The 229,154-nt window shown below is 63.1% G+C and carries 202 protein-coding genes, 1 tRNA gene, 10 pseudogenes and 1 other annotated feature (2 of these 214 only partly in view); of the genes and pseudogenes, 91 read left to right on the top strand and 122 right to left on the bottom strand.

Annotated elements, in window-relative coordinates:
• The 14 genes and pseudogenes from BVG12_RS18925 to BVG12_RS18985 all read right to left on the bottom strand — a co-directional run.
• Window positions 1-75, bottom strand: the 5' portion of a protein-coding gene (locus BVG12_RS18925) for a helix-turn-helix domain-containing protein (RefSeq protein WP_075793749.1). 165 nt of this gene lie to the left of the window's left edge; only the first 75 of its 240 coding nucleotides appear in the window; the start codon lies at window positions 73-75; its stop codon lies off the left edge, out of view.
• Window positions 76-267: 192 nt separating this feature from the next.
• A complete protein-coding gene (locus BVG12_RS18930) occupies window positions 268-1,179 on the bottom strand; it encodes a GIY-YIG nuclease family protein (protein WP_075793750.1) in 912 nt (303 codons plus the stop codon).
• A 115-nt stretch (window positions 1,180-1,294) separates the two neighbouring features.
• A complete protein-coding gene (locus tag BVG12_RS34120) occupies window positions 1,295-1,873 on the bottom strand; it encodes a hypothetical protein (protein ID WP_156895672.1) in 579 nt (192 codons plus the stop codon).
• A gap of 86 nt (window positions 1,874-1,959) precedes the next feature.
• On the bottom strand, window positions 1,960-2,559 hold the full coding sequence (locus tag BVG12_RS34125; protein ID WP_156895673.1) for a hypothetical protein: 600 nt from the start codon (window positions 2,557-2,559) through the stop codon (window positions 1,960-1,962).
• A gap of 168 nt (window positions 2,560-2,727) precedes the next feature.
• Window positions 2,728-4,026, bottom strand: coding sequence for a primase-helicase family protein (locus BVG12_RS18940; RefSeq protein WP_075793752.1), 1,299 nt, complete (start codon window positions 4,024-4,026; stop codon window positions 2,728-2,730).
• On the bottom strand, window positions 4,004-4,222 hold the full coding sequence (locus BVG12_RS34130; RefSeq protein ID WP_156895674.1) for a hypothetical protein: 219 nt from the start codon (window positions 4,220-4,222) through the stop codon (window positions 4,004-4,006). The genes BVG12_RS18940 and BVG12_RS34130 overlap by 23 nt, the downstream gene beginning before the upstream one ends.
• Before the next feature lie 769 nt (window positions 4,223-4,991).
• A complete protein-coding gene (locus BVG12_RS18945) occupies window positions 4,992-5,618 on the bottom strand; it encodes a TMEM175 family protein (protein WP_075793753.1) in 627 nt (208 codons plus the stop codon).
• A 4-nt stretch (window positions 5,619-5,622) separates the two neighbouring features.
• Window positions 5,623-6,150: a DUF6680 family protein gene (locus BVG12_RS18950; RefSeq protein WP_075793754.1), complete on the bottom strand. Its 528-nt coding sequence runs from the start codon at window positions 6,148-6,150 to the stop codon at window positions 5,623-5,625.
• A gap of 115 nt (window positions 6,151-6,265) precedes the next feature.
• Window positions 6,266-6,439: pseudogene (locus BVG12_RS18955) on the bottom strand (TMEM175 family protein); the annotation flags it as partial.
• A gap of 263 nt (window positions 6,440-6,702) precedes the next feature.
• Entirely contained in the window at window positions 6,703-8,295 is a 1,593-nt protein-coding gene (locus BVG12_RS18965; RefSeq protein WP_083685218.1) for a GNAT family N-acetyltransferase, read from the bottom strand.
• Window positions 8,296-8,761: 466 nt separating this feature from the next.
• The gene (locus BVG12_RS18970; RefSeq protein WP_075793758.1) at window positions 8,762-8,965 is read right to left on the bottom strand and encodes a SlyX family protein; all 204 of its coding nucleotides are present in this window, start codon (window positions 8,963-8,965) and stop codon (window positions 8,762-8,764) included.
• Window positions 8,966-9,067: 102 nt separating this feature from the next.
• Window positions 9,068-11,254: a DUF4214 domain-containing protein gene (locus tag BVG12_RS18975; RefSeq protein WP_083685220.1), complete on the bottom strand. Its 2,187-nt coding sequence runs from the start codon at window positions 11,252-11,254 to the stop codon at window positions 9,068-9,070.
• A 108-nt stretch (window positions 11,255-11,362) separates the two neighbouring features.
• Complete coding sequence (locus BVG12_RS18980; RefSeq protein ID WP_075793760.1) at window positions 11,363-13,426, bottom strand: UvrD-helicase domain-containing protein; 2,064 nt, start codon at window positions 13,424-13,426, stop codon at window positions 11,363-11,365.
• Between the two features lie 124 nt (window positions 13,427-13,550).
• Window positions 13,551-14,345 (bottom strand): hypothetical protein, encoded by a 795-nt coding sequence (locus BVG12_RS18985; RefSeq protein WP_156895675.1) that lies wholly within the window; start codon window positions 14,343-14,345, stop codon window positions 13,551-13,553.
• A gap of 267 nt (window positions 14,346-14,612) precedes the next feature.
• Here BVG12_RS18985 and BVG12_RS18990 point away from each other — a divergent pair, with 267 nt between their 5' ends.
• Window positions 14,613-15,098 carry an SRPBCC family protein gene (locus BVG12_RS18990; RefSeq protein WP_075793762.1) on the top strand — a complete coding sequence of 162 codons (486 nt, stop codon included), beginning with the start codon at window positions 14,613-14,615 and terminating at the stop codon, window positions 15,096-15,098.
• Window positions 15,099-15,126: 28 nt separating this feature from the next.
• Here BVG12_RS18990 and BVG12_RS18995 read toward each other — a convergent pair whose 3' ends face one another.
• From BVG12_RS18995 to hemE, 4 genes are all read right to left on the bottom strand, one after another.
• Entirely contained in the window at window positions 15,127-16,563 is a 1,437-nt protein-coding gene (locus BVG12_RS18995) for a dihydrolipoyl dehydrogenase (protein WP_075793763.1), read from the bottom strand.
• 90 nt (window positions 16,564-16,653) lie between these two features.
• Window positions 16,654-17,322 (bottom strand): PEP-CTERM sorting domain-containing protein, encoded by a 669-nt coding sequence (locus tag BVG12_RS19000; protein WP_075793764.1) that lies wholly within the window; start codon window positions 17,320-17,322, stop codon window positions 16,654-16,656.
• A 160-nt stretch (window positions 17,323-17,482) separates the two neighbouring features.
• The gene (locus tag BVG12_RS19005) at window positions 17,483-19,492 is read right to left on the bottom strand and encodes a primosomal protein N' (protein ID WP_075793765.1); all 2,010 of its coding nucleotides are present in this window, start codon (window positions 19,490-19,492) and stop codon (window positions 17,483-17,485) included.
• A 540-nt stretch (window positions 19,493-20,032) separates the two neighbouring features.
• Window positions 20,033-21,115, bottom strand: a complete 1,083-nt coding sequence (gene hemE, locus BVG12_RS19010) for a uroporphyrinogen decarboxylase (RefSeq protein WP_075793766.1) — start codon at window positions 21,113-21,115, stop codon at window positions 20,033-20,035.
• 148 nt (window positions 21,116-21,263) lie between these two features.
• On the opposite strand from hemE, the gene BVG12_RS19015 reads away from it, so the two are divergent.
• The 4 genes from BVG12_RS19015 (at window position 21,264) to BVG12_RS19030 (ending at window position 31,501) form a co-directional block, all read left to right on the top strand.
• Window positions 21,264-23,219: a dipeptidyl-peptidase 5 gene (locus tag BVG12_RS19015; protein WP_075793767.1), complete on the top strand. Its 1,956-nt coding sequence runs from the start codon at window positions 21,264-21,266 to the stop codon at window positions 23,217-23,219.
• Entirely contained in the window at window positions 23,216-27,388 is a 4,173-nt protein-coding gene (locus BVG12_RS19020) for a DEAD/DEAH box helicase (RefSeq protein WP_075793768.1), read from the top strand. The genes BVG12_RS19015 and BVG12_RS19020 overlap by 4 nt, the downstream gene beginning before the upstream one ends.
• A gap of 144 nt (window positions 27,389-27,532) precedes the next feature.
• The gene (locus BVG12_RS19025; protein ID WP_075793769.1) at window positions 27,533-29,413 is read left to right on the top strand and encodes a DUF885 domain-containing protein; all 1,881 of its coding nucleotides are present in this window, start codon (window positions 27,533-27,535) and stop codon (window positions 29,411-29,413) included.
• Window positions 29,414-31,501: an NHL repeat-containing protein gene (locus tag BVG12_RS19030; RefSeq protein ID WP_075793770.1), complete on the top strand. Its 2,088-nt coding sequence runs from the start codon at window positions 29,414-29,416 to the stop codon at window positions 31,499-31,501. It abuts the gene before it with no gap.
• Here the strand turns inward: BVG12_RS19030 and BVG12_RS34135 are convergent, their stop codons facing one another.
• On the bottom strand, window positions 31,502-31,651 hold the full coding sequence (locus BVG12_RS34135) for a hypothetical protein (protein WP_156895676.1): 150 nt from the start codon (window positions 31,649-31,651) through the stop codon (window positions 31,502-31,504).
• A gap of 399 nt (window positions 31,652-32,050) precedes the next feature.
• Between BVG12_RS34135 and BVG12_RS19040 the strand changes: the two genes are divergently transcribed.
• Entirely contained in the window at window positions 32,051-33,772 is a 1,722-nt protein-coding gene (locus BVG12_RS19040; protein WP_075793772.1) for an extracellular catalytic domain type 1 short-chain-length polyhydroxyalkanoate depolymerase, read from the top strand.
• Window positions 33,773-33,853: 81 nt separating this feature from the next.
• Here the strand turns inward: BVG12_RS19040 and tatC are convergent, their stop codons facing one another.
• The 24 genes from tatC to BVG12_RS19160 all read right to left on the bottom strand — a co-directional run bounded on the left by tatC (window position 33,854) and on the right by BVG12_RS19160 (window position 51,138).
• On the bottom strand, window positions 33,854-34,609 hold the full coding sequence (tatC, locus tag BVG12_RS19045) for a twin-arginine translocase subunit TatC (RefSeq protein ID WP_075796452.1): 756 nt from the start codon (window positions 34,607-34,609) through the stop codon (window positions 33,854-33,856).
• A 36-nt stretch (window positions 34,610-34,645) separates the two neighbouring features.
• Window positions 34,646-35,152 (bottom strand): Sec-independent protein translocase protein TatB, encoded by a 507-nt coding sequence (gene tatB, locus BVG12_RS19050; protein ID WP_075793773.1) that lies wholly within the window; start codon window positions 35,150-35,152, stop codon window positions 34,646-34,648.
• An 18-nt stretch (window positions 35,153-35,170) separates the two neighbouring features.
• On the bottom strand, window positions 35,171-35,410 hold the full coding sequence (gene tatA / locus BVG12_RS19055; protein ID WP_075793774.1) for a Sec-independent protein translocase subunit TatA: 240 nt from the start codon (window positions 35,408-35,410) through the stop codon (window positions 35,171-35,173).
• A 138-nt stretch (window positions 35,411-35,548) separates the two neighbouring features.
• Window positions 35,549-35,923: a histidine triad nucleotide-binding protein gene (locus tag BVG12_RS19060; protein WP_075793775.1), complete on the bottom strand. Its 375-nt coding sequence runs from the start codon at window positions 35,921-35,923 to the stop codon at window positions 35,549-35,551.
• A gap of 17 nt (window positions 35,924-35,940) precedes the next feature.
• On the bottom strand, window positions 35,941-36,282 hold the full coding sequence (locus BVG12_RS19065; protein WP_075793776.1) for a phosphoribosyl-ATP diphosphatase: 342 nt from the start codon (window positions 36,280-36,282) through the stop codon (window positions 35,941-35,943).
• Window positions 36,279-36,713 carry a phosphoribosyl-AMP cyclohydrolase gene (hisI, locus tag BVG12_RS19070; RefSeq protein WP_075796453.1) on the bottom strand — a complete coding sequence of 145 codons (435 nt, stop codon included), beginning with the start codon at window positions 36,711-36,713 and terminating at the stop codon, window positions 36,279-36,281. Before hisI ends, BVG12_RS19065 begins: the two co-directional genes overlap by 4 nt.
• A gap of 18 nt (window positions 36,714-36,731) precedes the next feature.
• Window positions 36,732-37,493, bottom strand: a complete 762-nt coding sequence (gene hisF / locus BVG12_RS19075; protein WP_075793777.1) for an imidazole glycerol phosphate synthase subunit HisF — start codon at window positions 37,491-37,493, stop codon at window positions 36,732-36,734.
• 144 nt (window positions 37,494-37,637) lie between these two features.
• Window positions 37,638-38,414, bottom strand: a complete 777-nt coding sequence (gene hisA / locus BVG12_RS19080) for a 1-(5-phosphoribosyl)-5-[(5-phosphoribosylamino)methylideneamino]imidazole-4-carboxamide isomerase (protein WP_075793778.1) — start codon at window positions 38,412-38,414, stop codon at window positions 37,638-37,640.
• Between the two features lie 41 nt (window positions 38,415-38,455).
• Complete coding sequence (hisH, locus tag BVG12_RS19085) at window positions 38,456-39,094, bottom strand: imidazole glycerol phosphate synthase subunit HisH (RefSeq protein ID WP_075793779.1); 639 nt, start codon at window positions 39,092-39,094, stop codon at window positions 38,456-38,458.
• Between the two features lie 16 nt (window positions 39,095-39,110).
• Window positions 39,111-39,701 carry an imidazoleglycerol-phosphate dehydratase HisB gene (gene hisB / locus BVG12_RS19090; RefSeq protein WP_075793780.1) on the bottom strand — a complete coding sequence of 197 codons (591 nt, stop codon included), beginning with the start codon at window positions 39,699-39,701 and terminating at the stop codon, window positions 39,111-39,113.
• Between the two features lie 20 nt (window positions 39,702-39,721).
• A complete protein-coding gene (hisC, locus tag BVG12_RS19095) occupies window positions 39,722-40,816 on the bottom strand; it encodes a histidinol-phosphate transaminase (protein WP_075793781.1) in 1,095 nt (364 codons plus the stop codon).
• Window positions 40,813-41,643 carry a DNA-methyltransferase gene (locus tag BVG12_RS19100; RefSeq protein ID WP_075793782.1) on the bottom strand — a complete coding sequence of 277 codons (831 nt, stop codon included), beginning with the start codon at window positions 41,641-41,643 and terminating at the stop codon, window positions 40,813-40,815. Before BVG12_RS19100 ends, hisC begins: the two co-directional genes overlap by 4 nt.
• Window positions 41,640-42,965, bottom strand: a complete 1,326-nt coding sequence (gene hisD, locus BVG12_RS19105; RefSeq protein ID WP_075793783.1) for a histidinol dehydrogenase — start codon at window positions 42,963-42,965, stop codon at window positions 41,640-41,642. The genes BVG12_RS19100 and hisD overlap by 4 nt, the downstream gene beginning before the upstream one ends.
• Before the next feature lie 5 nt (window positions 42,966-42,970).
• Window positions 42,971-43,645 (bottom strand): ATP phosphoribosyltransferase, encoded by a 675-nt coding sequence (hisG, locus tag BVG12_RS19110; RefSeq protein ID WP_075793784.1) that lies wholly within the window; start codon window positions 43,643-43,645, stop codon window positions 42,971-42,973.
• 141 nt (window positions 43,646-43,786) lie between these two features.
• Window positions 43,787-45,037 carry a UDP-N-acetylglucosamine 1-carboxyvinyltransferase gene (murA, locus tag BVG12_RS19115; protein ID WP_075793785.1) on the bottom strand — a complete coding sequence of 417 codons (1,251 nt, stop codon included), beginning with the start codon at window positions 45,035-45,037 and terminating at the stop codon, window positions 43,787-43,789.
• A gap of 3 nt (window positions 45,038-45,040) precedes the next feature.
• Window positions 45,041-45,277, bottom strand: coding sequence for a BolA family protein (locus BVG12_RS19120; protein WP_075793786.1), 237 nt, complete (start codon window positions 45,275-45,277; stop codon window positions 45,041-45,043).
• Between the two features lie 6 nt (window positions 45,278-45,283).
• Window positions 45,284-46,051, bottom strand: coding sequence for an ABC transporter permease (locus BVG12_RS19125; protein WP_075793787.1), 768 nt, complete (start codon window positions 46,049-46,051; stop codon window positions 45,284-45,286).
• On the bottom strand, window positions 46,048-46,980 hold the full coding sequence (locus tag BVG12_RS19130; RefSeq protein WP_075793788.1) for an ABC transporter ATP-binding protein: 933 nt from the start codon (window positions 46,978-46,980) through the stop codon (window positions 46,048-46,050). Before BVG12_RS19130 ends, BVG12_RS19125 begins: the two co-directional genes overlap by 4 nt.
• Before the next feature lie 173 nt (window positions 46,981-47,153).
• Window positions 47,154-47,429 (bottom strand): STAS domain-containing protein, encoded by a 276-nt coding sequence (locus tag BVG12_RS19135; RefSeq protein ID WP_083685221.1) that lies wholly within the window; start codon window positions 47,427-47,429, stop codon window positions 47,154-47,156.
• 2 nt (window positions 47,430-47,431) lie between these two features.
• Complete coding sequence (locus tag BVG12_RS19140; protein WP_075793789.1) at window positions 47,432-48,085, bottom strand: MlaC/ttg2D family ABC transporter substrate-binding protein; 654 nt, start codon at window positions 48,083-48,085, stop codon at window positions 47,432-47,434.
• Between the two features lie 77 nt (window positions 48,086-48,162).
• Window positions 48,163-49,071 (bottom strand): MlaA family lipoprotein, encoded by a 909-nt coding sequence (locus tag BVG12_RS19145; protein WP_075793790.1) that lies wholly within the window; start codon window positions 49,069-49,071, stop codon window positions 48,163-48,165.
• Window positions 49,068-49,541: an outer membrane lipid asymmetry maintenance protein MlaD gene (gene mlaD, locus BVG12_RS19150; RefSeq protein ID WP_075793791.1), complete on the bottom strand. Its 474-nt coding sequence runs from the start codon at window positions 49,539-49,541 to the stop codon at window positions 49,068-49,070. Before mlaD ends, BVG12_RS19145 begins: the two co-directional genes overlap by 4 nt.
• Before the next feature lie 17 nt (window positions 49,542-49,558).
• A complete protein-coding gene (gene mlaE / locus BVG12_RS19155) occupies window positions 49,559-50,338 on the bottom strand; it encodes a lipid asymmetry maintenance ABC transporter permease subunit MlaE (RefSeq protein WP_075793792.1) in 780 nt (259 codons plus the stop codon).
• The gene (locus BVG12_RS19160; protein ID WP_075793793.1) at window positions 50,335-51,138 is read right to left on the bottom strand and encodes an ABC transporter ATP-binding protein; all 804 of its coding nucleotides are present in this window, start codon (window positions 51,136-51,138) and stop codon (window positions 50,335-50,337) included. Before BVG12_RS19160 ends, mlaE begins: the two co-directional genes overlap by 4 nt.
• 389 nt (window positions 51,139-51,527) lie before the next feature.
• Between BVG12_RS19160 and BVG12_RS19165 the strand changes: the two genes are divergently transcribed.
• Both BVG12_RS19165 and BVG12_RS19170 read left to right on the top strand, forming a co-directional pair.
• On the top strand, window positions 51,528-52,172 hold the full coding sequence (locus BVG12_RS19165; RefSeq protein WP_075793794.1) for a dienelactone hydrolase family protein: 645 nt from the start codon (window positions 51,528-51,530) through the stop codon (window positions 52,170-52,172).
• The gene (locus BVG12_RS19170) at window positions 52,165-53,181 is read left to right on the top strand and encodes a CapA family protein (RefSeq protein ID WP_156895677.1); all 1,017 of its coding nucleotides are present in this window, start codon (window positions 52,165-52,167) and stop codon (window positions 53,179-53,181) included. The genes BVG12_RS19165 and BVG12_RS19170 overlap by 8 nt, the downstream gene beginning before the upstream one ends.
• Here the strand turns inward: BVG12_RS19170 and BVG12_RS19175 are convergent, their stop codons facing one another.
• Window positions 53,182-54,063: an NAD(P)-dependent oxidoreductase gene (locus tag BVG12_RS19175; protein ID WP_075793795.1), complete on the bottom strand. Its 882-nt coding sequence runs from the start codon at window positions 54,061-54,063 to the stop codon at window positions 53,182-53,184. It lies immediately after the preceding gene.
• 183 nt (window positions 54,064-54,246) lie between these two features.
• Between BVG12_RS19175 and BVG12_RS19180 the strand changes: the two genes are divergently transcribed.
• Window positions 54,247-54,891 carry a PEP-CTERM sorting domain-containing protein gene (locus BVG12_RS19180; protein WP_075793796.1) on the top strand — a complete coding sequence of 215 codons (645 nt, stop codon included), beginning with the start codon at window positions 54,247-54,249 and terminating at the stop codon, window positions 54,889-54,891.
• A gap of 86 nt (window positions 54,892-54,977) precedes the next feature.
• On the opposite strand, the gene BVG12_RS19185 is transcribed toward BVG12_RS19180, so the two are convergent.
• From BVG12_RS19185 to BVG12_RS19215, 7 genes are all read right to left on the bottom strand, one after another.
• On the bottom strand, window positions 54,978-56,495 hold the full coding sequence (locus BVG12_RS19185) for a DUF4214 domain-containing protein (protein ID WP_075793797.1): 1,518 nt from the start codon (window positions 56,493-56,495) through the stop codon (window positions 54,978-54,980).
• Between the two features lie 134 nt (window positions 56,496-56,629).
• Complete coding sequence (locus tag BVG12_RS19190) at window positions 56,630-58,093, bottom strand: glutamate synthase subunit beta (protein ID WP_075793798.1); 1,464 nt, start codon at window positions 58,091-58,093, stop codon at window positions 56,630-56,632.
• A 157-nt stretch (window positions 58,094-58,250) separates the two neighbouring features.
• Window positions 58,251-62,966 (bottom strand): glutamate synthase-related protein, encoded by a 4,716-nt coding sequence (locus BVG12_RS19195; protein ID WP_075793799.1) that lies wholly within the window; start codon window positions 62,964-62,966, stop codon window positions 58,251-58,253.
• Window positions 62,967-63,293: 327 nt separating this feature from the next.
• Window positions 63,294-63,992, bottom strand: a complete 699-nt coding sequence (locus BVG12_RS19200) for a transposase (protein ID WP_075793800.1) — start codon at window positions 63,990-63,992, stop codon at window positions 63,294-63,296.
• Between the two features lie 106 nt (window positions 63,993-64,098).
• On the bottom strand, window positions 64,099-64,779 hold the full coding sequence (locus BVG12_RS19205) for a response regulator transcription factor (RefSeq protein ID WP_075793801.1): 681 nt from the start codon (window positions 64,777-64,779) through the stop codon (window positions 64,099-64,101).
• A gap of 72 nt (window positions 64,780-64,851) precedes the next feature.
• Window positions 64,852-65,976 (bottom strand): PAS domain-containing sensor histidine kinase, encoded by a 1,125-nt coding sequence (locus BVG12_RS19210; RefSeq protein ID WP_075793802.1) that lies wholly within the window; start codon window positions 65,974-65,976, stop codon window positions 64,852-64,854.
• A gap of 169 nt (window positions 65,977-66,145) precedes the next feature.
• Entirely contained in the window at window positions 66,146-69,256 is a 3,111-nt protein-coding gene (locus BVG12_RS19215) for a DEAD/DEAH box helicase (protein WP_075793803.1), read from the bottom strand.
• 556 nt (window positions 69,257-69,812) lie between these two features.
• Between BVG12_RS19215 and BVG12_RS19220 the strand changes: the two genes are divergently transcribed.
• The 3 genes from BVG12_RS19220 (at window position 69,813) to BVG12_RS19230 (ending at window position 73,275) form a co-directional block, all read left to right on the top strand.
• The gene (locus tag BVG12_RS19220; RefSeq protein WP_075793804.1) at window positions 69,813-72,164 is read left to right on the top strand and encodes a Tex family protein; all 2,352 of its coding nucleotides are present in this window, start codon (window positions 69,813-69,815) and stop codon (window positions 72,162-72,164) included.
• A 189-nt stretch (window positions 72,165-72,353) separates the two neighbouring features.
• Window positions 72,354-72,671 (top strand): Grx4 family monothiol glutaredoxin, encoded by a 318-nt coding sequence (gene grxD / locus BVG12_RS19225; RefSeq protein WP_075793805.1) that lies wholly within the window; start codon window positions 72,354-72,356, stop codon window positions 72,669-72,671.
• Window positions 72,664-73,275 carry a UbiX family flavin prenyltransferase gene (locus tag BVG12_RS19230; protein WP_075793806.1) on the top strand — a complete coding sequence of 204 codons (612 nt, stop codon included), beginning with the start codon at window positions 72,664-72,666 and terminating at the stop codon, window positions 73,273-73,275. Before grxD ends, BVG12_RS19230 begins: the two co-directional genes overlap by 8 nt.
• On the opposite strand, the gene BVG12_RS34580 is transcribed toward BVG12_RS19230, so the two are convergent.
• The 3 genes from BVG12_RS34580 to BVG12_RS19240 form a co-directional block, all read right to left on the bottom strand.
• Complete coding sequence (locus BVG12_RS34580; protein ID WP_169926825.1) at window positions 73,272-73,445, bottom strand: hypothetical protein; 174 nt, start codon at window positions 73,443-73,445, stop codon at window positions 73,272-73,274. The two genes, BVG12_RS19230 and BVG12_RS34580, sit on opposite strands and share 4 nt — an antisense overlap.
• Before the next feature lie 212 nt (window positions 73,446-73,657).
• Window positions 73,658-74,071: a hypothetical protein gene (locus BVG12_RS19235; RefSeq protein ID WP_075793807.1), complete on the bottom strand. Its 414-nt coding sequence runs from the start codon at window positions 74,069-74,071 to the stop codon at window positions 73,658-73,660.
• 335 nt (window positions 74,072-74,406) lie between these two features.
• Complete coding sequence (locus BVG12_RS19240; RefSeq protein WP_075793808.1) at window positions 74,407-75,459, bottom strand: MBL fold metallo-hydrolase; 1,053 nt, start codon at window positions 75,457-75,459, stop codon at window positions 74,407-74,409.
• Between the two features lie 136 nt (window positions 75,460-75,595).
• Between BVG12_RS19240 and BVG12_RS19245 the strand changes: the two genes are divergently transcribed.
• The 7 genes from BVG12_RS19245 (at window position 75,596) to BVG12_RS19275 (ending at window position 83,071) form a co-directional block, all read left to right on the top strand.
• Complete coding sequence (locus BVG12_RS19245) at window positions 75,596-76,021, top strand: MerR family transcriptional regulator (RefSeq protein ID WP_075793809.1); 426 nt, start codon at window positions 75,596-75,598, stop codon at window positions 76,019-76,021.
• Window positions 76,022-76,093: 72 nt separating this feature from the next.
• Entirely contained in the window at window positions 76,094-77,278 is a 1,185-nt protein-coding gene (locus BVG12_RS19250; RefSeq protein ID WP_075793810.1) for an isovaleryl-CoA dehydrogenase, read from the top strand.
• A gap of 299 nt (window positions 77,279-77,577) precedes the next feature.
• Complete coding sequence (gene aceK / locus BVG12_RS19255) at window positions 77,578-79,407, top strand: bifunctional isocitrate dehydrogenase kinase/phosphatase (protein WP_075793811.1); 1,830 nt, start codon at window positions 77,578-77,580, stop codon at window positions 79,405-79,407.
• The gene (locus tag BVG12_RS19260; protein WP_075793812.1) at window positions 79,400-80,599 is read left to right on the top strand and encodes an acetyl-CoA C-acyltransferase; all 1,200 of its coding nucleotides are present in this window, start codon (window positions 79,400-79,402) and stop codon (window positions 80,597-80,599) included. The genes aceK and BVG12_RS19260 overlap by 8 nt, the downstream gene beginning before the upstream one ends.
• Before the next feature lie 81 nt (window positions 80,600-80,680).
• Entirely contained in the window at window positions 80,681-81,349 is a 669-nt protein-coding gene (locus BVG12_RS19265; protein ID WP_075793813.1) for an SDR family oxidoreductase, read from the top strand.
• 31 nt (window positions 81,350-81,380) lie between these two features.
• Entirely contained in the window at window positions 81,381-82,508 is a 1,128-nt protein-coding gene (locus BVG12_RS19270) for an acyl-CoA dehydrogenase family protein (RefSeq protein ID WP_075793814.1), read from the top strand.
• Complete coding sequence (locus tag BVG12_RS19275; protein WP_229503656.1) at window positions 82,505-83,071, top strand: GNAT family N-acetyltransferase; 567 nt, start codon at window positions 82,505-82,507, stop codon at window positions 83,069-83,071. The genes BVG12_RS19270 and BVG12_RS19275 overlap by 4 nt, the downstream gene beginning before the upstream one ends.
• Window positions 83,072-83,095: 24 nt before the next feature.
• On the opposite strand, the gene BVG12_RS35855 is transcribed toward BVG12_RS19275, so the two are convergent.
• The 5 genes from BVG12_RS35855 to BVG12_RS19290 form a co-directional block, all read right to left on the bottom strand.
• Window positions 83,096-83,344, bottom strand: a complete 249-nt coding sequence (locus BVG12_RS35855; protein ID WP_370662809.1) for a P-loop NTPase family protein — start codon at window positions 83,342-83,344, stop codon at window positions 83,096-83,098.
• Window positions 83,227-85,245: a peptidase domain-containing ABC transporter gene (locus BVG12_RS19280; RefSeq protein WP_307189076.1), complete on the bottom strand. Its 2,019-nt coding sequence runs from the start codon at window positions 85,243-85,245 to the stop codon at window positions 83,227-83,229. Before BVG12_RS19280 ends, BVG12_RS35855 begins: the two co-directional genes overlap by 118 nt.
• 53 nt (window positions 85,246-85,298) lie before the next feature.
• Window positions 85,299-86,582 (bottom strand): HlyD family secretion protein, encoded by a 1,284-nt coding sequence (locus tag BVG12_RS19285; RefSeq protein WP_229503657.1) that lies wholly within the window; start codon window positions 86,580-86,582, stop codon window positions 85,299-85,301.
• A 194-nt stretch (window positions 86,583-86,776) separates the two neighbouring features.
• On the bottom strand, window positions 86,777-86,977 hold the full coding sequence (locus BVG12_RS34140; protein WP_156895678.1) for a hypothetical protein: 201 nt from the start codon (window positions 86,975-86,977) through the stop codon (window positions 86,777-86,779).
• 31 nt (window positions 86,978-87,008) lie between these two features.
• The gene (locus BVG12_RS19290; protein WP_083685223.1) at window positions 87,009-87,155 is read right to left on the bottom strand and encodes a class IIb bacteriocin, lactobin A/cerein 7B family; all 147 of its coding nucleotides are present in this window, start codon (window positions 87,153-87,155) and stop codon (window positions 87,009-87,011) included.
• A 491-nt stretch (window positions 87,156-87,646) separates the two neighbouring features.
• Here BVG12_RS19290 and BVG12_RS19295 point away from each other — a divergent pair, with 491 nt between their 5' ends.
• Window positions 87,647-87,826 carry a GNAT family N-acetyltransferase gene (locus BVG12_RS19295; RefSeq protein WP_075793816.1) on the top strand — a complete coding sequence of 60 codons (180 nt, stop codon included), beginning with the start codon at window positions 87,647-87,649 and terminating at the stop codon, window positions 87,824-87,826.
• Between the two features lie 202 nt (window positions 87,827-88,028).
• Window positions 88,029-88,851: pseudogene (locus tag BVG12_RS33550) on the top strand (IS5 family transposase).
• 125 nt (window positions 88,852-88,976) lie between these two features.
• Here the strand turns inward: BVG12_RS33550 and BVG12_RS19310 are convergent.
• Window positions 88,977-89,990, bottom strand: a complete 1,014-nt coding sequence (locus BVG12_RS19310; protein ID WP_075793817.1) for a zinc-binding alcohol dehydrogenase family protein — start codon at window positions 89,988-89,990, stop codon at window positions 88,977-88,979.
• Between the two features lie 96 nt (window positions 89,991-90,086).
• Between BVG12_RS19310 and BVG12_RS19315 the strand changes: the two genes are divergently transcribed.
• The gene (locus BVG12_RS19315) at window positions 90,087-90,986 is read left to right on the top strand and encodes a LysR family transcriptional regulator (protein ID WP_179966232.1); all 900 of its coding nucleotides are present in this window, start codon (window positions 90,087-90,089) and stop codon (window positions 90,984-90,986) included.
• A 38-nt stretch (window positions 90,987-91,024) separates the two neighbouring features.
• On the opposite strand, the gene BVG12_RS19320 is transcribed toward BVG12_RS19315, so the two are convergent.
• A complete protein-coding gene (locus BVG12_RS19320; RefSeq protein ID WP_075793819.1) occupies window positions 91,025-92,212 on the bottom strand; it encodes a thiolase family protein in 1,188 nt (395 codons plus the stop codon).
• A 97-nt stretch (window positions 92,213-92,309) separates the two neighbouring features.
• Window positions 92,310-92,765, bottom strand: a complete 456-nt coding sequence (locus BVG12_RS19325; RefSeq protein WP_075793820.1) for a MarR family winged helix-turn-helix transcriptional regulator — start codon at window positions 92,763-92,765, stop codon at window positions 92,310-92,312.
• A gap of 131 nt (window positions 92,766-92,896) precedes the next feature.
• Between BVG12_RS19325 and BVG12_RS19330 the strand changes: the two genes are divergently transcribed.
• Window positions 92,897-93,439 carry a PaaI family thioesterase gene (locus BVG12_RS19330; RefSeq protein WP_075793821.1) on the top strand — a complete coding sequence of 181 codons (543 nt, stop codon included), beginning with the start codon at window positions 92,897-92,899 and terminating at the stop codon, window positions 93,437-93,439.
• A gap of 50 nt (window positions 93,440-93,489) precedes the next feature.
• On the opposite strand, the pseudogene BVG12_RS19335 reads toward BVG12_RS19330, so the two are convergent.
• Window positions 93,490-94,303, bottom strand: a pseudogene (locus tag BVG12_RS19335) (SDR family NAD(P)-dependent oxidoreductase).
• Window positions 94,304-94,358: 55 nt separating this feature from the next.
• Window positions 94,359-94,781 carry a MarR family winged helix-turn-helix transcriptional regulator gene (locus BVG12_RS19340; protein WP_075793822.1) on the bottom strand — a complete coding sequence of 141 codons (423 nt, stop codon included), beginning with the start codon at window positions 94,779-94,781 and terminating at the stop codon, window positions 94,359-94,361.
• Window positions 94,782-94,930: 149 nt separating this feature from the next.
• Between BVG12_RS19340 and BVG12_RS19345 the strand changes: the two genes are divergently transcribed.
• A complete protein-coding gene (locus BVG12_RS19345; RefSeq protein ID WP_075793823.1) occupies window positions 94,931-95,530 on the top strand; it encodes an FMN-dependent NADH-azoreductase in 600 nt (199 codons plus the stop codon).
• 12 nt (window positions 95,531-95,542) lie between these two features.
• On the opposite strand, the gene BVG12_RS19350 is transcribed toward BVG12_RS19345, so the two are convergent.
• The gene (locus BVG12_RS19350) at window positions 95,543-96,337 is read right to left on the bottom strand and encodes an SDR family NAD(P)-dependent oxidoreductase (RefSeq protein WP_075793824.1); all 795 of its coding nucleotides are present in this window, start codon (window positions 96,335-96,337) and stop codon (window positions 95,543-95,545) included.
• Window positions 96,338-96,349: 12 nt separating this feature from the next.
• Window positions 96,350-96,883 carry an ester cyclase gene (locus tag BVG12_RS19355; RefSeq protein WP_156895866.1) on the bottom strand — a complete coding sequence of 178 codons (534 nt, stop codon included), beginning with the start codon at window positions 96,881-96,883 and terminating at the stop codon, window positions 96,350-96,352.
• A gap of 96 nt (window positions 96,884-96,979) precedes the next feature.
• On the opposite strand from BVG12_RS19355, the gene BVG12_RS19360 reads away from it, so the two are divergent.
• The gene (locus tag BVG12_RS19360) at window positions 96,980-97,882 is read left to right on the top strand and encodes a LysR family transcriptional regulator (RefSeq protein ID WP_075793825.1); all 903 of its coding nucleotides are present in this window, start codon (window positions 96,980-96,982) and stop codon (window positions 97,880-97,882) included.
• A gap of 63 nt (window positions 97,883-97,945) precedes the next feature.
• On the opposite strand, the gene BVG12_RS19365 is transcribed toward BVG12_RS19360, so the two are convergent.
• The 3 genes from BVG12_RS19365 to BVG12_RS19375 form a co-directional block, all read right to left on the bottom strand.
• Window positions 97,946-98,983, bottom strand: coding sequence for a S66 peptidase family protein (locus tag BVG12_RS19365; protein ID WP_083685227.1), 1,038 nt, complete (start codon window positions 98,981-98,983; stop codon window positions 97,946-97,948).
• Window positions 98,984-99,086: 103 nt separating this feature from the next.
• Window positions 99,087-101,849, bottom strand: coding sequence for a TonB-dependent receptor (locus BVG12_RS19370; RefSeq protein ID WP_229503659.1), 2,763 nt, complete (start codon window positions 101,847-101,849; stop codon window positions 99,087-99,089).
• A 164-nt stretch (window positions 101,850-102,013) separates the two neighbouring features.
• On the bottom strand, window positions 102,014-103,822 hold the full coding sequence (locus BVG12_RS19375; RefSeq protein ID WP_075793827.1) for an ABC transporter substrate-binding protein: 1,809 nt from the start codon (window positions 103,820-103,822) through the stop codon (window positions 102,014-102,016).
• 235 nt (window positions 103,823-104,057) lie between these two features.
• Between BVG12_RS19375 and BVG12_RS19380 the strand changes: the two genes are divergently transcribed.
• Window positions 104,058-105,296 (top strand): spore maturation protein, encoded by a 1,239-nt coding sequence (locus BVG12_RS19380; protein WP_075793828.1) that lies wholly within the window; start codon window positions 104,058-104,060, stop codon window positions 105,294-105,296.
• Between the two features lie 26 nt (window positions 105,297-105,322).
• A complete protein-coding gene (gene dacB, locus BVG12_RS19385) occupies window positions 105,323-106,873 on the top strand; it encodes a D-alanyl-D-alanine carboxypeptidase/D-alanyl-D-alanine endopeptidase (protein WP_083685229.1) in 1,551 nt (516 codons plus the stop codon).
• Between the two features lie 2 nt (window positions 106,874-106,875).
• Here the strand turns inward: dacB and BVG12_RS19390 are convergent, their stop codons facing one another.
• From BVG12_RS19390 to murQ, 9 genes are all read right to left on the bottom strand, one after another.
• Window positions 106,876-107,562 carry a hypothetical protein gene (locus BVG12_RS19390; protein WP_075793829.1) on the bottom strand — a complete coding sequence of 229 codons (687 nt, stop codon included), beginning with the start codon at window positions 107,560-107,562 and terminating at the stop codon, window positions 106,876-106,878.
• A 127-nt stretch (window positions 107,563-107,689) separates the two neighbouring features.
• Entirely contained in the window at window positions 107,690-108,298 is a 609-nt protein-coding gene (locus tag BVG12_RS19395; protein ID WP_075793830.1) for a M15 family metallopeptidase, read from the bottom strand.
• The gene (locus tag BVG12_RS19400; protein ID WP_075793831.1) at window positions 108,295-109,200 is read right to left on the bottom strand and encodes a LysR family transcriptional regulator; all 906 of its coding nucleotides are present in this window, start codon (window positions 109,198-109,200) and stop codon (window positions 108,295-108,297) included. The genes BVG12_RS19395 and BVG12_RS19400 overlap by 4 nt, the downstream gene beginning before the upstream one ends.
• Before the next feature lie 20 nt (window positions 109,201-109,220).
• Window positions 109,221-110,114, bottom strand: coding sequence for an N-acetylmuramoyl-L-alanine amidase (locus BVG12_RS19405; RefSeq protein ID WP_075793832.1), 894 nt, complete (start codon window positions 110,112-110,114; stop codon window positions 109,221-109,223).
• Window positions 110,111-111,067: an N-acetylglucosamine kinase gene (locus BVG12_RS19410; RefSeq protein WP_075796460.1), complete on the bottom strand. Its 957-nt coding sequence runs from the start codon at window positions 111,065-111,067 to the stop codon at window positions 110,111-110,113. Before BVG12_RS19410 ends, BVG12_RS19405 begins: the two co-directional genes overlap by 4 nt.
• A gap of 84 nt (window positions 111,068-111,151) precedes the next feature.
• Window positions 111,152-112,753, bottom strand: a complete 1,602-nt coding sequence (locus tag BVG12_RS19415) for a glycoside hydrolase family 10-like protein (protein WP_075793833.1) — start codon at window positions 112,751-112,753, stop codon at window positions 111,152-111,154.
• A 9-nt stretch (window positions 112,754-112,762) separates the two neighbouring features.
• Window positions 112,763-113,899 (bottom strand): acyltransferase family protein, encoded by a 1,137-nt coding sequence (locus BVG12_RS19420; RefSeq protein ID WP_075793834.1) that lies wholly within the window; start codon window positions 113,897-113,899, stop codon window positions 112,763-112,765.
• Window positions 113,896-115,173 (bottom strand): MFS transporter, encoded by a 1,278-nt coding sequence (locus tag BVG12_RS19425; RefSeq protein WP_075793835.1) that lies wholly within the window; start codon window positions 115,171-115,173, stop codon window positions 113,896-113,898. Before BVG12_RS19425 ends, BVG12_RS19420 begins: the two co-directional genes overlap by 4 nt.
• A 49-nt stretch (window positions 115,174-115,222) precedes the next feature.
• Window positions 115,223-116,104 (bottom strand): N-acetylmuramic acid 6-phosphate etherase, encoded by an 882-nt coding sequence (murQ, locus tag BVG12_RS19430; RefSeq protein WP_075793836.1) that lies wholly within the window; start codon window positions 116,102-116,104, stop codon window positions 115,223-115,225.
• 182 nt (window positions 116,105-116,286) lie between these two features.
• On the opposite strand from murQ, the gene BVG12_RS19435 reads away from it, so the two are divergent.
• The gene (locus tag BVG12_RS19435; protein ID WP_083685764.1) at window positions 116,287-117,576 is read left to right on the top strand and encodes a serine hydrolase domain-containing protein; all 1,290 of its coding nucleotides are present in this window, start codon (window positions 116,287-116,289) and stop codon (window positions 117,574-117,576) included.
• 99 nt (window positions 117,577-117,675) lie between these two features.
• The gene (locus BVG12_RS19440) at window positions 117,676-118,917 is read left to right on the top strand and encodes a D-amino acid dehydrogenase (RefSeq protein ID WP_075793837.1); all 1,242 of its coding nucleotides are present in this window, start codon (window positions 117,676-117,678) and stop codon (window positions 118,915-118,917) included.
• A gap of 49 nt (window positions 118,918-118,966) precedes the next feature.
• On the opposite strand, the gene BVG12_RS19445 is transcribed toward BVG12_RS19440, so the two are convergent.
• On the bottom strand, window positions 118,967-119,296 hold the full coding sequence (locus BVG12_RS19445; RefSeq protein WP_075793838.1) for a hypothetical protein: 330 nt from the start codon (window positions 119,294-119,296) through the stop codon (window positions 118,967-118,969).
• A gap of 325 nt (window positions 119,297-119,621) precedes the next feature.
• On the opposite strand from BVG12_RS19445, the gene BVG12_RS19450 reads away from it, so the two are divergent.
• The 10 genes from BVG12_RS19450 (at window position 119,622) to BVG12_RS19495 (ending at window position 131,061) form a co-directional block, all read left to right on the top strand.
• Complete coding sequence (locus BVG12_RS19450; RefSeq protein WP_370662810.1) at window positions 119,622-120,014, top strand: YchJ family protein; 393 nt, start codon at window positions 119,622-119,624, stop codon at window positions 120,012-120,014.
• A 40-nt stretch (window positions 120,015-120,054) separates the two neighbouring features.
• On the top strand, window positions 120,055-121,662 hold the full coding sequence (locus tag BVG12_RS19455) for a carboxyl transferase domain-containing protein (RefSeq protein WP_075793840.1): 1,608 nt from the start codon (window positions 120,055-120,057) through the stop codon (window positions 121,660-121,662).
• 11 nt (window positions 121,663-121,673) lie between these two features.
• Window positions 121,674-122,459 (top strand): enoyl-CoA hydratase/isomerase family protein, encoded by a 786-nt coding sequence (locus BVG12_RS19460; RefSeq protein ID WP_075793841.1) that lies wholly within the window; start codon window positions 121,674-121,676, stop codon window positions 122,457-122,459.
• Between the two features lie 20 nt (window positions 122,460-122,479).
• Window positions 122,480-123,823: an adenosylmethionine--8-amino-7-oxononanoate transaminase gene (gene bioA / locus BVG12_RS19465; protein WP_075793842.1), complete on the top strand. Its 1,344-nt coding sequence runs from the start codon at window positions 122,480-122,482 to the stop codon at window positions 123,821-123,823.
• A 2-nt stretch (window positions 123,824-123,825) separates the two neighbouring features.
• Window positions 123,826-125,013: an 8-amino-7-oxononanoate synthase gene (gene bioF / locus BVG12_RS19470; RefSeq protein ID WP_075793843.1), complete on the top strand. Its 1,188-nt coding sequence runs from the start codon at window positions 123,826-123,828 to the stop codon at window positions 125,011-125,013.
• Window positions 125,010-125,822, top strand: coding sequence for a dethiobiotin synthase (bioD, locus tag BVG12_RS19475; protein ID WP_083685230.1), 813 nt, complete (start codon window positions 125,010-125,012; stop codon window positions 125,820-125,822). Before bioF ends, bioD begins: the two co-directional genes overlap by 4 nt.
• Before the next feature lie 19 nt (window positions 125,823-125,841).
• Window positions 125,842-126,870 (top strand): biotin synthase BioB, encoded by a 1,029-nt coding sequence (bioB, locus tag BVG12_RS19480; protein WP_075793844.1) that lies wholly within the window; start codon window positions 125,842-125,844, stop codon window positions 126,868-126,870.
• A 161-nt stretch (window positions 126,871-127,031) separates the two neighbouring features.
• The gene (locus BVG12_RS19485; RefSeq protein ID WP_075793845.1) at window positions 127,032-129,053 is read left to right on the top strand and encodes an acetyl/propionyl/methylcrotonyl-CoA carboxylase subunit alpha; all 2,022 of its coding nucleotides are present in this window, start codon (window positions 127,032-127,034) and stop codon (window positions 129,051-129,053) included.
• Window positions 129,054-129,195: 142 nt separating this feature from the next.
• Window positions 129,196-130,137: a 2-hydroxyacid dehydrogenase gene (locus BVG12_RS19490; protein WP_075793846.1), complete on the top strand. Its 942-nt coding sequence runs from the start codon at window positions 129,196-129,198 to the stop codon at window positions 130,135-130,137.
• A 9-nt stretch (window positions 130,138-130,146) separates the two neighbouring features.
• Window positions 130,147-131,061 (top strand): hydroxymethylglutaryl-CoA lyase, encoded by a 915-nt coding sequence (locus BVG12_RS19495; RefSeq protein WP_075793847.1) that lies wholly within the window; start codon window positions 130,147-130,149, stop codon window positions 131,059-131,061.
• Window positions 131,062-131,136: 75 nt separating this feature from the next.
• Here BVG12_RS19495 and BVG12_RS19500 read toward each other — a convergent pair.
• Window positions 131,137-131,213: transfer RNA gene (locus BVG12_RS19500), tRNA-Pro, on the bottom strand.
• 84 nt (window positions 131,214-131,297) lie between these two features.
• Here BVG12_RS19500 and BVG12_RS19505 point away from each other — a divergent pair.
• Complete coding sequence (locus BVG12_RS19505; RefSeq protein ID WP_075793848.1) at window positions 131,298-131,927, top strand: hypothetical protein; 630 nt, start codon at window positions 131,298-131,300, stop codon at window positions 131,925-131,927.
• 170 nt (window positions 131,928-132,097) lie between these two features.
• Here the strand turns inward: BVG12_RS19505 and rsmI are convergent, their stop codons facing one another.
• Window positions 132,098-133,006 (bottom strand): 16S rRNA (cytidine(1402)-2'-O)-methyltransferase, encoded by a 909-nt coding sequence (gene rsmI / locus BVG12_RS19510; protein ID WP_075793849.1) that lies wholly within the window; start codon window positions 133,004-133,006, stop codon window positions 132,098-132,100.
• Window positions 133,007-133,141: 135 nt separating this feature from the next.
• On the opposite strand from rsmI, the gene BVG12_RS19515 reads away from it, so the two are divergent.
• From BVG12_RS19515 to BVG12_RS19545, 7 genes are all read left to right on the top strand, one after another.
• Window positions 133,142-134,236, top strand: coding sequence for a penicillin-binding protein activator (locus BVG12_RS19515; RefSeq protein ID WP_169926826.1), 1,095 nt, complete (start codon window positions 133,142-133,144; stop codon window positions 134,234-134,236).
• Window position 134,237: 1 nt separating this feature from the next.
• The gene (locus BVG12_RS19520; protein ID WP_075793851.1) at window positions 134,238-134,603 is read left to right on the top strand and encodes a YraN family protein; all 366 of its coding nucleotides are present in this window, start codon (window positions 134,238-134,240) and stop codon (window positions 134,601-134,603) included.
• 173 nt (window positions 134,604-134,776) lie between these two features.
• Entirely contained in the window at window positions 134,777-135,373 is a 597-nt protein-coding gene (locus tag BVG12_RS19525) for a phosphoheptose isomerase (protein WP_075793852.1), read from the top strand.
• Complete coding sequence (locus BVG12_RS19530; RefSeq protein WP_075793853.1) at window positions 135,363-136,019, top strand: BON domain-containing protein; 657 nt, start codon at window positions 135,363-135,365, stop codon at window positions 136,017-136,019. The genes BVG12_RS19525 and BVG12_RS19530 overlap by 11 nt, the downstream gene beginning before the upstream one ends.
• Window positions 136,020-136,101: 82 nt before the next feature.
• On the top strand, window positions 136,102-136,608 hold the full coding sequence (locus BVG12_RS19535; RefSeq protein WP_075793854.1) for a peroxiredoxin family protein: 507 nt from the start codon (window positions 136,102-136,104) through the stop codon (window positions 136,606-136,608).
• A 211-nt stretch (window positions 136,609-136,819) separates the two neighbouring features.
• A complete protein-coding gene (locus BVG12_RS19540) occupies window positions 136,820-137,452 on the top strand; it encodes a hypothetical protein (protein ID WP_075793855.1) in 633 nt (210 codons plus the stop codon).
• A gap of 36 nt (window positions 137,453-137,488) precedes the next feature.
• On the top strand, window positions 137,489-137,695 hold the full coding sequence (locus tag BVG12_RS19545) for a hypothetical protein (RefSeq protein WP_075793856.1): 207 nt from the start codon (window positions 137,489-137,491) through the stop codon (window positions 137,693-137,695).
• A gap of 7 nt (window positions 137,696-137,702) precedes the next feature.
• Here the strand turns inward: BVG12_RS19545 and BVG12_RS19550 are convergent, their stop codons facing one another.
• The 8 genes from BVG12_RS19550 to BVG12_RS19585 all read right to left on the bottom strand — a co-directional run bounded on the left by BVG12_RS19550 (window position 137,703) and on the right by BVG12_RS19585 (window position 145,603).
• Window positions 137,703-139,688, bottom strand: a complete 1,986-nt coding sequence (locus BVG12_RS19550) for a helicase-related protein (RefSeq protein ID WP_075793857.1) — start codon at window positions 139,686-139,688, stop codon at window positions 137,703-137,705.
• Window positions 139,689-139,870: 182 nt separating this feature from the next.
• On the bottom strand, window positions 139,871-140,875 hold the full coding sequence (gene lipA, locus BVG12_RS19555) for a lipoyl synthase (RefSeq protein WP_075793858.1): 1,005 nt from the start codon (window positions 140,873-140,875) through the stop codon (window positions 139,871-139,873).
• A gap of 24 nt (window positions 140,876-140,899) precedes the next feature.
• Window positions 140,900-141,598: a lipoyl(octanoyl) transferase LipB gene (lipB, locus tag BVG12_RS19560; RefSeq protein ID WP_075793859.1), complete on the bottom strand. Its 699-nt coding sequence runs from the start codon at window positions 141,596-141,598 to the stop codon at window positions 140,900-140,902.
• 81 nt (window positions 141,599-141,679) lie between these two features.
• Window positions 141,680-141,946, bottom strand: a complete 267-nt coding sequence (locus BVG12_RS19565; RefSeq protein ID WP_075793860.1) for a DUF493 family protein — start codon at window positions 141,944-141,946, stop codon at window positions 141,680-141,682.
• Between the two features lie 73 nt (window positions 141,947-142,019).
• Window positions 142,020-144,026: a DUF6600 domain-containing protein gene (locus tag BVG12_RS19570; protein ID WP_075793861.1), complete on the bottom strand. Its 2,007-nt coding sequence runs from the start codon at window positions 144,024-144,026 to the stop codon at window positions 142,020-142,022.
• A gap of 233 nt (window positions 144,027-144,259) precedes the next feature.
• Complete coding sequence (locus BVG12_RS19575) at window positions 144,260-144,910, bottom strand: LysE family transporter (RefSeq protein ID WP_075793862.1); 651 nt, start codon at window positions 144,908-144,910, stop codon at window positions 144,260-144,262.
• Between the two features lie 91 nt (window positions 144,911-145,001).
• Entirely contained in the window at window positions 145,002-145,286 is a 285-nt protein-coding gene (locus BVG12_RS19580) for an HU family DNA-binding protein (RefSeq protein WP_075793863.1), read from the bottom strand.
• Window positions 145,287-145,393: 107 nt separating this feature from the next.
• On the bottom strand, window positions 145,394-145,603 hold the full coding sequence (locus tag BVG12_RS19585; RefSeq protein ID WP_075793864.1) for a BrnA antitoxin family protein: 210 nt from the start codon (window positions 145,601-145,603) through the stop codon (window positions 145,394-145,396).
• A 200-nt stretch (window positions 145,604-145,803) separates the two neighbouring features.
• On the opposite strand from BVG12_RS19585, the gene BVG12_RS19590 reads away from it, so the two are divergent.
• The 3 genes from BVG12_RS19590 to BVG12_RS19600 all read left to right on the top strand — a co-directional run bounded on the left by BVG12_RS19590 (window position 145,804) and on the right by BVG12_RS19600 (window position 150,286).
• Entirely contained in the window at window positions 145,804-146,733 is a 930-nt protein-coding gene (locus BVG12_RS19590) for a DUF808 domain-containing protein (protein ID WP_075793865.1), read from the top strand.
• Between the two features lie 354 nt (window positions 146,734-147,087).
• Window positions 147,088-149,574, top strand: coding sequence for a TonB-dependent receptor plug domain-containing protein (locus BVG12_RS19595; protein ID WP_083685232.1), 2,487 nt, complete (start codon window positions 147,088-147,090; stop codon window positions 149,572-149,574).
• A 70-nt stretch (window positions 149,575-149,644) separates the two neighbouring features.
• Window positions 149,645-150,286: a glutathione S-transferase family protein gene (locus BVG12_RS19600; RefSeq protein WP_075793866.1), complete on the top strand. Its 642-nt coding sequence runs from the start codon at window positions 149,645-149,647 to the stop codon at window positions 150,284-150,286.
• A gap of 39 nt (window positions 150,287-150,325) precedes the next feature.
• Here BVG12_RS19600 and BVG12_RS19605 read toward each other — a convergent pair whose 3' ends face one another.
• Entirely contained in the window at window positions 150,326-150,793 is a 468-nt protein-coding gene (locus tag BVG12_RS19605; RefSeq protein WP_075793867.1) for a hypothetical protein, read from the bottom strand.
• A 42-nt stretch (window positions 150,794-150,835) separates the two neighbouring features.
• On the opposite strand from BVG12_RS19605, the gene BVG12_RS19610 reads away from it, so the two are divergent.
• The 4 genes from BVG12_RS19610 (at window position 150,836) to BVG12_RS19625 (ending at window position 155,681) form a co-directional block, all read left to right on the top strand.
• Window positions 150,836-152,146, top strand: a complete 1,311-nt coding sequence (locus BVG12_RS19610) for an SDR family oxidoreductase (protein WP_075793868.1) — start codon at window positions 150,836-150,838, stop codon at window positions 152,144-152,146.
• A complete protein-coding gene (locus BVG12_RS19615; protein ID WP_075793869.1) occupies window positions 152,146-152,610 on the top strand; it encodes a DUF2269 family protein in 465 nt (154 codons plus the stop codon). Before BVG12_RS19610 ends, BVG12_RS19615 begins: the two co-directional genes overlap by 1 nt.
• Window positions 152,611-152,652: 42 nt before the next feature.
• On the top strand, window positions 152,653-154,404 hold the full coding sequence (locus tag BVG12_RS19620) for a DUF885 domain-containing protein (RefSeq protein WP_075793870.1): 1,752 nt from the start codon (window positions 152,653-152,655) through the stop codon (window positions 154,402-154,404).
• A 260-nt stretch (window positions 154,405-154,664) separates the two neighbouring features.
• On the top strand, window positions 154,665-155,681 hold the full coding sequence (locus BVG12_RS19625; protein ID WP_075793871.1) for a zinc-dependent alcohol dehydrogenase family protein: 1,017 nt from the start codon (window positions 154,665-154,667) through the stop codon (window positions 155,679-155,681).
• A gap of 3 nt (window positions 155,682-155,684) precedes the next feature.
• On the opposite strand, the gene BVG12_RS19630 is transcribed toward BVG12_RS19625, so the two are convergent.
• Complete coding sequence (locus BVG12_RS19630) at window positions 155,685-156,455, bottom strand: glutaminyl-peptide cyclotransferase (protein WP_075793872.1); 771 nt, start codon at window positions 156,453-156,455, stop codon at window positions 155,685-155,687.
• A gap of 71 nt (window positions 156,456-156,526) precedes the next feature.
• On the opposite strand from BVG12_RS19630, the gene BVG12_RS19635 reads away from it, so the two are divergent.
• On the top strand, window positions 156,527-156,955 hold the full coding sequence (locus tag BVG12_RS19635) for a DUF7684 family protein (protein WP_075793873.1): 429 nt from the start codon (window positions 156,527-156,529) through the stop codon (window positions 156,953-156,955).
• Here BVG12_RS19635 and BVG12_RS19640 read toward each other — a convergent pair.
• A complete protein-coding gene (locus tag BVG12_RS19640; RefSeq protein WP_075793874.1) occupies window positions 156,940-158,004 on the bottom strand; it encodes an NAD(P)H-dependent flavin oxidoreductase in 1,065 nt (354 codons plus the stop codon). The two genes, BVG12_RS19635 and BVG12_RS19640, sit on opposite strands and share 16 nt — an antisense overlap.
• Window positions 158,005-158,177: 173 nt before the next feature.
• Between BVG12_RS19640 and BVG12_RS19645 the strand changes: the two genes are divergently transcribed.
• Window positions 158,178-159,167, top strand: coding sequence for an XdhC family protein (locus BVG12_RS19645; protein ID WP_075793875.1), 990 nt, complete (start codon window positions 158,178-158,180; stop codon window positions 159,165-159,167).
• Here BVG12_RS19645 and BVG12_RS19650 read toward each other — a convergent pair.
• Complete coding sequence (locus BVG12_RS19650) at window positions 159,164-159,781, bottom strand: LysE/ArgO family amino acid transporter (RefSeq protein WP_075793876.1); 618 nt, start codon at window positions 159,779-159,781, stop codon at window positions 159,164-159,166. The two genes, BVG12_RS19645 and BVG12_RS19650, sit on opposite strands and share 4 nt — an antisense overlap.
• 98 nt (window positions 159,782-159,879) lie before the next feature.
• Here BVG12_RS19650 and BVG12_RS19655 point away from each other — a divergent pair, with 98 nt between their 5' ends.
• Window positions 159,880-160,773: a LysR family transcriptional regulator ArgP gene (locus BVG12_RS19655; protein WP_075793877.1), complete on the top strand. Its 894-nt coding sequence runs from the start codon at window positions 159,880-159,882 to the stop codon at window positions 160,771-160,773.
• Here BVG12_RS19655 and BVG12_RS19660 read toward each other — a convergent pair.
• The gene (locus tag BVG12_RS19660) at window positions 160,698-161,162 is read right to left on the bottom strand and encodes a hypothetical protein (RefSeq protein ID WP_075793878.1); all 465 of its coding nucleotides are present in this window, start codon (window positions 161,160-161,162) and stop codon (window positions 160,698-160,700) included. The two genes, BVG12_RS19655 and BVG12_RS19660, sit on opposite strands and share 76 nt — an antisense overlap.
• A gap of 82 nt (window positions 161,163-161,244) precedes the next feature.
• Here BVG12_RS19660 and BVG12_RS19665 point away from each other — a divergent pair, with 82 nt between their 5' ends.
• The 3 genes from BVG12_RS19665 to BVG12_RS19670 all read left to right on the top strand — a co-directional run bounded on the left by BVG12_RS19665 (window position 161,245) and on the right by BVG12_RS19670 (window position 162,804).
• On the top strand, window positions 161,245-161,631 hold the full coding sequence (locus BVG12_RS19665; RefSeq protein WP_075793879.1) for a MerR family transcriptional regulator: 387 nt from the start codon (window positions 161,245-161,247) through the stop codon (window positions 161,629-161,631).
• 207 nt (window positions 161,632-161,838) lie between these two features.
• Entirely contained in the window at window positions 161,839-162,051 is a 213-nt protein-coding gene (locus BVG12_RS34145; protein WP_156895680.1) for a hypothetical protein, read from the top strand.
• A 93-nt stretch (window positions 162,052-162,144) separates the two neighbouring features.
• On the top strand, window positions 162,145-162,804 hold the full coding sequence (locus BVG12_RS19670; RefSeq protein WP_075793880.1) for a beta/gamma-crystallin: 660 nt from the start codon (window positions 162,145-162,147) through the stop codon (window positions 162,802-162,804).
• Window positions 162,805-162,862: 58 nt separating this feature from the next.
• On the opposite strand, the gene modC is transcribed toward BVG12_RS19670, so the two are convergent.
• From modC to modA, 3 genes are read right to left on the bottom strand one after another with little or no spacing between them, the layout of a single operon-like run.
• Window positions 162,863-163,942, bottom strand: coding sequence for a molybdenum ABC transporter ATP-binding protein (modC, locus tag BVG12_RS19675; protein ID WP_075793881.1), 1,080 nt, complete (start codon window positions 163,940-163,942; stop codon window positions 162,863-162,865).
• Window positions 163,942-164,625, bottom strand: a complete 684-nt coding sequence (modB, locus tag BVG12_RS19680; RefSeq protein WP_179966233.1) for a molybdate ABC transporter permease subunit — start codon at window positions 164,623-164,625, stop codon at window positions 163,942-163,944. Before modB ends, modC begins: the two co-directional genes overlap by 1 nt.
• Window positions 164,622-165,362 carry a molybdate ABC transporter substrate-binding protein gene (gene modA / locus BVG12_RS19685; RefSeq protein WP_075793882.1) on the bottom strand — a complete coding sequence of 247 codons (741 nt, stop codon included), beginning with the start codon at window positions 165,360-165,362 and terminating at the stop codon, window positions 164,622-164,624. The genes modB and modA overlap by 4 nt, the downstream gene beginning before the upstream one ends.
• A 160-nt stretch (window positions 165,363-165,522) precedes the next feature.
• Between modA and BVG12_RS19690 the strand changes: the two genes are divergently transcribed.
• The 4 genes from BVG12_RS19690 (at window position 165,523) to BVG12_RS19705 (ending at window position 169,960) form a co-directional block, all read left to right on the top strand.
• On the top strand, window positions 165,523-166,290 hold the full coding sequence (locus tag BVG12_RS19690; RefSeq protein WP_075793883.1) for a TOBE domain-containing protein: 768 nt from the start codon (window positions 165,523-165,525) through the stop codon (window positions 166,288-166,290).
• A gap of 139 nt (window positions 166,291-166,429) precedes the next feature.
• On the top strand, window positions 166,430-167,533 hold the full coding sequence (locus BVG12_RS19695; protein WP_075793884.1) for a TIGR03118 family protein: 1,104 nt from the start codon (window positions 166,430-166,432) through the stop codon (window positions 167,531-167,533).
• 100 nt (window positions 167,534-167,633) lie between these two features.
• A complete protein-coding gene (locus tag BVG12_RS19700; protein ID WP_075793885.1) occupies window positions 167,634-169,478 on the top strand; it encodes a patatin-like phospholipase domain-containing protein in 1,845 nt (614 codons plus the stop codon).
• A gap of 122 nt (window positions 169,479-169,600) precedes the next feature.
• Complete coding sequence (locus BVG12_RS19705) at window positions 169,601-169,960, top strand: hypothetical protein (protein WP_156895681.1); 360 nt, start codon at window positions 169,601-169,603, stop codon at window positions 169,958-169,960.
• Window positions 169,961-169,964: 4 nt separating this feature from the next.
• Here the strand turns inward: BVG12_RS19705 and BVG12_RS19710 are convergent, their stop codons facing one another.
• Window positions 169,965-170,450 carry a hypothetical protein gene (locus tag BVG12_RS19710; protein WP_075793887.1) on the bottom strand — a complete coding sequence of 162 codons (486 nt, stop codon included), beginning with the start codon at window positions 170,448-170,450 and terminating at the stop codon, window positions 169,965-169,967.
• Between the two features lie 54 nt (window positions 170,451-170,504).
• Here BVG12_RS19710 and BVG12_RS19715 point away from each other — a divergent pair.
• Window positions 170,505-170,747: pseudogene (locus tag BVG12_RS19715) on the top strand (helix-turn-helix domain-containing protein); the annotation flags it as partial.
• Here the strand turns inward: BVG12_RS19715 and BVG12_RS33555 are convergent.
• Window positions 170,629-171,429 carry an MOSC domain-containing protein gene (locus BVG12_RS33555; protein WP_179966234.1) on the bottom strand — a complete coding sequence of 267 codons (801 nt, stop codon included), beginning with the start codon at window positions 171,427-171,429 and terminating at the stop codon, window positions 170,629-170,631. The pseudogene BVG12_RS19715 and the gene BVG12_RS33555 overlap by 119 nt on opposite strands.
• Before the next feature lie 382 nt (window positions 171,430-171,811).
• Between BVG12_RS33555 and BVG12_RS19725 the strand changes: the two genes are divergently transcribed.
• Together BVG12_RS19725 and BVG12_RS19730 are read left to right on the top strand one after the other, a co-directional pair.
• The gene (locus BVG12_RS19725; RefSeq protein ID WP_083685236.1) at window positions 171,812-172,399 is read left to right on the top strand and encodes a C39 family peptidase; all 588 of its coding nucleotides are present in this window, start codon (window positions 171,812-171,814) and stop codon (window positions 172,397-172,399) included.
• A 1-nt stretch (window position 172,400) separates the two neighbouring features.
• The gene (locus BVG12_RS19730; protein ID WP_075793890.1) at window positions 172,401-173,021 is read left to right on the top strand and encodes a hypothetical protein; all 621 of its coding nucleotides are present in this window, start codon (window positions 172,401-172,403) and stop codon (window positions 173,019-173,021) included.
• Window positions 173,022-173,024: 3 nt separating this feature from the next.
• On the opposite strand, the gene BVG12_RS19735 is transcribed toward BVG12_RS19730, so the two are convergent.
• The 3 genes and pseudogenes from BVG12_RS19735 to BVG12_RS19745 all read right to left on the bottom strand — a co-directional run.
• Window positions 173,025-174,413: a beta-barrel domain-containing protein gene (locus BVG12_RS19735; protein WP_075793891.1), complete on the bottom strand. Its 1,389-nt coding sequence runs from the start codon at window positions 174,411-174,413 to the stop codon at window positions 173,025-173,027.
• Window positions 174,388-175,938 (bottom strand): FHA domain-containing protein, encoded by a 1,551-nt coding sequence (locus BVG12_RS19740; protein WP_229503925.1) that lies wholly within the window; start codon window positions 175,936-175,938, stop codon window positions 174,388-174,390. The genes BVG12_RS19735 and BVG12_RS19740 overlap by 26 nt, the downstream gene beginning before the upstream one ends.
• 41 nt (window positions 175,939-175,979) lie before the next feature.
• Window positions 175,980-176,897: pseudogene (locus BVG12_RS19745) on the bottom strand (TolC family protein); the annotation flags it as partial.
• 624 nt (window positions 176,898-177,521) lie between these two features.
• Here BVG12_RS19745 and BVG12_RS19750 point away from each other — a divergent pair.
• From BVG12_RS19750 to BVG12_RS19760, 3 genes are all read left to right on the top strand, one after another.
• A complete protein-coding gene (locus BVG12_RS19750) occupies window positions 177,522-183,656 on the top strand; it encodes an AAA family ATPase (RefSeq protein ID WP_169926828.1) in 6,135 nt (2,044 codons plus the stop codon).
• A 561-nt stretch (window positions 183,657-184,217) separates the two neighbouring features.
• Window positions 184,218-186,470 (top strand): ATP-binding protein, encoded by a 2,253-nt coding sequence (locus BVG12_RS19755; RefSeq protein ID WP_075796465.1) that lies wholly within the window; start codon window positions 184,218-184,220, stop codon window positions 186,468-186,470.
• 23 nt (window positions 186,471-186,493) lie between these two features.
• A complete protein-coding gene (locus BVG12_RS19760; protein WP_075793894.1) occupies window positions 186,494-186,955 on the top strand; it encodes a response regulator in 462 nt (153 codons plus the stop codon).
• A gap of 36 nt (window positions 186,956-186,991) precedes the next feature.
• Here BVG12_RS19760 and BVG12_RS19765 read toward each other — a convergent pair whose 3' ends face one another.
• Window positions 186,992-188,605 (bottom strand): response regulator, encoded by a 1,614-nt coding sequence (locus BVG12_RS19765; protein WP_075796466.1) that lies wholly within the window; start codon window positions 188,603-188,605, stop codon window positions 186,992-186,994.
• A 308-nt stretch (window positions 188,606-188,913) separates the two neighbouring features.
• On the opposite strand from BVG12_RS19765, the gene BVG12_RS19770 reads away from it, so the two are divergent.
• The 6 genes and pseudogenes from BVG12_RS19770 (at window position 188,914) to BVG12_RS19805 (ending at window position 199,521) form a co-directional block, all read left to right on the top strand.
• Window positions 188,914-191,064, top strand: coding sequence for a PAS domain-containing hybrid sensor histidine kinase/response regulator (locus tag BVG12_RS19770; protein ID WP_075793895.1), 2,151 nt, complete (start codon window positions 188,914-188,916; stop codon window positions 191,062-191,064).
• 343 nt (window positions 191,065-191,407) lie between these two features.
• Window positions 191,408-192,163 (top strand): TnsA endonuclease N-terminal domain-containing protein, encoded by a 756-nt coding sequence (locus BVG12_RS19775; RefSeq protein WP_229503660.1) that lies wholly within the window; start codon window positions 191,408-191,410, stop codon window positions 192,161-192,163.
• Window positions 192,141-194,300, top strand: a complete 2,160-nt coding sequence (locus tag BVG12_RS33560; protein WP_083685244.1) for an integrase catalytic domain-containing protein — start codon at window positions 192,141-192,143, stop codon at window positions 194,298-194,300. The genes BVG12_RS19775 and BVG12_RS33560 overlap by 23 nt, the downstream gene beginning before the upstream one ends.
• A 40-nt stretch (window positions 194,301-194,340) precedes the next feature.
• Complete coding sequence (locus BVG12_RS19790; protein WP_075793898.1) at window positions 194,341-195,834, top strand: ATP-binding protein; 1,494 nt, start codon at window positions 194,341-194,343, stop codon at window positions 195,832-195,834.
• A gap of 49 nt (window positions 195,835-195,883) precedes the next feature.
• Window positions 195,884-197,684, top strand: a pseudogene (locus BVG12_RS19795) (TnsD family Tn7-like transposition protein).
• A 127-nt stretch (window positions 197,685-197,811) separates the two neighbouring features.
• Window positions 197,812-199,521, top strand: coding sequence for a TnsD family Tn7-like transposition protein (locus BVG12_RS19805; protein WP_267877490.1), 1,710 nt, complete (start codon window positions 197,812-197,814; stop codon window positions 199,519-199,521).
• A gap of 342 nt (window positions 199,522-199,863) precedes the next feature.
• Here the strand turns inward: BVG12_RS19805 and BVG12_RS19810 are convergent, their stop codons facing one another.
• The 3 genes from BVG12_RS19810 to BVG12_RS19820 all read right to left on the bottom strand — a co-directional run bounded on the left by BVG12_RS19810 (window position 199,864) and on the right by BVG12_RS19820 (window position 201,975).
• Complete coding sequence (locus BVG12_RS19810; protein ID WP_169926830.1) at window positions 199,864-200,709, bottom strand: HesA/MoeB/ThiF family protein; 846 nt, start codon at window positions 200,707-200,709, stop codon at window positions 199,864-199,866.
• Entirely contained in the window at window positions 200,702-201,157 is a 456-nt protein-coding gene (locus tag BVG12_RS19815; RefSeq protein ID WP_156895684.1) for a hypothetical protein, read from the bottom strand. The genes BVG12_RS19810 and BVG12_RS19815 overlap by 8 nt, the downstream gene beginning before the upstream one ends.
• Before the next feature lie 77 nt (window positions 201,158-201,234).
• Window positions 201,235-201,975: a multiubiquitin domain-containing protein gene (locus BVG12_RS19820; RefSeq protein ID WP_169926831.1), complete on the bottom strand. Its 741-nt coding sequence runs from the start codon at window positions 201,973-201,975 to the stop codon at window positions 201,235-201,237.
• A 158-nt stretch (window positions 201,976-202,133) separates the two neighbouring features.
• On the opposite strand from BVG12_RS19820, the gene BVG12_RS19825 reads away from it, so the two are divergent.
• Genes BVG12_RS19825 through BVG12_RS19835 form a run of 3 tightly spaced genes read left to right on the top strand, consistent with a single transcriptional unit; the run spans window position 202,134 to window position 203,922 of the window.
• Window positions 202,134-202,721, top strand: coding sequence for a hypothetical protein (locus BVG12_RS19825; protein ID WP_075793905.1), 588 nt, complete (start codon window positions 202,134-202,136; stop codon window positions 202,719-202,721).
• Entirely contained in the window at window positions 202,718-203,128 is a 411-nt protein-coding gene (locus BVG12_RS19830; RefSeq protein WP_075793906.1) for a hypothetical protein, read from the top strand. The genes BVG12_RS19825 and BVG12_RS19830 overlap by 4 nt, the downstream gene beginning before the upstream one ends.
• Window positions 203,125-203,922: an ImmA/IrrE family metallo-endopeptidase gene (locus tag BVG12_RS19835; RefSeq protein WP_075793907.1), complete on the top strand. Its 798-nt coding sequence runs from the start codon at window positions 203,125-203,127 to the stop codon at window positions 203,920-203,922. Before BVG12_RS19830 ends, BVG12_RS19835 begins: the two co-directional genes overlap by 4 nt.
• A gap of 106 nt (window positions 203,923-204,028) precedes the next feature.
• Here the strand turns inward: BVG12_RS19835 and BVG12_RS35210 are convergent.
• Window positions 204,029-204,241: pseudogene (locus tag BVG12_RS35210) on the bottom strand (integrase core domain-containing protein); the annotation flags it as partial.
• On the opposite strand from BVG12_RS35210, the pseudogene BVG12_RS19845 reads away from it, so the two are divergent.
• Window positions 204,236-204,376 (top strand): annotated as a pseudogene (locus BVG12_RS19845) (IS3 family transposase); the annotation flags it as partial. The pseudogenes BVG12_RS35210 and BVG12_RS19845 overlap by 6 nt on opposite strands.
• A gap of 417 nt (window positions 204,377-204,793) precedes the next feature.
• Here the strand turns inward: BVG12_RS19845 and BVG12_RS19850 are convergent.
• The 5 genes and pseudogenes from BVG12_RS19850 to BVG12_RS19875 all read right to left on the bottom strand — a co-directional run bounded on the left by BVG12_RS19850 (window position 204,794) and on the right by BVG12_RS19875 (window position 209,535).
• Window positions 204,794-206,007 (bottom strand): IS3 family transposase gene (locus BVG12_RS19850; protein WP_156895685.1). Its coding sequence is split into 2 segments (ribosomal slippage): window positions 204,794-205,701 and window positions 205,701-206,007, totalling 1,215 coding nucleotides; the frame shifts between segments, so codons are not numbered across the junction.
• Window positions 205,595-205,711, bottom strand: a sequence feature (AL1L pseudoknot). It overlaps the preceding gene by 117 nt.
• Window positions 206,008-206,147: 140 nt before the next feature.
• Window positions 206,148-206,657: pseudogene (locus BVG12_RS19860) on the bottom strand (TolC family protein); the annotation flags it as partial.
• On the bottom strand, window positions 206,642-208,633 hold the full coding sequence (locus BVG12_RS19865) for an HD domain-containing phosphohydrolase (protein WP_169926832.1): 1,992 nt from the start codon (window positions 208,631-208,633) through the stop codon (window positions 206,642-206,644). The pseudogene BVG12_RS19860 and the gene BVG12_RS19865, both read right to left, overlap by 16 nt.
• 48 nt (window positions 208,634-208,681) lie before the next feature.
• Entirely contained in the window at window positions 208,682-209,101 is a 420-nt protein-coding gene (locus BVG12_RS19870) for a DUF4399 domain-containing protein (RefSeq protein ID WP_075793910.1), read from the bottom strand.
• 26 nt (window positions 209,102-209,127) lie between these two features.
• Entirely contained in the window at window positions 209,128-209,535 is a 408-nt protein-coding gene (locus BVG12_RS19875; RefSeq protein ID WP_156895867.1) for a DUF4399 domain-containing protein, read from the bottom strand.
• Window positions 209,536-209,700: 165 nt separating this feature from the next.
• Here BVG12_RS19875 and BVG12_RS19880 point away from each other — a divergent pair, with 165 nt between their 5' ends.
• Entirely contained in the window at window positions 209,701-210,798 is a 1,098-nt protein-coding gene (locus BVG12_RS19880) for a formylglycine-generating enzyme family protein (protein WP_083685248.1), read from the top strand.
• 6 nt (window positions 210,799-210,804) lie between these two features.
• Here BVG12_RS19880 and BVG12_RS19885 read toward each other — a convergent pair whose 3' ends face one another.
• Complete coding sequence (locus BVG12_RS19885; protein WP_075793912.1) at window positions 210,805-212,841, bottom strand: serine/threonine protein kinase; 2,037 nt, start codon at window positions 212,839-212,841, stop codon at window positions 210,805-210,807.
• A 258-nt stretch (window positions 212,842-213,099) separates the two neighbouring features.
• On the opposite strand from BVG12_RS19885, the gene BVG12_RS19890 reads away from it, so the two are divergent.
• The 7 genes from BVG12_RS19890 (at window position 213,100) to BVG12_RS19920 (ending at window position 215,935) form a co-directional block, all read left to right on the top strand.
• A complete protein-coding gene (locus BVG12_RS19890; RefSeq protein ID WP_075793913.1) occupies window positions 213,100-213,384 on the top strand; it encodes a hypothetical protein in 285 nt (94 codons plus the stop codon).
• An 80-nt stretch (window positions 213,385-213,464) separates the two neighbouring features.
• On the top strand, window positions 213,465-213,668 hold the full coding sequence (locus tag BVG12_RS19895; protein WP_075793914.1) for a hypothetical protein: 204 nt from the start codon (window positions 213,465-213,467) through the stop codon (window positions 213,666-213,668).
• A 282-nt stretch (window positions 213,669-213,950) separates the two neighbouring features.
• Window positions 213,951-214,220, top strand: a complete 270-nt coding sequence (locus BVG12_RS19900; protein ID WP_075793915.1) for a hypothetical protein — start codon at window positions 213,951-213,953, stop codon at window positions 214,218-214,220.
• A 10-nt stretch (window positions 214,221-214,230) separates the two neighbouring features.
• Window positions 214,231-214,488 carry a hypothetical protein gene (locus BVG12_RS19905; protein ID WP_075793916.1) on the top strand — a complete coding sequence of 86 codons (258 nt, stop codon included), beginning with the start codon at window positions 214,231-214,233 and terminating at the stop codon, window positions 214,486-214,488.
• A 29-nt stretch (window positions 214,489-214,517) separates the two neighbouring features.
• Window positions 214,518-214,799 carry a hypothetical protein gene (locus BVG12_RS19910; protein ID WP_075793917.1) on the top strand — a complete coding sequence of 94 codons (282 nt, stop codon included), beginning with the start codon at window positions 214,518-214,520 and terminating at the stop codon, window positions 214,797-214,799.
• Between the two features lie 84 nt (window positions 214,800-214,883).
• Entirely contained in the window at window positions 214,884-215,168 is a 285-nt protein-coding gene (locus BVG12_RS19915) for a hypothetical protein (RefSeq protein WP_075793918.1), read from the top strand.
• A complete protein-coding gene (locus BVG12_RS19920) occupies window positions 215,168-215,935 on the top strand; it encodes a PP2C family protein-serine/threonine phosphatase (protein ID WP_075793919.1) in 768 nt (255 codons plus the stop codon). Before BVG12_RS19915 ends, BVG12_RS19920 begins: the two co-directional genes overlap by 1 nt.
• A 159-nt stretch (window positions 215,936-216,094) precedes the next feature.
• Here BVG12_RS19920 and BVG12_RS19925 read toward each other — a convergent pair whose 3' ends face one another.
• From BVG12_RS19925 to BVG12_RS19960, 8 genes are all read right to left on the bottom strand, one after another.
• Window positions 216,095-217,369 (bottom strand): sigma-54 interaction domain-containing protein, encoded by a 1,275-nt coding sequence (locus BVG12_RS19925; RefSeq protein WP_075793920.1) that lies wholly within the window; start codon window positions 217,367-217,369, stop codon window positions 216,095-216,097.
• On the bottom strand, window positions 217,366-220,425 hold the full coding sequence (locus BVG12_RS19930) for a peptidase domain-containing ABC transporter (RefSeq protein ID WP_075793921.1): 3,060 nt from the start codon (window positions 220,423-220,425) through the stop codon (window positions 217,366-217,368). Before BVG12_RS19930 ends, BVG12_RS19925 begins: the two co-directional genes overlap by 4 nt.
• Before the next feature lie 14 nt (window positions 220,426-220,439).
• Window positions 220,440-221,204, bottom strand: coding sequence for a peptidylprolyl isomerase (locus BVG12_RS19935; RefSeq protein ID WP_075793922.1), 765 nt, complete (start codon window positions 221,202-221,204; stop codon window positions 220,440-220,442).
• A gap of 75 nt (window positions 221,205-221,279) precedes the next feature.
• The gene (locus BVG12_RS19940; RefSeq protein ID WP_229503662.1) at window positions 221,280-221,747 is read right to left on the bottom strand and encodes a DUF4405 domain-containing protein; all 468 of its coding nucleotides are present in this window, start codon (window positions 221,745-221,747) and stop codon (window positions 221,280-221,282) included.
• 8 nt (window positions 221,748-221,755) lie between these two features.
• A complete protein-coding gene (locus tag BVG12_RS19945; protein ID WP_075793924.1) occupies window positions 221,756-222,571 on the bottom strand; it encodes an FAD:protein FMN transferase in 816 nt (271 codons plus the stop codon).
• Window positions 222,568-223,104, bottom strand: a complete 537-nt coding sequence (locus BVG12_RS19950) for an FMN-binding protein (RefSeq protein ID WP_075793925.1) — start codon at window positions 223,102-223,104, stop codon at window positions 222,568-222,570. The genes BVG12_RS19945 and BVG12_RS19950 overlap by 4 nt, the downstream gene beginning before the upstream one ends.
• A gap of 21 nt (window positions 223,105-223,125) precedes the next feature.
• The gene (locus BVG12_RS19955; RefSeq protein WP_075793926.1) at window positions 223,126-224,430 is read right to left on the bottom strand and encodes a putative porin; all 1,305 of its coding nucleotides are present in this window, start codon (window positions 224,428-224,430) and stop codon (window positions 223,126-223,128) included.
• An 18-nt stretch (window positions 224,431-224,448) separates the two neighbouring features.
• Window positions 224,449-225,666 (bottom strand): cytochrome-c peroxidase, encoded by a 1,218-nt coding sequence (locus BVG12_RS19960; RefSeq protein WP_075793927.1) that lies wholly within the window; start codon window positions 225,664-225,666, stop codon window positions 224,449-224,451.
• Between the two features lie 276 nt (window positions 225,667-225,942).
• Here BVG12_RS19960 and BVG12_RS19965 point away from each other — a divergent pair, with 276 nt between their 5' ends.
• Together BVG12_RS19965 and BVG12_RS19970 are read left to right on the top strand one after the other, a co-directional pair.
• Window positions 225,943-226,155 (top strand): hypothetical protein, encoded by a 213-nt coding sequence (locus tag BVG12_RS19965; RefSeq protein ID WP_075793928.1) that lies wholly within the window; start codon window positions 225,943-225,945, stop codon window positions 226,153-226,155.
• A gap of 237 nt (window positions 226,156-226,392) precedes the next feature.
• On the top strand, window positions 226,393-227,160 hold the full coding sequence (locus tag BVG12_RS19970) for a hypothetical protein (RefSeq protein WP_075793929.1): 768 nt from the start codon (window positions 226,393-226,395) through the stop codon (window positions 227,158-227,160).
• A gap of 18 nt (window positions 227,161-227,178) precedes the next feature.
• On the opposite strand, the gene BVG12_RS19975 is transcribed toward BVG12_RS19970, so the two are convergent.
• Complete coding sequence (locus tag BVG12_RS19975; protein ID WP_075793930.1) at window positions 227,179-227,991, bottom strand: AAA family ATPase; 813 nt, start codon at window positions 227,989-227,991, stop codon at window positions 227,179-227,181.
• 213 nt (window positions 227,992-228,204) lie between these two features.
• Between BVG12_RS19975 and istA the strand changes: the two are divergent.
• Window positions 228,205-229,154: pseudogene (gene istA, locus BVG12_RS19980) on the top strand (IS21 family transposase) (its annotated part continues 169 nt past the right edge of the window); the annotation flags it as partial.

Below are 229,154 nucleotides of genomic sequence, written 5' to 3' on the forward strand. Positions count from 1 at the left end.
CGCCTTACGTAAGGCTAGGCCAAAAAGTATGCGAGCGGGCGTCTGGCTGAGTGTTTTTGGGTAAATCGTAGGCACGCCACAAGCGTGCGATCATGATGACTCTAGGTCTACAGAGTCTAAGTGGCACATGCTAGTATGTTGTTGTTCCGTAGCCGAATTCCGCAATAGGAACAGGTACAAGTACTGAGCGATCTTTCAGCAGAAAATTTGGCGTCACTATCAAGTTTTAGTCTTGAAAATTTTGTAGCCGATGTCTCATACTTTTTTCTAAAGCGATTCAATATACTGCACGGCTTGCTTGTAAGAATTTGCCAGAGATGAAAAATTCGGATTCTTCTCGCAGAGTTCTACCATATCCAAGGCCGAACTCTTGATCGACTCTTTCATTGACGCAAACATATTTTTGATAGGGTTCGGAAGATTCTGTATCGTGCGCGAACTGATATTGCTTCTGATGATTTTCACACCATCTCTGCCAATATTGGGGAAATTTAGTTCATGCAATCTTTCCTTATGAGTTATGAATAAGTCGGCACATTTAGTCATGTTTGCGTTATTCTGGGTATTGAGAAAAAGCAACGCCATACACCAGTAGCAATAGATATCTCCGTTGTTTGCGCCTTGCTTGTAGTGATACAACGCTTCTTCAAGATTTTTTGGTGATCCTTCCCCCTCCTCATACATGCGCCCTACGATGGCGAACGCAATCCGACCACCTAGCTTAATCGCTTGTTTGTATAGCCTTAATGCTTCTGCATGATCTTCTAGAGTGTCACCATGCCCATAGTAATGTTGCTCCGCTTGTGACATAAGGTCGAGCCAAGCCGGCCTTTCCTTCTCATCAGGAACGTTAGTTGCTGGTCTAGGCGATACTTCACCTGTTGCCGCTCCAGGCGTAGCAAGGATCGCGCGTATAACGTCGTTTACTGGGGCGTTGAAGAACTCGCGGTTAGTTGATACTCGAAAGCCGCGTGATTCAAGCAAGGTATGCACAAATTGCTCTGCGGCTGAGCAGTCGTCGAAGAGTTGCTCGTATACCACAATGAACGGAGTGGGAAGACCCGTAACTCCCGAGAGTTCTTCGGCACGCTCTGATGGGGTGCGTGTAGTTTTCCCGACTTTGACAAGGCCGGGCATGGCGCTGTTGGCTAAGACGTATAGATAACCTTGATCAGGCATGTTATTCCTAGTTATAGAGACAGAAATCAGTTATCGCACTGATCTTTTGGGAGGATAAGAAGCCGCCAAACTCGGATTAGTCAGCCAGCGTCACCACAGCGGATTCGAGAAACAATTATTGCACGCTCATCAAAAACCCCTTGATAAAGGCTGGCGGCAAAAACAAAACCCGATCCTCCCCCTGAACTTTTCCGCTAATTTTGAATTTAACCCCTGCGTCCTGATTTACCAACAAATACGCGCGATCCACATTTAAAGCTAGATGTTCGTAGTAATTACAACCATAGGCGTCGCAAGAATCAACATCACGAGAAATTGAAATTAATTCCAGTTTTTTTCCATTCGAGTCATAGGCAGAATTATAAAATCTCCATTCTTTGCCATACGAATCTGCAACATAAATCTGGTAACGCGCGTCCTTATCGGAATCATCTTTCCATGCCCTGAGAAATAGTGACCTGTATGGCGAAGGAGACACGGACGCGTCCATTCCTTTGTAAGTCGTGTTCTTCTTAAAATCATCGTGATTTTTTTCCGTTCCCTGTGCAATTACGTTCGGGTCGGTAGGCAAGACACGTGGTGCTGGAGGAGTATATGCCGGTACGGTAACACAGGCGGTCAAGCAGGCGGCAAGAAGGGTAACAGCGAGAGGAGTGACAACGTGGTGGAACCGGTTTTTTGTAAAATACCTCATTTATTATCTCCTAATTTTGACACAATCGTAATTTCAGAAATTGCCTAAAAGATAATATCACAAAAACCATAATGGTTAGCTACTTTTTAGTTTGCTTTTGCTGAATAGCGAAATCCATGACGCTCATAACCGACCGCTAACCCAAGGCTTGCCATCCTGAGAAACATGGCGAACCCAGAGAGGTTCTGGAGGGACAGCATGAAGACGCCGTTTTTCTTGCAGCGGCGCTCTTCGTTTAGACCAAGGGCCTTTTCATAAATTAGGACCAAGGGCGTTTGCAAAGGCAGTTGATTCGACACAGCAGCTACTTTTTGGATTGAATGATTCCATGCATGCTCAAGTTGCTTATAGCCCCGATGGGATTCTTTGATCCGGCCTGCCGCGATCTGTTGTTCGACATCTTGCATGGCTTTGTCAGCCCTTGCTTTAAACTCTTTACCGTTGGTCCGTTTTGTCTTGAACTCTGCGAATACTCCGGTTGCAAGGTGGATAAAATCAGGACGTGCCCAGAAGGGTTTACCTTCAACATCGAAAAAAACTTGACCAAACATGCTGTCGTAAGGAACAAATCCATACTTATAGAGTTCGAACGATGCTTTAGCCTCTGCGGCTGAATCATGCTTCTTGCCAGTTACTCCGATGAGCGGAGTCTTGAGGTTGTACTTGTCGATAATTTTAGATTTCATGTTATGTCTCTCTTTACATTCTCAGCGCGAAAGGTTCGCACTTCGTAATTAATAATAGATGGCGCAACCAATGCATTAAGTGCACTAGATCATAAGCCTTTGATTTTTAACTAATTTTTCTTGATCGAACATGCATCAGCGGTGCATTAGCTGTGCATTAACGATGCATTAGAAACTTTGGTGATGCGCCTTGAAGATGGACTCGATTTCGTTCTCGGTCAATGGCCCAGACCGTTTGAAGCCAGCGCGGGCGAAGATATAAATTTGTCCTTTGATACCATCAATGTTGCGGCGCTTAGTCTCGTATCCTGCCTTTGCAACGGAGGATTTAATTAAGTCAACGGCGCTTGTTGGGATTCCTTGGTCGCGCAGATGGGCGTATAGTTCTTTAGGATGAAATGCCATCCCGCTTTTGTCTTCAATGAAGCTTGCCACAGCGTCGTCAAGCACGCTTGCGCTCATATCTACCATTGAGGTATGAGTTGCCGTTTTCTTGCAGGAGCCTCGCACAAAGTCTTTGAGATCGACCGACGCCAGCCATTGATATATGGCTTCGCGGTTTTGCTCCTTCCAGATAAGGAACTGCTCAAAAAATTGTGCAGTTTCATCGGCATCTGTACGGTGTTTGCATGGGGCAGGGCAGTAAAAACGCCTGTCACCACGTTCGAGCCGAAGCGGTCGCGGATTGTTTGAGCAGATCATGATTCGTGCGTACACCTCTCGCTCGACCCGGTTTTGCTGTCCTTTAATCTCCACCTCAACCTCAGCACAAGTGATAGCTCGTTTCAGCTTTTCATAGGTGTCTTGGTGGCTTGGGGCATCATCAAAACAGATCACCAAATTATCAGGCAGTACCTCTGAAAATTTCTCGAACACAGGCGTATAGGAGTTGCCCGACCAAACATACCGCTCGTCAAGTGCTGTTCTAATCAAAGACACGAGCGACGACTTTCCGCTACCTTGATCACCAGTCAGCAAGAGTGACCACTGTGGACGAAGTTCAGGATTCTGCACAATGTCAGCGGCAAATTCGACTACGGTTTTTTGCTCCTGAGCGTCTGGAAACAAGCGGTCTAGATAGTCTTGCAAGATTGCGGGCATCACGAACTCGGACGTACAGGCGGGCCGGTACTTGGTGTAAGTGTTAGCGAGCATTGCTCCCCGCTGGCTCCTGTACACCCGCTCATCTGTAGGTCGCATTCCTCGCCCAACCACCCTCGGTAGGCGCTCCATTACGCGAACTTGCAAACTACTCATGAATTCCGCGTACTCGTTGGCCTCAATGTACGCTTTGTTCAACCGGGCCCATGCCGGGAAGCCAAAGTCGATTTCCTTTAAGTGGTTGTAGTAACTGCTGGGTGCGTGCAGAAGAGAGATGCTGTTTGCACCCATGCTGAGAACATAACCTTCGTTCTTCAGGTAATTGGCGTACTGGTCGATGATTTCATTGGTTTGCTGTGGGGGCATTAGTGATTTCCTTGCTGGCGAGAGCGTTGTTGATGAGAGTATCGAGCAGAGTGCTCTTGTTCTGATTGGTTTTTTGCACTAGCTCGTGGAGAGCATCCCAAGTCGAACGCGGCAGATACAGGTAGGCTCGCTCAAGAACCACACCGTCTTTGCCAACTACTGTTTGTCGGCCTGAATTGTTCACACAGGGATTCATGCTGCGCTCCTCAGAAAATTGGCAAGTCGCACCTTGTTCCAGGTGAGTCCGCTGGGAGTTGTCAATCCTGCGGTGTTTAGAGCAATGCAGATGGCGCGGAGAGTCAGAGTCTCTCGAAGAGGAGTAACGAGAGCCAAAATTTGGTCGTAGTAAGCGGGCGCACGAACACGGCCGCCGAACGTCGGTCGAACAGACATAGGGAGTCCTTTACGAAAATATGAAGAGGGGAATTTATGGAGAAAACCACACACGAGAGCATTGCACTCCCGACAATTGAATTATAGCATCAGGTGACGATGTTGTCAAATTAGCCCACAACATCATTTCTGTGTCAAGAGATGATTTTTAAAATTTTGGGGGGAATCGATAATACAGTTGGTTAAGCAGCACGTTTGAAGTCATCCGCAGCCATGCAGCCTAAACAAATCGATTCTGAGCCTCGTACGCCGTGCTAGAAACAGGTTTTGACCCATGTTTACCGGTGACGCGACCTTTGTTAGACGCATGGCACTGCCGAACAGATGGGAAATGTTTCCAAAATGAAATATTTGATGAGTACAGCGCCAGCATGAGCTTTAAGAACCGTGATTCACTCTGTTCGCGCACGCTAGGCCGTTATGAAATGTTGCTGTACCTTGGGGTATCGGAAAGTTTTCCTACACCCCTAACCTATAGAACTCAGCCTTGAAGTTGTACTCTTGAGCAGACTAGTTCGATCTGGGTATCCTCAGCCTTAAGGACACCTTCGGCAAACATGATTGGTATCAACCTATGAGCTACCGTCATTTCGCCCAGAATCAGCCGCTTCCCCCTGCTCTATCTCTTCAATAACTTTCTCTTCGATACGGCGGTCTGGTATGAGCCATATGACGGCCACGGCCGCGTAGACCAGGAAGCCCAGCCAAGCTGCAAACCACGACAGCGCTACACCAGTTAGATAGAGCGCGATAGATATTGCCCCTTTACGGTCGTTGTGTAGTGCTGAGGCAAGGGTGGAATTTTTTGGATGATTGACGATCAGTCCACGCGCCAGCAACAAGTAGGCGATGGAACACATGAACAGCACGAAACCATAGGCGGCGGTGGGCCCGGTCTCGAAATGGTTCTCGCCCATCCAGGCCGTTACAAACGGAATTAGGGACAGCCAGAACAGCAGATGCAGGTTCGCCCACAGGACGCCACCGCTAATTTCCTTTACGGCGTGGATCAAGTGATGATGATTATTCCAATAAATTCCTACGTACACGAAGCTAAGGATATAGCTCATGAAGACCGGCCACAGTGGCAGCAAGGAACGGAAATCGCTGCCGTGCGGCGGCTTCAGTTCCAACACCATGATGGTGATGATGATGGCAATGACTCCGTCGCTGAAGGCTTCGAGGCGGCTTGTACCCATGCGATCACTGTACTACTTCAGCTTCCGCTGGAAAATTAGTTACCTTCATCGGAAACGCCCGTTTGCCCTCTAGAACTTCAAGTACCATCAGCCGAACGCGCTCTTGCTCCTCCTCGACTCTACCGTGCTTTGTTGGAGAGTATGTACCGTTCTTGATTTGCGTTTTACTGAACTCGTAACCGAAGCAAACGCCCATCGCGTACAAAAGGTCAACCAAAAGGTCCGTTCTTCTGACGTCCCAAGGGCCGGGCTCCATGCGCGTAGTATTGCCGAGATGGTCAAGATACTGTTGCCAAATCTCTAATACTGCCTTCTCTCGACGTTTTCGCGGCGAAAACTCAAGATCGATGCGATTTAAGGCTTCTACGTGAGCAAATGCAAGGGACGTGGCACGAGTAGCCATCAGCGTTTTAAAAATCGCCAGTTTGCGGCCTCGCTCTTCCTTTCGCTCATCCAAAAGTCGTGTCACCTGGACGGCGATGACGGGGCTCAGCAGAGTTGCGGATACCATCAGCACATCAGTTAGAGTCATTGACATCTCAGCGGTGTGATTTCGATAAGGGATAGTAGCGCAAGTTTGGATGAGAACAATAATTGGGGTGATACGAACGGACTAAATTTTATGGGTTATTCGTATACTGGAGCTTGTTCCAATAGATGCCTACATAAATGAAACTGAGCACGTAGCTCATGAAGACCGGCCACAGCGGCAGCAGCACGTCGAACGTGGCGCCGTGCGGGACTTTGAGTTCCAGCACGAGGATGGTGATGATGACGGCGATGACGCCATCGCTGAAGGCTTCCAGCCGGTTCTTACCCATCGCTTCCTTTTCCTGCTATCGATTCGCCACACGAACAGTGCGCCATCGCACCGAACAGCCAAAGTCTATGTGAATATGATGAGGACTGGCGTGCCGAAGTGTACTTTGCACAAGCTTTCTGCCACATCGAGGAGGCTTCGATGGAACCGAACCTCATGTTGAAGACTTCAACCGCGCTGTTCGCCATCTCTGCTTTAGGCGGCGCGCTCATGGCGTTTATCCGCTTCACCGGCAAGCCTCATCCTCCTTCATGGCTGGCGATGTTACACGGCTTTCTGGCGGCAGCCGGGCTTACGCTGCTGGTGTACGCAGCATGTACGACAAACTTGCCCAGCCTGGCCGTGCTGGCACTCATTCTGTTTCTGGTCGCGGCAGCAGGTGGTGTGTTGCTGAACTTGCGATTCCATGTAAACGACATTCCGCTCCCCAAATGGCTTGTCCTCGTACACGGGGGCATTGCCGTGGTTGGGTTTATCTGTTTGCTCATGGCGGCGTGGGCCTGAAAACAGGGCGATGCGGGCTTGAACGCCATCGCCCTGCCCTTGCCGGCACACAAAAGAAAATGGCCGCACGCGGCGGCCATTGCGGGATGCGCGGTGGGCGCGCTCAGGAAACGGTCGGCGGCTTCTCGGCCTTGGACGCGGTCTTTTGGCTGCCTGCCCGCGCTGCGCGTGCCATTTGCGGAGCCGCTTGACTTGGCGGATCAGCGCTTCGTTCATGGCGTCGTACTTGCTGTGGGCCTTCAACAGCAGGGCGGTGCCGCTGTACGCGCGGTGCAGCAACACGACGCCACGTGTTTTGAGCACATGGGTCGAACGGAATTCCGAGTTCGGCATGCCGTAGCCGAAGTCGATGTCCTTGAACGAGAAATGGGTCAGCACGTCCTGCACCGCCAGGTGGATCGCACTCGTACCCACCGACAGGTGCAGATATTTCTGCTGGCAGGCGATTTTGTGGATGTGCCAGACGGATGCCGAACGCGAACCGTAGACGACGGCGACGTCCTCATCGCCACAACGGATCACGTAGGACAGCAGCAGGCCTTGACGCGCCAGGCTCTCCAGCCGGGGCTGCTCGACGGCGCGTGGCGCGTCCAGGGAGGCGTCGAAGGCGTCCATCGCGTCGAACATGGCGGCGACCTGCCCGGGCTCCTCGATCCGCAGCAGTTGCAGCGTGCCGGCCGCTTCTGTCAGCAGGCGGACCTGGCGCGACAGGTTGTAGCGTTTCTTGGAACTGAATTTCTGCAGATAGCCGTCGACGCTGTCCGGCAGAGGCTGCGTATGACACGTGCGCCAGCCGTTCAGGACATAGGACGATACGCCCGCGATGCCGTCCAGCGCGGCAGCCGCTTCTTCCGGGACGGCCTGCATGTACAGCACGCTGCACTTCGCAAAGCGCTTAAGCAGTTGCTGCATGACGAATTCGGCGAGGCCCTCTTCCGCTTGATCCAGCAGCGGCACGCTGCCGAGGATCTGGCAAGCGCGCATGGTGCGTTTGAACAGCGGCACCGGACCGGCGCGGAACTCGAGGCCGCACTTGATGGTGCGCACCGGAATAAAGCCGACGATCGCGTAATCGATACTGCGGCGGACGATGAACAATTCGTAGTTCGCGTCCTGTCCTTGCTGCATGTCGATCAGGTGGCTGAAGAATTGCGGCGACTGGTACAGCGCTTCCGGACTGGTGGCGGCAGCCAGCATCCGATGCCACGCATCCAGAATGTCCGGACGGTCGTAGTAGGCAGTTGCGACGTTCAGTTCATACCGGTCCGGACACCGCATCGTCCGGGAACGGACAAGCGCCGGTGCCGGCGCCGTTGGCGCGACTTCGCTCATCTCAAGGTTACGCATGAACATCTCTCAACCCTCGTCAGGAGAAGGAAACCCACGATTTAACGTTTTACGGGCATTAGACACACTGCACAAAAAGAAGTGTGTATTTACGTGATTTTACCTTGAGCTCATCCGTGAGTACAGTGGAATTTGATTACAGATTAGACATGGGAAATGAGGATCACATCTTGCGCGAATCAAGATAGTGCGCTGTACATGAGCCAAAATCACTGATCTTTATCAAAAATCAGCAAATTTATTGTTGAAATGTGGAAAAACTCAAAGAAAAGCGCGAATTTTGATGCTTACAAGAATGTTTGATTTCTCATTTAAATATCTTTCATTTAATCAATTTACTCAAATGCAATCGTTGCATCAATAAAACAAACATGGATTTGTGCAATAATGTTTCGCATTTCCACGGTGACCAAAGTTACTGGTTGTAGTAAAAAATTTCCTAAACGACCGAAATGTTGCTGCACTTGTGACATCAATAATGCGGCGGCCTTTCGTTGATCGGCCCCTGTCCGGCATCGCGCAACGTACGCACGTGTTCGGCCAGTTTGGCTACCAGGGTTTCCAACTGGTCGATGCGGCGCCCCTGTTCGTAGACCGTACGGTTGAGGGTGTCGACGAGGTTTTCCTGGTCGGCCAGTTTGATTTCGATGTCGATGAAACGGTCTTCGTCGCTCACGTCGCTATCCTTGGACAAAAAGTAAAAGGCGCATGATACTGCCTCGCGACAGCAAGGAGCCGCTGGGAAGCGGCTCCCCGAAGGGCCGGCCGAAAAGCAAGGTCAGCCGTGCCAGGGCGTGTAGGTGATGCCGTTCTGGATGCTGCCGATGACTTGCGCCTGGTTTTCCGGGCTTTCACTGAAGAACTTGACGATGCCAACGTGCGTCGTATCGTGGTTCGTCAAGGCCTTCACCCAGAAATCGTAGCCGGCGGCGTCGGGGCTGCGGTGCAGCACGTTGGCGTACAGCAGGTTCACAAACTGGGCGTCGGTCGGATTCGAACCATATTTCTGGATGAATTCCGGCTGCGTGTTGATGATGTCCTGCACCATGTCGTCCAGCGACAGGCCGCGGTCCAGTTGATAGATCCAGAAACCCAGGCCCGCGCTTTCCGCCGGACGGTCGAGCGCGGCCTGGTACAAGCGGAAGGCCTGGCCCGCGGCACCGTTGATGTCCAGCGCCACCGCGGTATCGTCGAATTGCAGGCGCTCGACGTTGATCACGGCATCGTGGCCGCCGTTGCCGACCTTGTCCGTCACGCCATAGCCCCAGACTTCCTTGGCGACCGTGTAGTTGGCGCGCGGGCCGGCGTAGACGACCGTGTCGACGCCGCCCTGGCCGTCGATTGCGTTGTTGCCGGCGGTGGCCGTCAGTGTGTCCTTGCCTGCGGTGCCAGTCAGGTTGGCGCTGCTGGCCACGGAGAAGCTCGGGCTGGTCGAGGAGCTCGTCGCATTGTCCGCCAGATCGACCGAGACGGCGCTGACCGTATAGTTGCCGTTGGGCAGCGGCGACGTCGTGACGCTCCACTTGCCATCGGCGCCGACAGTCGTCGTGGCGATGTCGATGAAGTCGCCGGAACGCACCAGCTCGATCGTCGTGCCGGCCTCGCCCGTGCCGCTGAACGTAGCCTGATTGTCGCCCTGGCTATAGGTCAGCGAAACGGTCGGCACCACCGGCGCGTGCGCGTCGATGTTGAACGTGACCGCACTGCTGGCGGCGGACGTGTTGCCGGCGGCATCGGTGGCCGTGGCGAAGACCGAGTAACCCGTGCCGTCGGCGAACGCTTTCGTCGTCGTCAGGCTCCACACGCCGCTCGCGTCGGCCGTGGTCGTGCCGACCAGGGTATTGTCCGACGTATAGACCTTGACCGTGGAATTCGCCTCGGCGACGCCGGTCACGGCCGGATTGCTGCCGGCGGCATAGCCGTTGGCGTTCTTGGTCACGGCCAGCGTGGGCGCGGCCGGCGGGGTGGTGTCGGCAGTGACGACATTCGCACTGCTGACGGTCTGGTCCGCGAATTGCAGCAGCTCGATCGAATGCAGCGTGTCGACACCGTCGCTGCCGTCCTTGCTTGTCACCTGCAGGTTACCGTTGGCCAACGCGCTGAAGGTATAGTTACTACGTACGCCGCGGAATACGGCGGTATCAAGGCCTGCTCCCCCATCGATCATATCGTTACCTCCATCTCCCTCAAGTTTGTCGTCTGCGCTCGTTCCCGTGATCACGTCGTCACCGTTGGTGCCGACGAGGTAGCGAGCGCCCGCCGTCGAATTAATGCCCAGTTTGCCGCGCAGGCCGTCGTCGCCGTACAGCCACATGAGTGCGGCGATGTCGTCCTGCCGGTAAGTCGAATAGGGACCGCCGGCCTCGTTGTAGGACATCAGCGTGTTCGACGTGTTGTCCTGCGACGCCGGCAGCGTGACGCTGCCTTCGAACGGATGCTTCAGACCGAGCGCATGGCCCAGCTCGTGCAGCAGCGTTTCATAACCCTGGCCGCCCGGGGCCAGGTTAGCGTTCTGGTAATTCCATTCGACGTTGTCGAGATAAACAAACGCATCGGCGTCGTAACTGCTCAGCTGAGTGCCGGAGTAGCCGTAGCTGCTGTGCCAACTGCACAGGCCCGTCACATTGCTGGCGATCAGGTTGACATCGGCCAGGTGGATTTGCGCCGCATTGCCGTCGCTCGTCTCGGCAAACTGGATGCCGGTCAGCTTGCTGATATAGGCAAGGGCGGTACGCGTCGCATCCTGCTGGGAGGCCGAAAAGGCCTGGAGCGACCCCGTGAAATTCGTCTGCGCGGAGGCCGCATCCTCGTTGCCGGAAGCGACCGAAAACGTATAGGTGAGCGTGGTGATCGGCGTTCCGGCCGAAGTCGTCAAATAATTCCAATCCGGACCAGTATCGAGCAAGGCATCGATATAGTTCAGCCCGGACAAGGGAGTAGTCGTGATGTCAGATACGGTAGCCATTAAATAAACGATGCTTGCTGCATGAAAATTGATTCATCAAAGTATTTCTTGCGCAACAGTTGAAGTCAAATAAGAATTTCAATCGTGCGCACCCTGCTGGCCCGCTTGTCAGACGGTCTTGGGCGTGGCGAGCAGGGCTTTCAGGCTGGCGAGGCGCTCCTTGGGGGTGAGCACTTCGTTTTCCTTGGGCGGCGCGTCGCCGACGTCGAGCGCCATTTCCTTGATGAAGCGCGACGGATCGCAATGCACGAGCTCGCCCGCGCGCTTGCGCTTCTTGCACCACGTGACGTGCAGGCTGCGCTGGGCGCGCGTGATGCCGACGTACATCAGGCGGCGCTCTTCCTGGATGCGGGCGGCGATCTTTTCGACTGAGTCGTCCGGATCGCCCTTGTGCGGCAGGATGCCCTCCTCGCAACCGACGAGGTAGACGTGCGGATACTCCAGGCCCTTCGAAGCGTGCAGGGTCGACATGCGCACGGCGTCCGGCTCCTCGTCCTGGCCCTCCAGCATGGACATCAGCGCCACCATCTGCGTCAGTTCGAGCAGGTTTTTCTCTTCGCCGTCGCGGTCGCGCCCGCCGCGGCCCCGCTCCTTCAGCCAGTTAGTGAACTCGAGCACGTTTTGCCACTTGCTTTGCGCGGCCCGGTCGTCGAAGTTCTCGTACAGGTAGTGCTCGTAATTGATCTCTTTCATCATGTCGTCGAGCAGCTCGGCGGCGTTGTCGCCGCTGCCGGACGGGCCCGGCCGCGTCGCGCGCGCTTCCATGGCGTTGATGAAGTGGCAGAATTCGCGCAGCGGGATCAGTTGCCGGTCCTGCAGCTTGGCCTCGATGCCGCCCTTCAGCGCGGCCTCGAACAGCGAGCAGTTCCACTGTTTCGAGAACTCGCCCAGCACCTCCAGCGTCGCCATGCCGACGCCGCGCTTGGGCGTCGTGATCGCACGGATGAACGCCGGGTCGTCGCCCTCGTTCGCGATCAGGCGCAGGTAGGCGATGATGTCCTTGATCTCGGCCTTGTCGAAAAAGCTCTGGCCGCCCGAGATCGTGTACGGGATGCGCTCCTTGCGCAGCGCCTGTTCGATCACGCGGGCCTGGTGGTTGCCGCGGTACAGGATCGCGAAGTCCGACCATTTGTTTTTGCGCTGAAAATGGTCGGCCGAGATCATGATCGCGACCTGGTCGGCCTCCGTCTCGTCGTTCGGCATGCCCAGCACCTTGATGGGCTCGCCCAGGCCGTGCTCGGACCACAGCGATTTCTCGAACAGTTTCGGGTTGTTGCCGATGACGGCATTGGCCGCCTGCAGGATGCGCGTCGTGGAGCGGTAGTTCTGCTCCAGCTTGATCACCTTCAGGTCGGGAAAATCCGTCTGCAAGGTGCGCAGGTTTTCCACCGACGCGCCGCGCCAGGCATAAATCGCCTGGTCGTCGTCGCCCACGGCCGTGAACATGGGCTTCTTGCCGAGGCCCGTGACCAGCAGTTTTACCAACTCGTATTGGCAGGTGTTGGTGTCCTGGTATTCGTCCATCAGCAGATAGCGCAGGCGGCGTTGCCAGCGGTCGCGGATCTGCTCGTTATTGCGGAACAATTCCACCGGCAAGCGGATCAGATCGTCGAAGTCGACGGCCTGATACGCCTGCAAGGTCGCGACATAGCTGCGGTAGATGCGGCCGGCCTGGGCCTCGTCCTCGTCGCGCGCATCGCGGATCGCGTCCTCCGGGTCGACGAGGCCGTTCTTCCACAGCGAGATCGCGGTCTGGATGCGGCGGATTTCCTGCTTGTCCGTGGTGACGGCCAGGTCGGAGACGACCGTGTAGCAGTCGTCGCTGTCCATGATGGAAAAGCGGTCCTTGAGGCCGACGCCCGCCGCTTCCTGGCGCAGGATCTTGACGCCCAGCGAGTGGAACGTCGATACCGTCAGCTGCTTGGCCTGCTTGGGCTGTTTCAGCAGCTTGCCGATGCGCTCCTGCATCTCGAGCGCGGCCTTGTTCGTAAACGTGAGCGCCGCGATCGTGCGCGGATCGTAGCCGCGATGCTCGATCATGTAGGCGATCTTCTGGGTGATGACGCGTGTCTTGCCCGAGCCGGCGCCGGCCAGAACCAGGCAGGGACCGTCGAGATAGAGCACGGCTTCGCTTTGCGGACCGTTCAGGCCGAAGTTCGGGGCGTTGGACATGGGAAATATTGGATAGGAGAGCCCGCCATTGTAGCGAAGCTCGTCCGTGCACTGAAGCGGGCGGCGCAAATACGCGCGGCCGTGTTGCGGGCCTGCCTTGACGCGCCGGCAAGGGCGGGGGCGGTCAGCCGTAGCGGGCGACGTATTGCCGGGCCAGGTCGTCGATGTGGGGTGCGTAGCGGGCCAGCTCGGCCTCGGTATTGGGCGACTGCCAGTCGTCTTTCCACGTCATGGTGACGCCGTCCGGCAGGGTCAGCCGGGCGAACACGGCGCCGTCGCGCGCGTAATCGGCGATGGTGCCCCAATAAAAGTCGCGCCGATACGATTTACGGATGTTACCCAGGCCAAAGTCCAGCACGAGCGCGTCGTCAATCACGCAGACGGCATGGCCGTCGATCTGGCCCGGCTTCGCGAAGCCCTGCCCGCCCAGCATGAAGGTCGTGCCCTGGTTGTCCACTTCGACCTGGCCCGACACGATGCGGGCGCGGCGGCCGTGCAGCTCGGCCAGGTGCCGTAGCAGAGAAGAGATGAGGAAACACGCGCTGCCGAAATTGTGCAGGTACAGCCAGCCGAGGTCGTACACGCGATCGTACAGCAGACGTCCGAAATCGGCGAGTTCGGGCTGGGTGGAAGCGACCAGCAATTGCTGGCCGCGCAATTCGCCGCGTACGGTGAACACGGTGTCGAAGACGCGGCCGTAACGGTCCAGCAAGGCCAAGAAGCGCTCGGTCCCTTCCACCACGAGGCCATTGTCGGCATCGCTCCCCAGCGTCACCAGGCCGTGTTCCTCGAAACGGCGCAGCTCAACGTGGACCGCCTCGGCCGAGTACATCAGGCCCTGTGTCAGCGCGGACAGCTTCAGGCGCTGGCCGGCGACGAAGTCGTTGCCGAGTTTGAGGAACAGATCGTAGCCGAGCATGGAATCGGTACAGGGAACGTTTTCGACCAGCCAGTTGCGCACCAGGGCAACGCTTTGAAGAATGGGAGGAACTCGGTGAAGCGGCATTGTAAATACTCAGCAATATAGGTGACACAATTACTGAGAGTGTGCCTCAACTTGCCTTCTTTCGTTGTCAGGTGTAACGAGCCCTTACAATTCCATGATCGATGTGTCGCGGTTCGGACACAGTATGCGTTACCATCGTCTTGTAGGCGCTTCCCGGCGCCGCTTGCACGAGATATCAAAATGAAATTTGAACACCTGATTGAGATTAGCGATCCGCTGAACCCGCTGATGGACACCATCACCCGCGAACAGCTGTGGCGCGGCCTCGTGCTGCGCGCCGAGGATCCGAAATTGTTCGTGCCGCACCTGGACGAATGCACGATCAGCGAGCGCGAGAGCGGCAGCTTTGCGCGCCGCCTGCGTTACGGCGATCTCGTCATCGACGACAAGGTGATCCTCAGCCCGCTGCACGAAGTGCGCTACGAAGTGCCGGCGCAGGGCGACATCGCCCAGTCGCTTCTGACGATGACCATCGAGACGCCGACGGAAAACGCGCTCGTCGTGCGCTTCCGCTACGACGACGGCAATGTGTCGGCCACCGACGACATCGGCAAGATGTACGAGGATTTCAAGAAGTCGGCGTACCAGGAGGCCGACATCGACACCGTCAAGATGGTGCGGCAGCTGGCGGCGGACGGGAAGCTGGACGCAAGCCGGTTGAATTGACGGCCGGGCGGCCTCTCCGGCCGGCTCTTTACGTGCCGGGCTCGACCTCGTCCGGATCGATGTCGCTTTCCCCCTTCGCGAGATTGGCCGCCAGGTCGCGCAACGCCGTGCGCACGCCCTCTTCGACGACGGGGTGATAAAACGGCATCTCCAGCATCTGGTCGACCGTCAGGCGCGACTGCACGGCCCAGCTCAGCAAATGGCCGATGTGCTCGCCGCGCGGGGCGATCATCTCGGCGCCCAGGAAGCGTCCCGTGCGGTATTCGCCGTACACGCGCAGCATGCCCTTGTTCTGCAACATGACGCGGCTGCGGCCCTGGTTCTCGAACGACACTTGCCCCACCGCGAACTTCGATTTGCCCGGCGCGCACAGCGCCTTGTAGCTGGCGCCCAGGGTGACGATGTTCGGCTCCGTGAACGCGGCCGTCAGCGACGCGCGGCGCAGGCCAGGGCGGATGTCCGGGAAGCGGCCGGCGTTGTCGCCGGCGATCTTGCCGTGGTCGGCCGCTTCCGGCAGTACGGGGCGCTCGTGATTGGCGTCGCCGGCGATGAAGATGTGGCTGTTCCCGCACTGCATGGTGCGCGGATCGAACAAGGGCACGCCGTTGCCGTCCAGCGCGATGTCCGCGTTTTCCAGGCCGAGGTCGTGCACGTTCGGCGTGCGGCCGGCGGCCTGCAGCACGTATTGAAAACGCTCCGTGATCGCTTCGTCGTGGCGGCCCGTCGTCAGCACGACGTCGTCGCCGTCCTGCTCGGCGCGCAGGATGCGCGACTGGAAGTGGATGTCCATTTCCTCGCTCAGCACGCGAGAAGCCGTCTTGAGCACGACCGGGTCGGTCAATTGCGCCACGCTGCCGCCGCGCGCGACCATGCGCGTGCGCACGCCCAGACGGGACAGCGCCTGGCCGATTTCCAGGCCGATGACGCCCGTGCCGATCACGGCCACGGATCGCGGCAGGTCGTTCCAATAAAACACGTCGTCGCTCGTGATCACGCCCGGCCCCACGTTCTGCAGGGTCGGCAGCAGGGTCGGGCTGGAACCGGTCGCGATGACGACGCGGCGCGCATCGATTTCGGTGTGGTCGTCGACCATCAACGTGTGCGGATCGATGAAGCGGGCGTGGCCGCGCACCTTGTCCTCAACCGGCATGGCATCGACGCCTTCGAGCACGAAGCCGACGAAGCGATCGCGTTCGCGCCGCACGCGCGCCATCACGGCGACACCGTCGATACGCGTCGTGCCCGGATGGACGCCGAACTCGGGCGCGAGGTGGAGCATGTGGGCGGCCTCGGCGGCGGCGATCAACAGCTTGCTGGGCATGCAGCCCACGCGCGCGCACGTGGTGCCGTACACGCCGCGCTCGATCATCACGGTCCGCGCACCCTGCGCCCTGGCGGCGCGATAGGCGACCAGGCCGGCCGTACCGGCACCGATCACGGCGACATCGACCCTCAGTTTCTGCATGTAATCCTCCTTCGTTCAGCCATGACGATACGCTGTTTTCGCGTTTTCGACATGGCGTGCAACGGTTGAGCAGGACATGCAGTCCCGGGCTTACTTCGAGGCGGACTTGCGGCGGCGGCTCACACCCATGCCGGCCAGCGCCACGGCCACGAGTGCCAGCGTGGCAGGCTCGGGCACTTCAGCCTTGGCGGCCTGGATGACTTCGCCATTGATCTGGAATGCCAGGTCGCGGCTGCTGGTGGTCGCATAAAACAATGCGCCGTTGGAGAAACCCTGCTGCGTCATGTAGCCGTTCACGCAGTCCGAGCAGGCCACGGTGGCGTAGTTCGTCTTGGTCGAATTTTCCATGCCGAGCCAATACGTGCCCGCGGCCAGGTTGATGTCGAGGCCGGTCAGCGAGATATCGTAGGCGCCGCCCACATGGTTGTTTTGCACCGGCGCGTTCGACTGGGTGGCGATCGTGGAAAGCAGCTGGCCGCCGTTGAATGCCGGATCGTTGTCATAGATCCATGCGCGGGCGCCGCGGTAATCGCCCAGGCCGCCGTACAGGATCGCCGTCCAGGTGATCGAATCGATGCGCGAATTCGCAGCCAGGTCGAAGCTGTCATAGACGACCCACGACCCGCTGCAGGCACCGCTGTCTTCCGCGCAGCGGCCAGAATCGCCCGTGGCGCTTCCATTTGTGTACAACACGTCCGCGTGGACATTCATCGACAACGCTGCGAGGACACTTGCGCACACCAGTTTGAGGGATTTCATATTGGCTCCTTGGATATAATGATTTATATCAAGCAACAATCATTCCAGCCAAGAAATTAAAGAAAAAAGTCCCAATAAATGAAGCACTTAAGTAAATTCTCACGATGAGGCGATGCGCGTTGCACAGCCGAGTGTAAGATTTTCCGACACGGCGCCGGCGTCAGATATCGAGCGGATCGACCTCGAGCGACCACCGCACCCGCGACTTCATCGCCCTCAATGCGTCGACCCACTCATTGAGAAACGCCTGCAGGGCCGGCCGCGAATTCGATTCGACGAGCAGCTGGGCGCGGTCGACGTTGTGCACGCGGGTCATCGTCATCGGGATCGGTTCGTTGATGACGACCGTGTCCGACGGCACCGCATCACGCGCGGCCTCGAGGAATTCGATGGCCGTCGCCAGTTCGGGCGCCTCGGCGCGCAGCAGCGCCTGGTACATGTACGGCGGCAGCGCGGCCTGGTGGCGCTCTTCCAGCAGGCTGCCGGCGAAGCGGTCGTAGTCGTGCCGCATCACGGCGCCGTACAGCGGATGCTGGCAATAGCGCGACTGGATCAGCACCTCCGATTCCAATCCGGCGCGGCCGGCGCGCCCGGCCACCTGCATCAGCTGCGCGAACAATCTCTCGCTGGCGCGGTAATCCTGCGAGAACAGCGCCGTGTCCGGATTCAGCACGCCGACGAGCGTCAGCTTTTTGAAGTCGTGGCCTTTCGCGACCATCTGCGTGCCGATCAGGATGTCGACGTCGCCGCGGTGCACGGTGTCGAACGCTTCCTGCGCACTGCCCTTGCGGCGCGTGGAATCGGCGTCGATGCGCAGGATGCGCGCCTGCGGGAACAACGATTGCAGGCCTTCCTCGACGCGCTGGGTGCCGCGGCCCAGCGGCTGCAAGTCGACGTTGCCGCACGTCGGGCACGCGTGCGGGATGCGCAGTTCGAGCGAGCAGTGATGGCAGCGCAGCCGCCGCTCGGGCCGGTGCAGGACCATGAATGCCGTACAGCGCGTGCAGTTGCTGATCCAGCCGCACGCTTCGCAGCACAGCACGGGCGCGTAGCCGCGCCGGTTCAGGAACAGCAGCGATTGCTCGCCCCGCTCGATGCGCAGCCGCAGCGCCTGCATCAGGGTCGACGTCAGCCCCTCTTTCGGCTTGTCGCGCTCCATGTCGATCAGTTTTACGCGCGGCAGCACGGCGTCGCGCACGGCGCGCTCGCGCAGGGCGAAGCAGCGGTAGCGGCCCGTCTGCGCGTGGTGCCAGCTTTCCAGCGACGGCGTCGCGGACCCGAGCACGATGGGAATGCCGAGCTGGCGCGCGCGCCACACGGCCAGGTCGCGCGCCGAATAGCGCAGGCCTTCCTGCTGCTTGTACGACGGGTCGTGCTCCTCGTCGATGACGATCATTTTCAGGTTCGGCAGCGACGCGAGAATCGCCAGCCGCGTGCCCAGCACGATGCGCGCGCGGCCCGTGTGCGCAGCCAGCCAGTGCAGCATGCGCTCGCCTTCCGACAGGCTGCTGTGCAGCGTCGCCAGCATCACGCCGGGAAAACGCGCGCGGATGTTCGCTTCCAGCTGCGGCGTCAGGTTGATCTCGGGGACGAGGATCAGGATCTGCGCATCGGCGTCGCGCTGCAGCACCTGCGCGCAGGCTTGCAGATAGACCTCGGTCTTGCCGCTGCCCGTGACGCCGTACAGCAGCATCGGGCTGAATCCTCTCGCGCCGCCGATGGCGTCCGCCGCCTGCTGCTGGGCCGCGTTCAAGATCGGCATATCGGCTGGCAGGGGATCGTGGACGTCTTCCAGCTTGGCCAGTTTTTTCAGCGCGCGGTCCAGCGCCACCGTCGTCGACAGCCGCACATTCTTCGGCAGCCCCGGCATCGCCACCTCGCCCAGCGGCCGGTGGTAGTAGGCGGCGGCGAAGCGCGCCAGCGCGATCCACCGCTCCGGCAACGGCGACAGTTGGCTGCGCACGGCCAGCGCATCCTTCAGCTTGTCGGCCGGGACGTCCGTCTCGTGCTTGACGGCGACGATCAACCCGATCGCCTCGCGCCGCCCGAAGTTCACGAGCGCCAGCTGCCCGACCGCCGGCTCGCTACCGGGTTCGCATGCCCAGCGGTAGTCGAACAGGCTGTCGAGCGGCGTGTCGAGCGCGATTTGCAGGATGCAGTGGTGGGACAATCCGGTACCTTGTCGAGAAGCTGTGGAAAACTGTGGAAAACTTTGTGGAAAATGGAAAAGTTGACCGTGGAGAAGGTTTACGCTAGATCAAAACGTTAGGAAATTCTCTATGCACAGCGAGAAAATTTACCTATAAATTCAAGCGTTTACGTTTTTCAACTTTGAGCACGCGAAATATCCTATCGCCTCAGCGCTTCTGTGCATAACTGTGCCTTTCCGGTGAAGAACTTAAGCGCAGTGCAGCAAAATCTTGATGCAATACTTGAAGAAAACCTGTAAACCACGGTAAACGAAGCACTTTTCCGGATTATTCACAGAACCTGTGCATAACTTTGTGAACAATGGGCTGACAGCTTCGGTGGATAACTGGTCACTCCCTCGGGAGTTCATCCGCAGGGCACCGTCACCCCGGCATTAAACCCTATAAAATCAACCACTTACCATATATGGGCGGGCACTGTACATTTCCACAGTTTCCGCCGGCTACGTCCGATTTTTTGTGAATAAGTGTGATTGCCTGTGCGCCGGGCGGCGCATGCGTCAGGCGGCGCGCTGGCGGCGGCTGAAGTCGTGCACCGCATCGACCATCGCCGTCACCGACTCCGGCGGCGTGAATTGCGAGATGCCGTGGCCCAGGTTGAACACGTGGCCGTGGCCGGCGGACGGGGTGCCGTAGCTGGCGAGCGCCTTTTCCACCTCGGCGCGGATCTGCTCCGGGCCGGCGAACAGGATGGCCGGATCGAGGTTGCCCTGCAGGGCGACGCGGTCGCCCACCTGCGCGCGTGCGCGGCCCAGGTTGACGGTCCAGTCCAGGCCCAGCGCATCCGCGCCGATATCCGCCAGCTCGTCCAGCCACAGGCCGCCGCCCTTCGTGAACACGATGGCCGGGATGCGCACGCCATCCTTCTCGCGCTTCAACTGGGCGACCACCTTGCGCATGTACGCCAGCGAGAACGCCTGGTAGGCGCCGTCGGCCAGCGCGCCGCCCCAGGAATCGAAGATCATGACGGCCTGCGCGCCCGCGTCGATCTGGGCGTTCAGGTATTGCGCGACGGCTTGTGCGTTGATGTCCAGGATGCGGTGCATCAGGTCCGGACGCGAATACAGCATCTTTTTGATCGTGTGGAATTCGCGCGAGCCGCCGCCCTCCACCATATAGCAGGCCAGGGTCCAGGGGCTGCCGGAAAAGCCGATCAGCGGCACGCGGCCGTTCAGCGCCGTGCGGATCGACGTCACGGCGTCGAACACGTACTGAAGCGATGCCATGTCGGGCACGCGCAGGGCGGCCACCTCGGCTTCCGTGCGCACGGTGCGCTCGAATTTCGGGCCCTCGCCGTCTTCGAAATACAAGCCCAGGCCCATCGCGTCCGGCACGGTCAGGATGTCCGAGAACAGGATGGACGCATCCAGCGGATAGCGGTCGATCGGCTGCAGCGTGACTTCGGTGGCGAAATCCGGATTCTTGGCCAGCCCCATGAACGAACCGGCCTTGGCGCGCGTGGCGCGGTACTCAGGCAGGTAGCGCCCCGCCTGGCGCATCAGCCACACCGGCGTGTAATCCGTCGGCTGGCGCAGCAGCGCACGCAGGAAGGTGTCGTTCTGGAGCGGGGCAAATTGTGGCATGGCTGACAATCCGTTCGCGAATTCGAGGGCAAACGTCTATTATCGCATCCCTCGCGCCCGCGTACCGCACTTCCTGGACATACCCCGGCGCGGCGGGCACTTATAATGCTTGTCTTCCCGCTGCCGTCCCCCATCTTCAGGACAGATCATGACCGACTCCATCAGCAAACAGGCCGCGCCCTGCGGCGCCTGGACTTCCCCGATCACCGCCGCCGTCGTCGCGGCCGGCGCCACGCCGCTGTCGCAGGTGCTGGTCGATGGCGACGATGTCTACTGGCTGGCGGGCCGCGCCAGCGAAGGCGGCCGCAACACACTGATGCGCAAGCGCGGGAAGGTCGTGGAGGAGCTGACGCCGGCCCCGTTCAACGTGCGCACCCGCGTGCACGAGTACGGCGGCGGCGCCACGCTCGTCGCGGACAGCCACATCTGGTTCTCGAACTTCGCCGACAACCGCGTCTACCGCATCGACCGGAACGGCGGCGGCGAGCCGGTCCCCGTCAGCGAAGGCGGCGCCAAGCGCTGGGCCGACTTCGTGCTCGACCGCGCGCATCGGCGCCTGATCGGCGTACGCGAAGACCATTCGCAGGGCGGCACGTACCCGGTCAACACGCTGTGCGCGCTGGGCGCGGACGGCCTTGAAACGATCCTCGTCGACGGCAACGATTTCTATTCGTCGCCGCGCATCTCGCCGGACGGCAAACACATCGCCTGGATGAGCTGGGACCACCCGCGCATGCCGTGGCAGGGCACGGCGTTGTGGCTGGCCGAGATCGGCGACGACGGCACGCTGCTGGACGGCCGCCTGATCGCGGGTGGCACGGAGGAATCCATCGTCCAGCCGGAATGGTCGCCGGACGGCACCTTGTACTTCGTCTCCGACCGCAGCGGCTGGTGGAATCTGTACCGCTACGCACACGGCGTCGTGCACCCCGTATGCCCGCGCGCGGCCGAATTCGGCGGTCCGCACTGGACCTTCGGGAACAGCATGTACGGCTTCCGTTCCGCCACGGAGATCGTCTGCACGTACATCGAGGATGGCGTCAGCCGCCTCGCGCGCATCACGACGGACTGCGGCAAGCTGGCCGACATCGACACGCCCTACCAGGAAATCCGCGAGCTGCGCGTCGTCGGCGACACGGTGGCGCTGCTGGGCGGCGCGCCCACGCTGGCGGCGGAAATCGCGTGCATCGACTTGGATACCGGCCGGCGCGACGTGCCCGCGCGCTCGATCGAGCAGCTGCCGGACGTCGGTTATCTATCCGTCCCGCAGAGCATCCGCTACCCGAGCAAAGGCGAGAACACTGCGGCTCGCACGACGTACGCGTTCTACTACCCGCCCACCAACAAGGACTACGCGCCGCAGCCGGGCGAGTTGCCGCCGCTGATCGTGATCGGCCACGGCGGCCCGACGGGCATGGCGGCCAGCACGTTGAAACTGGCCACGCAGTTCTGGACGAGCCGCGGCATCGCCGTGCTGGACGTGAACTACGGCGGCAGCACGGGCTTCGGCCGCGCCTACCGCGACCTGCTCAAGGGCCAGTGGGGCGTGATCGACGTCGAGGATTGCGTGGCCGGCGCCCGGTATCTCGCCGACCAGGACCTCGTCGACCGCGAGCGCCTCGTGATCCGCGGCGGCAGCGCCGGCGGCCTGACGACCTTGTGCGCCCTTGCCTTCCACGACGTGTTCAAGGCCGGCGCCAGCTATTACGGCGTGTCCGACCTCAAGGGCCTGGACGCCGACTCGCACAAGTTCGAATCGCACTACAACGAATACCTGATCGCGCCGAAGCCCATCGCCGACCGCGTCTACGCCGAGCGCTCGCCCATCAACCACACCGATAAACTGCACCGGCCGATGATCTTCTTCCAGGGCCTGGACGACAAGGTCGTGCCGCCGCCGCAATCGGAAGTGATGGTGTCGGCGCTGCGCGCGCGCGGCGTGCCCGTGGCCTACGTCACGCTGGACGGCGAAGGCCACGGCTTCCGCAAGGCCGACAGCATCGTGCGCACGCTGGAAGCCGAGCTGTATTTTTATTTGCGCGTGTTCGGCATTCCCGCCCCGACCAGCCTGCCCGCCATCGAGATCGAGAATCTCCCTGCATGAGCGACGAGGTGTTGCACGCGGTCGTCGAGGCCTGCGACGAGCCGCGCAAGCTGATCCTCGCGCTGCTGGCGCTGGCCGGCGAGCCGATGGGACGGCGCCGCATCCACGACCACCTGGCGCCCTTGGAAGCGAGCGCGAACGAGGAAGAGCTGGCCGAACCGCTCGAACGCCTGCGCGCCGATGGCCTGATCGGCGAGCTGCCGTCGCGCGGCTACACGATCGCCGCCGACGTATCCTGGCCCGCGATCCGGTGGGCGCTGCGCGCGCGCCGGTTGGGCGAACTGCGCGAGGTGTATCAGCAGGTGACGCCGCTGCGCGTCGACTGGCAGGGCACGCCCATGCTGCGCAGCTACCGCCAGGGCGTCGCGCTGCTGCGCTTCGCGCTGCTGGCCGGCGAAGGCCCGAAGGCCATCGCCCCGCTGCTCGCCGCCTGCCTGCGCTGCCACGAAGCGGCGTACCTGCATCCGCTCGTCGACATCTGCGCGCGTCCGTTCGAGCCGGACCTGATGGAGCGCATCAATGGCCTCGTGCGCGACGACGTGCTCGCCGTCCTCGTGGGCCACGTGCAGCGCGAGCCGGCCAGCGCGCCCGCGATCCGCGCGTACGCGGAAGACCACGTGGCGCAGGGCGGCGCCTCGATGGCGCTACGCACGGCGCTGGCCGAACATTTGATCCTGTGCGGGCGCCTCGATGCGGCCAGCGACCTGCTCGTCGACCTCGACGAATCCGCGGCGCTGTATTACCGCAGCGTGCTGCAGCTGCTGCGCGGCGACCTCGAACCCGCGCTGGCCGGCTTCGACAAGGCGCTGAAGCTGCTCCGGCGCGAGACGGGCAAGCGCAAGGCCGTGTTCGAGGGCATCGGCGGCCACCTGTACGTGACGGCCCTGCTCAGGAGCAGCGATCCGAAACATGCGAAGGCGGCAGAAAGCTACCTGGACAGCGCCACGCGCGCCGTGCAAAGCCACGATACGGCCGTCTACCAGCATCTGTCGATGCTGCGCCAGATCCGCGGCGGCACGGTCGATGCCGAGGTGCTGCCGTCGCGCAACTGGGAAACCAGCTTGCAGCCCGTGATGTTCCGCGCCCTGCTGCACTGGTGGCTCGGCATGCCGCAGTTAGCCGACAAGCGCGCCATGCTGGAACAGCAGTTCGACGTCGCGCGGGCCGCCGGCTTCGACTTCATCGCGGCGCAGATCGCGTCCGTGCTGGGCCATCTGGGCATGGTCGGCATCGACCAGCAGGCGATCGCGCTGCGCCAGCAGCACCGTTTCGTCGACCTCGCCCTGTGGTTCGAGCGCGAGCAGCCGTGGGAACGCCAGCTGAACGCCCTCATCAACCTGCAGCCGCCCGTCAACGTGGAAGTCGTGAAGGAATCGCGCCTCGCCTGGCTGATCGCCTGGGACGCGCACCTGGGCGTGCGCGCCATCGAACCGCGCGAACAGAAACGCGACGCGCAGGGCGGCTGGACGCGCGGCCGCCCGCTGGGCCTCAAGCGCCTCGCGGAAGAAGCGGCGGAGCTGGATTTCCTCACCGCGCAGGACGTGCAGGTGGCCGCCAGCATCGGCGCCTTCCGCTACTACAGCGGCACCGGCACGCGCTACGAATTCGACCTGGACAAGGCCGTGGCCGCGCTGGCCGGCCATCCGTTGCTGTTCTGGATGGATTCGCCGGGCACGCGCATCGAATTGCTGCCGGGCGAGCCGCAGCTGGTCGTGCGCGCCGGCGGCGGCAAGGTCCTGATCTCGCTGGTGCCGCCCCTGCGCGAGCAGCAGGGCGACGTGGTCGTCACGAAGGAGACGCCGACGAGATTACGCATCGTGCGCGTAAAAGACGAGCACCGGCGCATCGGCGCCATCGTCGGCGACGGCCTCGAAGTCCCGCTCGAAGCCGAGAAGCGCGTGCTGCAGGCGATCAGCGCCATCTCGTCCATCGTCACGGTGCAGTCCGACATCGGCGGCAGCGCGGCCGACATCGAGCAAGTGACGGCCGACCCGCGCCTGCACGTCAACCTGCTGCCGTACCAGCAGGGCTTGCGCATCCAGGTGATGGTGCGGCCGCTGCCCGGCACCGGTCCGTACTTCCGTCCCGGCGACGGCGCGGAAAGCGTCATCGCGGACGTCGCGGGCGTGCGCACCGAGGCGCGCCGCGATCTCAATGGCGAGCGCGAAGCCGAGCGCCAGCTGCTGGCCGACCTGCCCGCGCTGGAGCAGGCGGAGATGGAACAAGGCGAATGGCTGCTCGCGGCGCCGATCCACTGCCTGGAACTGGTCGTGCAACTGCAGGAGCTGGATGCATCGAACGTTCTCGTCGCGTGGCCGGAGGGCGAATCGTTCCGCGTGTCGAAGAAGATCACGTCGAAATCCGTGCGCCTGCAGATCCGGCGCGACAAGGACTGGTTCGCGGCCAACGGTGAAGTCCAGGTCGACGAGAACAAGGTGATGGACTTGCGCGAGCTGCTCGCGCGCGTGCGCGAGGACCGTTTCATCGCACTCGGCGACAACCAGTTTTTGGCGCTCACGCACGAACTGCACCGCCGCCTGCTGGATTTGTCGGCCTACAGCGATGCCGATCAAGAGGCCCTGCGCTTCCACCCGCTGGCCAGCTTCGCGCTGGAAGAGATGGCACAGGACGCGGGCGGCGTCGAGGCCGACAAGGCCTGGCGTGCGCATTTAAAACAGATGCAGGCGAATGCGGCATACCGGCCGCAGTTGCCGGGCACGCTGCAGGCCGAGCTGCGCGACTACCAGGTCGAGGGCTTCGAATGGCTGTCCCGCCTTGCGCATTGGGGCGTCGGCGCCTGCCTCGCGGACGATATGGGCCTCGGCAAGACGTTGCAGGCGCTCGCGCTGATCCTGTCGCGCGCACCTGGCGGGCCCACGCTCGTCGTGGCGCCGACGTCCGTCGCGACGAACTGGCTGGCGGAAGCGGAGCGGTTCGCACCGACCTTGAACGTGCGCCTGTTCGGGCCCGGCGACCGCGCCGCGATGCTGAAGGAAGCGGGCCCGTTCGACGTGATCGTCGCCAGCTACGGCCTGCTGCAGCTGGAGTCCGCGCTGTTCGACGACATTCGCTGGCACACGATCGTGCTGGACGAGGCGCAGGCCATCAAGAATGCGTATACGCGCCGCTCCGCGGCCGTGATGGCGCTGCAAGGCGATTTCAAAATGGTGGCCACCGGCACGCCGCTGGAAAACCACCTGGGCGAGTTGTGGAACCTGTTCCGCTTCATCAATCCGGGGCTGCTCGGGACAAGCGACCAGTTCCAAATGCGGTTCGCGGGGCCCATCGAAAAGGCGTCGGACAAGCGCGCGGAACTGGCGGCGCGCACGCGCCTGCGCCGCCTCACGCAGCCGTTCATCCTGCGCAGGACAAAAGCGCAGGTGCTGTCCGAACTGCCGCCGCGCACGGAGATCGTGTTGCCCGTGCAGCTGTCGGAAGAAGAGATGGCGCTGTACGAATCGCTGCGGCGCGAGGCTTTGGAACGCATCGCCGCACTGGAGGCGCCGCAGTCGCAGAAGCAGATCCAGATTCTCGCGGAAATGATGAAGCTGCGCCGCGCGTGCTGCAATCCGGCGCTCGTCGCACCCGACAGCGGCATCCGCAGCAGCAAGCTGGAGACGTTCGCGCGCCTCGCCGACGAGCTGCTGGAAAACCGCCACAAGGCGCTCGTGTTCAGCCAGTTCGTCGACCACCTCACCCTGATCCGCAAACACCTCGACGAACGCGGCATCCGCTACCAGTACCTCGACGGCTCGACGCCCATGCAGGAGAGGAAGCGCCGCGTGGACGCGTTCCAGGCCGGCGACGGCGACCTGTTCCTCATCTCGCTGAAGGCGGGCGGCGTCGGCATCAACCTGACGGCGGCCGACTACGTGATCCACATGGACCCGTGGTGGAACCCGGCGGTGGAAGACCAGGCCAGCGACCGCGCGCACCGCATGGGCCAGCAGCGGCCCGTGACGATCTACCGGCTCGTCGCGCGCCACACGATCGAGGAAGGCATCGTCGACCTGCACCGCCACAAGCGCGACCTGGCCGACAGCCTGCTCGAAGGCACCGACATGGCCGCGCGCATGTCGCCGGCGGACATGCTGGCCATGCTGCAGGCGGGGCTGTCCGGTAGCGCGGCAACGCGTGCGCCGTCGGTCGCGGAATGGCAATCCGAGTGACGATGGGCGCCGTTGCGAGGGCGTTGACGGCGGTTCGCGTCAAGACAAGCGCGTGACGGAATGTTTCAGATGCCCGCAAGCAGACCGAATGATGCTAATCTGGCGCCCCCCATCTGGCCCTTTATACAATCAGGCAGACAGAGAATGATGAAATCGAAAATCGCGCTTGCCGTCCTGCTGACCAGCGTCGCGCTGGCGCCGGCGAGCGCGCGCACCAAGCCGCACCACAAGGCGGCCAGCAGCACCAAGGCCAAGGCCCCGGCCAAGAGCAAAGCCAAGGCCAAGGCGAAGGCAGATAACGACGAGAAGCCCGTGCAAAAGGCCGCCGCGCCCGTCGCCGCCGCCACGCCGCAGAACCGCAACGACCGCTTCATGGACTCGCTGTCCATGCAATTCCTCACCGCGCTGTGGCGCATCGATCCGGAAGACGGCATCTACGTCGGCAAGTTCGACGCGGCCGCCAAGCTGACGATCCCCGACGCCGCCTCGCGCGCGAAGCGGCTGGCGTTCATCGACGAGTGGCTCGACAAGTTCGGCAAGCTGAACGCCGACAAGCTGTCGCCGAACCAGCGCACCGACCTCGCCGTCCTCCTCAACAAGCTGAAATACGAGCGCTGGCAGTTGACGACGTTCCGCGAGTTCGAGTGGAATCCGGCCGAGTACAACGTGGCGCAGGCCTTCGACCTGATCCTGAACACGGAATACGCGGCCAAGGCGCAGCGCCTGCGCACGATCCTGAAACGCCTGGCCGACGTGCCGGCCTATTATCAGGCGGCGCAGGGCTCCATCGTCAACCCGACGCACGAACACACGCAGCTGGCGATCCAGCAGGCGCCGGGCACGCTCGTCGTGCTGGCGGACCTCGGCAAGGCCGCGCAGGAATCGATCCTGTCGGCGCAGGAAAAGGCGATCTTCGCCCAGCGCATCGCGAACGCAGGCACGGCGGTGCTGGGCTGGGTCGACTTCTTGAGCGACCTCGATAAATCGCAGGTGCAGACGCAGCGCGCGCGCTCGTTCCGCATCGGGAAGGATTTATACGAACAAAAATTCGCCTTCGAGATCCAGTCATCCAACACGGGCGAGCAGACCTACCGCAAGGCCTTGGCCGCGCGCGACGAACTCCTGACCCGCATGGACGCTTTGTCCGATCAGCTGTGGGACAAGACGATGGGCAGCACCGCGAAACCCGCCGACCGGTATAAAAAAATCGGCATGGTGATCGACAAGCTCTCGCTGCAGCACACGACGCCCGCGAATTTCCTGCCCGAGATCCGCCGCCAGATCCCGCAGCTGCAGGAGTTCGTCATCAGGAACAACCTCGTGACGATCGACCCGAGCAAGCCGCTCGTCGTGCGCGAGACGCCGCTGTACCAGCGCGGCGTCGCGGGCGCCAGCATCGATGCGCCGGGCCCGTATCGTCCGAAGGATAAAACCTATTACAACGTGACGCCGCTGGACGGCCTCACGCCCGAGCAGGCCGAAAGCAGCCTGCGCGAGTACAACAACTGGATGCTGCAAATCCTGAACATCCACGAGGCGATCCCCGGCCACTACACGCAGCTGATGAACGCGAACCGGTCGCCGTCGCTGGTCAAGACCCTGTTCGGCAACGGCGCGATGGTCGAGGGCTGGGCCGTGTACGGCGAGCGCATGATGCTGGAGTCGGGCTATGGCGACAACGCGCCGGAGCTGTGGCTGATGTGGTGCAAGTGGAATCTGCGCAGCGTCTCCAACACGATCCTCGACTACAGCGTGCACGTGCTGGGCATGACGCGCGACCAGGCCATGGACCTGCTCGTGCGCCAGGCTTTCCAGACCCCGCAGGAAGCCGCCGAAAAGTGGCGCCGCGCGCAGCTGTCGTCCGTGCAGCTGTCCAGCTATTTCAGCGGCTACAGCGACATCATGGAACTCCGCGAACGCCGCAAGGAGCAGCTGGGCGACCGCTTCAACCTCAAGCAATTCCACGACCAGTTCCTGAGCTACGGGAATGCGCCGGTGAAGATCATCGGGCAGTTGATGCAGTAAGTGAAGCGCACAACGCTCATCGCTGCGCTCGCGGGCGCCGCCGTGCTGGCCGGCGGCGCGGCCGTGTATGTCCTCAATACCCGCCAGGACGCGACCCCAGGGCGCGCTTTCTGGCGCCCGGCCGATGCCCCCACCAGGCCCGCGTGGTCCGCGCGCGTGACGCCGCTGGCGGGCCGCTTCGGCGACCCGTTCGGCACCGCCGTCGATGCGCACGGCAATGTGTTCGTGGCCGATGGCGGTGACTGCAGCTGCATCCGCCGCATCGCGCCCGACGGCCAACAAACCGTCTTCGCGGGCGGCCGCGCGGGCTTCGCGGACGGCGTTGGCGCCGCCGCCGCATTCGACACGCCGTCGGCGCTGGCCATCGACCGCCTGGGCAATCTGTACGTGGCCGATACCCGCAACAACGCGATCCGCAAGGTGGCGCCCGACGGCAGCGTGAGCACGCTGGCGGGCGGCGGCGACGCCGGCTACCTCGACGGCATCGGCCGCGCCGCCCGCTTCGACGGGCCGGTCGGCGTGGCCGTCGACCGCGACGGCAATGTCTGGGTCGCGGACACCTACAACGACCGCATCCGCGGCATCGCCCGGGACGGCACGGTGACGACCGTGGCCGGCAGCGGCGCGCCCGACCACCTGGACGGCACGGGCAGCGCGGCCGCGTTCGACACGCCGAGCGCCATCGCGGTCGACAAGCACGGCGTGCTGTTCGTCGCCGATACCGGCAACGACGCGATCCGGCGCATCGACAAAACGGGAATGGTGACGACGTTCGCGCGCGCGCCCGAGGACGAGCGCCGTCCGCTGCTGCGCCGCCCGGTGGCGCTGGCGCTGACGCATGACGGTTATGTGTACGCGAGCGGCGCGAGCGGGCGCATCATCCAGTTCGATCCAGACGGGCAGTATCACGCCCTGCCAGATGCCGACCGTCCCGCGGGCACGAGCTATGCCAGCGACGGGAGCGTGCGGCTGTACGCGCCGCGCGGCATCGCCGTGAAGCGCGACGGCGCGCTGGTGGTGGCCGATGGCCAGGCGCAGCAGGTGTTCGCGCTGGCGCCGCCGCCAGCCGGTACGCCGGCCCCGCAACCCGCGCCTCTGGAGCTGCCGGCGGTGGCATCCATGCCCTGGCCCGTGAGCCCGCAGCAGGAACCGCACGAAGTCGTCGGCGTGATGGGCGAGGTGCGCGGCAGCTACGACGGCGAAAACCGCGACCACTTCCATGCGGGCCTGGACATCCGCGCCGACGTCGGCGCGCGCGTGCTGGCGATCCTGCCGGCGACCGTCAGCGATCCTTATCCGAACTGGGCGTTCGGCCAGCTGGGCGAAGGCATGAGCCTTGGGCCGCTGTCGTATATCCACATGCGCGTGGGCCGCGACAGCACGGGCAAGGCGCTCGATCCGCGCTTCCAGTTGCTGCGCGGCGCGAACGGCAAGCCGGAACGCGTGCGGGTGCGGCGCGGCACCCGCTTCGCCGTGGGCGACGCGCTCGGCACGATCAATCCGATGGCGCACGTGCACATGGAGTACTACCCCGGCGGCCGCGCGGTCAATCCGCTGACCCTGCCGTTCACGGGCCTGCGCGACACGGTGCCGCCCCGTATCGAGAGCATCGCGCTGTACGACGCGAGCGGGCATCGCCTGCCGGGCAAGAAGGGCCGGCGCGTGCACGTGGCGCGCGCGCTCGGCGAAGTCGCGATCGTCGCCGCCGGCTACGACCAGATCGACGGCAACCTGGCGCGGCGCCGCCTCGGCCTGTACAAATTGGGCTACCAGCTGCTCCATGCGGACGGCAGCCCGGTCGCGGGGTTCGAAGCGCCGCGCATCACGCAGGTCTACGACCGCCTGCCACGCGAGCGCGACGCGGTGAAGCTGCTGTACGCGGAAAACAGCGGCATCACGGTCTATGGCAGCAAGGCCACGGTGTTCGCCTATGCCGTCAACAACACGCTGAAGGATGGCGTGGCCCTGCCCGCTGCCTGGCGCGTGGACGGCCTGGCGCCGGGCGACTACCTGCTGCGCATTTACGCCGCGGACTTCGCGGGCCAGGTGGCGCTGCAAGGCCGCGACCTGCCGATCACGGTCGAGTAATCAGGCGAGGGCCGGACCGAGCGCCCGCGCCGCGTGTTCCAGCCGCGCGATCCGCGCGTATTCCCCCTCGTCGGCATGGCGGAATGCCGCGATCCGCAGCGGTGCCATCGCGTCCTGCAAACGCGGCCCCGGCGCCAGCAGCAGGCGCACCACCAGATCATCAACGGCGTGCCGATGACGGGGCCGATCCGCTGCCGGCAGGCCACGGCGCCGAACCAGCCGCCGTGGATGACGGCGATCAGCAGACGTCGGCCATTCGCCGCGCCACAGCGCGCGCGTTCGGTGGCGACGTGACGCCGCTGGGCGTCGTCCAGGTAGGCGGAGCGTCGCGATGTCGAATAGGGAGATGCCATCTGCGTCCTTGCCGGGTTGACAGAAAAAAGTATAGAGACGCACACAGCGGCGGACCACGAAGATATTTGCGCTTCGATATCAGGAATCTGCCTGTGCAAAACCGCACACTTGGCGTGCTCGTGCGCAGCCTTGTATGCATGAAACCGGCTCCTACAATGAATCGCTGACAACAATCAAACACACGGGAGACGTCATATGCGCCACATCATTTCGCTCGCGCTGCTGGTGGGCGCAACCTGCACCGCCCAGGCCCAGGTCACGGCCGGCCCCGGCACCTGGAGCAGCAATCAGACGTGGGGGGCCGACACCGTCAACGGCGGCAATCTGACCGGGTATTACTACTGGCCGGCCACGCAGCCAGTGCTGAACGGCAAGCGCGCCCTCGTGCTCGTGCTGCACGGCTGCGCGCAGACGGCCGGCGGCGACGTCATCGACAGCACCAGCGACGGCGGCTTCAACTGGAAGGCGGTGGCGGACCAGTACGGCGCCGTCATCCTCGCGCCGAATGCGACGGGCAATGTCTACAGCAACCATTGCTGGGATTACGCCAGCACCAGCCACAACCGCACGTCGGGCCATGACGGCGTGCTGCTCGACCTCATCAAGCGCTTCACGACGAATGCGCAGTACGCGATCGACCCGAACCAGGTCTATGTCGCCGGCCTGTCGTCCGGCGGCGGCGAGACGATGGCCCTCGGCTGCCTCGCGCCGGACGTGTTCGCGGGCGTGGGCATCAATGCCGGTCCGCCGCCCGGCACGACGACGACGCAGATCGGTGCCGTCCCCGCCGGCTACACGGCGACGACCGCGGCCAGCAACTGCAAGGCGCTGGCCGGCAGCGCGAGCCCGTCGTTCGCGAGCCAGGTCGCGGGCGTCGTCTGGGGCACGAGCGATTACACGGTGGCGCAGCAATACGGTCCGATGGACGCGCAGGCCATGCGCCTCGTCTACGGCGGCACGTTCACGAAGGGTCAATCGACGACGGTGGCCACGGGCGGCACGAACGTCCCGTACCTGGATGCCAACGGCAAGCTGCGCACCACCGAGATCACGGTCAGCGGCATGGGTCATGCGTGGCCGGCCGGCACCGGCGGGCAGAACACGAACTTCGTCGACGCCACCCACGTGAACTATCCGGCCTTCGTGATGGATTTCTGGTTCAAGAACAACCTGCGGGCGGCACGCGCCGCGGCTCCGGTCGTCGACAGCTGCAATGCGAGCGTGTCCGGCACGACCGTCACCGTGTCGGGCAGCGGCACGGACAGCGCGGGCAGCATCACCGGCTGGCGTGTCGTGCTGAATGGACCCGGCGCCGTCGACGACGCGGCGGCCGGCAGCGGCGCCAGCTTCAGCAAATCGTACACGAACGTCGCCAACGGCTATTACACGGGCAGCGTGACGGCGACGGACAGCGCCACCGGCCTGACCTCCGGCGCGTGCAGCATCGCCCAGTTCCTCGTCGGGACGCCGCCCGCCCTGCAGCCGCCGGCCGGCCTGGCGGTGGGTGCGACGACGTCGAGCAGCGTGACCTTGACGTGGACTGCCGCGAGCGGCGCCACCGGCTACTACGTCTACCGCAACGGCAGCCGCGTGACCGCGGGCGCGGTGACCGCGACGAGCTACACGGACAGCGGCCTCGCCGCCAGCACGACGTATAACTACCAGGTCTCGTCCACGAACGGCAGCAGCGAGAGCGCGTTGTCGGCGGCGGTGGCGGGCACGACGAAGTCCAGCTGGACCTGCAGCGCGACGACCTCCAGCAACTACGCCCACGTGCAGGCCGGACGCGCGCACGACAGCGGCGGCTATGCGCTGGCGAACGGGTCGAACCAGAACATGGGGCTCGACAACACGTTTTATACGAGTACGCTGGCGCAGACGTCGCCGGGGTATTACGTGATCGGGAACTGTCCGTAAGCTGTCATTCCCGGCACTGCCGGGAACGACTTCCCGGCACTGCCGGGAACGACTTCCCGCGCAGGCGGGAACGACGAGTTCCTAGGCGTGTTCCTCCGGCGCCTGCGACACGCGCACGAAGATCGGCGCCATGATGAGGCCCAGTTCGAACAGCAGGCACATCGGCACCGCCAGCGCCAGCTGGCTGACGGCGTCCGGCGGCGTGACGACGGCGGCGATCACGAACGCGCCGACGATGGCATACGGGCGGATCGAGCGCAGCTTCTCGACGCTGACGATGCCCATGCGCACGAGGATCACGACGACCACCGGCACCTCGAACGTGGCGCCGAACGCGAGGCACATGGACATCACGAAATCGAGGTAGTTCTCGATGTCCGGCATCACGGCGATGGAATTCGGCGAGAAATTGCCGATGAAGTGGAACACGCGGCCGAACACGAAGAAATAGCAGAACGCGACCCCGGCGATGAACAGGATCGACGACGAGATCACGAGCGGCAGCACGAGCCGCTTTTCGTGCGCGTACAGCCCGGGCGCGACGAAGGCCCACACCTGATAAAACACCCAGGGCAGCGCGAGGATGAAGGCGATCAGCAACGTCACCTTCATCGGCACGAGGAATGGCGCGACGACGCCCGTGGCGATCATCTTGGAGCCGGCCGGCAGCGCGGCCAGCATGGGGGCGGCGAGGAAATCGTAGATGCGCGCCGGGCCCGGCCACACCATCAGCACGATGCACGCGAGGACGATGCCGTACGTCGCCTTGATCAGGCGGTCGCGCAGCTCGACCAGGTGGGAGATGAAGGTTTCTTCGCCCGCAGTTTCTTCAGTCATCTGGCGCAAGGGTGTGGCGCCTGAAGGCGGCCATCATCAGAAAAATTTGGTGTTGGAAGTGGCGCCGGGACGGAACTTGCGCACGCGTGCCGCGCCGGACAGCACGTGCTGGCGCGTGCCCTGGCGGTTCTTGTACCACGCCGGCACGTTCGACGTCTTCGCCAGCTTCTTGCGGCGGAAGTCGCGCGCCTTGCGTTCGATGTCGTCTGGCGACGCCGTCGTGGGCATGACGGCCGTGTCGCCGCGCCAGGCGGACTCGACCTCGTTCATATGCGTCGAGACGGTGCTCTCGACTTCCGACTTGAACGTCTCGACCTCGGACTTGAAGCTTTGCGCGCTGTCCTGGATATCCTTGTGCAGGTTGCGCAACTCTTCCATCTCGATCTCGCGCGAGACTTCCGACTTCACCTCATGCAGGTAGCGCTGGGCGCGGCCATACAGGGTGCCGGCCATGCGCGCCACCTTAGGCAATTTCTCGGGGCCAATCACGACCAGCGCCACCGCGCCGATGACCGCGAGTTTGGTAAGTCCGAGATCGATCATGCGGGGTCAAGCACGGGCTTAATGGCGGGTCTTTTCACGCGCGTCGACGTCGATGGTCGACTTGTCGGCGACCTGCTGCGGCGTCTGCACGGTCGACTGGCTGGCGGACGACTTCTCTTCCTCGCCCTTCATGCCATCCTTGAAACCCTTGACGGCCTTGCCCAGGTCCGAGCCCGCATTGCGCAGCTTGCCCGTACCGAACACCACCACCACCACGACCAGCACGATCAGCCAGTGCCAGATACTCATCGAACCCATTGTATTCTCCTTGCCGGGCGCAAACCCGATCAGCGTAAGCGATAGCCACGCCAGTATAAGCCATGCAGGACGGGAATGCCCTCTTTCCTTTAGGGAACGCCGTAAAACTGCCCGACGGTTCCCGAGGTTCCCGTGGAATTACGTCCCGAGACCACGCCAAGGACGCGGCCCGCCATAGACGTGCAGATGCAGGTGGTACACCTCCTGCCCGCCGTCCGGTCCGACGTTGAACAGCGTCTTGTAGCCGCCGCTGCGCTGGCCGTCCGGGCCGGTTTTCACGGCGATGCCGTGTTCAGCCGCCAGCTTGGGCGCCAGCGCCAGCATCTTGCCCAGCACGGGCGCGTCCGCATCCGTGCAATCGGACAGCGAGGCCACGTGGTGCTTCGGGATCACCAGCAGGTGGACGGGCGCGGCCGGGTTGATGTCCTTGAACGCGAGCAATTCGTCGTCCTCGTACACCACGCTGGCCGGAATCTGTTTGGCGGCGATCTTGCAGAAGATGCAGTTATCCATGTTCTACGCTCCAGGTCTTAGTCTTGGGGCCGCGAGGCCTTCTCTTCGATGCCGGACATGCCTTCGCGGCGCGCCAGCTCGTCCAGCACCTGCTGCGGCGTGAGGCCGAACTGCGCCAGCAGGACGATCGAATGGAACCACAGGTCGGCCGTTTCGTACAACAGCTTCGACGGGTCCGCCCCGGCACGCACGTCTTTCGCCGCCATCACGGTCTCGACGGCTTCCTCGCCGATCTTTTTCAGAATGGCGTCGTCGCCCTTGGCGAACAGTTTCGCCACGTACGAGGCCGACGGGTCGCCGCCGTTGGCCGGCTTGCGGGTTTCGATCAGCGCGGCCAGGCGTTCCAGTTGCGTGCTCATTTGCTCTTCTTCGGGTTGGTGTAGATGGTGTCCGGGTCCTGCAGCACGGGCTCGACGCTGTGCCAGTCGCCGTCCTCGAACTTCTGGAAGAAGCAGGAATGGCGGCCGGTGTGGCAGGCGATGCCGCCGGCCTGTTCGACCTTCAGCAGCACCACGTCTTCATCGCAGTCGAGGCGGATTTCCAGCACTTTCTGCACATGGCCGGACTCTTCGCCCTTGTGCCACAGCTTCTTGCGCGAACGGCTCCAGTACACGGCCTCGCCAAGCTCCACGGTCTTGGCAAGGGCTTCGCGGTTCATCCAGGCGAACATCAGGATGTCGCCGGTGCCGGCTTCCTGGGCGATCACCGGCACGAGGCCGTGCTCGTCCCATTGGACTTTCTTGAGCCAGGGTTGGGCCGGGATCGTCGGGGGGGTGGTCGGGGTCACCATGGTCGTCGGTTCCATCAATCAGTCGAGGCGCATCGGGATGCCGCGGTCCGCCATGAAGCGCTTGGCTTCGCCGACCGTGTGCTGCCCGTAGTGGAAGATACTCGCGGCCAGCACGGCGTCGGCATGGCCTTCCACGACGCCGTCGGCCAGGTCCTGCAGGCCGCCCACGCCGCCGGACGCGATCACGGAAATGCCCACCGCATCCGACACGGCGCGCGTCAGGCCCAGGTCGAAGCCGGACTTGGTGCCGTCGCGGTCCATGCTGGTGAGCAGCAGTTCGCCGGCGCCCAGGCTTTCCATCTTGCGCGCCCATTCGACGGCATCGAGGCCGGTCGCGTTGCGGCCGCCGTGGGTAAAGACTTCCCACTTGCCGGGCGCGACCTGCTTGGCGTCGATGGCGACGACGATGCATTGCGAGCCGTGCTTCTGCGAGGCGTCGTACACGAGCTGCGGGTTGGTCACGGCCGAGGTATTCATCGACACCTTGTCCGCGCCGGCGTTCAGCAGCCGGCGCACGTCCTCGACCTTGCGCACGCCGCCGCCCACCGTCAGCGGGATGAAGACGGTCGATGCCACCGCCTCGATGATCGGCAGGATCAGGTCGCGGCCGTCCGAGGACGCCGTGATGTCGAGGAAGGTGATCTCGTCGGCGCCCTGCTCGTTGTAGCGGCGCGCGATCTCGACCGGGTCGCCGGCGTCGCGCAGTTCCGTGAAGTTGACGCCCTTGACGACGCGGCCGCCGGTGACGTCCAGGCAGGGGATGATGCGTTTTGTGAGCATAAATTTGTACGTTTAGAGAAACCGTCGTTCGCGCGAAAGCGGGAACCCATACTGATTCTGCCTCAATGCCGGCAGTGCCGTTGCCGCAAACTCAGCATGGATCCCCGCTTTCGCGAGGATGACGGTTCATGGGGCTGCGGCCTGTCAGGCCTGCGCGCCCTCGGTCAGTTCATCCGCGCGTTCCTGCGCGCTGGCCAGGTCGAGCGTGCCTTCGTAGATCGAACGGCCGCAGATCACGCCCTCGATGCCCTCGTCCTGCACGGCGCACAGCGCTTCCACGTCGGCCAGGTTGTGCAGGCCGCCCGAGGCGATGATCGGGATGCGCACGGCCTGGGCCAGGCGCACGGTCGCTTCGATGTTCACGCCGCCCATCATGCCGTCGCGGCCGATGTCGGTGTAGACGATCGATTCGACGCCGTAGCCTTCGAACTTCTGGGCCAGGTCGATGACTTCGTGGCCGGACATCTTGCTCCAGCCGTCCGTCGCCACCTTGCCGTCCTTGGCGTCCAGGCCCACGATGATGCTGCCCGGGAAGGCGCCGCAAGCGTCGTGCAGGAAGCCCGGATTCTTCACCGCGGCCGTGCCGACGATGATGTAGGTGATGCCGTCGTCCAGGTAGCGCTCGATGGTGTCGAGGTCGCGGATGCCGCCGCCCAGCTGGACCGGAATCTCGTCCAGCTCATTCTCCGTGGCATAGCTCTGCACGACGCGCAGGATCGATTTGATCGCCTCTTCGTTCTTCGGTTTGCCCGCGAACGCGCCGTTCAGATCGACCAGGTGCAGACGACGCGCACCCTTCTTGAGCCAGTGCAGCGCCATCTCGGCGGGATCTTCGGAAAACACGGTGGCGAGGTCCATATCGCCCTGTTTCAGGCGAACGCAGTGACCGTCTTTCAGGTCGATGGCGGGGATCAGCAGCATGGTCGGTATCGATTAGGTTAGTGCCGGGTTGACGGCGGAAATTACGGATTCCAGTGAACGAAGTTCTTGTACAGTTGCAAACCAGCAGCGGCACTTTTCTCGGGGTGAAACTGGGTGGCGACGATATTGTCCATCGCGACGGCACAGCAGTACGGCGCGCCGTAGTCGGTCTCGCCGATCGTGTGCGCGGCGTTTTCCGGCACCGCGAAATAACTGTGCACGAAATAGAAGAAGCTGTTGTCCGCCACGCCATTCCACAGCGGGTGGGCGCGCGACTGGCGCACGCGGTTCCAGCCCATCTGCGGTACCTTGAAGCGCGAGCCGTCGGCCTGCAGCTTGCCGTCGAGCCGGAAACGCACCACCTTGCCGGGCAGCAGGCCCAGGCCGGGGGCGTCGCCCTCCTCGCTCATGTCGAACAGCATCTGCTCGCCCACGCACACGCCCATCACGGGACGGGTCTTGGTGGCGCGCAGCAGCGCTTCCTCGGCGCCGGACTCGCGCAGGCTCTGCATGCAGTCGCGCATCGCGCCCTGGCCCGGCAGCACGACGCGGTCGGCCGCGTCGATCACGGCCGGGTCGTTGGAAATCTGCACGTCGGCCTCGGGCGCGACGGCGCGCAGGGCCTGTGCCACCGAGCGCAGATTGCCCACGCCATCGATTACAACAATCTTGTTCGTCATCTGAAAATCCGTGGCGTTACAGGCTGCCCTTGGTCGACGGGATCGTGCCCGCGGCCCGCGCATCCAGCTCGGCGGCCATGCGCAGCGCGCGGCCGAAGGCTTTGAAGACGGTCTCGCACTGGTGGTGCGCGTTCACGCCGCGCAGGTTGTCGACGTGCAGCGTGACACCGGCGTGGTTCACGAACCCGCGGAAGAATTCGATGGTCAGGTCGACGTCGAAACGGCCGATCGTCGCGCGGGTGAACGGCACATGCCATTCCAGGCCCGGACGGCCGGAAAAGTCGATCACGACGCGCGACAGCGCCTCGTCCAGCGGCACGTAGGCATGGCCGTAGCGGCGGATGCCTTTCTTGTCGCCGATGGCCTTGGCGACAGCCATGCCCAGCGTGATGCCGGTGTCCTCGACGGTGTGGTGGTCGTCGATGTGCAGGTCGCCGACGGCCTCGACTTCCAGGTCGATCAGGCCATGGCGGGCGATCTGGTCCAGCATGTGGTCCAGGAACGGCACCCCGGTATTGAGTTTCTGGCGGCCGGTGCCGTCCAGGTTGAGCGCGACGCGAATTTGCGTCTCGCTCGTATTGCGCGTGATTTCTGCGGTGCGGGTCATTGCTAGGTGCTCGGCGGTGTTCAGGCTTGCAGCGAAGCCTTCAGGGCATTCAGGAATACGGAATTTTCTTCCGGAGTGCTGACCGTAACACGGATGCAATTGGCCAGCAATTCATGCATTTTACTCAAATTCTTGGTCAGCACCCGATCTGCGAACAGTTTAGCGCAGCTTCGCTCCGCATCCGGCACGCGGAAGGTGATGAAATTCGCGCTCGACGGGAACACAGTCACGCCCGGCAGCGCGGCCAGCGCGGCAGCCAGTTCCGTACGCGCCTCGTTGAGGCGGGCGGCCTGCTCGTCCAGCACGTCCAGGTGGTCGAGGGCGAATTCCGCCGCCACCTGGGTCAATACGTTGACATTGTACGGCGGCCGCACCTTGTCGAACTGCTGCAGCAACGCGGGCGCGGCGGCGAGATAACCGAGGCGGATGCCGGCCAGGCCCAGCTTCGACAGCGTGCGCATCACGACGAGGTTCGGATAGCGCGGCAGCTTGTCCATGAAGCTCGTGCGCGCGAACGGCTGATAGGCCTCGTCCACGACGGCGATGCCCGTTTCTCCCAGCGCTTCGATGATGGCGACCATGTCGGCTTCGTCGTACAGGTTGCCGGTCGGGTTGTTCGGGTAGGCCAGGAACACGAGCGCCGGCTTGTGCTCGGCGATCGCGGCCAGCATGGCGGGGCGGTCCAGCGAGAAGTCGGCCTTCAGCGGGACGCCGACATAATCCATGCCCGCGAACTGGGCGGAGCGCTGGAACATGACGAACGCCGGGCTGGGCGCCAGCACGATCGCGCGCTTGTCCTGGCGCGAGCAGGCGGTGCACAGAATGGAGATGATCTCGTCCGAACCGTTGCCGAGGATGACGTCGTAACCGGCCGGCACGCCCAGCGTCGTGCGGATCTTGTCCTTCAGCGTGCTGTACGACGCCAGCGGATAGCGGTTCAGGACGGCGTCCGCCAGGCGCTGGGCCAGTTCGGCGCGCAGCGGATCGGGCAGCTGGTACGGGTTTTCCATCGCGTCCAGCTTGATGTAGCCGCTCGAATCCGGGACGTTGTAGATATGGCCGGCACGGACGTCTTCGCGGATCGTGTTGGCGATGAGGTTGTCGATGCTGGTCATTCCTGGTTCACTCCTTCGGTGGCGGTGGTGGAAACTTCGGCGCGGGCGCCTTTGCGTTTTTTCGGGACCGGCTGCGCGGGGGCGGACAAGCGTTCCGCGATGGTCGCGCAGTAGGCGGGGTTCAGTTCGAAACCGGTGAAATGCCGGCCGAGGCGTTTGGCGGCCAGCGCCGTCGTGCCGCTGCCCATGAACGGGTCGAGCACGACGCCGCCCGGCGGGCATGACGCCTTGACCATGCGCTCGATGATCTCGAGCGGTTTCTGCGTCGGATGGTCGACCCGTTCCGCATGTTCGCGATGCAGCCGCGACACGCTCCACAAGTCCTTGGGGTTGTAACCCACTTCCAGCCACTTGGCGCCCACGAAGATCGAGCGCGATCGCGCCTTCTTCGTCTCGGCGTCGTACGGGATACGTACGGAGTCCAAGTCGAAATAATAATCCTTGCGCTTCACGAAGAAGCCGATGGTGTCGTGCACCGAGGAAAAGCTCCTGGTGCTGCCCCCCATCGAGGGGACGCGGCGGTCCCAGATGATCTCGTTCATCATCGTCATGCGCCGCTTGAGCATGACGAAGATCTCGGGCGCGAAGCGCCACGTGAGAAAGATGTACAGGCTGCCGTTGTCTTTCAGTTTCGGCAGCGCACGGTCGATCCAGCGCTCGGTCCAGGCGAGGTAATCCTCGGTGCTCTGCTGGTCCGAGCCGTTGCCGTAATCCTTGCCGAGATTATACGGCGGGTCCGTCAGGATCAGGTCGATGCTGCCGTCGGGGATGCGCGCCATGCCGGCCAGCGCATCCTCGCAGAAGACCTGATCGAGCCAGGCCGTCATGATTCCGGTTGAATCCTGAGTTCTGCGCTGCGCGCGTGCGCCTGCAGGCCTTCGCCGTACGCCAGTTCGGCCGCGACACGGCCCAGCGTTTGCGCGCCGGCCTCGGACACGAACAGGATCGACGAGCGCTTCTGGAAATCATACACGCCCAGCGGCGACGAGAAACGCGCCGTGCGCGACGTCGGCAGCACGTGGTTCGGGCCGCAGCAGTAGTCGCCCAGCGACTCGGACGAGAAGCGGCCCAGGAACATCGCACCCGCGTGGCGGATCTTGTCGGCCCACTGCTGCGGATTCTCGGCCGAGATCTCCAGGTGCTCGGCCGCGATGGCGTTCGAGATCGCGCACGCTTCATCCATGTCGCGCACCTTGATCAGCGCGCCGCGGTCCGTCAGCGACGTGGCGATGGTGTCCTTGCGCGGCATCGTCGGCAGCAGTTTATGAATGCTCGCCTCGACTTGCGCGATGTACTGCGCATCGGGGCACAGCAGGATCGCTTGCGCCAGCTCGTCGTGCTCGGCCTGCGAGAACAGGTCCATCGCGACCCAGTCCGGGTCGGTCGTGCCGTCGCACAGCACGAGGATTTCCGACGGGCCCGCGATCATGTCGATGCCGACCGTGCCGAACACGCGGCGCTTGGCGGCGGCGACATAGGCATTGCCCGGACCGACGATCTTATCCACCGGCGGAATGGTCGCCGTGCCGTAGGCGAGCGCGCCGACGGCCTGTGCGCCGCCGATCGTGATCACGCGCGTGACGCCGGCGATCGCGGCGGCCGCGAGCACCATGCGGTTCTTGACGCCATCCGGCGTCGGCACGACCATCACGATTTCCTTCACGCCGGCCACTTGCGCGGGAATCGCGTTCATCAGCACCGACGACGGATACGCGGCCTTGCCGCCCGGCACATAGATGCCCACGCGGTCCAGCGGCGTGACGCGCTGGCCGAGCACCGTGCCGTCGGGCTCCGTGTACGTAAAACCGTTCAGCTCCTGCTTCTGGCGCTCATGGAACACGCGGATGCGTTCCGCGGCCGTGCGCAGCGCGGTGCGTTGCGACTCCGGCAGCGAATCCAGGGCGGCCTGCAATTCTTCCTGCGTGACGTCGAGGGCAGCCATGCTGGCCGCGCCGCCGTCCGGGATGCGATCGAATTTGTTCGTGTATTCCAGCACGGCGGCGTCGCCGCGCGCCTTCACGTCGGCGAGGATCTTGGCGACGGCCGATTCGATGGCGTCGTCGGTCTCGGCTTCGAACGCGAGCAGCGTGTTAAGGGTCTGCTGGAAGCCGGCGGCGGTGGAATCGAGTTTGCGGATCGTGATGGACATGGTCGTTAGCATGGCTGCTGCTTGGACGCGCGTTCGAACGCGTCGATGATCGGTTGCAGGCGCTCGCGCTTGAGTTTCAGGGCGGCCTGGTTGACGACGAGGCGCGACGAGATCTCCATGATCTTTTCGACTTCGACCAGGTTGTTGGCGCGCAGCGTGCCGCCCGTCGACACGACGTCGACGATGGCGTCGGACAGGCCGACCAGCGGCGCCAGCTCCATCGAACCATACAGTTTGATGAGGTCGACGTGCACGCCCTTCTTGGCGAAGTGCTCGCGCGCCGTGTGCACGAACTTGGTGGCCACGCGCAGGCGCGCGCCCTGGCGCACGGCGTTGTCGTAGTCGAAGCCGGCGTTGACGGCCACGGACATGCGGCAGCAGGCGATGCGCAGGTCGATCGGTTGATACAGGCCTTCGCCGCCATGCTCGAGCAGCACGTCCTTGCCGGCGACGCCGAAGTCGGCGGCGCCATGCTGGACATAGGTCGGCACGTCGGTGGCGCGCACGATCAGCACGCGGATGCCCGGGTCGTTGGTGGCGAGGATCAGCTTGCGCGAGGTTTCCGGATTTTCCAGTACCTCGATGCCGGCCGCGGCCAGCAGCGGCAGCGTGTCTTCGAAGATGCGGCCCTTCGAGAGGGCGAGGATCAGTTGCGAGCTGTCCCGAGTAGTGTCGTTCATGTGACTGCGTTCATTTTGGACCCGTCATTCCCGCGCACGCGGGAATCCATGCTGAGCTTCCGGGTAAGGCCGACGAGGATTCGACGAATCGGCTGTCGGAGCCTCGGTATGGGTTCCCGCTTGCGCGGGAACGACGTTGTTTTATTTGATACGGACGATATCCGCCCCCACCGCCGACAACTTCGCCTCCATCCGGTCATACCCGCGATCCAGGTGATAGATGCGGTCGACGAGGGTCGTGCCCTCGGCGGCCAGGCCGGCGATCACGAGCGAGGCCGAGGCGCGCAGGTCGGTCGCCATCACGGGCGCGCCGACGAGGCGGTCGACGCCCTTGATGAAGGCCGTGTTGCCCTCGGTGGAGATCTGCGCGCCCAGGCGGTTCATTTCCTGCACGTGCATGAAGCGGTTCTCGAAAATGGTTTCGGTGACGCGGCTCGGGCCGTTCGCGATCGTGTTCACGGCCATGAACTGCGCCTGCATATCGGTCGGGAAGCCCGGGTATTCCGTGGTGCGGAACGAGACCGGCTGCGGCCTGGCGTCCATGCGCGCGCGGATCGAATCGCCTTCCACGGTCAGCTGGACGCCCATCTCGCGCAGCTTGTCGATGGCCACGTCGAAGATGTCGGTGCGGGTGCGGGTGATGCGGATGTCGCCGCCCGTCGCCGCGACGGCGCACAGGAACGTGGCCGCTTCGATGCGGTCCGAGATCACCGAGTGCGCGGTGCCGTGCAGGCTGTCCACGCCCTGGACCACGAGGCGGTCGGTCCCGATGCCCTCGATCTTCGCGCCCATCGCGACGAGCATGTTCGCGAGGTCGGTCACTTCCGGCTCGCGCGCGGCGTTTTCCAGGACCGTCTCGCCCTCGGCCAGCGTGGCGGCCATCAAGAGGTTCTCCGTGCCCGTCACCGTGATCATGTCCGTGTGGATGCGGGCGCCCTTCAGGCGGGCGGCTTTCGCGTGGATGTAGCCGCCTTCGATCGTGATGTCGGCGCCCATCGCGCGCAGGCCCTTGATGTGCTGGTCGACGGGACGCGAACCGATCGCGCAGCCGCCCGGCAGCGACACCTTGGCTTCGCCGAAGCGCGCCAGCATCGGGCCCAGCACGAGGATCGACGCGCGCATCGTCTTCACCAGTTCGTACGGTGCGACGAGGGTGTCGATGGCGGATCCGTTCAGCACGACGTTCTCGTCGTCCTGCGTGACTTTCAACCCGGTCTGCTCGAGCAGGCGCAGCATCGTGCGCACGTCGTGCAGGCGCGGCACGTTCGACAGGCGCAGGTCGCCGGACGTCAGCAAGCCCGCGCACAGGATCGGAAGCGCCGCGTTCTTGGCGCCCGAGATGGGGATGTCACCGTTCAGGCGCTTGCCGCCGACGATCTGGAGCTTGTCCATCGATTATCCTTGGTACTCGTCGGGGGCCAGCGTCTTCATCGACAGCGCGTGGATTTCCTCGCGCATGCGGTCGCCCAACGCGGCGTAGACGATCTGGTGGCGCTGGATGCGGCTCTTGCCGGCGAACGCGGGCGAGACGATGACGGCGCTGAAATGCTGGCCGTCGCCCTCCACTTCGAGGTGGGTGCACTCCAGGCCCTTTTGGATGTAGCCGTGGATGAGTTCGGGTGTAGTAACCATGTTTTGTCAGTGACGCAGCTTGTAGCCGCGACGAAGCAGATTGATTGCGATAGCGGCCAAGGCCACGAAGAAGACGGCGACGATGGCCAGGCTGGTCCAGGGCGACACGTCGGACTGGCCAAAGAAACCATAGCGGAACCCGTCAATCATATAAAAGAACGGGTTGAAATGCGAGACTGCAAGCCAGAACGGCGGAAGTTTCTTAATGGAATAGAACACACCGGCCAAAAATGTTGCAGGCGTGATCAAAAAGTTCTGGAACGCGGCCAGCTGGTCGAATTTTTCCGCCCAGATGCCGGCGATGACGCCCAGCGTACCCAGGATGCCCGCGCCCAGCAGCGCGAACACGACGATCCACAGCGGCGCGACAAAACTCAGGTGCGCGAACCACGCCATGATGACGAACACGCCCAGGCCGACGGCCAGCCCGCGCACGACGGACGCCGTCACGTACGCGGACAAAATCTCCACGTGCGACAGCGGCGGCAGCAGGATGAACACGAGGTTGCCCGTGATTTTCGATTGGATCAGCGACGACGACGAGTTGGCGAACGCGTTCTGCAGCACGCTCATCATCACCAGGCCGGGGACGAGGAAGGACGTGTAGCTGACGCCGTCCAGCATCTCGACGCGGCCGTCCAGCACGTGGCCGAAGATCAGCAAATACAGCATCGCGCTGACGACGGGCGCGGCGATGGTCTGCGTCGCGACCTTCCAGAAACGCAGGATCTCTTTGAAGAACAGGGTCTTGAAGCCCACCGAAAACAGATTCATCGTACGGATGCTCCAGCTTGAGATTCGCCTTCCATGATCTGGATAAAGATGTCTTCCAGGTCGGCCTGCTGCAGCTGCATCTCGTCGATCTCGGCGCCCGATTCGCGCAGGCGCGCGAGGATGCCTTCGACCTCGCTGTACTCGTTGACGCGCAACGTGTACGTGTCGCCGCCATTGTGTTCGTCGTGCGCGACGAGGTGGCGCAGGCCGTCCGGCAGCGTCCCGTGCTTCAGGTGCACGACGAGCGACGAGCCGGACACGCGGCGCAGCAGCTGCGACATGGTGTCCAGCGCGACGACGTTGCCCGTCTTGAGCATGGCCACGCGCTGGCACATGGCCTGCGCTTCTTCCAGGTAGTGCGTCGTCAGGACGACCGTGTGGCCCTCGCGGTTCAGGCGCGAGATGAATTTCCATAACGTCTGGCGCAGTTCGACGTCGACGCCGGCCGTCGGTTCGTCCAGCACGATCACGGGCGGTTTATGGACGAGGGCTTGCGCGACCAGGACGCGGCGCTTCATGCCTCCGGACAGCGCCCGCATATTGACGTCCGCCTTGGGCGTGAGGTCGAGGTTTTCCATGACCTCGTCGATCCATGCATCGTTATTCTTAAGGCCGAAGTAGCCCGACTGCAGGCGCAGCGTCTCGCGCACGGTGAAGAACGGGTCGAACACGAGTTCCTGCGGCACGACGCCCAGCTTCATGCGCGCTGCGCGGAAATCCTTCACGACGTCGTGGCCGTGGATGCGCACGCTGCCCACATCCGGGCGGATGAGGCCGGCAATGGTCGAAATCAGAGTCGTCTTGCCGGCGCCGTTCGGGCCGAGCAGGCCGAAGAATTCGCCTTGTTCGATGTTCAGTGAAACGCCCTTCAGGGCTTTGAAGCCCTTATAGCTTTTCTCGACGCTGTCGATCTGGATGGCTGCTGTCATGCGTTGGGGATCCGGAGGATCGGAACCGTGCGGGGGAAACGGGCCATTATAGAAGAAAACGCCACAGCGTTCCGGGCCGTGGCGTTTTTGGAGATGCGGGTAGAGCGGGGTGATGGATACCGGGGGCATCCATCACGTGCCCACGCGTGACATTCGCGCGTCGTTGGCGCCGGTTAGATGCGGCCTAACAACCCGTCGACGCCGTACAACTTTGCCAACGCATCCACGTTGGCCGGCACATTGATGAACTTGAGGCTGCGCCCCTGCCCTTGCGCGCGGCGCTGCCAGGCCAGCATCAGGGCCAGGGCCGAGGAATCGGCGGCCTTGACGCCGCCGAGGTCGAACACGGTTTCGCCGGCGGTCACGGCCGCGCAGCCCTGCGCCAGCGCCGCTTGGGCGTTGCCGAACGTCAGGGCTTCGAGCGAGAGCATGGGGTTCGCTTCCGCCATGCTTACTTCTGCGGGGCCTTGTTGAGCGGCTTGTTGGCCAGCTGCTCGTTGCGGTCGTGCAGCTTCTTGATCAGGCCGTCGATGCCGCCCTTGCTGATTTCCGAGGCGAAGGTGCTCTTGTAGGTCTCGACCAGCCACGCGCCCAGCACGTTCAAGTCGAAGATCTTCCAGCCCTGCGGGCCCTTGGCCAGGCGGTAGTTCAGGGTGATCGGCTCGCCGCGGGTCAGGTTGACCTGCGATTTCACTTCGACTTCCGTGTCGGCCGGGTCGGCGCGGAACGGTTTGAACTCGATGGTTTCGTTCTTGATCTGCGACAGCGCACCGGCGTAGGTGTACACGAGCAGCGTGCGGAATTCTTCCGCCAGCTGCTTCTGCTGCTCCGGCGTCGCCTGGCGCCAGAAGCGGCCGGCGGCCTGGGCGGTCATCTTTTCCGAATCCACGTACGGCAGGATCTTGGTGTTGACCAGATCCATGATCTTGCGGGTATTGCCGGCCTGGATGTCCTTGTCGGCCTTGACGCTGTCGATGACGTCGGTGGAGACGCGCTTGACGAGTGCGTCCGGTGCTTCGATGGCGGCACGGGCCGGCGCCACCAGGACGCTGGTGGAAAGGGCCACGGCGGCGGCGGTCACGATCAGTTTTGCGATGGGCTTCATACGCTTCCTTTATCTGGGTTAGGTCTGGCCCGGCGGTCCCGCGTGCTGCGCGGACGGCCTGGCTGTACCGTGGTTAACTATTTACTGGCCGGTTCGGATGACACGGGCGCCGGTACGGGCGGATTATTCGGTGCCGAACCTGCCGCGGGGGCCGGAGCAGGCTCGTCCGCGCCGTCTTCCGGGACCGGTTTCGGGCCCAGCTTCACGCCCAGCTTCGATTCGACCTTTTCTTGCACCTTTTCCAGCTTTTCGTGGACCTTGTCGGCGCGTTCCTGCGCCTTGTCCGTGTCGAGCACCTTGCTGGTGCGGCGCTGCATATAGCCGTCACGGATGAACTCGTAGCGGTCGAGCGCGGCGTCTTCCAGCAGGTTCGACGCGTCCAGCACGCTGGCGCGCTGGTCGACCGCGCGCAGGACGATGCCGCCGGTACGCCAAGGCACATCGTCCACATGGGTCCACGGATCACCCCACCAGTCGCCCGGCAAGGCCACGGTATCACGCACCGTAGATGGGCCCAGCAAGGGCAACATCAAGTAGGGACCGCTCGGCACGCCCCAATAACCCAGCGTCTGGCCGAGGTCTTCGTTATGCTTGCGCATGCCGGCCGGGGTGGCGATGTCGAGCACGCCGGCGAGGCCCAGGGTCGAGTTCACGGCGAAACGCATGAAATCGTTCAAGCCGTCCTGCCCCTTGAGCTGGGCGAAATTGTTCAGCGAACTCCACAGGTCCGTCAAGTTACCGAAGAAATTGTTCACGCCGGTTTGCACGAAGCTCGGGGTGACGTTCTTGTAGGCAGTGGCGGCCGGCTTCAGGGCGACGCGGTCGACCGTGTCATTGAAGCTGAACATGGCACGGTTGAACTTCTCGAACGGGTCCTTGGGATTGCCAGTCGTCGCGCAGCCGCTCAGCAATACGGCTGCACCGAGTGCCAGCGCCAAGCCGGTGCGTGCTTTGCGCGGCGTGGCGGAGTCATTGCGGTTCGTCATTTGCTACTGTCCTTTCCTTCGGCTGCCTTGCTGTAAATAAATTGATTAATCAAATCTTCGAGCACGGCGGCCGATTGCGTCCGGGTGATGCGGTCGCCCTGGACGAGGTTGTTCGTATCGCCGCCGGCCTCGATGCCGACGTATTGCTCACCCAACAGGCCCGAAGTCAGGATCTTCAGGGAGCTGTCTTTCGGGAACTTATAAGCAGGATTCAGATCCAGGCGAACGATGGCCTGGAAGCTCTTGTCGTCGAACGAGATGTCACCCACGCGGCCCACGACCACGCCCGCGCTCTTGACGGGCGATTGCGGCTTCAGGCCGCCGATGTTGTCGAACTTGCCCGTGATCGAGTACGTCTTGCTGAACGAGATCGTGCTCATGTTACCGGCTTTGAGTGCCAGGAAAAGGAGCGATAACGCACCCAACAGGACAAAAAGGCCGACCCAGACGTCAATGGATTTACGATGCATAAGTTTTTCCCAACTCACTATTTATTAAACATCAAGGCGGTCATGATGAAGTCCAGCCCCAGCACCATCAGCGACGCGATCACGACAGTCCGCGTGGTGGCGCGCGATACGCCTTCCGGCGTCGGCTGCGCTTCATAGCCCTGGAACAGCGCCGTGAAAGTCACGGCGATGCCGAACACAAAACTCTTGATGACGCCATTCATGATGTCGCGGCGCACGTCGATGTTCGCCTGCATCTGCGACCAGAACGCGCCCTCGTCCACGCCGATCAGCTGCACGCCGACCAGGTAGCCGCCGATCACGCCGATGGCGGAGAACACGGCGGCCAGCACCGGCATGGCGATCAGGCCGGCCCAGAAACGGGGCGCCAGCACGCGCTGGATTGGGTTGACGGCCATCATTTCCATCGCGGTCAATTGCTCGCCGGCCTTCATGAGGCCGATTTCCGCCGTCAGCGACGTGCCCGCGCGGCCCGCGAACAGCAGCGCCGTGACCACCGGCCCCAGTTCGCGCAGCAGCGACAACGCCACCAGCTGGCCGAGCTTTTCTTCGGCGCCGAACTGGCTCAGCGTGTAATACCCCTGCAGGCCCAGCACCATGCCGACGAACAGGCCGGACACGGTGATGATCAGCAGAGAGTAATTGCCGATGAAGTGGATCTGTTCCGAGATCAGCGTGGGACGGCGCAGCGCGCCCGGCGACTTGGCGGCCAGGCCGCCGAACGAGCGCGTGACGAAGCCGATGCGGGCCAGCGTGTCGAGGACGAAACCACCAATGAAACCAAGAATATTGGTCATCGCTTGCCTCCCAGGCCCAGGTCTTCGGCCAGCGACTTACCCGGATAGTGGAACGGCACGGGCCCGTCCGGCTCGGCGTTCACGAATTGTTTGACATACGGGTCGGTCGAGCGGCGCATCTCGTCCGGCGTGCCCGCGGCGACGATCTTGCCGGCGGACAGGAAGTACACATAGTCAGCAATCATGAAGGTCTCGTTCACGTCGTGCGAGACGACGATCGACGTCGAGCCCAGCGCGTCGTTCAGGTTGCGGATCAGGTTGGCGGTCACGCCCATCGAAATCGGATCGAGGCCGGCGAACGGTTCGTCGTACATGATCAAGGCGGGGTCGAGCGCGACGGCACGCGCGAGCGCCACGCGGCGCGCCATGCCGCCCGAGATCTCGTTCGGCTTGAGGTTCGCCGCATTGCGCAGGCCGACGGCGTTCAGGCGCATCAGGACCAGGTCGCGGATCAGTTCTTCCGGCAGTTCCGTGTGCTCGCGCAGGGGAAAGGCCACGTTCTCGAACACGGTCAGATCCGTGAACAGGGCGCCGAACTGGAACAGCATGCCCATCTTGCGGCGCAGGCGGTACAAGCCGTCCGTATCAAGCTGGTTCACGATCTCGCCGTTCACCGCGACGGTGCCGCGCTGCGCCTTGATCTGCCCGCCGATGAGGCGCAGCACCGTCGTCTTGCCCGAGCCGGAGCCGCCCATCACGGCAATCAGCTTACCGCGCGGGAAGTCCATGCTCAGGTTCTGCAGGATCGGGCGATCGCCATACGAAAAATGCAGATCGCGGATTTCGACGAGGTTGGACACAGTGAATATTGGTATTTGGAGAATCCCGTATTGTAGTGCAGAAACGGCAAGGCCTGCAGGACGCCGCCCGATTCCGGGCGTGTTATCGACGTGATATTACAACATTACTAAATCACGAGTCAGATATTTTGGAACATAAGTGCTTGTTTTTACTAACCTATGCATACACCGCATTGTTGCGCATCATTAAAATATTTTAACAAATGCCACATGGAAACCCGTTTGTGCGAGTCGTGGCGGAGGCCCATCGACGTCGCCGGAGGAGCGTGTCCGGAACGTCGGGAACGGGATGATCCGGGCCGTCCGCGGCGTGCCGGCTATGGCATTTTTTAACAATCGGGCGGAGAATTTCGCATCCGGCGGCGGTCCAATCCTGTACGGAGAATCCGATGATGACGAAGGCCCTGGTCCACATCGACAGCGGCGCGGCCACGATGGAGGGCATGCTGGAAGTGCCCCACAACGCGCTCGGTGTCGTCCTGTTCGCGCACGGCAGCGGCAGCAGCCGGCTCAGTCCGCGCAACAACCACGCGGCGCACGTGCTGCGCGACGCCGGCATCGGCACCCTGCTGCTCGACCTGCTCACGCCGAACGAGGACCGGCACTACCACAACCGCTTCGACATCTCCCTGCTGACGACCCGCCTGCGCACCGCCGCCGCCTGGCTGGGCGCGGAGGAGGCGACCATGGCCCTGCCGCTCGGCCTGTTCGGCGCGAGCACGGGCGCGGCGGCCGCGCTGCAGCTGGCGGCCGACCCGGCGGTGCCCGTCGCGGCCGTCGTGTCGCGCGGCGGGCGGCCGGACCTCGCCGGCACCGACGCGCTGCGCGCCGTCGAAGCGCCCACCTTATTGATCGTGGGCGGCGCCGACACGCCCGTCATCGCCCTGAACGAGCAGGCTTATGCCGAGCTGGGCTGCGTGAAACGGCTGGTGATCGTGCCCGGCGCCACCCACTTGTTCGAAGAACCGGGCACGCTGGAAGAAGTGGCGCGGCTTGCGACCGACTGGTTCAAAGGGCAGTTCGCGGGTGACTGACGTGGCCGCCGACCTGCGCCTCATGTTCGGCGGCGACGCCATGCTGGGCCGCCACGTGCGCGACGTCATGCGGAAAGATGGCATCCACGCGCCGCTGGACGCCGTCTCCCCCCTGCTGCGCGCGGCCGACCTCGCCATCGTCAACCTGGAGTGCGCGCTCACTGACAGCGCGGCGCACTGGCACGGCGCCCCCAAGGCCTATTATTTCGGCGCCCTGCCCGAATCCGGCCAGGCCCTGTTCGATGCCGGCATCCGGCTCGTCAGCCTGGCGAACAACCACAGCCTCGACTTCGACGTGCAGGGCCTGGCCGACACCATGCGCATCCTGGACGCGCACGGCATCGCCCACACGGGCGCCGGCCCCGACCTCGCATGGGCGCAGTCGCCGGCTGTCGTGCCCTGCGGCGATGTCCTGGTCGGCATGGCGGCGTTCTGCGACCACCAGGACGATTTCGCCGCCACGGATGATCACCCCGGCATCGCCTGGCTGAACCTGCACGACGAGGCAGCCGCCATCGACGCCTTCGCGCGCGCGCTCGCGCCCCTGCGCGCGAGCGGCGTGCGCTGGCCGATCCTGTCGCTGCACTGGGGACCGAACATGGTGACGGCGCCAAGCGCACACCTGCGCCGCCTGGCGCACGCCGCAATCGACGTCGGCTGGAAGATCGTCTACGGTCACAGCGCCCACATCTTCCACGGCATCGAGCTGTACCGGGGCTGGCCGATCTTGTACGCGGCCGGCGACCTCGTCGACGACTACGCCGTCGATGCCATTCTGCGCAACGATCATCAATTGCTGTTCGAGGTCCGCCTGGGCGAGGACGCCCTCAGGCGCATCGTGCTGCATCCCGTGTTCATCCGCCACGGCCGCGCGGTCCCGGCCGACCATACGCAGCGCACGTGGATCTATACGCGCATGCAGGCCCTGTGCCGCGACCTCGGAACAAAGGCGCGGCTGGACGGCGATGTACTCGTCATCGAGCCGGACGCGACGCCGCCGCACGAATGATCACCGGGCCAGGCCCGCGTCTTCCGACACGCCGAGCGCGGCCGCGGTCCAATCGAGCTCGCCGCGGTCCTTCGCCAGCGCGGCGAGAAAACGGTCGTGCATCATGCTGGCCAGCGGCATCGGCACGTATGCCTTGCGCGCGGCCGCCAGCACAAGGTTCGCATCCTTGAAACCCAACGACAGCTTGAAGCCGGGGTTGGTGTAGTGGTGCTGCGCGATCAGGTTGCCGTAGTTGACGTACAGCGGCGTGGCGAAAATCGATTGCGTCATGACGTCCATCATCGCGGTGCGCGGCACGCCGTATTTTTCGCACAAGGTCGCCGCTTCCGCCATCGCCTCGATGACGCCCATGATCATGAAATTGCCGCTCAGTTTGACGATGCTGGCGGCGACGGGGTCGGCGCCGAGCTGGAACACGCGCTGGCCCATCGTCCCGAGCAGCGGCAGGATTCTTTCGCGCGCGGCGGCGTCACCCGCGCACAGGATGAACAGCATGGCGGATGCCGCCGCGACCGGACGCCCGAACACGGGCGCGGCGATGAGCGTGGCGCCGCGTTCGGCATGCAGGGCGGCGAGGCGTTTCGTCGTCTCGGGCGAAACCGTGCTCATCGACACGTGGATGCCCGGCCCCAGCGTCGCGGCGATGCCGTCCGGCCCGCCGACGACCTGGTCCAGCGCCGCGTCATCCGCCACCATCGTGAACACGATGCCGTCGCTTGCGACCGCCTGGCCGGGATGCGCGACCAGCGTCGCCCCTTTCGCGACGAGATCGGCCGCCTTGTCCGGCGAGCGGTTCCAGACGCGCAGCGTGTGACCTTTATCGATGAGGTTGCTTGCCATGGCATGTCCCATGCCGCCCAGCCCTACATAGCCGATATCCATTCCTTATCTCCTTTGGGTCGTCTTTGATCTTTTACAAATTTTCGCTTGCCACCGTATTGACAACTTTTATAATTTCTCCGTTGCGTTTATTGCAACGAAACATTTGTTCCGAAGTAAAGCGACGTTGTTCCTGCTGACCAACCGCGGGCGGCGTTCTGCCGTCCGCCTTTACCGGAGATACCCATGAAACGTGTCACCCTTGCCCTGGCCCTTGCCGCGCTGGCCATGGGCAGCAGCGCCTATGCCGTCGTCCTGCCCGTCGGCGACACCCCGTTGAGCGGCACCACGGTCGCCGCCAATCCGCAACTGGCCGGTCCGATCATCGCGGACGATACGGTGCCCTTCAGCTTCGCCGCGTACGGCGGAACCGTCTCGGGCAGCGTGCAATCGCGCGTGGTGCGCTCGAGCGTCGACGGCACCCTCGACTTTTACTGGCGCGTGATCAACGATGCGAATTCGGCCGGCGCCATCACGAGCCTGCGCATCGGTAATTTTTTCGTCCCCGTGTATGACGCCGACTACCGGATCGACGGCTCCGGCGATGTGGCACCCGACGTCGCCCGCCGCTTCGCCACGCCGAACGTCAATTTCCTGTTCGGCGGCGCGAGCGGCGGGACCCTCGGACCCGGCGCGAGCAGCAAATTCATGTTCTTCGATACCGACGCGACCAACTACGGCCGTGTCGCGTCGTACGACTTGACGACACTGGAAAACGGTTCGATCTCGAGCACATTCTCGACCTTCGCGCCGGTGCCGGAACCGGGCACCTTCGCGCTGCTGGCCGGCGGCATGGGCTTCCTGGCGCTGGCCAAGTGCCGGCGCGGCTGATCTGTCCGCCCGCTTGAATCACCCGAACGTGAAATAAAAACGGCCCGGGCTGCTCACCCGGGCCGTGTCGTCGTTGTCGGGATCACTCAACCGTCATGATACGGCAGGTAGGGGATGCCCGTCTTTTGCACGCCGACGAGCGCCGCCACGTTCTCGGCGCTTTCGCTGAAGCCGATCAGCACCTCGGCGACCGTCGCCGCCTTGCGGTCGAGCACGTCGACCCAGAACGTGCTCTGCGGATCCGGGTCGCGGTGCAGGACGTTGTGATAGAACTTGTCGACGATGGCGGCGTTCGTCGGATTGGTGCCGTACAGCGCCTTGAATTCATCCGACGCGACGAAGGCGTTGGCGACGTCCGTCAGGCTGACGCCCTTGTCGAGGCGGCTCATCCAGAAGCCTTCGCCGACCTTGTCGGGCGTGCGGTTGAACGCGGCCTGGTAGAGACGATACGCCTGGCCCCCGTGGCCGTAGTAGTCGAGGGCGACGCCCTCGGCATTGCTCGCGCCCGGCTCGCCGAAGATCACGCGCTCGATGTTGACGAGCCAGCTGCCGTGCGTGGTCATGGTCAAGAAGTACCACGTATGGTCGTCGAGCTGGCCGACCGAGCTCCCGCCTATCCCATAAAACGTATCGATGCCGTCGCCGCCATCGAAAATGGCGCCGCTGGTGTAGATGAGCGTGTCGTCGCCGCCGCGCGCCTGGATGACTTCGCCCGGGGTCATATCGCCGCGGATCGTGTCCGGCCCTTCCGTACCGATCGTCCGCACATGGGTTTCGATGAAGCCGTAGCGGTCGGCATACGTAGCGATCACGCGCATGACCGGGGGCACGCTGTCGCCCAGGGTGAAGTCGGCCGACCAGTTGCCGGTCACGTTCACGTAGTGACCCGTGCCGTCGTCGATCTGCCACTGGTAATACGCCTTGCTGAACGGATCCGTGTCGACGATCTGCGCATGCAGCGTATGGCCCTTCGCGAGTTCGCCCGACACGACGAGCGCGCCGGGACTGTTCTGGTGCACGGCCTTCGGATCGGCATCGCTCGCCACCGATTCCGCCTGGCCGTAGCCATCGACATAGCTGGCGACGACGCTGATGGCCTGGCCCGCATGGGCCGCGTCCAAGGTCCAGGTGTCGCCGGTCGCCCCAAGAATCGCCCGGCCGTTCGCCTTCCACTGGTAGGACAGGGTTCCCATGCCGTCCTCGTCGGCGATCGTGCTGACGGCGTGGAGCTGGCTGCCGGCGTGCGCCGTGTCGCCCGTGATGGTCACCGTCCCGGTCGGCAGGTCGTTGACGTTCACGACGGTGAGCGCATTCGGGCTGCTCGAGGTATGGATGCCGTCGACGTAGGCAACGGAACCGGTCACCGAGATCGTCTTGCCGACGTCCGCCTGGGTCGGCGTATAACTGCTCACCGCCGCGTCGTACCAGACGCCGGTCGTCTCCACCTTGCGGTCGCCGATCGTCCACGTGTACTTGCCGGACGCGTTGTTGACGGCGACGTTGGGATAGTCGCCCAGCAGGAAATGCGCGTCGATCGGCACGCCTTCGAAGGCCAGGTTCTGTCCGTTCAGGGCCGGATTGCCCTTGATGGAAATGGTATCCATGATTGCAAGGCCAGGATCAAAACCGTTACATTACCTGAAACGGCACGCAACAATTGCGCGAATTCTCACGACGAAAAAAAAACAGCCCGGGTTGCGCACCCGGGCTGTCCATGTTGTTGCGTAGACGCTGTCGATCAGCGCGGCAGCACCGACGATCCCATCAGGAATTCATCGACGGCGCGGGCGCATTGACGGCCTTCGCGGATCGCCCACACGACGAGCGATTGGCCGCGGCGCATGTCGCCGGCCGTGAACACTTTCGGCACCGACGTCTGGTAGCACACGTCGCCATCGGTCGTGGCGCGGGCGTTGCCGCGGGCATCCTTCTGCACGCCGAACGCGTCCAGCACTTGCTGCACCGGCGACACGAAGCCCATCGCCAGCAGCACGAGGTCGGCCTTCAGTTCGAATTCCGAGCCAGGCACTTCCGTCATCTTGCCATCTTTCCACTCGACGCGGCAGGCGATGATTTTTTCGACCTTGCCGCCCTTGCCTTCGAAGCGCTTGGTGGCGACGGCGAAGTCGCGCTCGCAGCCTTCTTCGTGCGACGACGAGGTGCGCAGCTTGGTCGGCCAGTACGGCCACACGAGCGGCTTGTTTTCCTGCTCCGGCGGCATCGGCATCAGTTCGAACTGGGTCACCGACGCGGCGCCGTGGCGGTTCGACGTGCCCACGCAGTCCGAACCCGTATCGCCGCCGCCGATCACGACCACGTGCTTGCCGGTCGCCTTGATCTGGTCTTTCACCTTGTCGCCGGCGTTCACGCGGTTCTGCTGCGGCAGGAAGTCCATCGCGAAATGGACGCCCTTCAGCTCGCGGCCCGGGACCGGCAGGTCGCGCGGCTGCTCGGCACCGCCGGCCATGATGACGGCGTCGTAGTCTTTCGCGAGGTCTTCCGGGAAGATGGTTTCGCGCGCCATGTTGCTGACGGTGGCCGGGAAGTCCTTGCCGATCAGCGTCGAGGTGCGGAAGGTCACGCCCTCGGCCTTCATCTGCTCGACGCGGCGGTCGATCAGGTCCTTTTCCATCTTGAAGTCGGGGATGCCGTAGCGCAGCAGGCCGCCAATGCGGTCGCTCTTCTCGAACACCGTCACGTCGTGGCCGGCGCGGGCCAGCTGCTGGGCGGCGGACAGGCCCGCAGGGCCGGAACCGACGATGGCGACCTTCTTGCCCGTCTTGACGGCGGCGACTTGCGGCACGATCCAGCCGTGTTCCCAGCCGGCGTCGGCGATCTTGCGCTCGATCGACTTGATGCCGACCGGCTCATTGTTGATGCCCAGCGTGCAGGCGGCTTCGCACGGTGCCGGGCAGATGCGGCCCGTGAATTCCGGGAAGTTGTTCGTCGAGTGCAGGTTGTCGACGGCGTGGCGGTAGTCGCTGTGGTAGACCAGGTCGTTCCAGTCGGGGATCTGGTTGTTGACGGGGCAGCCGGTGTTGCAGAACGGGATGCCGCAATCCATGCAGCGCGCACCTTGCACCTTCGCCTGTGCGTCGGTCAAGGTGATCGTGAATTCTTTGTAGTTCTTGAGGCGGGCAGCGGGTTCCAGGTGGTCTTCTTCCTGGCGCTGAAATTCCATGAAGCCGGTGATCTTACCCATTTGTATTCCTATCGTTTTCTGTTCGGTGTGGAGAGATGCCAGGCGTGCGACTTCGGTGGTTCAGCATGGATTCCCGCCTGCGCGGGAATGACGCCGTAACGTCGCCCCCGCGACGGCGGGGGTCCATACTGAGTGTGCCGTCACGCGGCCCGTAGCATCAGGCAGCCAGTTCGATCTTGTCGTTGGCTTCTTCCATGCTGCTGTTGTGCATCTCTTCCAGCGCGCGCTTGTACTCGGTCGGGAAGACCTTGACGAACTTGCTGCGGCTGTTGGCCCAGTCGTCCAGCAGGTTGCGCGCACGGGTCGAACCGGTGTGCTTGAAGTGACGCTCGATCAGGCGCTTCAGGATCGCTTCGTCCGACTCGCGCTCGCCGTTGCGGGTCTGTGCGTGCCAGCTCGACTTGTCGCTCTGCTCCTTGGTCGACAGCACGCGCTCCAGCGCCACCATCGCGGTATTGCACTTCTGCTCGAACTCGCCCTTCGGATCGTAGACGTACGCCACGCCGCCCGACATGCCCGCCGCGAAGTTGCGGCCGGTGTCGCCCAGCACGACGACGGTACCGCCGGTCATGTATTCGCAGCCGTGGTCGCCCACGCCTTCGACGATCGCGGTCGCACCCGAGTTACGCACCGCGAAACGCTCGCCGGCCACGCCGTTCAGGAACGCTTCACCGGCGATCGCGCCGTACAGCACCGTGTTGCCGACGATGATGTTGTCGACGGCCCAGCCGCGGAACTCCGTGTTCGGACGCACGATGATGCGGCCGCCCGACAGGCCTTTGCCCACGTAGTCGTTGCCCTCGCCGACCAGGTCCAGCGTGATGCCGTGTGCCAGGAACGCGCCGGCCGACTGGCCCGCGGTGCCCTGCAGCTGGATGTGGATCGTGTCGTCCGGCAGGCCGGCATGGCCGTAGCGCTTGGCGACTTCGCCCGACAGCATCGTGCCGACGGTACGGTTGACGTTCTTCACCGGCGAGATGAACGAGACGCGCTCGCCCTTCTCCAGCGCGGCCTTGGCTTGCGCGATCAGCTTGTGGTCCAGGGCCTTGTCCAGGCCGTGGTCCTGCTCTTCCGAGTGCAGCAGCTGGCGCTTGTCGTCGACCTTCGGCTGGAAGAAGATGTTGGAAAAGTCCAGGCCTTGCGCCTTCCAATGGCCGACGGCCTTCGACTTGTCCAGCAGGTCCGAACGGCCGATCAGCTCGTCGAACGTGCGGATGCCCAGCTGGGCCATGATCTGGCGCGCTTCTTCGGCGACGAAGAAGAAGTAGTTCACGACGTGTTCCGGCTTGCCCGAGAACTTGGCGCGCAGTTCCGGATCCTGGGTGGCCACGCCCACCGGGCAGGTGTTCAGGTGGCACTTACGCATCATGATGCAGCCTTCGACGACCAGCGGTGCCGTCGCGAAGCCGATTTCGTCCGCGCCCAGCAGGGCGGCGATGACGACGTCGCGGCCGGTACGCATCTGGCCGTCGGCCTGGACGCGGATACGGCTGCGCAGGCCGTTCAGCACGAGGGTCTGCTGGGTCTCGGCGAGGCCCAGTTCCCACGGCGTGCCGGCGTGCTTGACGGACGACAGCGGCGACGCACCCGTACCACCGTCATGGCCGGCGACGACGACGTGGTCGGCCTTGGCCTTCGACACACCGGCGGCCACGGTACCGATACCGACTTCCGACACCAGCTTCACGGAGATCGATGCATGCGGGTTGGCGTTCTTCAGGTCGTGGATCAGCTGCGCCAGGTCTTCGATCGAGTAGATGTCGTGGTGCGGCGGCGGCGAGATCAGACCCACGCCCGGCACCGAGAAGCGCAGCGACGCGATGTACTCGGACACTTTGTGGCCCGGCAGCTGGCCGCCTTCGCCCGGCTTGGCGCCCTGCGCCATCTTGATCTGGATCTGGTCGGCGGAGGCCAGGTATTCGGCGGTCACACCGAAGCGGCCCGATGCCACCTGCTTGATCTTCGAGCGCAGCGAATCGCCTTCCATCAGCGGGATGTCGGCGACGACGCGGTCCTTGCCCAGGATCGAGGCCAGGCTCTCGCCCTTGGCGATCTTGATGCCCTTGAACTCGCCCATGTAGCGTGCCGGGTCTTCACCGCCTTCGCCCGTGTTCGACTTGCCGCCGATGCGGTTCATGGCGATGGCCAGCGTGGCGTGCGCTTCGGTCGAGATCGAGCCCAGCGACATGGCGCCGGTGGCGAAGCGCTTGACGATTTCCTTGGCCGGCTCGACTTCGTCCAGCGGGATCGCCTTGGTCGGATCGATCTTGAATTCGAACAGGCCGCGCAGCGTGAGGTGACGCTTGCTCTGGTCGTTGATGATCTGCGCGTACTCTTTGTACGTGCTGTAGTTGTTGGCACGGGTCGAGTGCTGCAGCTTGGCGATGGCGTCCGGCGTCCACAGGTGGTCTTCGCCGCGCACGCGGTAGGCGTATTCGCCGCCGACGTCCAGCGAGTGGGCCAGGATCGGATCCTTGCCGAAGGCCAGCGCGTGCAGGCGCAGGGCTTCCTCGGCCACTTCGAACAGGCCGATGCCTTCCACCGTCGACGACGTGCCGCGGAAGTACTTGTCGACCAGCGACTTGTTCAAGCCGATGGCTTCGAAGATCTGGGCGCCGCAGTACGACATGTAGGTCGAGATGCCCATCTTCGACATCACCTTCATGAGGCCCTTGCCGACCGCCTTGGTGTAGTTGTAGATGGCTTTGTCGGCAGCCATCTCGTGCGGCAGCGTGTGCGCCAGGTCGACCAGCGTTTCCAGCGCCAGGTACGGGTGCACGGCTTCCGCGCCGTAGCCGGCCAGCAGCGCGAAGTGGTGCGTCTCGCGGCACGAACCGGTTTCCACGACGAGACCCGTCGAGGCGCGCAGGCCGCGCTGGACGAGGTGTTGGTGGATCGCGGAGGTCGCCAGCAGCGCGGGAATCGCGACCTGGTCGGCGTTGAGGTTGCGGTCCGAGACGATCAGGATGTTGTGGCCCGATTTCACGGCGTCGACGGCTTCCGCGCACAGCGAGGCCAGCGACGCTTCGATGCCTTCCTTGCCCCAGCTGACCGGGTAGCAGATGTTCAGTTCATACGACTTGAACTTGCCGCCGGTGTGCAGGCTGATGTTGCGCAGGCGGGCCATGTCGTCGAAGCCGATGACCGGCTGCGACACTTCGAGGCGCATCGGCGGGTTGACGTTGTTCGTGTCCAGCAGGTTCGGCTTCGGACCGATGAACGACACGAGCGACATCACCATCGCTTCGCGGATCGGGTCGATCGGCGGGTTCGTGACCTGGGCGAACAGCTGCTTGAAGTACGAATACAGCGGCTTGAGCTTGTTCGACATGACCGCCAGCGGCGAGTCGTTACCCATCGAGCCGGTGGCTTCCTCGCCCAGCACGGCCATCGGGGCCATCAGGAATTTCAGGTCTTCCTGGGTGTAGCCGAATGCCTGCTGGCGGTCCAGCAGGGAAATGGCAGCCTTCTCGCCTTGCGCGTCTTTCGCGCGGTTCTGCGACAGCTGGCTTTCCGACAGCTTGATTTCGTTGAGCTTGATGCGCACCGACTTGATCCATGCCTTATAGGGCTTGGCGTTCGAGTAGGTGTCCTTGAGTTCCTTGTCGTCGATGATGCGGCCGGCTTCCAGGTCGATGAGGAACATCTTGCCCGGCTGCAGACGCCATTTCTTGACGATGCGCGATTCCGGGATCGGCAGCGTGCCCGATTCCGACGCCATCACGACCAGGTCGTCGTCGGTGACGATGTAGCGGGCCGGACGCAGGCCGTTGCGGTCCAGCGTACCGCCGATGTGGCGGCCGTCGGTGAAGGCCATGGCGGCCGGGCCGTCCCACGGTTCCATCATCGCGGCATGGTATTCGTAGAACGCGCGGCGGTTCTCGTCCATCGTCGCGTGGTTTTCCCAGGCTTCCGGGATCATCATCATCATCGCCTGGGCGATCGGGTAGCCGGCCATGACCAGCAGTTCGAGCGCGTTGTCGAAGCAGGCGGTGTCCGACTGGCCTTCATAGATCAGCGGGAACAGTTTCTGCAGGTCGTCGCCCAGCACGGCCGACTTCATGACGCCTTCGCGGGCGCGGGTCCAGTTGAAGTTGCCCTTGACGGTGTTGATCTCGCCGTTGTGCGCGAGCAGGCGGTACGGGTGGGCCAGCGGCCACTCCGGGAAGGTGTTCGTCGAGAAACGCTGGTGCACCATGGCCAGGGCCGAGACGCAGCGCGGATCCTGCAGGTCCTTGTAGTACACGCCCACCTGGTCCGCCAGCAGCAGGCCTTTATAGACGACGGTGCGCGCGGACATCGACGGCACGAAGAATTCCTTGCCGTGGATGAGTTTCAGGGCCTGGATCGCGTGGCCCGACGACTTGCGGATGACGTACAGCTTGCGCTCGAGCGCGTCGGTAACCATCACGTCCGGACCGCGGCCGATGAAGATCTGGCGGATGACCGGCTCTTTCGCGCGGACGGTCGGGGACATCGGCATCGCATCGTCCACCGGCACGTTGCGCCAGCCCAGCACGACCTGGCCTTCGGCGCGCACGGCGCGCTCGATTTCCTGTTCGCAGGCGATGCGCGACGCGTGTTCCTTCGGCAGGAAGATCATGCCGACGCCATATTCGCCCGGCGGCGGCAGTTCGACGCCCTGCTTGGCCATCTCGTCGCGGTAGAACTGGTCGGGGATCTGAATCAGGATACCCGCGCCGTCGCCCATCAGGGCATCGGCGCCGACGGCGCCCCGGTGGTCCAGGTTCTTCAGGATCAACAGACCCTGTTCAACAATGGAGTGGCTCTTGTTGCCCTTGATATGGGCGACGAAACCGACGCCACAGGCGTCGTGTTCATTGGCGGGATCGTACAAACCTTGGGCAATCATGGGGGCTCCGCAGCATTTTGAAGATATTGAAGGCCGAGGATAGAGCAGACTTCGGTAAACATCAATAACAATAATTAGGGTCGGAGTCGGATTAAATTCCGAGTTTTCGCGTCACAAATTAAATAGGGACAGAGACAAGGCAAGACCGGCTTATCCATGAAATCAATGAGTTAGGCCAAAACCGTCGGTCCCGCGAAAGCCGGAACCCATGCTGAGCTGGCCAGCAAGCGACGTCTGGATTCCCGCTTGCGCGGGAATGACGTTGCAATAAAAAAGGAGGCCGAAGCCTCCTATCATTCTTTTGTTGCAATGACGCTGCGCACAAATCTATTCCGCGGCCTTGACCTTGAACGGCCTCCCCCGCTTGGCCGGCAGGATCTGCCGCTTGGTCTTGCGCTCCAGCTCGAGCTTGAATTCATGCGACCCCAGCGGCGCCCCCTTGAGCACCGCGGCATTGATCGTATCCAGCTCCTGCCCCGCCATCCCCTGCTGCGCCAGCTCGATGAACGCGGCTTCGCGCTGGAACGGCGTGTTGCCGAGTTCCCAGTACTTGGCGTGGTCGGTGATGAGCGGATCCGGCCGCACGCCGGCGTGATGCGCATAGCTCGACCAGGGATAATCGAGCGGGTCGAACGCGAGCTGGCTGCGCAGCGGGTTCAGTTCGATGTAGCGGATGCAGGCGAGGAAATACGCGTCCGGATCGATCACGGACGTGCGGAAGCGTCCCTGAAACAGCGTGCCCGAGCGGCCATGCTTGTTGTTGAACCAAGGGACATACAGACGCCCTACTTTCTGCATCATCGCCGCCAGCCCCTCCTCGTCGGACGGCGTCGCCAGCAGGTGCAGGTGGTTCGGCATCAGGACGTAGGCGTGGATGGCCACGCGGTAGAACTTCGCGCTCTCGCGCAGGCATTCCAGGAAGCGGCGGTGGTCGTCGTCGTCGCGGAAGATGACCTGGTTGTCGTTACCGCGCTGGATGATGTGGTGCGGCTCGTTGGGCAGGACGAGGCGGGGTTGGCGGGCCATCGTGTCGTGGAAAGCGTCGAAAAGGCGATTCTAACGCAACCGCCTCGCTCTGTCCCCGATTAATTTTGATCGCACCAATATAGTGCACCACTCTGTCCCCGATTAATCAGGCCAGCGTGAACCCGGCCGACAGGCTATAACCTTCGCCATAGGCACTGCGCAGCGGCAGGTCCTGGCCGAGGCCCGTCCGCGCCTTCTTGCGCAGGCGGTAGACGAGCATGTCGACGCGGCGGCTGGCGTCCGGATCGTCGCCGCCCATGCCGGCCACGATCACCTGGCGCGGGACCGGCCGGGTGTTGATCGTCAACAGGTGCAGGAAATTGCACTCTTTTTCCGTCAGGTCGATCACCTTGCCCATCAGCTCCAGCTGGCGGGCGGACACGCGCAAGGTCCACTTGCTCGGCGTGGGAGCCGGCTCGGCCGGACGCACGCGGCGGTCCAGTGCCTCGATGTGGGCGGCCAGTTCCGGGAACTTGATCGGCTTGGTGAGATAGTGGTCGGCGCCGAGGCGCAGGCCGAGGATGCGGTTGTCGAAGGCCACGCGGCCCGTCAGCACCAGCAGCCCGATCTCGGGATACAGCTGGCGCATTCGTGGAATCACATTGAATCCGTCTTCGTCGGGCAGGCCCAGGTCGAGCACGACCACGGCCGCCGGCGTGCGCGTCAACGCGGCCCACATGTCGCTGGCGGTGGTCGCGATCGTGACCTCATGCCCGAGTTCCTTGAGGAAATCGGCCATATCGCCTGCGTATTCGCCATTGTCTTCAACAATCAGTATTTGCGTCATGGGTTTTGCCATGTTCCTTGTTTCATTTTCCCCGGCCTCGGGCAGATCTTCTTGCCTTCCGTTGTCGGGCGGCTAACCCCGGTCGCCGTTCCGATTATCACTGCTGGTCAATCCGGAAGCAAGGGCTTTTGCCCCGCTTTCCTGTACCGGCAGCCATAGCTTGAACTCTGACCCGCCCTCTGGAGAGCATGCATATGTCAAACTGCCGCCATGCACTTCGACCACGGAGCGCGCCATGTACAGCCCGAGACCGCTGCCCGCGATGCCCTCCGCATTCGTGCCGCGATAGCCTTTGTCGAAGATGCGGTCGATATCGCCAGCCGGCACGCCCGCCCCCTCGTCGCGCAGCGCCAGTTCGATGCCGCCGTCGACCCGCTGTCCCGTCACGTGCAGCTTTGTTCCAGCCGGCGTATAGCGCAAGGCATTGTCCAATAACACCTTGAGCGCAAGACGCAGCCCGGACGGCTCGCCGCGCAACGCCGCCGGCAACTCGCCCGCCACCAAGGTCACGGGACGCCCTGCCACGCGCGCCTGCGCCACCAGTTCTTCCAGCAACAGGCGTGGCCCCACCGTGTTCTCGCGGCGCTGGCTGCCGAGCGCGGCCATGCGCTCGGGCGACAGGTAATCGTCCACCATCGCGATCAGGCGATCCGTCGCCGCCGCGATCTTGCGGTAGCGCTGGCGCGTCGCCTCGTCAGCCTTCGTGCCCAGCGACTCCAGCCGCTGGATCGCGCCGTCGATCGTCGACAGCGGCGTGCGGAATTCGTGGTTCAGCATGCTCGCAAAACGCTTGCGCTCGCGTTCCCGCTCGCGCCGCGCGGACACGTCGCGCACGAGGCCCAGCAACGCGCGCGGCTGGCCGTCGTCGTCCAGCGCCAGGGTCGAGATCACCTCGAGGGCGACTTCGCTCCCGTCCGGCCGGCGCAGGTCGAACTCGCGCATCACGCGCAGGCGCGACCCGTCGCCGGCGGCGAAGCGCCGCAAACGCTCGGGCAAGCCGGCGCACAACGCCGCCAGCGGACCATCGCCGCCATGCGCGAGTTGCGCGCAGATGTCGGCGCTGGAATAACCGAGCATCTCGTCGACGCCGGCGCTGATGTACGCCGGCTGTCTGGTGGCGCAATCGAGGATGAAGGCCAGGTCGCCGCCCAGTTCGGCAATCGTGCGAAAGGCGTCCGCCGTGGCGATGTCCGTCATAAAAACTTTCCAGGAGTTATGCAGCAGATAAGTATAGTGTCCGAACCAACGGTTTGCATAGACAACCAGGAGGCAGACGTTGCACTAATCACGCATATGCGATATATGCATGTGCAAATAAAAAGGGCAAGCCGGACGGCTTGCCCTCGTGCGCGCTTGGCTGCGGCAGTTACTCGTCCAGCGGCGCGAAGATCGCCTGCAAGTCTTCCTGCGTGAGCGCCATCTTTTGCGACTCGCCTTCGGCCAGAATCGAAGCAGCCAACTCCGATTTCTTTTGCTGCAGCAGCTGGATCTTTTCTTCCAGCGTGCCCTTGGCGATCAGTTTATACACGAACACCGGCTTGTCCTGCCCGATGCGCCAGGCGCGGTCGGTCGCCTGGTTTTCGGCCGCCGGGTTCCACCACGGGTCGTAGTGGATGACCGTGTCGGCCGCCGTCAGGTTCAGGCCCACGCCGCCGGCCTTGAGGCTGATCAGGAAGATCGGCACGGCGCCCTGCTGGAATGCGGCGACCTGTGCGGAACGGTCGCGCGTTTCGCCCGTCAGGATGGCGTACGGGATCTTGCGCGCGTCGAGTTCTTCCTCGATGAGGGCCAGCATGCTCGTGAACTGCGAGAACACGAGGATCTTGCGGCCCTCTCCCAGCAGGTCGTCGACCATCTGCATCAAGTCCATCAGCTTGGCCGACACGGCCGCCGTGTTCTTCTTGGCCGGCATGGATTTCACCAGGCGCGGGTCGCAGCAGACCTGGCGCAGTTTCAACAGCGCTTCCAGGATGACGATCTGGCTGCGCGCCACGCCCTTGCGGTCGATCTCCTCGCGCACCTTCTTGTCCATCGCCAGGCGCACGGTCTCGTACAGGTCGCGCTGCGGGCCGCTGATCTCGATGCGGCGGATCATCTCGGTTTTTTCCGGGAGTTCCTTCGCCACGTGGTCCTTGGTCCGGCGCAGCAGGAACGGCTTGATGCGGCGGTTCAGCAGCATGCGGCGCACCGGGTCGTCCTGGCGTTCGATCGGATGGCGGAACTGCGTGTTGAACGTCTTCTCGTCGCCGAGCAGGCCCGGCAGCAGGAAGTGGAACTGCGACCACAATTCGCCCAGGTGGTTTTCCAGCGGCGTGCCGGACAGGCACAGGCGATGGCGCGCGTTCAGCGAACCGGCCGTCTGCGCCGCCTTCGAGCGCGTGTTCTTGATGTAGTGCGATTCGTCCAGGATCACGAGGTGATACTGATGCTCGCGCAGCTTTTCTTCGTCGCGCGGCAGCAGCGCGTACGTCGTCAGCACGATGTCGGCACCGTCGATCTGGTCGAACAAATCCACGCGTTCCTTGCCTTGCAGCAGAAGCACTTTCAGGTCCGGGGCGAAGCGCGCAGCTTCCTCCATCCAGTTCATCATGAGGCTCGTCGGCGCGATGACGAGTGCCGGATTCGTCAGGCGGCCCGCTTCCTTTTCCGTCAGGATGTGGGCGATCGTCTGCACGGTCTTGCCGAGACCCATGTCGTCGGCGAGGATACCGCCCAGGTCGTATTCGCGCAGGAACTGCATCCACGCAAGACCGTCGAGCTGGTAATCGCGCAGGGTGGCTTGCAGGCCCTTCGGCGCGTCGACCTTTTTGACTTTGCCGAACTGGCTCAGCTTGCGGCCCGTTTCGCGCAGGCGTTCGCCGCCCGTCCAGGTCAGTTCGGTGCCTTTCGCGAGTTCTTCCAGGCGTGCCGCGTCCAAGGTCGACAGCCGGACCTTATTCTTGATCTTGTCGTTGAAATACAGCTCGCCCAGCGTCGACAGGATCGGCTTGACGCGGCCCCACGGCAGCGCCACGCGCAAGCCGTCCGGCAGCGTGGCCAGCATCTGGTCGGCTTCGGCGTGCGCGGCCAGCACGTCCGGATTGAAGTCGAGCGGCGCCGTGCGAATGAGTTGCACCAGCACGGGCAGCAGCGGCACGCGCTTGCGGTTGACGACGATGCCCAGTTCCAGCTCGAACCAGGCGTTGCCGGCCTCGGGCGGCTCGTCGATGTCGGCATACCAGTCCTCGACCGGCACGACGTCGTAGCGGTATTTCGGCGACTTCTGCACGTGCCAGCCGAGGTCGGACAGCGCGTCGAGATCGTTCTCGGCAAAGCGCAGCCAATGCGCCTGGCTGTCCAGCAGCAGCGCGCCGGACAGCGCCGACAGCGGCGCCGTGGCCGGCTTGCGGAACCCCAGCTTGTTCAGCGCGTCCAGCGCGGCCGCTTCCAATGCTTCGTCGCGCTGGATGATCTCGGTGACGTCGCCGATCTGGCGCACGACGCGCTGGGCCGGGTCGAACGAGATGCGCTGGCCGTCGTAGTCGAACGACAGCACGGCGAAATCCTGCCAGCGCTGGCCATTGCCTTCGGCTTGCGGGATCGCGTCGAGCAGCAGGTGCGGCTGCGGTTTCACGTCCGTGCGGATGCGCTGCGTGAGCGGCTGTGGCAGCGGCATCAGCTGTTGCAGGCCATGCGCCAGCAACAGTTGCGACACGCGTTTTTTATCGTTGCCGGCCAGCGGCGGCGCCTGCGACACGAGCGCCTGCAGTTCGGCCAGCGAGATGTCGATGCCGCCGCGGTTCAGCTCCAGCGGACCGCACGACAGGTTGTCGATATACCACGGCGGATCGGTCGGGAGCATGTAGTCGACGAGGTCGGCGCCGGCATGCGTCGCGCCCTTCGGCGGTTCCACCGACCACCCCAGCTTGGCCGCGCGGCCTTCGTCGCGCCACGTGAGATTGGCCTTGCGCACCGGGCCGGCCTGCAGCGGATACAGCAAACCGTTGGTCATGTCGGACCACGAGTTCGCCCACAGCAGCTTCCCTTGGTCGAGCAACTGCTGCAGCAGGATGGCGCCGACCTTGCCCTTGGGCTCGGTCGCGCTCGTGCTCTGGTTGGAGCCGCTGCGCATGGCGATGAAGAAGCGCACCAGGTCCTCGTCGTCGCCTTCGAGGTAGGCGGGCGGCGCCGACAGCAGCGAAAACACCTCGCTCACCGGGCTGGCCGCGGCCACGTCGCCATTCGGGCGCAGGCGCGCCTTGCACAGGCAGATCGCGACGTGGCGGCCGCCGCTGGTCGGGGCCATGACATAAACGAATTTGTACTGGACGGCCTTGGGGTCAGTGACTTCCGCGGTCAGCTTCGGCTGGGGATGTGCTGCCGCCTCGACCCTTTGCAGCCAGCTCAACACCGGTGCGGGCAGGGCTGGAGCGCGTGCGGGTGCTCGAGCCGGCGGTGCGTCGCTGGTGTCGTCGCGATGAAAATCAACTGTGTGCATGGGTCTCACGAGTCTGTAATTTGAAAAAACAACAATGCCTATTATCCATTACGCGACCCGTACAGTTTTGTTCGGAATCGCACGTAGCGGGCAAAACTTACGAGCCGAAAAGAGTAGAAGTTACACTCTGCCGCCCCGCTTTGCCAGCCCCCATCACGCATTTTTTTGCTCAATTCTCTGGAGAAATTGGGTTTTCCGCCTTCCCCGTCAAGACACGATGCGCTCGTCCGACGCACTCACTGCCGGTCTCCGGTCTTCCAGTATGGGGACAAGCTACCCAGCGCACACATGATCTGCCGCAATGAACTCCGGGAACTCGGCGATGACCAGGCCGATGAGTTATCGAACCCGACATGTTACGACATCCCGGCGCCGGTGCCTATCGCCCTGCCGACGCGGTACCGACAAATTTGCAACGATCGTTTTCGATCGGTGCGGCTTGAATCGTCCTGCACCTTGGCGTCGGGCGGGCATGAGTTGGGTCACGCTGTCAAGACTGGCGCATCGCCCGCGATTGCGTATCATTGCCCGTTCGATTCACCGACCCATTGCAATCATGCTGCCTTCGATCGAACAACGCCTCGCCCAAGAACTGTCCGCCAAACCGGTGCAAGTGGCCGCCGCCGTCGCCCTGCTCGACGAAGGCGCCACCGTCCCCTTCATCGCCCGCTACCGCAAGGAAGCCACGGGTGGCCTCGACGACACGCAACTGCGCCTGCTGGAAGAGCGCCTGCGCTACCTGCGCGAACTGGAAGACCGCCGCGCCGCCATCATTTCCTCCATCACGGAGCAGAACAAGATGACGCCGGAGCTGCTCGAAGCGATCTCGCTCGCGGAGGACAAGACGCGCCTGGAAGACCTGTACCTGCCGTACAAGCAGAAACGCCGCACCAAGGCGCAGATCGCGATCGAGGCCGGCCTGAAGCCGCTGGCCGACGACCTGCTCGACGATCCGTCGCGCGACCCGGAAAGCGAGGCCGCGAAATATCTGCGCGACGCGTTCACGAACGCGGACGGCGTCGCGAACCCCGGCGTGGCCGACACGAAGGCCGCGCTGGACGGCGCGCGCCAGATCCTGATGGAGCGCTTCGCGGAAGACGCGGAACTGCTGCAATCGCTGCGCGAATACGTGCAGGAGCACGGCGTCGTCGAATCGAAGGTCGTCGACGGCAAGCAGGAAGAAGGCGAAAAATTCGCCGACTACTTCGATTATTCGGAGACGCTCGCCACCATCCCGTCGCACCGCGCGCTGGCGCTGATGCGCGGCCGCCGCGAGGGCGTGCTGGACGTCACGCTGCGCCTCGATTCCGAGCCGGAAAAGCCGAAGTGGGACGCGCCGCACAACCCATGCGAAAGCCGCATCGCCGCACGCTTCGGCATCAAGGGCGCGGGCCGCCCGGCCGACAAATGGCTGCTCGACACGGCGCGCTGGACGTGGCGCGTAAAAAGCTTCATGTACATCGAGACGGAGCTGATGAGCGCCTTGCGCGAAAAGGCCGAGGGCGATGCGATCCACGTGTTTGCACGCAATCTGAAAGATCTGCTGCTCGCCGCGCCCGCGGGTCCGCGCGCGACGATGGGTCTCGATCCGGGCCTGCGCACGGGCGTGAAAGTGGCCGTCGTCGACGCCACCGGCAAAGTGGTCGACACGTCGACCATTTACCCGCACGCGCCCCGCAACGACTGGGACGGTTCGCTGCACACGCTGGCGAAGCTCGCCGCGAAACACAACGTCTCCTTGATCTCGATCGGCAACGGCACCGCGTCGCGCGAGACCGATAAACTCGCGCAGGACCTGATCAAGCAGCATCCTGAGCTGAAGCTCACGAAGATCGTCGTGTCGGAAGCCGGTGCGTCGGTGTACTCGGCGTCGGAATTCGCGTCGCGCGAACTGCCGGAACTGGACGTGTCGCTGCGCGGCGCGGTATCCATCGCGCGCCGCCTGCAGGACCCGCTCGCGGAACTCGTGAAGATCGATCCGAAGAGTATCGGCGTGGGCCAGTACCAGCACGACGTGTCGCAGACGCAGCTCGCGCGCCAGCTCGACGCCGTCGTCGAGGATTGCGTGAACGCGGTCGGCGTGGACGTGAACACGGCGTCGGCGCCACTGCTGGCACGCGTGTCGGGCCTGTCGTCCAGCGTCGCGCAAAGCATCGTCAACTACCGCGACCAGCAAGGCGCATTCGCGTCGCGCGCGGCGCTGAAGAAGGTGCCGCGCCTGGGCGATAAAACGTTCGAACTGGCGGCGGGTTTTCTCCGCATCGTGAACGGAGAGAATCCTCTGGACGCGTCGGCCGTGCACCCGGAATCGTATCCGGTCGTCGAAAAAATCCTGGCCGACATCCAAAAAGACATCAAGTCGGTGATCGGCGACAGCGCGCTGGTAAAACGCCTGAATCCGGCCAAGTACGCGGACGACAAGTTCGGCGTGCCGACCGTGACCGACATCTTGAAAGAGCTGGAAAAGCCAGGCCGCGACCCGCGTCCGGAATTCACGACGGCCACGTTCAAGGAAGGCGTCGAAGAAATCTCGGACCTGCGCCCGGACATGATCCTGGAAGGCGTCGTCACCAACGTGGCGGCGTTCGGCGCATTCGTCGACATCGGCGTGCACCAGGATGGCCTCGTGCACATCTCGGCGCTGTCGAACACGTTCGTGAAGGACCCGCACACGGTCGTGAAAGCCGGCCAGGTCGTGAAAGTGAAAGTGCTGGAAGTGGACGTCAAGCGCAAGCGCATCGCGCTCACCATGCGCCTGTCGGACAGCGCGCCGCAGGCGGGGGCGCAGCCGAACCAGCGCGCGGATCGCGACGACCGCAAGCGACTCGGCCAGCATCAGCGCCAGGAGCGGCCGGCCGCGCCGGCGAGTGGCGCGATGGCCGCAGCATTCGCCAAGCTCAAGCGCTAATCCGTGGGGTGGGCGGCCTCCGCCCAGGCGGGTACCGGCGTCAGGCAACCGTCGCGTGGGCACGTTCCGTTTGAGGCCCCCGCTCTCAAATGCCCACCTACGGGGGCAGGGGGAACACCTTATACCGGCGTTCCCGTTTTCTTATAAAATGCCGTCATCTACTCCAATTCTCACCAAAGGCAGAAGCAAATGAGCGACGTACAATCCTGGATCAAAGAGACCGTGACCAACACGCCTGTCGTGCTGTTCATGAAGGGCACGGCCCAGTTCCCGCAATGCGGTTTTTCCGGCCGCGCGATCCAAATCCTGAAGGCTTGCGGCGTCGATAACATCGCCACCGTGAACGTCCTGGAAGACGCGGACGTCCGCCAGGGCATCAAGGAATACTCGAACTGGCCGACCATTCCGCAGCTGTACGTGAACGGCGAATTCATCGGCGGTTCCGACATCATGACGGAAATGTACGAGTCCGGCGAACTGCAAGCCCTGCTCAAGAAGAATGGCTGATCCCGGCCCGCGCCGGATCATCGTCGCCATCACCGGCGCGACCGGCGCGATCTACGGCGTGCGGCTATTGCAACGGCTGTCCGCCACACCCGGCGTCGAGACGCATCTCGTCATTTCCGACGCCGCCTCCCTCACCCTGCACCAGGAAGTCGGTCTGCAACGGCGCGACGTGGAAGCGTTCGCCCACATGGTCCATCGCAACCGGGAAATCGGCGCCTCGATCGCCAGCGGCTCGTTCCAGACCGACGGCATGGTGATCGCACCCTGTTCGATGAAGTCACTGGCCGCCGTCGCGCATGGTTTGTCGGACAACCTGATCACGCGCGCCGCCGACGTCGTGTTGAAAGAACGCCGCCGCCTGATCCTGATGGTGCGCGAAACGCCATTCAACCTGGCGCACCTGCGCAACATGACTGCGGTCACGGAAATGGGCGGCATCGTCTTCCCGCCGCTGCCGAGCTTTTACAACCGTCCCGCCACCATCGACGAGATGGTCGACCACACGGTCGCGCGTGTCATGGACCTGCTGGGCGTGACGAATGACCTGGCCCCACGGTGGGGCGGCATGCGGAACGACGTCCCGAAAGACGACGGCGCCATCTAGGCGCGTTCGCCGTACGGGTCGCGTTCGGCCTGTCTTTGTTCTCTTGCGTCTTCGATTTTTCTGCGCTGCTCGTTACGTTTGCGCATGATTTCTGCGTGTTGGGCCGCCGTCATGGGCGGCGCGGTCATGAGGTCCTTCAACTGCGCGGTGTGGCTGTAGTTATTAATCATGAGGCGACTGCATCCTTATTGACCGATAACACTGGCGGAGCGCCAGTCAGGAACGCGAACTCGACCGTTTTCGACGTTCCGTTAGCGTTACCGATTATGCGCGAGACTCGGCCCTTTGTGCGGATTGTCGCAGAAAAAAAATTGCAGTACGGAAGGCACATGCACGCCGGCCCGCGATTGCGGGCCGGCGGAAGTCGATGACGCAGCAAGAATTACTTCTGCTGCTGGTGATTCATGCGCACCAGCATGCGGATGAATTCGCGTGCCAGCTGCTTGTGGTGCTCGTCCAGGCGCTGCAGGTCGGCGATCAGCTTGACGTCGGCCGATTCGAAGCGGGTGCTGCCATCGGCGCTGTCGCCATTGGCGGCGGCGTTTTCCGAACCGCCGAAACGCAGCCAGTCGGCCGGCACGCCCAGCCACTGGGCGATCATGCGCAGTTTTTCCTGGGTCGGGATCGCCTCTCCAACCAGCCATTTACGCGCCGCGTGGACCGTGATCGGACGGCCTTCGAAGCGAATGTTAAATTCCCGCGCCAGCCGCGTGGGGCTGTCCGGCGAATAATGGGCGTTTTTCAGGGCTTGCTGCAGCCGCTCGCTGAAGCTCTCCCGTTCGTTAGTCGAATTCATGGGTGGCACTAAAGGTTCATGCAAGGCCGTCATAGGTCGCTCCGTTGACCAGACCGTCTGTGACGGCAGGAGAGGCTGTAGGTAACAAATAAGTGAGTATTGACCAATTCTCACAGTGCTGTCCAGCAATTCCCGGGCTTTTCAGCGTTGCGTGAGCGATGTGTGAAAAATATCCTACAGGAAAAGGAAAACGTTTGCTCGTTCAAATTCTCCTATGGAAACGGAACAAGTGTTCCCCTTGGCATGCAAAATGATGCCAATAGTCAACAAAATCAGGCGAAATGCGGCTAGGTTGTCGCAATTTTTGCGACAACCATTTCGCCAAATATGTTGTTTTACGTCAACTCAAACCGGACGATACCATCGTCTCCGGTTACACGGCTCAAGATACCGTTGTACCAAAGATAATGAAGGTGGGCCAATGCCTCGCCGATCGCGAAGCTGAGCTGGTGGGCGTCGAGTTGTCGCTTGAACATCAGCGGGACAATGTCAACTGCCGACCTCGGGGCCGTGCACACGGCGCGGACCTCCTCCAACCGCGCCTCATGGTGCGCGCGCAATTGGGCGATGCGGGTGAATAGACCGCGGAACGGTTTGCCGTGCGCGGGCAGGACGAGTGTGTCGTCCGGCAGGTCGGCGAACTTGTCCAGCGAATCCAGGTACAGCTGCAGCGGATTGCCTTCCGGCTCGACGGCGAACACGGAAACGTTCGTTGAAATGCGGGGCAACACCATGTCCCCCGAGATCAGGATCCGGTCTTGTTCGTCGTACAACGACACATGTTCCGGCGAATGGCCGAACCCCGTGATCACGCGCCATGTCCGCGCACCGATGACGACGCGCTGCCCGTCCTGGAGGCGCGTGTACGCGGCCGGCACGGACGGCACGAGCGACGGGTAGTAATTCTTGCGGCTCTGCATCTGCTCGAGCATGTCCGCGTCGACGAGGCCGTGGCGCTGGAAATGCGGGATGGCCGACGGGCCGTCGACGCCCGGCAGCGCGGCGGCCATCATGCGCGCAAAACCGAATTCGCCGGTGCTCGTCCAGAACGGCGCCTGGAACCGGTCGCACAGCCAGCCGGACAGGCCGACGTGGTCCGGATGGCAATGTGTGGCGAACACGCGCAGCAGCGGCCGGTTGTCCATCGCATCCACGAACAGCCGCTCCCACGCCGCCCGGGTGGCGTCCGTCCCGGCGCCGCAGTCGACGAGCGACCAGCCGCGCCGTCCTCCCGCAACGTCGTCCAGCAGCCACAGATTGATATGGTCGAGGGCGAACGGCAGCGGCATGCGCAGCCAGGACAGGCCGGGCGCCACATCCGTCACCGTCCCGGGTGGCGGAATGACATCGCCGAACGGATAGCTGAGCTGGGCTTCTAAAGGATTCATGCGGTCGACTTTCGTGTTGATGCGGGGCGGGGCGCGTTACAATGCCGCAAACGCTTTGACGTAAACGTAAACTAAAAAGCGCAGGCTGTGATTCTAAGCGATTCCGGTCTGCGTCACTTGAGACCCGCAGGACATCATGGCCACCACCTACACCATCGCCGAACTGGCACGCGAATTCGACATCACCGCACGTGCGATCCGCTTCTACGAAGACCAGGGACTGCTCAGCCCGATGCGCGAGGGCCAGGGCGGACGCAACCGCGTCTACACCCCGCGCGACCGCACCCGGCTGAAACTGACGCTGCGCGGCAAGCGCCTGGGGCTCACCTTGTCGGAAATTAAAAGCATCATCGACATGTACGAGACGCCCAAGGACACGGTGGCCCAGATCAACCGCTTCCTCGGCGTATTGTCGCACCAGCGCGAGACGCTGGAACAGCAGCGGGCGGATATCGAGATGTCGCTGGCGGAAATTGCCGTGCATGAAGAGGAGTGCCGGCGACTGCTGGCCGAGTCCGGCGCGGCCGGGGAGCCGGTGGCCGGGGAGAAGGATGCTGCTTGACGTTTACGTTAACGTCACTCCGCGCTATCATCTGGCTTGGCCACCAGCCATAACCTAGAGAACGAGGACGACATGCTGCATCTCCCTGGCTTGACCTTTGACCACGGCGAAGACATCGCCGCCCTGCGCGAAGCTGTACAACAGTTCGCCGCAAGCGAAATCGCACCCCGCGCGGCGGAGATCGACCGCACCGACCAGTTCCCGATGGACCTGTGGAAAAAGATGGGCGAACTGGGCCTGCTGGGCATCACCGTCGGCGAGGAATACGGCGGCGCCAATATGGGCTATCTGGCGCACATCGTCGCCATGGAAGAGATTTCGCGCGCCTCGGCCTCCGTCGGCCTGTCGTATGGCGCCCACTCGAACCTGTGCGTCAACCAGATCAAGCGCAACGGCAATGAAGAGCAGAAGCGCAAATACCTGCCCAAGCTGATCTCGGGCGAGCACGTCGGCGCATTGGCCATGTCCGAGCCGAACGCCGGTTCCGACGTCGTCAGCATGAAGCTGCGCGCCGAGTTGAAGGGCGACCGCTACGTCCTGAACGGCACGAAGATGTGGATCACGAACGGTCCGGACGCCGACACCCTCGTCGTCTACGCGAAGACCGACATCGACGCCGGGCCGCGCGGCATGACCGCCTTCCTCATCGAAAAAGGCTTTAAAGGGTTCTCGATCGCACAAAAGCTGGACAAGCTCGGCATGCGCGGCTCGCACACGGGCGAGCTGGTGTTCCAGGATTGCGAAGTGCCCGTCGAAAACGTGCTGGGCGGCGTCGGCAAGGGTGTCAACGTGCTGATGTCGGGCCTGGATTTCGAGCGTACCGTCCTGTCCGGCGGCCCGCTGGGCATCATGTCGGCGTGCATGAACGTCGTCGTTCCGTATATCCACGAGCGCAAGCAGTTTGGTCAAGCTATTGGTGAGTTCCAATTGATGCAGGGCAAAATCGCCGATATGTATTCGACGATGATGGCATGCCGCGCCTATGTCTACGCCGTCGGCCAGGCCTGCGACCGCGCATCGAACCCGGAACAAGTGCGCGCCCTGCGCAAGGACGCGGCCGGCGCCATCCTGTACAGCGCGGAAAAGGCGACGTGGATGGCCGGCGAAGCGATCCAGGCCCTGGGCGGCAATGGCTACATCAACGAGTATCCGGTGGGCCGTCTGTGGCGCGACGCCAAGCTGTACGAGATCGGCGCGGGCACCAGCGAGATCCGCCGCATGCTGATCGGGCGCGAACTGTTCAGCGAGACGATGTAGATTTGTGGAGAGAGGAGACCGGGCGAACAACAAGATCGGCAGGAGCCGGCAGAACAACAACGCCACGTAGCCCGTAAATTAGGAACGTCATTCCCGCGAAAGTGGGAATCCATACTTGGTTCAGACATAGGCAACTGCCGTGTTTTTGCGAACTCTGCATGGAGGGAATAGTGCCGGGGGGCACTATTGCCGCCTGCGCGGGAATGACGGATCCTAAGGTCGTGATTTTTTCTGAAACGCCGAGTTTCACATCATTCGCGGACTACAATGACCGCCCCGTCCACCGCGCGAGACGCCCGATGACCCAGGCCACCTTCCCGAAGCTGCTGTCGTCCCAGATCGCCTTCGACATCGCGCGCACCATCCTCGACGGCTTCGACCGTCACTACACACTGTTCCGCCAGGCCAGCAAGACGGCCAAGACCCATTTCGAACGCGCCGACTGGACCACGGCCCAGCAGGCCGCGCGCAAGCGCATCGATTTCTACGACAAGCGCGTGCAGGAATGCGTGCATGCGCTGGAAGACGAGTACGCGCCCGAAGACCTCGACGACGACACCTGGCGCGAAACGAAGCTGCATTACATCGGCTTGCTGACGGATCACAAGCGCCCGGAACTGGCCGAGAGCTTTTTCAATTCCGTGTGCTGCCACATCCTGCACCGCAGCTATTACCGCAACGATTTCATCTTCGTGCGCCCGGCCGTGTCGACGGAATACATCGAGACGGAAGAACCGGCCCCGACCTACCGCGTCTACTACCCCGCGGCGGACGGCCTGCGCTTCTCGTTGCGGCGCATGGTCACGAATTTCCAGCTCGACTGCCCGTTCGCCGACCTCGACCGTGACATCGCGCTCGTCGAAGCGCGCATGGCCGAGCATTTCGGTTTGCACGCACGCGAGCCGAACCAGCAGCTGCACGTGCTGTCGAGCCTATTCTTCCGCAACAAGGCCGCGTACATCGTCGGCCGCGCCATCAACGGCGCCCGCGAGCACCCGTTCGTCGTGCCCATCCTGCACGACCGCGCCGGCCGGCTGGTCCTCGACACGGTGCTGACCGACCCGGAACAGGTGATCCTGCTGTTCTCGTTCACGCGCGCCTATTTCATGGTCGACATGGAAGTGCCCTCGGCCTTCGTGCAATTCCTGCGCAGCCTCATGCCGAAGAAGCCGCGCAGCGAAATCTATACGATCCTCGGCCTGCAAAAACAGGGCAAGACGCTGTTCTTCCGCGACTTCCTGCAGCACCTGAAGCACAGCTCCGACGCCTTCCGCATCGCGCCCGGCATCCGCGGTCTCGTGATGCTCGTATTCGAACTGCCCTCCTTTCCGTACGTGTTCAAGGTGATCAAGGATTTTTATCCGCCACCGAAAGAGACGACGCGGGCCCGCATCAAGGAAAAATACCTGCTGGTGAAGCACCACGACCGCGTGGGCCGCATGGCGGACACGCTGGAGTACTCGGACGTGGCCTTTCCGCTGTCCCGCTTCGACGAGGAACTGCTGGCCGAGCTGCGCCGGTTCGCGCCGTCGCTCGTCGAGCTCGAGGGCGACCGCATCATCATCAAGCACCTGTACATCGAGCGGCGCATGGTGCCGCTGAATATCTTCCTGGACGACGCGCAGCGCAGCGGCAACGACGACCTCATCGAACACGGCCTGTTCGAATACGGCAATGCGATCCGCGACCTCGTCGCCGCGAATATTTTTCCAGGCGATATGCTGTATAAAAATTTCGGCGTCACCCGACAAGGCCGCGTCGTGTTCTACGACTACGACGAGATCGAATACCTCACCGACTGCAACTTCCGCGACATCCCGCAGCCACGTAACGAGGAAGACGAGATGGCGGCCGAGCCGTGGTATCCGATCGGCAAACACGACGTCTTCCCCGAACAGTTCGCGCGCTTCCTGCTCGCGAATCCAAAGATACGCGCGGCGTTCATGAAACACCATGCCGCACTATTGACGCGCGTCTGGTGGCAGTCGCACAAGGACCGCATCCTGGCGGGCGAAGTCGAGGACGTCTTCCCGTATCCGCAGCACATCCGGTTCCATCTCACGGACCCATCGAACCCGGCGACACCCTCGCCGCAACCCCATTACTTGGAGACCTTACACAATGAATGATCCAATCGTTATCGTCGGCGCCGCCCGTACCCCGATGGGTGCCTTCCAGGGCGACTTTTCTTCGAAATCCGCGAGCGACCTGGGCGCCGTGGCGATCAAGGCGGCCGTCGAGCGCGCCGGCGTCGACGCGAGCCTCGTCGAGCACGTCTATTTCGGCAACTGCCTGATGGCCGGCCAGGGCCAGGCCCCGGCGCGCCAGGCGCTGATCAAGGCGGGCCTGCCGCTGTCGACGGGTGCCGTCACCCTGTCGAAGATGTGCGGCTCGGCGATGCAGGCCGCCATCTTCGCGCACGACGTGCTCAAGGCCGGCAGCGCGGACGTCGTCGTCGCGGGCGGCATGGAGTCGATGACCAATGCCCCGTACCTGATCCCGAAAGCGCGCGGCGGGTACCGCATCGGCCATGGCGTCATGTTCGACCACATGATGCTGGACGGCCTGGAAGACGCGTACTCGCGCAACGAGAAGACGGGCGAGGGCCGCTCGATGGGCACGTTCGCCGAAGAGTGCGTGGCCAAGTACGGCTTCTCGCGCGAGCAGCTGGACGCGTTCGCGATCGCATCCGTCAAGCGCGCGCAGAACGCCACCGAGTCCGGCGATTTCCAGTGGGAGATCGCACCGGTGACCGTGGCGAACCGCCTGGGCGAGACCATCATCGAGAAGGATGAAGGTCCCGTCAAGGCCAAGGTCGACAAGATCCCGACCCTGCGTCCGGCCTTCAAGAAGGACGGCGCCATCACGGCGGCGTCTTCCTCGTCGATCAACGACGGCGCCGCGGCGCTCGTCATGATGCGCGAATCGACGGCGAAGGAACTGGGCGTGACGCCGATCGCCCGCATCGTCGGCCACACGACCCACGCACAGGAACCGGACCAGTTCACGACCGCGCCGATCGGCTCGCTGCAAAAGCTGTTCAAGAAGACCGGCTGGACGCCGAAGAGCGTCGATCTCTTCGAGATCAACGAAGCGTTCGCCGCCGTGCCGATGGCCGCGATGCACGAGCTGGACATCCCGCACGACAAGATCAACATCCACGGCGGCGCCTGCGCGCTGGGCCACCCGATCGGCGCGTCGGGTGCGCGCATCATCGTGACCCTGCTGGGCGCGCTGAAAAAGACCGGCGGCAAGCGCGGCGTGGCGTCGCTGTGCATCGGCGGCGGCGAAGCCACCGCGATGGCGATCGAGATGGTGTAACGCCGGAGTGTCCTGTTAAGCAGGCGTTTTTAAAACACGGTATGGTGGCAAACCTGTCATTCATACCGTGAAGGAAAACCTATGCCAACCGCCCTCATCATCGGTGCCTCGCGCGGCATCGGCCACGAACTGGCCCGTCAATACCGCGCCGACGGCTGGCGCGTCATCGCCACCGCCCGCAAGGCCGCGGATTGCGAAGCGCTGCGCCGGCTCGGCGCGGAAGCGCACCAGGTCGACGTCACCAATGCCGAATCGATCGGTGGCCTGGGCTGGAAGCTGGACGACGAGAAGATCGACGCCGCCTGGCTCGTCGCGGGCGTGTACGGCCCCGATCACGCCGGCTTCCCGACCGAGCAGGAATTCGACGACGTCATGCACACGAACGTGCTGGCCGCGATGCGCATCCTGCCCATCGTCGCGCCGCTGGTCGCCGCCACGCGCGGCAAGGTGGCCGTGATCTCGTCGCGCATGGGTTCCATCGGCGAGCGCACGAGCAACCAGGGTTCCCTGTACCGCGCCAGCAAGGCCGCGCTGAATTCCGTGCTGGCCGACGCCGCGCTGACGTATGGCCCGCAGGGCGCCACGTGCCTGGCGTTCCACCCGGGCTGGGTGCAGACCGACATGGGCGGCCCGGGCGCCACGCTCACCGTGCAGCAGAGCGCGGCCGGGCTGCGCGCCGCGCTGGCCAATGCGACGCCCGCGCAGAACGGCGCCTTCCTCAACTACGACGGGACGCCGATCGCGTGGTGACCGTCCACGATAACTACACTAAACGAGACAAATGATTCTGACCGAAGAACACCAGATGATCCGCGACGCCCTGCGCACCTTCGCGCAGGAGCGCCTGGCGCCCAACGCCGCGCGCTGGGACCGCGAGCACCATTTTCCCAAGGACGAGCTGAAGGAACTGGCCCAGCTGGGCGCGTTCGGCGTGGCCGTGCCCGAGCAGTACGGCGGCGCCGGCCTCGATTACGTGGCGCTGGCCCTCGTGCTGGAAGAGATCGCGGCCGGCGACGGCGGCACCTCCACCATCATTTCGGTCAACAACTGCCCCGTGTGCTCGATCGCGATGACCTACGCGAACGCCGCACAGAAGGAGCGCTGGCTCCGTCCGCTCGCGCAGGGCGACCTGCTGGGCGCCTTCGCGCTGACGGAACCGCACACGGGCAGCGACGCCGCCGCCCTGCGCACGACGGCCGTCCGCGACGGCGACCACTACGTCCTGAACGGCACCAAACAGTTCATCACGAGCGGCAAGAACGGCGACGTCGCCATCGTCATGGCCGTCACCGACAAGGCGGCCGGCAAGAAGGGCATCAGCGCGTTCTGGGTGCCGACCGATACGCCAGGCTACATCGTTGCCGGCATCGAGCAGAAGATGGGGCAGCACTCGTCGGACACGGCGCAGATCGTGTTCGATCAGTGCCGCATCCCCGTCGACAACCTGATCGGCGAAGAGGGGCAAGGCTACAAGATCGCGCTGTCCGGCCTGGAGGGCGGCCGCATCGGCATCGCGTCGCAATCGGTCGGCATGGCGCGCGCCGCGTTCGAGGCCGCGCTGGCGTACGCGAAGGAACGCGAGAGTTTTGGTTCGCCGATCTTCGACCACCAGGCCGTGCAGTTCCGCCTGGCCGAGATGGCGATGCAGATCGAAGCGGCGCGCCAGCTGATCCTGCACGCCGCGTCGATGAAGGACGCGGGCCTGCCCTGCCTGAAGGAAGCCGCGATGGCCAAGCTGTTCGCGTCCGAGATGGCCGAGCGCGTGGTGTCGTCGGCGATGCAGGTGTTCGGCGGCTACGGCTATGTGGCCGACTTCCCCGTCGAGCGCATCTACCGCGACGTGCGCGTGTGCCAGATCTACGAAGGCACGAGCGACATCCAGAAGATCCTGATCGCACGGGCGCTGTGAACGCATCGAAGGACGACGCGACGGCATTGACGATCCGCCCGGCCGGTGAAGCCGACCTGGCGCCGTTCTTCGCCTACCTGGACGACCACCTGCGCGACAACGGCGCCGACGGCACGCCGCTGTTCCAGCCGATCGCGCCCGGCCAGCCGCGCCTGCCGGCCGGGCTGCGCATCGCGTTCATCAAGGGCGTCGAGATCCCCGTCGGCCAACCGGGCTGGCGCCGCCTGTGGCTGGCCATCGCCCCCGGCGGCGACATCGCCGGCCACATCGACCTGCGCGGCCGTCCCGAACCGGCCGCCACGCACCGCGCCATGCTCGGCATGGGCGTGCACCGCGTATGGCGGCGGCGCGGGCTCGGACGGCGTCTGCTCGAAACGGCGGCCCAGTGGGCGCGCACCGGGACGGACCTCGACTGGATCGATCTCGAGGTATTGTCAGAGAACGAGCCGGCCATCGAACTGTATGCGCATGCCGGTTTTACGACGGTCGCGCGCGTGGCGGACATGCTCAGGATTGCCGGGGTCAGCCATGACTTGAGTTACATGACGTTCAAGCTGCGCTAATAGAAAAGGGTAGATAAAAACTGGTTACGCTGCCTTTACACTATTCGGTTGACGCGGCTCCTGCATTATATCTTGCACAATCTTTCCTCCGTGTAAAACGACGACACGCTCAGCCATGTGAGTGGTCTCAGGTCGGTGCGCAACGATAATGCGAGTTAACTTAAGGTTTTGTATCGCAGCGTTGACTGCCTGTTCATTCCATATGTCGAGGTGACTGGTTGCTTCGTCCAAAACAAGAATTTGTGGGTTTTTATACAACGCCCTAGCGAGCAAAATCCGCTGCTTCTGACACCGGACAAGCCCGTACCGATATCTCCAACGAGTGTATTGTAAGCCATAGGCATACTCATAATTTCTACGTCGATAGCGGCCAAACGCGCACACTGAACAACTTGTTCCTGATTAGGATTGCTACTGAAGAAACTAATGTTGTCCGAAATCGAACCAGCAAACAACATATCATCCTGCATCACCGTACCAATCATCTGGCGGTAGTTCGCTAAACCCAAATTCGCCACCTTTACGCCACCTATGAGAATCTCGCCATTCGTAGGCTCAAGCAATCCAAGTATCAGCTTCATTAGAGTGGTTTTTCCACTGCCTGACGCACCGGTCAAGGCAATGCATTCTCCCGGAGATATTTTGATGTCAAGATCCTTAATGATATAAGGTTCGCCATCCGCATAACGGAAAGAGATCCGGCGCAATTCGATAGATGGAATTATGTCGAGAGGATCGATTTCATAGTTGCAGTTTATCTTCTCGGTTTGAGTTAACACAATATCGGCAACACGCTCACCATGTAGACGTAGCATTTTAAACTCGAACAATTTATCGACTAGGCTGACTATGCGCTGACTGAACTGATCCTTATAACTAATAAAAGCAAACAGCATCCCGATAGAAAATTTCGCATCCATTACAGCCAAGACAGCAATCCATATAACGATTATGCGTTCCGCTCCAAACAAAAAATTACTCGCAGCTTGATACGACAACCCCAACCTTGCAATTCGCAATTCTGAATTGAATTGATCCGCCAGGGCGTTTAGCCAACTAGCACACCGCTCATCATTGCGACAGAACAAACGAACACTTTGAACACCTCGAACTGACTCCAAAAAATGTGTTTGCTGCTTAGCCGAGTGAATAATCTGTTCAGACGTCGCATTTTTCAGAGGTGCGAAAATTAGCACGCGTAGTGAAATATATAAACCGACCGCACAACATGCTATCGCTGCAAGTTTGAAGCTATACAAGCACATTAGCACGAAAGTCCCCAGCACGAGGACGCCGTCAATCACTCCTTCGACAAACTGAATAGTTAGGCTTTTCTGCATCGCTTGGATCGAATTAAAGCGGGAGACAATATCGCCGGTGTGACGATTTTCAAAATAAGGCAGCGGTAGTTTCATCAGATGCGTAAAAGCGTTTCCCAACCACTGAAAATTGATATTCGTCGACAGTATGGTAGTTACCCATGAGCGGACAGCAGCAATCGAAGTTTGCAACATAACCAACAATAAAAATCCGCAGCCAAGCACGGTCATCATTTCATGATCGGCTGCAAGCAAGGCTTCATCGACCACCCATTGCATATAAAACGGGGCGATCAACGCGCACACCTGTAACGCAAGTCCAAGAAGCAGGACTTGGCCCAAGCTTCGTCGAAGCCCGACCACGCGCCCCATAAGGGAAAGAAGCGAAAAATCTCTCCGCTCATTTTTCGGCAAGAACTCGCTTGTTGGGGTTAGTTCTAATGCAACTCCGGTAAAATGCTTCGCGACATCAATGAGGAGTAATCGCCGCTCTCCAACACCTGGGTCGTGGATATATGCATGTGTATTAGTAACACCTCTAAGGACAACAAAGTGATTCATATCCCAATGCAGTATCGCTGGCAACCTCAACTGCGGCAGGTGCTCCATTTCAAGTTTCAATGGCCGGGGTTGAAGATTCAAGCCCTGTGCCATTGCCATCAACCCCTTCAGGGTAGCCCCTTTAAGCGAAATACAGAAACGCTGTCGCATAGTAGATAAGTCTATACGGTGGCCCCAATAAGATGTGACCATTGCAATACAAGCTAGTCCACACTCTGCGGCTTCGGTTTGCAAAATAACGGGAAGGCGCTTGGTTGACCAGAATGCCAACTGCAGAGACGAGGCAATTTTCATAAGCGTTCATCTATAATAGTCGACTAAAAATTGATCAATTAAAATCCGCAAAACTAATTACGTCCACAGATGCTAAACAGCGGCTCAAGAATCCACTCGTACAAATGCCGATGCTCTAAAATGATACTAGCATCTAATAACATTCCTGACTTAAGGCCGGTCGGCTTACCATATACTAAAACTTCCTGTTGCTTCAATCTCAGACGCATACGGTATAATGGTTCACCTGTCTGGTTCGCAATCATTGCGCCCCCTGGCAATGTCAATTCGTGCGCAGAAATTGATGTGCTTGTCACCTCTTGAATACTTGCTTCGTACTGACCAAATTTCTGATAAGGATATGCCTGATAGCGCAACATGACCTTCATTCCTGGCTTGACAAAACCTATAGAGCGAGAGGGGACATAAACTTCGGCTTCAAGTTTGGAGTCAGCAGGCAGCAAAGATGCCAATGCAGAGTCCGCCATAACTTGTTTGCCGATTTCTACGGTAATTGTAGTTACGGTACCTGCAGTTGGTGCTATCACCCTAATTTCTCGCCGAGCCTCGCTTTCGGCGAGATCCTGCTGAATCGCCAACGCATTGCGCTTCAATGCTTCCTCATCTCGTTTTGCTTGATACTTCAAGTCAAGATAGTCAGCTTGGGCCGAAACATAATCGCGCTCGCTCACAGCCTTGAGACGCTCGAGTTCAGCTAATCGTTGGCGTTGATCCAATAATTCACCTTCTTTCTCCTCCATTTGTCCGGAAGATATGTAGTTAGTTGCATGCAAATCTTTGAATCGCTTAAAAGCCAGAGTTACCAATTCAATGCGTGATTTTTGCAACGCAATTTGCAATTCCAGGCGTTTTGCCTCTTCCTGCAACGCTGCTGCCCTTTTCTGTGCGGCTAGAGCACGTTGGCTCGATTGCTGATCGATCTGCAATAACTCTTCTTGATAGCTATCGCTTCGATTTCGTAAAAGTGTCGAAACTGTACTTTCAGCTGACTTAGAAGACCCAATATTGCGCTCATTCAACAAAACAAACAGAACTTCACCGGCTTTTACTTTCTGTCCTTCTTTAACTCGAACTTGGGCCACAATGCCCGTCTGACCTGACTTTATACGAATCAATCCATTACTCGGCAACAGAATTCCTGACACTTCTACTCGACGAGCAGTGCTAAAAGAGGTAAAGAATATGATAATCAAAATAACAATTACACCAAAAATCGTCGTTAAGATTCTATGACTAACATAATTTGCCAAGATAACTGTTCTATACTGCCGCGAACCAACGAAATCGATAGCTTGTTGACGAAAAATTTGCTTTTTCTGTGAGGTCAACTTATCCAAAATAAGATTCCTTAGGTTTAAAAGTTTAAACGTTGAATCTCATTATACTAAGCACAAAAACCGTTCCCAAAGACCATTAATTAAAATTCCGCTCAGACCGATTTTAAAACCCGGTGATTATAATAATCATTGCCAGAAAGTTTACCAACTAAACGCAAAATACACCTCTTAATTAAAAGAGGTGCCCGCTACCATTAATGCAGAGCGTAATACGCCGCTTTCCCTAATTTTTCGCCAAATTGTTCGGCTGCATTAAGTGCCGCCAAAGTTGCACCAAATCCAGCCATGGCAATGAAGAAAGGATTGCCGCCACTAATAACGCAAATTTCATCGTCTTCCAATGTGCTTATTGAAAATTCATTCATGCTCGTATTGGAATTTGCAATTTGATTCATAATATTTCTCCAAATTTAAGTGAATTTGTCATTATTTTTTTGCACCAGCTCCTGCTTCTCTATAGCCGATAAAGAACCCAACGCCTGCAGCAACCACCACGGCAATGCCAGCTGCTACAATGATCATCCCGAATCCGCCGTTGACCTGATCTAATTCTTCCATTTGCAGTTCTTGCATGATGTCTCCAGTTTTTCAATCAATGATTTAAGTAATAAAAAGCCTTACCAAGACTTTCCCCAAAAGATACCGATAAGTACAACGCGAACACCGTAAGCCCGATGGAAAGCAAATTTTGCATTTGCGGTGAAGTTGTATCGATAAGTCTTGTTATTTCTTCGCAATTTTTTCCCATAGATAAGCATTCCTATACAGATTTTAATTAACAAAATATCTCTGCAAGGTAGGTTTATTGCTTGCATTAACTTTATATTGAGGCATAGAAAGTTTCATATATTGTGCTAATCCATATGGGAAGTTGATTTTTGGCAACCTAACGCTATCGCGGCCTGTCAGACCCATCTATACGAATGCTCTGAGGGTTAGATTTTGTTGGCTAAGGAATCTGCCGTAGAACTGTCCTTCTTATATGGCTCAAGGAGGCAGCATCGCCGTAGCACGTCGACCCACGCGACTTTTCCCTACCGACCAGCACCAGCAGCGCTATATTTTTGGCGCAACGAGATAGCATCGCCTGGCTCGACCTCGATGTCCTGTCGAAGAACGAGCCGGCCATCGAACTGTATGCACGCACCGGTTTTACGACGGTCGCGTGCGTGGCGGACATGCTGCGGCTGGCCGGGATCAGCCATGTTCTGAGCTACATGACGTTCAGGTTGTGCCAAGCGTGATAATCGGTGAGCATGCGTCCCGGCCCCGCATGCTAAAGTTGTACGATGAAAACCGCGCTGTCTCTTCTTCTTGCTTCCTGCATCGCTCAAGCGGCCCACGCCGAAGACTGCTGGGGTCTATCTGACTGATTGAACGAAATTTTGTTTGATTGGTCAGATGGCGATGATCCGAACTGACCTAACTGAACAGCAATGGCGGTAGCTGGAGCCACGTTCGCCGCCCAATCCACGTTACGGTCATGCTTATACCGGGCATCGGCATGTGATTAACGGGATTCTGTGGCGCTTAGGGACTGGCGCGCCCTGGCGCGACATCCCGCCGCGCTATGGACCGTGGCAGACCTGCTACGACAGGTTTGTGCGCTGGTCACGCAACGGTACATGGCAACGCCTACTCAAGATCATGCAGGCTGCCGAGGCTGCTTCTGGCCGTGTCGATTGGAACGGTGCTGCGCTTGATGCGACCCACGTGAAGGCACAACGAAGTGCTGCTGGCGCTCGAAAGACACTTCCTCCGGCAGAAAAAAGAGGGAGGTAACTGACGAGCGGCTGCGACATTCACGTGGCGGCCTCACCAGCAAGATCCATCTATGCGTGGATGGACATGACCTGCCGTTGTCGTTTGTGGTCACTGCAGGACAGTGCAGCGACGCGGCCAACATCGGCACTGTACTTGATGCTATTTCCTTTCCCGATCGGGGAAAGGACGTCCACGCAAACGCCTGACTTGCTTGCGGGTGGATCGCGCTTACGGCGCCCCTCATTATCGACGACAGATTCAAGAGCGGGGCATCCGCTGCGTTTGTCCTGAACGACTCGATGCGCAGAGAAACCGGCTGTGCAAAGGTCGTCGGGGAGGATCGCCTCCACGTTTCGACGCTGAAGTATACAAAGGACGCAACGTCGTCGAGCGCGCGATCAACCGGCTAAAAGACTTCCGCGCCGTCGCAACGCAATATGACAAGCGCGGCCATAACTTCTTTACGGCCGTGCTTGTGGCAACAATTATTTTATGGCTTCTCTGAGACGAGGACGTAGTCCGCTACGTCGCCAGTGCCGCCATGGCCCAGCGTTATCAATCCGCCGTCTGCCATGGCCAGCCGTGTGAGATGGTGTATCCGATCGATATCGAGTTGACGGTGGTTGTAACTCAAAACCCCACCAGCACGATCTTCCCCTGCGCCCGGTTCGACTCGATCAGCGCGTGCGCGCGCTTGAGGTTTTGCGCATCGATGCGCCCGAAATTCTCGTTGGCCGTCGAGCGGATCGTGCCCGCGTCGATCAGCGCCGCGACGCGGTTCAGGATCTCGTGCTGGCGGATCATGTCCGGTGTCGAGAACAGCGAACGCGTGAACATCAGTTCCCAGTGCAGAGATACGGCCTTGCGCTTGAATTTGCGGACGTCGATCGGCGCCGGGTCGTCGATCAGGCCGAATTTTCCCTGCGGCGCGATGATCTCGACGATCTGGTCGAAGTGCTGGTCCGTGTGCGTCAGACTGATCACGTAATCCGGCGCGCCCAGGCCTGCGCGCGTGATCTCGTCGGCCAGCGGCTTGCTGTGGTCGATCACGTGATGGGCGCCGTTGTTGACCACCCAGTCGCGCGTTTCCGGCCGCGAAGCCGTGCCGACGACCGTCAGGCGGGTCAGCTTGCGCGCCAGCTGCACGAGGATCGAGCCGACGCCGCCCGCCGCGCCGATCACCAATAACGTCTTGCCCTCGCCGCGCTCGTCGGTCGGGACCTCGAGACGGTCGAACAGCAGCTCCCATGCCGTGAGGCTCGTCAGCGGCAGCGCGGCGGCGGCGCCGAAATCCAGCGATTGCGGCATCGTGCCGGCGATGCGCTCGTCGACCAGCTGCAGCTCGCTGTTGCTGCCGGCGCGGGCGATGGAGCCGGCGTACCAGACGCGGTCGCCCGGGCGGAACAAGGTCACGTCCGGCCCGACGGCTTTTACGATGCCGGCCGCGTCCCAGCCGAGCACTTTCCAATCGCCGTCGGCCGGTTTCGCACCGGCGCGCACCTTTACGTCGACCGGATTCACGGACACGGCTTTCACCTCGACGAGCAGGTCGTGGCCCGTCGCGACAGGGTCCGGCAGGGTGATGTCGACGAGGGCGTCGGCGTGATCAATGGGCAGGTTGTTCTGGTAGGCGATGGCTTTCATGACGGCTCCTTGGTGATCGATGGGTGTGATTCTGGGCGCGCCCATCTTTTTGATAAACTGGGCAATTACGAAATCAATTTCAATTTTTGTTTGAAAATGAACCTGCGCGACCTCGAACTCTTCGTGACCACGGCGGAACAGGGCGGCCTGTCGGCGGCCGCGCGGCTGCTGGAGATCTCGCCGGCCGTCGCCAGCGCGAGCCTGAAACGGCTGGAGGCGGATCTCGGCACGGCGCTGTTCGTGCGCACGACGCGCAGCATGCGCCTGACGGTGGCCGGCGAACGCCTGCTGGCGCGCTGCCGCCCGCTGCTGGACGGTTTGCGCGCAGCCGAGGAAGAACTGCGTGCGGGAGAGAATGCGATCGAGGGCCAGTTGCAGATCTCGATGCCGTCGGACCTCGGCCGCCACGTCGTGCTGCCGTGGCTGAACGCGTTCCAGGCGCGCCATCCGGGCGTCCGGTTGCGCCTGCAGCTGACGGACCGCCTGGCCGACATTTATCGGGAACCGGTCGACATCGCGCTGCGCTTCGGGAAGCCGCGCGCATCCAGCATGGTGGCGCTGCCGCTGCTGGAAACCAACCGCCGCGTGCTATGCGCGTCTCCGGCGTACCTCGCGCGGCACGGCGCGCCGGCGTCGCCGCACGAACTCGCGGCGCACAACTGCCTGTGCTTCATGGTCGACGAGACGGTCAACGACCGCTGGCGCTTTCGCAAAGGCGACGAGGAGATCGACGTGACGGTGCGCGGCGACCGTGTGGCCGACGATTCCGAGATCGTGCGGCGCTGGGCGCTGGATGGTCTGGGGCTGTGCTACCGCTCGCGCATCGACGTGCAGGCCGACCTCGCGAGCGGCGCGCTCTCCATCGTCTGCGCGGACTGGGAGGGCAACAACCAGCCCCTGTACATGGTGCTGGCGAACCGGCGGCAAGTGTCGCCGGCCGTCAGAGTGCTCAGGGAGTTTTTGGTCGAGAGAATGAAAGCAGTCATGGCGGCATGACCACCACTTCGCCGTTCCCGCGCAGGCGGGAGCGACGTTCAGGTCACCTGCTCCAGCGCCAGCGCGATCCCCTGCCCGCCGCCGATGCACAGCGTGACGACGCCGCGCCGTGCGAGGCCGCGACGCATCGCGTGCAGCAGGCGCACCGTCAGCACGGCGCCCGTCGCGCCGATCGGGTGGCCGTGCGCGACCGCGCCGCCTTCGACGTTGATGACGTCTTCCGGCAGAGATAACTGGCGCGCGACGGCCAGCGGCACGGCGGCGAAGGCTTCGTTGATTTCGTAGCGGTCGACGTCGGCGATGTTCCAGCCGGCGCGCGCAAGGGCCTTCTGCACGGCCGGCACGGGGCCGATGCCGAACATGCCCGGCTCCACGGCCGCCACGCTCGACGCGACGAGGCGCGCGATCGGCTGCAGGCCGAGGCGCTCGGCCGTCGCCCGATCGGCGACGATGACGGCGGCGGCGCCGCTGTTCAGGCCCGGCGCATTGCCGGCCGTGATCGTGCCGTCCGGACGGAACGCCGGCTTCAGTTTCGCGAGTGCCTCCAGCGTGGTGTCGGGGCGGTTCGCTTCGTCCGTGTCGAACAGCTGTACGCCGCGCTTGCCCGCGATCTCGATCGCCACGATTTCATCCTTGAACGCACCGGCGGCCTGGGCCTCCGAAAAACGGCGCTGCGAACGCTCGGCCCAGCGGTCCTGCGCGGCGCGGGTGAGGTCCGCTTCCTTCACGAGATCTTCCGTGTGCCAGCCCGAGTGCTGGGCGGAGAAGGCGTCGTTCAAGCCGTCGTGCAGCAGGCTGTCGTAGATCTGCGCATGCCCCATGCGCGCGCCCCAGCGGGCCTGCGGCATCAGGTAAGGCGCCTGGTCCATGTTTTCCATGCCGCCCGCCAGCACGACGTTCGCTTCGCCGGCCAGGACCTCGTGCGCGGCCGACGCGATGGCCTGCGCGCCCGAACCGCACACGCGGTTCAACGTCATCGCGGGCACACTGACGGGAATGCCGCCGTGAATGGCGGCCTGACGGGCCGGATTCATGCGGTTGCCCGCCTGGACCACGTTGCCCATCAGGACCGCGTCGATGGCATCGGGAGCAATCCCCGCGCGCTCGACGGCGGCGCGCACTGCGGCCGCGCCCAGTTCGACGGCGGGGATGGATTTCAGGGAACCGTTGAACGCGCCGATGGCGGTACGCACGGGGGCACACAGGACGATATCGCGGGCAGACATGATGACTCCTTTCGGGTTGGACGGCGGGATCACACAAATAGGAGTATATACACTTATTTGGAAAACCGCAGGACGCGCGGCCTGCCGGAGATCGGGATTATTTGATGTCGGGGTCGTGGATGCCCGTCTCGACGACGGCGCGCAACAGCATGCGCAGTTCGAGCGCGCGTTCGCTGCCGAAGTTCTGCTCGAATGTCTGCTGGGCGCGGCGCCACAGCGGCAACACGGCCTTGACCTTGGCCTTGCCGGCGGGCGTGAGGACAATCACGCGCTCGCGTTTATCATGTTCGCTGGGACCGGTCGTCACGAGGGCGTCGCGCTCGAGCGGCTTGAGGTTGCGGGTGAGGGTCGTGCGGTCCATGACCAGTTCGGCGGACATCTGGTTGACCGTCATCGGCCCCAATCCCAGCAGTTTGGCGAGGATGGAAAACTGCGTGACGCGCAGGCCCGCTTCGCTCAGGGCCTGGTCGTACACACCGGTGATGTAACGCGACGCCTGGCGCAGGGCGAGGCAGTTGCACAGGGGGTCGTTCGATTGCGGGCGCGATGTCATGGTCGGTGTTCCGGTACCGGGCCGGCGTTAGTGCCCGCCCTCTAGCGAGTATAACCCCGGGTGCGCCGAAACCTGTGCATAATCGGCATCGAATAGTTGCATATACACTCAATATGGATGAAGGAGATCGCATGGACAAGCAGCAAACGGTGGCGGAACAATGGGAAGCACAGCTGCGCGCGGTGCGCGCACGCGTGGAGCAAGGCGGCGGACGACCGGGCGTGGTGCCGGCGCAGGAAGCGCGCGGGATGACGGGACTGGCGGTGATGCAGGCGCTGCTCGACGGCCGTTTTCCGTACGCGCACATCGCCGAGACGCTCGACTTTTTCCTCGTCGAAGTCGACAAGGGCACGGCCACGTTCCAGGGTACGCCGCAGGAGAAACACCTGAACCCGATGGGCACCGTGCACGGCGGCTGGTACGCGACCCTGCTCGACTCGGCCGTGGGCTGCGCCGTGCAAACGGCGCTGGAGCCGGGCTATGCCTACACGACGGCGGAGCTGAGCGTGAACCTCGTGCGCGGCGCAAGGCTCGATGGCGGACCGCTGCGGGCGATCGGCACCGTGCTGCATTGCGGGCGCCAGCTCGCCACGGCCGAGGGGAAGATCGTCGATGCGCAGGGACGGTTGTATGCGCATGCGACCACGACGTGTTTGGTATTCGAAGCTCGTTGATGCATAGGGCGGGTGATTGATGCCGGGGCATCAATCACCCCACCCACAATTCATGCCGTCGCCGTCGTTTTTTGAATGACATACCGGCTCGCCGGCTTCGTGCGCGACAGCTCCGGATGCATCGCCCGGCGCGCGGCCTCGTACGCATCCCACTTGGCGCCATCTTCCAGCGCGGGGATCGTGGCGAATTCGCCCTGGTCGAAGCCGGCCAGCGCGGCATCGACCAGATCCTCGGCGCGCATCACGATCTCGCTGGGCAGGTGCTCGACCGGCGTGCCGGCGATCTGCCAGAAATCCGTCGCGGTGGCGCCCGGCAGAACCACTTGCACGCGCACGCCCTGGCCGGCCAGCTCATGCTGCAGCGACTGGCTGAACGCGAGCACATAGGCCTTGCTGCCGCCGTACACGCCGTTCAACACTTCCGGTGCGATGGCGACGATCGACGCGATATTGATGAAAGCGCCCTTCCCGCGCGCCACGAAACCGGGGGCCGCGGCATAGGTCAGGCGTCAGCGCGGTCACGTTCAGCGCGATCATGTCCTGCATCTTGTCGACGTCGGCGCCCAGCAGCGGGCCCGTGCCGCCCACGCCCGCGTTATTCACGAGCAGCGTGATGCCGTCGTCGCTGCGCAGCAGGTCTTCCACGCAGCGCAGGTCGGCGTCGCGGGTCAGGCCGGCGGCGACCGCGCGCACCGTGCGGCCATAGGTCGTCGCCAGGCGGTCGGCCTGGGCTGCCAAACGCTCGCCATTGCGGGCGACCAGCACGAGGTCGTAGCCGCGGCGGGCCAGGCGGTCCGCGTAAACGGCGCCGATGCCGGTGGAGGCGCCCGTGACGACCGCAGTGCCGGGATGTGCTTTGTTCATGTTCCTCTCCGTGTCGTTAAGTGTGCGTACACACATATCAGTGCAAAAAATTTTTCTACGGTGCCAGCGTCAGCAAAGACTGGCGCAACTCCCCGGCCAGCCCGGCGCCGAACCTGCGTTCGAACTCCGCCTGCGCCGTCTGCCACACGGGTATCGCCTTCGCCAACTTCGCGCGGCCAGCCTCGGTAAGGCGCACGACGTTACGGCGCGCGTTTTCCTCGTGCGGGCCGATGGCCACGAGGCCGTCGCGCTCCAGGGGCTGCAAGGCGCGGATCACGCTCGTGCGTTCCATCACCATCGCGTCGACGAGGTCCTTCATCGAGGCGGCTCCGATCTCGTCGACGTAGACCAGGATGGAAAACTGCGTGCTCGTCAGGTCCACGCGCGACAGGTGGTCTTCATACATCTTCGTAATCAGGCGCGCCGCCTTGCGCGAGGCGAAGCAGTTGCAGGCGATGAGTCGTTCGGAAGCAGTCATGGGCACAGTATTATGTGCGTATGCACACATGTCAAGCACTTTGAAGATCGTTCCATGGACGGAACAATGATATCCACCACCCCTGCTTAATCCCGCAGAGAAGAACCAATAGAATGTTTTCCATCGATTCCACTTTCTGGAGAACAACGATGAACATCCTGCAGATCAACGGTAGCGCCCGCGCGAACGGTTCCAACTCCACCCGCGTCGCCGACGCCATCACGGCGCGGCTAAAAGCCCGCAATCCGCAAGCGACGGTCGAGCTGCGCGACCTGGCGCGCGATCCGCACCCGGTGCTGGACGAAACCGCGCTGTCCGCCCTGTTCACGCCCGCCGACCAGCGCACGCCGCAGCAAAGCGAGCGCGTCGCCCTGGACGACGCCCTGATCGCGCAACTGAAACGCGCCGACGTGATCGTACTGGGCGTGCCGATGTATAACTTCGGCGTGTCGGTGCAAATCAAATCGTGGATCGACGCCGTCACCCGCGCCGGCCAGACGTTCCGCTACACCGCGAACGGCCCGGAAGGCCTCGTCAGCGGCAAGAAGGTCTACGTGGGCCTGGCCCGCGGCGGTATCTACCGCGATACGCCGGCCGATTCGCAGGTGCCGTACCTGAAGGGCGTGCTGGGCCTGATGGGCATGACGGACGTCGAGTTCATCTACGCCGAGGGCGTCAACATGGGGCCGGACCGCGCCAGCGCCGCGTTCGACGAAGTCGCCGCGCAGATCGACGAGATCGTCGCCTGATCTCAAGCGCGTCTACGCGATGGTGTCCACGACACCGCCATCGACCCGCAGCGCCGCGCCCGTCGTGGCCGACGTCTGCGGCGAGCACACGTAGACGATCATGTTCGCGACTTCCTCCGTGCTCGCCGCGCGGCGCAGGATGGAACTGGGCCGCTGCGTGCGCACGAATTCCGTCGCGGCCTGCTCGACCGAGGTATGCGCCTCTTGGGCCGCGCCTTCCAGCATGGCGCGCACGCCTTCCGACAGGGTCGGCCCCGGCAGCACCGCATTGACGGTGACGCCGCTGCCGGCCGCCAGCTTCGCCAGTCCGCGCGAGATCGCCAGCTGGGCCGTCTTCGTCATGCCGTAGTGGATCATGTCGGCCGGGATGTTCAGCCCCGATTCCGACGAGATGAACACCACGCGGCCCCAGTCACGTTCCAGCATCCCTTTCAGGTAGTGCCGCGCCAGGCGCACGCCCGACATCACGTTCAATTGAAAAAAATGCTCCCACGTGGCGTCGTTGATCTCGAAGAAATCCTGCGGGCCGTACGTGCCGGCGTTGTTGACGAGGATGTCGACGCGCGGCTCGGCGGCGATCAACGCGGCGGCACCCTCGGCCGTCGCCAGATCGGCGGGCACACCGCGCAGCTGCGCGCCGGGCATCTGCGCCAGCACGATGTCGCGGGCGCGTTCGATGGCGTCATTGCTGCGGCCATTGAGAATGACGGTCGCGCCGGCCCGCGCGAGGCCGATGGCCGTCGCCAGGCCGATGCCGGCGGTGGAAGCGGAAACGAGTGCGGTCTTGCCAGTCAGGTCGATGTGCATGTTGGCTCCTGTTCAGCGGGCGACGAGGCCCAGTTGCCGCATCAGCGCGAGGTTGTCCTCGATATGCCAGTTGTCGGCGATTTTTCCGTCCGCGATGCGGTAGATGTCGGTGGCGATGAAGTCGACGGATTCTCCATGCCCCTGCGTGCCGGCCCACTGTCCCGTGAAATGGCCGTGGAAGCGATAGTGTACGGTGACGCGGTCGCCCGCGACGATCAGTTGCTGCAGGTCGGCTTGCAGGTCCGGGATCGCCGTGCGCACGAATCTCGATGCCGCGAGCGCTCCCGGCACGCCTTGCGCACGGCCCGGCGGCAACGTGCGGTCCGTGAAATCGGCGGCGAGCGCGGCGCGGGCGTAGCGTTCGTCGCCCGTGTGCCAGAACGTGGCGTAGCGGCGCGCGGCCAGCACTTCGGCATCGCGCTGCGCCGCCGGCAGCGACGGGTCGGCGATGATGTCGTGGGCGCGGACGAGCTGTTCATCCGCGAGGGCCGGCAGCGACGACAGCATGGCCGCGGCGGCGAGGATGTGGTTGGCTTTCATATTCATGCTCCAGCGGGCGTTGATCGATGAACGCATCATAGATTTCACTTGGCGCGAAAAATAGCGGCAGAATACGAAATCATTGTTTCCGGAAAACGCAAGATGGACACGCTCGCCAACAACTTCCCTGCCCTCGTCGCGTTTGCGCGGATCGTCTCCGCCGGCAGCCTGTCCGCGGCCGCGCGCGAGCTGGACGTGCCCGTGTCCGTCGTCAGCAAGCGTTTATCTCTGCTGGAAGCGGGCCTGGGCACGCGCCTCCTGCAGCGCACGACGCGGCGCCAGACGCTGACGGAGGAAGGCCGCCTGTTCCACGCGCGCGTGCTGCGCATCCTGGACGAAATCGAGCAGGCCGAAGCCCTGCTCGCGCAGCGCCGCGACGGCGTGCACGGGCTGTTGCGCATCACGGCGCCCGGCGAGTTCGGGCGGCGCTGGCTGGCGCCGATCGCGGCCGCGTTCCAGGATTTACATCCGCAAGTGACGATCCAGATGGAGCTGGGCGACGCCATCGTCGACCTGCTGGACAGCGGCATCGACCTCGCGATCCGCTACGGCGCGCTGGCCGACTCCTCGCTCGTCGCGCGCGCGCTGGCGCCGAACTACCGCGTGCTGTGCGCGTCGCCCGCTTATCTGCAGCGGCACGGCGAGCCGCGCACCCCAAACGAACTGGCGGGCCACCGCTGCATCGTGATCGGCGACCAGCGCCGCACGGACTGGAAGTTCGACGGCGACGAAACGGCCCCCGTGCGCGTGGACGCCGCCTTCCTCACGAACGACGGCGGCGCGGCGCAGCAGCTGGCACTGGCCGGTAGCGGCATTGCGTTGAAATCGATCTGGGACGTGGGCGACGACCTCGCGGCGGGCCGCCTGGTGCGCGTGCTGCCGCACCACGCGATGGCGGCGGCGCCGCTGCATGCGGTGTATCCGCACCAGAGAAATCTGGCGCCGAGGGTGCGGGTGTTCGTGGGGTATTTGAAGGAGAGGCTGCAAGAGGCGTGGAGGTGGTAACGAACAACGTCATTCCCGGCACTGCCGGAAATGACTTCCCGCCCACGCGGGAACGACGGTACGTCAGCTAACGGCTGCTTCCAGCAACGTCACCGTGCGTGCTTCCGTATCCAGCCGTCCCCGCACGCCGACCGGAATGGTGAACTGGTTGCGGATATGCCCGAACGAATACCCCGTCACCGCCGGCACGCGCAACGGTTTCAAATGTACATCGAGCGTCTCGTCCAGGGTCAGCGACGGCCCGTCCCCTTGCGGCCCGCAGTTCTCGCAGATGCCGATCATGATTGCGGCCGCCTTGTCGAAACCGACCGCCAGATCGAGCTGCGTCATCCAGCGGTCGATACGGTACGGCTCCTCGTTCACCTCTTCGATGAACAGCAGGCCGCCCGTGAAATCCGCCGCGTACGGCGTGCCGGCCAGCGCGCTCACGAGCGACAGGTTGCCGCCGATGAGCGGGCCGGTCGCGACGCCCTTGTGCACGGTGCGCGTCGCGTACCACGGCTCTTCCAGCGCGCGCCGGTCGTTCTCCACCGACATCGGGATCGTGTACGAATCCCTTGGCTCCATCAGCACGGCCAGCAGGTGCTCCGTCGCATAGTCGGATGGCGTGCTCGATGCCACCGGGCCGTGGAAGGTCACGAGGCCCGCATGGCGGTGGATGGCGAGGTGCAGCGCCGTGATGTCCGAATAGCCCAGCAGGATTTTCGGATGCGTGCGGATCAGGCGGTAGTCCAGGTGCCGCAACAGCGAGATGCAGCCCGAGCCGCCACGGATCGCCCAGATGGCTTTCACTTCAGGATCGCGGAACATCGCGTGCAGGTCGGCGATGCGCGCCGCGACCGTGCCGCCGTAATTGCCCCAGACGTCGCGCAGGTAGGTGCCCAGCTTCACGCGCAAGCCCAGCGACTCGATGTGCTGCACTGCCTTGTCGATGGAAGCGTCGCTCGTGTAGCCGCCCGGCGCGACCAGGCCGACGACGTCGCCGCGGGAGAGACGCGGTGGTTTGATCAGTGGTGTCATGGTCGATGCGGCGCGCGCGCGCGTAAAAGGCAGCAGCAGCGCCGCCGCCATCATCGCGTTGAATCTGCGCCTGCCGTTCATGGTGTGGGGTTCGAAGTTAAACGGCCCGCGCCGCGGAAGCTTGTGGCTTCCATGGTCGCGGGCCGCCGGAGCGCCAAGGATACTGGCAATCCCGGATGAAGGGTTAGAAGAAGCGGTACTTGATGTCGAAGCTCAGCGAGCGGCCGCGCGGATCGGCCACGCGCGGATCCCAGCCGGCGCCCACGACTTCGTCCACGTTGTGCGCCGTGAACGGCGGGTCGCGGTCGAACAGGTTCTGGATGCCGACGGTGAGCGTCGTGTTCTTGATGCCCGTGTACGTCGTCGACAGGCCCCACGTCGTGTAGCTGGCCACGCGCGGGTTGAAACCGGCGGGCGGCGTGCCCTTGCCGCCGTTCGGCAGCTCGTCCGCATAGCCGTCGCGGTACAGGTTACTCAGCAGGACGCTCCACGGGCCCTTGGCGACGCTGAACGTGGCGTTGTGCTTCCAGCGCAGGTACAGGTCGCGCGTATAAAAATTGCCGACGTATTCGACGTACGGCTGGCCTTCGAACTCGGCGAACTTGTAGCTCTGCGTCCAGGTGCCGTCGAGGGTCGCGTTCCAGCGCCAGCCGTCCGGCAGGTCGCCGCGGCCGCGCAGGCCGACGTCGGCGCCGCGCGTCTTGAGGCCGGCCGCGTTGATCCAGCCGGCGTCGACGTAGGCGATGGTGCCGTCCGGGTTGCGGTGGATGTATGCCGGCAGCGATGCCTCGTTGGCCAGCACGACTTGCGGCGTGCGGTTGAGGATGCGGTCCTTGACGTTGATCGCCCAGTAGTCGACCGACGCCGAGAAGTTGCGGCTCGGCTCGACGATGAAGCCCAGGGTGCCCTGCTTCGACGTCTCCGGACGCAGGCCCGGATTGCCGCCGCTGAAGTAGTTCAGGCGCTCGATCGCACAGAAGCGCGGGTCGCCCGGGTGGGCCGCGCAGCCGACCGGATCGGACACGCCGTTCGGCAGCTCCTGGTTCAGGCGGCCCGAATACAGCTGGGCGAAGCTCGGCGCCAGGAACCCTTTGTTGGCCGAGCCGCGCAGCATCAGCCAGCCCGTGGGACGGTAGCTGAACGCGATCTTCGGGTTCGTCGTCGCACCGATCACGCTGTAGTCGTCGCGGCGCAGCGCGAGCTGCAGTTCCAGGTTCTTCATGACCGGGACCACGAGCTCGGTATAGATCGCCTTGATGTTGCGGTTGACCGTGTCCTGGTTCGCATTGCCCGGCGCCAGCAGGATCTTGGTCGCGTCGACGTCCTGCGCGAAGCCGTAGCCCTCGCGGCGCAGGTCGGTGCCGATCGCGCCCTGCAGCGGGCCGGCCGGCAGCTGCCAGATCTCGCCCGAGACGGACGCGTTGAATTGCGTGAGCGTCGTCTTGCCGTGCTGCAGGCGGCCATAGAACTTGGTCGCTTCCAGCGCCTGCATCGCGGCCGCGCTCTGGCCTTGCGACGGCGCGGCGAACGGATTCACGACGCCGCTGCCCAGCACTTTATACAACGCGCTCGTGTAGGCGTAGCCGTCGACGAGGTCGGTCTTCGTGTGGCTCTCGCTGTGCGACAGGTCGATCTTGTAATCCCACTTGCCGGCAAGCAGGCCCTCCGCACCCGTCATCAGGCGCACGGTGTCGGTCGTGTAGTTCTGGGTGCGGTTCCCCAGCGGCCAGGCGCGCCATTTATAGATGATCGGTTTGGTCTTGTCGAAGGTCGAGATGTACGGCGACAGGTCCTGGTAGTACGGACCGCCCGCCGGATACGCGTTGCCGTTCGCGAGCGACGTCGAGATCTGCGTCGGCGTCAGGATCGCCAGCGAGTTCGTGTGCGCGCCGACGGCTTCCGCGAACACACGGTGCTCCGGGCTGATCTGGAACGTGGCGCGGGCGACGCCGTTCGTGCGCTCCGTCGGCAGCTGCATCACGTAGTCGCCGCCGTAGTCGTAGGTGCAGGAATACGTCGTGCGCAGCGGCGACGTCACGTCCTTCCACAGCGAGGTGACATACTGGTTCATGCCCGGCACGCTGTCGCACTTGCCTTGCAGGCTCAGGAGGCCGGCCTGCAGGTATTTGGTCGGGTCGCCCGGCCGCTGGAAGTTCGCGCCCAGCGCCGTGCCGGCGCCCGTCAGCTGGTTGGCGACCGGGGTGCCGGTGGTGTCCGGCGACAGGCCGCGTGCCGGCTGGTAGCCGTTGGCGAAGGAACGCCGGCGCGAGTCGAGTTCGGCGTTCCTGTCGTAGCCGATGGCGGCCATGATGTTGAAGCGGTCCGTATCCAGGTTGCCGTGGCCGGCCACGACTTGCAGCCGGCGCGTGGCGCCGCCGCCGTGTTCCGTCCAGTTGCCGGTGGCATTCGCCTGCACGCCTTCGAAGTTCGTCTTGAGGATGAAGTTGATCACGCCGCCGACGGCGTCCGTGCCGTAGATCGCGGACGCGCCATCCTTCAGCACTTCGACACGGGCGACGGCCGCCAGCGGGATCGTGTTCAGGTCGACCGCCTTGCCGGACAGGCCGTAGCCGGAAATACGGCGACCGTTGATCAGCACCAGCGTGCCCGTCGGGCCGAGACCGCGCAGCGACGCGAACGAGCCGCCGCCGCTGACGCGGTCGGCATCCGCGCCGAACACGTTATTACCTGAAGTCATATTGTCGGCGCCCGTGCCGTTCGCCGAGATCAGGCGCATCAGCTGTTCCGCGTTCGTGATGCCCTGCTTGTCCAGCTGGTCCAGCGTGATCGTCTGCACCGGCAGCGCGCCTTCGGTCGCGATGCGTTTGATGCTGGAGCCCGTGATTTCGACGCGTGCCATCGGTTTGTCCGTTTGCGCTTCCTGCGCGATGGCCGGGGCGGCCGCCCCGATCAGGGCGATCATGTACGCTAGCTTCGTTAACTTCACGTGTTCTCCTTGGTGCGCGATGACGTTGGCATGGGGCGTGTAATGTCTTTGCATTACGTTATGTATTCAAAGGTAAGCGCACTGGCGCGCGCCCAGCCAATGAAAATTCCGGGCCTGAGTATAACTACAGGGAATGTTTCACTAGGTTAATCTAGCAAAAACGCTCACTTCCCTCGCGTGGCACGTATTCTTTGCGCAACATCGACATCCAGATAACGCCATTGCGTGAATTCGACCGGATGGCGTTTGTAGTTTTTGAGCCACGGTTGACGGATATCGGCCGACAGCACATGCGTCAGCGGCACCCACGGGTTGTAGGCGTGGATCAGCTGGTTCATCTCGAAATACAGCGTCTGCCGCGCCGGGCCGTCCTTGAGTGCGTGCGCCTGCTCGTAGCGTTGGTTATAGGCCGGCAGGTTGAAACGTGCGTAATTGGCGCGATCCGCGTTCGGGCCGTACAACAGCTGATAAAAATTGTCGCCGTCGGGGAAGTCGGCGATCCAATTACTCTCGAACATCTGCACCTTGCCGAGGCGCGACGCCTTGATGATCTCGGTCTTTTTATCGGACTTGAACACGACGCGCAGGCCGACGGCGTTCAGGCATTTGCGCCACAGTTCGTCGCGCAGGCGGCCGCTGACCGTCGCTTCGCTGCTCATCTGCAGGGTCAACGGTACCGTGCCGCCACCGGGCTTGGGCATGCGGCGGAATCCGTCCGGGTCGCGTTTGTCGTAACCGAAGCGGTCCAGCAAGGCATTCGCCAGTGCCGGATCGTATGGGACCGGGCTGCGGTAGGTCGGATCGTAGCCGAGCACGCCCGGCGGCAGCGGCGACTCGGCCTTGATGGCGAATCCCTGTTTCAGCAGGGCGATGTCCTCGGCGCTGTTGTAGCTGAGCGAGATGGCGCGGCGCAGCGCCACCTTCTCTTTCGCATACCCGCCCAGCACCGGGTCTTCCATGTTCATCCACATGTAATAGGTCTGCAGCACGGGGAAGCGGTATAACTGCATGCCGCGCGCGGCCAGTTCGGGCTTCAGCTTGCCATTCGCGATGACCATATTCGTCATCGACTCCGGCACCTGCTCCAGGTAATCGTATTCGCCGTTCAGGAAGCCCAGCATGCGGCCCTGGAATTCCTCCGCGATCTTGACCTCGACCCGGTCCACGCGCGGCAGCTTCTGCCCTTCGAGCGCGCGCGCGATGGCGCGGTCGGCCGGGTCCGCTGCCGTGTCGCCCGAGACGCTGGAGTGGAACACGGCCGTCGACGTCGGATTGGCGACGAGGGTGATGCGGTCGCTATGCTTCCACTCCTCCACCATGAACGGCCCCGTGCCGACGGGATGGTTGCCCGCCTGGCCCGGATACGCTTCGATCACGTCGCGCGCGACGACGCCCGTGGCCGGCGTGGCGAGATAAAACAGGAAATTGTTGTCCGGCTCGGCGAGGCGGATGCGCAGCGTATATTTATCGACGGCTTGCAGGCCGGGGATGGCGGTCGCGTAGCTGAACTTGGTTTTCCACGCCGCGTCGCCCAGCAGTTTCCCCTCGAACATGAACGACCACGGCGATTTCAGCGCCGGATCGTACAGACGCTGAATGCTGTAGACGTAGTCGGCCGCCGTCACCTCGCGCGGCGGGCCCTTGAACGCCGGGTCGGGCGTGAAATGCATGCCGGGGCGGATGTGGAACGTGTACGTGAGACCGTCGGCGGAGATCTCGGGCAGGTCGGTCGCGCCATTGCCCTGCAGTTTGACGGGCCGCGCCAGATAGTCGTAGCGCAGCAGCGGATCGAACAGGTTTTCCAGCAGAGACAACGTCTCGATGTTGGACGCGACGGCCGGGTCGAGACCCGTTTCGCTCGTCGACAGGAACATGTGCAGGACCTTGGGTTCTTTGTCCGTACCTTGCGCGGCGGCGAATGGAGCGAGAGCGATGAGCAGCAGGGAAGCGAGGAGGGAACGGCGAGTCGGCATGGCGGGGTCCTGGAAGCGTTGTATATCATAGGCCTGGGCGTTAGACGCAGGCAATAGATGCCGTCACGCGCTGCGATGACAGAACGCTACGATTCATAGGGGTGCATAACTTTTTTACATATCCCCGGCCCATTCTTTCATCAGCGCAGCTTACTCAGCGCCTATACTCTCCGCTGCACAATCGAGCTCAGGCATCCAGGGCCTGCCTGCGCGGCCCGGCCTGACCCACGACACCATGGCATTAAATTACATCTGGACCGGCTTCTTCCTCGTCGGCTTTATTGCTGCTTTGGCCCAATGGATCTTTCTTGGGGATACCGAGATTTTCAAGCGCATCATCGACGGCACGTTCGACTCGGCCAAGATGGGCGTGATGGACATCGCTCTGCCCCTGGCCGGCGTGATGACTTTGTGGCTGGGCATCATGAACATCGGCGAGAAGGCCGGCGTCGTCGGCTGGCTGGCGAAAGTCATCGCCCCGTTCTTTTCGCGCATCTTCCCGGAGGTGCCGAAGGACCACCCGGCCACCGGTCACATGGTGATGAATTTTTCCGCCAATCTGCTGGGCCTGGACAATGCCGCGACGCCGTTCGGCCTGAAGGCGATGGAAAGCCTGCAGACGCTGAACCCGAACAAGGACACGGCCAGCAACGCGCAGATCATGTTCCTCGTGCTGCACACGTCGGGCCTGACCTTGATCCCGCTCGCGATCATGGCCCAGCGCGCCATCCTCGGCGCGAAAGACCCGTCCGACATTTTCATTCCCTGCATGATCGCGACCTATGTGGCGACGGTCGCCGGCATCATCGCGGTCTCGATCCGCCAGCGGATCAACCTGCTGAACGGCGTCGTGCTGGGCTGGCTGGGCGGCATGACGGCGGCCATCGCCGCGCTGATCTGGTATTTCACGCACTACCTCACGAAGCCGGAAATCGAGACCGTCTCCAAGGTCGCGAGCAACCTGATCCTGTTTTCCATCATCGTCGTGTTCATCGTCGTCGCCTTGCGCAAGGGCGTCAACGTGTATGAGGCGTTCATCGAAGGCGCGAAGGGCGGCATCCAGACGTCGCTCACGATCATCCCCTACCTCGTCGGCATGCTCGTCGCCATCTCCGTGATCCGCAATGCCGGCGTGCTCGGCTTCGTCGTCCAAGGCCTCGAGTGGCTGATCCGGCTGGCAGGTCTCGACACGGCGTTCACGCCCGCCCTGCCCACCGCGCTGATGAAGCCGCTGTCCGGCAGCGGTTCGCGCGCGCTGATGATCGACGCCATGAAGACCTACGGTGTCGATTCGTTCGTCGGCCGCCTGGCCTGCATCTTCCAGGGCTCGGCCGACACCACGTTCTACATCGTCGCGCTGTACTTCGGCTCCGTCGGCGTGCGCAAGACCCGCTATGCGATTTCCTGCGGGCTGATCGCCGACCTGGCCGGCATCGTCGCGGCCATCGCCGTGGCCTACGTGTTCTTCGGCTAACCGCTCATTCAAGTTCAAGGACCGGCATGCTTCGTCGTCACGCGCTTTCTCTCCTGTCCGCCGCGCTGCTGGGCATCTGCAACCCCGTTGCGGCCCAGTTGCAGCCGTCGCCACCGTCGTCGATGACGGCATCGTTGCCGCTCCCCGTCCTGGCCGCCCTGCGCACGGCGGCGATCCCCGAGGACGCCGTCAGCGTACTCGTCCTGCGCGGCGACAAGACCGTGCTGGCGCACCTGGCCGACCGTCCCATGCAGCCGGCGTCGACCATGAAACTCGTCACGACGCTGATCGGCCTCGAGCAGCTGGGCCCCGTGTTCCGCGGCCGCACCGAGCTGCGCACGACGGGCGAGCTGAAAGGCGACGTATTGCACGGCGACCTCGTGCTGCGCGGCGGTGCCGACGTCGACCTGTCCACCGAGACGCTGACGACGATGCTGCGCGCACTGCGCTACCAGGGCATCCGCACCATCACCGGCAACCTCGTCGTCGACCGCCATCTGTTCAATCCCGCCCGCTTCGACCTCGGCGTGCCGCCCTTCGACGAATCGCCGGAGGCGTATTACAACGTCGCCCCGGACGCCGTCTTCGTCAACAAGAACATGCTGCAACTGGACCTGCGCTCGACGCCGCGTGCGGACGGCCGAGCGGCCTCTCGCGTGCGCGTGGCAATGCAGCCCGAACTCGACGGCGTCACGGTCGAATCGGACATGACGCTCGTCGACGCCGACTGCCGCACGTGGGACAACGGCTGGAAGACGCCGGAAGCCGTGCCTCGCCCAGGCGGCGGTATCAAGGTCGTGCTGCACGGCACCTTCCCGAAAAACTGCGTGGCCAGCGAATCGATCAACGTGGTCGACCGCCAGGAATACGTCGCCCGCCTCGTGCCCCGCATCTGGAGGACGCTGGGCGGCACGCTCGCCGGCACGGCCGTCGAGGGCACCACGCCGCCGGATGCGCGCCTGCTGGCCGAGCACGTCTCGCGCGCGCTGCCGGAAATCATCCGCGACACCAACAAGCCGTCCGACAACGTCCTGGCGCGCCTGCTCTTCCTGAGCCTGGGCGCGCTCGAACCGGACCCCGTGCTGGGCAGCCATCCGCAAGCGGCCGCCACCACGGCAGTGCCGACGCTCGTCCGCAGCGACGCGGCCGTGCGCACCTGGATGCGCGCACACGGCATCGACGACACGGGCCTCGTGCTGGACAACGGCGCGGGCCTGTCGCGCACGGAGCGCATCACCCCCATCCAGATGGCGGCCCTGCTGCAAGCCGGCCTGCGCAGCAACTGGGCGCCGGAATTCCTGGCCAGCATCCCGATCGCGGGCGTGGACGGCACGATGCGCCGCCGTCTGCAGGACAGCCCGGCCGCGGGCCGCGCGCGCCTGAAGACGGGCACGCTCTCGAACATCGTCTCGCTGGCCGGCTATGTGCAGGATGCGGATGGCAGGCAATGCGTGCTCGTGGCCATGGTCAACAGCGACCGGGTCGGCAACGGGCGCGGGCGGGCCGTGCTCGATGCGCTCGTCGATTGGGTGGCGCGGCTCGACGGTGCGCCATCAAGCACGCCCACCGCGCCGTAACGTCACGGCTTGCTCGGCTCCCCGGCGCCCGGCCCCGCCGGCGCCTGCGCCGCCGCGAGCGGCGCATCGCCGCCTTCCATCCACGGCGTACCCGGCAGATTCGGCTTCGCTTCCACGAGCGTGACCTGGGCCTTGGTATTCGCGCGGATCGAACGCACGACGTCGAGCATCGTGTTTTCCGTGAATTTTTCCGGTGTGCCGAACATCATGCCGCTCACCCGGCGCGGCCAGGACAGCCAGCCGCCATCGGGCTTGGTGAAGACGGCGTACATGTCGAGGTGGTAGCCGCTCTTGTACGGGAACAGGCAGGCGACCATGTTCATGTTGTCGCCGCCGCGCACGTGCGGGGCGGCCTTGGCGGTCCAGGCGGCGCCTTCGCAGCTGGGGCTCTTGTCGACGGCGGTGCCCGGCGCGGCGCTCGTGGGATCGGCCATCTTGAAGTGGCCCGGCAGCTCGGTCGCCTCGACGCCGGCCGGCGTCGCGATGACGGCGTCCTTCACGTTGCGGTTGATGCCGTCGGTGGCGGCCCGGGCCACGGCTTGCGGCGCGGCGTCGGTCTTGATGTCGAATACGCGGTAGTACTCGACCGTGGTGTCGCGCGAAGCGAACCGGCTGCCGCCATCGGTGCCGCAACCTGCCAGCACGGTCATCATCAGCAGAGTCAAACAGGACAACAACGAGCTCTTCATCTCTCATCTCCTTCGCTTGGGCGTGGGTCAGTGGACCGATTGTCCCGGCAGGCGAATGCAGGAGAATGAGTTTGCTCAAGCGTGCATGGGGGCCGTCAGCATGGCGCGACAGCGCCGTGCGACGGGCTCAGAGCACGCGGCGGAAAGTCTCGCGCACGCGGTTGCGGTCGCCGCAATCGAAGTGCCACCACTCCGTGTTGATGCCGACGAAGCCGGCCTGGAACATGGCGTCGCGCAGCAGCCGGCGGTTGGCGACCTGCAAGGGCGTGAGTGCGCCGCTCGCGATGAAACGGTCTTCCAGCGCCGGATGCGACAGCGCCGTCATGTCGTCGAAGCCCGTCCCCATGTCGAGTTCGCGGCCCTGTTCGTCGAGGATCGTGATGTCCAGCGCCATGCCGAACGAGTGGATCGAGCCGCGCTGCGGATTCGCGAGGTACATCTGCAGATCGGTGCCGGCCAGCGCGTCCCACAGCTGCTGCTGCACGCGCTGCGGGCGCAACGCGTCCAGCACGAGCGGCGTGCAGCCGGGACGCCGTTCCTTCAACCACGCGACGACCCGCTCCAGCGCGCAAGCCGCGTCGCGGTGCAGCCAGGCACAGTCGTAGGGGGAATACAGATCGCGGCCGATGAAATTGTTGGGGGTCGCGTAGCGCAGGTCGACGGCGATGCCGGCGATCGTGGAGAGGTGGCGGAACTCGGGGTGGCCGGCGATGTCTTCGCTGGCGATGGTATTCATGTGCATCCTTTTTCCAAGAGCTGGCGCGCGGTGGCGCCGATGCAATTGGCCAGTTCGCGCGCGCCATGCGACAGCGGCGCGTGGCTGGCCGTCAGCAGGTACAGCTGGACGGGGATCGTCGGCGCCCACGGACGGCACTGCACCTTGCCCGGCGCGGCGGACGCGGCCGTGAACGGGTCGAGCACGGCCGTGCCCGCGCCCGCTTCGACGAGCGAGCGGGCAATCTGGTACGTCTGCACGACGGTGCGGAAGACCGGGTGCACGTCCTGCGCTTCGCACGCGGCCACGACCATTTCACCGAGCGGATCGCGGTCGGCCAGGCCGATCAACTCGCCGCTGAGGCCGGCCGGCGTGATCGGTTGGCCGCACTCCTGTGCGGTCCACGTGCCGGCCGGCGCCATCACGGTCAGCGCGCCTTGCGCGATCGGTTCCGCTTCGATGCCGGGATGGCGCGGGTCCTGCAGAGATAAGGCGAGATCGGCCTCGCCGAGGCGCAGCGCGTTCACGATCTCGCTCGTGTGGAACGTGGCGAGCTCGCAGCGGGTCTGTGCGAAATCGCGCCGCCACACGGTCAATGCGGCGGGCAGGACGGAGACGGCGATGGTCGGCGTGGAAATCAGCCGCACGGTTTCTTCGGCGCGGTTTTTCAGGCTCGCGGCCAGGCGGCGGATGCCTTGCAGGTCGCGGTTCAGCTTTTCCGTTTCCGCGAACAGGCGGTGCGCTTCCGGCTTCGGATACAGCTTGCCGCGCACGCGCTCGAACAGCGGCATCCCCAGCTGCAGTTCGGCGTGCTGCAGCACTTTCGTCACGGCGGGCTGCGAGATGTGCAGCACCTGGGCGGCGCCGCTGATGGTGCCGACCTGCATGATGGCGTGGAATACTTCGATATGGCGCAGACGCATCGTTCAATCCCGGCGCGTCGTCACTGCTGGACAGGCACCGGCGGTGCAGGCGGCACCGGCGTCTCGCCCGGAATGATGACAGGCGACGTCGTCACCGGCGCCGGCTGCGGCTGCGGCAGCGGGCCGGTCGGGTTCGTCAGCGCTTCCAGCAGCGCGGCCGTCTCGACGTCCGGCATGCCGTCGATATTCGCCGGGCGATATTTCATCTGGAACGCGGACAGCACGGTGCGCGTCTGCTCGTCCAGGTTACCGGACTGGACGAGGCCATAGCCCCACGTCGCCAGCTTCTTCTGGTACCACGCGATGTCCGGCAGCTGGACCTGGAAGATCGGCACCAGCATGGCGACACGGCTCGCATCCGGCCACGCGACGAGGCCGGCGGCGGCCAGCTGCGGCCACGGGAACATCGGGCCCGGGTCCTGCTTGCGCAGCGGGGCGATGTCGGAGTGGCCCAGCACGTTTTCCGGCGCGATGTGGTGGCGCGTGACGATGTCGCGCACGAGCGGGATCAGCGCGTCGATCTGCGCTTGCGGGAACGGCGCGTAGACGCGGCCGGTGGGCGTATCCTTCCAGCCCGGGTTGACGATCTCGATGCCGATCGAGCTGTTGTTCAGCTGCGTGAAATTCTTCCAGCTCGAATTCCCGGCATGCCAGGCCGCGTTCTTCTCGTCGACGAGGTTGTAGATGACGGGGACGGGGTCGTCCGTGACGAGGTAGTGCGCGCTGACTTCCTGCTGGGTCAGGATCTTGATCGAATCCGCGCGGTTGCTGACGGTGTAGTGCAGCACGAGGAAGCGCACGCGGCTGCTCTGGCCCCGGGCCGTGTACGTGTGGTCGTATTGCGGTCCGGTCGGGGGCGGCGTGGCGCAGCCGGCCAGCAGGGCAAGAAGCAGGGTCGCGACGAGGGTCTTCATGTCGATGTGATGAAATGGGGTGGATCGGAAGCGAGCGCCATGCGCGCCGCCGCGTGATGGGCCTGGCCGGGAGCCTGGACCAGGGAAATACCGGGCATGCTTGCTCCCATCGTGTCGACGATGAGTGGATGCAGTTCCGCCGCCCGCCCGGACACGGCCACGGGACGCGGTCCGAAGCGCCCCGTCAGCGCCAGCGCCAGGCGCGCGAGTTCGCGGCCGGCGGCGCGCAGGATGCTTGCTGCGGCCGGATCGCGCTCGGCGGACGCGGCCACCACGAGCGCCAGCTTGCCGACGGCGCCCCGTTCCTGGCCATAGATGAACTGGCGGGAATATGCCCAGTCGGCGCCGCCGACGTAGTCGAACACGGCCTGCGCCAGCGGCGATCGTTCCCAGCTGCCGGGCCGCTCGTCCTCGATGCGCCAGATGTGGCGCAGCGCTTCCTTCGCGATCCAGAAGCCGCCGCCGCCATCGTCCAGCACGACGCCGCGTCCGCCGGCACGGTGGAACTGGCCGTGCGCGTCGACGAAAGCGCCGATGGAACCGGTGCCGGCATACACGAGATAGCCTTCGCCCGGCGCGAAGCTGGCGCGGTAGGCGATCTCCATGTCGCTGCAGAAGTGGATGGCTTGCGGGTCGAGATGCAGTTCCTCGGCCAGCCAGCGCTGCAGCAGTTCGCTGTCGCCGCCGAAGCCCGTCAGGCCGGCTTCCACGCGCGCCGGCGTGCCGTGCACGAGGGCATCGGTGGCCAGTTGCGCGAAGGTGGCGCGGACGGCATCGCGGCCTTGCGGCGTGCCCATTTGCAGGGCGGACAAGCCCGCGACGCGGCCTTCGGCGACGATGGCGCCGCCAGGCGCGGCAAGGGCCCAGCGCGTCTCGGTGCCGCCGGCGTCGATGCCGAGTCCCAGGCAGGATGCCGGACTCGGCGTTATAGGTTCGGGTTGCGAATCGATCATGATCATCCGCCAGTGTACGCCGTCAGGCCGGCCTGATGCGAATGAATGCTCGCGTGCAATGCATGAGCCAAGGTTATGCCTGCATCACGCCGCCAGCGGTTTGCGCCACGCCTCGACGCGCGGGCTCTCGTTGCCCAGGCGGTCGACGGCGCTGACGACGATCGCGTCGGCGACGCCCAGCTTCGCATCGTCCGGCACGGCCCAGTCCACGCGCGACGCCGGCGCCACGGCGAAGCGCCACTGGTTGCCGAAGCGCGACCAGATCGCGTACATCGCGTTGGCTTTTCCGGCCGCGAGCTTGAGGTAGACGGACGGCCCCTTGCGCACGGCGGCGACGGACGGCGCGCCGGGCCCCTCGTTGCCGAGCCACGGCGTCGCGGGCACGAGCGCGGGACCGGGATAGGACACGGTGCGCAGCTGGTCGCTGATGCCCTTGCGGTTTTCCATCAGCGGCGCCATGCTGAAGTGCACATGGCCGTTCGCGTTCGGGCGCGCGCGCGTGTGGTCGATCTGGTCGAGGATTTCCTGCGGCGGATAATCCTTGGTGGGCGCGCCGATGCGGCTCGTGAACAGGCCCGGCCACACGTGGCGGCCCTTCGCGTTCTGGGTCAGCCAGTAATCGAGCAGCACGTCGTAGGCCTGGCCCGGCTGGCGGATGCCCCAGTACAGCTGCGGCGAAAAATAATCGAGCCAGCCGTTCTGCAGCCACGTCTCGGCGTCCGCATACAGCTTGTCGTACTGCGAAAAACCGACGATGCCGGGCGGACGGCGGTCCGGACGGCCCAGGCCGAACGGGCTGATGCCGAAGCGCACCCAGCTCTTTTCGCGGTGGATGCCCTCGTACAGCGCCTCGATCAGGCGGTTGACGTTCTGGCGCCGCCACGACGCGCGATCGAGCCGCCCGCCGCCGGCCACGTAGCGCTGCCACGACGGCTCGTCCGGAAAATCCAGCTCGGTCTTCGCGGTGCGGCCTTCCAGCGCGGCGCCTTCCGCGCCCGTCATCACGGGCGCTTCGATCGGGTAGGGATAAAAATAATCGTCGATGTGCACGCCGTCGATGTCGTAGCGGCGCACGACATCCAGCACCACGTCCAGCGTCTGCTTGACGGCGGCATCCTCGCCCGGGTCCATCCACAGGTATTTGCCATAGGTTTTGACGGCGGCCGGATTCGTGCGCGTGATGTGGTTCGCGGCGGCCGGGGAACGGGCGCCGTTGTGGCGCGCACGGTACGGGTTGAACCACGCGTGCAGCTCGAGCCCGCGCGCGTGCGCCTGCATGACCCAGAATTTCAGCGGGTCGTACCACGGCTGCGGCGCCTGGCCTTGCAAGCCCGTCAGGTATTCCGACCACGGTTCCAGCTTCGAGGGATAAATCGCGTCCGCGGCCGGGCGCACCTGCAGCACGATGGCGTTCAGGTTCAGCGCCTTGGCGCGGTCGAGGATGGCGATGGCTTCGGCCTGCTGCTTCTCGGCGGGGAGGTTCGGCTTGCTCGGCCAGTCGATGTTGGCGACCGTCGACACCCAGGCGGCACGGAATTCGCGCGGCGCGGGCGGCGGCTCGTCGCCGGCGGGCACGTTGGCCGCCAGCGGGGGCGTCGTACCGCAGCCCGACATGAGGCCGCCCATCGCCAGCGCACCGGCGACTCCCGCGAACGCGAATGCGCGTCGTTTCTGATCAGGTTGCAACACCAACTCCTAGACTTTTACGAACCATCGTTTGCGCCACATGCCCCACGCGATCAGGAACATGCACGCATCGAACAACACGGCATGCAGCAGCGACGTATTGACGGCACCGACCGGCAGCGCGGCGATCGGCGCATACAGCGCCTGGCCCAGCGACCGCAGGCTGCCGTCCGGCCGGGCGAATTTTACATAGCCCAGCATTTTCGCGATAAATCCGGAAAACGCAAAGATGAACAGTGCGTTCATGCCGTAGATGACGAACGGAAGAGTCCAGCGCGCCGCCAGCGACCGTATGCGCGCGGACGGGCTCGCGTCGAGCAGCCAGTAGAACGCGGAAAATGCCAGGCAGGCCAGGCCCGTCATGAGGAAGCAGTACGACGGCGTCCACAGGCTTTTATTGATCGGCATGAGGATGATATCGAGAATCGCACCAATCGCGATGCACGCGATGCCGGCGGCGATCAATCCCGCGACCTGCCGGCTGCGCTGCACACCGGACGCGAGCCAGCGCCCGGCCAGTACACCGAACAATTGGCTGCACAGCGCGGGCAACGTCGACACGATGCCTTCCGGATCCCACGTCTTGGCTTGCACCCACAAATGCTTGCCGAGCAAAGAACGGTCGACCCACGCGCCGACGTCCTGGCCGGGGGCCAAGACGCCGGCGCCGATGCCCGGCACGGGCACATACAGCATCAGCACGCTGTACAGCGCCAGCAGCCCCGCAATGACGGCCAGTTGCGCGCGCCAGCCGCAATACACGACGATGGGCGCGGCGAGCAGGGTGCACAGTGCGATCCGCTGCAGCACGCCGGGGATGCGCACGTTTTCGATATTGAAATACGGCATGAAGTTCAGCAGGAAGCCGATCAGGAAGATCAGCAGCGCGCGCCTGGCCAGCTTGGCAAGGAGCCGCGGCCTGTCGGCGCCGGCGGCGGCCAGGCGTCCCAGCGACAAGGCCATCGCCACGCCGGCGATGAACAGGAAGAATGGGAAGATGCAGTCGGTAAACGTCCAGCCGTTCCACTTGGCGTGTTCCAGCGGCCCGTACAAATGGCCCCAGTCGCCCGGATTATTCACCAGCACCATCGCGGCAATCGTAAAACCGCGGAAGGCGTCGAGCGACACGAGGCGTTGACCGTTCACTTCTTCGCGAACTCCGGATCGATTTTCACCAGCGCCGCCATCGCGAACGCGGGAATGGTCGCCAGGCACGTCCAGACGAAGAAGTGCTGGTAGCCGATCATCTCCTGCAGCTTGCCGCTCCACATGCCCGGCACCATCATTCCCAGCGCCATCAGGCCCGTGCAGATCGCGTAGTGGGCCGTCTTGTACGGCCCTTCCGAGACCATGATCATGAACATCAACATGGCAGTAAAACCGAAGCCGTAGCCGAACTGCTCGATCGCGAGGAAGCCGCAGATGACGCCGAAATTCTGCGGCTGCACCGACGACAGGTACACGAACACGAGGTCGGGCAAGTGCACGGCGGCCACCATCAGCCACAGGCAGCGTTTCAGTCCCAGGCGCGAAATCAGCCAGCCGCCGAACAGGCCGCCGATGGTCAGCGCGATGATGCCGATGGTGCCGTAGGCCGTGCCGTACTGCTCGGTCGTGAGACCCAGGCCGCCCGCACTGACCGGGTCTTTCAAGAACGGCGCGACGAGTTTTAATAGCTGCGATTCGCCCAGGCGGAACGTCAGAATAAAACCGAGGATCAGCCAGATGTCGCGCTTGCGGAAGAAGCTGGCGAAGGTGGCGAAAAAGCTGGCGAGCGGCTTATTTATTCCGTCCTTGCCGTCGGTCGCCCGGTGGTCGACGTCGGGGCGCGGCAGCACGGCCTGGTGCCAGGCGCAGAGCGCGAAGAACAGCCCGCACAGCACGAAGAAGACAATGGCCCAGGCCTGGTGCACGTCGTCCAGCGACTTCGAGAGATGGCCGGCCAGGATCACGAGCGGCCCCTGCGCGGCCAGGGTCGCCAGCCGATAAAACGTCGAGCGCACGCCGACGAACGCGGCCTGCTGTTGCTGGCGCAGGCCCAGCATATAAAAGCCGTCGGCGGAAATGTCGTGCGTGGCGGAGGCGAACGCCATGATCCACATGACGCCCAGGCTGATCATGAAGAAGGTGGGCAGGTGCAGCGTCGCCCCGACGGCCCCCAGCGCGGCGGCCAGCACCAGTTGCAGTGACACGGTCCAGCCGCGCTTGGTGCCGAACAGGTCGACCACGGGCGACCACAGCGGCTTGATCACCCACGGCAGGTACAGCAGGCTCGTATAAAACGCGATGTCGGTGTTGGACAGCCCCATGTCCTTGTACATGATGACGGACAGGCTGTTGGCGACGATGTAGGGAATGGCCTGGCCGAAATACAACGAGGGCACCCACAGCCACGGGTTCTTGGATTGCGTAGTCTGCATGTTCTTTCGTCGTCGGGCCGGCGGGCGGTACCGGAGCGCCCGCGCCGCGTCAGCCGGCCAGGGCGGCGCGCACGCTGCCGCGCGCGCTCTCCAGCAGGGCACGCGCCTGCTCGACAGGGATGTTCTTGGACAAGGCCACGATCGCAACCTTGACGTGGAAGTCGCACTGCGCCAGCACCGCCTCGGCCGCCTCTTCGCCGGCCCCGGTCGCGAACGACGTCAGGCGGATGGCGCGGCGGACCAGCTTGGCGTTGGTCGCCTTCAAGTCTACCATCAGGTTGCCATAAACCTTGTTCAAACGCACCATCAGTGCGCTGGAAAAGGTGTTCAGCGCGATCTTCTGCGACGTGCCCGCTTTTAATCGCGTGCTGCCGGAGATGGCTTCCGGGCCTGTGTCCAGGGTGATGCCGATCTCGGCCTCGCCCGCGACGGGCGCATCCGGATTATTCGCAAAACCGATCGTCAGCGCCCCGGCCGCGCGCGCGGCGCGCAGGGCGCCCAGCACGTACGGCGTCGCGCCCGACGCGGCGATGGCCAGCACGACGTCGTCCGGGCCCACGTGCGCATTGCGGATATCGGCCGCGCCCTGGTCCACGTCGTCCTCGGCGCCTTCGACGGCAACGAACATCGCCTCCGTTCCGCCCGCCAGCAGCGCCACGGCGCGCTCGTGCGGCCAGGAAAACGTCGGGTACAGCTCGACGCTGTCCAGCACGCCCAACCGGCCCGACGTCCCGGCGCCCACATACACGAGCCGGCCGCCCTTCTCCATCCTCGGCAGCGCGGCGGTGACGGCCGCGGCGATGCGCGGCGCGGCGGCGCGCACGGCGTCGACGGCCTTGAACTGGTCGTCGACGAGCACCCCCACCAGCTCGGCGGTGGGATATTGATCGAGGGAGGCGTGTTGCGGGGCGGGGGTTTCGGTGTTCAGCATCGCTGTCTGTGTGCGACTCGGAGGTATGGACCTGACCAGTGTAATCCCAATGCCGCCGGGCCTGTCATGAAAGGATCGGGCGTTGTCATTCCGAAAAGTTATGCGGGCGTGACGTCCATGCATTTGCCCGGCGCGGGCCGAGTCCGTATTCTCGCCTGCATGACCATCACACGGGGATGACGATGAACAAATGCAGACGTTTGTTGCTGGGCGTGGCCTTGCTGGGCGCCACCGGACCGCTGCTGGCGGCGCCGTCGCGTCGCCGTGGCACCGCCCTGGACGCCGAGCTTGCCGCCATCGCCGCGGATCCGGCCTGCGAGTTGGCGAGCCTGTCGGTGCTGGCAATCCGTGCCGGCCAGATCAGCTATATGTACCAGTGCGGCCGGCGGTTCATCGGGCACGACGGCTTGCCGGACAAGCCGGTCGGGCCCGATACGCTGTTCAGGATCGCGTCGATTTCGAAGATGATGACGACGCTCGGCCTGCTGCGTTTATATGAAGACGGCCACGTGAACCTCGACGCCGACGTCTCCGGCTACCTCGGTTTTACCTTGCGCAATCCGCATTATCCCGACCAGGCCATCACGCTGCGCCACCTGCTCACGCATACGTCCTCGCTGCGCGACGACGCCGGCTATTCATGGGGCGCGGACGTCGCGCTGAAGGACGTGATCGACGAAAAGATGTTCGCGGCGAACGCGGGTCCGGGCGCCTACTTCACCTACTGCAACCTCGGCTGGGGCGTGATTGGCACCGTGATGGAACGCGTCTCCGGCGAACGGTTCGACCGCCTGATGCGGCGCCTGCTGATCGAGCCGCTGGGCCTGCGGGCCGGCTATCTCCCGGCGGAATTGCCGCCTGCGGCCCTGTCGAACCTGGCGACGCTGTACCGCAAGCGCACGGTCGACACGGAGGTATGGGATCCGAACGGGCCCTGGATCGCCCAGGCCGACGACTACAGCGTCAAGCCGCCGCCCGCCATCGACCGTTACGTCATCGGCACGAACGCCACGCCGTTCAGTCCGACGGGCGGCCTGCGCATCAGCGCGCGCGACATGGGCGTCGTGATGCGCATGCTGATGGGGCATGGTCCCCGCCTGTTGAAACCTGCGACGCTGGACCTCATGTTCAGCCGCCAATGGACGTACGATGGCCGCAACGGCGACACGTCGGATGGCCTGTTCCGCTGCTGGGGCCTCGGCAACGAGCAGTTCCCGGACGCGCCGGGCACGCGCGTGGCCGACGGCGGCGGCTTTCCGGCCGTAGGTCACCTGGGCGACGCGTATGGGCTGATGTCCGTGTTCGTGTTCGATCCGGCACGTCAAAACGGGATGGTCGTGCTGGTGGGCGGCACATCGACGGATCCGTTTGGGCCGGCCAACAAGGGCAAATATTCGCCGCTGGCGCGTTTCCAGGAACGCATCCTGACCGCACTGTACCGGGGCGCCATCCTGCCCAACAACAGTGCATAACATGAACACCGGTTATGCCCTGCCGCGCTACATTCATTGGCCGAGCGCAGGACCAGCCCCTAAGCTTCTTCGCATGTCAATGTTCTATAGCGGGCTCGGATGCAACAAGTAATCGTCATCGGCGGCGGCGTGGTCGGCCTGACCTCGGCCTGGTGGCTGGTCGAAGCCGGCTACCGGGTCACGCTGGTGGAACGTGCACCGGGCGTGGGCACCGGGACGAGCTACAGCAATGGCGGGCAGCTGAGCTACCGCTATGTGTCGCCGCTGGCGGACGCGGGCGTGCCATTGAAGGCATTGAAATGGCTGTTCCAGGAACACGGCCCGCTGCGCTTTCGGCCGCAGTTCGATGCGCACCAGTGGCGCTGGCTGGCCGCCTTCCTCGCCAACTGCCGCGCCGACCTGAATCGCAAGACCACCCATAAACTGCTGGAACTGGGCGAACTGTCGCGCCGCGCGATGGCGTCGCTGGAGCCGGCCGTTCCTCTGGACGCATTCCAGTGGCGCGATGCGGGCAAGCTGGTCGTCTACCGGACGCGTGCGGCATTCGACGCGGCGACGGCAAAACCGGACGCGGGCGGCACGCGGCAGGTGTGGACCGCGGCCGAATGCGTCGCGCGCGAACCGGCGCTGGCCGCGATGGAAGACAAGCTCGCGGGCGGCATCTACAACGGCGGCGAGGCGGTGGCCGACTGCTACGCCTTCTGCGTGGCGCTGGCCGGACGCCTCGCCGCGCATCCGCGCTTCGACGGTTTTATCCATGGCGAAGCGCGGCGCTTCGTCACGGGTCGCGGCAGGGTCGTCGGTGTGCAGACCTCAAACGGACTGCTTGCGGCCGACGCCTATGTCCTCGCGGCCGGCATGCAAAGCCGCGCATTGGCGGAAACGGTCGACATCGCCCTGCCGATCTACCCGTTGAAAGGCTACAGCCTGACGGCTCCGATCCGCCAGGACGACGTCGCGCCCGAGATCAGCGTCACCGACTTCGAACGGAAAGTGCTGTATGCGCGCATCGGCGACAAGCTGCGCGTGGCGGCGATGGTCGACATGGTGGGCGAAGACCTGAGCCTGAATCCGAAGCGGCTGGACAGCCTTACGCGCCAGGTGAAAGAAACGATGCCGCGCGCGGCCGACTACACACAGATCACGCCCTGGGCGGGCCTGCGTCCGGCAACGCCGAACAGCGTCCCCATCATCGGCGCCACGCCGTATGCCAATCTGTGGCTGAACGTGGGGCACGGGCCGCTCGGGTTCACGTTTGCGTGCGGCACGGCGAGTCTGCTGGCCGATTTGATGCGGGGGAAGGCGCCGCCGTTTGGGTTGGATGGGTTGACGCTGGCCTGAAGTCGACAATTCGGGGTCAGACCCCGGTTTTAGGAAATTGCTTCGGCATCTAGTCCGGCCGGCTGTCGACCTGCACCCCACACTCCTCCAGCCGCAACCGCGTCTTGCTGTGGTCGTCAATGGTAACCATGATGTCGACGAAGCTGCCCGGCTTCATGCTGTCGCAGGGCACGCGCAAATGGTATTGCCCCGGCTTGACCTCGACCGGCTCCCCACGCCGCGCGATGGCATCGGCCAGATCGCCCGCCTGAACACGTTCGAAAAACTGCGCCTGCGCACGCTTGGGCGGGTCTTTGTCGACCGTGACTTCGGCCGCCACGGCCGTGGCCGCCGCGTTCAACAGCACGGCAGCGAAGATCATCCTGCGGATTGGGAACATGACAGGCTCCTTCAGCGTTCGATATATTGTAAATATGACATTGTAGATAATCTGAAAACTCGTTTGTGCCATTCTTGCATCACTTTTCGACGCAAGAGCAAGGAAAAGATGCCGCAGGCACGAAAATACAAAAAATTTCTCCGCCCATTTAATGGGCAATTCATTTATTTTCGGCAAAAGATCTGCACAGATGCACTAACGCCCGCCCATCTTCCGTTATCCCGCATGGCAGTCCCGCTCACCCTGGCGCGGGAAATGGCGGATAATTGCCGCCATGTCTACTCCTGCGAAGCCTCTTCCCTGTCCTTGCGGCGGACCGTCGATCATGCGTTGCTGCGGCCCCTTCATCGCCGGCGCGGAACTGCCGCCGACGGCCGAAGTGTTGATGCGATCCCGCTACACCGCCTTCGTGATGCGGGACGAGGCTTACTTGCGCGCCACCTGGCACCCGAGCACCCGGCCCACGGAACCGATCATCGACCAAAATCAGAAGGTTCAGTGGCTCGGACTTGAGATAAAATCTGCTTTACGTTTACGTCAACGTAAAGCAGACCTGCCGGACAATCCCAACGAGGACACCGTCGAATTCGTCGCCCGCTTCCGGGTTCACGGCCGCGCCCACCGGTTGCATGAAGTCAGCCGGTTCCTGCGCGAGCCGGACCCGGCCGTGGGTGGCAAGATGCGATGGTTCTATGTGGACGGCAGTTTCCCTGAATAAAACCGCGCCACAAGCCGCGACCAGCAGGAGACAGGATCCGATGCCCCAGATCGACACGAAACTCAACCCACGCAGCGAAGACTTCAAAGCCAACGCCGCCGCCATGCAAACCCTCGTCGACGACTTGCGCGCCAAGGTGGCGCAGATCGCCAAGGGGGGCGGCGAGGCCGCATGTGCCAAGCACGTCGCGCGCGGCAAGCTGCTGCCGCGCGACCGCGTGCAGATGCTGCTCGATCCGGGCACCCCATTCCTCGAATTCTCGCAGATGGCCGCCTACGCGATGTACGACGATGCCGCCCCGAGCGCCGGCATCATCACGGGCATCGGCAGGGTAAGCGGCCAGGAATGCGTGATCGTCTGTAACGACGCCACCGTCAAGGGCGGCACGTATTACCCGATGACGGTCAAAAAACATTTGCGCGCGCAGGAGATCGCCGAGCAGAACAACCTGCCCTGCATCTATCTCGTGGATTCCGGTGGCGCGAACCTGCCGAACCAGGACGACGTGTTCCCCGACCGCGACCACTTCGGCCGCATCTTTTATAACCAGGCGAACCTGTCGTCGAAAGGCATCCCGCAGATCGCCGTCGTGATGGGCTCCTGCACGGCCGGCGGCGCGTACGTGCCGGCGATGAGCGACGAATCCATCATCGTCAAGGAGCAAGGCACGATCTTCCTGGGCGGCCCGCCGCTGGTCAAAGCGGCGACGGGCGAAGTGGTCACGGCCGAAGACCTGGGCGGCGGCGACGTGCACACGAGACTCTCCGGCGTCGCCGATCACCTGGCGCAGAACGACACGCACGCGCTGGCGCTGGCGCGCACGATCGTGTCGAACCTGAACCGGGTGAAACCCCAACAGGGCGCGTTGCGTGAGGCGCAAGAGCCGAAATACGCGCCGGAGGAACTGTACGGCATCATCCCGGTCGACACCCGCAAGCCGTTCGACGTGCGCGAAGTCATCGCGCGTATCGTCGACGGTAGCGAGTTCGACGAATTCAAGGCGAGATACGGCACGACGCTCGTCTGCGGCTTCGCCCACATCTTCGGCATGAAGGTCGGGATCATCGCGAACAACGGCATCCTGTTCTCGGAATCGGCATTGAAAGGCACGCACTTCATCGAGCTGTGCTGCCAACGTAAAATCCCGCTTGTCTTCCTGCAGAACATCACCGGCTTCATGGTCGGCCGCAAGTACGAAAACGAAGGCATCGCCCGCAACGGTGCCAAGATGGTGACCGCGGTCGCGACGGCGTCGGTCCCGAAGTTCACCGTGATCATCGGCGGCAGTTTTGGTGCCGGCAACTACGGCATGTGCGGCCGCGCCTTCTCGCCGCGCTTCCTGTGGATGTGGCCGAACGCGCGGATCTCCGTGATGGGCGGCGACCAGGCGGCGTCGGTGCTGGCGACCGTCAAGCGCGACGGCATCGAAGCGAAAGGCGGCCAGTGGACGCTTGATGAAGAAGCCGCGTTCAAGCAGCCGATCAAGGACCAGTACGAACACCAGGGCCACCCGTATTACGCCACCGCGCGCCTGTGGGACGACGGCGTGATCGACCCCGCCGACACGCGCATGGTGCTGGGACTGGGCCTCTCGGCCGCGCTGAACGCGCCGATCGAGGACACGAAGTTCGGCGTGTTCCGCATGTGAGGAGACAAGACATGGACTACCAGACCCTCACCGTCACGATCACCGACCGCATCGGCCAGGTCACGCTGAACCGCCCGGATCTGCGCAACGCGTTCAACGAGTCAAGCATCGCCGAACTGGCCCTCGCCTTCGACGAGCTGGGACGCAACGAACTCGTACGCGCCATCGTGCTGGCCGCGAACGGCCCCGCGTTCTGCGCCGGCGCGGACCTGAACTGGATGAAGAAGATGGCCGGTTATTCGGACAACGAAAACCGCGCCGACGCCATGCGCCTTGCCGACATGCTGCGCACGATTTATACGTGTACGAAACCCGTCGTGGCGAAGGTGCAGGGCGACTGTTACGCCGGCGGCATGGGCCTCGTGGCCGCGTGCGACGTGGTCGTGGCCGTCGACACGGCGAACTTCTGTTTGTCGGAAGTGAAGCTCGGGCTGATCCCCGCGACGATCTCGCCGTACGTGATCAAGGCGATGGGCGAACAGGCGGCGCGCCGCTACTTCCTCACGGCCGAACGCTTCGATGCGAAGGAAGCCCATCGCATCGGCTTCGTGCACGAAGTCGTACCGGCGGCGGACCTCGACACGAAAGTCGCGGGCATCGTGCAGGCGCTCGCGCACAACAGCCCGAACGCGGTGCGCGAAGCGAAAAAACTCGTGCGCGACATCGTCGGCCAGAGCGTGACGGAAGCGCTGCTGGAAGACACGGCGAACCGCATCGCCGGCATCCGCGCCTCGCTCGAAGGACGCGAGGGTGTCGCCTCCTTTCTTGAAAAACGCCGGCCGTCATGGCTGGAATAGCACGACCCGATAGGATTTGAATGTTGAAGCAGACCACCTCCAACGACTGGATCGCGCGCAGCCTGCGCAGCGTCTGGCATCCATGCACGCAAATGCAGCACCACGAAGAAGTGCCGCTGATCGCCGTCAGCCACGCCAAGGGGCCGTGGCTGGTCGACCATGAAGGCCGGCGCTACCTGGACGGCATCAGTTCGTGGTGGGTGAATCTGTTCGGCCACGCCAACCCGCGCATCAACGCGGCATTGAAGGACCAGCTGGACAAGCTCGAACACGCGATGCTCGCGGGTTTCACGCATGAACCGGTGATCGAGTTGTCCGAGCAGTTGGCCGCGCTGACGGGCCACGCGCTGGGCCACGCGTTCTATGCGTCGGACGGTGCGTCGGCCGTCGAGATCGCGCTGAAAATGAGTTTTCATTACTGGCGCAACGCGGGCTATGCGGACAAGCAGGAATTCGTCTGCCTGCAGGGTTCCTACCACGGCGAGACCGTCGGCGCCCTGGGCGTCACGGACGTCGCGCTGTTCAAGGACGCCTACGGCCCGCTGCTGCGCGCCGCACGGACGGTGTCGTCGCCGGATGCGCGCAACGCCGTCGACGGCGAGTCCGCCCAGGACGTCGCGCTGCGTGCGGCGCAGGATGTCGAGGCGCTGTTCGCGGAACGGGCCGACCGCATCGCCGCCATCATCGTCGAACCGCTCGTGCAGTGCGCCACCGGCATGGCGATGCACGATCCGCTGTACCTGCAGCGCCTGCGCGAGCTGTGCGACAAATACCACGTGCACCTGATCGCCGACGAGATCGCGGTCGGATGCGGGCGCACCGGCACGTTCTTCGCGTGCGAACAGGCGGCGATCTGGCCGGACTTCATGTGCCTGTCGAAGGGCATCAGCGGCGGCTACCTGCCGCTGTCGCTCGTGCTCACCACCGACAAGGTGTACGAGGCGTTCTACAGCGAAGACATCACGCGCGGCTTCCTGCACTCGCACTCGTACACGGGCAACGCGCTGGCCTGCCGCGCCGCGCTGGCGACCTTGCAGATCTTCGAGGAAGACGATGTGCTGAACAAGAACCGCGAGACGGCCACGCGCCTGATGCTGGAACTGGCGCCCCTGCTGGACCACAAGCGCGTGACGAACTTCCGCCAGCGCGGCATGATCCTCGCGTTCGACGCGGTGGAACCGGATGCGAAGAGGGCGTCGACGTTCGCGCGCCGCTTCTTCACGAGCGCGGTGGAAAACGAGCTGCTGCTGCGCCCCATCGGCCGCACGGTGTACCTGATGCCGCCGTACGTGCTGGACGAGGAAGAGATCGTGGGCCTCGCGGCGCGCACGCGCAAGGTGTTCGAGGAAGTGATCGCGGAGTGAATATGAATCTGATCGATAAAGTCCGCGCTCAACTGGACGAGCTGGAAAGCCGCAGCCTGACCCGGCGCCGGCGCACGGCGGACACGCCCTGCGCGCCGCGCCAGGTCGTCGACGGCCGAGACATGCTCGCGTTCTGCAGCAACGACTACCTGGGCCTCGCCGCGCATCCGCGCGTCGTCGAAGCGCTGCGGGAAGGCGCAAGCCTGTATGGCGCCGGCAGCGGCGCGTCGCACCTCGTGTCGGGCCACAGCCGCGCGCACGCGCAGCTGGAAGAGCGGCTCGCCGCGTTCGAGGCGCCACATCTCGAGTCAAGCCGCGCGCTGTACTTCTGCACCGGCTATATGGCGAACCTTGCCGTGCTGACGGGACTCGGCAGCGCACCGGATGCGATGATCTTTTCGGAAGCGCTGAACCACGCGTCCCTGATCGACGGCGCCCGCCTCGCGCGCGCCGGCGTGACCGTGTACCCGCACGGGGACGTGGCCGCGCTGGACGAACGACTCGCGGCCAGCGACGCGCCCGTGAAGATCGTCGTCACGGACAGCGTGTTCAGCATGGACGGCGACCTCGCCCCGCTGCCGCAACTGCTGGCGCTGTGCGAACGCCATGGCGCCTGGCTCGTCGTCGACGATGCGCACGGCTTCGGCGTATTGGGCGACACCGGACGCGGCGCGCTGGAGCATTTCGATCTGCGCTCGCCTAATCTCGTCTACATCGGCACGCTGGGCAAGGCGGCCGGCGTGGGCGGCGCGTTCATCGCCGCGCACCAAGACGTGATCGAGCTGATGATCCAGCGCGCGCGGCCCTACATCTACACGACGGCCGCCGCGCCCGCGCTTGCGCATGCGCTGCTCGCAAGCATGGACATCATCGAAAGTGAAGAAGGCCGCGAACGTCGTGCACACCTAAACGCGCTGATCGCGCAGCTGGACGGCGGCCTGCGTCTGGAGCGCTGGCAGCGTCCCGCATCGACGACGGCGATCCAGCCCATCCTCATCGGCGCCAACGACGAGGCGATGGCGGTGGCATCCCGCCTGCACGAGCAGGGGCTGTGGGTGCCGGCGATCCGTCCGCCGACCGTGGCGGTGGGCACGGCGCGCCTGCGCGTGACGCTCTCCGCCGCGCATACCGAACAAGACGTCGCGCGGCTGACGGCTGCGCTCAACCAGTTGGAAAGGACGTGGGCATGACTCTCAACGAGCCCGAACCATTAGGCGGCGCATCCGTCGGCGCCGCCATCCCGGCAACGGCACCGGCGCCGGTCGCCGTCCCCGCGCCCCTGGCCGCGGAAGGCGTGCCGACCCGCTTCGCCTGTTTCGTGACGGGCACCGACACGGAAATCGGCAAGACGCTGATCTCGAGCGCCATCCTGCATAAACTCGTGCAGCAGGGCGTGCGCGCGTGCGGCATGAAGCCCATCGCGGCCGGCGCCGAGGAACGCGACGGACAGCTGCACAACGACGACGCGGCCATGCTGCGCGCGGCCGGCAACGTGCTGCTGCCGCAGCGGATCACGACGCCGTACATGCTGCGCGAACCGTGCGCGCCGCACATCGCGGCCGCGCTGGAAGGCGTCACCATCGAACCGGTGCCCATCCTGACGGCGTACGCCGAGATCCTGGGCGCGTCCGACGCCACCGTCGTCGAAGGCGTGGGCGGCTTCTGGGTACCGTTCTCCGAAGACTTCGACAGCGCCGATCTGGCCGTACAATTCGGGTTGCCCGTCGTCCTCGTCGTCGGCATGCGCCTGGGCTGCATCAACCACGCGCTGCTCACGGCGGAGGCGATCGTCGCGCGCGGCCTCGTGCTGGCGGGCTGGGTCGCCAACCAGGTCGATCCGGACATGCGCTACGCCGACGAAAACGTCGCGGAGCTCGAACGCCGCCTGCCCGCACCGCTGCTGGGCCGCGTGCCCCGTCTTACCGAACCTTCGGCCGCGATGGCGGCCAGCCACATCGAGCTCGCGAGCCTGCCGGGATGGCCGGCCAAGCGTGCCTAACCAAAACAAGGAATCCGAAATGACCCAAGTCGTCACCCTCCATCCGCCGGTCACGCCGGCCTCCCTCCCGAAAGACGCCACCTGGCCGCTGGCCGACGTGCTCGCGCTGTTCGAACTGCCGCTGCCGGAGCTGATGTTCCGCGCCAGCCAGGCGCACCGCGCCGAATTCCCCGACGGCGACGTCGAACTCGCGACCCTGCTGTCGATCAAGACGGGCGGCTGCGAGGAAGACTGCGGCTACTGCCCGCAGGCCGCGCGCTACGACACGGGCGTCGAAGCGAAAAAAATCCTCGACCTCGACACGGTGCTGGACGCCGCGCGCGAAGCCAAGGCCAAGGGCGCGACCCGCTTCTGCATGGGCGCCGCGTGGCGCAGCCCGAAAGAGCGCGACATGGAGAAGGTGGAAGCCATGGTGCGCGGCGTGAAGGCGCTGGGCATGGAAACCTGCGCGACCCTCGGCATGCTGGAAGAAGGCCAGGCCGAGCAACTGAAGCAGGCGGGCCTGGACTACTACAACCACAACATCGATACGGCGCCGGACTTCTACGGCGACGTGATCTCCACGCGCCAATACCGCGACCGCCTGGACACGCTGGGCCGCGTGCGCACGGCCGGTTTGAAGATCTGCTGCGGCGGCATCGTCGGCATGGGAGAAACGCGCGAGCAGCGCGCGGGCCTGATCGCGCAGCTGGCGAACATGAATCCGTATCCGGAATCGGTGCCCATCAACCACCTCGTGCAGGTCGAAGGCACGCCGCTGCACGGCCTGCCGCCGCTGGATCCGATCGAATTCGTGCGCACGATCGCCGTCGCCCGCATCACGATGCCGAAGGCGCGCGTGCGTTTGTCGGCCGGCCGCCGCGAACTGGGCGAAGCCGTGCAGGCGATGTGCTTCATGGCGGGCGCCAACTCGATCTTCTACGGCGACAAGCTGCTCACGACCGACAACCCGGAAGCGGACGACGACCGCAAGCTGCTGGAAAAACTGGGCCTGAAAACCCGTTCGGCAATGCTGGAGTCGGTGCAGAAGGAAAGCTGCGGCTGCTGAAGCCGATAACGAGTTCGACCTGTTCAGCAAAAAAACCCGTCATTCCCGCGAAAGCGGGAATCCATACACCGCGTGATCCGTGGTTCAGCATGGGTCCCCGTTGCCACGGGGACGACGTTTGAAGCTAACGTTTACAAAACTTAAAACAGACGAGACACCACATGTTCACCAAGATCCTCATCGCCAACCGTGGCGAAATCGCCTGCCGGGTCGCCGCCACCGCGCGCCGCCTGGGCGTCAAGACCGTTGCCGTCTATTCGGAAGCCGACGCCGGCGCCAAGCACGTCGCGGTCTGCGATGAAGCGATCCTGCTCGGCCCCGCCGCCGCCAAGGACAGCTATCTGCGCGGCGACAAGATCATCGCCGCGGCGAAAGCCACCGGCGCGCAGGCGATCCACCCGGGCTACGGCTTCCTGTCCGAAAACGCCGAATTCGCGGAAGCCTGCGCGGCCGCGGGCCTCGTGTTCATCGGCCCGCCGGGATCGTCGATGCGCGCGATGGGATCGAAGTCCGCCGCCAAGCAGCTGATGGAAGGCGCGAACGTCCCGCTCGTGCCGGGCTATCACGGCGATGCGCAGGACCCCGAACTGCTGCAGGCGGAAGCGAACCGCATCGGCTATCCGGTGCTGCTGAAAGCCAGCGCCGGCGGCGGCGGCAAGGGCATGCGCGTGGTCGAGCGGTCGGAGGATTTCCAGGCCGCGCTGGCGTCGTGCAAGCGCGAGGCGAGCGCCTCCTTCGGCGACGACAAGGTGCTCGTCGAAAAATACCTCACGCGGCCGCGCCACATCGAGATCCAGGTGTTCGCCGACACACACGGCAACTGCGTGTACCTGCACGAACGCGACTGCTCCGTGCAGCGCCGTCACCAGAAGGTGCTGGAAGAAGCGCCGGCGCCCGGCATGCCGCCTGAGCGCCGCGCCGCGATGGGCGAAGCGGCCGTCGCGGCCGCGCGCGCCGTGGGCTATGTCGGTGCCGGCACCGTCGAGTTCATCGCCAATCAGGACGGCTCGTTCTACTTCATGGAGATGAATACGCGCCTGCAGGTCGAGCATCCCGTCACCGAGATGATCACGGGCACGGACCTCGTCGAATGGCAGCTGCGCGTGGCGGCCGGCCAACCGCTGCCGAAACAACAGCACGAACTCGCGATCCACGGCCACGCCATCGAGGCGCGCGTGTATGCGGAGAATCCGGAGAAGGGTTTCCTGCCGTCGATCGGGACCTTGCAGTACATGGATACGCCGGCGCACGTCGCATTCGAGCTCGGCGGCGCGGATGGCAACCCGGCCGGCGTGCGCATCGATTCCGGCGTGCGCGCGGGCGACGCGATTTCCCCGTTCTACGATCCGATGATCGCCAAGCTGATCGTGTGGGGCGCGGACCGCGCGCAGGCGCTGGCGCGCATGGCGCAGGCGCTGTCGGAATTCCACATCGTCGGCCTCGCGACCAATATCGCCTTTTTGAAACGCCTCGTCGAGGGCGATGCCTTCGCGCACGCCGATCTGGACACGGGCTTGATCGAACGGAATAGCGCGACCTTGTTCCCGCCCGCCGGCCCGGCCCCGTTGACCGCACTGGCGCTGGCGGCCGTGGCCCTCGTCGGCGCGGAAACCTCCACGAGCGCCGACCCGTGGACCAGCACCCACGGCTGGCGCATGAACGGCACGTATCGCCGCCGCCTGGCGTTCGGCGACGAGTACGCGGCCACGACCCAGGCCAAGGTTTATGCAATCGACATGACCTATCATTCGCATGGGTGGACGCTCGAAGCGGACGGCAAGCCGCATCCGCTGGCGCTGGTGTCGCGCCACGACGGGCGCTACGCGATCCGCCTGGACGGCCAGGCCATCCAGGGCACCGTGCGGCGCGACGGCGAAACGCTGCATGTCTTCACGGGCGGCAAGCATCACGTGCTGGCCTGGAACGATCCGCTCGCGCATGCGGGCGAGCATGAAACGGCGGACGGCCGCCTGACGGCGCCGATGCCGGGCAAGGTGGTGGCGGTGATCGCGTCCAACGGGCAGCTCGTGAAAAAGGGCGAGCCGCTCGTGATCATGGAAGCGATGAAGATGGAACACACGATTGCCGCGCCGAGCGACGGCCTGGTCGAGGAAGTCTTGTACCAGGTCGGCGACCAGGTCGCGGATGGCGCACCGCTGCTGGCGTTCAAAGCGGCAGCATAAGCAGCAAAGAGTAAGCAAGAACGGGCTCTATCGGGCCACGCGATGGACGCCGCGCCGCCAGCCCAGAAGGCAATGGCGCACGCGGCGTCGAATGACCAACGAGACAGCAAACGCAATCCATAAAAATTATCAGGAGACGAATATGCGGATACTGCTGTACCGGGGAGACGGTGTCATCGAACCGTGGGCCCGTGATTTTTCCGATGCATTGCCGCACGCCGACATCGTCTTGTGGCACGAGAAGATGTCGCTGGCATCGCTGGCGCCTTGCGATTACGCCGTGGTGTGGGCGCCGACGCCCCGCCTGCTCGACCAGCTCGCCCATGTGAAAGCCATCTTCCTGATGGGCGCCGGTGTCGACGCGCTGCTGAAATTCGGCGACGCGCTGCCGCCGGTGCCCATCGTCCGGCTGGGCGATGCGGGCATGGCCGAGCAGATGGCGGAGTACGTGGTGTATGCGACCTTGCGCTACTTCCGCCGCTTCGACGACTACGAGCAGCAGGCGCGCCAGGGCATCTGGAACCCGCTGGAAACGCGCCGCCGCAAGGCCGATTTCACGGTCGGCGTGCTGGGCCTCGGCAAGCTCGGGAAACCCGTGCTGCGCGCGCTGCGCCAGCTCGGGTTTCCCGTGTGCGGCTGGAGCCGTTCCGCGCGCGACCTGCCCGGCGTCGAGTGCTTCGCCGGCATGGAAGCGCTCGACGATTTCCTGTCCGGCACGCAGGTCCTCGTCTGCATGCTGCCGCTCACGCCCGAGACGACGAACCTGCTCGACCGCGCGCGCCTGTCGCAGCTGCCCCAGGGCGCGTATCTGATCAACGTGGCGCGCGGCGCCCAGGTGGCCGAGCCGGATTTGCTGGCGCTGATCCGCTCGGGCCACATCGCGGGCGCCACGCTGGACGTGTTCCGCAACGAACCGCTGCCGGCACCGCATCCGTTCTGGAACGAGCCGCGCATCACCATCACGCCGCACATCTCGGCCCTCACCCTGCGCGAGGAGGCGGTGCGCCAGATCGCCGCCAAGATCGGGAAGCTGGAACGGGGCGAGGCCATCGACGACATCGTCGACCGCGCCCGCGGCTACTAGGAAACCATCATGCACAGTCAACTGCCGAAACAAGTCAAACTCGTCGAAGTCGGCCCGCGCGACGGACTGCAAAACGAAAAGGAAGCGGTGTCCGCAGCGGTCAAGATCGAACTGGTCGACCGCCTGTCGCGCGCCGGCTTTGCCAACATCGAAGCGGCGTCGTTCGTGTCGCCCAAATGGGTGCCGCAGATGGCCACCAGCACGGAAGTCATGGCCGGCATCGCCCGCCGCGCCGGCACGCTGTATTCCGCGCTGACGCCGAACATGCAGGGCTTCGAGGCGGCGCTGGCGGCCAAGGCCGATGAAGTCGTGATCTTCGGCTCCGCGTCGGAAGCGTTCTCGCAGCGGAACATCAACTGCTCGATCGCGGAATCCATCGCGCGCTTCGAGCCGGTGGCCAAGGCCGCGAAAGACCACGGCCTGCGCCTGCGCGGCAGCATCAGCTGCGCGTTCGGCTGCCCGTACCAGGGCGAGGTGCCTTTGGCGTCCGTCGCCGACGTCGTCGCCCGCATGCGCGACCTGGGCTGCGACGAGATCGACATCGCCGACACCATCGGCGTCTCGACCCCGCGCAAGACGCAGGCCGTGATGGACACGGCGGCGCGCGCCTTCGCGCTGGAGCGCATCTCCGGCCATTTCCACGACACCTATGGCCAGGCGCTCGCCAACATCTACGCCAGCCTGGAACTGGGCGTCGCGATCTTCCACTCGTCCGTGTCGGGCCTGGGCGGCTGTCCGTATGCCAAGGGCGCGACGGGCAATGTGGCGACGGAGGACGTGGTCTACATGCTGAACGGCCTCGGGATCGACACGGGCATCGATCTCGATCTCGTTGTGGATGCGGGGCAATTCATTTCACAGCAACTGGGCCGCAAGGGTGCAAGCCGGGCCGGCAACGCATTGCTGGCGAAGCGGGTCGTGTAATGCGGAAAGCAAGTGCGCCTGCCGGGCGCACGAACGAAAAAGGCCGACGATCTCTCGTCGGCCTTCTTGATATACTGGTCGGAGTACAAGGATTCGAACCTTGGACCCTCTGGTCCCAAACCAGATGCGCTACCGGGCTGCGCTACACTCCGAAGACAGCCATCATACCGTCCGGACGCCATCGCGGTCAAGGAAAGCGCTTGTGTCCGTGGTTTTCTCACTCATAGGGCGAAGACGTGACGTTTGCAATCGACCACATCGACGGCGGCTTCGGGAGCGCCCTGCTGGAGCGCAAGCAGGCCAACCGCATCGCGGCCGGCATCGCGCTGTCGGTGGCCGCCCACGCATTGCTGCTCGCGCTCTACCGCCAGCCCGTCACGACCTTCCCCGCCGCGCCGCCGGAACGGCTCACCATCCGCCTGCAGGCCGCGCCGCCGCCGGCGGAAGTGAGACCGGCCGAGGCGCCTGCCGTGCCGCGCGCGCCGCGTCCCGCGAAGAAAACCCGTCCCGTGATCGCCGTCGCACCGGAAAAACGCCAGTCGACCGGGGAAACCTATGCCGTCAAGCCGGCACCGGAAACGCCTGCGCCGCCGTCCGCGCCCGCGGCGGCGACGCAGCACTTCGACCTCGACGCCGCCCGCAGCATGGCGCGCGGCATGGCGACGAAGCTGGCCAACGAGCCCGATCCCGACAAGGTGGGCACGGCGCTCGAACGCCTGCCCAAGCCGCAGCTGCAAACGGAAAGCAAGTTCGAACGGGCGATCAAGCAGGCCAAGCGGCCGGATTGCAAGGATGGCGTGCCCGGGGGGTTGCTGGCGCCGATCTTTCTTGCGATGGACAAGAAGGATAGTGGGTGCAAGTGGTAGCTGCCCGTCGTTCCCGCGAAAACAGAAATAGTGCCCCGGCACTATTCCCTCCATACTGAGCAACAAAATTCAGTACATCGGAAATACGATCAGCGCTTTCAAAGTCCGACTTCGGAGCTTCAGCATCGATTCCCGCCTGCGCGGGAACGACGACGTTTTACGTTGCGGGTTTATTCACCGCCCTTGATCTGCAACGCCCGCTCATACAAGGCATTCTTCTTTTTCCCCGTGATCTGCGCCGCCAGCGCCGCCGCCTGCTTCACCGAGCATTCTTCCAGCAGGATACGCAGGACGCGCTCCGCCTCCACATCGCCCTCGTCGTCATCGGCCTGCGCGCCTTCGACCAGCACGACGAATTCGCCGCGCTCGCGGTTCGCGTCGGCTTTTACCCACGCGAGCGCTTCGCTGAGCGGGCAACGGTGGATTTCCTCGAACAACTTGGTGAGCTCGCGCGCAAAGACCACCTGGCGCGTCGGCTCGAATGCGGCCGCGAGAGATTCCACACAGTCGGTGATGCGATGCGGTGCCTCATAAAACACGAGCGTCGCCGGCACGGACTTGAGCGCGGCCAGTTCCGCTTCGCGCTGCTTCGCCTTCGCCGGCAGGAAGCCGACAAAATAGAAGCGGTCGTTCACGAGGCCACTCGCCGACAGCGCAGCGATGGCCGCCGATGATCCGGGTACAGGTACAACGTGCAAGCCGGCGTCGCGCACGGCGTCGACGATGCGCGCGCCCGGGTCGGACACGGCCGGCGTGCCCGCGTCCGACACCAGCGCCACGCGCTCGCCCGCGCGCAGGCGCGTGACGATTTTTTCGGCGACCTCGCGCTCGTTGTGCTGGTGCGCGGCAATCATCTGCTTGTTCAAGCCGAAGCGCGTCAGCAGCGCGCCCGTCTTGCGCGTGTCCTCGCAGGCGACGACGTCGGCCAGCAGCAGCACGTGCAGCGCGCGCAGCGTGATGTCGGTGACGTTGCCGATGGGTGTGGCCACCACGTAAAGCGTTGCGCTAGGATAGGACTGCTGGGCGGCCTCGCCCATGACGGGCAGTTGGGCGATCTGGCTGGACTGGGTTTCTGTCATGTTGGGGATCGGATGCGGATGAACATTCTCGCGGCGTCGTGCGCCCGGCTGGCCTGGCTTCTCATCGCGATGAGCGTAGGCGGCCAGCCCAAAGCCGGCACGCCATGTGCCGGGCCGCAGCGATTGTGCGCGTCCGTGGACACTAACACAAGTGCGCACGCGTTCACCCTCGCCATGCTGGGCGATCCCGCCATCCAGCCGCGGCCCGCCAGACCGCAAGCGAACGAGCCGTCCCCGCCGCCACCGCCATCCAATACCCCCATCCGCATCGCCCTGCTGCTGCCGATGCGATCGAGGACGCTGGCCGCTGCCGCCGAGGCCGTGCGCGCCGGTTTCATGGCCGGGATGGACCGCGACGGCACCGGCTTCAAGGCCGAGGTGGTCCCGACGGGCGACGCCCCGCGCGACGTGCTCGACGCCTACGCGCGCGCGGCGGTGGCCAGCGACATCATCGTGGGGCCGCTCGCGCGTGCCGCCGTCGCCGCGCTGGCCGACAGCGATGCCGTCACACGGCCGACCGTCGTGCTGAGCGTGCCCGAAGGACGGACGACGGTGCCGCGAGCGATGCTCGTGGCCGGGCTGTCGGTCGAGGACGAGGCGCGCCAGGTGGCCGACTGGGCCGCGCGCGAGCATCCGCATGGCCGCGCCCTGATCCTGACGGGCGGCGCGGCCTGGGCGCAGCGCGCGGCCGGCGCGTTCGAGGCGCGCTGGACCCAGCTGGGGCACACGGCCCAGCGCTTCGCCGTGCCGTCCGGCGACGACCTGAAACAGAAGCTGGAGATCGACCCGCCCGACCTGCTGTTCGCCGCGCTCGACAGCGCAGCGCTGCGTCACGTGCGCGCCCTCGCCGGCGCCGCGATCCCCTGCTACGGCGGCGGCGCGGCCAATCCGGGTCGCACGGCGGAACCAGGCGCATCGAGCCTGGACGGCGTGCGCATCCTCGATTTGCCCTGGATCGTGCTGCCGGACCACCCGGTCGTGATGGTCTATCCGCGGCCGCTGAATGCGGAACAGCCGCTCGACATGGACCGTCTGTACGCGCTCGGCATCGACGCCTTCCGCGTCGCGCGCGAACTGGCGCTGCGGGGTGGCGCGCCGTTCGTCATCGATGGCGTCACGGGCCGGCTCGACGTGGGCACCGGCCCCGGCGGCCAGCTGCAATTGCAGCGGCGCGAAGCGGCCGTCGTCGTCCGCGCCGGCGCGTTCGAGCCCGTGGACAGGGAACGCTGACATGTGGCCGACCCGCCTGTCGCGCAAGCAGGAACAGGGCAGGCAATGGGAAGCGGTGGCGCTGGCGTATCTTGAGCGTCACGGTCTCGTCGCGGTGGAAGCGAATTTCCGGTGCAAGCTGGGAGAAATCGACCTGATCCTGCGCGACGGCGCCACGCTCGTCTTCGTCGAAGTGCGCCAGCGTGCGGCGGGCGCCCCCGTGAGCGCGGCGGCCAGCATCGGCCCGGCCAAGATCCGCCGCATCATCCGCGCCGCCCAGGTCTATTTACAGCAACTCGACCGCCTGCCGGCCTGCCGCATCGACGTGATCGCCATCGACGGCGACAATATCGAATGGCTAAGGAACGCCATTGAAACAAGCGTTTGAAAACCTGCTGCGCGTTGCAGTTTTGGCTTGCGATGCTCGCTGTACTATTCGTACAGCTGCGCTTCCCGGCCAAAACTGCTGCCGCTCGCGACGGTTTTCAAAGGCTTGCAAGTGTAAGCATTTTTTGCTGGCCTTGATCGCCGGGCATTGCCACTGCACTATAATCTTTGACCATGAATACTCAACGCATCCTCGCCCACTTCCAGGAGAGCGCCGAACTCAAGTTGAAGTCGGCGAATCTCCTCGCACAACCGATTTCCCAAGCGATTGAGCTGATGTTCAATGCGCTTTCCAACGGCAACAAGATTCTCGCCTGCGGCAACGGCGGCTCGGCCGGCGACGCGCAGCATTTCGCCGCCGAACTGGTCGGCCGCTTCGAGCGCGAGCGCTTCCCGCTGCCGGCCATCGCGCTGACCACCGACACGTCGATCATCACGGCCGTCGGCAACGACTACAGTTTCAACGAAATCTTCAGCAAGCAGGTGCAGGCGTTCGGCCAGGCCGGCGACATCCTGCTGGCGATTTCCACGTCCGGCAATTCGGCCAACGTGCTGGCCGCCGTCGAAGCCGCGCTGGAACGCGAGATGCGCATCGTCGCCCTCACCGGCAAGGACGGCGGCAAGCTCGGGCAGATGCTGACCGACGCCGACGTCCACATCAACGTGCCGCATGCGCGCACCGCCCGTATCCAGGAAGTCCATCTGGTTGCGATCCACAGTATTTGCGACGGCCTCGACGTCGCCCTGTTCGGAGAAGAAGATGCAAATTAACGCCGGCGCCGTGCTGCGTCCCCTGTCGAAGGCCGTGCTGTGCGTGGCTCTGCTGTCTTCCCTGCAAGGCTGCGTCGCCGTCATGGCCGGTGCCGCCGTCAGCGGCGCCGTCGCGACGGCCGACCGCCGCACGCTGGGCGCGCAGACCGAAGACAAGGCCATCGCGGTGAAAGCCGAGGCCCGCATGGGCGACATCGTCGGCGACGCCGGCCACGTCAACGTCAACAGCTACAACCGCAAGGTGCTGCTGACGGGCGAAGTGAAGGACGAGGCGATGAAGCGTGCCGTCGAGAACGAGGTGCGCAGCATCGCGAACGTCGAAGGCGTCATGAACGAACTGGAAATCGCCGGCCCGTCGAGCTATACCTCGCGCTCCAGCGATGCGCTGATCACCAGCAAAGTGAAACTCAGCCTGGCCGACAAGAAGACCGTCTCGGCGACCTCGTTCAAGGTCGTCACCGAACGCGGCACCGTCTACCTGATGGGCCTGGTGACCCAGCGCGAGGGCAATATCGCCGCCGATGTGGCCCAGGGCGTGTCGGGCGTCATGCGCGTGGTGAAAATGTTCGAGTACATCAGCGAAGAAGACCTGCGCTCGATGTCGCCCCCGCAGCAACAGCAACCCGAGCCGCGGGGCACGTCGTAAGACATCGGCTTAAAGACAGCGCTTAAAGACAGCGGCTTATAATGGTGACGTCGCCTGATGGGTATTGGAGGATGAAGACACCATGACCACTTCACATCGTGCCTGGCTCAAGCCGGCCGCCATCGGCGCGGCCGTGCTGGCCATCGCCGGCATCGGCTTCGCCACGTTCAGCCAGCAGCAGCAGGCGCCCGACGTCACGTTCATTTCCATCGATGGCCAGAAGATCAGCTCGCAGGACCTGCGGGGCAAGGTCGTGATGGTCAATTTCTGGGCGACGTCGTGCGCCACCTGCGTGAAAGAAATGCCGCAGATGGTCGAGACATACAATAAGTTCAAGCAGCACGGCCTGGAATTCGTCGCCGTGGCGATGAGCTACGATCCGCCGAACTATGTCCTGAACTACACCGAGACGCGCAAGCTGCCATTTAAAGTGGCGCTCGATTCGGGCGGCGACCTAGCCAAGCAGTTCGGCGACGTCAACATGACGCCGACCACGTTCGTCATCGGCAAGGATGGCAAGATCCTCAAGCGCTATCTGGGCGAGCCGGATTTTGCATCGCTGCACGCGTTGCTTCAAAAATCCCTGTAGGGTGGACGGCGGCACCCTAACCTTCGAATATTGTTCACGTAACCGCCGGCCACGCGTTCAGCGGACACGACATATTTAATGGCGCGTATCACCGCGTGGATGGCGAGCCGTCCACCCTACCCGTAACGCGACGTTCCCTGCACATCGCTGACGTCCCGCAAATCCTGAGGTCCGGTTCGGCCCAAGCTTGACGCCGGCAAAGGAGAAACCGATGCGCAAGCTGATCAAGTACGCCCTCATCCCGGGCCTGCTGACGGCGGCAGGCTGCAGCAGTGTCGATACCGGTCTGCGCAACACCGTGGTGTTGCATTACCAGCATGTTGCCAACGTCCACCGGATCGATTTTACGACCCCCGTCGCGCTGCCGAACCGCGCGCCCGTGGAGGCCGTGCTGCCGCTCGATTCGCACGGCTTCTGGGCCGTGTTCGTGCTGTGCGGCCTGGACGTCACCGGCGCCAACATTCCGAGCTTTTATTACGACGTCGACCGCGCCCGCGTCCAGTACGGCGACCGCCGCTTCGGCCCGCTGCGGCCGTACACGCTGCGGCTGGACGACACGGCCGACATCAACAGCCGCTTCGACACGCGGACCCTCGCCGACGCGATCGCGGCCGAGATCCAGCGCGGCCCGTCCAGCCAGGTTTTCCGGCACGGCTATTACCCGCACCTCGATTACCGCTTCGCCATCTACATCCCAAGTCCGCTCCCCGACTATCCCGGCGACCAGCTGCCCCTGCGCTATGAAGGCGGCCAGACGCTGGCGCTGGGCAACGGTTACCCGCCGGCCGACGTCGACTCCGCCGGGCCGCGCGGCTCCGGCATCGCTGCGCATTGCCTGCCCTGAACGGCGTAAGCTGGCGTCATCGACACGGAGACGACCATGAACGCGATCACCGATACATTGACGGTCGAGCAGGCCTACCGGGCCATGCTGGCCTTCCTCGAACGCGAAGTCGAATTGACGGAGTGCAGCGACCTGGCCGACCTGCTGGCCGGCTACAAGCTGGACGGGGATGGCCGGACGAGCGATCCGGCCCTGTGGGACGAGTGGATGGAAGCCGTCGGGCGGGTCCGGCAGACGCCGTGAACCGCGCTTACCAGCGCCCCCGCTCCTTCTTGGCCTGGCGCTTGCGCGTGGCCGCATTCTGTTGCTGCAGCAGGGTATCGACGCGCTCGGACGCTTCCCGCGCCAAGCTCTGCGCTTCTTCGATGCTGGGGAAGAATTCCGGCATGCGGTAGCCGAGCCAGGCGTACGCCGAATACATGCGGCACGTGTCCTCGACTTCCTGCAGGTTTTGCCAGAACAATTCCTGCGGATGGGGTTGCAGCTTGCAGATCTTTCGCTTCGCCAGCGACTGGGCCCAGTACGTCCACGCGCTTTCCAAGGTCGGCACCTTGGTCGAGATGGGCACGAGCGACATCGTGAATTTTTCCGCCACGCTCAGGTCGAGCGTATCCAGCCATTCCGCGCGCTCGTTCTGTTCTTCCGTGATGCGCGGATAGAAAAAGCCGTCCGGCACGTCGATGTTGTGCACGAACCGTTTTAAAAGTTTCACCAGCGACGTCTCACCCGTCACCGACGAGATGCGGTGCAATTGCTCCAGCGATGGCGCCACGGCGAAGCCGCTGGCCGGCACGGGTGGGATCTTTTCCTTCATCAAGGAGCGCATGATGTCGTGCGTGTCGTCGTCGTAGCCGGCGACAAACCCTTCCTCGTGCACGCCGTAGCGGCCGGCGCGGCCGGCGATCTGCTTGGCGAGCGCGGCCGAGATTTCTTCTTCCTCATAGCCGTTGTATTTCACGGCCGTCGTCATCACGATGCGCTGGATCGGCATGTTCAAGCCCATCGCGAGGGCGTCCGTGCCGACGACGATGTCGGCCTGCCCTTCGCGAAAACGTTCGGCCTGCGCGCGCCGCACTTCCGGCGACAGATTGCCGTAGACGGTGGCAACCGACAGCCCCATCTCCGTGATCATGTCGCGCCACATCAGCACCTCGCGCCGCGAGAATGCGATGACGGCGTCGCCCCGCTTCAGGTTCTTCAGCCTGCGCACGGCGCTTGGCTCCATCGACAGCGGCGCCTTGCGTTTCAGCACGTGGACTTCGAGCGGACATTCCAGGCGTTCGGCCAGCGCCTCGATCGCGCGCCGCGCTTCCGGCGCGCCGACGAGGTACACGGTCGACGCCGGCGCGCCGCACACGGCGGCCGTCCAGGCGGCGCCGCGGTCGCGGTCGGCCAGCATCTGGATCTCGTCGATGACGGCCACCTGCACGGGCGTCTTCGTGTCCAGCATCTCGACGGTGCTGGCCACGTGCGTCGCGCCTTCGGCAAGGCGGCGTTCCTCGCCCGTGATCAGGCTGACCTTGATGGGTTCGCCGTCCGCACCGACCGTGTTCTGCAGGCGCTCGTAGTTTTCCAGCGCCAAGAGGCGCAGCGGGGCAAGATAGACGCCGCTGTCGGCCTGGGCCAGGTGTTCCATCGCGCGGTGCGTCTTGCCGGAATTGGTCGGGCCCAGCAGCGCGATGAAACGGCGCGCCATCTTGCTGGCCACCTCGAACGACGCCGGATACTCGGCCAGGTTGATGCTTTCCTTGGTGCGCGCGGCGTGGCGTTCTTCCTGCTCGCGCTCGATGGCGTGCAGCAGACGCTGGCGGATGCGGTCGAACACGAACTCGGCCGGCTCGGACGTCTCCAGCTCTTCCAGCACGTGCAGGAACAGCATCGGGTCGACGCCGAATTCGTCGGCCTGGTCGGCGATCTCGCGCACGAATTCCTCGACCTCCTGGTTCAGGTCGTCGACGGCGTCGCGCGTGGCCCGTTCCTCGACGAGTTCACGGCGCGCCAGCAGGTCCATCTTGCGCCATTTGCTGGGCTTGGCCAGCACGCCGCGCGACGGCACGAGGCGGTACTCGACGTGCAAGCCGTCCACGCGCACGGCGCCGGCAAAGCGCAGGAAGACGCGGCCTTCCATCTTGACCAGTTCGACGCCGCGGGCGGCCAGGTTCAGTTCCCGTTCGAGGAAAGCGTCGTCGTCCTGGGTGTCGTCGTCGGCAGGGGGAAAACGGTGGTGTTCGCTCATGTGTCCAATATAACGCGGCCGGCCCTGGGGCACCGTTCGGCAAGCCACCAAAACGTCGTTTTTGGCACTGCCAAAAACGACTCCCCGCGGAGGCGCGGACCCAAGTTGCTCGCGTATCGTCAGTGCAAGCGAAATCGGGTCCGCGCCTGCGCGGGGACGACGGGGGTTTTACTGTCTCCGGCTTATGCCGCCACGCCCGCCTCGTGGGCCTGCTGATCGGCGTGATACGACGAGCGCACCATCGCGCCGACGGCCGCGTGCACGAAGCCCATTTCGTACGCCTTTTCTTCGAACATCTTGAAGGTGTCGGGATGCACGTAGCGGCGCACCGGCAGGTGCGAATTCGACGGGGCGAGGTACTGGCCGATGGTCAGCATGTCGATGTCGTGCGCGCGCATGTCGCGCATGACGTCCAGGATTTCCTCGTCGGTCTCGCCCAGGCCGACCATCAGGCCGGATTTCGTAACGGCGTTCGGGTATTTGGCCTTGAAGTCGCGCAGCAGGACCAGCGAGTGCTGGTAGTCGGCGCCCGGACGCGCTTCCTTGTACAGGCGCGGCACGGTTTCCAGGTTGTGGTTCATCACGTCCGGCAAGCCGTCCGCGAAGATGGCCAGCGCTTTTTCCAGGCGGCCGCGGAAGTCCGGCACGAGCACTTCGATCTTCGTGTTCGGCGACAGCGCGCGCGTCTTCTGGATGCACTCGACGAAGTGGCCGGCGCCGCCGTCGCGCAGGTCGTCGCGGTCGACGGACGTGATCACGACGTAGGACAGGCGCAGGTCGGCGATGGTCTTGGCGAGGTTACCCGGCTCGTTGACGTCGAGCGGGTCCGGGCGGCCGTGGCCGACGTCGCAGAACGGGCAGCGGCGCGTGCACTTGTCGCCCATGATCATGAACGTCGCGGTGCCCTTGCCGAAGCATTCGCCGATGTTCGGGCAGCTGGCTTCCTCGCACACGGTGACGAGATTGTTCGCACGCAGGATGTCCTTGATCTCGTAGAAGCGCGACGACGGGCTCGCGGCCTTGACGCGGATCCAGTCCGGCTTTTTCAGGCGCTCGTGCTGTTCGAGCGGCACGATCTTGATCGGGATGCGGGACGTCTTGCTCGCGCCTTTCTGTTTTTCGCTGGCGTTGTAGGACGCATTTGCTGCGGATTGTGCTGCGGTGCCGTTGTCGATTTCGGAAGTCATGTGCGTATTAACCCAGACGGGCTTTCAGTTTGTCGTTGCGGCCTGCGCGACCGCTGCGGTTGAAGAGGGTGCCGTGGACAGATGCTGCACGAGTGCGTCGGCGAGGGCGTGCTGCACGTCGGCGAGCGGCGCATCGACGCCCATCGTCTTCATGTCCACCGTGGCCAGGCCGGAATAACCGCACGGATTGATCCAGGTGAACGGAGATAAATCCATCGCCACGTTCAGCGACACGCCGTGATAAGTGCAGCCGTTGCCGCGCACCTTCAGGCCCAGCGCGGCGATCTTGGCGCCCTTGCTCGGACCGTCGGCGATATAGATGCCGGGCGCGCCTTCGACGCGTTCACCCGCCAGATTATACGCCGCCAGCACATCGATCACCGCCTGCTCGATCTTGTGGACGAACTGGCGCGCATACAGCTTGCCGCCCGGCTTGTTGCGGCGCAGGTCCATCAGCAGGTAGATCACGACCTGGCCGGGGCCGTGGTACGTGACTTCGCCGCCGCGGTCCGTCTGGACGACGGGCACGTCGTGCGCCCCGACGCTCAGCAGATGGCCGCGGTCGGCGCCCAGCCCGAGCGTGAACACGGGCGGATGCTCGACGATCCACAACTCGTCGGGCGTGTCGGGCGTGCGCGCATCCGTGAAGGCGCGCATCGCGGCAAATATGGGTTCGTAGTCGGCGCGGCCAAGCTCACGGATGACCGGGCGGTTCGCTTGCATGGATAGGATCTTTGAAGGGATACCCCGTCATTATAAGCCAGCCTGATGGGCAGCGCCGCGAACCCATCGAAAGCGCGAAACTTACAGGACGATCTTGACCATCGGGTGCGACGACAGCTCGCGGTACAGGTTGTCGAGCATCTCGCGGCTGGTGGCGCGCACGATCACGGTCAGGCCCGTGTAGGCGCCCTTGGCCGACGGCCGCACTTCCATCTTGCCAGCATGGAAAGTCGGATCGTGGATGGTGACCACTTCGACGATCGTGGTGGCGAAATCGTCGTGCGTCGGGCCCATGACCTTGATCGGGAAATCGCTCGGGTATTCGATGAGGGAATCTTTCGGGTCCATAGGCCACTCCTTTTGTAAAACAGCATTGTAGCCAAACCGGTCCGATTCCGCCCGATCAACGCTCCTCGCCCGATCAACGCTCTTTCTGGTCCCGCCCGCGCTGGTCGACGCGCGCACGGTGCTCTTCCGCCTTGGCCGGAGCGGGTGCCGGTGGCGGCGGCGCCGGTGCCGCGACGGGTGCCGGGCGCGGCGCCATCTGCACGGGCGGCGCCATCTGCACGGGCGGCGGCGCCGGGCGCTCGACGGGTGGCGGCGCCAACCGTTCGATGCGGGCCTCCGTCCGTTCGATCCGGGGTTCCGGACGTTCGAAGCGCGGCTGCGGGCGCTCGACGCGCTGGACCGGCTGCGTTGCCGGCGCGACCATCATCGGCTGTTGTTGCGGCTGTTGTTGCGGCTGCGGCTGCACCTGCGGCTGGGCCTGCAGCACCGGCTGGCGGTTGCGGCGCCATTCTTCCATCTGTTCGCGGCGCTCGTCACGACGCTCGTCACGATCCATCCGGTCGCGGCGCCAGCCGCCGGGCACGCCCGCCGGCGGCACCATCTGCGGCTGCTGGATCGTCGGGCTGACCGTCGACAGCGCTTGCTGCGGTTGATGCGGCGTCGGGCTCGCGATGGTGCTCAGCGGCTGCGACGGCAGGTGCGGCGTCGGACTCGTGACGGGCAAGGCCTGGGCCGGCGCCGCCTGCGGCACGAGGCCCGGCATACGCTGGCTCACGACAACGTCGCGCTCGACGCGTTCCGTCTCGATGCGGCGCTCGCGGCCCGGGTCCGCGTGATGCCCGTCCATGCGGACAATGCCGGCGGGGCCGCGATTCGGCCAGTTCGACTGCCCGTGCGGCTGCGGCCCGGGCGGCGGCGCACTGGCCGGAATGTTGCGCACCAGTACCGGCGGCGCGGTGATGATCGGCGAGCGCGGCACATTCACCCGGCCCGGCTGGCGGAAGCGGTCCTCCGGCACGACCGTGAGACCCTGCGGGCGGTAGTCGCGCGGGCGGCGCGGGTCGTCGCGCACGTGTTCGTTCAGCCAGCGCAGGTGGTTGTCCGGCGCGCGCCAGGTCGGGATGTAGCGGTCGTGCGGCGTCAGCGGATACCAGCCGGCGGCGGGCAGCGTGCGGTTGCGGTCGCGGAACGCGAGGTTCCAGCCGTCGCCGCCGACCCAGCCGACGAGCGCCGGCGCCCACACCAGGTGCTCATGACGGCGGCCCGGCGCCCAGGCCCAGCGGTTGTGCACCTGCACCCAGCGGCCGTAGTGGAACGGCGCATAACCCCAGGGCGCGTTGTCGACCCAGGTCCAGCCCCACGGCTCGAGCCACGTCCAGCAGCCGTCGCGGTACGGCACCCAGGTCGAGGCCACGGTCGGGATCCACAGCGGGCCGTATTCGACGTCTTCGCGCCAGCTGCCGTAGCGGTCGAGGTCTTCGTAACCCGTCATCTCGGGCGTCACGTAGCGGCTTGATGCGGCATTGTCTTCGTAGCGGTCACGCACGAGGGCCCATTCGTCGAAGGCGTCGCGCACGGCGGTCAAGGTGCGGATATCGTTGTCGCCCACTTCCGCACGCCGGCCGGCGCGCAGGGTCAGCTGGGAATCGCCGTCCTCGACGAGCGCCACGCCGTCGAACACCGTCACAAAACTGGTGTCGCGCACGCGCTCGGCATCGACGCGCACGCGGCCCGGCTGCTGCAGGCGCACGCGCGCCTGCGGGGTCTCGAGTTCGAAGCCGGACAGCACATCCGCATTGATCACCCGCACGCTGACGCTGCCGTAGTGCAGGCGCAGGCGCAGTGCGGCGTCGTCAAGCTGCGTCACTTCCAGCGAGGAATCGCCGTCCAGGCGGATCGACGTCGAGCCGATGCGCACCTCCGTGCGGGCACCGTCCGTCGTCGTGATCGTGTTGCCGGACGTGACGGGCCAGTTGATCTGGGCCGCCATCATCTCGGCGCCGACGTCGCTGCCGATGGTGACCTGCCCCTGGGTCAGCGCGACGCGCCCCACGCGCGCGGGCGGATCGGCCGCCGCGGCCAGTGCCGTCAGGGTGGAAAAAGCGAGCAGGACGGCTGTTTTCGCAACGCGGTTGGACATGATGTCTCCAGGGGAAGGGCTGTTTTTGTAATGGATTGCGTCTAGTGCATTACAACGCACGAGCGCGCGAGACGCCGACAGAAATTACAAATGGTTGCGAAATGTATCCACCGATCGGGCGCGGCGCCGAGCCTGCTGCGCATTGTGGATTCGCCTTGCGATGCTCGCTGTACTGCTCGTACAGCCGCGCTTCTCAGCCACGGCCGCCCGCGACGGTTTGTCGAGGTGCCCTCTTAGGCATGGGCCGGCTTGACGAAGAACAGCAGGGCGCCGACGACGACCAGCACGCCGCCAAAGAAACGGTTCTGCGCCTTGACGGCGCGCGGATCGCGGAACCAGCGCTGCATCGACGACGCCAGCAGGGCGTAGCCGTGCATCACGGTGGTGTCGATGGTGACCATCGTCGCGCCCAGGATCGCCAGCTGCGGCAGCACGGGCGCATCCTGCGCGATGAATTGCGGCAGCACGGCGACCATGAAGATGATCCCTTTCGGGTTCGTCGCATTGGTGAGAAAACCGGTCAGCACGCGGCGGCCGAACGTCGGGTGCGCGGCATGGCCGGCCGTCGCTACGGCAGCCGTCGGCACGCCGTCCGCCTCGGCTTGCGAACGCCACTGGCTGATGCCGAGCCAGATCAGGTACAGCGCGCCGACGACCTTGACGACCGTGAACGCGGGTTCCGACGCGAGCAGCAGCGAGCCGACGCCGGCGCCGGCGATCACCAGCACGAGCACGAGGCCCAGCTGCAGGCCCAGCACCGTGGCGCTGGCCTTTTTGAGGCCGTACGCGAGGCCGTGCGACATCGACAGGATGGCGCCGGAGCCGGGCGAAATGGCGATCAGGGTGGCCGCGATGACGAAGCCGATCCAGGTGATGAAGCTCATGAGGGAAACGAAAGGGGACGGGAAACGGACGCGGGCATGGCGCACGGCGCCGGCGATTGCCGGACGGCCGCGGCCAGCCGCGGGGTGCTGCTTACTTCTTCTTCGGGTTGACGGCGGCCTTCAGGGTCGCACCGGCAGCGAAGCGCGGGGTCTTCGATGCAGCGATCTTGATCGGTTCGCCGGTTGCCGGGTTGCGACCCTTGCGGGCAGCGCGCTTGGTGACCGAGAACGTGCCGAAGCCGGTGATACCCACCGTGTCGCCTTTTTTCAGGCGCTCGGTGATGATGTCGATGATGGTGTTCACTGCATCGTTCGCAGCGGCGCCCGACATCTCGGTACGCTTCGCAAATTCAGCGATCAGTTCGCCTTTTTTCATAAATCCTCCGGGTTGAAAGAGCCGGAAGATTAGCATAATTAATTGCTCTGCGTAATCTTCTTACACCCCAGACACCCTGTATTGGCGGGGTTTCTGCAATTTTCCGCTCAAGCCGCGGCCGGGTTCGCGTCGCCATTGCCCAGACGCAGGCGCAGCGCGGCGTTGATCAGCGTCTGATAACCGGTGCCGGTGCGCTCCGCGCGCGAGCGGAATTCGTCCAATACCTCGTCGTCGAGGTAGATGGTGATGCGGGTCTTGCGCTTCGGAGGACGGGCACGGCGGCGCGGAACGGTCGGCAGGTCGAGGTTCGGATTCATGGGCATCTCCTTCAGGTCGGAAAGGCTGCTGCACCGCAGCCAATATTGTCACTATACGTATCGCCCCGCGCCGTCCGTACGGGAAAGCGACGAGATGCAGATTTCCGGGTTTGAAACGCAGAAAACGCGCCTGAACCGTGCGCCGGAGCCCGGGGACCGGCTCGGTTAAGATGTGATCATCTTGATATGGAGGAGCGGTAATGGCTGCAGGAAGTTTATTGGCACTCATCGACGACATCACCAGCGTGCTCGACGACGTGGCCCTGATGAGCAAGGTGGCGGCCAAGAAGACGGCCGGCGTGCTGGGCGACGACCTCGCCCTCAATGCCCAGCAGGTGACCGGCGTGAACGCCGACCGCGAACTGCCCGTCGTGTGGGCGGTGGCGCTGGGCTCGCTGCGCAACAAGGCGATCCTCGTGCCGGCCGCGCTCGCCATCTCCGCGTTCCTGCCGCAGGCGATCACCCCGATGCTCATGCTGGGCGGCGCGTACCTGTGCTTCGAAGGTTTCGAAAAGGTGGCGCACAAGCTGCTGCACGGCGCCGCCGAGGAGGCCGCGCACGGGGAAGAACCGGCGACGGCGCTGGCGACCGATGCCGACATGCGCACGGTCGAGCAGGACAAGATCAAGGGCGCCATCCGCACCGATTTCATCTTGTCGGCGGAAATCATCGTGATCGCGCTGGGCGTCGTCAACGACCAGGGCGCGTCGTTCGGCGCGCAGGTGGCGGCCCTCGTCGCGGTGGCGGTCGCGATGACGATCGGCGTCTACGGCGTGGTGGCGGGCATCGTCAAGATCGACGACCTGGGCCTGTACCTGAGCCGCCGCGCCGGCAGCGGCACGCGGGCCATCGGCAACCTGCTGCTGGCCGCGGCGCCGCGCCTGATGCAGTCGCTGTCCGTGATCGGCACGGTGGCCATGTTCATGGTCGGCGGCGGCATCATCGGCCACGCGTTCGAACCGCTGCACCATCTGGCCGGGCGCGCCGCCGCGGCCGTGGCGGGTGTGCCGGGCGTCGGTCGCCTGCTGGCGGCCGTCGCGCCGAGCGTGGTCGATGCCGTGGCCGGTATCGCCGTCGGCGCGGCCGTGCTGCTGGTGGTGACGCTGGTGCAAAAGCTGCGCGGCAAGTAATCATCGGCCGTCATCCGCGCGAAAGCGGGGATCCATACTGAGCCCCCGAAGCCGATCAATAGTCGATGACGCACATGTTCCGACTTCGGTGCTTCAGCATGGCGGGAACGACGGTTTTTGGGCTGACGTCACCTCCCTTCCCCGGCGCAAATCCGATCCGCCCTGGTGCCCCCATGCACCACGCATGCCCAACTGTTGCGTCCATACATCTATGCGCCCTGATTGAATTGACAACGATAACAAGCACGCGCCACTATCAAGATGAGCTTGCTTTATGACAAGCCGGACAGGACCACCGCGGTATCTCGCACCCCGCACCCCGCGGGCCGTAGACCAAGAATAAGGATCAAGAGAATGCAACAACGCTTTGCGCCGGAAAAAACCGTACTCGCCCTCTCCATCGCCGCGCTGTTCGCCGGCGGCCCCCTCCTCGCACAGGCCCAGGACACCGGCAGCACCGCCACCGTCGTCGTGACCGGTACCCGCGTGGCCAACCGCACGGCGCTCGACACGGCATCCCCCGTCGACATCATCTCGGCCGACACGTTGAAAACCACGGGTTCGACGGAATTGAACCAGGCCCTGTCGGTGGCACTGCCGTCGCTGAACTTTCCCCGTCCCGCGCTGACGGACGGCACGGACACGATCCGCCCGGCCACCCTGCGCGGCATGGCGCCGGACCAGAGCCTCGTGCTCGTGAACTCCAAGCGCCGCCACGCGTCGTCGCTCGTGAACCTGAACGGCTCGATCGGCCGCGGCTCGGCCGCCGTCGACCTGAACACGATTCCGTCGGCCATGGTCAAGAGCATCGAAGTGCTGCGCGACGGCGCGGCCGCGCAGTATGGCTCGGATGCGATCTCGGGCGTCGTCAACGTCCGCCTGCGCACCGACCGCAGCGGCGGCGAAGCCACGGTGAACTACGGCGCCCACGTCACGGAATACGACCTGCTGAACGCCCCCGCGCCGGCCGGCGCCACCTGGACCGGCCCGAACTCGCGCAAGCGCACGGACGGCCAGACGACCACCGTCAGCGCCTGGAAAGGCCTGCCGCTGGGCGAGTCGGGTTTCATCACCATCGCGGCCGAGTACAAGAACCAGGAACACACGGAGCGCAGCGGCTACGACATGCGCCAGCTGTATGCGAAGGTCAACGGCGCCTACGACCCGCGCGAGCTGACCATCAACCGCTTCGACGCATGGTACGGCGATCCGGAAATGCAGCAGAAGACCGTGTTCGCCAACGCCGGCTACAACCTCACGCCCGACGTCAAGGTGTATGGCTGGAGCAGCTACCAACTGCGCGACGCGCGCTCGGCCGGCTACTTCCGTCCGCCGCAGGACACGCGCAACGTGCAGAGCATCTACCCGAACGGCTTCCTGCCGATCATCGCCCCGACCGTCGAAGACTTCAGCGCGGCCGCCGGCATGAGCTGGAGCATCGGTGACTGGGACATGGACACGTCGCTGGTATACGGCCAGAACGGCATGAACTACGACATCAAGAACACGCTGAACGCATCGATCGGCCCGACGAGCAAGACCACGTTCGATGCCGGCGGCTACTCGTACAACCAGCTCGTCTACAACCTGACGGGTGTGCGCAAGTACGACGTGGCCGGTCTCGCATCGCCGCTGAACGTGGCGGTCGGCACCGAGGCGCGTCGCGAAGGCTACGAGCTGCACGCGGGCGAGCCGGATTCCTGGCGCAACGGCGGCGTGATCCTGCCGAACGGCGTCCCGGCGGCGTCGGGCGCGCAGGTGTTCCCGGGCTTCCGTCCGGCCAACGCATCGCACCGGTCGCGCACCGCGATCGGCGTGTTCGTCGACGTCGAGGCGAACATCACCGACAAGCTGCTCGCGTCCGCGGCCGTCCGCGAAGAGCACTACAACGACTTCGGCAACAACCTGTCGGGCAAGCTGGCCGGCCGTTACGACTTCACGAAGAACTTCGCCCTGCGCGGCGCCGTGCAGAACGGCTTCCGCGCGCCGTCGCTGCAGCAGCAGAACTTCACGTCGACGTCGACCAACTTCATCAACGGCATCCCGTACGAGATCACGACGTTCAAGCCGAGCGACCCGGTCGCCGTCGCGCTGGGCGCCCAGCCGCTGAAGGCCGAGAAGTCGACCAACTACTCGTTCGGTGCCGTGATGCGCCTGGCGCCCGTCAGCCTGACGGTGGACGCGTACCGCATCAACGTGCGCGACCGCATCGTGCTGTCGGAAAACCTGACGTCGGCCGCGGTGCGCAACTACATCGTGTCGCAAGGCTTCACGGGCATCGGCGGCGGCCGCTTCTTCATCAACGGCGTCGACACGAACACCAAAGGCGTGGACGTGGTGGCCAGCCTGCCGTACAACGCGGGCGCCGCCGGCCGCTTCGACTTCACCCTGGCCGGCAACTTCAACCGCACCGAAGTGACCAAGGTTCCGACCACCGCCCAGCTGGCCGCGCTGAACCCGGCGCCCGTGCTGTTCGACCGCGTGAACGTGCTGACCATGGAAAAAGGCCAGCCGAAGAACAAGATCACGGCCAGCGCCAACTGGAAGCTGGACCAGTGGGGCATGACGGCCCGCGCCACCCGCTACGGTGAAGTGCTGACGCCGGGCACCACGCCCGCCTTCGACATGACGCTGAAGTCCAAGACGATCGTCGACCTGGAAGCCCGCTACGCCCTGACCCGCCAGATGAGCCTGGCGATCGGTGCGGACAACCTGTTCGACCAGTACTCGGAAACGCTGCCGCCGGCGCTGAACACGACCAGCAACACGCCGTTCTCGAACTACACCCCGTTCGGCAACAACGGCCGCTACGTGTATGCGCGTGCGACGTACAGCTTCTGATCGGGCTTGACTGAACGACGGCGTATCGCGACACTTCGCGATACGCCGTTTTTCTTTTGGGAGCCGCGCCATGACCATCACGATCACCGCATTCGAACGCTCGCCCGACGGCGGCAAAGGCCTCGCGCGCGACACGCGCGTGCGCTGGGCCCTGGAAGAAGCGGGCCTGCCGTACGACGTCCGCCTCGTGTCGTTCCGCGCGATGAAGGAGCCGGCGCACCTGGCGCTGCACCCGTTCGGCCAGATTCCGACGTATGAAGAAGATGGTCTCGTGCTGTTCGAGACCGGTGCGATCGTGTTGTATATCGCCCAGCACCACGGCAACCTGCTGCCTGCCGGCGACCACGCCCGGGCACGCGCCATCACGTGGATGTTCGCCGCGGTCAACACGGTGGAGCCGCCGATCCTGGAACTCGTCACGGCCCGCATCTTCGAAGGCGACAAGCCCTGGACCAAGGAACGCCTTCCTCTCGTCGAGGAGCGCGTGCGCGACCGCATGAAGCAGTTATCCGCGCGCCTGGGCGATGCCGACTGGCTCGACGGGGAATTCAGCGCGGGCGACCTCATGATGGTGTCGGTGCTGCTGCGGCTGCGGCCGTCCGGCATCCTCGACGAGTTCCCGGTCCTGGCCGCCTATGTCGCCCGCGGCGAAGCGCGGCCGGCGTACCAGCGCGCGTTCCAGGCGCAGCTTGCCGTCAACGCGCCATCCTGACGCCACGTTTTCGCCGGCTCGCTTACACTCGAACGGGAATCAGGAACGGCGGCTGAGCATGGCGCCGAGCGCCAGCCCGATCCCGAAACTGCCATAGACGACGGCCAGCGACGGCCGCGACAAGTGGGTCTCGTAGCCGGGCTGGAGGCGTTTGGGCGTCAACTGGTAATCGACGAAGCAGGCCACGGCCGACGCGGCGGCGGCCACGCCGAGCGTCACGGCGGGCTCCTTGCGGTCGAGCAGGCGGCCGCACAGGCGCTCGAACAGCACCGACCAGAACATCGCGCTGCCGTGGTGGATCAGATAGCCGGGCACCGTGTGGCGCAGGGTCGGGGTGTCTTCGCGCAACGCTTCGTCGCCGTAAATCCAGTGGCTGACCGCGTTGGTGGGCGCGTAGGCACTGCCGGCCTCGCGCCTACCAAGCAGGGCCAGCGCCGCGGTCGACAGCAGGCTGGAGGTGGCGCCGCCGACGAGGCCGCGCCTGAATGCCGTGTTCCATGATTCCATGACGTCCTCCGGGTACGATGCGGTATCGAAGAAAGGAAAAGCATGCGGATCCTGCTCACGGGAGCAACCGGATTCATCGGGCAACACCTGCTGCATACGCTGCTGGCGGAAGGCCACGACGTCGTGTGCGCGGTGCGGCATCCGGAACGCCGCGGCGCTCTGCCGGATCACCCGCGCCTGACCGCCATCCACGCCGACTTCGCCAACGATACCGACAAATCCACCTGGCTGGCGCGCCTTAGCGGCGTGGAAGCCGTGGTCAACACCGTCGGCATCTTCCGCGAGCGCGGCGCCCAGACGTTCGAGAACCTGCACACGCGCACCCCGCGCGCCCTGTTCGCGGCCTGCGCCGAATCGGACGACGTGCACATGGTCGTGCAACTGTCCGCGCTGGGCGCCGACGCGCAGGCCGACACGGCGTACCACCTGTCGAAAAAGGCCGCCGACGACTATCTGGCCACGCTGCCGATCCGCGCCGTCATCGTGCAGCCGTCGCTCGTGTACGGCCCGGACGGCGCCAGCGCGCGCGTGTTCAAGGCGATGGCGTCGCTGCCGTTCGCAGTGCGCCTGGGAAATTCTCCGCAGCTGGTGCAGCCGATCCACGTCGACGACGTCGTCGCCGCCATCGCAACCCTGCTGCGCCAGCGGCTGTATGCGGTCAAGGCCGACGGCGGGACCGTGCGCCGCGTCGCCCTCGTCGGTCCCCAGGCGCTGCCGTTCATCGACTATCTTGCCGCCTTGCGCCGCGCGCTGGGCATGAACGGGCTGCGCGTGCTGCCGCTGCCGGGATTTGTCGCGCGGCTGCTCGCGCGCGTGGGCGGCTGGCTGCCCGGCGCCCTGCTCGACCAAGATGCGCTGCGCATGCTCGATCGCGGCAACACGGCCGATCCCGGCCCCACGCTGCGCCTGCTGGGACGCCCGCCGCGTTCCATCGCCTCGTTCGTCGCCGATCCGGGCGCCGAGCGGGCGCGCGCCAAGCTGGACTGGCTGCTGCCGGTGCTGCGGCTGGCCATCGCCGTCGTCTGGATCGCCACCGCCATCGTCTCGGCCTTCATCTATCCGGCCGCCGACAGCTACGCGCTGCTGGCGCGCACCGGCATCCCGGAGCAACTGCGGCCACTGATGCTGTACGGCGCGGCGCTGTTCGATTTGCTGCTGGGCGCAGGCACGCTGTTCCTGCGCCGGCGCCGCTGGCTGTGGCTGACGCAACTCGCGCTGATCGGCTTTTATACGATCGTGATCGCGTTCCGGCTGCCCGAATTCCTGATCCACCCGTACGGCCCGCTGACCAAAAACCTGCCGATGCTGGCCGCGATCTGGCTGCTGTACGAACTCGAAAAAGAGGACACCTGATGGACTACGTCGTCGTGAAATGGCTGCACATCCTGTCGTCGACCTTTTTGTTCGGCACCGGCATCGGGTCGGCCTGGTACATGCTGTTCGCGAACGTGAGCCGCGACGTGCGCGCGATCGCCGTCGTCAGCCGCTACGTCGTGATCGCGGACTGGCTGTTCACGGCCACGACGGCCGTCGTCCAGCCGGCCACGGGGTTTTATATGGCGCACCTGGCCGGCTATCCGCTGCACAGCCGGTGGATCATGTGGTCCGTCATGCTGTACGTGCTGGCGGGCGCCTGCTGGCTGCCGGTGGTGTGGCTGCAGATGCGCCTGCGCGACCTGGCGGCCGACGCCGTGCGCGCCGGCACCGACCTGCCGCCGCTGTACTGGCGCTACTTCTTCACGTGGGTCGGACTGGGCGTGCCCGCGTTCATCGCGTTCGTCTTCATCTTCTGGTTCATGGTGGCCAAGCCGATTTAGAATGCCTTCTTCGCCGCGGAGGCACTACGTAAAGGCAGCATCATGATTCGTCTCGGTCTCGCTCTCCTGTTCGCATCCGGCGCCGCCTGCGCCGCACCCGCCTGGGTCGCGCGCAGCGACGCCTACACCCAGCCAGTATTGAAAGATACGGGTAAATACCAGCCCGAAGAATCCACGGAAGTGGGCGACGACAGCTTCGACACGCAGGTCGCCGACTTCAAGCCGCGTGTCTACGAGCGCGAACTGGCCGACACGGAAAAACGCCTGGCCGAGTTGCGCCGCGAACGCGCGCACGAGAAGGACGTGAAGGTGCGCCAGGACCTCGACATCCTGATCGACTCGCGCGAAAAAAAGATCGCCACGATGAAGCTGGAGCACCAGTACCTGCTCGACTACACCAACGTCGGCGAACTGGTATACGGCGGCCTGCGCGCCCTGCTCGACCCGCGCAACAAGCCCGAACGCCGGAAGCTGGCCCTGGTGCGCCTGAAGCGTTATGCGGGCAAGGAAAGCGGCTACACGCCGATCGCGACGCTCGCGCGCGCCCGCGGCGAGGAGCGCCTGGCCAACAAGGCGCTGATCGGCCCGTACCTGGGCGAAGTCGAGGAAGGCCTGAACAACAATGCCACCTACATGGACGGCATCGAAGACCTGTTCAGGAAAGCGAACATCACCGGCTGGGAAGCGGACTTCGCGGCCTTGAAGGCCCAGGTCAAGGATTACGACGACTGGGTTCGCAATCGCATCGTGCCGCGCACGCGCAAGGAAGTGCGCCTGCCCGAAGCGATCTACGTGAACCGCCTCGCCAACGTGGGCGTCGACATCGCGCCCGACCAGATGATCGAACGCGCCGGCTTCGACTTCCAGGAAGTGCGCGACGAGATGCAGGTCGTGGCGAACACGATCGCCGCGCGCAACCACCTGCCGTCGTCCGACTACCGCGACGTGATCCGCGAGCTGAAAAAATCGGCGATCGCGCCCGACCAGCTGCTGCCCTACTACCGCGAGCGCCTGAAAGACATCGAAGGCATGGTGCGTGCCCACGACCTCGTCACCCTGCCCGCGCGCGAAGCGAACATCCGCACGGCCACGCCGGCCGAAGCGGCCCGTTCGCCGGCGCCGTTCATGAACCCGCCGCGGATGATCGGCAACACGGGAGAATACGGCGAGTTCGTGATCCCGCTGTCGAATCCGAACGCGAAGTCGAAGGACAAGATGAACGACTTCGACTTCTCCGCCATGGCCTGGACCCTGACGGCGCACGAAGCGCGTCCGGGCCACGAGTTGCAGTTCGCCTCGATGGTGGAGCAAGGCATGTCGGTGGCGCGCGCCCGCTACGCCTTCAACAGCACGAACGTCGAGGGCTGGGGCCTGTATTCGGAAGCGATGATCCTGCCGTACATGCCGCCCGAAGGCCAGCTCGTGTCGCTGCAGGCGCGCCTGCTGCGCATGGCGCGCGCCCTGCTCGACCCGCAGGTCAATCTGGGCCGCATGACGCCGGAACAGGCGAAGACCTTCCTGATGCGGGAAGTCGTGCTGTCCGAACCGTTCGCGCAATCGGAAGTGGACCGTTATTCCTACCGCATGCCAGGCCAGGCGACCGCGTATTACTACGGCTACGTCAAACTGCGCGCGCTGAAGACGCAGGCCGAGATCGCGCTGGGCGAGCGCTTCAGCCTCAAGGCCTTCAACGACTTCATCATCGCCCAGGGCATCCTGCCGCCCGCGCTGATGAAACAGGCGGTGCTGGAGGAGTTCATTCCGGCGCAGCAGGGCAAGCCAAGCGGCACATGATCGTCGACCCCGCGACGGCGGGACCCATGCTGAGCAACCGGATTCGGTATGTCAGAAATACTGCAATATTCTTGGCATGCGACTTCGGCACTTCAGTATGGGAGAACAGCCCGGTGGCTGCTCCCGCTTCCGCGCGAACGACGTGATGGTACGACCCGTGCTCCCGGCGGTTTTTCATGGGTGCGCCGCATCACTGCGCGTTGCGGCGACAATGACGTCCCGCCCCGCGTGGGCGGCCGACCAACCGATGGAGGACAGCGATGCGGGCATACCAGATCTTACCCGGCGACGGCATCGACGGGCTGCAGTGCGTGGATTTTCCTCACCGTGAACTGGGCAATGGCGAAGTGCGCATCCGCGTGCACGCCGTCTCGCTGAACTACCGCGACCTGATGGTCGCCAGCGGCAACTACCTCGTCACCGTCGACGACCCCATCATCCCCTGCTCGGACGGTGCCGGCGAAGTCGTCGCGACCGGTCACGGCGTGACGCGCGTGCAGCCCGGCGACCGTGTCGCGGCGTCGTTCTTCCCGTACTGGCACGACGGCCCCACCGGTCCCGACAAGATCCGCCACGCGCTCGGCGGCGACATCGACGGCATGCTGGCGGAAGAAGTCGTGCTGGACGAGGACGCGCTGGTGAAAATCCCGCCCGGCATGAGCTTCGTCGACGCCGCGACGCTGCCCTGCGCCGGCGTGACGGCGTGGAATGCCATCTTCGAATCGAGCAATAACGTCCGCCCCGGCGACACCGTGCTGCTGCTCGGGACGGGCGGCGTCAGCATCCTCGGCCTGCAGCTGGCGCGCGCGGCGGGGCTGAGCACGATCGTCACGTCGTCCAGCGACACCAAGCTGCAGCGGGCCAGGGAGCTCGGCGCGCGCCACGTGATCAACTACCGCACGACGCCGGAATGGCAGGAAGAGGTGCTGCGCGCGACGGACGGCGCGGGCGCGCACGTGGTGCTGGAAGTGGGCGGCCAGGGCACCGTGAACCGCTCGATCGCGTCCGCCGCGATGGGCGGCAGCATCGCCGTCATCGGCGGCGTCAGCGGCTTCGGTGGTGAAGTCAATCCGGCGACCCTGCTGGCCGGCGCCAAGCGGCTGGTGGGCATCTTCGTCGGCAGCCGCGCGATGCTGGAAAAAGTGGTGCGCTTCGCCGACGCGACCGGGCTGCAGCCGGTCGTCGACCGCGTGTTCACGTTCGATCAGGCGCGCGAGGCGTACCGGTACATGGCGTCCGGATCGCATTTCGGGAAGGTCGTGATCGCGGTGGCGTGACGGTCAACGCCGCTGGACCGGTACCAGTTCGATCTCGAACAGCTTCGGCCACAGCTTGCCCGTGACGAATAAGCGATGCTGCTTCGGCTCGTAGGCGATGCCGTTCAGGACCGCATCCGGGTCCGTCGTCCCGCGCTGGTCCGGCGGCAGCAGGCCCGTGCAGTCGATCCAGCCGACGACGTTGCCCGTCTCCGGATCGATGCGCGCGATCACGTCCGTGCCCCACACGTTGGCGAAGATCTGGCCGTCGACGATCTCCAGCTCGTTGAGCCGGGTGACCGGCTTGCCCTCGGCCGTCACGCTGATGCGGCGCTGCTCGTCCAGCGTTTTCGGATCGAGGATGCGGATCTCGTTCGAGCCGTCGCTCATGTAGACGTGGTGCGCGTCGCTGGCCAGGCCCCAGCCTTCGCCCTTGTAGTTGAAGCGGCCCTTCAAGGCGAACGTCTTGGCGTCGAACAGGAAGCCGACGTTCGACTGCCACGTCAGGCCGGCGATGGTGTCGCCCACCGCGGTCGAACCTTCGCCGAAGTACTCGTCCGCCAGGTCTTTCTTTTGCAGGACCTTGCCCGTCTTGAGGTCGACCTTGCGCAGCGACGAGTGCCCCTTCCGGCCGGTGGATTCGTACAGCTGGCCGTCCTTGAAGAACAGGCCCTGCGTAAAGGCTTGCGGGTCGTGCGGATAAGTGTGCTTGACGAAGAAGCCGTAGACGGGAATGGCGGCGTGGGCGGTGCCGACGGATGCGGCGGCGAGCACGAGGGAAGCGACGATTTTCATAGGACTCCACGAATCGAGCCGGACCGTCCCGGCGCGTGCAAGATAGTAACGCAGGATGGTAAGCTAGTGCCATGCAACGAAAGCTCACCTATCTGCACCTGCCGCCCGACGCCGACCTGCCCGACCTGGGCGCGCGTCCGCCCTTCCTCGCCATCGTGCTGGCCGAGGACGAGGTCGCGGAAATGTGGCTGTGGGACGCGGCACGCTGGCTCGTCGCGTCCGGCGCGCGTTATGTCCAGGCCTGGGGCACCGATGCCGCGGCCTGGATCGAAGCCGTCGACGATGCGGCGCTGGAAGCCGTCGACTACGAAGACGCGCCCGACGACCGCCGGGTGCTCACCTCCGCGCACGATCCCGCGGACGAGGATGTGGAAGACGTCTTGTGGTTCACCAAACACCGCGCCGCCCACCCTTTTCTCCCCCTCGACGCGGCGCTCGTCGTGCATATCGCGCCGGCGCCGCGCAAGGAAGAAATCGAAACCGCCTACGCCGACGCCTGAGCCAGCTCCTCGCCGAGCAGGCGCACCAGTTCGGCCGCCGGCAGCGCGCGCGCCAGCGGAAAACCCTGGCCGGCCCAGTTGACCGTGAAATCATTGTTGCCGGCCTTCGTGGCGGCCGCGTTCAGCGCCTTCACGGCATCGTAGGCGATCGGATAGTCGGGCAGCGGTGGATGGCCGGGCGCGCCGATCTCGCTGAACAGACGATTCACGAGGCCGCGCGCCGGCCGTCCGGACACGACGTCCGTCACGGCCGTGATCACGCCCTCGCCCGCCTGCATCAGCGCACGGTGGTGCGGTGTGGCCGACGACTCCGGGCACAGGATGAACGCGGTGCCCATTTGCACGGCGCTGGCGCCCAGGCGCAGCGCGGCGGCGATGCCGTTGCCGTTCATGACGCCGCCGGCCGCGATCACCGGGATGCGCACGGCATTCGCCACCAGCGCCGTCAGCGCGAACGTGCCGATGGCCGGATCGCCGCGCTCCGGGTCGAACAGCCCGCGGTGGCCGCCGGCCTCGTAGCCCTGCGCGACGACGGCGTCGATGCCGGCCGCCTCCACCTGGCGCGCCTCGTCCACGGACGTCGCGCTGCCCAGCAGCACGATGCCGGCATCCTTCAATGCCTGGATGCGGTGCGCGTCCGGCAGGCCGAAGTGAAAACTGACGACGGCAGGGCGCGCTTCCAGCAGCACGTCGAGCATGGGATCGTCGTCCACGAAACTTCGATAGATTTCACGCAGGCCGGCCGGCGGCTGGGCGCCGTTGGCGGCGAAGTGCGGCGCCAGGTAGGCGAGCCAGGCGGCTTCGCGCGCGGCGTCGGCCTGCGCGGGGCGGTGGCAGAACACGTTGACGTTGAACGGCCGATCGGTGAGGCGGCGCACGTCGGCGATGGCGGCGCGGCCCTGCTCGGCGTTGCCGGCGCCGACGGAGATCGAGCCGAGCGCGCCCGCCTCGGACACGGCCGCGGCCAGCGCCGCGGTCGAGACGCCGGCCATGGGCGCCTGGATGATGGGCAGGTCGATGCGCAGCAGGGACAGCAGGTCTGGTTTCATGGTGGTCTCCAAACAGGTCGCAGTCCGATGAGTATAACGCGGCCTCGGATATCAAACGATATAAACCGTTTCCGGCCGGCGTATTGACGGACCTCTCCTGCATTTTTGCGTTAGGATTCGCGATGTCCCCGCACGGGTTTGTGAATTATCGTTTGGCAATTAAAAGGATGGGAATGGACAGTATCGACCTCGAAGTGCTGCACGCCTGCGACCAGTGGCTGCGCGCCGGCTGGCGCTGCGAGTACGTGACCGTCGTGCGGACGTGGGGATCGAGCCCGCGGCCGGAAGGCGCCACGATGGCGATCCGCGCCGACGGCGTCGTCGTCGGCTCGGTCTCCGGCGGCTGCATCGAGGACGACCTGATCGCCGCCGTGCGCGAACACGGCATCGTGCGCACGGCGCCGGAGCTCATCACCTACGGCATCTCGGCCGACGAAGCGCACCGTTTCGGCCTGCCCTGCGGCGGCACGATCCAGCTCGTCGTCGAGCCGCTCGGCCCGCACAGCCGCATGGACGAACTCCTGGCCTTGGCCCAGCGCCGCGTGCTGACCCGGCGCACGCTGGACCTGGCGACGGGCGCGGTCGAACTGGCGCAGGGAGAAGCGGACCAGCAGCTGCGCATGGACGGCGCGACGCTCGTCACGATCCACGGCCCGCGCCTGCGCATGCTGATCATCGGCGCCGGCCAGCTGTCGCAATTCCTGGCCCAGATCGCGGTCGGCCTGGAATACCAGGTGACCGTGTGCGACCCGAGAGAGGAATACCGCGCCAGCTGGAATCTGCCGGGCGTCGACGTCGTGCACGCGATGCCGGACGACCTCGTGCTGGACATGAAGCTGGACAGCCGCAGCGCCGTCATCGCCCTCACCCACGACCCGAAGCTGGACGATCTCGCGCTGATGGAGGCACTGAAAACGGAGGCGTTCTACGTCGGCGCCATCGGCTCGCGCGCCAACAATGCGCGGCGCCGCGAGCGCCTGCGCGAATTCGACCTCACCGAGGCCCAGATCGCGAAGCTGCACGGTCCCATCGGCCTGTACATCGGCAGCAAGACGCCGTACGAGATCGCGGTGTCGATCCTCGCCGAGCTGACGGCGGTGAAAAACGGCGTACCGCTGCCGGCGCAGATGTCGGTCGAACACGGGAAGGCGCTGGCGGCCTAGCGTTCGATCAGCAGCAGGGCCGCCAGCACGAACATCGTCGCCCCCGTAAAAGCTTCGACGGCGCGCCAGACCACGGGCCGCGCCAGCACGAACGCGCAGCGGCGCGCGCCCAGTCCCAGCGCGGAAAACCACAGCAGCGACGCCGTCATCGCGCCCGCCGCGAACGACGCGCGGTGACCGGCCGCGAGACTGCTGCCGACGGCACCCAGCAGCACGACGGTATCCAGATACACGTGCGGATTCAGCAGCGACATCGCGAGCACGATGCCCAGCGCGCGCGCGGCGGTCGCTGCGGCCTGTCCGCCGCCGGCAGCCGGTGCCGCCGAGCCGCGCCAGCAACTCGCCAGACAACGTACGCCGTACCAGAGCAGGAACGCCCCACCGCCCCAGCGCGCCGCCAGCAGCAGCGCGGGCGACTGTTCGATCAAGGCGCCGAAGCCGGACATGCCCAGCGCGATCAGGACGACGTCGATCAGGATGCAGCAAGCGACCGTCAGGACGACGTGGCGGCCGGCCACGCCCGTGCGGATGACATGCGCGTTCTGGGCGCCGATCGGCATGATCAGGCTGGCGCCCATGCCCAGGCCTTGCAAGAAAATTGGTTGTGAAAACATGGTGCTCTCCGTTGTTATTGCGGAGCAGCATGCCTCCCGGCGGTCTCTTCATCAATTATATTAATGAATTCTAAAGTTGATTAAGCTGGGCTAATCTCATGAAAATCGATCCGCGCCGCAGCGAGGCCTTCGTCGCCGCCGTCGACAGCGGCAGCCTGGAACAGGCGGCGCAACTCCTGAACGTGACGCCGTCCGCGATTTCCCAGCGCATCGCGGCGCTGGAACACGACCTGGGCACGCCGCTGCTGGTGCGCGCGCGCCCCTGCCGGCCGACGGCGCCCGGCATGCGCCTGCTGCAATTCCTGCGCCGCCGCGCACTGCTGGAAGACGAGTTCTTCGCCGGCCAGCAGAACGATCCGGGCCCCGTGCGCGTGGCGCTGGCCGTCAACAACGACACCCTGGCGACGTGGCTGCTGCCCGTGCTGGCGCCCGTGCTGATCGAGGAAGGGCTGCTCGTCGAATTCGTCACGGGCGACCAGCGGCATACGTTCGCGCTGCTGGAACAGGGTCTCGCCCTCGCCTGCGTGTCGGGCGAAGCGGAACCGATGCGCGGCTGCACCGTCAGTCCGCTCGGCGTGATGCGCTACCGGATGGTGGCGGCGCCATCCTTCGCCGCGCGCTGGTTCCCCGGCGGGATCACCAGAGAGGCCGCGCGGCGCACACCGGTGATGGTCTTCGACCGCAACGACCGGCTGCAGACGGCGTTCCTGCTGCAGCACTTCGGCCTGCCGGAAGGCGCGTATCCGTTTCACTACGTGCCGTCCAGCGATCCGTACGTGCAGGCGATCCGCCTGGGCCTCGGCTACGGCCTGCTGCCGCTGGAGCAGTGCGCGGACATGCTGGCCAGCGGCGCCCTCGTCGACCTGACGCCCGATCTGTTCGTCGACGTGGCGCTGTACTGGCACGCCTGGCGCATTCAGCCGCCGCGGCTGGAGCGCATGGGCGCGGCGCTGGTGAAGGGTGCGCGCTCGGTGCTGCTGCCCTCGCCCTGAGCGACGGGCAGCCACTGCGCCACGCCCCAGCAGAACTCCGGCACGAGGAACAGCCATAACAAGGGCGCGCCGCTGGCGGCCAGCGCCCACGCCATCCAGGCCGAGAACAGGCCTCTTCCGACGCCGTCGTAGCGCCCCAGCATCACGCTCGCGGCGCGCAGGCGCAGCACGGACCAGACGAGCACGATGCTGCCCATCAGGCAGGCGAACAGCACATGGACTGGGCCGAAGTCGGGCAATGCGCCGCCGCCGAGGCGTTGGTTCAAGGCGGACAGCCGGGCGTGCGCGAGGGCGAAGGTCCACGGCGTGGCGAACGGCGCCGTGAGGGCCAGGTCGTAGACGGCGCTGGCGCGCACGATGGTCAGAAAAGCGGATCGGCTGATGGGCATGATAAAACTCCTGGAATGAAGGTGTCGGCATCATCACCCCTGGAGTAAACTCCAAGGTCAAGCCCTTCATCGAACGACCGCCATGCAGATCGGAGAACTCGCCGCCGCAACAAGCCTCAGCCGGGACACCCTGCGCTTCTACGAGAAACGGGGGCTGCTGCGGTCGCGCCGCCTCGCCAATGGCTACCGCGACTACCCACCGGAGGCAGTGCAATGGCTGTGCTACCTGCGCGCCGCCCAGGCACTCGGTTTTACCCTGGCCGAGATCGAGACCGGCCTGCCGCTGCTGGACGATCCGGCCGCCGCCGCGCCGCAACTGCGCGCTCAGTTGCGTGAAGCGTTGCTGCGCAAATTGGACGACATCGACGCGCGCATCGCGGGCTTGTCCGCCTTGCGCGCCGACCTGACGCGTGAACTGGCGCGACCCGGCTTCGGCTGCCCCGTTCTGGAGGAACAAGCCGTCGCATGAGGAGGCCGCGATGACCTGGGATATCGAATTCTCATCCGACAAATTCCTGCCGACGTTGCCGGAAGATTGCCAGGCCCATCCCGGCGTCTACGGTTTCGAGCTGGCCTTGTGGCTGGCGCAGGCGCTGTGCCGGCAGGGCATCGTCACCGGCTATCCGAGCGCGGACGACTGGGGCTGGTGCCTCGACTATGCGCCGACCGATGCGATGTGGCTGACGATCGCCTGCGCCAGCACATGCGCGGCCGAGGAGGGCTATTGCGCCAGCCGATCGGCTGGGCCGTATCGATCCGCGAACGGCGCAGCCTGGAGCAGCGTCTCCGCAACGTGTCGAACCACGCGGCGCTGGAAGACCTGGGCCGGCAGATCGTCGACCTGCTGCGGGCCGAACGGATCGCCGTGCGCGTGCAGCCTGCCGCGTAAGATTTTGTTACAGGAAACTGTCAGCCACCCGCGATGGGCCCGCGTTAACAGCACAGGCGCCGACGAAGGCGCACGACCATCGATGGAGATCTCATGAAACGCCTGCTTGTCGCCGCCGCCGTGCTGGCCACCTTGACCCATGCCGCCTTTGCCGGCGAACTGACCCTGTTCTCGGACAGTAATTTCCAGGGCCAGCGCATCACCATCGATCGCGACGTACCGAACCTGCGCGACTTCGACTTCAACGACCGTGCGTCGAGTGTCGTCGTCAGCGCCGGCACGTGGCTGCTGTGCGAACACGCGAACTTCGGCGGCCGCTGCGCCGAGTTCGGCCCGGGTGAATATCGCGAACTGCCGGGTTTTAATGACATCATCTCGTCGGCCCGCCAGATCGACCGCGGCCGGGGCCGTTGGCGTGACCGCGAAGGCTGGCGCGACAACGACCGCGACGGCTGGCGCGGCGACGGTTGGCGTGGCGACGGCTGGCGTGGCGGCGACCGCGGCGGTCCCGACGTCCTGATGTTCGCCGGTCCGGGCTTCGAAGGTGCGCAAGTGGAACTGTCGCAGGATGTGCGCTCGCTGAACGACGTCGGCTTCAACGACCGCGCCACCTCGATGATCATCCGCGAAGGCCGCTGGGAATTCTGCGAACACGCCGACTTCCGCGGCGAGTGCATCGTCCTGGGCCCGGGCCGCTACGAATTCCTCGAGCGGATGAACAACCGCATCTCGTCGATGCGCCGCATCCGCTGAAACCGGGGTCAGAGCCCGAATTTAGGAAATTGCCCAAAACCGGGCTCTGACCCCGGTGCTAGTTAAGCAGCGCCACGCCCTTGATCTGGGCCCACAGCTGCAGGCCCGGTGCGATGCCCAGTTCGCGGCGTGAGCGTTCGGTGATGCGGGCCAGCAGCGGGGAATCGCCGATCCGCAGCTGCACCAGCACGTGGCCCGGCGTGTCGGTCGCGGCGACCGCCGTCACCACGGCCGGCAGACGGTTGACGATGCTGGAGCCTTGCGGATGCTCCAGCACCAGGCTGACGTCGCGCGCGTGGATGCGGCAGCGCAAATGCGTGCCGATGGTTTCCCGGCGCCGTCCCACCAACAGCACGCCGCCCGCGAATTCCAGGCGCGACAGCGCATCTTGCTCGTGGCCGGCCAGCATCGTGTCCAGCACGACGCCGGCCTCGTCGGCGAAGCTGGGCGGCAGGTCCACGCGCGCCAGGGTCTCCGTCAGCGGTCCGCTGGCCACGGCGTGTCCCTCGTCCAGCAGCACCAGATGATCGGCCAGCCGCGCGACTTCGTCCGGCGCGTGGCTCACGTAGACGATCGGGATCGCCAGTTCCTCGTGCATCCGTTCCAGATAGGGCAGAATTTCCAGCTTGCGGCGCAGGTCGAGCGCGGCCAGCGGTTCGTCCATCAGCAGCAGCCGCGGCGACGCGAGCAGGGCGCGCGCGATCGCCACGCGCTGGCGTTCTCCGCCCGACAGGCCGTCGGGCCGCCGGTCGAGCAGGCCTTTGATACCCAGCAGTTCGGTCACCGGCTCCAGCGCGAAGCGGCGATCCTGCACCGGCACGCGCTTGCGGCCGAACTCCAGGTTGGCGCACACGGACAGGTGCGGGAACAGGCTCGCTTCCTGGAATACATAGCCGAGGGCACGCCTGTGCACGGGGAGGAAAACGCCGCGCGCATCGTCCTGCCAAACGTTGTCGCCGAGCGCGACGTAGCCGCCTAGCGCGTGCTCCAGGCCGGCGATCGCGCGCAGGATCGTCGTCTTGCCCGAACCGGAAGGGCCGAACAGGGCGCTGATGCCGCACTGGGGCAGGGCCAGGTCGACGTCCAGTTGAAACGCGCCGCGGTCGATGCGCAGGCGCACATGCAATCCGCCCGCCATCAGCGCCGTCCTTTCATCGCCTGCGGATACGACGTGTACAGCGCCAGCAGCACGATGAAGCTGAAGGCCAGCATGCCGCCCGCGAGCCAGTGCGCCTGCGCGTATTCGAGCGCTTCCACGTGGTCGTAGATCTGCACGGACACGACCCGCGTCTTATCCGGGATATTCCCGCCGATCATGAGCACGACGCCGAATTCGCCCACCGTGTGCGCGAAACCGAGCACGGCGCCGGACAGGAAGCCGGGCCGGGCCAGCGGCACCGCGACCGACCAGAACGCGTCCCACGGACTCGCGCGCAATGTCGCCGCCACTTCCAGCGGCCGCGTGCCGATCGCCTCGAACGCGTTCTGCAGCGGCTGCACGACGAAGGGCAGCGAATAGCACACGGACGCCAGCACGAGGCCGCCGAACGAAAAGGGCAGCAGGCCGATGCCGAGCGCCTCCGTGAGCTTGCCGACGGGGCCGTTCGGTCCCAGCACCAGCAGCAGATAAAAGCCGATCACGGTGGGCGGCAGCACGAGGGGCAGGGCGACGACGGCCCCCACCGCGTGACGCAGGCGCGAGCGCGTGCGCGCGAGCCACCAGGCGATCGGCGTGCCGACCACCAGCAGCAGCAGGGTCACGACGGCCGCCAGTTCCAGCGTCAACCGGACGGCCGCGAGGTCGGCGTCGTCGAGCGTCACAATTCGTAGCCGTATGAACGGATGATGTCCCTGGCCTTGTTCGATTTCAGATAGTCTGCCAGCGCCTTGGCGGCCGGATTGGCGCTGCCCTTGGCGAGGATGACGGCGTCCTGGCGGATGGGACTGTGCAGGTTCGCGGGCACGATCCAGCCCGAGCCCGACGTGAATTTGCCGTCGCGATAAACCTGCGACAGCGCGACGAAGCCCAGCGGCGCATTGCCCGTGCTGACGAACTGGTAGGCCTGGGCGATGTTCTCGCCCTGCACGAGCTTGCCCTGCACGCGGTCGTACAGGTTCAACTTGGTCAGCGTTTCGACGGCCGCCGCGCCGTACGGGGCCGTCTTGGGGTTGGCGATCGCGAGGTGGGCATAGTCGCCGTTTTTCAGGACCTGGCCCCGGGCGTCGACATAACCGTCTTTCGCGGACCACAGCACCAGCTTGCCGGTCGCATAGGTAAAGCGCGTGCCGGGGATGGCGTGGTGCTCCGCTTCCAGTTTCGTCGGGGTGTCGTCGTCGGCCGCCAGCAGCACCTCGAACGGCGCGCCGTTGACGATCTGGGCGTAGAACTTGCCCGTGGCGCCGAAGGCCAGCACGGCCTTGTGGCCCGTGTCCTTTTCGAATTCCGCCGCGATTCTATGCATCGGCGCGGTGAAGTTGGCGGCCACGGCCACCTGCACATCATCGGCCTGGGCGGTACCCCATGCCATCAGGGCCAGCAAGCCGGCAAGATGCTTCATGTTCGACTCCTGTCGTTCGCGTTATATAGTAAAGTATATAATGAAACAAAATACGTTGTGGGCGATAACGTCTGTAAGGCATCGCATATACTTCTCAAGCCAAACAGGAGACATCGTGGGAAGTGACAGCACAGGCTTCGCGCTGCAGGGGTCCGTCTGGATGACGGTCGGCGGCGAGAAATTCGGCGGCCCGGGACGGGTCGAGCTGCTGGCCGCGATCGCCCGGACGGGATCGATCAGCCAGGCCGCGAAAGCGCTCGGCGTCAGCTACAAAGGCGCCTGGGACGCGATCGACGCGATGAACAACCTGGCCGGCGAAGCGCTGGTGGAACGCGTCGCCGGGGGCAAGGGCGGGGGCGGCACGCGGCTGACGGCGCGCGGCGAGCAACTGGTGAGGAACTTCCGCACGATCGAGCAACTCCACCAGCAATTCGTGGAGCAACTCAACGAGCAGGCCGGCAATCTTTCCGCCGATATCACCCTGATCAGCAGACTGAACATGAAAACCAGCGCGCGCAACCAATTCTTCGGCACGGTATCCCGGGTCCAGCCCGGCGCCGTCAATGACGAAATCGAGATCGACATCGCCGGCGGGCACAAGATCGTCGCCATCGTCACCCATGAGAGCACCGAAAACCTTGGCCTCGAACCGGACGCCCAGGCATTCGCCCTGATCAAGGCATCGTCGATCATCCTCCTCACGGAAGCCGAGGGCGCCCGCTTCTCGGCCCGCAACCGCCTCGAGGGTACGGTGTCCCGTCTGGTACCGGGCGCGGTCAACACCGAAGTCGTCCTCGAGCTGGCGGGCGGCGGCACCATTGCCGCCATCATCACCAACGAGAGCGCACGGTCGCTCGAACTGGCCGAGGGCAGGACGGCCACGGCGATGTTCAAGGCATCGAGCGTGATCGTCGGCGTCCCGGCTTAAGGATACGCAAGATTACAAGCGCAGGCTCATCGGCCATGCATATCGGGTAAATTTAGGATAGGTCAAATACGCTCCATTCTCCCCCGCGCAAGATCGCCAGTCAGCGCGCTCCCTTCGAACGTTTACCGGAGAATGGAAAATGGAAAAGTTATGGAAATTCCTGGCCTGTGTCGCGGGTTTTCTCGCCTTGACGGCGGTATCCCACGCATCGGCGAGCGACTTTTATCGCCAGCGCAACCTGGTATCGGACAGCGCCGCCGTGCCGGCGGAGCAACGCGATCCCAACCTCGTGAATGCCTGGGGCCTGGCCTTCAATCCATACGGCGTGGCCTGGGTCGCCGATAACCACACGGGCGTCGCGACCCTGTACAACGGCAATGGCAATCCGCAGAGCCTCGTGGTCACCGTGCCCGGCGCGGGCGGCGCCGCGGGCAGCCCGACGGGCACCGTGTTCTACGGCGGCCCCGGCTTCGTCGTGAGCAAGGGCACCGCATCCGGCCCCAGCCGCTTCCTGTTCGCCAGCGAAGACGGCGGCATCGCCGGCTGGGCACCCAACGTCGACAGGACGCACGCCATCCGCGTGATCGACAACAGTGCCCGCAAGGCCGTCTACAAGGGCCTCGCCCTCAGCGGCAACGGACGCGACACGCTGCTGTACGCCACCGACTTCCACAACGGTAAGGTCGATGTGTACGACAGCAACTTCAAACCGGTCTATTTGGCCGGCAAATTCCAGGACCCGCAATTGCCGGCAGGCTTTGCGCCGTTCGGCATCCAGTCCGTCGGCGGCGATCTCTACGTCACGTTTGCCAAGCAGGACGCACAGCGCATGGACGACGTGCCGGGCCGGGGCCTGGGTGTCGTCGACGTGTTCGATCCGGACGGGCATCTGCTGCGCCGCCTCATCACCGGCGGCGCACTCAATGCGCCCTGGGGCATCGCGCTGGCCCCCGCCAGCTTCGGCCGCTTCGCCAACCGCCTGCTGGTCGGGAACTTCGGCGACGGGCTGATCAACGCCTACGACCCCGCGACCGGCAAATGGCTGGGCCGCCTGAAGGCGCCGCACGGCAAGGCGATCCGCATCGACGGCTTGTGGGGCATCGCCTTCGGCAACGGCCTCAACGATCAACCGATCGACACGCTGTTCTTCGCCGCCGGCCCGGACGACGAAAACCATGGGCTGTATGGCCGCATCGACGTGGCGCCGGGCGACGAGCACGACGATACGCCAGAGCCGCAGTAGCTGATTGCGGCACGGTCTTTCAATTCTTCCAATACATCGAGAACATTTCCGGACAAAAGACCCGCATAATCCCGGCTGTAGCGACGACTGACGGACGGTGATGAGCGATTTTTTGCCCAAGGAATGCGATATCGTGATGGAAGGCGGGGTGACCTCCGGCGTGGTCTACCCCGCGTTCGTGGCGCGGCTGGCCGAGCGGTTTACACTGCGGTCGATCGGCGGCACCAGCGTCGGTGCGGTGGCGGCCGTCGCCGCGGCGGCCGCCCAATTCAAGCGCAACCGCGTGCGCAAGGACGGGCAGGGCGTCGATGACGGCTTCCACCTCCTCGCCCGGCTGCCGGGGCAGCTGCAGGAAAGCGTCGACGGCCACACCCGGCTGTTCTCGCTCTTTCAACCCTGCGCCGCGCTGCGGCCGCATTTCCGCGCGATCGCGGCGGCCCTCAACGAGACGAACAAGGCGAAGGCCGCGGGATATCTGTCGTTGGCCATGCTGCGCCATTTCCCGCTGGGCGCCTTGGCGGGCGCCGGCTTGTGGCTGTTGGGCTTCTTGATCAGCAGCAGCCTGCTGGGCGGACACTGGCCGCGCGTGCCCCTGGCCGGCATCGCCAGCGCCCTGTGGTTCGGCCTGTGCACGTTCGTGGGCGCGCTGGGCGGGGCGCTGCTGCAGGCCACGCTGTCGGCCTGGCGCGGCCTGCGGGATAACCGCTGCGGCATCTGCTCCGGCCTGCGCACGGATGCACATAACCCGCCCGCGCTGACGGAATGGCTGCACGCGCTCGTGCAGGACATCGCCGGCCTGCCGGAGGAGGCCCCGCTGACGTTCGGCCAGCTGCGCACGTCCGAGCCGCCGATCGAGCTGGCGCTGATGACGACGGGCCTGTCCGAACTGCGCGCGCACCGCCTGCCGCATTCGAGCGCCGACCTCGTGTTCCGCGCATCCGAACTGTCCGCGCTGTTCCCGTCCGCCGTCGTCGACTGGATGAAGGCGCGCTCCCGTCACACGCGCCACGGCGCGCGCACGGTCGCGCTCCTGGCCCGCATGAACGCCGGCGGCGAAGATTATTACTTCATGCCCGATCCGGACGACCTGCCGCTCGTCGTGGCCGCGCGCATGAGCCTCAGCTTTCCCGTGCTGCTGCAGGCCGTGCCCTTGTACCGCCTGCGCGCGCTGCCCGTGCATGCGGACGGCGTCGGCCTGCTGCGCGTGTGGTTCTCGGACGGCGGCCTGACCAGTAATTTCCCGATCCACTTCTTCGACAACATCCTGCCGACCCGCCCGACCTTCGGCGTGACCCTGCAGGGCGACCTGGAAGACGGCGACCCGTTCGCCGCGCGCGTTTCTCTCCCGTCGAACAACAACAGCGGCGTGACGGCGGCCTATGTGCCGGTCGACGAGACCGACGGCCGGCCCTCGCTGCCGCGTTTTACGGGCGCGATCCTGCGCACCATCCGCACGTGGCGCGACGAAGCCTTGAAACGCACGCCGGGCTACCGCGACCGTGTGGTGCAGATCCGCCACACGAAGCGGGAAGGGGGCCTGAACCTGAACATGACGCGCGCCGCCATCGACGTGATGAGCCGCAGCGGCGACGAAGCGGCGCGCCAGGTCATCGACCGGTTCTTGAATCCCGTCGAGAGGGAGAATGGCTGGCTGAATCACCGCTGGGTGCGCATGCGCAGCACGGCCGCCGTCCTGCAGGAGACGTTCGCGCCCCTGTCCGAAGCGTGGCACGACGCGCACCTGACGCCATCGTACGAAGCGCTGTGGATGGCGCACGGCATGGACGCCCTGCCGGCCTACCAGCTCAGCAAGACGAACCGCACGGCCGGCTTCGCGTTGTGGGAGCGAATCGTGACGTTGCCGCAGCAGGTGGCGCCGGCGGAACTGTCGGCCCACGCGCCGCGGCCGCAGCCGGAACTCGTGATCGCGCCGCGCCTGAACTAGCCGCGGCCCGCGCGGGATTTTTGCAAGCGCGTGTGTCGAGGCGCGCATCGGACACGATCGGACATGATCCGGTGCGCGCAAGCCGCTACTGTGGCCGCATCGTCATCGACCGGATGTGCGCCATGACTTTTCTCCGCACGTTTTTCCCGCTCGCCGTCGCCGCGATCCTCGCGCCGCTGCCGGCATGGGCGCAACGGGTCGACGTCTGCGCGCTCGTCTCGTGCAGCGCCAGCGGCCAGCGCGCCGCCGTCTTCGCGGACCCCGCTCCGGCGCGCCCATCCGCCGTACCGCTCCGGCCCGCGCAGGACGCGGTGACACGCGATCCGTGGGCACGGCGCTTTCAAGGACGCGAGGCGGAAGACCAGGATGTCTGCCTGCTGAGCTTGGGCATCGGCGGCCAGCTGGCCGGGAAGGGAACCTTGGACAGCCACGTTCTGGGCCGCACGCAGACTTGGCGCGCAGCGGCGCGGACGGGGCGCTGAGGCATCACACCGTCGGCCCCACGAGCGCGGCGAGACGGCGGCCGGGTACCTCGTTGGCGATGCACAGGACAGGCGCCTGGCGCCCGACCGCGTAATGGGACGCCAGCGCGAGCGCCGTCACGAACGAGACGATGCCGCTGTAGCCGCCCGTCGCGTCCACGCGCACGACGTCCGCGCTGCCGCCCCGCTGTCGCATCGCGGCGGACGCATATTCCATCAGTTCGAGCACATAGCGCGACCGGTGCCCGGTGTCGGCGACGATCATCGCCACGTCGCTAGACGCGACGTCCGCACGCGCGAGCACGCGCTCGACGAGCGCCTCGAGCACGCGCGCACCGTCGCGCCTGCGCACGTCGGCCGTTGCATCGTCCTGTACCTGCTCGGGTGGCGTCAACAGCGCGACGGCCCCGCCGTCGCAGGCCCCGGCCAGCAGCAGGCCGGCGGCGCCCTCGCCCGGCATCATCCCCTGCGGCTGCGTGGGCGTGAACAATGTCCGGTCAAGCGTTGGGCCTGCTGAGCGGCACCGGCGTGCTGCCGGCCCATGCAAACGTCGCCGATGCAATACCTGAAGTCGACGCGGCTGCATCAGGCCCGTCTGCTGATGGTGCGCCAGGATCTGACTGCGGAAGCGGCGTGCCATGCCGTGGGCTATATGAGTCTGTCGCAGTTCAGTCGGGGATTCGGGCGGCTGTTCGGCTTGCCCCCGGCAGCGGAGGCGAGTCGGATGCGGGCACACTTTGCCATTCCCCCAGCGTTTCCAGGCGCCGAGTTTGTCTCGTCACACTGAACGCATCACACGGCGCCTGTTCGAACAACTCACGCCCATCCCAGCGCGGCAAGGCGATATCCGATTGCGTCGGCACCGCCCTGCCCGCATAGAACGGCCCGAGCCGGGCGATGATGCCCGGGAAGGCGCGGCAATAACTCGACGCGACGCCCGCCAGCTGGGCTAGCCGTTTATAGGTGATCACACTCCTGGGCGGCAACGTGTCGAGCACGTGCACGAGGCGTTCGCGCCAGTCGTCGGACCACGCCGGCAGCGGCGGACCCGCGCTGCGGATGCGGTCGCCCGGACGGATATCTCCGCCGCGCAGCACGCGCGCCAGCATGCCGCGCCGCGTGCCGATGCGCGCGGACAAACCAGCCCGGCGGGCGTCCAGATGCCCGCACGCTTCGCACTGGAACATCAGGCGCAGCAGCACGTTCTCACCGACCTGCAGCACGGTGCCGGACGCGAGCCTGGACGTGTCGAGATCCACCAGCAGGTTTTCGCGCAACGTATGCGGCGGCAGCGCGAACGCGTCGTACGCATCCGTGCCGGCCAGCAGCAGCTGGCGCGGCGACAGCGGGTCGGCATGCACGTCGCCGTCCAGCCCCATGCCGGCGATGGCGTGCACGCGCTCCACGCGCGCGGGAGGCGCGGCCAGGCTGGCGCGCAGGGCCAGAGCTTCGATCCGTCCGATGTCCATGGCGGTGTCCGTGTCGATAGGCGATGACGAAGTCTGACACATGCGCGGCCGTTGCGGATGACACAGCGGCGCGCGCACCAGGCCGGTCAACGATGGCGCCGATCGCGGGAACTTCCGTGCGCCCAACGTGTACAGGGCAGGCGGGATCAGCAATGGGAGCGCCTGGGCGACCTGGAATGGATAGACCATCAGCAAGATGATATTGCATCCATGGCCGGGAAGAAAATGAAATCGGCCAAATGAGCAGCCTCAACAGATCACGGGAATATGGTTGGGTCCGCCATCGATCTGCATATACCTTTAGCAGGAGGGATTATTTTATGCCGCGTCTGGGCTGAATCATTCCCGACATTAATAATTGATTTGCTGGAGGGTCGCTGTAATGAAAAGCGCACATATGTTTTGCGGACTTTTTATATTGGGAACTTTATCCGCTTGTTGTAATCCACCGCTGGTGGCGACGATCGACGTCCCGAAGTTACCGCAGCAGGCGTCGAACTGGTGCTGGGCAGCAAGTGGCCAGATGACCATGCGTTTCCTGGGCCATGACGTTGCCCAATGCGTGGAGGCGAATAACCGTTTCGGGCTCACGACGTGTTGCGTGAATAATTCCGGAAGCTGCAATAACGGCGGTTGGCCGGAATACGAGAAATACGGTTTTTCGGCCGATCAAACGTCCGATACCGCCCTCACTTTCAGCCAAATCAAATCGCAGATTTATTGCAAAAAGAAACCGATCGCATTCAGCTGGCATTGGCCGGGCGGCGGCGGCCATATGATGGTCGTAAAAGGCTATTTCACCGTCAATGGCGTGCAATATGTGGATATCAACGATCCCGAGCCTTATACGGATCTGAATACGCTGACCGGCGGCACCGAAAGCATCATCACCTATGCCGATTACGTCAGCAGCCCCGGCTACCACACCCACTGGAACGACTATTACAACATCACGTACAAAGGTGACTGACATGCGCAAACTTCCTTTCGCGTTGATCGTTGCGATGGCTTGCGTCCTGGGCGGATGCCAGACGAGCCAACCCCGTCCCAGCAACAGCCAGGCGACCGCCGCCCAGCACGGGCTGGCCACGCTCCGGCAAGTCGTCAATGCCGGCAACTACGCGGCGCTGGGTTTCGATTCGGTCGACGAGGCGCGCCAGGCAACGCTCGGCGAACCGCTGCAGGTCTTCCAGGTCCGGCTCGACGCCCTGCGCGCTTTCAACGAGCAGACCAATCCCGAAACGCTGCTCGTCGATATCCGGCGCGACCTGTACCCCGTCAAGGTCGGCGACCGCGTGGCCACGTCGATCTTCGTCATGGGATCGCGCGAGGGCTGGCGCGCGTCCGAACTGGGCAATGCGGCCGTGGCGCGGCTCGTCAGCCGATATCGTCACGGCGCCGGCGATTTCGTCGTGCACGTGCCCGCCATGAAGGCGTATTTCGTCGCGAACCGGGTCGAAGGCAAACTTCTCTTGACGCCCGTCATGGACGATCCGCGCACCAAGCTGCGGGCAGGCGAAACGCTGCCGGCGGACGTCGTCTTCCTCCAGCTCAAGGCAGCGTCCGAAGGCTACAACGGCTTGCCGCAGTAACCGTTAGCCGCCGAGCTGGCGGAACGGGTCGAAGGCCAGGTCGATCAGGCGGCGCTTGCGCACGACGATTTCCGCGCTCGCCGTCATGCCGTAGCGCAGCGGGTACGACGTGTCGCCCACCGTGTAGTGGTCGCGGTCGAGGGCGACACGACCTTCGTACACGGGTAATCGCGTCTGCGGCGACGCCCGCGTGGCCGGCGCGATGGTCTGCAGCGTGCCCTTGATGATGCCGTAGCGCTGATAGGGGAAGGCGTTGAACTTGAGTTGCACCGGCAGGCCCTCGCGCAGGAAGGCGCGGTCCTGCTCGGCGATCTCGATTTTAAGGATAGGCCGCGTGTTCTTCGGCACGATGCCGCCCAGCGGCGTGTTGGCCTGGATCTTGTCGCCAGGCTGGGTCGACGTCACGTCCGTGATCACGCCATCCACGGGCGCGAGGATGCGCAGGAAATTGTCCTTGTCGATGTTCTCGAACTGGATGCGCGACGCCGCGTCCGCCACGAGCCGCGCCGTCTGCACCTGCAACCTGAGTTTTTCCTCGACGTTGGTCGCCTCGCGCGTCGCCGCTTCGTATTGCAGGCGCAGGCTGGCCAGCTGCTGGCCGCTCGTCTCCAGCTGCGAGCGGGCCTCGGTGGTTTCCAGGCCTTGGCGCGCCGCGAGTTCGCTCACGCGCGATTCCGCCACGCGCACCGCGTTCTCGGCCGCCTGCAGCGCATTCTTCTTGCTCTCGACCTGCAGCTGCGAGACCCCGCCGCCGCCGGGCAGCGCGAACAGCCGCTCGTACTTGGCCGCCTCGTCGCGCGCCGCATCGCGGGCGCGGCGCGCATCTTGCAGGTTCGTCTGCGCCTCCTGCGACTGCGCGCGCTGCCCGGCGGCGAGACGGCTCGTGCCTTCGGCCAGGCGGCGCTCGTGCTGGCGTTCTTCAGTATCCATCGCTTCCTTGAGCGCGGCCACGCGCTGGTCCAGCAACGCTTTCTTTTGCGGGAATTCCTTCCATTCGCGTTCGGCGTCTTCGAGCTTGAGGCGCGCCTCGAGCGCATTGCGCGCCGCCTCGATGGCGCCGCGCGCATACAGGCGCGCCACCACGTCGCCCTTGAGCACGGGCTGGCCCTCGGCGATATAAATGTTCGCCAGTTCGCCGTCGATCGGCGCGTACAGGCGCCGCACTTCGGACGCCGGCACCAGCGTGCCCGGCGCCATGACGAGCACGTCGGCGCGGCCGAAGAACGACCACGCCAGCCCGGCCAGCACCAGCGCCACCATCACGTAGATGGCCAGGTGCGCCAACCGTGCGGGCGTGGCCGTCAGGATGCCGATGCCCTCGTCGCTGTGGTCTTCCAGCGCGCCGATCAATGGCCGCGGCGCGCTTTTATTCGGTGGATTGGTCGTTGCCATCGCCGCCTCCCGCCAGCGCCAGCTTGCGCAGGTCGCTGGCCGCCTGCGCATACGTGTCGCGAAACGCCGGCACATACGCGGAGATGGTCGCGAACACGCGCTGGTGCGTCTGCTGGTCGTCCTGCCATTGCCGCAGTATCCGGCGCAGGCGCGCCCCGTCGGCCGGATCGTGGACCGGCGCATCCGCGCCGCCGCGCGCGTGGGCGAATTGCTCCACGTCGCCGATCCAGGCGATTTCCGCCACGAGCGGCTTGGCGTCCGCATTGTTGCGGCTCAGATGCCGCATGCGTGCCACGGCTTGCGCGGCGCGGTCGAAACGCTGCGCCTTGACGTCCGCCATCCACTGCGGCAGTTCGGCTTTTAATAACGCTTCCGTGCCCAGCGACTTGACGTCGGCATTGTCCGGATCGCGCGCGAGGCGATCGTCGGCGAGCCGGGCCGCGGTCGCGAAATCGCCGCCGTCGACCAGGCCCTGCAACGCACGCTCCGGCGCACCGGCGAAATGAAACAGCAGCACGGCCGCCACGGCCAGCGCGCCCAGCACGGCCAGCCAGCGGCGCAGGCGCGCCTGGCCGGCGTCGCCGGCGGCCCCCATCGCGTCCAGCAGGCCGGCCGCCATCAATGCCGCCTTGCCGCGCGCGCCCGTGAAAGGTTCGGCGGCGGGCGCCATCCCGGCGGGATTGACTTCATCCTCCTGCGCGGGGGCAGGGTCGTCGGCGCAAAAGATGTCGAGGAAGGAACCGGCGGAGGCGACGAAGGTCGTATGGTCCGCGTCCATGGCCGCGGCGGGGGCCGCGGGCGGGACGGACACCCGGGTGACGGTCGGTTCGGGGCCGATCTGCTCCCATTGCAGGTGCACGCGATAGACGAAGTGGTGGCCGCCGAACGCGAGCACGTCGCCATCCTCGAGCGCGTGCGCATGCTCGTCGAGCCGGACCGCGCCGATGAACGTGCCGTTCGTGCTGCCCAGGTCTTCCACGTACGGCACGCCGCCCTTGAGGAACAAATGGGCGTGGCGGCGCGACAGGTAGCCGACCTGGTGCGGTTCCTTGTCCTTGTAGCGGGCGAACGCGTCGTCGACCTTGCTGATCAGGAAGGGGAAGCGGGTGATGACGATGGGTTCCAGCCCGAGCTCCGGCCGCTCCGGTTCGAGCGTGAGGCTGGCGAGCCGCGCGGCGGGCGTGGATGGCTGCGCCGCCGCCTGCAGCCGCACGCGATAGGTCAGCACGCGCGCCAGGCCGATCTCGTCGCCGTCATGCAGCCGCACGATCGTGTGCCGCACCGGTACGCCGTTGACGGTGGTGCCGTTCTTGCTGCCCAGGTCCGCCAGGTAGGCGTCGCCGCCCTCGACGAAGATGCGCGCATGGCGGCGCGACAGGTCAGCCACGATGTCGGACGGATAGCCGGCAAACGGCTGCTCGGTACGGCCGATGGCGAACAGGCCGTCGTCGATGGCGACCGGCCCGAGCTCGGGGTGATTCAGCGGCTCGAGCACGATCCCGACGCGTTGCGGGGACGCGTGCATCTTGCTCACCAGGGCGTCGTCAGGCGCCATCGGGGCAGCTTTCAATGGCGCGCCGCATCGGCCACCTCCACCGGCGGCCAGCCGCCGCCCAGGGCTTTGTACAAGGTCACCGTGTCGGACAGGATCTGCTGCTGGTTGGCGAGCAGCGCCAGTTGCGCGCCCAGCAGGGAACGCTCCGTCTCGAACACCTCCAATTGCGACGCCACACCCTCCTTGCGCTGCTCGTCCGTCGTGGTGGCCACCAGGCGCAGCTGGTCGACCTGCTGCTGCAGCTCGGCGCGCTGCTTCTTGTGCGCCTCGAGGTTCACCAGCGCGTTTTCGACATCCTCGAACGCGGCCATGACGGTCTGCCGATAAGCCTGTTCGGCCACCTTTGTCTGCGCCTCGCTCGTTTTCACATGCGCCTTCACGCCCGGATCGAAGATCGGAAAATTAATGCTGGGCAGCAGCCCGAACGTGAACGATTTCAACAGCGAGGACAGCGCGAAGCTGGACGTGCCGCCGCGCCCGGTCAGGCTGATCGACGGCAGTTGCGCCAGCTTGGCCTGCCCCGTCAGGTCGTACGCTTCCAGCACGCGGTACTCGGCGGCGACGACGTCGGGCCGGCGTTTCAACAATTGCGACGGCAGGCCGCCCGGCACCTCCGGCACCCGCACCCGTTCCTGCAAGCGGCCGGCAGGGACCTGGAAATCGCCGGCCGGTACGCCGATCAATGTCGCCAGCGCATTGCCGGCCAGCGCGCGCAGGCGCTGCAATTCGATCAGCTCCGTGGACAGGCGGTTGACCTCGGCCGACTGCTGCAGCACGCGCGTGTGCGGAATGAGGCCGTTCTGCTCCATCGCCTGGTACGTGGCGAGAATGTCGCGGTTCCTGGCCAGCGTCTGCCGCTGTTGTTCGATCTGCTCGTCGAATTGCAGGATCTGGAAATAGGTCGTCGACACGTCCGACACGAGTTTTAAATTGACAAGATCAAATTATGTCTGTCAAAGGCTAATTATGTTTGTCAAATGTGCGCCAAGTTTGTCAATTTTGACAGATCAATGTTGATGTTTGATATTTCCATCTGAAGAATAGCTTGATCATAACGCAGCCCATGTGTGCCATGCTCTGGCCGCATGGGTTTTTAATTTTGCTTACTACCTTTGAAATTGATCGCGCGCATGATTCACCCCCAAGTGAACGAGGAGAAATAAGTGTCTGACCTTAGCGGTAGTGTACGTCGTAAGCTCGAAAAACTGCTTGGTATGGGTAGTGGCTATGTGCTTAATTTTTCTGACCGTAGTCGTACCTAACCTGCCTGAAGACAGGATACTTGCAGATTAGGAGTTCCTATACGGTCGTTCAGCACGCGCTCTTTTGAGGTGAATGTACCTTTTTACCTTCGAAAAACTCCACCAATGGTTTAGATGTGAATCCCTATATAATATTTAACATTTGGAGCGGCAGAAGGCCGGGGCGACAGCGCAACCGCATCATGCTGCAGTAAGTCAGAAGATCGCTCCCTGTACCACAAAGGTCACGAACGCGTTTTGCCGCGATAAGGGTTTGCCATGCATGACGGTAGGGAACTAGGACGGCCAGACTTGAGACCTGGTCTCTACGATGACTTGTCACAACTTGAAGGAATTCATACAGGACCGCGTCATTTGCTGTACAGGGACGGGCGATGTGACACCTCTATCGTGATCAAGGTGAGTGCCGTAGCAGAGGCAAATGCGCTTGCAAGGTTGAGGTCTGAGTTTGAGATGCTCCATCAGCTGAACCTGCCAGGTATCGTTAAGGTTCTTGGACTGGTCGAAACTGGACATGACATCGGCATGGCGATGGACGACCTGGGTGGCGCCAGCCTCGCACGTGTTTGCGAATCGGGGCCGGTTTCCATCCAGCTGTTCCTGGAAATTGCCGCCCAACTTGGCGAAACGCTTTCTCGACTCGATGAAGCACAGGTCATCCATCGTGACATTCATCCGGGCAACATCGTCTGGAATTCCCAGACCGGGATCGCGACACTATGCGACTTCGGTCTAGCGCGGACGTTGCCGATTCTTGCGCTGGCGAGCCCGAACCCAAACGAGCTCGAAGGGACGCTGGCTTATATGTCGCCAGAGCAGACCGGCCGTACAGGAAAATCGGTCGATCGGCGCGCAGACCTGTATTCCTTGGGCGCCACGCTTTATCATCTACTAACGGGATTGCCACCCTTTCTGGAAGACGACACGGTCGCACTAGTACATGCCCAGATCGCGCGTCGCCCGAAGCCGCCAGATGAGCTTGATGCGCAAGTGCCGAGTGTTCTTTCAAACATCTTGCTCAAGCTGCTCGAAAAGGAACCCAACGACCGCTACCAGAGTGCGCAAGCGTTGACTGCAGATTTACGCGAAGCCAAACGCCAATGGCTACAAGATGGAACGATCCAGTCGTTTCCGCTCGCCGCGCATGAGGCTCCGCGTTCACTGACCATCCCCGATAAGCTTTATGGCCGCGATGATGAGCTGGATAAGCTGACCGCCGCGTTCGCACGCGTTTCGGCGGGGGAACGTGAACTCGTGCTCGTCACCGGCGGTCCTGGAATCGGCAAATCGGCCCTCGTAGATCGTCTTGGTGCGTCGGTCGGCGATCACCACGGTTACTACGCAGCAGGTAAGTTCGACCAACTCCAGCGCAGTGTTCCGTTCTCGGGTCTCGCCGACGCGCTGCGCGGTCTCGTGAGGCAGCTTTTGACGGAGTCCGAGGCGGCCCTCCAAGCTTGGCGCGAACGCATCGAGGACGCTGTAACTCCCAACGGCAGACTCTTGATTGGCATCGTGCCGGAACTCGAGCGCATTCTGGGACCGCAGCCCGAGGTGTCCGAGGTCGGCCCGGTCGAAGCACGTAATCGGTTCCAGATGCTCATCGCACGCTTCCTGCGTGTCTTTGCAAAGCCCGGGCATCCATTTGTTCTTTTCCTGGATGATCTGCAATGGGTGGACGCAGCATCGCTTCAGCTCATCACTCAGTGCGCTGCCGACGCCGCCAGCCGCCACCTGATGATCATCGGTGCCTATCGCGATGGTGAAGTCGGTCCGTCCCACCTGCTGGCGCGGGCACTCACCGGGCTTCGCGACGTGGGATGCAATTTTCACATGATCCATCTGGCGCCGCTGTGCGCCGGCGCGATTGCGCAGCTCTCAGCCGACACCTTTGGTAAAGATGCTGCACGACAGGATGTCTTGGTCGATCTGCTGATCCGCAAATCTGCAGGCAATCCATTCTTCATTCGACGCCTGCTTCACCAAATGTGTTCACAGGACTTGATCCACTTCGATCGGCAAGCACGATGCTGGCGTTGGAATGCCACCGAAATCGAGCAGGCGCCGATATCGGACAACGTGCTCGATATGATGGTACTTGCGATCGAGCAGTTGCCGCCGCAGGCCAGACGACTACTTGAAATCGGTGCCTGTATAGGCCACCGCTTTGATCTCGCGATGTTGTCGGACTTAACCGACGTGATGCCCCAAGACCTCACAGAACAGCTCCGATCCGCATTCGACGACGGACTGCTGGTGCAGTCGAGCGATGCATTCGCAGTGTCTATGGAAAGCGACTGGGCCGACGGGAAGCCATCAATGCACTTCGCGCACGACCGCGTGCAACAGGCAGCCTACGGCCGGCTCGGCGAACAAGAACGACAAGCCCTGCACCTTTCCATTGGACGCCGGCTTTTGAACCCACCAGGCAGGCTTCCGGACGACAAGTTGTTCGATGTCGTTGATCAGTTCAATCTCGGGCAAGCGCAGGTCGTCGACGATGGCGAACGTGTGGCGTTGGTCGACCTCAACCTCGCTGCCGGCCGAAAGGCCAAAGCGTCCGCAGCCTATCGCGCGGCATTCGAGTATCTGTCTGCCGCCCGTCGCATGCTGGGCGCACAAGCCTGGATCGAGCGTCCTGAGGTCGCTTTTCAGGTTTACCGCGAATTGGCGGAAAGTGCATATCTGGCGGGCGAGCCCGACACGGCTGAAGCAGCGGTCGAGATCGCGCTCGGACACGCTCCATCCAAGGTCGCCAAGGCAGAGCTGTATGGGCTGCGCGTCCTTGCCGCCACAGTCGCTAGCGACTGGGATCGTGCCCTCCATTGGGGACGGGTAGGCTTGTCGGTGTTTGGACTGGAATGGCCTCTCGACGGCTTGGTGGAAGCGATCCAGGCTGAAGTAGCGGACGTCATACGGAATTTGGATTCGGGCGACATCAATGCCCTGGTCGACGCGCCTGTCGTGCAGGACGCGGACATTCGCGCGAGCATGCATCTGTTGTCATTGCTCGGCGCACCCGCCTATTTCAGTGGTGCCCCGGTGTTAACTTTCCTCCAGAGCCGCGCCGTGAATCTGACTTTCGTGCACGGCCCCTCGCCTTATTCCGCCTTTGCCTTTGTGCTATATGGAGGCATACACAATGCGCTGACCGGTCAGTACGATGTCGGCTATGCTTTCGGCAAACTGGCTATGGCGCTGGCGCAGCGCTTCGGCAACCGCGCTGAAGAATGCCGGACGCTCGAAGTCTATGGCGTGCTTGTCCACCATTGGAAGGCGCCGCTACGCACCGGATTGCCGTTGTTGCAGGAAGGTTTCCGGGCTGGTGTAGAATCCGGCGAGCTTGCCTTCGCCGCTTTCAACTTGAATTCCGTCCTCATCAACGCGCTGCCCGCGGGACTGCCATTGGTTGATCTGCTCGACGAGGCCGAGGTCGCGCTGGATTTCGCGACCGCGCAGAATAATCGGACCAGTGTAGAGATCGCGATTCCATACAGGCAGATTGCACGCGCGCTTACCGGCGCTACGTCGCTGCCAGAAAGCTTCGCGGACGAGACATTCGACGAAGCGCGTTTCCTGACCGAGGCGCAAGGTCATGCGACCGCGCTCGGACACTTCTGGGTTACCAAGCTCCAGCTCGCTTATCTGATGGGCGACCATGGAAACGCCTTGGTGTACTCTGCGGAGGCACGAAAGCACATCGCAGGGGGGATAGTCGGCATGATCACGTCGGCCGAGCACGTCTTTTACACCGCGCTCACGACTGCAGCCGCTGCAACAAACGTGGCTACTGCCGAGAAGTGTGCGGAGTCCGTAGCCCGCTTGGGCGAATTACGTGACCAATTGGTCAACTGGGCCCGACACTGCGCGGAGAATTTCACGCACAAGGCTTCGTTAGTTGAAGCCGAGATCGCCCGGCTGGAAGGACGAGGCGCCGATGCGTCGGGGCTCTACCGCAGTGCGATAGCCGGGGCCGAACGCCAGCGCTTTGTCCAAGATGAAGCGATCGCCCATGAGCTTCGCGCGCGTTTCCTGCTCGCCGAGCACGAACCAGCGTTTGCCGCCGTGCACTTGAAAGCGGCTCATGATCGTTATCGCCGGTGGGGGGCGACAGCGAAAGTACGTGCGCTCGAGGCGGAATTTCCGCAAGCGCTGAGCGCAGACGCACCGACGTCGCGCTCACCAAACTCGATTGACCACATGGCGCTTATCAAAGCGTCTCAAGCCATCTCGAGCGAGACCACACCAGAGCGGCTGTTCGAACAGATCCTTCGCGTTGTTGTCGAGGTCGCTGGGGCCCAGCGTGGGGTGCTTGCACTCGCCGCCAATGACTTCCTGAAGATCCATGCGCGCGTAGAGGCGGCTGGAGACATGGTCGTGTCGCTCGCCGAGGCATCTCTAGAGGACTGCTCCGACGTTCCGGCGGCCATACTGCGTTACGTTCAGCGCACTAAGGAAGTCGTGCTGCTAGCCGATGCGGCTGCCGCCGGGTTATTCGCACGCGATCCAGTGGTATTGCGGCGCCAGGTGCATTCTGTCTTGTGCATTCCGCTTATGAAGCAGGCTAGAATGGTAGGTTTGATCTATCTAGAAAACAATGCAATGGTGGACGCATTTGCATTCGAGCTGGTCGAGGTCGGGCGGGTGCTAGCGGCGCAAGCGGTTATTTCTCTCGAAAACAGCAGGCTTCTTACGAAGATGCAGTCTTTGGCCGGTGAGCTAGAAGAGCGCGTTTCGAATCGTACTCGCCAGCTGACTAACGAGATCGCAGCGCGCGACAAGGCAGAATTGGGGCTGAAGCGTGCCGAGAGCCGCCAGGCATTGTTGCTCATGTTGAGCGATGCGTTGCGTTCGCTCTCCGATCCGGACGCAATGCGCGAGGCTGCGCTGAGACTGCTGCACGAACATGCCAGCCTATCTCGTACCTTCTATTTTAGGATCGAGCGCGATGCCGCCGGTCGACAAGTCTACGTCGTCGAACTAGTCCATCCGGATGGCGCGACATTGCCGGAATCCATTGCGCCCTTGGCCCTGGACGATACTGATTCCATGCTGCGGGGCGCGCTTGTGCGCGGAGAGCCGGTTTTGATCGGAGACGTCGAGGCCGATTGTAGGTTAACCCAGGAGCAGCGCGCCACCTTTCTCGCGCTCGACATAATGGCAGTCGTCTACGTGCCAACGAGCGACGGAGATGGTACCGTGCAAGGGATCGGCGCATATGATAGGCGTCCGCACCCGTGGTCGAGCGACGAGGTGGACCTGATCCGCGAGGTCGCCGCTCGGACCTCGATCGCCTCCGAGCGCGCACGCGCCGAAGCAGCGCTGCGTCAGGCTGATCGCCAAAAAGACGATTTCCTTGCGATGCTAGCGCATGAACTGCGCAACCCACTCGCTTCGATCAGCAACGCAGGCGAATTGATGGCGCGAAGCGGCGCTGGTGGGGCACGGGCGGATGCACTGTGCGCGTTGCTCAAGCGGCAAACCAGGCAATTGACGCGCCTAGTTGACGACTTGCTAGACCTGTCGCGCATTTCGCGCGGCCTGGTGACGCTGGAAAAGGCGCCGGTCGAGATCGGCGAATTGGTGCAACAGGCATTGGAAACGGTGCAAGCCTTGGTTCAGGAGAAGGAACATCGCTTGCTGCTATCTAAGCCCGCGCGAGCTTTATATGTGGAAGGCGATAAGACAAGGTTGGTACAGGCGATCTCGAACGTCATTCATAACGCGGCTAAATATACGGACAAGGGCGGCGAGATTAGACTGGACATCTTCGAGTCCGAAGAAGACGTCAGCATCAACGTGATCGACAACGGCGCCGGGATCCCGGCTGACATCCTACCTTCGCTGTTCGACCTGTTTGTGCAGAGCGCGCGTACGCTCGATCGTTCGCAGGGCGGACTCGGTATCGGCCTGTCGGTGGTCAAGCGCCTGATCGAAATGCACCAGGGGTCGGTGAAAGCCTTGAGCGACGGCATCGGCCAGGGAGCGACGTTCATCATTTGTCTGCCGCGGGTGCCGGCGCCTCAGGCGCAAGTGGAGGCCGCCATCTTTTCCCCGACGTTGTCGACGGCGCGGCGCATCCTCATTGTCGACGACAACATCGATGCAGCAAATACCCTGGCGATGTTGCTAGAGCTTGATGGACACTGCGTCGATACCGTCTACGGAGCCGTCGAGGCACTCGAGGCAACGACGCGCCTGAAGCCCGACATACTTTTTCTCGATATCGGACTGCCCGTCATGGACGGTTACGAAATCGCGCGACGCCTGCGGTCGCAACACACAACTTCGGCTTTGCGCCTAGTCGCTGTCACCGGCTATGGTCAGAAGGAGGACCGGGAGCGGGCGCTGGCGTCAGGTTTCGACGATCACTTGGTCAAGCCAGTCACACTGGAGTCGCTCCGTGCGCTACTCCAGTTGAGCGAGTAAGATGAAGTTGTGCCTCAATCCGAGCGCCTCGATGAACGGGCTGGAACAGCTTGCCGTTCGAAGTCTGATGCACCCGGTCGCAAGTAGCTTTGCGTGGAATTTTATCGCCAGCATCTCGCACAACGGCGTACCTTGCTGATCTACGAATCTGGCATTCCAAATTGCATCAATTTCCTACCGATCGGTCAGCCTAGAATTTGAGTTCGCTAGCACGTAAGGGCAGCGTCACGATCCGCCTCGTGCCTTGGTCGCATCGTGTCAACGTGTCTTGATCTGTTCCAAGACCCTTGCAAACGCTGACGAGCCATGGAAAAACCTTCGGACCAGTCAACTTCTGATCAGAGAGTAGATGCAAGCATGCAATCCGCTGTCGATTGGCAAACGCGACACATTTATGCAATCGTCGCGCGTGTCATTGGAAATTTAGAATACCTAACAGAATCGGATTATTGTCATGATGGTGGCAATCCGGGTGAAGCAGTTGAAGTTTAAGGACCGTAGAAGAAGCCGTGTAGAATAACAGGTCATCAAGCTTTGGACCGTAAGCTGTCCCCTGAATATATGAGCACTATCGGTCCAACCATCGACTTGTCGAACTGCGACAAGGAGCCGATTCGTACCCCTGGCAGCATCCAGCCGCATGGCTTCCTACTGACACTTACTGAGGGCCTTGAAGTACTTCAAGCCAGTGCGAACCTCTCCAGCTGGACAGGTTGCACAGCGGAATACGCACTCGGCCGGCCTCTTGCAGAACTAATCGGCGAGGAGGCTACACAGAACGTGGCGTTCAGATTATCTTCCCAATTAGGTAACCGGCCGTTCTACGTAGACACTGTGACCACAGGGAATGGATTGCACTTCGATGTGCTGGGTCATCGGTGGGACGAAGTGATCGTCATGGAGTTTGAACCAGTCGACCGATCTTATCCAACCGATTTCCGTGAGCTTTATCCGCTGATCGGCGACTTCCTGCTCAAGGTCAACGATACGACTTGTCTCGAATCTCTCGCCCAGCTAGCATGTCAGCACGTCCGCTCAGTCACTGGCTACGGTCGCGTCCTTGTGTATAAATTCGACGCCGACGGTCACGGTCACGTGACTGCGGAGGCTAAGGACGACACCTACGCTTCCTACATGGGACAGCACTTTCCGGCATCGGACATTCCAGCTCAAGCGCGCGAATTGTATGCCCTTTCTCGCATCCGTCTGATTCAGGATGCCAGATACAGTCCTACCCCCTTACTACCACCCGTTAATCCGAAAACGGGCAAGCCCAACGATTTGTCATTCGCCGTATTGCGCAGTGTGTCGCCCGTGCACTTGCAGTACATGCGCAATATGAACACGATGGCCTCGATGTCGGTGTCACTGATGGTCAAAGGCAAGCTATGGGGGCTTATTTCATGCCACAACGAAAGTGCCGCTCCGGTGGCGTTCGAGAAGCGCACCGCTTGCGAGCAGCTTGGCCAGATCCTGGCCCTCTGCATCGAGTCGCGCGAGGATGGACAGGAACTGCAGTTCCGCCTCGAGGTGAGGCGCATTATGTTGTCGATGTTGGCAGGCCTGACCCAAAGTAGTGACTTCATCGAGAATCTATCCAGTGTTTTTCCCGACCTGCTACGCTTTGCGCGTGCCTCGGGCGCGGCTATCGTGGTTGACGATCGCATCCTCACCTACGGTGATACGCCAGAGAGCGACGATATTCAAGAACTCGTCAACTGGTTATCTTTGCATGACCATGGCGATATGTTTCACAGCGACCACTTGTCGAGTGTCTACCCGCCTGGAAGTAAGATGATGCGCAACGCGAGTGGTCTGCTGGCGATGCCAATCTCCCGCATCCACAAACACTACCTGTTGTGGTTTCGCCCCGAATATGTGCACACGATCGAATGGGCTGGCTATCCGCACGACAAACTGGTGCAATCTGCAGCTGTCCAATCGCCTTTGCCCGTTCAGCTGTCGCCACGCACCAGCTTTGCTGCCTGGCGCGAGACTATCCATGGTGTGAGCCACCCCTGGCACAGTGGCGAGATCGAATTAGCACTGGAATTCCGAACGGCGCTGCTGGGAATCGTGTTGGAGCGTGCCGAGCAAATGGCTTCGCTCGCCGGTGAGCTGACCCGGTCAAACAAGGAACTTGAAGCGTTTTCCTACTCCGTGTCGCACGACCTGCGCGCGCCGCTGCGCCACATTGTCGGCTTTGCCGATTTGCTTCTCGAATCCGCTGGCAGCGAAGACATTCTTCAGCGAGAACGCTTTTTGAAGAACATCAAGGAAGCTGCGCGCATGGGCGGCAAGCTGGTCGATGACCTTCTGTCTTTCTCACAGATGGGCCGTGCTTCAATGCATCCGTCGATGATCAACATGAACGAAATGGTGGCTGCCTGCCATGAGAAGCTAGCACCAGAATGCCGTGGACGCCACATTGAATGGGATATTGCATCTCTGCCGGAAGTCTGGGCCGATCCCACGTTTTTGCAGCTTGCCATTTTCAACTTGATGTCGAACGCGGTCAAATTCACTTCGCAGCAAGCAATAGCCGCAATTCGCATTAATATCGAGGATCGCGCTGACGAAACAGTGTTCCATGTGGCCGACAATGGCGCCGGTTTCAATATGGAGTATGTGCACAAGCTCTTCGGCGTCTTCCAGCGCTTGCATCGAATGGAAGAATTCCAGGGTACCGGTATTGGCTTGGCCAACGTACGTCGTATTATCGAGCGCCATAAAGGCCGCGTGTGGGCAGTGTCAAGCCCTGGACAGGGCGCGACGTTCTCGTTCGCACTGCCTAAATATAACTCTCTTACTTAAAGAAGCAATATGCGAAAGAATTCATGCTCAAACCTATCTTACTTGTCGAAGACAATCCGAACGACCTCGAACTTGCGCTGATCGCCCTGACGCGGAGCCAGCTCGCCAACCAGGTCGTCGTCGTGCGTGACGGTGCCGAAGCTTTGGACTACCTGCACCGCCGTGGCGAATATGCACAACGTCCGCCAGGTTATCCGGCCGTCGTTTTACTTGATCTGAAGCTCCCTAAAGTGGATGGCTTGGAGGTGCTCAAGCAGATGCGCATGACAGAGGCGTTGAAAGCGCTTCCGGTGGTCATGTTGACGTCGTCGAAGGAAGAACAGGACGTCGTGCGCAGCTACGAGCTGGGCGTAAACGCCTATGTCGTCAAGCCGGTCGAATTCACTGAATTCTTGCGGGCGATCGCTGACCTTGGAGTGTTCTGGGCAGTAGTGAACGAACCGCCGCCAGGATCACAGCGTTACTCAAAGCCGTTAAATAGCTGAAATCAGTGGTGCTATTTGCGCATCTGCGTCGAGCAGCTATACGCGCTCTACGCTTCTCTTTTTGCTCTTTAGAAGATGGCGGATGCGTGCGCTGAGCGTATCCAGATCATATGGTTTTGGCAAAAGATTGACGCCAATCTCTAGCTTACCTTCATGAGTGAGCACGCCTTCGGCGTATCCCGATGTGTACAAAATCTGGGCTTGCGGCAACTGGATTCGTACTGCTTCGCTTAATTGCAAGCTGGTCACTGGCCCAGGCATGACGACGTCGGTGAACACTAAATCGATTTTCTCTCCACTTTTGACTATGTCGACCGCGAAAGAAGCAGTGGGCGCCTCCAGTACCCGGTAGCCAAGTACCGATAGTACGCCGCAGGTAGATTTGCGTACGTCGTCTTCGTCGTCGACTACGAGAATGGTTTCCGGGCCGCCTTCCAGCGTTGGAACTGGTACCTCCTGTGATACTGGCACTGCATCACTCCGCGGCAAGTAGATCTGCACGCTTGTTCCCTTCCCAAGCGCGCTGGACAAAGCGATTTCACCGCCTGACTGCTTAACGAAACCATAAGCCATGGACAAACCAAGACCCGTGCCTTGTCCTGCCGGCTTTGTCGTGAAGAAAGGCTCAAAAACACGTGCCATCACTTCCGGTGTCATACCTTTCCCATTGTCGGCGACTTCGATCATTACCCAGCGGCCAGTGGGTACGTCTGGCGGCATGGCATCGTGCGGCTCAACGTTGGTGGCCCGGATAGTGAGCGTACCGCTGCCGGCCATCGCGTCACGCGCGTTGATGGCTAGATTCAGAAGGACGTTATGGAGTTGATTAGGGTCGACCAGGATGTTACCCAAGCCGTACGAAATTTCGGTAACGACGTTTGGACTAAGTCCGAACATCCGGCGCGTCATGTCATCCATTTCGCGTAACAGATGCTCGGGATTTGTAGGTATGGCTTGAAGGGGTTGCCGGCGCGCGAAGGCCAGTAGGTGCGACGCCAATTCGGCCCCGCGTCTTACTCCCGTCAATGCCGTTTCAACACGCGCTTTACCACTTTCTTTTACGGCGTCGCTCAGTTTTAGCAATTGCAGATTGCCGCCGATGATTTGCAGGACGTTGTTGAAGTCATGGGCTACACCGCCAGTCAATTGACCGATGGCTTCCATTTTTTGTGACTGGAGCAGAGCTGACTGACTCACAGCCAGATCTTCTCGACTTTGCTTCAAGGAAGTAAAAGCGGCATCAAGCTGACGCCGGGCAACGCAGGAGTTGCTATGGTATCGAACACGCGCGGCCAGTTCGCGTTTATCCGGCCACTTGACGAGGTAGTCGCTGGCGCCGACATCAAACGCGTGAGCCTTGATGTCCGGGTTATCCTCTGAAGACAATACGATTATGGCAACGTGTTCAGTGTCAGTGTCCGCGCGAAGGAGACGCGTCACCTCAAACCCATCCATCTCCGGCATACGCATGTCGACCAAGACGACAGTCGCCCCAATCTCCTTGGCTAACTCGACAGCTACTGTGGGCTCGTTTGTGAAGCGAAAGTTATGCGACCCAAGCGCTTTGAGGCTATGAGAAACGATGTCCATCGAAAAGGATTCATCGTCGATGAGCAGGATCGAGGGGTCTTGTAATGTTCGTTCGGTCATTGCAACGGCCGGCATAAGATGAGGTAAGGCTATTTGCAAAGTTAAATGTTTTTAATTTTACCATTTAAGCCATTGTGTCGTTGCTGACACAAATTTGCGCGCTTGTAGTAGATTATATGACCACCATGTCATGTAAAAATCACCACGCTGCTGAGCTGGCCAGCCTTCCCTGAAGGTAGTTGCATGGATAACGCTCAGTCGTGATGCTGAGTTCAGTCTGTGACATCCCGACCGCAGTTTTGTTGTCTCGAGTCCCTCTGTAGTAACATTCCACGATTCCATAAACGCAACAATCAGCTGGAGTGTCGATGAGCGCTGGTCCTGTTATTCCCACCGATTTGGCGGCGGACGCAACCCCCGACTATCGTGCATTGTTCGATGCCATACCCACACCTTGCCTTGTGCTGACGCCGGATTTCACGATAGTGGCGGCGAACGAGGCCTATTTGCGAGTCTCTTTGAAAGAGCGCGTGGAGATCATCGGTTCCGCCCTGTTTGAGGTCTTCCCTGACAATCCAGATGACCCGACCGCCGACGGAACTGCAAACCTACGCGCCTCGCTTGAGCGCGTCCTGCGTACTCGCCGTGCCGATACCATGGCGGTTCAAAAGTACGACATCCAGGTGTCAGGACCGGAAGGCCCACGCTACGAAGCGCGTTACTGGAGTCCGATCAACTCCCCGGTGTTTGACGCTGCTGGCAAGCTTACTCATATCATTCAACGGGTCGAGGAAGTGACCGAGTTTGCGCTGACACAGCAACGCATCGAGCGCATGGAATCGGAAATCGCGTCCCAGGCGCTCGAGATCCAGATTGCCAATCGGCGCCTGTGGGAGGCCAATGAAGACCTGGAGCAGCGTGTCGCGGCTCGTACGGAGCAGTTGTACAACTCCGAGCGACAGGCAAGGGACGCTACGAAGCGCGTTGAACGGGAGAGAGCGTTGCTGGAGGCGGTGCTGGAGGCTGCGCCGGTTGCGATCGCCGTGGCCGATGCCGATGGCTCCGTGGTGCAAGCTAATCCGGAATTCGTTCGGTTGTGGGGGAACCAGTCGCCGCTGCCATATTTGCCCAGCGAATACGGCCACTGGAATGGCTGGTGGGCGGATGGTTCAACGCGCAATGGGCAACGAGTCCAAATACATGAGTGGCCTGGCATGCGTGCTCTGGCTGGCGAAAATGCGTTGCGAGAATTAATCGAGATCGAGCCCTTCGATCAACCGTCGCAGCGACGCATTACCATCAATTCCGGAGCCCCGATACGTGACACCGCTGGCAACATCAGCGGCGCCGTTATTAGTTTGGTCGATGTTACGGAGGGTATCAAGGCACAGCAGGCGCTGCAGCAGGCGGACCGCCGTAAGGACGAATTCCTGGCAATGTTGGCACACGAACTGCGTAATCCACTGGCCCCTATCGGTGCAGCAGCCGATTTGCTGGCCATGGGGCGTTTCGACGAGGAAGGCGTCCGCCGCACCTGCGCCGTCATCGCACGCCAGGTTCGCCACATGAGCGCACTGCTGGAAGATCTGCTTGACGTCTCGCGCGTTACACGTGGTTTGGTCACGCTGTCTCAGGAGCGTGTCGACGTCAGACGTGTGGTGGACGACGCTCTTGAGCAAGTTCGACCTATCTTCGAAGCACGCCGGCACCAGTTGGAGGTATGCCTGACGCCGCAATCGGCACTGACGCTAGGCGACCACAAGCGACTTGTGCAGATCCTGACCAATTTGCTCAATAATGCAGCAAAGTACACGGCCTCGGGCGGCCATGTGAAGGTCGAACTTAATGTGGATGCCGAAAACGTATTGATGAGCGTGATTGACAACGGCGTAGGTATGTCGCCGGAATTGACAGCGCGCGCCTTCGATCTGTTTACGCAAGGAAAACGAACTGCCGATCGTGCTCAAGGGGGACTCGGCATCGGACTGGCCTTAGTTAAGACCTTGGTCGAACTGCATGATGGCGCCGTGACTGCGGAAAGCGACGGTGAATGCAAAGGGAGTCGCTTTACCGTTAGGCTGCCGCGTTTACTTGACGAAAGCGCGGTAGCGGCCGCGCCGCCGCCGTGTAGCGTAAATCAGGGCCTTGCCTTGGATGTGCTGATCGTGGACGACAATGTCGACGCTGCTGAGATGCTGGCGATGTTGGTGAAAATGATCGGCCATCGCGTTCATGTCGAGAACGGTTCACACGAGGCGCTTGCGCGCGCGCGTAGTGCACCACCGGATGTATGTCTGCTCGATATCGGCTTGCCAATCATGGATGGGAATGAGCTTGCTCGCAACCTGCGTGCCAATCCAGCGACAGCTGGTGCGGTGCTAGTTGCGATTACTGGCTACGGTCAAGAGCAGGATTTACAGAAGGCACTTGAATCAGGGTTTGATCACCATTTTGTTAAGCCGATCGAATACGAACGGTTGGCCGAACTGCTAGGCAATATCAGCGTGTCGGTTACTTGATTGGACCAAGTACAACCTCTTTACACTTGCGGGATTAAAGGATGCTCGGCATCGAGGAAAACGTTACCGAACGAAAGTTGCACGAGTAGCTGTTCCAAATAGTCAGCCGAATTTTTGCTTCTTTCCCCAGGCTCCTTGAATGAACGCTATCTCGGTATACACTGATTAAGTCTTGCTAGTTGCAAGCTGTGCCAATGCTGTAAATGCTTTGGACAAAATGATGAGACGCGTGCCGATCACTTCTGACGACGTCGCGAGATGGAAGGCGCAAGGACTCGGCCTTGGGGAGCACGCATACTACAAACCCTGGATCGACGTTCGATGTTTTTCGTCGAGAGGGCGTATGAGCCGCAGGCTCGGTGTGACCACCGGCAGGGTGCACCATCTCTTTTCCGATAACGAAAGTTGCTTCTTTCTGCTAGCGGACTATGCAGCGGATGTAGTCGATATTCGTGAGCAGTTTCCGTTGTTTCCTGAGTCGGCAACCCAGCGTATTGCTTCATCGTTGGGAGTTCGTCACCCACACTATCCCCGAAGCCAAACGCCGATCGTCATGACGACGGATTTTCTGCTTACCAAGATTGATAAGCTCGGCAAACGATTCTTGTTAGCGTTTAGCATCAAAAGTGCGGACGACCTGCGCGGCCGTCACCGGAAATCGGTGCTGACCAAACTGGAGATCGAGCGACGGTATTGGCTTGTGCGCGGTGTTCCATGGTATCTCTTCACAAATGCCGAGTTCGACAAGACCGTCATCGACAACCTAGAGTGGCTCAGCTATTTCCTCGTCAAAGGGGACGTAAACGCGGCAGATTTCCTGACGCAACTACCAATATTTCTATCGGTTTTTGAAGACGTGTCGTCACAAGAGCTGCCACTTCAAGGACAACTGCAAGCTTGTGCAGCGGAACTAGGAAAAATACTCGACTTGGATCTCATCACCGACATTTTCCGCTTTTGCGTGTGGCATCACCTTATCGATATCGACCTTAGCGTACCGATAGGTCTGCAGCGTATTCCCGCCATACTCGCTGTACGCAAGGCGGCAGTAGACGGCCTTTGGCTTGGCGGCAGAGATGGATCTCCTTCAGCCAGTTGAAGTCTTCGAGCAAATGCCCGGGGCTGTTGACTCGGGCTTCCTCTGCCCGCAACGTGTGCTATGGGTCGAGCCAGACGAAGATCTCCTCGTCACGATTGGCATCCAAGAAGATCTCAAAAAACCCGAGATACATCATCTTAAGGAGGTGATGGCTCTTCTGCGGGATGGCATATTGCAACGAGTCGAAGTCAAGCTCCGCCCTTATGTGTTCCAAGCTGAGGAGTCAATACCTAAAAAAAGTCTGAGTATCAGGGATCGCGCATGGTCAATCATCAAACCCCTAGTGCAGGATGACAACATTCCCGAAATATACATGCCAGCAACGCGTGGTCGCCTGATATCTGCACGCGCGAAAGAGCTAGGCCTGTACCCCAAACAAGTTCATCGGCCACTGTATAGATACTTTGCATCCGGCAGTTGTATCGACGGGTTGATAGCGTGCTATGACTTGTGCGGCCCTGCTGGGCAGCCTCAACAGGCTGGCACGAGAAAACGGGGTCCACGTCCTGACCGTGTCAAGCTCAACAACGACATCGCGCTCCTTGGTCCTTCCACTGCCGATGTGAAAGGAAAAATAGTTAAAGGTATCAATGAATTCCTCAAGCCTGGGATCACAAAAAAAAAGGCTTGGGAGGAAACAAAAAAAGTGTATTTCAAAACCGGACAGATAGAGTGCGGAGAACTCCTGGTTCCTATACCGCCTCAAGCGCACGAAGCACCTTCGCTCTTTCAGTTCAAACAGGTTGTGAAAGAGATGGATCATGATCTCTCACTCACCAAACGCAACACCAGTACCACGACATGGAATTTGGAGAATCGCGGAGTACTTGGGAGTTCACGAGACCGGGTCTTCGGTCCTGCTGCTCGCTTTGAGGTTGACGCGACTGTTGTTGACGTCTATTTAGTCTCGGTTTTCAATCGCGCTTGGCTTATCGGACGTCCAGTGTTGTATGTAATTGTCGACGTCTTCTCGCGGATGGTAGTCGGGTTCTACCTTGGACTAGAAGGACCAAGCTGGGAGGGTGCACGCATCGCGCTATGCAATGCGTTTACAAGTAAAGTCGATTTCTGTAGACAGTTCGGTGTCGAGATCACTGAGGAAATGTGGCCATGTCATCACCTACCCCACAAGTTGCTTTGTGACAATGGAGAAATGAAGTCTCTTGCTTCGGATGCGTTGACAGGGCGACTCGGAATCATTGTTCAAAATGCAGCAGTTCGGCGCCCCGATTGGAAACCTAACGTTGAGCAGCAGTTCAATCTAATCAACAATCACACGATTCATTTCGAGCCAGGCGCCTTGAATCGCCGGCTCGACGAAATGAAAAGACGAAACTGTCAGCTCGATGCTTGCCTGACAATTCCCGAACTGACGCAAATTCTGATTCGAAAACTCATCAAGTACAACTGGACTTCCTATCGTGCAGATGCGCTACCAGAAGCAATGTTGGGTGAGAATCTGACTAATGCAACTCCTATATCGATATGGAACTGGGGCCTGGAGCACCTCACCGGTGGTGCAAAGTCCGTCGGGAAGCAAAAAGTATGGACAAAGCTTCTTCCTGAGGCAATGGCCTCTATAAGACGGGATGGGATTTACTTTCAAGGGCGGCGCTACGCCTGCCCTCGTGCCATCAATGAAGAGTGGTTCGCGCGAGCTAGAACGAAAGGCAAAACCGCTTCAATTGAGATTCGCCACCTTTCCTATTTGCCTACCTTCATCTGGATTCTTAATCCGAATTCCCGACAGTGGGAGCCGTGTGAATTACTAGACAGAGATAAAAAGTATCAATTTGCACGTCTTGAGGAGCTGTTAGATATGGCTAAGCTTCTGGGACTGGAGGCTGACCACCAAGCCGTCGAAGTAAGCCAAACATGCGCAAAGCTGGACACCGAATGTGACGCGATAACTGAAGCCGCGAAAAAATTGGCGAAGGAAGCCAAGCGTGGGCTGAGCAAGACGGAAAGGAAGGCCAATGTTCACCTTAACCGTGCTTTTGAAAAATCTGCGGAACGAGTCGAGCATGCACGTGATGCGGTACAGTCCTACTGTGCTCCGCCTGCTCAAGACAATGTAGTCAAGCTTCGACCAAACACGCGGAAGAGCAATCCGCTTGATGATGTCTGGGACACGTAGTCGCGAGAATTTAACCAGCGGACAATGAGCGAGACCGTATATGAACTCAATCAAATTTTCGGCGGCATATTCCGAACAGAGGATTGCGGAATATCGTGATAATCCACTTATTGAGGCACTTCCAAATATCCTTAGCGAGAAAGAGGCCGCCTATGCAATGATGTTGCGCCCATGCATTCAAGCTGAGGAGCGCGCTATGGCGACTGAAGAACGTTGGCATCTATTGGCAAGACTTAAATACGTTGTCGTGCCTCGGCTCATCTTTTATGACGTCGAGCGTACGATGTCTCGCTTGCTACGGGCCGGCTACGTTGTGCGCAATCCGCTTGCTGTTACAACCTGGCGAACTATATATAACGCTCAAGATTCTCGGCAATTGTCAAATTTCGATACGCAACTGATGTCCTGCGAATCGCAGATGTTTATTGTTGGGTTGAGTGGATCAGGGAAGACGACCTGCGCTGATGCGGTCCTACGAACATATCCGCAGCAGGTGATTCACCACGATCGTTGGAAGGATCGCCATCTTCCGATAACTCAGCTGGTCTGGCTGAAGGTTACATGTCCAAAAAATGGCTCAATTTCGAGCTTTTGCCGAGAGTTCGCCAGACAAGTTGACTTAGCGCTGAGCACCGAAGGAAAATATGAAGCACTCTTTTCTAAGTCTAGAATGCGCGAAGATATGCTAGAAGGCGCAATGCGACAGATCGCCGCATCCCACTTCCTCGGCATCCTCATAATTGACGAAATACAGCGGCTCAGTTTATCAAAAACAGGTGGCCCAGTACCACTGCTTCACTTCCTTCAAGATCTGCGCACCACGCTTCGCGTACCAGTGGTAGAAATCGGGACAAGTAAAGCAGCAAATCTATTTACTAAAGAGATGAAAGATGGACGACGAGCATCGGAAAGTGGAATGATCGAGTTTGCCCGTCCGACAAAACGTGTGAAGGAGTGGGATGATTTCGTTAGGCGGATATGGGCGTATCAGTGGATCCGGTACCCTGAAGACCCTGACGAGAATATGCTCGATACTGTTTTTGATCTAAGTCAAAGCATCCCTGATTTCGTCGTCCTGTTGTTCAAGCTTGCACAGCAGCGTGCAATGCTTGACGAAACCGAAAAGCTAACTCCAAAGCTTTTAAAGCAAACATACGACGATGCGTTAGTACTCCTCCATCCTGCCATCAATGCACTGCGTACCAATACGACCAAGTCGCTTGCTCAGTATGAGGATTTACTGCCTGTAGAGGAAGCTATAACAAAGCTACTTGAACTTCCAAAACAAGCTACTTTGGTTCAAGACTATCTCGACCAAATATTTCCTTCCACTGTAGCATCTAATGCCACTAAGCTTGATAACCGTGATATCGAAAAAACGAGCGTAGATGTTGTTGGGAAATCGAATGAAGAGAGTACTGAGCTACCATGTGATTACGTCGACTTGCGTACTGCGGCGAGTGCTGAAGATCCACATCGAGATTTAGTGGATAAAGGAGTCATTAAAAATGATTGGCTCGACTTACAAAGATGAACAACAGGAAAGACGACACACGCTTCCTCTATTAGCTAAATCTGCAGGCATGGCGGGCGATATACTTGTGCCCGAAGAGACGATATTCGGAATCGTTTCCAGGTATCACATTTTGAGCGGTCATTCGTCCTCAGTAGACACCCTATTGGAACTGCTAAGCCGGCGCGGCATATGTATCAGTTCGTCGCTTCCTAGCAGTCTGCACCTCATCTTCCAACATTTGCCACTACCACTGCAGACGGCCGAGGAGCTCGCCGAACGCCATACGCCTCTTCCTTACTTCAGAGCATTCGCTAATCCAGTCCATTATGCCGCCATTGCCCAATCGGTCACGATGGGCCGTGCGTGTAATTCCAAAATTACACTAGGATTACTGGCGAGTCGAATTGGAGCAGAAGATGTGCTCCGATTCTGTCCTGAATGTGCAAAATATGATCGTGAGGTGACCGGCGTTGCAACTTGGTATCGTGTCCACCAGCTTCCTGGAGTTCTGCTATGTCCGTACCATCGCGCGCCGCTTTTTGAGAACCGATGTTTAGTAAGACGTTTAAAACGTCAGCAACTGTTTCTGCCTGACTCGACCAAGGAAGATTGGAGCAAAGAATACAACATATCTGTGATTGACAAGCGCGCGTACGAAAAACTGTTTCGAGTTGCACTGTTAAGTGCGCAATTGTTCCAGCATCGTCCAGAACCGGCCAAAGCAAATACGTGGAGAAATCAATATCTAGCGCACTTCTCTGAAAGGGGTCTTTTAACACCAGCGCTGAGAATTCGTCAACTACAATTGCAGAGTGAGTTTGTCGATTTTTGGTCTGATCTAAAGTCACTAACCCCGTTCGCCGAGCTACTTGATCGGTGTAAAAGAGACGACTCATGGCTGGCGAATCTCTATCGCAGGTCACGGTCTGCTCATCATCCCTTGATGCATGTGCTGCTTATCGGCCTTCTAGCGGATAACATAAATTCTTTCTTTATTCCTGGCGAGGAAACTTCAAAGGTGAATATAGCTCCCTGTGCACCACGAGCTCCAGAACAGGAACATAATATCGCTTCCTTACTTGCAGCAGGATTGTCGGTGAGACAAATATCTAAAGAAGTGGGACTATCAATAAATTCAGTCTTAACCAAAGCAGAAAAAATAGGAACGGTCATCAAGCGAAGGCCTAAAAAACTTAATGCCGGTGTTCGAGAACAGGTACGGCTCGCTCTAGCCGGAGGTCAGGCTATCCCAGATATTGTAGAAGCCACAAGGCTGTCTCCATCCACTATCAATAGGATTCTTGGTGGGGACAAGGCGCTGCAAACGCAGCGAACTATCGCTCTTAGACAACAAAGACAGACAGGCCAGAAGCAATCTGTTAGCTACAATCGAAAATTCACCGAAATCAGGTTTTAAAGACCTGCAAAAAACCATTCGCTCTGACTTTACGTGGCTTTATCGTCACGATAGATTATGGCTAAATTTACATATTACGAAAAATCAAAAGAATAATGATCACCGACACTCCGTTGATTGGAGCGCCCGGGACAACGCATTCGCGCAAGAAGTAGCTCGTGCGGCTACCGAAATACGACAAACACTAGGAAGGCCAGTACGGGTTTCGATCAACGAGATAAGTAGACGTACAGAACATTTTTCTTGGCTTGATAAATGTTTACCAAATCTACCGCAAACACGAGCTTTGCTTACTCAGGTTCTTGAGCCAATTAGCGCCTTCCAACTGCGCAGGCTGAATTCGTGTCAACAAAACCTGAACTTCAGATATGTTGCGCGTTGGAAGATTATTAGGGCAGCGGGACTTCATTGTGAACCTATCGCGAGTTCTGAAGTACATGGGGGCAAGTAAAAAAATGCATATGGTAGGACAAGTAATTTGAATTCTTTTCTACTAAGTATGGTGAAACTTTGCAATGACGACTAAGAACTTGAAGATGGTTTCTGGGATGAGCGAATTCATAAGTTGTGGGGCATTGATGCCTAGGCCAAGATATCACGGATGGGACACTACTGTAGCAGAGGAAACTGTGTTCGGCATCGTCTCGAGGTATCACCGTCTTAGTGGAAATCAGTCCTCCAGGGAGAGCAACTTCGATTTAACCGAAGATCGAGATGCTCGTCTCAGCGCATGGTTTCCAAGCAACTTGCCGAAGGTGCTTGGCCGGTTGAATTTGCCGTTCAATTCGGTTGATGATCTTATCAATCGTCATACAACTATGCCCTATTTTAAACTCTTCGCAACGGCTTTAAATTACGAGAAAGCTTTTAATAATTTGAGGTGCGGCCGTGCGATGGGCGCAAAGCCATCATTGGGACTGATCTTTGGAGGAGTTGACGCGAAAAACATACTTCGCTTCTGCCCGGAGTGCGGACGAGACGATCGAGAGGTCATCGGGGTGGAGACATGGTATCGCGTACATCAACTGCCAGGAGTATTAATCTGTCCCTATCACGGATGTGTTCTAAAAGTCTTCACCGCATCATTAATGGGGGTAGGAAGATATAAGCTTTTTCTTCCAGGTTCGAATCAAGCTAATGATGACTGTATTCACATGGATAATAATGAGGTCCGCGCTAGGCTGTTATTAATTGCCAGGCTTAGCTGCGAATTACTCCTAAAAGAAAGTGTTGATTCGTCTTCCGATTTTCTTAGGAATCAGTATCTGATGCGCCTTCGCGAAAAGGGTCTCGCTGTTGGAATCGTTTGCAATCAACTAAACGCTTTTAAAAATAGATTTTCAGAATTTTGGTCTCCTCTCGATAATCTAGAGCCGTTTTCGTCTCTATTGCAGTCGTGTCGCGAGCCAAAATCATGGCTTACCCGTCTATTTCACAAGAGACGAAGCTCGATTCATCCGCTAAAGCACTTGCTACTTGTTGGGTTTCTTTCCAACAGTGTTAGCGAATTTCTTGCACCGTCAACCGCTGGTGATCCAAACCAGATGGCTGACCCTTCAATTGAAGATTCATATAATGTAGATCAGAAGATCCGTATGTTACACAAAGGCGGCATGACGCCTGCTCAAATTGCGGTTGAGGTTGCCTTATCGGCCGGGGCGGTACGCATGATCGAGGAACGTGCCGGCGAACCTTTTAAACAAAGACCATGGAAATTGCATTCACACGTACGTTCAGAAGTACATTCTGCGTTAGCAGCTGGGGAGACGTTGAGTGACATTGCTCGATCAGCCAATGTGTCCGTCTCTTCTGTGTGCCGATTACTGCATAGTGATCCTAATCTTGAAGTCCAGCGATCATCTAGCGTGTTCAAGAGACGAAGAACGCTCTCAAGAAATAAGCTTTTGGCTGCAATAGCTGATTTCGCGCCGCGCACCTTGAGTGAGCTGAACGCGATTTTGGTGGCGGACTTTGCATGGTTATATAGACATGATAATGAGTGGCTGATAGAGCAGACTCGACTGGTGGGCTTACATCCATCTTGTAAACCACTAGTGGATTGGGATGTACGTGACGCTTTGCTTGTCGATGAGTTACGTTTAGCAATATCCGAAATATTGAGCTTATCTGATCCTCTTGTTCAACTGAGACGAATAGAGCTTATTCGGCGTATCAACCATCCGACATGGATTACGTTCGGCCTAAATCGCTTGCCTAATACTAATAAATTGCTTGATGAGACAATCGAGACGGATGAGTGTTTTAGACAACGTTGTCAAATAAGTTAATACATCAACAGCATTAATTGCTTTTGATGCACGTGCGCGCTCTGATTTTACAAACAATTTTCACATAACGGCTGAATGTTTACGCTTTCATAGTACCTGAATTGACAAACATTGTTATATTGGCAAGTTTTGTAAATCCTTGATTTTTCTTGAGCTGATTTGACAAACAAGATCCATCCTATTCATGCTGATGTGGACGAACAATAAAGTCGGACACAAAACAATAAAGTCTGACACTAAACAATAGAGTTTGACACGGGGCTGTATCTGCCTTGGACAACCCTGCCAAGGCAGATACAGCCCCGTACTCTGCTCGTTCGCTCTGACATCGGTAACGAAAATTTAGATGTAGCGCCCTATGTCAGCTTTTTCCCCGGCACCTTTCACTACCGTACAGTAATAGCAATCACAAACGGTGTTTGCAGGTAGGCTCTTTGTCACAATGCCAGTTCGCCCTCGGTAGGATAATTTGCGATGCGCCGGCCGAAGGCCGGTGACCTGCATGATGAATTCAGTGACTGCGAGAGCGGCTACGACCGCGTTCAAAGAGACCACTGACGGTCCTGCTTGGTCGAGGTTGGCCTTATCCACACCGTAAATTCGCTCCCGATCCTCGCGCGCCGCTGGGCTTTCGAGGTCCCGGCGGGCCTCGTCCATGTCCAAGACGTCCAGGCAGACAAGGCAACCCGGTTGCTCGTCCATTAGCACAACGCGTCCGCCAAAATCTAGTGCGTCGCCTGGAGGAATGTCTGTGGCTAAGTCGAAGTAGCGAATGCGGTTAGCCAGCGCAAATTCCATCAAGACGAGACGGCTACCTTCATTGTCCACACAGCCAAATATGGTAGTGGCCTTACTGAGGCTTGAGAGGGCCTCATGGCTGCGCAGCGATGCCTTCACTGGAATGAACTGCACCGTCGGATCGATAGCCTTCACGCTGCGTTCTGCGATGTCTACCTTGTGCGTACCAGGTACCGCATCATCGTGTCGCGCCAAGATGTAGCGGTTGCGGTTAGTGTCGCTTAGGTCCTCGTCATCGATGCCAATGATGCCAGCAACGCCGAGACAGGCCAGCTGCGGAATTAGATGTTCGCCAAGGCCACCGCAGCCCACAACCGCAACGAGCTCTCGTGCGATTAGTCGCTGCCCTTCTGCGCCGAAAAAACGTTCGTTCCTGTCGTGCTTACCCATAGCGTAGGTCCCCATAGAATTTACTGCTCAACAATGTTGTTTTCTGGATTTGTGAGCCGGAATAGATGTGACCGATTGGTATCGCAGTTTTGGAATCACCGAACCATGCGAGTCCATCGATACTGTTGTGGCCGACGACAAGGGCCGCATACGGCTTCCCTCGCAGTCGCCAGCGGATATGGGGCACAAATTCAACAAGGCCGAGGATATCTGCCGGGGAAAAGCAGGCAGGTTGCTTGCTTGGGTGGCAGTGCACTTCTAACAGGATCGCATTGCGCTCATGTGCAAGCTTGATGATGCGCGCGCGCGCCGCATCTGACAGCTCCAGATAGTCGCTCGCCTGCGTGACATAATCGTCGCGCATAAGCGGAAGCCACTCCTCTACCACAAGTGAGTAGGGTAATTCTTGGGCGCAGGGCTTACAGAGTAAGAAGCCGCCTTCTTCCATGTTGGAATCCCCAGGGAACAGGTGCTCCTGCATTGCAAGGAGCATAGCCGTCGGGATCGTTATCGTTGCGCTCGACATTATTTGCCTTGCATGAAGCGAACATTGACCCCGATGGCGAAGTTGAGCAAGTTCGAACCGCTCGCCACAGTCTTAGCCGGCCGCCATTGACCATTGTCGGCCAACCACGAGAACTGCCCCCACTTACCCTGAAACGGTACGATTTCGCCGACCGGCTCGGAGTAGTTGTCCGGAATCTGGCCTTTAAAGCGGATGCCTTCCGGCACCAAGAAAGCGTACGGCTCTGTGCCCGGATAGCTGGGCTGCACGCGCAGCACGACATCGGTAGATTGCCTGTCCCAGCCAATATCCGGCAGCGGCACGGCGGGGAGGTGGAACCAGTTTCCTATGCGGCAGCTGCCTGGATAACGCGTTTGCAGGAGCGCCAGCTCTTCGTCCAGACGGGATTCAAACAGCGAATCGCCACGTTTCCACTGGATTTTCTTGGCAAAGCCGTGACCAGGCTTCAGCTCAACCACCTCATCGGGTGAGAGCGTGCGCTCATTGTTGTCCTTGTCGACCTCGATTACGCCGGCCGAAGCATCCCAGCCACCCAACTCAATGATCTGTGCCACTGTAATGGTAGGGGCGTGCCACTCGTGCATGCTGCCTTCGATGTCGATATAGTAAGTTTTTCCCAGCTGCTCTTTGCCATTTTCTTGAGCTACAATTCCTTTGGTCATCATTGCTCCTTCCTGATTCAGATCTTTGCCTGCGTCAGCCATGTCGTTGGTCGTAGTTGCGCGTTTTTCGACACTCATGGTTATGGTCCTTATAAAGGGCACCGGGAAATCCGGTTGCATGAGCTGTATGACTCCTGAGCAATCCGCCGCGGATGCTGGCGGGAAAAAATTTTCCTCAGGTATGAATCCGCAAGCTGAAGTTCGAGAGTCCTATGATGTGAAATGGAGATCCATTGATGCCCCTATCCGAAACACTCGAAGACAACTTGACTCCGCATGAGGTTAGTGCGCAGCTGCACAGCCTCTCTGTCTCTGCGGCGGACTTCAAACGTGCCGTTTCTTTGGCGAAGATGTGCGCCGCTGGCATTCCTGGGATGGATGCCGGCGACCTTTTGCAAGAAGCGATGGTCAAGCTGCTGCTGGGCGAACGCGTTTGGCGCCGCGGGGTACACGCCTTGGTGACGCTAAAAATGGTAATGCTCAGCATCGCGTTCGACGCCCGAAAGAAGGCAAAAGGCGCGATCGATTGGCTCGCCATGATCGATGACGGAACGACGACCCGGGATGCCTCCTGCCCAAGCGCGCTGGAGCCAGACAACCGTTCTCCTCAGGAAATTGTTGATGGTCGCAGCCAACTCAAATATATCGAAAGCCTGGTGGCAGATGACGCCGATGCTAGTCTGGTTGTGACGGCTTGGGGTTTAGGGATGCGCGGCGAGGAGGCCGCGCGGGAAACCGGCCTCGAGATGAACCGATACGAGGCCGCACGCAAACGCGTGACCAAAAAGCTTGAGCCTTTAGCGGCGCTAAGGAAAACCACATGAGCTCGCCTACTGAAAAACTGGAGCCGTTCGACGTGCTTCTTGATGCTTATCTCGACGAATTAATGGCAACGCCGGATGACGAAATCCTGGATGGTGATGATCCGGCTTTGGTTAGGGCTGCGGGTATGAAAATGCTTGAATCAGCGACGGCTAAGGCGGGTAAGCTAAGGCTTGCAGCGGCTCGCGAACGCATGGCTGCCCAAAGAAAAAATCCAAAAGAAGGCCTTCTTTTCTCGGGGTCAATTGAAGAGGCAAGAGCATTCCTACGCACGGCAAGTAACGATCCGAGATTTACGTTAGCCGCTCGCGGACTTGATGAGATGTCTGATGACGATATTCGCCGCCTCTATCAACAATATATTCAGCTAACCAGAGAAAAAACTAAGCCTGATGGGGAAAGAGAATGACCCCTGGTCAGCGCGCAGAGTCTCTTATCGCAAATTTTGGAATCTCTTCTCCAAGCGAGATTGATATTGAAGCGATTGCCTTCGCGTCTGGTGTTGAAATTCAATACGATAGTCTTAAGGGTTGCGATGCAACATTAGTTGGGGTGGATGACCGGGCGATCGCAACCGTGCGACCCTCAAGCGTACGCGGGCGTGAACGCTTCTCCATTGGCCATGAGCTGGGCCATTGGGAGATGCACCGTGGACGATCCTTTCGTTGCAGGACCGACAGTCCTGACGAGAACCTTGCATCCAACCGTGTGGAGGAGAAAGAGGCTGATAGCTTCGCAGCGCACCTCTTGATGCCGGCAACGCTGTTCAATCCACGTGTCAACGCACTCATCAAGCCAGGATTTAGTGCCCTTGACGAAGTGGCACGTGAATTCGAGACGAGTTTGCTGGCAACCTCAGTGCGGTTGGCAGACGTTAATCAGCTGCCTGTAGCTCTGGCTTGCTACTCGGCTTCTGGCCGGCGTTGGTATAAGTTCTCTAGCGATATTCCGAGGCGCTGGCGGCTCGAACGTAAGCTCGATGAAGAAAGCTTTGCATATGACCTGCTTAAGTTAGGGAAAATGCCAGGCGGACTTCGTAAGCAGCCTGCCGACGTTTGGTTCGAAAACTCTGATGCGGATGATTTCGAGGTCTACGAAGATTGCTTTCCGGGAAAAGATGGTGAGGTACTCGTACTCCTCTATTTGGAGGCTGACATGATGGAAGCTGAATTTGAAAGGAATGCTAGGGGTCGCAGGTTTTAAGCGGTCTGCCTGCTGCCTATATGATCCCTACATCAGTAGAACCGAACTACAGTGGACGTGACCTGATCGGCTAATTTGTACCCACAGCGATTGTTAGTCTTCGACTTCAGGCAACCTGTTTCTGGCGCCGTTCACGTCCGACTGCGGCCGGCGTTCGGTTGCCAAGCGCAGAGTGCGGGCGCTCATTGTTATAGAAGTGCCGCCATTTCTCAATGATCAGCTTTGCCTCCTGCCGACTGACAAACCATTCCCGGTTCAGGCATTCATCGCGCAGCTTTCCGTTGAAGCTCTCGACGAAGCCGTTCTGCCACGGGCTACCCGTGATGAGGCCCGACAGGACATCTTCGACTACATCGAGATGTTCTACAATCCGAAGCGCCGGCACAGCTTCAGCAATGACATGTCGCCGGCTGAGTATGAAAAGAAGTATTTTCAGCGGCTCTCGAGTGTCTAGAAAAGCTGTGGCGATTCAGAGGTCGCCCATGCCCTTCGCTACTATTTAGGTCTGCCTTCGCTTCAATGAATCCGAGGTGGTGCCAAGCTGTTCATAGCAGCGCCCCTTTGGCAAAGGGATTCTCGGCAGCGTGTTTGGTATACATCGCTTACGCGGTTTCCGCTCCGACCAAACAGGGGAAGTCGCGTTTAGCAACATGAGCCTTCGCGTGCCGGGCTGCCGCAGACGTATTCGAGCAGCTGCAGAACCGGTTGCGCGCACTAGATGAGTGTCAAAGTCGTGCAGTGTGGCAATAATCAAGATAGGCGATTTGACAGACTTTATTCGCTCAACCGCCGAGTGTCTAGTGAACCGCCCCGGGAATAGTGGAGGCTGGTTGGTTTAAGTTAATGCGGTTTCATCGGCAGCGATCTTGAGCTACCGATAGTAGTTTGCCTCAGCTTCCGCGGGCGGGATATAGCCGATTGGTTCCATCAACCGGTGGTGGTTGAACCAGGCCACCCATTCCAAGGTTGCCAGCTCGACAGATTCCCGAGTTTTCCAGGTTCGGCGGTGAATCAATTCCGTCTTGTACAAGCCGTTGATCGTCTCAGCCAGTGCGTTGTCGTAGCTGTCTCCCCGATTGCCGACCGACGGTTCGATACCTGCTTCGGCCAGGCGTTCGCTGTAGCGAATGCTGAGATATTGCGAGCCCCTATCGGAATGATGGATTAAAGTTCCATTTTCACCGGGCTGGCGAGCATACAATGCCTGTTCAAGCGCATCCAGAACGAAATCAGTGGTCATCGACGAACTGACCCGCCAGCCGACAATGCGCCGGGCGAAAACGTCCACCACGAAGGCTACGTACAGCCAGCCCTGCCACGTCGAAACGTATGTAAAGTCCGACACCCACAGCTGATTTGGACGGTCAGCCCTAAACTGCCGATTCACCCGATCCAGCGGACGTGGGGCGGCAGAATCGGGAATCGTTGTCCGGACTCGCTTGCCGCGCACAGCACCTTGCAAACCCAGCCGCTTCATCAAGCGCTCGACCGTGCAGCGAGCGATGGCGATGCGTTCCCGGTTCATCTGCTTCCAGACCTTGTCGGCTCCGTAGACCTTCATGTTGGCCTGCCAGACCCGGCTGATTTCCGGACACAGAATCTCATCGCGCTTCGCCCGCGCGCATCGCTTCGACGAATCACGAAGCTGTGCCGCATGGCGCCGATAACCCGACGGGGCAATCCGCAAGACCTTGCAGATCGGCTCGACCCCGAAGGTGTCGCGATGCTGATCGATAAAGGCCTTCAGGACTTCAAACGGCGGTCGAGCTCCGCCTGGGCGAAAAACGCGCTTGCCAGCTTCAGGATTTCGTTCGCCCGCCGCAGCTCTTTGTTCTCGCGCTCCAGGGCTTTGAGTCGCTCACGCTCCTCTGTTGTCACTCCTGCGCGCTCTCCCTGGTCAATCTGGTCGCGCTTGACCCATTCATGCAGCGTTTGTGGCGTGCAGCCGATCATCCCTGCAATTGACTCGACCGCCGCCCACAGCGAAGGATGCTCATTACGCTGCTCCCGTACCAGACGGACTGCGCGCTCCCGGACTTCCGGCGAAAATTGCTTGGCTTCTTGTTCATAGCTCCATTCTCTCAAGAGTTGGAGCCTCCATCAAATCCGGGGCGGTTCACTAGTCTTCTGCAGAGCATAATTTGACAAACATTGCTTCCTCGGTAAGACGCGTAAGTTGTTGATTTTAATAGGTCAAATTTGACAAACATAATTCGACCTATTCATAAATAACCGGCCCGCCAGTCGGCCTCCGTCGCGGCGAATTCGGCCTTCTGGGCCTGCACGCCCTTCTCGACCTTGCCCCAGATGTCGATATCCCAGTTGGTCTGCGTGGCCAGATTGAACTGCTTGGTGAACGGTTGCCCCGTGACTTTTTCGAAGCTCGCGCCCGCGCCCGCGTCGAGGGTCGGCAGCGCGCCGGCCCGCGCTTCTCCGATCTGCGCATTGGCCACGCCGATGCGGGCGGCAAGCACGGCCAGGTCGAAGTTGCCGGCGAGCGCGCGGCTCACGAGCTGGTCGAGATAGGGGTCGTGGAATTCGTGCCACCAGTCCGGGACGATCAACTCCGTCTTGGACAACGGCAGGCTGGCCGAGTTCGCCCACGCGGTCTTGGCCGGCACGGACGGCTGCGCGTACGGGCGCATGCCGACGTCGGCGCAGGCGGCGAGCAGCAGGGCGGCCGCTGTCGCTATGACCAGGCACAGAAGACGGGAGAACATCATGGCGACATCCATGCACGCGCGTCGACGAACACCTGGAACAGCCGCGCATCGATATGCCCGGCGTCGCACTCTTCGTGCATCAGGTCCAGCGCCAGGTCGACCGGCACGGCCTTCTTGTACGGGCGGTCGCCGGCCGTGAGGGCGTCATAGATGTCGCAGATGGTCAGGATGCGCGTCTGGATGCTGATCTGCGGTCCGCGCAGGCCCGACGGATAGCCCGACCCGTCCAGCTTTTCGTGGTGGCCGTGCGCGATCGCGGGCACGCCGGCCAAATCTCTCGTCCACGGGATCAGGACGAGGAACGAGTACGAATCCACCACGTGCTCCTCGATCTGGCGCCGCTCGTCCGCCGTCAGGCAGCCTTTGGGGATGCTCAGCGCGGCGACCTCGTGCTCTTCGAGCAGGCTCAGGGGCTGGCCATCCGGGTCGTGGCAGCCGTAGTGGACGATGTCGCGCAGGTCGGGCAGGGCACTGCCGCGCGAGATCGCGGGCTCGTTGGCGCTGCGGATCGTGGCGAGGAAGCCGTCGAGCCGGGCCGCTTCCTCCGCCAGGCGCGCGTCGGCTTGTTCCTTCTCGGTCCGGAACGTCGCCGCGCTCCAGCCCTCGTCGAGGTGGCGCTGCGCCAGTGTGTGGTAGGCCTGGCGCTCCAGGCAGGCGCGCGCGTACAGAAAACGCTGTTCCAGCAGGCGCATGTCGGCGTGGTGCAGCTTTTTTTCCTTGCGCAGCACGTGCTCGCGCACGCCGACCTTGCCGAAATCGTGCAGCAGCGCGGCATAACGAATCTCGCGCAATTGCTCGCGCGTAAAAGCGATGCGGCGCAGTTGCGGGTCCGCCGCGCGGTCGAGCGCCGTGGCGAGGCGTTCGGCATAGCTCGCCACACGGAACGAGTGCCCGGCCGTGACCGGGTCGCGCTCCTCGATCGCCTGCACGGAGGCGCGTACGAAACCGTCGAGCAGGCGTTCGATGTCGGAATACAGCTGGAAATTCTTGAGCGCGACGGCCGTTTCCGCGCACACGCCCGTGAGCAGTTCGAGGTCGGCGTCGTGGAAGGCGCGCGGGTCGGACGAGCTGTCGACCTGGATCAGCCCCAGCACTTCATCGCCCACGATCAGCGGCGCGCACATGACGCTGCGGATGGCCTGGGCGACGATCGAATCCTGCGCGGCGAAGTGGCGGTCGGCCAGCGTATCGACGGACAGGATGGCGCGCTTGTTGCCCAATACCTCGTCGACGATCGTATGCGACAGCCGCGCCTGCCTCGGGTCCTCGACCATGCCGTTTCTCCGGCGCGCCGCCACCGGCACGGGCGGATCGCGGTCGTTCTGGCGCAGCAGGATGAAGGCGCGCTCGGCCAGCGGGAACAGGTCGAAGATGAAATTCATGATCTTCTCGGTCAGCGTCGCGCGGTCGGTGACGGCGCCCAGCGCGATGCTGACCTGGGCCATCGCATGCAGTTTCAGCACCGATTTTTCCAGCTCGCCGCGGGACGCATCGCGCGGGTCGGCCGTGGGCGCGTACTGCGTGGCGTCGACGGATTTACGGATCACCGTCGGCATGCTGGCGGCGCTTTGCGCGACCATCGAGCGGAACACGAAGCGGGTGGACGCGAGCGATAATTCGTCGCCGTCGACCAATGCATGCCACGAGCCGGGCTGCAGGCGCTCGTCGTTGACGAACGTCCCGTTCGACGAATGCAGGTCCTCGACCGACCACGCCTCGCCGCGGCGCCGCAGGCGCGCGTGGCGGCGGCTGATCGTGTGTAGCGGGATGCACACGAACTGGTCGGACGCGAGCGCATCCTGGCGGTCGCGGCCGATCACGACCTCGTCGTGCAGCGGGAACAGCTGCGCCCTGGCCTCCCGACTGCCGAGCAGCTCGAGATAGGCGCTCACGCCACCCGCCAGGGCCGGCGCGGGTGCCGCGGGTACGTCCGGTGCCGGTTCCATCGCCATGCCATCCTCGCCAACGACCACCTCGTCCAGGTTCATAAGACAGTGCCACCGCGCTACAGTTCGCGGCCGTGCGCATTTCACCGTTCATTTGACGACGATCGTGATTTTTTTGGACTGGACCGAAGGATCGAACGTGATGTGCTGATCGTTGCCCATGACGAGCTGCAAGGTGTGCTTGCCGGGCGGGAGTTCGATCGTCGTCTCGGTCTCGCCGGCGCCGAAGTGCAGGTGGTTGCGGTCGTTCGGGATCTCGACGCCGGGCCCGGGCGCGTCGGTGTCGATCAGCAGGTGGTGGTGCCCCGTGTGCGGGAATTTGACGCCTTTCGGCGCCACGCCCATATTGCGCAGGCCGAACCAGACGCGGATCGGGTTGTTCGCCGACACCACCTGGCCGTCGTTGGGCCAGCCGATATACAGGTAGACGTTGGGCGGCGCCGGCGTCGGTTCGGCGGCCAGGACCGAAGCGGCAGCGGCAACGAGGGCGGCGGCAAGTAGCGTGCGCATCGGATGCTCCTGTTCACGGTGCCGGCTCACTTGACCGTGACCGTGATCTTTTTCGAATGGACGGGCGGATCGTGCGGTATGTGGTCTTTGTCGGCCAGCAGCAATTGCAGCGTATGGGGACCGGGCGGCAGTTCGATGCGCGCCTCCGTTTCGCCGGCGCCGAAGTGCAGGTGGTTGCGGTCGTTCGGTACGGGCTCGTTCATGTTCTCGGGCAGGTCGGTGTCGATCAGCAGGTGATGGTGGCCCGTCCCGGCCATATCGGTTCCCTTGGGCGCGACGCCCATATTGCGCAAGCCCATGCGGACCCAGAAGGCGTGGTGGACGACCATGCCGTCGCTGGGCCAGATGAAATACACCTGCGCATTCTCGGGCGACGGCGTGCGCGCGCCCACGGGTACGGCTTGCAGGACCGCCGCGGTCAGCATCAAGACCATCGTTTTGCGCATCAGTCTCTCCCTGCGCCGTGCGGGCCGCCGTTCCGGCAGCATCCATCATTCAAGCCGCATGCAACCTGTGGCAGCACAAACGTGTGGCCGGCACAATCGCGACGGTTGGAGGTCTAAGCGGATTCGTGACACTTGTGGAGGCGGCTTGTGTGGATGAGGCTCTTGATCCTGTGCATACTGGTGGCGCTGTCGGCATCGGTCGGGACGGCCGTCGCGCCCGCCGGCGTGCTACCCAAGAACAGCGCGGAGCAGTTCGAACTGGCGTTCTGGAACTCCATCAAGGACAGCAAGCAGGCCGGCGATTACGAGGCGTACCTGCAAGCCTATCCCAAGGGACGTTTCTCCGCCCTGGCGCGGGCCCGCCTCCAGCAACTGAAGGCGGCGCCGCCGCAGGCGCAGGCGCCGCCGCAACCCGCGCCAGGCAAGCCGGCGGCCGCGCAGGGGCAGGCCAAGGCGGTTGCCAAGCCGCAGCCCGACAAGAGCCGCGCCCCACCCGCACCCGCCGCCACGCCCGCGCCGGGCCCGGCCGGCTCCGTGGCCACGATCAAGGACTGCGATGCCTGTCCGGTGATGGTCGCGTTGTCGCCGCGGCCGTTCACGATGGGCAGCAACAACAGCGATCCTTCCGAACGCCCCGCGCACAAGGTGGCGCTGCACACGCCGTTCGCGATCGGCAAGTACGAGGTCACGGTGGGCCAGTGGCGCCAGTGCGTGCAGGCCAGCGTGTGTCCCGCCATGCCGTCGCTGGGCAATGTGCCCGACAACCTGCCGATGCGCGACGTCAGCTGGGACGAGGCGCAGCTCTACCTCAAATGGCTGAGCACGGTAAGCGGCAAGCCGTACCGGCTCCCGACCGAGGCCGAGTGGGAATACGCGGCGCGCGGCGGCACCGCCACCCGCTACTGGTGGGGCGATCAAATGAAGGGAGGAAACTCCAGCTGCGCAGGCTGCGGCGAACCGTGGAATGCCGAACGGCCGCCGCCCGTCGGCAGTTTTACGGCCAACCCGTTCGGCCTGAACGACATGAACGGCAGCGTGTGGGAATGGGTGCAGGATTGCTGGCACAGCACCTATAAAGGTGCGCCGGACGACGGCAGCGCCTGGGTCGACGGGTCGTGCCAGGCGCGTGTCATCCGCGGCGGTTCCTGGCGCGAGAACGGCAGCTATATGCTGTCCACCACCCGTTTCAAATACGACGCCAGCGTGCGCCAGTCGCAGAACGGCTTCCGCGTCGCGCGTTCGCTCGATTGAGGCGCCCTAATGCCCGGCGCGCGTCGTGATCTGCAAAAAATCGACGGCGATCGCGCCGGCGCCGTGCGCCTTGGCGATGCCGGCCAGGCGGTCGTCCAGCGCGCGCAGGTAGGCTGCCGCACCTTCCGCATCCGGCCGCACGTTGTCGAACAGGGGAACCGGCGTGGCCACCAGCACGAGCATCTCGGTGCCGAACGGCGGGCCGATCACCCAATTGCCGAGGCTGCCGATCGTGGCCAGGTAGCGCGGCGGCGCCAGGTTTTCGCGCGCGGCCGCGTTGGGCAGCAAGTGGACGACGTGTCCGTCGAGGACGAAATAATCGACCGTCACATACGACTGGAAGTCGGGCGAGATCACGTCGACCATCAGCGTGTCGCCCGCCGCCAGAGCGCCGCCTTTGCCGCTCGCTCCGTTGAGGCGCAGCGTCGCGCCGCCGCGGGCCGCATGGTACGCGACCCAGTAACGGCCGAGGACGGCCATCAGCGGACACTTATCGTCGCCGATCTCGTGCAGCGCCAGGTCGACCCGGCTCACGCCCGGCAACGCCGCCAGCATGCTTTTCAGGCGTGCCGGCCCGACGCTGTGCGCGAGATAGCCCTGCACGCGCACCGTACGCCCGTCGATGGCGGAGACGAGCGCCGAGCACGGCACGCCGGCCAGGACGGTGGCGATGGCCGCCGGGGTGGGCGCAGGCGCGGGCGCAGCCGGTGCGGCATGGGGCGTGCCCGTGACGGCGGCCTTCGAGGGCGCCTGCGCGACCTGGCCGGTACCGTGCCGCGGCAGCAGCAGGCGCAGCGCGACGAACACGGTCAGCGCCGCGGCCCCGGCAGCCAGTGCGGCGCCGGCGCCGATCAGGACCGGACGCCGGCGCCGCAGGTCCCATGCGCCGATCTCGTTGAGGAAAGCGTTGACGGTGGGCGTGCGCGCTTCTCGCCGCAACGCGAGCGCATTGCGCAGCGCGCGCCACTGCCGGTGGCCGAGGCCGGGCGGGCGCTGCGGACGCAGGCCGGCAGCGCACGCCTGGATCGCCGACAGGCGGTTGAACGGATGGCGGCCGGTGAGCAATTCATACGTGATGCAACCGAGCGCGTAGATATCGTCGCGCGGATCGGGTTCGCGGTTTTCCAGCATCTCCGGACTCGCGTAGGCGGGCGTCAGCGCGCCCAGGCTGCCGGGATCGAAGACGGTCACGTCCGCGTCTTCTTCCGCTTTCTGGAACACGCGCGCGATGCCGAAGTCGATGACCTTGACGCCGCCCGTATCCGTCAGGATCACATTGGCCGGCTTGAAATCGCAGTGGACAAAGCCGCGCTCGTGCGCATACGCGAGCGCCTTGCCCATGCCGTTTACGATCTTCATGGCTTCACTGAACGGCAGCGCATGAAAGTCGGGCGCGCGCAGCAACTGGCTGAGGGATTTGCCGGACAGGTATTCCATCGTGATGTAGACCATCGACCCGTCGCGGTCGAAGTCGTACACGGCCACGATGTTCGGGTGGGCCAGCGTCTGCGCCTTGCGCGCCTCTCTCTGCAGGGCGATCAGCGACTTGGGGTGGCCCTGGAACTGGACGTTCAGCACCTTGATCGCGATATACGGATGGCGGTCCGATGCTTCCAGCTTGCGCAGGTCGAGCGCCTTATAGACGGTGCCCATGCCGCCGAAGCCCACGCACTCCTCGAGCACGAAACGGCCGTTGAGCGTGTCGCCGACGCCCTTCATGCGCTCGACCGGCGCGCCGGGAGGGGCGCCCGCGATGCCGGCAGGCTGCGTCGGCGGCGCCAGGGGCTTGGTCTGGACATAGGTTTCCTCGTCGCCGACGCGCTGCCTCTGGCGCGCCTCGATCGCCTGCGCGATGCGGCGTTCGACTTCGCCATAGACCTCGGCCGGCAGCGGCGCGCGGCGGTGGGCGTCGTTGAGCGTCTTCAGCAGGCTCGAGACGGTCTCGGGCGTGCTGGCCAGCAGGCGGTCGACGCGCGCCAGCATCTCGGTTTGTCCGAGGGTTCCGCTTTGAAACTGGCGCAAGGTATCGGCGAGGTTGTCCATGTCGTCGTCTTGGTTGAGCGCGCGGGGCGCCTCTTCCTCAGACACTTGCGTGGTACGCAAATTCACCGCACAAGCAGTGTGTTGTTCCCGGCCAAACGGTGTGTCGGCAGGTGTTGGACCGAACCCACCGGATGCGCAAGAAAAACCCGTTCAAAAGCCGAAAATGGGGGCTGCAAGTGCTGGCACGCTTCTCGCAAAGAGTAGGGGGAGCACGACGAAACCGGCTCACCAACCAACCATTCATCAAGGAGCGTTACCATGAAAAACCTGACGATCAAAGACCTGGCACTGACCTGCGAACTGGACCGCGGCGCGATGGCGCGCGTGCGTGGCGGTTACAGCGCGATGCAGCAATCGCATCCGCTGTGTCCGATGCCGTACTACAGCCCGAGCTACACGTCGACCGTCGACGTCAACCAGAACCTGCAGCAACTCCAGAACGTGACGAACGCGACGGCCAACGGCTCGGCCTTCATCGACGGCGTCACCGCCAACAACAACACGAGCCAGTTCGGTCAGAACAACGTCATGATCGCTCACTAAGCAGCGCACTTGGCAGCGCACTTCACGCCGGCCCGGCCATCTCGCGATGGCCGGGCTCACCCATTTCCGAGGAGGACATCATGGCCACCATCACCATCAAGGATTTATCCGAGAATACCGACCTGGACCGCAAGGCGATGCAGGCGATCTCGGGCGGTGCGCGCTTCCGCTCCCACGCCGGTACACTGCGCCCGGCCGGGGCTGCGCCGGCGCGGCCGCAGCGGATCGTCGACTTCCGCACGGGTGCGAGGACGCACGGCACACCAGACGAGCCAACTCGCTAAAACATATAAACCATTTACTTCGATCATCAAGCCGCCCGGCCACCAGCCGGGCGGTTTTTTTTCGCTCCGCCGGGTCCGCCGTTCGGCCGGATCTAACAGTGTTGAACCGGTGTTGGTCCGCTCCCACCACATTCGCCACGCAATACCGGTAAATCCATGGCAAACCGCCAATAAAGCCTGGATTGACGGGGTTTTCGGTGGCTGGCACGCATTCTGCTCATACCCTGGTGAGCGCAAATCAAACGCTCTTTCAACCAACTCACCGACTCAAGGAGAACCGACATGAAAACCCTGATCATCAAAGACCTGGCCGAGACCCGCGAACTGAGCCGCACCGACATGACCGCCGTGCGCGGCGGACACGGCATGGGCAGCCCGTCGTACTCGCTGTTCCCGATGCCCTCGTACACGATTTCCGGCAATGCGACGCAGAACCTGACCCAGGTCCAGAACGTACTCAACGACACGGCCAACGGCTCGGCGTTCGTGAGCGGCGTCACCGCGAACAACAACACGTCGCAGTTCGGCCAGAACAATCTGCTGGTCGTTTAAGGAGAACACCATGTCGTCGATCGTCATCCAAGACCTCGCCCGTACGCGCGCACTGGACACGCATGCCATGTCCGCGATCCGGGGCGGCCAGGCTTTCGGGCCGAACGTGAACGTGAACCTGAACCTCGACCAGCGCATCGCGCAGGTGCAGGACATCAAGGTCAACGTCCTGAACAACAACGGCTCGATCGGACCCGGCTTCACCGCCCCCGACGTGACCTTGAACCCGCTGCAATGGGCCGCCAACAACGCTGTCGTCCCCCTGTAAGACATTCATTTTTTTAAAGGAGCATCATCATGAAAACCCTGATCATCAAAGACCTGACCGTGACGTCCGAACTCGACCACCACGCCATGACGGCCGTCCGCGGCGGCCACGGCATGACCCAGACGTCCTGGTACCCGTCCGCATCGCCAAAGTTCAGCTCGTCGCTGGACGCGACGCAGAACCTGGCCCAGTTCCAGAACGTCGTCAACGCGACCGCGAACGGATCGGCCTTCATCGACGGCGTGACCGCGAACAACAACACGAGCCAGTTCGGCCAGAACAATATCGGCGTGGCCGGACCCGTCTGGTAACCAACGGACGGCGGAGGCCGCAACCCGGCCTCCGCCAAGGAACTAAATCGACAGTCGAGATGTCTGTTAACTGAGGAGAGGCACATGGCGCACATCACGATCGACGACCTCCGCTGCGAACGCACGCTCGACGCGCGCGCGATGGCACGCGTGCGCGGCGGTGACGGTGCGGCGTGGTGCTTCGGCTGGATCCAGCCTTACCTGCCCGAGCAGGTGCGCACCGCGCCTGTCATCAATTTTTATCAGATCAATAATTACGCGGACCAGATGATCAACCAGTTCCAGACGGTCAGCGTGAGCAATACGGCGCCGAATGCGGTCGTGACCGTCGGCGTGGATGAGCGGAGCACCAACAACGGACACGTCTGATGGGCGACGGGCCTCAACTTCGCTGGACCTCGGCGGCGCGCACCGACATCGGGCTCGTGCGCAGCAACAACGAGGATGCCGTGCTGGACCGGCCGGCGCGGCGCATGTGGGCCGTCGCCGACGGCATGGGCGGCCATGCATACGGCGAAATCGCGAGCCGCATGACGGTGGATGCGCTGGACGCGCTCCCCGCGGACGAGCCGCTGCAGCAGGCCGTCGCCGCCGCGCGCGTGTGCCTGCTCGAGGTGAACGGCGCGCTGGTGGCGGAAGCAGCGGCGCGCAACGTCCCCGTGATCGGCACGACGCTCGTGCTGCTGCTGGCCTCGGGCCGCACCGGCGTCTGCGTCTGGGCCGGAGACAGCCGCATCTACCTGTGCCGCGGCGCCAGCCTGCACCAGCTCACGCGCGACCACAATCAGTTCGAGGAACTGCAAGCCAGGAACCACCTGTCCCCCGCGGACGCATCGGCGTATCCGGGCGCCGCCATGATCACGCGCGCGCTGGGTGCGTCCACGACGCTGGAACTGGACGATGTGCAGGTGCAAGTCAGCGACGGCGACATATTCCTGCTCTGCAGCGACGGCCTGAGCAATGCAGTCAGCCCCGAACACATGTTCGGCGCGCTCACCGGCGGCGATTGCGCGCAGGCGGCCGATACGCTCATCCGGCTCGCGCTGGCCGCGGGCGGGCGGGATAATATTTCCGTCATCGTCGTGCGCGCGGATGATGTCGAGCCCGACCGGACCGTTCTCAATCCATCCTTGTGACCCTTGAGGGCACCTCGAAAAACCGTCGCGAGCGGCCGCAATGCTGTGGGAGAAACACAGCTGTACGAGAAACACAGCTGTACGAGCGTACGGCGAGCATCGCAGGGCTGGCCGTCCGCCACAGCAGTGCCACGCGCGGCAGGTTTGCCGACGTGCCCTTCAGTGGCGGCGGAAGTCCTTCGAATGCAGGCCGTGCTTCTTGAGCAGGATCTGCAGGTGGGAACGGTTCATGTCCCAACGCCGCGCCAGCTCGGCGACGGTACCCCCGACGTCCTTGAGGCCCCGTTCCAGGCAGGCGCGCTCGGCCTCGTCGCTGGCCGCGCGCTTGGCTTCCGCCAGCGAGGTGGGCGGCGCCGGCGATGCCGGGGATGGCAATGCGGGCGCTGCCTGCGCTTGCGGCGACGCCGGCCGTATGTCTTCCGGCAAATGTCCCAGATCCGCCGTGTCGCCGGCCAGGCAGGCCAGGCGGTACATCAGGTTGCGTAATTCGCGGATATTGCCGGGGTAAGGGTAGTCGAGCAGGAAGGCGCGCAATGCCGGCGTCATCCCGACCGGCCTGCGTTTGAGGACCTCGGCCGCCTCGTCGCCGTAATAGGCCAGCAGCAACGGGATTTCGTCCTTGCGTTCACGCAGTGGCGGCAGGGTCACGTGGATCACGCTGAGGCGATAAAACAGGTCTTCACGGAATTGGCCCAGTTCGATCAGCTTGCGCAGATTCTTGTTGGTGGCCGCCACGATGCGCGCGTCGACGGCGATCGTCTCGTCCGAGCCGACGCGCTGGATCTCGTGCGACTGCAGCACGCGCAGCAATTTGACTTGTCCCTGCAGCGGCAATTCCCCGATCTCGTCCAGGAAGATCGTGCCCTTGTGCGCGCTCTCGAACTTGCCCTTGCGGTCCGTGGCCGCGCCTGTGAATGCGCCGCGCTTGTGGCCGAAGAGTTCCGATTCGATCAGGCTCTCGGGAATCGCGCCGCAGTTGACGGAGATATACGCCTTGTCGGCACGCGCGCCGTTCGCGTGGATCACCTTCGCCATCAATTCCTTGCCGGTGCCGCTTTCGCCATCGACCAGGACGGGCAGATCGGTCGGGGCCGCCTTCTCCGCGATCTCGAGCGCGTCCAGCAGGCGCGGGTTGTCGCCGAACGTGCCTTCGAACACGAAGCTGCGCGCCAGCAGCGCCTGGCGTCGTTCGCCCGGCGTCTGTTCCGGACGGGGCGCGGCCTCGCTGCCGAGCGCCTGGATAAAACGCTCCTTGTGCGACAGCTGCATCACCTCGTCGCGCACGGCATTGGCCTGGCGCAGCAGCTTTTCGATCTCGGGCCGGTCCAGGTTGTTGGCCCAGCGCAGGGTCGACCGCAGGATTTCGAGCCGTTCCAGCAAGCCCGCATACGACATCGAGGAGCCGCGCGGCAGGTCCTGAGTAAACAGTTTCATGCTGCCGCCAGCTGTTTCTGCACGAGCTCGTAATACATGCCGCGCCCGGCCAGCAGCTCGTCGTGCCGGCCTTGCTCGACGATGCCGCCCTCGTACAGCACGACGATCTTGTCGGCCCGCATGATCGTGCTGAGCCGGTGCGCGATGATCACGGCCGTGCGCCCCGCGAGGATCTCGTGCATGTTGGCGATGATATTGCTTTCGGACTGCGTGTCGAGGGCCGACGTCGCTTCGTCGAACACGAGCAGACGCGGGTCCTGGTATAGCGCGCGGGCGATGCACAGGCGCTGCACCTGGCCGCCGGACAGCCCGACGCCGCGCTCGCCCACCACCTGCTCGTACCCGAGCGGCATCTTGCTGATGAACGCGTGCGCATCCGCCATCTTCGCGACCTGCTCGATGCGGCGCCGGTCGGGGCTCTCGTCGCCGCTGGCGATGTTCTCGGCGATGGTGCCGGAAAACAGCAGGTTACTTTGCATGACGTAGCCGACCTGGGCGCGATAATAATCCTTGTCGATGGCGGTCATGTCATAGCCGTCGACGAGGATCTTGCCGTCCGTGGGCGCATAAAAGCCGACCAGCAGTTTCGCAAGCGTCGTCTTGCCCGAGCCGCTGCGGCCCACGATCGCGACCAATTCCCCGCGCCGGATGTCGATGCTGATGTTTTCCAGCACGTACGCCGTGTCGTTGCCGCCGTAGCGGAAATACACGTTCTCGAGTTTCAAATCGCCGTGCAGGTCGGGCAGCACGACGCGGCTGGCCGCTTCGCTCGGCTTTTGTTCCGGTTCGATGTCGAGCACGTCGCCGAGGCGCTCCATCGCCACGCCGGCATCCGCCAGCCGGCTCCACAGGGCGACCAAGCCCATCAGCGGCGCCAGCACGCTGCCCATCAGGGCATTGAAGGCGATCAGCTGGCCGATCGTCAATTCGTGGTCGAGCACGAGGCTGGCGCCGGCCCACAAAATCGCGATCGTCGTGCCGGCATTCAGTAACTGGCTCGCGAGGCCGACGAGGATATTGAAGTTCTGCGCGCGGTACTGCGTGTCCAGTGCCTTGACGTATTTCTTTTCCCATTTCAGGCGGACGGGACGCTCGCTGCCCATGCCCTTGATCGTTTCCACGCCGCCCAGTGCTTCCATCAGGAACGCGTGCGCGTCGGTCGAGGCATTGAACACGTCGCGCGCGTACTGCTTGATGTGCGGCGTCGTCAGGATCGTCAACGCCATGATCGGGATGACGAAGGCGATCAACAGCAAGGTCAGCTTGACGTTGTAGACGAACAGGATAGAGAAATAGATGAACACCATCAGCAGATTCAGCATCGTCGTGACGGTGGACTCGGTCAGAAAGGCGCGGATCGTCTGGTTTTCCTGGAAACGCGCGACGATATCGCCCGTCTTGCGCTTGGCAAAGAACGAGAACGGCAGCGACATGGTGTGCTTGAAAAAGCCCGCCATCATCGAGAAGTCGAGGTTGCGCACCATGTAGTTGGCAAGATAGGCGCGCACGGTCGCCATCAGCTGCGAGAACACGTTTGCGATGACGAGCCCGGCAATCAGCAAGTGCAGCAGGCTGACGTTCTGGTGCACGACCACGCCGTCGAGAATGTTCTGGATGATCAGCGGCGGCACGATGCCCAGCATCTGGATCACGAAGGTCGCCAGGAACAGGTGCAGCAAGATGGTCCGGTACGGCCGCAGGTAGCCGACGAAGCGCAGCCAGGGCGAGCGTTCGACGGCCTGCGCGACCATGTCCTGGCCGGGCGTGAAGACGAGGCAGGTGCCGCTCCAGCCGCGCTCGAACGCCTCGACGGACAGCTTGCGGAAACCCACCGCCGGGTCGGCGACCCAGACCTGGCGCGGCGAGATGCCGTACACGATCACGTAGTGATAACCCTCCCAGTGCACGATGAAGGGCAATTCGAAGCCCTGCAGCGCGTCGAACGTGCACTGCACGCCGCGCGCGGAAAAGCCCAGCGTCTCGCCGGCGCGCGCGAGGCTGTCGAGGGTCGCGCCCTGCGTGGTGACGTTGGCCAGCTCGCGCAGCTTGCCAAGCGTGACCGACACGCCGTGATGGCGGCACAGCATGGCGAGACAGGCCGCGCCGCAATCCATCTCCTCGGCCTGTTCGACCAGGGCGAAGCGGCGGATCACGCGCTCGCCGATGTCCGGCTGCGAATCGAGGTCGAGCCGAAGCGGGCGCTTGCGGCGCTCGGCCAGCTTCTTCTGGCGCTCCAGCTCGCGTTCATTGGCCCGGATGCGGTCTTCCAGCACCTCGCGCAGGCCGGCGTTGCGCTCGAGGATCCGGTGCGCCGTCTTTTCGGGAATGACGAGCAGGGTGGCGGGCGTGACGGCGACGGCGGACGCCATCTGCTCCTGCCGCATCAGGCACGCTTTTTCGCCGAAGGTGTCGCCCGGCTGCAGCGTGGCCAAGGTGAATTCCTCGGCACCGTCGTGATACACGAGCCGCACCTGCCCCTGGCGCAGCACATACAGCCGGTGATCGTCGCGCCCGTTCTGCGTGAGGATCTCCTTGCCGGCCGGGACGCGCTTGACGCCCACGCTGCGCACGACGTCTTCCAGTTCTTCCTTGCCGACCTTGCCGCGCAGGTCGAACAGGCGCGCCACCAGGCCGCCGGCGGAACCGATCGCGACATAGCTCGTCACGAAGTCGAGCGCCTGCGGATGGCGGGCCAGCACGGGCTCGATGGCGGCGCGCGGGATCAGCCACAGCTCCGTCTTGAGCGAGGCGCGCGCCGACAGGTCGTGGTGGGCGTCGCGCAGCATGGCGATGTCGCCGAACGTCTCGCCGGTTTTACGTACGCCGATGCTGAGCTCCTTGCCGTGCTCCTCGGAAAACAGGCGCACGGAACCGGATTTCACGACATACAGGCCCTCGGCCGGCTCGCCCGCCTTGCAGACCGTGTCGCCGAACGCGTAATGGCGCACCTGGACCGCGCCGGCCAGCTGTTCCAGTTCCGCGCGCTCGAGCGGGGACAGGATCTCGACCGACGACAGGAAGTCGGCGGGCGACTGCACGGCGGAGGGCGCTGCCATGGTGCCTGCCGGGGTCAGCGCACCGGACACGCTTCGATCACGTGCTCCTGCGCGCGCGCCAGCAGCCACTCTTCGCGCAGCAGGCGCCGCACCTCGGCGGCCGTGTCGGCATCGAGCGTGGCCGGGTGTTTCGCATTGACGCAAAAGATTTCATAGCACGTCCCGTCCGGCGACGGAAACGGCCCGAGCAGCTCGCCCGCCCGCGCATTGAACACGCGCGCCTCGATATCGCCCTTGAGCGAACCGCGCAACACCTTGCCGATGACGCCGCCCTGCTGGCGGGTGCCCTCATCGATGGAGTGTTCGCGCGCCATCTCGGCGAACGCGTCCGGCTCTTCCTGCAGCACCGACATCATTTCCCGCGCCGCCCCTTCGGAATCGAGCACGACGTGGCTGACCTCGACACTGTCGAAGCGCGGCGAGTTGAGTTTGAAATATTGCGCAACGGCCGCTTCGCTGCAGACCTGTTCCAACATCTTTTCCTGGTACAGGCTGTCGGTGATCCAGGCCTCGAATTCGTCCAGGGACACGCCGAGCGCGTCGAGGTAGTGATTGGTGTCGGCGGCGCGATGCAGCCCGAGCGCGCGGCGGAATTCGTCGGCCCGCTCCTGGATCTGCTCGGGCGCGAGCTTCACGCCCGCCTGCCGGGCGGCGCGCGCGGTCAGCCGGTCGCGCACCATCTGCTCGACCAGGCCCTCGAACTGCCCGTTCAGCTTCAACGTGCGGATGAAGTCATCCGTCGTGATCACCTCGTCGTCGATGCGCACGATGCCCGCCATGGTTCCGCTCCTGCCGCCGGGAGAAGTCCGGGGAAGTTGTTAGAGCGTGCGGCGGGGTGAAGGTTCGTGGGACGGTCAATCGTGAACGCTGCGCCGCCCGACGATCACGTGCAGCACGAACAAGACGGCCACCGCGAAGCCGATACTCCAGTGCAGCAGCGACCAGATGGGACGATCGCTTTCGCCGGCCACGTAATACAGGCCGTAGCCGGTCAAGGTCAGGAAGGACAGCGTCGCGATCATCGCCCACCCCGTGACCGCATTTCTCCCGGCCCGGATCGCCCGGCGCACATGATGGTGCAGCAGGCTGCCGACGAAGAACAGCGCGGCCATCGCCGCCGCGCCATGCACCTTCATGGTCCAGGGTTCGAGCGGATTGACCGATTCGCCGAACTCGCTCGCCGGACGCAGGAAGTAATGCAGCACCAGCCAGGCCGCGCCCGACAGCAGCAGCACGACGCCGGTCGCGTACACGCTGCGGCGATGCCAGCGTTCGAGCTTGAAAGAGAGAAGACGGCCGGTGGTGCCGGGCATACGAGTCATAAATAAAATCAGATCAGGAAAGCGGTGGCGCCGAACGCGGCAAGCAGGGGATGGGCGCAATCGCCGGTCGCCAGCACGACCTTGGTCAACGCGTCCGCCACGGCGCAGCGGCGCGCGCACACCGAGGCGCTCGCGGCGGATACCAGGGGCCGGCCGTCGCGCGCGTCGACCAGCGCGCTGACCACGCCGCCTCGATGCGCACGCGCCGAAAAATAGCTGCCCGATGTCGCCAGCGCTTCGCCGCACAGCATTATATGCCGCGCGGCCCGACCGGGCGCGCCGGGCGCGCGCACCGCGACCGGGACGCGCGACACGCCGAAGGCGCGCATGTCTCCGCCGGCATTCACGCAGCCGCCGGGCACGCCCGCCGCCTCCAGGACGGCCACGGCGGCGTCGACGATATAACCCTTGGCGATGCCGCCGACGTCGATCCACCCCGCGCCGCACTTGCGTACCTGGCCGTCATCGTCGAGCGAGAATACGGCGGCCGACGTCAGAGCAAGGGGTTGCACGTGCTCCGGCGCCGGCAAGATCTGCCGGTCGACCAACCAGGGGGCGCACGCGATGTCGAACGCGCCGCCGGACAGGTCGGCGATCTCCCCGGCCAGCCGCAGGACGTTCCAGGTGGCCGCATCCACCCGCACCACGTCGCCGGGCGCGGCGCGGTTGATGTGCGCGATGTCGCTGGCGCCGTCATGAAAACTCATCAGCCGGTGCAGGCGCGCGATCTCGGCGAAAGCCGCCGTGACCGCGTCCTGGCTGGACGTTCCCTCGACGGCGATGTCGACGAGGGTGCCGAGCCAGGGCTGCGCGCGGCGGATCATTTCACCAGTGCGACCTGGGCCATGGCGGCGATGCGGCGCACGCCGTCCGTGACGTGCGTGCAGGACAGGGTGGCGCCGCTGATGTTGTCGATCCCGCCGCCGATGCGCAGGCCGCCGCTTTTGGCGCTCTTGCCGACGAACTGCCGGCGCCATGCGGGCAGCCGGATTTCGCTGCCGTGGCTTTCGCGGTACGTCAGGATTTCGACCTGGCGCACGCTGGCGTCAGGGTTGATGCCGACGGCGTAGGAGATGAGCTCGAATTTGCCGACCACGTCGTCGAGCACCATATAGCCCAGCAACGCCTCGCCCTTGTAGGCGCCGACGACGCGCCAATGCGCCGAACGTGCCGGCAGCCCGCCGACCTGCTCGACCTGGCGCATCTGCGCCGCATCCAGTGACAGCGGCACGGCGCGGAACGCATCGGCTTCCGGAAACATCAGCTTCTGCGCCTGTTCCGGGCTGAGGTATTGCGTCGCGAAGACGGGCGCCGTGACGGCGCAGGCGCCGAGAACGATCAGGGGAACATAGCGCATGTGATGCCTCCGGATGTCCGATCAATAGGAGAAGCCGACGCCCAGGTTCACCCGGTCGCGCGACTTATCTTGGCGGAATTTCTGATAATCCGCCTTGAGCACGACGCCTTGCGCGACCATCAGGTTCGCGCCGACGGTCGCGACGCGCTCGTACGGCGTGGTCGGCACGCCCAGTCCGGCGGGCTGCGACGCATACGTGCGGGCGGTATCGAAACTCTCGAAGCGGGCGAACGGGCTGAGCGCATACTCGTTGCCCTGCCAGAGTTTATAGGCGGCCTGCAGATACCAGCCCGCGAAGCTGCTGGGGACGGGCGTCGGCTTGCCGACGAAGGTCGCGTTGAGCGCTTCCGTGTTCGAGATGCGGCCATAGGCCCACAAGGCCGACAGATCCCACGCGCCCGGCGTGTAGCGGGTATGCAGTTCGGCCAGGGTCACGCGCGCGTCGTTGGCGGCGAAATCGGTCGTCGCATGGCCCGCCTTGCCCGTGAAGACAGAGCCGCCGACGAGCAGGCCGGGATAGCCGCGCCAGTTGAGCGCGCCGTGCAGCTGCAGGTCGCGCGACTTGGCCAGCTGCCCTTCCTGATGGATGGCGCCCAGCGGCGATTCACGGCCCTCGTCGGACGCCGCGTCCCACTTGGTCAAATCAAAACCGGTGGTCAGGCCCGTATCCCACGTAAAACCGTTGCCGAATTCGCCCGACAGGCCGACGCCGGCTTCACGCCAGGTCGTCGGGATGATCGCCGTTTCGACGAAGTTGCGCTCGACGCCGTAGTAGGCGGTCGGCTCGTGGTTCTGGTTCAGCAGGCCCACCGGCATCAGGAACAGGCCGGCCTTGCCGCGCAGGCCGTTATTGAACTCGCGCTCGACATACATCTGCTCGATGGCCGACTCGCCGCGGTCCGACGCGGACGCGATCGCATGCTCCCACTCGAATTCCGCGACCACTTTCGTCTTCTCGTCGAAGCGGTGCTGGATGCCGATAACGGCGCGGCGCAAGTCGGTCTGCGCGCCGCTGGCATTGCGCACGGGGTGGTTGTAGTTCACTTCGCCGTAACCAGAGAAGACCGTATCGGAGGCCGCGGCCACCATCGGGGCGGATGCCGGGGCGGCGGCTGCCGGCTGGGCCGGCACGCTGGTCGCCTCGGCGCGCGGGGCCGGGGCGGCGGCAGCTTGTGCACGCTGGGCCGCGAGTTCGGCCTTCACTTTTTCCAGTTCGGCCGCGAGCTGCTCGACACGTTTCGCCAGGTCGGTGTCCTGGGCCAGTGCGGCCACCGGAGCGGCAAGAAATGCGGCGGCCAATGCCGCGCTGATGACACGTTGCTTCATGAATATCCTAATGAGTGGTTAGTGTTGGTAGCCGTCGGTAAGCGTGCCGAGGAACTGGACCAGGTCGGCGATTTCGGCCTCGTTCAATGCCGGCGCCATGCCCGGGCGACGGTTGTAAGGGACTTCCGCCGTGTTCACGTTCCCGCGCATCGCCGGCGGCAAGTCGTTGAACTTGTCCACGGTCCCGTCGGCGTTCACCGGATACCAGCGTTCCGGGTTCGTATCGCGCGTGACGTAGAAGCGGACGACGTCGGTCAGGTTCGTGAACGCGCCGTTGTGGAAGAAGACTTTGCGCGTCGCCACGTTACGCAAGGTCGGCACCTTGAAGGCGCCGCACAGGTCCGTGCGATCGGCGAGATCGGTGCGATCGGGGCCGCACAGGCCCAGGTCGAAGTAGGCCGCATCCTGCGTGGCCGCGATGCGCATGTTGCGCGGCACGCCGAGGTTGTCGTAGCTGAAATCGGTGAACAAGGGAGCGCTGCCGCCGGCACCGCGCGCGCTCGGGTGACACGCCGCGCAATTACCTTTCGTCGGATCGTTGAACAACGCCAGGCCGCGCAGCTCCGCATCGGACAGCTTGGCTTTGCCGGCCAGGAACAGGTCGTACTTCGAATCGAACGGGTGGAAACGCGGATCCTCGTTCTCGAACTGTTGCAGCGCAAACTGGGCACGGCTGAACGCCTGGTCGACATTGTCGAAGATGTTGTCGCCGAAGGTGGCACGGAATTGCGCCGCGTACGACGCGCGCTGCAGCCGCGCGACGACGTCCGCCTTGCTGACGTTGGCCATCTCGTGCGCCGCCAGGAACGGCCGTTCGGCCTGCTCCTGCAGCGTACGCGCGCGGCCGTCGCGGTTGAAGCCGCCGACAGGCGTGCCGTCCGCCTCGAAGTGGAACGCCGGCGTCTGCTGCATGTAGCGCAGCGACGGCGACGCGCGGAAGCCCGGCACGTCGCCGTTCGGGCCGCCGAGCTGCACGGCAAAATCGTTGGTGGGGCCGTGCGCGTTATCTGGACTGTGGCAGGTTGCGCACGACTGCCGGCCGGATGCCGACAGCGAGACGTCGTTGTAGATCTTCTCGCCCAGAACGGCGCTGGGGCTGAACGACGCCGACACGGCCGCGGCCGTCGACGTGGCTGGCGTGGAACCACTGTCGCCACCGCCTCCGCAAGCCGTGAGGGCACCCGAAAGAAGAATGGTCAGGAACAGGACTGCAGGGCGAGGCTTCAGATGACGCATGCTCAGACGATAATAAGAATCTAAATGAGAATTATTCTAGTTTATCGTTGGATTCGTAGCAATGTACTTACAATGCAAAAGCGCCCGATGAGATATCTCATGTATCCAAATCGCAACGAATCCAACAGGTTGGGCGGTGTGTTGGATTGAAACCGACACAAACCGCCGCACAGGCCGCCTGCGACGTGACTCCTCGGTTGGCATGCTCCATGCATAGATGCAAGTGGGCGGGTGACGTGCGCTCATCCCATTTCCGACTACCTGAGGAGAACTATCATGGACACATTGACGATCAAGGACCTGGCCTTCGACGACGCGGCAGACGCGAACGCGCGCGTCCGGTCATTGTCAGCCGAGGAGATGACGCAAGTGCGCGGCGGCCGGGCGATCAGCGTGCTGGTCGACGGCCGGCCGGGCGGGACCGTGGACGATTTTTCGTTGAATATGGAGATATTCAAAGGGAACATCGGGGGGCCCATGGTGGTGTGAGCCGGGCTGTGCACAAACAATAATGTTTGACACAGGCGTCCCTGATAAATCAACAGTTTACACGTTCGTTGCACAACTTGCTGCGAAATAATGTCTGGCACAAGTGCGCGTCAAAATCTTTGAAGTATGCAGTTTGCAGCAATAAAGTTTGACACAGTCCGCAGCAGCTTGGGCAACGAATTTCGATCCCTCGTCACCAAATCTGTACTTTTCCGATGCTGCACCCGACAATACGTAATGGACAAGCTACCGCAATTCAAATGGCGATCAGGGTACGGTGATGTCATCTGCCATCGCTATGATGACGTAGTTCAAGACTACTGGACGAACGTGGCCCTGCCGGCGCTGGACCATGCTGTGAAAGAGGTGGCCTTCTGGGCAAGTAATCAAGAGGGCGCAGCGCCCTTTGTCCACGCTAACATGGTTGACCAGCTGTCCGTTACGGCGGCGGCGATGTGTCTATCGATCCAGTCGATCTGGGAACGTCAATTACGTGCTTATCTTCTCGCCTGCATCGACTGGAAAGATGACAAATTGGCCAAGAGGATCCAACACGCAACTTGGGATGCGCTCCAGGCGTTGTTCACCGAATTGCGTGGCGTACCCATGCAAGCGTTTCTGAGCTACCATGACCTCAACCTTCTTGCGCAGCTGGGTAACGTATGTCGTCACGGCGCTGGCCGGACTGCAAACGCACTCTGGCGCAACCATCCTAGTTTGTGGCCGGGAACCACGTGGCCAGCCGACTCGGCGCTCGCCCCGCCAATTGAGCAAATCTGTATCGGTAAGGAGTTGCTGGCTCGCATGGTGGACGCGATTGCCAGCTTCTGGCAGATGATCGGCTACCTGTACAAGGAAGGCATCACCGTCAAACACGAGTCATTGGTGCGCGCGCTGCCGGCAGATCGCGCGCAGTTCGCCGACGCGATCGCACATTTCAATTTCGTGGTGCGCGAAATCGGTCTAGTCTACAGTACGCCGCCGGGACCGGCGTCAGCTCTTTGAGCTCTCGTTTGGAAGCTCCTATGCAGAAATCTCCGAAACCAAAGGGCCTTCGGCGCCAATAGCTTGGAAGCGGTAGAACCTTGCGGCCGCCCCCATGTGACGGAACTTATGTCGAGCAAGCTGCAACAGCTTCTCGTCGCACGTGGAAATGACGAACTGCCGCTCACCCTCCGGAGAACTCTGCAACCCAAGAATCAGGTCGAGTAGAGCATACGTGTTCAGGTCATCAAAGTGGGTGACTGGGTCGTCCATCATGATGGACGAGAAGCCGGACCAAGTCTGAGAGCTGCAGGCGGTGAGGAACAGGCCCAAGACGAGGGTCTGCACCTGCGACTGGCTAAAGAAATCTGTCGGCCTCAGTGTCTCTCCCTTTCGATGGATACGAATGTCGATGGCCGAATCCTTGCTGGTAACCTCAACTTCGCCGAAGCCATAAACAGGACGGAGTCGCTGCTGAATGACGGCCGTCCTCGGCCCATACTCGGAGATGAAGTGCTCTGTCGCATAGGCCTGCTGCGTGCTGAGAAGCTTCTTGACTTCAGTAAAATAGCCGACCCAAGGCTGAACGTTCTGCGCGCGAGCGGTAGCTTCCTGAATTACGGCCTCGTTGGCAAGAATGCGCTGCCTGATGTTCTCGAAGGCAGCGGAAGTAGCAGCGGTGTCTACAGCCACCTCGAGTTCTGCAACGCGGTCCCGCAGACCTAACGCCGAGGCCTCGCGTCCCGCGGCGATTTCCACCTGTTGACGGAGCTGCTCCTGTGATACTGCGCTGTCGAACTTTACAGCTGCGAGTGCCGACAAGATCGACTGGATGCGCGCTTGATGCCCCATCTGCGTATTCCAGACCAAACTGGACACCCATTCCACGGCAAACTGGACACTGATTCCGCGGCAAACTGGACACCCGTTCCAGCGCAAACTGGACACTGATTCCGCTCCAAACTGGACAGTTTGAAGCGGGCCGAAGGGGCTGGCGGCAAGGGATAACTGTGGCACTCTCGCGGATTTTTCCGGGAGGGTTGCTTGACCAACAAAAGGTTATCCATGCGCAAAATCCATGAAGTCCTGCGGCTGCATTTCGAGCACGGCCGCTCCAAGCGGGAGATCGCCCGCATCATCAACGCCTCGCCGACCACCGTGTCGGACTACCTGGCCCGCGCCAAGGTGGCAGGCTTGCCGTATCCGATGCCGGCGGATCTTGACGACGCCGCGCTTGAGTGGCGGCTGTTTCCGCCGAGCGAGCCATCGTCAGTGAAGCGTCCGGCGCCGAACTGGCTGACGGTGCACAACGAGCTGCGCCGCAAGGGCGTCACGCTCGAGCTGCTGTGGCAGGAGTACAAGGTCGAGCAGGCCGACGGCCTGCAGTACAGCGCCTTCTGCGACCACTACCGCCGCTGGCGCCAGCAGCTGACGCTGTCGATGCGCCAGACCCACACGCCGGGCGAACGGCTGTTCGTCGACTATGCCGGCCAGACCGTCGGCGTCACCGACGGCGCCACCGGCGAAATCCGCGACGCGCAGATCTTTGTCGCCGTACTGGGCGCGTCGAACTACACCTATCTCGAAGCCACCTGGAGCCAGCAGCTGCCTGACTGGATTGGCAGCCACGTGCGCGCGCTCGAGTTCTTCGGCGGCTGCACGGAGCTGTGGGTACCGGACAACCTGCGCAGCGGCGTGACCAAGGCGTCGCGCTACGAGCCGGACCTCAACCCGACCTACCACGACCTGGCGGAGCACTACGGCGTGGCCGTGCTGCCGGCACGTGCCCGACGTCCGAAAGATAAAGCGAAGGTCGAGAACGGCGTGCTGGTGATCACCCGTTGGGTGCTGGCGCGGCTGCGCCACCAGCGCTTCTTCAGCCTCAACGAGCTCAATCGCGCACTGCGGACCCTGCTGGCCGATGTGAACCAGCGGCCCTTCAAGAAGCTGCCGGGCTGCCGCGCCAGCGCCTTTGCGGAGATGGACCAGCCGGCCCTGCGTCCGCTGCCGCAACG

The sequence above is a fragment of the Massilia putida genome (assembly GCF_001941825.1).
GTDB lineage: Bacteria > Pseudomonadota > Gammaproteobacteria > Burkholderiales > Burkholderiaceae_D > Telluria > Telluria putida.

Excerpts from the sequence above, each read along its gene's own strand:
- BVG12_RS18930 (WP_075793750.1), bottom strand. The coding sequence starts at position 1,179 with ATGCCTGATCAAGGTTATCTATACGTCTTAGCCAACAGCGCCATGCCC.
- BVG12_RS34120 (WP_156895672.1), bottom strand. The coding sequence starts at position 1,873 with ATGAGGTATTTTACAAAAAACCGGTTCCACCACGTTGTCACTCCTCTC.
- BVG12_RS34125 (WP_156895673.1), bottom strand. The coding sequence starts at position 2,559 with ATGAAATCTAAAATTATCGACAAGTACAACCTCAAGACTCCGCTCATC.
- BVG12_RS18940 (WP_075793752.1), bottom strand. The coding sequence starts at position 4,026 with ATGCCCCCACAGCAAACCAATGAAATCATCGACCAGTACGCCAATTAC.
- BVG12_RS34130 (WP_156895674.1), bottom strand. The coding sequence starts at position 4,222 with ATGAATCCCTGTGTGAACAATTCAGGCCGACAAACAGTAGTTGGCAAA.
- BVG12_RS18945 (WP_075793753.1), bottom strand. The coding sequence starts at position 5,618 with ATGGGTACAAGCCGCCTCGAAGCCTTCAGCGACGGAGTCATTGCCATC.
- BVG12_RS18950 (WP_075793754.1), bottom strand. The coding sequence starts at position 6,150 with ATGACTCTAACTGATGTGCTGATGGTATCCGCAACTCTGCTGAGCCCC.
- BVG12_RS18965 (WP_083685218.1), bottom strand. The coding sequence starts at position 8,295 with ATGTTCATGCGTAACCTTGAGATGAGCGAAGTCGCGCCAACGGCGCCG.
- BVG12_RS18975 (WP_083685220.1), bottom strand. The coding sequence starts at position 11,254 with ATGGCTACCGTATCTGACATCACGACTACTCCCTTGTCCGGGCTGAAC.
- BVG12_RS18980 (WP_075793760.1), bottom strand. The coding sequence starts at position 13,426 with ATGTCCAACGCCCCGAACTTCGGCCTGAACGGTCCGCAAAGCGAAGCC.
- BVG12_RS18985 (WP_156895675.1), bottom strand. The coding sequence starts at position 14,345 with ATGCTCGGCTACGATCTGTTCCTCAAACTCGGCAACGACTTCGTCGCC.
- BVG12_RS18990 (WP_075793762.1), top strand. The coding sequence starts at position 14,613 with ATGAAATTTGAACACCTGATTGAGATTAGCGATCCGCTGAACCCGCTG.
- BVG12_RS18995 (WP_075793763.1), bottom strand. The coding sequence starts at position 16,563 with ATGCAGAAACTGAGGGTCGATGTCGCCGTGATCGGTGCCGGTACGGCC.
- BVG12_RS19000 (WP_075793764.1), bottom strand. The coding sequence starts at position 17,322 with ATGAAATCCCTCAAACTGGTGTGCGCAAGTGTCCTCGCAGCGTTGTCG.
- hemE (WP_075793766.1), bottom strand. The coding sequence starts at position 21,115 with ATGCCACAATTTGCCCCGCTCCAGAACGACACCTTCCTGCGTGCGCTG.
- BVG12_RS19015 (WP_075793767.1), top strand. The coding sequence starts at position 21,264 with ATGACCGACTCCATCAGCAAACAGGCCGCGCCCTGCGGCGCCTGGACT.
- BVG12_RS19020 (WP_075793768.1), top strand. The coding sequence starts at position 23,216 with ATGAGCGACGAGGTGTTGCACGCGGTCGTCGAGGCCTGCGACGAGCCG.
- BVG12_RS19025 (WP_075793769.1), top strand. The coding sequence starts at position 27,533 with ATGATGAAATCGAAAATCGCGCTTGCCGTCCTGCTGACCAGCGTCGCG.
- BVG12_RS19040 (WP_075793772.1), top strand. The coding sequence starts at position 32,051 with ATGCGCCACATCATTTCGCTCGCGCTGCTGGTGGGCGCAACCTGCACC.
- tatC (WP_075796452.1), bottom strand. The coding sequence starts at position 34,609 with ATGACTGAAGAAACTGCGGGCGAAGAAACCTTCATCTCCCACCTGGTC.
- tatB (WP_075793773.1), bottom strand. The coding sequence starts at position 35,152 with ATGATCGATCTCGGACTTACCAAACTCGCGGTCATCGGCGCGGTGGCG.
- tatA (WP_075793774.1), bottom strand. The coding sequence starts at position 35,410 with ATGGGTTCGATGAGTATCTGGCACTGGCTGATCGTGCTGGTCGTGGTG.
- BVG12_RS19060 (WP_075793775.1), bottom strand. The coding sequence starts at position 35,923 with ATGGATAACTGCATCTTCTGCAAGATCGCCGCCAAACAGATTCCGGCC.
- BVG12_RS19065 (WP_075793776.1), bottom strand. The coding sequence starts at position 36,282 with ATGAGCACGCAACTGGAACGCCTGGCCGCGCTGATCGAAACCCGCAAG.
- hisI (WP_075796453.1), bottom strand. The coding sequence starts at position 36,713 with ATGGTGACCCCGACCACCCCCCCGACGATCCCGGCCCAACCCTGGCTC.
- hisF (WP_075793777.1), bottom strand. The coding sequence starts at position 37,493 with ATGCTCACAAAACGCATCATCCCCTGCCTGGACGTCACCGGCGGCCGC.
- hisA (WP_075793778.1), bottom strand. The coding sequence starts at position 38,414 with ATGCTGCTGATCCCCGCCATCGACCTGAAAGACGGTCACTGCGTTCGC.
- hisH (WP_075793779.1), bottom strand. The coding sequence starts at position 39,094 with ATGACGAACAAGATTGTTGTAATCGATGGCGTGGGCAATCTGCGCTCG.
- hisB (WP_075793780.1), bottom strand. The coding sequence starts at position 39,701 with ATGACCCGCACCGCAGAAATCACGCGCAATACGAGCGAGACGCAAATT.
- hisC (WP_075793781.1), bottom strand. The coding sequence starts at position 40,816 with ATGACCAGCATCGACAACCTCATCGCCAACACGATCCGCGAAGACGTC.
- BVG12_RS19100 (WP_075793782.1), bottom strand. The coding sequence starts at position 41,643 with ATGACGGCCTGGCTCGATCAGGTCTTCTGCGAGGATGCGCTGGCCGGC.
- hisD (WP_075793783.1), bottom strand. The coding sequence starts at position 42,965 with ATGTCCATCACGATCCGCAAACTCGATTCCACCGCCGCCGGCTTCCAG.
- hisG (WP_075793784.1), bottom strand. The coding sequence starts at position 43,645 with ATGAACGACACTACTCGGGACAGCTCGCAACTGATCCTCGCCCTCTCG.
- murA (WP_075793785.1), bottom strand. The coding sequence starts at position 45,037 with ATGGACAAGCTCCAGATCGTCGGCGGCAAGCGCCTGAACGGTGACATC.
- BVG12_RS19120 (WP_075793786.1), bottom strand. The coding sequence starts at position 45,277 with ATGGTTACTACACCCGAACTCATCCACGGCTACATCCAAAAGGGCCTG.
- BVG12_RS19125 (WP_075793787.1), bottom strand. The coding sequence starts at position 46,051 with ATGAATCTGTTTTCGGTGGGCTTCAAGACCCTGTTCTTCAAAGAGATC.
- BVG12_RS19130 (WP_075793788.1), bottom strand. The coding sequence starts at position 46,980 with ATGACAGCAGCCATCCAGATCGACAGCGTCGAGAAAAGCTATAAGGGC.
- BVG12_RS19135 (WP_083685221.1), bottom strand. The coding sequence starts at position 47,429 with ATGGCGGAAGCGAACCCCATGCTCTCGCTCGAAGCCCTGACGTTCGGC.
- BVG12_RS19140 (WP_075793789.1), bottom strand. The coding sequence starts at position 48,085 with ATGAAGCCCATCGCAAAACTGATCGTGACCGCCGCCGCCGTGGCCCTT.
- BVG12_RS19145 (WP_075793790.1), bottom strand. The coding sequence starts at position 49,071 with ATGACGAACCGCAATGACTCCGCCACGCCGCGCAAAGCACGCACCGGC.
- mlaD (WP_075793791.1), bottom strand. The coding sequence starts at position 49,541 with ATGCATCGTAAATCCATTGACGTCTGGGTCGGCCTTTTTGTCCTGTTG.
- mlaE (WP_075793792.1), bottom strand. The coding sequence starts at position 50,338 with ATGACCAATATTCTTGGTTTCATTGGTGGTTTCGTCCTCGACACGCTG.
- BVG12_RS19165 (WP_075793794.1), top strand. The coding sequence starts at position 51,528 with ATGATGACGAAGGCCCTGGTCCACATCGACAGCGGCGCGGCCACGATG.
- BVG12_RS19175 (WP_075793795.1), bottom strand. The coding sequence starts at position 54,063 with ATGGATATCGGCTATGTAGGGCTGGGCGGCATGGGACATGCCATGGCA.
- BVG12_RS19180 (WP_075793796.1), top strand. The coding sequence starts at position 54,247 with ATGAAACGTGTCACCCTTGCCCTGGCCCTTGCCGCGCTGGCCATGGGC.
- BVG12_RS19185 (WP_075793797.1), bottom strand. The coding sequence starts at position 56,495 with ATGGATACCATTTCCATCAAGGGCAATCCGGCCCTGAACGGACAGAAC.
- BVG12_RS19190 (WP_075793798.1), bottom strand. The coding sequence starts at position 58,093 with ATGGGTAAGATCACCGGCTTCATGGAATTTCAGCGCCAGGAAGAAGAC.
- BVG12_RS19195 (WP_075793799.1), bottom strand. The coding sequence starts at position 62,966 with ATGATTGCCCAAGGTTTGTACGATCCCGCCAATGAACACGACGCCTGT.
- BVG12_RS19200 (WP_075793800.1), bottom strand. The coding sequence starts at position 63,992 with ATGGCCCGCCAACCCCGCCTCGTCCTGCCCAACGAGCCGCACCACATC.
- BVG12_RS19205 (WP_075793801.1), bottom strand. The coding sequence starts at position 64,779 with ATGACGCAAATACTGATTGTTGAAGACAATGGCGAATACGCAGGCGAT.
- BVG12_RS19210 (WP_075793802.1), bottom strand. The coding sequence starts at position 65,976 with ATGACGGACATCGCCACGGCGGACGCCTTTCGCACGATTGCCGAACTG.
- BVG12_RS19215 (WP_075793803.1), bottom strand. The coding sequence starts at position 69,256 with ATGCACACAGTTGATTTTCATCGCGACGACACCAGCGACGCACCGCCG.
- BVG12_RS19220 (WP_075793804.1), top strand. The coding sequence starts at position 69,813 with ATGCTGCCTTCGATCGAACAACGCCTCGCCCAAGAACTGTCCGCCAAA.
- grxD (WP_075793805.1), top strand. The coding sequence starts at position 72,354 with ATGAGCGACGTACAATCCTGGATCAAAGAGACCGTGACCAACACGCCT.
- BVG12_RS19230 (WP_075793806.1), top strand. The coding sequence starts at position 72,664 with ATGGCTGATCCCGGCCCGCGCCGGATCATCGTCGCCATCACCGGCGCG.
- BVG12_RS34580 (WP_169926825.1), bottom strand. The coding sequence starts at position 73,445 with ATGATTAATAACTACAGCCACACCGCGCAGTTGAAGGACCTCATGACC.
- BVG12_RS19235 (WP_075793807.1), bottom strand. The coding sequence starts at position 74,071 with ATGAATTCGACTAACGAACGGGAGAGCTTCAGCGAGCGGCTGCAGCAA.
- BVG12_RS19240 (WP_075793808.1), bottom strand. The coding sequence starts at position 75,459 with ATGAATCCTTTAGAAGCCCAGCTCAGCTATCCGTTCGGCGATGTCATT.
- BVG12_RS19245 (WP_075793809.1), top strand. The coding sequence starts at position 75,596 with ATGGCCACCACCTACACCATCGCCGAACTGGCACGCGAATTCGACATC.
- BVG12_RS19250 (WP_075793810.1), top strand. The coding sequence starts at position 76,094 with ATGCTGCATCTCCCTGGCTTGACCTTTGACCACGGCGAAGACATCGCC.
- aceK (WP_075793811.1), top strand. The coding sequence starts at position 77,578 with ATGACCCAGGCCACCTTCCCGAAGCTGCTGTCGTCCCAGATCGCCTTC.
- BVG12_RS19260 (WP_075793812.1), top strand. The coding sequence starts at position 79,400 with ATGAATGATCCAATCGTTATCGTCGGCGCCGCCCGTACCCCGATGGGT.
- BVG12_RS19265 (WP_075793813.1), top strand. The coding sequence starts at position 80,681 with ATGCCAACCGCCCTCATCATCGGTGCCTCGCGCGGCATCGGCCACGAA.
- BVG12_RS19270 (WP_075793814.1), top strand. The coding sequence starts at position 81,381 with ATGATTCTGACCGAAGAACACCAGATGATCCGCGACGCCCTGCGCACC.
- BVG12_RS19280 (WP_307189076.1), bottom strand. The coding sequence starts at position 85,245 with ATGAAAATTGCCTCGTCTCTGCAGTTGGCATTCTGGTCAACCAAGCGC.
- BVG12_RS34140 (WP_156895678.1), bottom strand. The coding sequence starts at position 86,977 with ATGAATCAAATTGCAAATTCCAATACGAGCATGAATGAATTTTCAATA.
- BVG12_RS19290 (WP_083685223.1), bottom strand. The coding sequence starts at position 87,155 with ATGCAAGAACTGCAAATGGAAGAATTAGATCAGGTCAACGGCGGATTC.
- BVG12_RS19310 (WP_075793817.1), bottom strand. The coding sequence starts at position 89,990 with ATGAAAGCCATCGCCTACCAGAACAACCTGCCCATTGATCACGCCGAC.
- BVG12_RS19315 (WP_179966232.1), top strand. The coding sequence starts at position 90,087 with ATGAACCTGCGCGACCTCGAACTCTTCGTGACCACGGCGGAACAGGGC.
- BVG12_RS19320 (WP_075793819.1), bottom strand. The coding sequence starts at position 92,212 with ATGTCTGCCCGCGATATCGTCCTGTGTGCCCCCGTGCGTACCGCCATC.
- BVG12_RS19325 (WP_075793820.1), bottom strand. The coding sequence starts at position 92,765 with ATGACATCGCGCCCGCAATCGAACGACCCCCTGTGCAACTGCCTCGCC.
- BVG12_RS19330 (WP_075793821.1), top strand. The coding sequence starts at position 92,897 with ATGGACAAGCAGCAAACGGTGGCGGAACAATGGGAAGCACAGCTGCGC.
- BVG12_RS19340 (WP_075793822.1), bottom strand. The coding sequence starts at position 94,781 with ATGACTGCTTCCGAACGACTCATCGCCTGCAACTGCTTCGCCTCGCGC.
- BVG12_RS19345 (WP_075793823.1), top strand. The coding sequence starts at position 94,931 with ATGAACATCCTGCAGATCAACGGTAGCGCCCGCGCGAACGGTTCCAAC.
- BVG12_RS19350 (WP_075793824.1), bottom strand. The coding sequence starts at position 96,337 with ATGCACATCGACCTGACTGGCAAGACCGCACTCGTTTCCGCTTCCACC.
- BVG12_RS19355 (WP_156895866.1), bottom strand. The coding sequence starts at position 96,883 with ATGAATATGAAAGCCAACCACATCCTCGCCGCCGCGGCCATGCTGTCG.
- BVG12_RS19360 (WP_075793825.1), top strand. The coding sequence starts at position 96,980 with ATGGACACGCTCGCCAACAACTTCCCTGCCCTCGTCGCGTTTGCGCGG.
- BVG12_RS19365 (WP_083685227.1), bottom strand. The coding sequence starts at position 98,983 with ATGAACGGCAGGCGCAGATTCAACGCGATGATGGCGGCGGCGCTGCTG.
- BVG12_RS19375 (WP_075793827.1), bottom strand. The coding sequence starts at position 103,822 with ATGCCGACTCGCCGTTCCCTCCTCGCTTCCCTGCTGCTCATCGCTCTC.
- BVG12_RS19380 (WP_075793828.1), top strand. The coding sequence starts at position 104,058 with ATGGCATTAAATTACATCTGGACCGGCTTCTTCCTCGTCGGCTTTATT.
- dacB (WP_083685229.1), top strand. The coding sequence starts at position 105,323 with ATGCTTCGTCGTCACGCGCTTTCTCTCCTGTCCGCCGCGCTGCTGGGC.
- BVG12_RS19390 (WP_075793829.1), bottom strand. The coding sequence starts at position 107,562 with ATGAAGAGCTCGTTGTTGTCCTGTTTGACTCTGCTGATGATGACCGTG.
- BVG12_RS19395 (WP_075793830.1), bottom strand. The coding sequence starts at position 108,298 with ATGAATACCATCGCCAGCGAAGACATCGCCGGCCACCCCGAGTTCCGC.
- BVG12_RS19400 (WP_075793831.1), bottom strand. The coding sequence starts at position 109,200 with ATGCGTCTGCGCCATATCGAAGTATTCCACGCCATCATGCAGGTCGGC.
- BVG12_RS19405 (WP_075793832.1), bottom strand. The coding sequence starts at position 110,114 with ATGAAGACCCTCGTCGCGACCCTGCTTCTTGCCCTGCTGGCCGGCTGC.
- BVG12_RS19410 (WP_075796460.1), bottom strand. The coding sequence starts at position 111,067 with ATGATCGATTCGCAACCCGAACCTATAACGCCGAGTCCGGCATCCTGC.
- BVG12_RS19425 (WP_075793835.1), bottom strand. The coding sequence starts at position 115,173 with ATGCAGACTACGCAATCCAAGAACCCGTGGCTGTGGGTGCCCTCGTTG.
- murQ (WP_075793836.1), bottom strand. The coding sequence starts at position 116,104 with ATGCTGAACACCGAAACCCCCGCCCCGCAACACGCCTCCCTCGATCAA.
- BVG12_RS19435 (WP_083685764.1), top strand. The coding sequence starts at position 116,287 with ATGAACAAATGCAGACGTTTGTTGCTGGGCGTGGCCTTGCTGGGCGCC.
- BVG12_RS19440 (WP_075793837.1), top strand. The coding sequence starts at position 117,676 with ATGCAACAAGTAATCGTCATCGGCGGCGGCGTGGTCGGCCTGACCTCG.
- BVG12_RS19445 (WP_075793838.1), bottom strand. The coding sequence starts at position 119,296 with ATGTTCCCAATCCGCAGGATGATCTTCGCTGCCGTGCTGTTGAACGCG.
- BVG12_RS19450 (WP_370662810.1), top strand. The coding sequence starts at position 119,622 with ATGCGTTGCTGCGGCCCCTTCATCGCCGGCGCGGAACTGCCGCCGACG.
- BVG12_RS19455 (WP_075793840.1), top strand. The coding sequence starts at position 120,055 with ATGCCCCAGATCGACACGAAACTCAACCCACGCAGCGAAGACTTCAAA.
- BVG12_RS19460 (WP_075793841.1), top strand. The coding sequence starts at position 121,674 with ATGGACTACCAGACCCTCACCGTCACGATCACCGACCGCATCGGCCAG.
- bioA (WP_075793842.1), top strand. The coding sequence starts at position 122,480 with ATGTTGAAGCAGACCACCTCCAACGACTGGATCGCGCGCAGCCTGCGC.
- bioF (WP_075793843.1), top strand. The coding sequence starts at position 123,826 with ATGAATCTGATCGATAAAGTCCGCGCTCAACTGGACGAGCTGGAAAGC.
- bioD (WP_083685230.1), top strand. The coding sequence starts at position 125,010 with ATGACTCTCAACGAGCCCGAACCATTAGGCGGCGCATCCGTCGGCGCC.
- bioB (WP_075793844.1), top strand. The coding sequence starts at position 125,842 with ATGACCCAAGTCGTCACCCTCCATCCGCCGGTCACGCCGGCCTCCCTC.
- BVG12_RS19485 (WP_075793845.1), top strand. The coding sequence starts at position 127,032 with ATGTTCACCAAGATCCTCATCGCCAACCGTGGCGAAATCGCCTGCCGG.
- BVG12_RS19490 (WP_075793846.1), top strand. The coding sequence starts at position 129,196 with ATGCGGATACTGCTGTACCGGGGAGACGGTGTCATCGAACCGTGGGCC.
- BVG12_RS19495 (WP_075793847.1), top strand. The coding sequence starts at position 130,147 with ATGCACAGTCAACTGCCGAAACAAGTCAAACTCGTCGAAGTCGGCCCG.
- rsmI (WP_075793849.1), bottom strand. The coding sequence starts at position 133,006 with ATGACAGAAACCCAGTCCAGCCAGATCGCCCAACTGCCCGTCATGGGC.
- BVG12_RS19520 (WP_075793851.1), top strand. The coding sequence starts at position 134,238 with ATGTGGCCGACCCGCCTGTCGCGCAAGCAGGAACAGGGCAGGCAATGG.
- BVG12_RS19525 (WP_075793852.1), top strand. The coding sequence starts at position 134,777 with ATGAATACTCAACGCATCCTCGCCCACTTCCAGGAGAGCGCCGAACTC.
- BVG12_RS19530 (WP_075793853.1), top strand. The coding sequence starts at position 135,363 with ATGCAAATTAACGCCGGCGCCGTGCTGCGTCCCCTGTCGAAGGCCGTG.
- BVG12_RS19535 (WP_075793854.1), top strand. The coding sequence starts at position 136,102 with ATGACCACTTCACATCGTGCCTGGCTCAAGCCGGCCGCCATCGGCGCG.
- BVG12_RS19540 (WP_075793855.1), top strand. The coding sequence starts at position 136,820 with ATGCGCAAGCTGATCAAGTACGCCCTCATCCCGGGCCTGCTGACGGCG.
- BVG12_RS19545 (WP_075793856.1), top strand. The coding sequence starts at position 137,489 with ATGAACGCGATCACCGATACATTGACGGTCGAGCAGGCCTACCGGGCC.
- BVG12_RS19550 (WP_075793857.1), bottom strand. The coding sequence starts at position 139,688 with ATGAGCGAACACCACCGTTTTCCCCCTGCCGACGACGACACCCAGGAC.
- lipA (WP_075793858.1), bottom strand. The coding sequence starts at position 140,875 with ATGACTTCCGAAATCGACAACGGCACCGCAGCACAATCCGCAGCAAAT.
- lipB (WP_075793859.1), bottom strand. The coding sequence starts at position 141,598 with ATGCAAGCGAACCGCCCGGTCATCCGTGAGCTTGGCCGCGCCGACTAC.
- BVG12_RS19565 (WP_075793860.1), bottom strand. The coding sequence starts at position 141,946 with ATGGACCCGAAAGATTCCCTCATCGAATACCCGAGCGATTTCCCGATC.
- BVG12_RS19570 (WP_075793861.1), bottom strand. The coding sequence starts at position 144,026 with ATGTCCAACCGCGTTGCGAAAACAGCCGTCCTGCTCGCTTTTTCCACC.
- BVG12_RS19575 (WP_075793862.1), bottom strand. The coding sequence starts at position 144,910 with ATGAGCTTCATCACCTGGATCGGCTTCGTCATCGCGGCCACCCTGATC.
- BVG12_RS19580 (WP_075793863.1), bottom strand. The coding sequence starts at position 145,286 with ATGAAAAAAGGCGAACTGATCGCTGAATTTGCGAAGCGTACCGAGATG.
- BVG12_RS19585 (WP_075793864.1), bottom strand. The coding sequence starts at position 145,603 with ATGAATCCGAACCTCGACCTGCCGACCGTTCCGCGCCGCCGTGCCCGT.
- BVG12_RS19590 (WP_075793865.1), top strand. The coding sequence starts at position 145,804 with ATGGCTGCAGGAAGTTTATTGGCACTCATCGACGACATCACCAGCGTG.
- BVG12_RS19595 (WP_083685232.1), top strand. The coding sequence starts at position 147,088 with ATGCAACAACGCTTTGCGCCGGAAAAAACCGTACTCGCCCTCTCCATC.
- BVG12_RS19600 (WP_075793866.1), top strand. The coding sequence starts at position 149,645 with ATGACCATCACGATCACCGCATTCGAACGCTCGCCCGACGGCGGCAAA.
- BVG12_RS19605 (WP_075793867.1), bottom strand. The coding sequence starts at position 150,793 with ATGGAATCATGGAACACGGCATTCAGGCGCGGCCTCGTCGGCGGCGCC.
- BVG12_RS19610 (WP_075793868.1), top strand. The coding sequence starts at position 150,836 with ATGCGGATCCTGCTCACGGGAGCAACCGGATTCATCGGGCAACACCTG.
- BVG12_RS19615 (WP_075793869.1), top strand. The coding sequence starts at position 152,146 with ATGGACTACGTCGTCGTGAAATGGCTGCACATCCTGTCGTCGACCTTT.
- BVG12_RS19620 (WP_075793870.1), top strand. The coding sequence starts at position 152,653 with ATGATTCGTCTCGGTCTCGCTCTCCTGTTCGCATCCGGCGCCGCCTGC.
- BVG12_RS19625 (WP_075793871.1), top strand. The coding sequence starts at position 154,665 with ATGCGGGCATACCAGATCTTACCCGGCGACGGCATCGACGGGCTGCAG.
- BVG12_RS19630 (WP_075793872.1), bottom strand. The coding sequence starts at position 156,455 with ATGAAAATCGTCGCTTCCCTCGTGCTCGCCGCCGCATCCGTCGGCACC.
- BVG12_RS19635 (WP_075793873.1), top strand. The coding sequence starts at position 156,527 with ATGCAACGAAAGCTCACCTATCTGCACCTGCCGCCCGACGCCGACCTG.
- BVG12_RS19640 (WP_075793874.1), bottom strand. The coding sequence starts at position 158,004 with ATGAAACCAGACCTGCTGTCCCTGCTGCGCATCGACCTGCCCATCATC.
- BVG12_RS19645 (WP_075793875.1), top strand. The coding sequence starts at position 158,178 with ATGGACAGTATCGACCTCGAAGTGCTGCACGCCTGCGACCAGTGGCTG.
- BVG12_RS19650 (WP_075793876.1), bottom strand. The coding sequence starts at position 159,781 with ATGTTTTCACAACCAATTTTCTTGCAAGGCCTGGGCATGGGCGCCAGC.
- BVG12_RS19655 (WP_075793877.1), top strand. The coding sequence starts at position 159,880 with ATGAAAATCGATCCGCGCCGCAGCGAGGCCTTCGTCGCCGCCGTCGAC.
- BVG12_RS19660 (WP_075793878.1), bottom strand. The coding sequence starts at position 161,162 with ATGCCCATCAGCCGATCCGCTTTTCTGACCATCGTGCGCGCCAGCGCC.
- BVG12_RS19665 (WP_075793879.1), top strand. The coding sequence starts at position 161,245 with ATGCAGATCGGAGAACTCGCCGCCGCAACAAGCCTCAGCCGGGACACC.
- BVG12_RS19670 (WP_075793880.1), top strand. The coding sequence starts at position 162,145 with ATGAAACGCCTGCTTGTCGCCGCCGCCGTGCTGGCCACCTTGACCCAT.
- modC (WP_075793881.1), bottom strand. The coding sequence starts at position 163,942 with ATGGCGGGCGGATTGCATGTGCGCCTGCGCATCGACCGCGGCGCGTTT.
- modA (WP_075793882.1), bottom strand. The coding sequence starts at position 165,362 with ATGAAGCATCTTGCCGGCTTGCTGGCCCTGATGGCATGGGGTACCGCC.
- BVG12_RS19690 (WP_075793883.1), top strand. The coding sequence starts at position 165,523 with ATGACGGTCGGCGGCGAGAAATTCGGCGGCCCGGGACGGGTCGAGCTG.
- BVG12_RS19695 (WP_075793884.1), top strand. The coding sequence starts at position 166,430 with ATGGAAAAGTTATGGAAATTCCTGGCCTGTGTCGCGGGTTTTCTCGCC.
- BVG12_RS19700 (WP_075793885.1), top strand. The coding sequence starts at position 167,634 with ATGAGCGATTTTTTGCCCAAGGAATGCGATATCGTGATGGAAGGCGGG.
- BVG12_RS19705 (WP_156895681.1), top strand. The coding sequence starts at position 169,601 with ATGACTTTTCTCCGCACGTTTTTCCCGCTCGCCGTCGCCGCGATCCTC.
- BVG12_RS33555 (WP_179966234.1), bottom strand. The coding sequence starts at position 171,429 with ATGGACATCGGACGGATCGAAGCTCTGGCCCTGCGCGCCAGCCTGGCC.
- BVG12_RS19725 (WP_083685236.1), top strand. The coding sequence starts at position 171,812 with ATGAAAAGCGCACATATGTTTTGCGGACTTTTTATATTGGGAACTTTA.
- BVG12_RS19730 (WP_075793890.1), top strand. The coding sequence starts at position 172,401 with ATGCGCAAACTTCCTTTCGCGTTGATCGTTGCGATGGCTTGCGTCCTG.
- BVG12_RS19735 (WP_075793891.1), bottom strand. The coding sequence starts at position 174,413 with ATGGCAACGACCAATCCACCGAATAAAAGCGCGCCGCGGCCATTGATC.
- BVG12_RS19740 (WP_229503925.1), bottom strand. The coding sequence starts at position 175,938 with ATGCACGCGTCCCCGCAACGCGTCGGGATCGTGCTCGAGCCGCTGAAT.
- BVG12_RS19755 (WP_075796465.1), top strand. The coding sequence starts at position 184,218 with ATGAGCACTATCGGTCCAACCATCGACTTGTCGAACTGCGACAAGGAG.
- BVG12_RS19760 (WP_075793894.1), top strand. The coding sequence starts at position 186,494 with ATGCTCAAACCTATCTTACTTGTCGAAGACAATCCGAACGACCTCGAA.
- BVG12_RS19765 (WP_075796466.1), bottom strand. The coding sequence starts at position 188,605 with ATGACCGAACGAACATTACAAGACCCCTCGATCCTGCTCATCGACGAT.
- BVG12_RS19770 (WP_075793895.1), top strand. The coding sequence starts at position 188,914 with ATGAGCGCTGGTCCTGTTATTCCCACCGATTTGGCGGCGGACGCAACC.
- BVG12_RS19775 (WP_229503660.1), top strand. The coding sequence starts at position 191,408 with ATGAGCCGCAGGCTCGGTGTGACCACCGGCAGGGTGCACCATCTCTTT.
- BVG12_RS33560 (WP_083685244.1), top strand. The coding sequence starts at position 192,141 with ATGGATCTCCTTCAGCCAGTTGAAGTCTTCGAGCAAATGCCCGGGGCT.
- BVG12_RS19790 (WP_075793898.1), top strand. The coding sequence starts at position 194,341 with ATGAACTCAATCAAATTTTCGGCGGCATATTCCGAACAGAGGATTGCG.
- BVG12_RS19805 (WP_267877490.1), top strand. The coding sequence starts at position 197,812 with ATGCCTAGGCCAAGATATCACGGATGGGACACTACTGTAGCAGAGGAA.
- BVG12_RS19810 (WP_169926830.1), bottom strand. The coding sequence starts at position 200,709 with ATGGGTAAGCACGACAGGAACGAACGTTTTTTCGGCGCAGAAGGGCAG.
- BVG12_RS19815 (WP_156895684.1), bottom strand. The coding sequence starts at position 201,157 with ATGGAAGAAGGCGGCTTCTTACTCTGTAAGCCCTGCGCCCAAGAATTA.
- BVG12_RS19820 (WP_169926831.1), bottom strand. The coding sequence starts at position 201,975 with ATGAGTGTCGAAAAACGCGCAACTACGACCAACGACATGGCTGACGCA.
- BVG12_RS19825 (WP_075793905.1), top strand. The coding sequence starts at position 202,134 with ATGCCCCTATCCGAAACACTCGAAGACAACTTGACTCCGCATGAGGTT.
- BVG12_RS19830 (WP_075793906.1), top strand. The coding sequence starts at position 202,718 with ATGAGCTCGCCTACTGAAAAACTGGAGCCGTTCGACGTGCTTCTTGAT.
- BVG12_RS19835 (WP_075793907.1), top strand. The coding sequence starts at position 203,125 with ATGACCCCTGGTCAGCGCGCAGAGTCTCTTATCGCAAATTTTGGAATC.
- BVG12_RS19865 (WP_169926832.1), bottom strand. The coding sequence starts at position 208,633 with ATGAACCTGGACGAGGTGGTCGTTGGCGAGGATGGCATGGCGATGGAA.
- BVG12_RS19870 (WP_075793910.1), bottom strand. The coding sequence starts at position 209,101 with ATGCGCACGCTACTTGCCGCCGCCCTCGTTGCCGCTGCCGCTTCGGTC.
- BVG12_RS19875 (WP_156895867.1), bottom strand. The coding sequence starts at position 209,535 with ATGGTCTTGATGCTGACCGCGGCGGTCCTGCAAGCCGTACCCGTGGGC.
- BVG12_RS19880 (WP_083685248.1), top strand. The coding sequence starts at position 209,701 with ATGAGGCTCTTGATCCTGTGCATACTGGTGGCGCTGTCGGCATCGGTC.
- BVG12_RS19885 (WP_075793912.1), bottom strand. The coding sequence starts at position 212,841 with ATGGACAACCTCGCCGATACCTTGCGCCAGTTTCAAAGCGGAACCCTC.
- BVG12_RS19890 (WP_075793913.1), top strand. The coding sequence starts at position 213,100 with ATGAAAAACCTGACGATCAAAGACCTGGCACTGACCTGCGAACTGGAC.
- BVG12_RS19895 (WP_075793914.1), top strand. The coding sequence starts at position 213,465 with ATGGCCACCATCACCATCAAGGATTTATCCGAGAATACCGACCTGGAC.
- BVG12_RS19900 (WP_075793915.1), top strand. The coding sequence starts at position 213,951 with ATGAAAACCCTGATCATCAAAGACCTGGCCGAGACCCGCGAACTGAGC.
- BVG12_RS19905 (WP_075793916.1), top strand. The coding sequence starts at position 214,231 with ATGTCGTCGATCGTCATCCAAGACCTCGCCCGTACGCGCGCACTGGAC.
- BVG12_RS19910 (WP_075793917.1), top strand. The coding sequence starts at position 214,518 with ATGAAAACCCTGATCATCAAAGACCTGACCGTGACGTCCGAACTCGAC.
- BVG12_RS19915 (WP_075793918.1), top strand. The coding sequence starts at position 214,884 with ATGGCGCACATCACGATCGACGACCTCCGCTGCGAACGCACGCTCGAC.
- BVG12_RS19920 (WP_075793919.1), top strand. The coding sequence starts at position 215,168 with ATGGGCGACGGGCCTCAACTTCGCTGGACCTCGGCGGCGCGCACCGAC.
- BVG12_RS19925 (WP_075793920.1), bottom strand. The coding sequence starts at position 217,369 with ATGAAACTGTTTACTCAGGACCTGCCGCGCGGCTCCTCGATGTCGTAT.
- BVG12_RS19930 (WP_075793921.1), bottom strand. The coding sequence starts at position 220,425 with ATGGCAGCGCCCTCCGCCGTGCAGTCGCCCGCCGACTTCCTGTCGTCG.
- BVG12_RS19935 (WP_075793922.1), bottom strand. The coding sequence starts at position 221,204 with ATGGCGGGCATCGTGCGCATCGACGACGAGGTGATCACGACGGATGAC.
- BVG12_RS19940 (WP_229503662.1), bottom strand. The coding sequence starts at position 221,747 with ATGACTCGTATGCCCGGCACCACCGGCCGTCTTCTCTCTTTCAAGCTC.
- BVG12_RS19945 (WP_075793924.1), bottom strand. The coding sequence starts at position 222,571 with ATGATCCGCCGCGCGCAGCCCTGGCTCGGCACCCTCGTCGACATCGCC.
- BVG12_RS19950 (WP_075793925.1), bottom strand. The coding sequence starts at position 223,104 with ATGCGCTATGTTCCCCTGATCGTTCTCGGCGCCTGCGCCGTCACGGCG.
- BVG12_RS19955 (WP_075793926.1), bottom strand. The coding sequence starts at position 224,430 with ATGAAGCAACGTGTCATCAGCGCGGCATTGGCCGCCGCATTTCTTGCC.
- BVG12_RS19960 (WP_075793927.1), bottom strand. The coding sequence starts at position 225,666 with ATGCGTCATCTGAAGCCTCGCCCTGCAGTCCTGTTCCTGACCATTCTT.
- BVG12_RS19965 (WP_075793928.1), top strand. The coding sequence starts at position 225,943 with ATGGACACATTGACGATCAAGGACCTGGCCTTCGACGACGCGGCAGAC.
- BVG12_RS19970 (WP_075793929.1), top strand. The coding sequence starts at position 226,393 with ATGGACAAGCTACCGCAATTCAAATGGCGATCAGGGTACGGTGATGTC.
- BVG12_RS19975 (WP_075793930.1), bottom strand. The coding sequence starts at position 227,991 with ATGGGGCATCAAGCGCGCATCCAGTCGATCTTGTCGGCACTCGCAGCT.